We start from the raw sequence: 230,686 nt of genomic DNA, 5'->3' as shown, positions 1-230,686 counted from the left end.
ATACGGGCCAGATCGAGCGCGAGCGACTCCGCCATCCGCTGCCTCCGTTGCGGGCCGGCCCCTTACCGGCCGGCGAGGCGTCCATTTTAGGAGAGCGCGTACACGGGGGCGCCTGGACATGGTGTCCTTGGGCATTCTGTCCTTGGACGGATTGTCCAGTCATTGGAGGCGGGCAGGATGGGCTCTTATCGCCGCAGCGCCTAACGCCGCGACTATCTACGCAACATCGGCAACGGATTCCACGGATGGGTGCACAGTCGGCGGGCGGCCAGGCCGAGAAGCAGGCCGTGGAAGCCGGCGTTGGGGAAGCGGTCCTGGATCTCGCGGATACGCTGACGCGGCACCCCGAAACGCACCAGGCCCAGGGACAGGTCGATCCAGTCGGCGCGCCGGAACGCTTCCACCAGACTGCCGGGCGGTTCGCCGGTGCCGGTAAGCTTGTGGTGTTGGACGATCATGGCGTGGATGTCGTCGCTCCACTGGTTCAGGCCGAGCTCGGTGAGATGGTGGCAGGCGAGGCGGGCGGAGGGGCCCAGGTAGTCGAAGGTGCCGGCCAGCCAGATGCCGGCATCGTGGAAGAACCCGGCCAGCTCCACCTTGCGCAGGTCGTCGCCGTCCAGGGCGCGCTGCGCGGCGACCAGGTTGATGACCCGATACACATGGTTCCGATACGGGGTCTGGTCCCGCCCGAAGCGATCCGCGTAATGATCGAACAGGGCGTCCAGTTCCGCCCGTTCCGTGATCAACCGTTTCATGACTGCCCTTGGCGGCCAGGCCGCCCGACTGCGTTCCTTGTCTCCGCAATTAACCACGCCGGCCCGGCCTTGTCATGGTTCGCGGTGCATTTTTGCCAATGCTTTTACGGGTTCGGTAAGGTGTTTGGTTGTATAGTCGGACAATATCAGGGGATTGTAGGACAAGCGATGACATTCAAGGCCCGGGAAAGCCTTTCCGAGCAGATCGCCGGTCATCTGGCCGACCAGATCATTCGCGGTGAAATGCTGGCCGGCGACCGGATCCAGGAACTGCGCGTGGCCGGCGAGCTGGAAGTGAGCCGGGGCTCGGTGCGCGAGGCGCTGCTGATCCTGGAGCGCCGCCATCTGATCGACATCCTGCCACGCCGGGGCGCGGTGGTCCGGGATCTGTCCGAGGCCCAGGTGCGCGGCCTCTATGAGCTGGTCCAGGTGCTGCTGGGGCTGGTGATCCGCAAGGCCATCAAGAACGTGCGCGAGGAAGACCTGGACCCGATCATCGCGCTGATCCACGAACTGCAGCTGGCCGCCTCGGACCGGGAGCTGGACCGCTTCTTCGAGCTCAGCTTCCGATTCCTGGAGCACGCCTATCCGTTCGCCCGCAACGCCTTCGTGGAGGACGTGCTGGCCGACCTGCACCCGGCCCTGCAGCGCACCTACTTCATGGCCCTGCACCTGGACGGCGATGAAATGAAGGAGTGCCTGTCGTTCTTCAAGGCCCTGGTGGAGACCATTTTCCGCCGCGATGTGCGCTCCGCGCTGGAGATCATCCGCGAGTTCGCGGAGCGCCAATCGGCGCTGGTTCAGGAGTCGATCACCCGCGCCCGGCAGATCGAGGCGGCCTGGCGGGGCCGCCGCAAGAAGTAGCTGCAAGCCCCAAGCCACAAGCTGCAAGCTGACCCCTGGGTTGCCTGTAGCTTGCGGCTTGAGGCTTGCAGCCGAAGTTGCGCCCGCCGAAGGGCGGGCGGAACAAAGGGGCTTGCCAGCGGCGTCCGGTCTGCCTAGAATTGCGCCCCTCTGCAGAACCGTAGCTCAGTTGGTTAGAGCGCTGCCTTGACATGGCAGAGGTCGGCGGTTCGAATCCGCCCGGTTCTACCAGTTTTCGCGCCATCCTCTTTTGCCGCCCCCCGTCACCCCCGGGTTTACGGGTGCGGTGCCGTGACCTAGAATAGACGGCTATTCCCGAGGATGACGTATGCCCTGAGCGGCGCGCGTGAGGCGTCCGCCGGGCATAGTTCGAATAACCAACCGGAGGTTCACGACATTAAGCGTGGAGGCAAAGGCCGCGAGCAGCGCGCCAGAATCAATCAGCAAATCCAGGCGAGCGAGGTTCGGCTGATCGACGTCGAGGGTGAGCAAATCGGCATCGTCACCGTCGAGGAAGCCCTCGAGAAAGCCAGTGGCAAGCAGTTGGATCTGGTGGAAATCTCGCCCGACGCGGAACCGCCGGTATGCCGGATCATGGATTACGGCAAGCATCTGTTCGAACAGAAGCAGAAGGCCAAGGAGTCCCGCAAGAAGACGCGGCAGACTCAGCTGAAAGAGATTAAATTCCGTCCCGGCACCGACTCCGGCGACTATGAGGTGAAACTGCGTAACCTCAAGCGCTTCCTGGAGGCCGGCGACAAGACCAAGGTAACCGTGCGGTTCCGTGGTCGCGAAATGGCTCACCAGGAGCTGGGTCGCGAACTGCTGGAGCGCGTGGAAGCGGATTTGGCGGATCACGGGTCCGTCGAACAACGCCCGAACATGGAAGGGCGCCAGATGATCATGGTGCTCAGCCCGGGCAGCAAGAAGAAGAAATAACCGGTCCGCCGGTTATCGCTTCTTATATATCAACCGAAACACACGAACTTGAGATAGGTACCATGCCAAAGATCAAGACAAACCGCGGGGCCGCAAAGCGTTTCAAGAAAACCGCCTCCGGTTTCAAGCGTAAGCAGGCATTCAAAAACCACATCCTGACGAAGAAATCGTCCAAGACGATTCGCCATCTGCGTCCCAAGACCCAGGTTCACGAAAGTGACGTGGCTCTGGTCAAACGCATGATGCCCTACGCCTAAACACCGGTTTTTGGAGGTCTGAACAATGGCTCGAGTCAAGCGTGGTGTGCAGGCGCGTCGCCGGCACAAGAAAATTCTCAAGCAAGCAAAAGGTTACTACGGTGCCCGCAGCCGCGTATTCCGCGTGGCGGTGCAGGCGGTCATCAAGGCCGGCCAGTACGCCTACCGTGACCGTAAGGTACGTAAGCGTCAGTTCCGTCGTCTGTGGATCGTGCGCATCAACGCCGCGGCCCGCATCAACGGCCTGTCCTACAGCCGTATGATCGATGGCCTGAAAAAGGCGTCCATCGAGATCGACCGTAAAGTGCTGGCGGACCTGGCGGTTCGCGATCAGGTGGCCTTTGGCGCTTTGGCGGAAAAAGCCAAAGCGAGTCTCGCCGCCTGAGCACACTGTCGATCCGTCCGTAACAAGACGACAGTACTCTGAAACGGGGGAAGAGCTCGCGCTCTTCCCCCGTTTTCGTTAGTGAAGCCTTCCGGGCGCATTGGAAAGAGATAACAGGGGACGGTAAATCGTATGATGGAGAACCTGGATAGCCTGGTGGACGCGGCGCTGGCCGAAGTGGCCGGGGCGGCGGACGCCCGCGCCCTGGACGAGGTGCGGGTCCGTTACCTGGGCAAGAAAGGCGAGATCAGTGCGTTGCTGAAGAGCCTGGGGGGGCTGAGCGCCGAGGAACGGCCCAAGGCTGGCGCCCTGATCAACGAAGGCAAGCAGCGCGTGCAGGCGGCCCTGGACGAGCGCCGCGAGGCACTGGAGCAGGCCGCCCTGGACCAGCAGCTCAGCGCCGAGTCCCTGGACGTGACGCTGCCCGGCCGGGGCGAGCCGCCCGGCGCCCTGCATCCGGTGACCCGCATGCGCCGCCGCATGGAGGACTTCTTCCTGCGTCTGGGCTTCGACATCGCCGAGGGCCCGGAGGTGGAAGACGACTTCCACAACTTCGAGGCGCTCAATATCCCCGCCCACCACCCGGCGCGGGCCATGCACGACACCTTCTATTTCGGCGATGGCCGCCTGCTGCGCACCCACACCTCCCCGGTGCAGGTGCGGGTGATGCAGAAAGGCCAGCCGCCGTTCCGCATCATCGCCCCGGGCCGCGTGTACCGGTGCGACTCGGACCTGACCCATACGCCCATGTTCCACCAGGTGGAAGGGTTGCTGGTGGACGAGAACATTACCTTCGCCGACCTCAAGGGCACCGTGGCCGCCTTCCTGCAGTACATCTTCGAGGTGGACGATCTGCCGGTGCGCTTCCGGCCCAGCTACTTCCCGTTCACCGAGCCCAGCGCGGAAGTGGACGTGGGCTGCGTGCACTGCGGCGGCGAGGGCTGCCGGGTGTGCTCGCACAGTGGCTGGATCGAGATCATGGGCTGCGGCATGGTCCACCCCAAGGTGCTGGAGCACGGCGGCGTGGACCCGTCCCGTTACAGCGGCTTCGCCTTCGGCATGGGCATCGAGCGACTCACCATGCTGCGCTACGGCGTCAACGATCTGCGCCTGTTCTTCGAGAACGACGCGCGCTTCCTGTCGCAATTCGCCTGAAATAGGGATCACCGAGAATGCGTTTCAACGAAGCCTGGTTGCGGGAATGGGTCAACCCCGCCATCGACACCGACACTCTGGTTCATCAGCTGACCATGGCCGGCCTGGAAGTGGACGCCGTGGAACCGGCGGCGGCGCCGTTCACCGGCGTGGTGGTCGGCGAAATCAAAAGCTGCCGCCCGCACCCGGACGCGGACAAGCTGCGCCTGTGCGAAGTGAGTGACGGCGAGAGCCTGTTCCCGGTGGTGTGCGGCGCCCCCAATGCCCGCGAAGGCCTGAAAGTGCCGTTCGCCAAGGTCGGCGCCGAGCTGCCCGGTGACCTGAAAATCAAAAAGGCCAAGCTGCGCGGCGAACCCTCCGAAGGCATGCTGTGCGGCGGCTCGGAGCTGGGCCTGGACGACCTCATCGACGGCCTGTTGGAACTGCCGGCGGATGCGCCGGTGGGCACGGATTTCCGCCAATACCTGAGCCTCGACGACACCGTCATCGAAGTGGACCTGACCCCCAACCGGGCGGATTGTCTGAGCCTGCGCGGCATCGCCCGGGAAGTGGGCGTGCTCAACCGGGCGCCGCTCACCGAACCCGCCGTGGCGGCGGTGGCCGCCACCGACGACGCCACCTTCCCGGTCACCGTGGACAACACCGACGGCTGCCCGCGCTATCTGGGCCGGGTGATTCGCGGCATCGATCCCGCCGCCACCACGCCGCTGTGGATGGTGGAGCGCCTGCGCCGCGCCGGCCTGCACGCCATCGACCCGATCGTCGATGTGACCAACTACGTGCTGCTGGAACTGGGCCAGCCCCTGCACGCCTTCGATCTGAGCAAGCTCAGCGGCGGCATCGTGGTGCGCCAGGCCCGCGCCGGCGAGCAACTGCTGACCCTGGACGACCAGACCCAGGAACTGCGCGACGACACCCTGGTGATCGCCGACCACAACGGCCCGGTGGCCATGGCTGGCATCATGGGCGGCCGGCCCACCGCCGTGTCCGACGACACCGTGGACCTGTTCCTGGAATGCGCCTTCTTCAACCCGCTGGCCATCGTCGGCCGCGCCCGTGGCTACGGCCTGCACACCGACTCCTCCCACCGCTATGAGCGCGGCGTGGACCCGGCCCTGCAGACCCGCGCCATGGAGCGCGCCACCGCCCTGATCGTCGAGATCGCCGGCGGCCGCCCGGGCCCGGTCACCGAAGCCGGCGACGCCGCCCGCGCGCCGCAACCGGCGGACATCGCCCTGCGCGCCGCGCGCGTCACCGCGCTGCTGGGCGCCGCCCTGGAGCACGACGAGATCGTCGACATCCTGGAGCGCCTGGGCATGACCGTGCGCGAAACCGGCGCCGGCGAATGGACGGTGCGGGCGCCCAGCTGGCGCTTCGACATGGCCATCGAGGAAGACCTGATCGAGGAACTGGCGCGGGTGCGCGGCTACGAACACTGGCCCAGCCGGGTGCCGTCCGGCACCCCCGCCGGCGAACCGGACGGCGAGCGCCGGCTGCCCCTGCGCCGGCTGGCCGACACCCTGCGCGACCGGGGCTACCTGGAAGCCATCACCTACAGCTTCGTGGCCCCGGACCTGCTCGCCAAGGTCGACCCGGACCATCCGCCGCTGGCGCTGATGAATCCGATCTCCGTCGATCTCGGGGTGATGCGTACCAACCTGTTCGCCGGCCTGCTGAACGCCGCCGGCCGCAACCTGAACCGGCAGATCGACCGCCTGCGCCTGTTCGAAACCGGCCTGCGCTTCGTGCCCGGCGCCGACGGCCTGGCCCAGGAACCCCGGGTGGCGGGTCTGCTGTACGGCAGCGCCCGACCGGCCCACTGGGAAGGCAAGCCGCGCCGGGTGGACTTCTACGACCTGAAAGGGGACGTGGAAGCGCTGACCGCGCTGTCCGACCCGGCGGCGTTCCGCTTCCGGCCCGGCCAGCACCCGGCCCTGCACCCCGGACAGTGCGCGGAACTGGTCCGCGACGATCAGGTGGTCGGCCACCTGGGCAAGCTGCACCCGCGCCTGGCCCGGGACCTGGACCTGCCCGCGGACCTGTACCTGTTCGAGCTGGCCCTGGAACCCCTGCGCGACGGCCTGCTGCCGCACTTCGAGCCGGTCTCCGACCAGCCCCGGGTGCAGCGCGACCTGGCCTTCGTGGTCGACGCCGGGGTGCCCGCCGGGGAGCTGGTGGCGGCGGTCCGCGCCGCCTGCGACGCGCGCCTGCGCAATGTGCACATCTTCGATGTCTATCAGGGCGAGCACATCCAGGCCGGTCGCAAAAGCCTGGCCCTGACCTTGACCTTCCAGGATGCTTCGCGCACTCTTAGGGACGCCCAGGTCAGCGACCTGGTCGAGCAGGTGGTATCCCAGCTAAAACAACAGTTTAACGCGACCCTCAGGGACTGATTTCAGGGGCTTGATCGAGGCATTTCCGATGGCGCTGACCAAGGCAGACATGGCCGACCGGCTGCATGACGAGCTCGGTCTCAACAAGCGTGAAGCCAAGGAACTGGTGGAAACCTTCTTCGAGGAAATCCGGGATTCACTGGCCGACAACCGGCCGGTGAAACTCTCCGGGTTCGGCAACTTCGACCTGCGGGACAAAAGTGAACGCCCCGGTCGAAACCCGAAAACCGGCGAAGAAATCCCCATCTCCGCGCGCCGCGTGGTGACCTTCCGGCCCGGGCAGAAATTAAAACAGCGGGTGGAAGACTATGCTCGAACCCAGTCATAACGACGAACTGCCGGCGATTCCCGGAAAACGCTACTTCACCATCGGTGAGGTCAGCGAGCTGTGCGACGTCAAACCGCACGTGCTGCGCTACTGGGAGCAGGAGTTTCCCCAGCTCAAGCCGGTGAAGCGCCGTGGCAACCGCCGTTATTACCAGCGCCAGGACGTGCTGACCATCCGCCAGATCCGCAGCCTGCTCTACGAGCAGGGCTTCACCATCGGCGGCGCCCGCCAGCAATTGTCCGGCGACGCCAACGCCGAGCACGCCACCCGCTACCACCAGATGATCCGTCAGATGATCGTCGAAATGGAAGACGTGCTGGACGTGCTCAACGCCTGATCAAACAGGCAGGATCCGGGTTCCATCCCCCGCCGTGATCCGTTATGATGCTCGCCGCTTCGACGGGGTCCCCGCCGAAGCCAGACGATTCGGGGCGTAGCGCAGCCTGGTAGCGCACTTGCATGGGGTGCAAGGGGTCGAAGGTTCGAATCCTTCCGTCCCGACCAAATCGAAGAAGAGAGGCTCGGCGTCACGTCGGGCCTTTTTTCGTTATGGCACAGGTATGGGGCGGATTGCCGGCCCTCGGCCTGCCGGCCTCGGGCGTCCGCCAGGGCGCAAGCAGTGCTTGCGCCGGGAACCTGTCGGACCCTTCCGTCCCGACCAAATCGCAAAGGAAAGAGGCTCGGCTTAACGCCGGGCCTTTTTCGTTTCCCGCGTTTTTGCCCCACTTTTTGCCCCACCGAATACTGGCTCTGCCTAAGCGATGACTCCTGCCCGGGGCGGGACACCAAGCCCTGCGCGCTATCCCGATGCGTCGCGCTCCAGCCTGGGCCAGTGGGCTGAACTGTTCCAGGAGCTCATATTGACTGTATCTCATATGAGATACAAAATGGCGGCATCCACCACAGGAGGGCAAGCCATGGCCACTCAAACCTCGATGCTCCACGTCCGCGTTGATGAAAAGCTCAAAGCGGACGCCACCGAAACGCTGGCCAGTGTCGGGCTCACGGTATCCGATGCCGTGCGCATCCTGCTTACCCGGATCACGAAGGAGGGCGGGCTGCCGGCCGGCCTGACGATGGACCCCGCCGCTCACGATACCTGGTTCCGTGAAAAGGTATTGGAAGCGCTGGCCGACACTCGCCCCGGCATTCCGCACGACCAGGCCATGGCCGACGTGCAAGCCCTGATCGACAGGAAACGCCGGGCCTGAATTGGAATGGCCACCCGATCCGCAATAACATCGTGGACCGGGTGGCGATTCAGTCAGAGCATTAATAACCCCGCGGCCCCGCCAAATCGTGTCACGCTTCTGCCTTTCCGCAATGCCCGGTAAACTGTGCTTCGAGTCACAATTCTCCCCCGTATAACCATAACAAGGAGATGTTTCATGGACCTTTTTCGTATTTGGCTGGCCGCGCTGTGTTTGTCCCTGTCCCTGATCGCCGCCGCCGCGCCGGCTCCGGAGACGTCGGAGAGCGTCGACGTGTCGCCGTTCGTCAGCGAGGACGTGTCCAGTACCATCCCTGACGCTCTGCGCGACAGCGAGGTGGTCAGCCAGCAGTGTTGCAAGGTGTGCCGCAAGGGCAAGGCTTGCGGCAACAGCTGCATCAGCCGCAGCTATAACTGCACCAAGCCGCCGGGCTGCGCCTGCGACGGCTGACGCGGTCGCCGCCGGGGCTGTATTCTTGCCGGAGAAACCGCCATGCTTCGGTAACTCCGACCAAGGAATAAGGTTTGGTGTCATTCCGTAAGAAGAACCTCCTCTGGCTGATTCCCCTTTGCCTGCTGCTGTTGCCCCTGGTGGCGCTGTTGTCGCTGCCGTTGTTCGGCCTGCATTGGCAGGGCCCGGGGTGGCGGCAGGGGCCGACCCTGGACGCGCTCTGGTATGAAAGCGGCGACTGCCGGTTGGCCGAGGCCCACGGAGTGCGCCTCAGCGGGCTGCGGCCGCTGACCCTGTCGGTGGACAGCCTGGGCATCAACGACTGCCCGTCCGAGGGCGACGACGGCCCGCTGTCGCTGCCGGATCTGCCGGGCCTGGATGTGACCGTCTGGGCGCTGCAATACCAGGACTACCCGCCCTTTCTGGCCCATCTCACCCAGGCCGCCGGCCGCTGGCGGGTGCGGGCGGAATTCCGGGGCAGTGAACTGAACGGCGAATACCGCAAGAGCAGCGGCCGCTGGCGGCTGACCGGCACCCTGCAGGCGGCGCCGTTGCGCCAGGGTGTCACCGGCGAGGCGCGCATCCAGGGGGATGGCCAGTGGCCGTCCGGCGCGCCCTTCGACAGCGACCGCTTCCAGGGCGAGCTGACCGTGCTTGGCCAGGACCTGGGCCTGGAAAACGCGGATTCGGACACAAAGGGCCCCCGGGGTGACCTCACCGTGCGCGCTCGCTGGACCGGCCTGGATTGGCGGCTGCGCGCGGCCCTGGACGAGCCGCTGGCGCTGGGCGCCGGCTGGGTGCTGACGCCGGGCCGGGAACTGACCGCCGAGGGGCAGGGCGCGGCCCTGCGTCGGGCGGACGCGAATCTGGTGGCGCGCGGACCCCAGGGCCGCGCCGCGCTTACTCTGAGCAGCGACGCGCAACGGCTGGGCCACGGGGAGGGCCGGCTGACCCTCAGCGAGGGCCTGGACGGCCAGGTCGATTTCCAATGGTTCGAGGACCGGGTGGCGGTGGCGCCGTTCCGGGTGCGCGTCACGGACCCGGCGGTGACGGTACGGCTGCGCGAGCCGGTGAGTGTGCCGCTGGCGTGGGAGGGCGAGGTGGCCCTGCCCCTGGAGGCCGCTTACCAGGACGCCACCCTGACCACCACGGACAGCCGCGTCTACTGGCGGCCCAATGACGTGCAATGGCAGGGCGCGGTGGAACTGGGTGGTCGCTGGCAGGGTTATCGCCTCAGCGGCGGCTGGCGCGGCGACGCGGGCCCCACCGGCGTGCACGGCGAACCCGCCCGGGTGCGCCTGCGCGACGCGGACCTGGACCTGACCGCCACGGTGCCGGTGGCCGGGGTGACGCCGCCCCACTGGCCGGTCACCGCCACCCTGGAAGGCCGCTATCAGGCCATTCCGTTCAGCGCTCGGGCGGACGCCCGCCGGGAGGGCGATACCTGGGCCGGTAACCTGTCCGGTCGCGGCGGGCCCTTGCCGGAGCTGGACGGCGGCGTGCTGACCCTGGACGGCCGCTGGGACTTTGCCGAGCGCCCGCGCCTGCTGGCCGGTGCCACCGTGGCCTTGTCGCGGGCGGTGCGCGAGCGCCTGCTGATCCGCCCGATCACCGCCCGCCTGACCGCGCCGCTGGTGCTGGAAGAAGACGGCCCCCATGGCCGCCTGTCGCTGGATGCCGAGGGCCTGGTGGCGGAGCGCTGGACGCTGCCGCCGGTGACCGGCGAGGCGCGCCTGAACGGTGACACCTTCGGCGCCGACCTGCGGGTGCCCCAGTGGGACACCACCCTCAGCCTGACCGGCCGCGCCCGGGGCACCGGTTACGCCGGCACCCTGAGTGGCGCCACGCCGCTGCGGCCGGTGATGAGTCGCGGGCTGCCGATGAGCCTGGAGGGCGGCGAGCTGGCCCTGGACGGCGACTGGCGCTGGGGCCGGACCCTGACCCTGGACGGTCGCCTGCGCGGTCAGGACCTGGCCCTGGATTGGGGCAGCGTGCAGGCCCGCGATCTGGATCTGGAGCTGGCCCTGGGCTGGGACGGCCAGCGCCCCAGCCTGGCCACGGTGACGCCGCTGACCCTGGCCCGCCTGGACGTGGGCGTGCCGATCACCGACATCCGTATGGATCTGGACAGCGACCTGAGCACCTGGACCGTGCGCCGCGTGCACGCCGACCTGCTGGGCGGCGAAATCCGCGCGCCGCAATTGACCTGGCCGTCGCCGGGCTGGCAGCCGGTGGTGCTCACGCAAATCGAACTGGAGCAGCTGGCCGCCCTGCAGGGCGAGCCGGCGGTGGGCTTGTCCGGCAAGGTGGGCGGCTACATTCCCTTGCAGCTGCTGCCGGACAGCGTGGCGGTGAACAACGGCCGGCTGGCCAACGAGACGCCCCTGTCCCTGGCGATCCTGCCGTCCAGCGGCGCCCAGGCCATGGCACAATCCAACCAGGCGGTGTCGATCGCCCTGGACGCGCTCAACCCGCTGCGCATCGACACCTTCCAGGCCCAGGTGGACATGGCCTCCGACGGCTGGCTGGACGCCCGGGTCACGATTCGCGGGCAGAATCCGCAACGAAACAATCTGCCGGTGGTCTTTAATTACACGCACCGGGAAAATGTGCTGGAGCTGTTGCGCAGTCTGCGCATCGGTGATCAGATCACCGACCAGGTCATGACGGAGTCGAAACGATGAAATCAATGTGGCTGCTGCTGTCGCTCCTGCCCCTCGCCGCCTGCACCCCGCGGGTGGCGTTGGAGGCGCCCAAGGAGCCGATCACCATCAACCTCAACGTAAAGATCGATCACGAGATCCGCCTCAAGGTGGAAAAGGACATCGACCAGCTGTTCAGCGAAGACAGCGACTTGTTCTGATGAGACATTTGCGGAGAAACCCCATGACAAAGCTGCGTTATCTGTTGCTCGCCGCCGCCTTGCTGTTCTCCAGCGCGGTGTTCGCGCTCGATCTGGACCAGGCCAAGAGCCAGGGCCTGGTGGGCGAACAGCCCAACGGCTACCTGGGCGTGGTCAAGGCCACCCCGGCGGCGGTGGAACTGGTCTCGGACATCAACGACAAGCGCCGCGCCGCCTACGAGCGCATCGCCAAACAGAACGGCATCACCCTGGACCAGGTGGCCAACCTGGCGGGTCAGAAAGCCATCGAGAAAACCCCCGGCGGCCAGTACATCAAAACCCCCACCGGCCAATGGGTCGAGAAATAACGGGTCGAGAAATAAAAAAAGGGCCCCGAGGGGCCCTTCTTTTTTGGCCGGGGTGACCGGCCGGGGAACGCGCCGATCAGTCCTTGAACTGCGCTTCCTTACGTTCGCCTTCCACGATGATGTCCGCGCGGCGGTTTTGCTGGCGACCCTCGGCGGTGTCGTTGGGCGCCACCGGGCGGCTCTCGCCGTAGCCACGGGTTTCCACGCTGCCCTGGTTCACCTTGTATTCCTGGATCAGCTGCTGCTTGACCGAGTTGGCGCGGCGCTCGGAGAGACCCTGGTTGTAGGACTCTGAACCGACGCTGTCGGTGTGGCCTTCCACGCGGATGCGGCTCTTGCCGTCGCGGGCGCTTTCGGCGGCATCGCGCACTTCATCGCTGAATTGGCCACGCACGTCGCTCTTGTCGAACTCGAAGTAGATGGTCTTGACGGTCTGCTCGTCCACGTTCTTGTAGATCTGGCAGCCACGCTCATCCACCCGCGCGTTCGGCGGGGTATCCGGGCAGGCGTCGCGATCGTCCGGCACGCCATCGTTGTCGCTGTCGGCCACGGAGACCACATCTTCCGGTCGGGTGGTGGCGGTGCGCTGGTCGTCGTCGGTTTCCCGGCCGCTCACCGCGAACATCAGGTTCAAGCCGGCGTACACCTGGCCTTCCCAGTATTCCCGGTCGGTGCTGTAGGCGTGCCGGGTGCCCAGGTCGAGCAGCACGTGCTTGAAGAACGCCCGCTGCAGACCGAACTCGACGCCGGCCATGGTCTCGTCGTCGTCATCGATTTTCTGCTCACCGGCGTTCAGGCCCATGTAGGGTTCGAAGCCGAGGAAGCTGGTTTCGTCGAAGTGGCGGCGCAGGCTGGCGTAATAGGTTTCCACATCCGATTCGAGGTCGGTGTACTTATGATCCACCGAATCGTTCTTGTCGTACCAGGCCTGGATCGACCAGTTGGGGCTGAACCGCCAGCCAATCTGGCCGCCGTACAGGGCGGAGTCATCCAGACCGTCCACGTCACCGGTGACTTCGTTGTCGTAGAAGAAATAGCCGCTCGCATGGCCGCCGATGTAGCCGTAACGATCCGGCACGTTTTCCGCCGCGTGCGCGGACAGCGCGAACAGGAACGGCGAGACCACGGCTGCGGTCATCATTGACTTTTTCATGGGCAAGCTCCTTTGCAAAAAAATAACGTCGTGAGTCGTTTCTTCACGCGCATTATGGGAGCTTTTCCGCCGCGCAAACGTAAACAATAGGAAAAGGCGCGGTCCGACTTACATTCCGACAATGAAAAATCACAAACCGAAATAAAACGCTGGGGTCAGCGCTCGGTTTTGGAGGCGGGCGGGGGGCCATCGGCCAGTCGCTCGGCCAGGCCGGAGGCGCGCCAGGTGCGGCGTTTGATGGCCTGGGCCAGCACCGACGGCGGGCCGTACTCCAGCAAGGTGAACGCGCTCCTGGCCCGGGTCACGGCGGTGTAGATCAGCTCCCGGGTGAGCAGTGGCTGGGGCCGGTCCGGCAGCACCAGCAGCACATGGCCGAACTCCGAGCCCTGGGATTTGTGCACGGTCATGGCGAACACCGTTTCCACCGCGTCCAGGCGGCCCGGCGGCACCCAGCGCACGCGGCCATCGGGCAGCTGAAACGCCACCCGCAGGCCGTCCTCGGGACGCTCCGGGTGGGGCAGGGTCAGGCCCACGTCGCCGTTCATCAGCCCCAGCTGGTAATCGTTGCGGGTCATCATCACCGGCCGGCCCGGGTACCAGTCGTGGTCGCCGGCCAGGCCCTCCCGGTGCAAATGGTCGGTGATCAGCCGGTTGAGGCGCTCCACCCCGAACGGGCCGCCGCGCAGGCCGCTCAACAGCTGCTGGCCGGTAAAGCGGCGCAGCAGATCCCGGGCACGCTGGTCCGGGTCGCCGGCCGCCGGGGCGGCGGCGTCCGCCACCAGAGCGCGCAGCCCCTCGTCGTTCTCGCCGCCGCCGTTCAGGAGGCGGGTGGCCAGACCGTGCGGGCTTTCGTCGGCGGCCCGAATCAGGCCCGGGTGGCCGGCACCGAACACCCGGTCCACGGCGCGGGGATCGCCGGCGTTGATGGCGGCGGCCAGATCGCCGATGCCGGGGGCGTCCTTGAAGCGCCAGTTGCGGCGCAGCATGGCGGTCTGCTGGGCCAGGGCGGCGCCGTCGCCGGCCCAGGGCGACAGGTCGGCGCCACAGGCGGCGCGCACATAGTCCAGGGTGCCGGGCCGGTAGCCGCCGGCGTCCGCTTCCCGGCACAGGTCGCCCATCACCGCGCCGGCTTCCACGCTGGCCAGCTGGTCCTTGTCGCCGAGCAGGATCAGGCGGCAATCGCCGGGCAGGGCGTCCAGCAGGCTGGCCATCATGTCCATGTCGATCATGCTGGCCTCGTCCACCACCACCACGTCGGCGTGCACCGGATTGTGGCGGTGGTGGCGGAAGTGGCGGCTGTCCGGCCGGCTGCCGAGCAGCCGGTGCAGGGTGCCCACCTCGGTGGGGATAGCGGCGCGCACCTGCTCGGCCACCGGCAGCGCCGCCACCTGCCGGCCAATGGACTCGGTGAGCCGGGCGGCGGCCTTGCCGGTGGGCGCGGCCAGGCGGATGCGCAGCCGGCGCGGCGCCGCCGGGTCCTGCATGGCCAGGGTCTGCAGCAGCCCCAGCACGCGCACCACGGTGGTGGTCTTGCCGGTGCCGGGGCCGCCGGTGATCAGGGTCAGGCCGGCGCGGGCGGCCAGGGCGCAGGCCACCTGCTGCCAGTCCGGTTCCCCGTCCACGGCGGGCTCGGGGAACAGGGCGTTGAGGTGCCCCGCCAGGCGCGCCGGGTCCGGCGCCGACCCGGTGGCCAGGCGGGCTTGTACCCGCTCCGCCACGGCCCGTTCCTGGGCCCAGTGCCGGCGCAGGTAGAGCCGCCCGCCATCGAACACCAGCGGCGCGTTGTCGTCGCCGGCGCCCACCAGCGGCCCGTGGCTCAAAATTTCCGGCCACTGACTGATCGCCGCCGGCAGTAAACCGTCCAGGGCCGGCGGTCGGCCGGCGGGCCACAGCCGCGCTTCCAGGTCCGGTTCGTCCAGGTCCAGACACAGGTGGCCGGCGGCCAATTGGCCACTGGTGAGGGCCGCCAGCAGCAGCGCCGCCGGCTCCGCCTCCGGGGCCTGGCGGTGCAGGAACTCCGCCACCGCCAGATCCAGGTCGCGCAGCAGGCCCTGTTCGCGCAGGGCCGCCAGGGCGTCGCGCCAGGCCGGCGCGGTGAACAGATCAGCCTGCATGGTCATCTCCCGGTACGAACAACTGGTCCAGCGCCTCGATCAGCGCGGAGGGCGGGCGGTCGAAGAGGCCGCCGGCGTCCGGCCCGTCCAGGCCGCGCAGGAACACATAGACGGCGCCGCCCAGATGCCGGTCCGGCTGGTAGTCGTCGCCCAGCCGGGCGCGCAACAGCCGGTGCAGGGCCAGCAGATAGAGCGCATATTGCACCTCGTAGCGGCTTTCCAGCACCGCCTCGGTCATCGCCTCGCGGGTATAGGCGTGATCGTCCGGCCCCAGCCAGTTGGATTTGTAATCGAGCACGTAATAGCGCCCTTGGTGCTCGAACACCAGATCGATAAAGCCCTTGAGCATGCCGTTCAGCGTGTCCGCCGCCAGCCGGGGGCGCGCCCGGCCCGGGGCGATATGGGTACGGATCAGGCTGTCCAGGGCCTCCACCGACACCCGCCGGGCCGGGAACAGGAACTCCAGTTCCGGCACCGCCACCGGCAGGGCGTCCAGCGCCACCGCCGTGTCGCCAAGGCCGAAGGGCGTGGTCAGCGCGTTCCGCCACCAGTCCCGCAGCACGACGTCGTGATCCTGCCAGTGGCGGGCGGCCAGCGCCTCGCTGACCCGCCGGTCCAGTTCCTCCGGGCGCGCCAGGGTGGCGGCGAAGCCGTCCCGGCCGGCCTGCTCCAGCAGGTCGTGCAGCAGCAGGCCGGGCAGGGCGCCGCGGGGAAAGGCATGGATGCCTTGCGGTTCGATCTGGTCCGCGGCGGCCACCGGCGCCGGGTCCGCTTCCGCCAGCTGGTCGCCGCGCGGATCGGCGGGGGCCAGGGTGTCCTCGTCCACCTGCTTCAGGGCGCTGTAGCTGGCGATCCACCAGGTTTCGGCCGCGCGGCCCGGGAAGTGGGCCGCGCCCCGCCAGGGCCGGGTGCGTTCGGCGGGGCGGTGGATCACATCGTTGTCCACCGGCGGCGGCTCGATGCGGATGGCGTCGCCGGCCAGCGGTGCCAGGGCGGCGCTCAGGCCGTCATCGGCCACGCCGTCGGCGCCGAACAGCAGGCGCCCCAGGGCACTCTCCGGCAATTGGTTGCGCTTGCCGTTGCCGCGCTTCACCGGCGCCACGCCCAGCCAGCACTGGTACTGGGCCCGGGTCAGGCCCACATAGAGCAGGCGCATGTCCTCGGCGAGCCGTTCCCGGTCCGCCAGGGCCACCGCCTCCCGGTCCGGTTCCAGGTCGATGTGGCGCTGGCCGTCCCGGTGATAGAGCAGCGGGGGGCGGTTGCCGTCCACCGGCTGGAAGGCGCAGGGGAAGGGCAGGAACACCAGCGGGTATTCCAGGCCCTTGGATTTGTGCAGGGTGATCACCCGCACCCGGTCGTCGTCGCTTTCCAGGCGCAGCACCGCCTCGTCGCCGTGGCCGCCGTCCTCCACCGTCTCACTGAGATGACGCAGCAGCGCCTGTTCGCCGTCCAGATGACCGGCGGCCTGCTGCAGCAGCTCCGCCAGATGCAGCAGGTTGGTGAGCGAACGCTCGCCGCTCAGGCTCTGGCTGAGCCGCTCCGGCACCGCGAAATCCAGCAGCAGGGTGCGCAGCATCGGCAGCACCCCCTGGCGCTGCCACTGGCGGCGGTAACCGTGGAACCGGTCCACCATGGCCTCCCAGCGGCGCTCGTCCCGGTTGAGGGCGTCCAGTTCGGTGAACGGAAACGCCAGGGTGGCGCAGGCCAGGGCGCTGCGCACCTTGGTGTCCGCCTCCGGGGTGGCGCAGGCGTCCAGCAGACGCAGCAGGTCGAAGGCCTCGGCGGTGGCGTACACCGAATCCCGGTCCGACAGATACACGCTGCGCACGTTGCGCCGGGCCAGGGCATCGCGGATCGCCGCCGCTTCGCTGCGATTGCGCACCAGCACGGCGATGTGCTCGGAGCGCAGGGGTCGCAGGCCCTGGTCATCGCGAAAACCGGTCTGGCCGCTGGCGGCGCCGTCGAGCAGCCGGGCGATCTCGCCGGCGCAACAGGCCGCCTGGCGCTGGCGGTAGGCGCCGCTGCTCACCGGCGCGGCGCCGTCCTCCACCCACAGCACCGCGCCGGCGCGGGGCTGGCCGTCGATCTCAAGACGGTCCTTGCGGCCCTGGGCGCTGACCGCTTCGAAGCGGATCGCGCCGTCCATCAGGAACACGTCGCCGGTCTGTTGTTCGCCGTGCTCGAACAGCCGGTTCACCGCCTCGACCATGGCTTCGGCGGAGCGGAAGTTGCGGTCCAGGGTGTGCTGGCTGTCGGTGGCCTCCCGGGCTCGCAGATAGGTGTGCACGTCGGCGCCGCGAAAGGCGTAGATGGCCTGCTTGGGGTCGCCGATCATGAACCAGCCGGTGTCCGGCTGGTCCGCGTACAGGGCGGCGAAGATGCCGTACTGCACCGGGTCGGTGTCCTGGAACTCGTCGATCAGCGCCACCGGAAACTGCTCGCGGATCACCCGCGCCAGGCGTGGCCCGTTGGCCGGGTCGGCGAGGGCGTCGCGCAGCCGGGTGAGCATGTCGTCGAAACCCATGGTGGCGGTCTGCCGGCGCATCATCGCCACCCGCCGCTCGATCCAGGCGGCGGCGTGCTCGAGCAGGGCGGTGCGCGGCGCGGCGTTGTCCTCGCGGCTTTCCAGGACCCGCTGCAGGGCGTCCAGGCAGGCCAGGTCCGGGCGCTGGTCCAGGCCCTTCTTGTTGAGCCGCAGGCCGCCGCTGGAGAAGTTCTTCAGGGCCTTGAGCGCGTCCTTGCCGGTGGCCGGAAAACCTTCCGCGTAGGCGGCCAGCTGGTCGAGCATGGCCGGCACCGTGTCCGCCTTGTAGGTGGCGCCGTGCAGCCAGCCCTGCTCCAGGGCCTCGGCCACCCAGGCGCGCAGCGCCGGCAGTTCCTCGTTCAGCGCTTGCCGCGCCCGCTGTTCCAGGGCCTGCTGCGGGCCCACCGTGTCCAGCCACAGGGCCACCGATTGCGGCAGGGCATCGTCGGCGTGCACATGGCCGATCAGCGGCCGGGCGGCGGCCAGCAGCGCCTGGGGGCCGTCCAGGCCGGCGCCGCGCAGGCCCGTCGCCGCCGCCGCCGGGAAGCGGCGGATCACCGTGCGCCAATAGTCGCAAGCGGCCTGGAACTGTTCCTCGCTGGCGTCCTCGTTGAGTTCCAGGTTGAACAGGCTGCCGGAGTCGAAGGCGTGCTGCTTGAGCATGCGGTTGCAGAAGCCGTGGATGGTGTAGATGGCGGCCTCGTCCATCCACTGGGCGGCGGCGTCCAGGCGCTGGCCGGCGGCCTGGCGCTCGGTGTCGTCCGGGTAGTCGGCCAGCAGGCCCTTCAGGATCGGGTCGTCGCCGGCCTGGCCGTCCACGAACGCCCGCGCCGCCTGGGCCAGACGGTCGCGTATGCGCTGGCGCAGTTCCTCGGTGGCCGCCTCGGTAAAAGTCACCACCAGGATTTCCGGCGGCAGCAGCGGCCGCGCGAAGCCACGGGCGTCGCCGCCGTGGCCCAGTACCAGGCGCAGATACAGGGCCGCCAGGGTGAAGGTCTTGCCGGTGCCGGCGCTGGCCTCGATCAGGCGGGTGCCGTGCAAGGGGAAGGCCAGCGGCAGGGGCAGCTTGCTCATGGGCGTTCCTCCGCGCCCTGCCACTGGAGATGGTCGAACAGGGGCCGGTAGAGCCGCTGGGCCCACACCGCCAGGGCCGGCTCGGCCTCGCCGTCCTCGCGGGCGGCCAGCAGGGTGTCGAAGTCCGGCCAGGCCCGGCGCAGGGCCGCGTCCCGGTCCACCTCGCCGACATGGCTGAAGCCGGACTCGAACACCGCCCGGGCGCTGCGTTCCGGCTGGTCCGGGCCTTTCCTCTCCCGTTGCTGCTCACCGGCGAGCCAGGCGAAGCCGGTGTCGCAGGCCACCGGCAGCGGCTGGCACAGGCCCGCCCGCCAGCCCCGCGCCAGCGCCGCCAGGTGCTCCCGGGCGCGGTCCGCCGGCAGCGGCGCCAGCCGGGCGGTGCCGTCCCGGGCCATCAGCTCGGTGGTCAGCGCCAGGCCATCGGCGCAGGCCAGCAAATGCACCGCCCAGGGCGCGCACAGCTTGCGCCAACGGTCCTTGAGGCCGCCGGTGACCAGCCGCAACCGGCAGGGGCCGTCAGCGCCGGCCAGCAGATCGGTGAGCCAGTCCTCCAGCACCAGGTCGTCCAGGGTCAGGCTCACCTCATGCTGGGGCAGCGTTCCGCCGCAGCTGGCGAGGCGCTGGAAGTAGGCCCGCAGGGGGCGGCGCAGCGGCAGGGTCAGGGCGTCCCGGTTGAACTCGGTGAACGGCGCCAGGGGCAGGGCGCCGCCGCCGGCCAGATGGTCCAGGGTGTCGGCGAGCGCCGCCTCGGCGCCGCCGTCGCCGGCTCGCCGCGCCGCCTCCAGCAGCCGGTCCTGCAGCTGCCAGCTTTGCAGACCGGACAGGGTAAAGGGCTCGGTCTCTTCCAGGCCGTGGTCGTCCCGTTCCAGGTTGGCCTTGAGCCGTTCCCGGAAAAAGTGCGCCACCGGCTGCTTGAGAAAGCGGCCCAGGGCCTCGGCGCCCACCGGTTCCAGGTCCTCCGGTGGCGGCAGCGGCGCGCCGGTGGCCGGGGCGGTGGCCGCCGCGCGGTGCAGCGGCTCCCACTCCCGGGCGAAGGTGATCGGCGCCGCGCGCCCGTCGTCAAAGAAATAGCGCCCGCTGAACGGTTGCAGCGGATGGGTCAGAACCAGAGGCTCGGAGAACCGGCGGCCGTCCGGCGCGGCCCAGCGCTGGTCCAGGTGGTCGAGCAGCTGCGCCACCAGCACCGACGGCGGCCGCTCGCTGTTGTCCCGGGCGTGGCGGCCGCTCCAGCTGATGTAAAGGCTGTCCCGGGCGCTGAGCAGCGCTTCCAGGAACAGATAGCGGTCGTCCTCCCGGCGCGAGCGGTCCCCGGGCCGGTACAGGCTGAGCCGCCGGCCGTCACCGCCGGGGGCGCCCCAGTGGCGCATCAGGTCGAAGTCCATGGGCTGCTGCTGGCGCGGATAGTCGCCGTCCTTCATGCCCAGCAGGCACACGTGGCGGAACGGAATGGCGCGCATCGGCATCAGGGTGCAGAAGTTGATGCGCCCGGCCATGAAGCGCTGGGCCAGGCTTTCGGCATTGAGCGCGTCGAGCAGCGGGCGGCGCGCCACGGTGAGCGGCAGGGGCTGGTCGAAGTCGGCCTGTTCGCAAGCCGCCAGCCAGTCGTTGAGAGCGTCGCGCAGGCCGGCGTCCATGGCCTGGTCGTCGCTGTCCTCCGGATCGAACAGGTCGTCCAGCAGAGCGCTGAAACGCTGCCGCCATTGGCCGGGCCGGGCCGGTTCGCGGCACGCCCGCCAGTGCCGGTCCAGGGTGTCCAGCAGCCGGGCCAGGCGGCCGGCGGGCTCGGCGCCCAGGCCCGCCACCTCGTCCAGGGGTTCGATGTCGCGCCAGGCCGGGCCGTCGCCGATCAGATAGCCGGCCAGCATGCGGCGCAGGCCGAACGCCCAGCTGTTCTGCTCGAAGCCGGGCAGATCCAGGCTGGCCCGCTGTTTCTCGTGCAGCCCCCAGCGGATGTTGGCCTGCTCGATCCAGCGGCTCAGCGCCGGCAGGGTGCTCTCGGCGAGGCCGAAGCGGCGGCGCAGGGCCGGTACCTCCAGCAGATCGAGAATGTCGGCGGCGGTGAAACGCCACTGGGGCAGATGCAGCAGCGCCTCCACCGCCCGCGCCAGCGGCGAGGCGGCGCCGGCGCTGCGGTCGCTGAGAGTGTAGGGCAGATAACGGGGGTCGTCCCGCTCCAGGCGACCGAACACCGCGTCGATGTGCGGCGCGTAGGTTTCGATGTCCGGCACCATCACGATCACGTCCCGGGGCCGCAGGTGCGGGTCCTCGGCGAAGCGCGCCAGCAGCGCGTCGTGGAGAATTTCCACCTCGCGCTGCGGGCCATGGGCCACGGCGAAACTCAGCGAGTGGTCCGGGCTGGCCACCGGCGGCGTCTCCGGTGGCGGCCGCAGCTTGAGGATGTCCCGCTGCAGCGTTCGCAGCAGGGTGTCGGTGGGCGGGTCCGGGTCGAACAGGTCGATCTGCTCGAAGGCGCTCTGATAATCGGCCGGGTCGTCGTGGTCGTAGAGCAGGCCGATAAAATCCCGGCCCTGCTTGCCCCAGGCGGCCAGCAGCGGGTGCACCGGGTTGTCCGGCGGCGTCACCAGGTGGCGGCGGCGGTGGTCCAGTTGCCGGCGCAGCAGGTCCCGGTCCTCGACGATATCCGCCCAGTACATCTCGCAGGGGTTCTGCACCAGCATCAGCACCTGGCAGTGGCGGCTGAGTGCCGCCAGCGCTTCCAGGGACTGCTGCGGCAGGGCGCTGATGCCGAACACCAGCAGCCGTTCGGGCAGGCCGGCGGGCGCCGGTCCGTCGGCCAGGGCCGCCACGAAGGCGTCGTGGATCGCCGCCCGGCTGAGGCCGCGCCGGTCCGCCGGCAGGTCGTCCAGCAGGGCCCGCCACAGCGCCGGCTGCCAGTGCTGGCCGGGGGGCAGGGGCACGCTGTCGCGGCGATCCGGGGCCCGCCGCAGCCGGTCCTCGCCCTGTTCCCAGTCGGCCAGCCAGTCCGCCCGGTAGACCTGATAGGCGTCGAACAGATCCGCCAGCCGCTCGGCCAGCTGGTGGCGCTTGCGGTTGTCGCCGTCGTCGTCGAGAAAGTGGCGCAGCGGCTCGAAGGCGTCCCGGTCGAGCAGGGTGGGCAGCAGCCGGTACAGCCGCCACAGCAGGCGGGACTTGTCGAACGGCGAGGTGCGCGGTACCCGGTCCTCGCCGAGCACGGTGCGATAGGCGCTCCACAGAAAGCGCGCCGGCATCTGGAAACTGAACCCCGCGGCAATGCCCAGGGCGTCCGGCTCGGCCAGCTTCAGCTTCAGCCACTGGGCCATGCCGTTGGACTGCACCAGCACGGTTTCCTCCGCCAGCGGCGGCAGCGGATGGCGCCGCAACCAGCCCGCCACCACCTCGGTGAGCGTCTCCAGCCGATTGCCGTGCAGCACCATGAAGCCGTTTTGCATTGTTCCCCCGCCGCGATGTTCCAACGGCGCCCATTCTACACGGGGAGGGGCGCCTGGCAGTCTAAGGAGAAATAATTAGTTTTTGCTTGATCCTAAAATATTATCGGTCGGAATTTTGAACAAAAAACAAAAAAAAGTTACGTCAAAACCACGTGAAGCGTTGATTGTGTAACGTTCTGGTGAGAATCTTCCTGCGTTGTGATTGTGGTCTTCGTCACATTTTTGAAGACCAAATAAAAATTTTTGACAGTGTATCGCTGCAGGGCATTGACCGGAGCGCTTTCGGTTCCGGAGCACGTTTTCAGGTGAAGAAGGGGCGGATTTGGCGGTCACCATTTTGGGGGGGGACACCGCGGGAGCGCGGAAACGGGCAGTCTGCCCGTGAGCCATAGCAAACACTTTCACTGAATGAAAAGCAGGACGATGACGGCCGGCCTCCGCGCCCGCCGTGGCGACCTCCCGTGTCCGTGTGCCTGGCGCCGCGATCCCAACCGGATGCCGCTATGGATAACCTCGACTTTCAAGCGCTTGAACCCCGCCTGCTGCTGGACGCGGCGGCGGCGATCACCCTCGACAGCACCCAGGTGGACACCTCCGCCGACGGGCAGAGCGCGAGCCATCCGGTGTCGGAAGACACCAGCTTCTCGCTGGACGGGGTCAGCGTCTCCGACGGGGGCGGCACCGACCAGAACAACGACGGCCAGCCGGAGCCGGACCAGTACAGCCTGGATCTGACGCTCAACGAAAGCGCCCTGGAGGCCGGCACCTACTTCACCCAGGACGGCCAGAACCGGCAGTCGATCACGCTCACCGGCACCAAGGCGGAAATCAACGCCGCCCTGGCCGGCATCACGGTGACGCCGGGGGAAAACTACACCGGCGACCTGAGCGTCTCCCTGGTGCTCAGCGAAAACGGGGTGCAGCGGGACACCGCCACCTACGACGCGCCGATTTCCCCGGTCAATGACGCGCCCACCTTCGACGTGGGCGACCTGCGCGCCGACGAGGGCGGCAGCCTCACCTTCACCCTGGAGAACCTGGGGCTCAGCGATCCGGACATCGACAGCGGCGACCAGAGCCTGGACCAGCTGATTCTGCAGATCGATTCCCTGCCGGAGCACGGCACCCTGCGTCTTAACGGCGCCATTCTGGTGGAAGGTTCCACCTTTGACGCCACCCAGCTGGGCAATCTGGTCTACACCCACGACGGCGTGGACGTGGCCCCCGGCGACGTGGACGGCTTCAATATCACCGTGTTCGACGGCGCTGGCGCGTCCACCTCGAAAACCCTGACGGTGGCCCTGGAGCCGATCAACCAGGCGCCTTCCATCGAAGGCAACCCGAGCCAGTACGAAGGCGAGACCACCGGTCTCGGGCTCACCTACGAGGACCGCGAATCCGGCCATGCCGACGCCCCCGGCAATGTCACCATCGAGGTGGACGGCACCGCCGGCCTCAACGGTCGCGGCCAGCTGTTCCTCGACCTGAACGGCAACGGGGTGGTCGATCAGGGCGAAGCGCTCGGCGACGGCGACACCTTCACCGCCGACCAGCTGCAGTGGCTGTCGTTCGCCCACGACGGCGACGAGCCCGGGGCGGTGGCGCCCAGCTTCACCCTGCGGGTCACCGACAACGGGGGCGGCGAGGGCCCGGAGGGCGCGCTTACCAGCGAGCGCCAGGTGGACATTCAGATCCGCCAGAACAACGATGACCCGACGCTGACGCCGACCCCTTCGCCGCTGGACGCCAGTGACACCCACGTGGTGGTGTTCGAGGACGGCATGCTCGACGCCCAGGACCCGGACAGCAGCGACAGCCAGCTGGTGTACTCGCTCACCGGCCTGCCGGAGTACGGGCAGATCCAGTTCAATATCGGCGGGGTCGGTAACCCGCACTGGGTGGCGCTGACCGTGGGCGGCACCTTCTCCCAGGCGGACATCAACGCCGGCCTGGTGCGCTACGTGCAGACCAGCCGGCCCGCCGAAGGCGTCACCCAGGACACCGGCCTGCGCTTCCAACTGCGCGACTCCGAGTACAAGGCGTTCGACGACGCCGGCGAACCGGGCCAGTGGCGCGACGAAAACGGTGACCCGCGAACCGGCACCCTGACCTTCGACCTGGATACCGTGTTCGACGGCGAGGGCGGCGGTCCGGGCCAGGGCGTGGACACCCTGCCGGTGGTCACCGGTGACGTGGTCAACAACACCGGCGCCGGCGGCTTCGACGAGGGCGACGGCACCACCCTCACCGGTGACCAGCTCCGCTACCATCTGGAAGCCGGCGATTATCCGCTGCCCGATGAGCGCATCACCTACACCCTGACCGGCCTGCCGGCCAACGGCCAGCTGCTGCTGGACGGCGCGGTGCTGGGGATCTACGACAGCTTCACCCAGGCCGACGTGGAAGCGGGCCGGGTCACCTTCCAGCACGACGGCGGTGAGAATCACCAGAGCGGCTTCAGCTTTATCGTCACCGACGGCGGCGCCTTCACCGACACCGGCAGCTTCAGCCTGGACGCCACCCCGGTCAACGACGCGCCGGTGACCGGCGACAGCCAGCAGCTGATCACCGAAGCCACCGACACCCATGACGGCATCGTCGGCCTGGGCCCGGACGACCTGATCATGTCCGACCCGGACGGCTCCGAGGACGTCACCCCGGGCAGCGCCGCGGACCCCAACGGCGAGGCCGGCGTGGACCCGCTGTGGTTCCAGATCACCAGCCTGCCGGCGGCCGGCACCCTGCAACGCTGGACCGGCTCGGAATGGGTGGACGTGGCCCTGGACGGCGCCTGGTACTCCCGGGACCTGCTGACCACCGCCGCCGACGGCACCGCCAGTGGCCTGCGTTATGTGCACGACGGCGGTGAAGTGCTGCGCAGCGATGCGTTCCAGTTCGTGGTGCGCGATGATCTGGGCGCGCCCGCCGACGCGCTGCAGCCGGACACCACCTCCGGCGCGCCCGCCGCCGGCCATGTGTCCGAGGCCGGCACCGTGGGCTTCGAAATCGCGCCGCTCAACGACGCACCGATCATCAACGCCCAGCCGGGCAGCGGCGACGCCGGCCCGCCGGCCAACGAAGTGCTGACCGTGGGCGAGGGCGACAAGGCGGTGATCGGCAACGACCGTCTGTCCGCCTACGACAGCGACAACAGCACCCGCCAGAACACCTTCCGCGTCACCGAGAACGTGGAAAACGGCAAGCTGCTGCTCAATGGCAAGGTCCTCCAGGTGGGCGGGACCTTCACCCAGGCGGACATCGACGCCGGCCGCGTCAGTTATGAGCACGACGGCTCCGAGAACCACGCCGACAGCTTCAAGTTCGTGGTCAGCGACGGCCCGAAAACCTCCGCGGAAGGCACCTTCGAGATCCTGGTGGATGCCCGTAACGACGCGCCCACCGTGGACGCCACGCCGCCGGCGGACAACCTGGTGTCCGGCTCGCCGCTGGACCTGGGCGAGGTGTTCACCATCGGCGACGCGGACCTGACCAACCTGGGCGACGGCGAGACCGACTTCATCACCGTGGACCTGCGCATCCTGGACGCCAACGGCAACCCGGTGGACGGCGCCGATGCGCTGTTGCGCGCCACCCTGGACGGCAGCGCCCTGAGCGGCGCCAGCCTGCAACTCAGCGGCACCCTGGCGGAGGTGCGGGCGGCGCTCGCCACCCTCACCGTGGAAATCACCGGCGACCTCAACCAGCGGCTCACCGTGGAAGCGGTGGTCGACGACCGGCTCGGCGGTGGCGGCGCCAACGGCGGCGCCGCCAACGAAGACGGCACGCCGATCTCCGATGCCAATAACACCGACCGGGCCAGCATCGACCTGATCGCCTCCACCAGCAACGACGCGCCGGTGGCGACCCTGCCCGACCAGACCTTCACCGAGGACACCCCGGGCCTGTTGCAGGGCCTGGACCTCAGTGACCTGGATGCCTTCGACGAAGATCTGACGGTGGTGATCAACGTGGGCGCCGGCGCGCTCAGCGTGGCCGGCGCCAACGGCCTCACCGTCAGCGGCGGCGGCACCGGCCAGCTGACCCTCACCGGTCGCCTGGATACCCTGCGCACCGCCCTGGAGAACATTACCTATACGCCGGCGGCCAACGACAACGGCACCACCACGCTGAGCATGCAGGTCACCGACAGCGATCTGCACGGCAACGGCACCGCCCTGAGCGACAGCGTCTCCGCCACCCTCACCCTCGTGGCGGTCAACGACAAGCCGTCGCTCACCGTGCCCGGCACCCAGACCTTCGACCACGACGGCAGCGGTTCCCTGGCGATCAGCGGCGTCAGCGTGGCCGACAACGCGGACAGCGGTCAGGACGTTTTCAACGATAATCAGTCGGTGACCGTGGAAGTGCTCAGCGGCGCCAATGACGCCGCCGGCCTGGTGTCCATCGGCGCCGGCCCCGGCGCCACCTCCCTGACGCTCACCGGCACCCTGGCGGAAATCAACGCCCAGCTGGCGGATCTGACGTTCACCCCGGACAACACCAACGCGGACGGCACCGCGCGGCTGAGGATCACCTTTGACGACCGTGGCAACGGCGATCAGAACGCCGACCCGGCCAACAATGAGACGGTCTCCAAAATCGTCCGCGTCAACATCAGCGGCACCAACGACGCGCCGGTGATCAGCGGCCCCGGCGACGACGGCGGCACGGTGACGGTGGCCGAGGACGGCCGTCTGGATCTGTCCGGCTATGGCATCGCCGACCCGGACGACTTCGGCGGTTCCGGCATGAGCATCACCCTCAGCGTCGACCACGGCACCTTCGACACCGAGTTGGGCACGCTCAGCAACGGCGGTCGCACCCTGACCCTCACCGGCGCCACCGAAGCCCAGCTCAACGCGCTGCTGGACCAGGCCGGTTACCGGCCGGACGGCGACTATTACGGCGCCGACACCCTGACCATCACCGTCAATGACGGCGGCAACACCGGCACCGGCGGCGCCCTGCAGGACAGCATCACCGTCAATCTGGACGTCACCCCGGTGAACGACCGGCCGGTGGCCGACGGTGACGCGGTCACCCTGACGCCCACCGACGAGGACGGCAACGGCGGTGCCGGCCAATCCCTGGGCGATCTGTTCGGCGACCAGTACAACGACGGCGCCGACGATCAGAGCGATGAAAACGGCGGCAGCGCGGGAAGTGAAGAAACGCCGCTCAGCTTTATCGCCATCACCGGCAACGACGCCAACGCCGATCAGGGCGTCTGGCAGATCCGCATCGACGGTGATTGGGTGGACGTGTCCACCGCGCTCAGCGACAGCAACGCGCTGATCGTTACCGCCGACACCCTGGTGCGCTTCCAGCCGGCGGCGGATTTCAACGGCCAGCCCGGCGGCCTGACCGTGCGCCTGGGCGACAACAGCCAGCCCGGCCTGGCCACCAGCAGCGACGGCGGCGACACCTTCAACCTGACGCAGAACGGCGACCTGGGCGACCAGACCGGCGTCTGGTCCGCCACCGCCACCGCCCTGGAGGCGGACATCACCGCCATCAACGACGCGCCCACCGTCACCGACGGCAGCGTGTCGCTGCCGGACATCGATGAGGATTCCTCCGGTAACGGCCACAGCGTCGCCGATCTGGCCGGCGACAACTTCAACGACGACACCGACGATCAGACCGACGTGGCGGAAAGCGGCGGCAGCAGCGCCGACGCCTTCGGTGGCATCGCCATCATCGACAACCCGGCGGACGCCAATCAGGGCCGCTGGCAATACAACACCGGCAGCGGCTGGGTGGACGTCCCCTCGGACGTGTCCGTGGACAACGCCCTGGTGCTGGGCCCGGACAGCCGCGTGCGCTTCCTGCCGGCGGCGGACTACCACGGCACCCCGGACGGCCTGAGCTACGTGGTGGCGGAACGGGACGGCAACGGTGACAACCAGGCGGCCAACGCCGGCCAGCGCGCCGACGTGACCTTCGACGCCACCGGCATCTGGTCCGACAGCGCCGACGCGGTGGCCCTGGGCATCACCGTCAAGCCGGTCAACGACGCGCCGGAACTGGGCGCCGACCTGCCCACCGAAGTGGTGGTGGTGGAGAACGAGGGGCTGGGCACCGGCAGTGAACGGAAACCGCTGGTGGACGCCGGCACCGTAACGTTGGACGACGTGGACGGCGACGACTTTGGCGGCGGCACCATCACCGTCACCCTGGACGACGCCACCGCCGCCGACGTGTTCTCCCTGGTGGACGACGAAGCGCCGGGCATCGCCTCCCTGGAGAGTGGCAACGGCAGCCTCACCATTCATCTGGCGGCGGGCACCAGCGCCGCGCAGGTGACCGCGCTGATCGAGGCGCTGCGCTACGAAAACACCAGCGACGCGCCGGATACCACCACCCGGGATTACCGGATCGTGGTCAACGATGGCAACAACGACGGCCAGGCCGGCGGCCCCCAAGCGCTGGACAGCAACACCCTCACCGGCAGTCTGCGCGCGGTGAACACCAACGACCTGCCGCAGGCGGTCAATGACCAGAAAACCACCACGGAAAACAGCACCACCACCGGCAATGTGCTGACCAACGACAGCGACCCGGACGGTGACGATCTGATCGTCAGCCAGGTGGGTGGTGAAAGCTCAAACGTGGGTGAGGCGGTGGACGGCGGCGACGGCGGCCGCTTCACCATTAACCAAGACGGCAGCTACAGCTTCGATCCCAACGGCGACTTCGATGATCTGGCGGTGGGTGAGTCCCGTACCACCTCCATTGAGTACCAGGTCAGCGATGGCGAGGGCGGCTTCGACACCGCCACGCTGACGATCACCGTCACCGGCCTGAACGATGCGCCCACGGTGGTTACCGGCGATGTACCGGAAGCGCAAAGCAACGACGACAGCGACACCATTACGCCGCTGGATGTGTCCGGTGCCTTCACCGACGTGGACGGCTCCGACACCCTGACCTACAGCGCCAACGGTTTGCCGCCGGGTCTGAGCATCAATACCAGCACCGGTGTCATCAGCGGTACCCTCGAGCGTGACGCTTCCCAGGGCGGCGATGATGGCACCTACACCGTTACCGTCACCGCCAGCGATGGCAACGGCGGCACGGTGAACATGAGCTTCGACTGGACCGTGAGCAACCCGGCGCCGGAGGCCAGCAACGACACCGCCACCACCAACGAGGACACCGCCACCACCGGCAATGTGCTGACCAACGACAACGACCCGGACGGTGACGATCTGACGGTGAGCCAGGTCAACGGCGAAGCCGGCGATGTGGGGGAAGCGGTGGACGGCAGCCACGGGGGCCGGTTCACCCTCAATGAGGACGGCAGCTACAGCTTCGACCCCGACGGCGACTTCGACGATCTGGCGGTGGGCGAAACCCGCACCACCTCCATTGAGTATCAGGTCAGCGATGGGGAAGGCGGCTTCGACACCGCCACCCTGACCATCACCGTGACCGGCGTGAACGATGCCCCGGTGGCGGTGAACGACACCGGTACCACCACGGAGAACAGCACCACCTCCGGCAACGTACTGACCAACGACAGCGACCCGGAAGGCGACACCCTGACCGTCAGTCAGGTTGGGGGTGAGGCCACCGATGTGGGCGAGGCGGTGGACGGCGACAACGGTGGCCGCTTCACCATTAACGAGGACGGCAGCTACAGCTTCGACCCCAACGGCGACTTCGATGACCTGGCGGTGGGCGAGTCCCGCACCACGTCCATCGAGTACCAGATCAGCGATGGCGAGGGCGGTTTCGATACCGCCACCCTGACCATCACCGTCACCGGCGTGAACGATGCGCCGACGGTGGTCACCGGCGACGTGCCGGAAGCGCAAAGCAACGACGACAGTGATGTGGTGAACGGGCTGGATGTGTCCGGTGCTTTCAGCGATGTGGACGGCTCCGACACCCTGACCTACAGCGCCAATGGTCTGCCGCCGGGGCTCAGCATCAATGCCACCACCGGTGTCATCAGCGGCACCCTCGAGCGTGACGCTTCCCAGGGCGGTGACGATGGCACCTACACCGTTACCGTCACCGCCAGCGATGGTAACGGCGGCTCGGTGAACATGAGCTTCGACTGGACCGTGAGCAACCCGGCGCCGGATGCCAGCAACGATACCGGTACCACCACGGAGAACAGCACCACCTCTGGCAATGTGCTCACCAACGACAGCGATCCGGATGGCGACGATCTGACGGTGAGCGCCGTTAACGGCGAGGCCACCGATGTGGGCGAGCCGGTGAACGGCGACAACGGTGGCCGGTTCATCCTCAACGAGGACGGCAGCTACAGCTTCGACCCCAACGGCGACTTCGACGACCTGGCGGTGGGCGAGACCCGCACCACCTCCATCGATTACCAGGTCAGTGATGGCGAAGGTGGCTTCGATACCGCCACCCTGAAAATCACCGTTACCGGCCTGAACGATGCGCCGACGGTGGTCACCGGCGACGTGCCCGAGGCACAAAGCAATGACGACAGTGATGTGGTCACCGGACTGGATGTGTCCGGGGCTTTCAGCGACGTGGACGGTTCCGACACCCTGACCTACAGCGCCAATGGTTTGCCGCCGGGTCTGAGCATCAATGCCAGCACCGGTGTCATCAGCGGCACCCTCGAACGTGACGCCTCCCAGGGCGGCGACGATGGCACCTACACGGTCACCGTTACCGCCAGCGACGGTCATGGCGGCACGGTGAACATGAGCTTCGACTGGACCGTGAGCAACCCGGCGCCGGATGCCAGCAACGATACCGGTACCACCACGGAGAACAGCACCACCTCTGGCAATGTGCTCACCAACGACAGCGATCCGGACGGTGACGATCTGACGGTGAGCGCGGTTAATGGCGAGGCCGCCGATGTGGGCGAAGTGGTGGACGGCGACAACGGTGGCCGGTTCATCCTCAACGAGGACGGCAGCTACAGCTTCGATCCCAACGGCGACTTCGACGACCTGGCGGTGGGCGAGACCCGCACCACTTCCATCGATTACCAGGTCAGTGATGGCGAAGGTGGCTTCGACACCGCCACCCTGAAAATCACCGTTACCGGTGTGAACGATGCGCCCACCGTGGTCAGCGGCGACGTGCCCGAGGCACAAAGCAATGACGACAGTGATGTGGTCACCGGACTGGATGTGTCCGGGGCCTTCACCGATGTGGACGACTCCGACACCCTGACCTACAGCGCCAACGGCCTGCCGCCGGGGCTCAGCATTGATGCCGGCACCGGCGTGATCAGCGGTACCCTCGACCGGGACGCCTCCCAGGGCGGCACCAACGGCACCTATACCGTGACCATCACCGCCGACGATGGTCATGGCGGCACGGTGGACATGAGCTTCGACTGGACGGTGAGCAACCCGGCGCCCATCGCCGACAACGACACCGGTGCCACCACCGAGAACAGCACCACCACCGGCAATGTGCTGACCAACGACAGCGACCCGGACGGCGATGATCTGATCGTCAGCCAGGTCAATGGCGAAGCCAGCGACGTGGGCGAAGCGGTGGACGGCGACCACGGTGGCCAGTTTACCCTCAACGAGGACGGCAGCTATTCGTTCGACCCCAACGGCGACTTCGACGATCTGGCCGTGGGTGAAACCCGCACCACCTCCATCGAGTATCAGGTCAGCGACGGCGAAGGCGGCTTCGATACGGCGACGTTGGAAATCACCGTCACCGGCGTCAACGACGCACCCACCGTGGTCACCGGCAACGTGCCCGAGGCACAGAGCAACGACGACAGCGATACGGTCACGCCGCTGGACGTGTCCGGCGCCTTTGCCGACGTGGACGGTTCCGACACCCTGACCTACAGCGCCGACGGTCTGCCGCCGGGCCTCAGTATCGACACCGATACCGGCATCATCAGCGGCACCCTGGATCGCGATGCCTCCCAGGGTGGCACCGACGGCACTTACACCGTGACCGTCACCGCCGACGACGGCAACGGCGGCACCGTGGACATCAGCTTTGACTGGACGGTGAGCAACCCGGCGCCGGTCGCCGACAACGACACCGGCACCACCAACGAAAACAGCACCACCACCGGCAACGTGCTCACCAACGACAGCGATCCGGACGGTGACGATCTGACCGTCAGCCAGGTCAATGGCGAAGCCGGTGAGGTGGGCGAGGCGGTGGACGGCGATCACGGCGGCCAGTTCACCCTCAACGAGGACGGCAGCTATACGTTCGACCCAGACGGTGACTTCGACGACCTGGCGGTGGGAGAGAGTCGCACCACCTCCATCGAGTACCAGGTCAGCGACGGCGAAGGCGGCTTCGACACCGCCACCCTCACCATCACCGTGACCGGTGTCAACGACGCCCCCACGGTGGTCACCGGCAATGTGCCGGAAGCGCAAAGCAACGATGACAGCGACACGGTCACGCCGCTGGACGTGTCCGGCGCCTTTGCCGACGTGGACGGTTCCGACACCCTGACCTACAGCGCCGACGGCCTGCCGCCGGGCCTCAGTATCGACACCGATACCGGCATCATCAGCGGCACCCTTGATCGCGATGCCTCCCAGGGCGGTACCGACGGCACTTACACCGTGACCGTCACCGCCGATGATGGCAACGGCGGCACCGTGGAGATGAGCTTCGACTGGACCGTCAGCAACCCGGCGCCCATCGCCGATAACGACACCGGTGCCACCACCGAAAACACCACCACCACCGGCAACGTGCTGACCAACGACAGCGACCCGGACGGCGATGATCTGACGGTGAGCGCCGTTAACGGCGAAGCCGGTGAGGTGGGCGAGGCCGTGGACGGCGACCACGGCGGTCGCTTCACCCTTAACCAGGACGGCAGCTACAGCTTCGACCCCAACGGTGATTTCGACGACCTGGCGGTGGGCGAAACCCGCACCACCTCCATCGAGTATCAGGTCAGCGACGGCGAGGGCGGCTTCGACACCGCCACGCTCACCATCACCGTGACCGGCGTGAACGACGCGCCCACGGTGGTGAACGGCAACGTGCCGGATACCCAGAGCAACGATGACAGCGACACGGTCACGCCGCTGGACGTGTCCGGCGCCTTCGCCGATGTGGACGGCACCGACACCCTGACCTACAGCGCCGACGGTCTGCCGCCGGGCCTCAGTATCGACACCGATACCGGCATCATCAGCGGCACCCTCGACCGGGACGCCTCCCAGGGCGGTACCGACGGCACCTACACGGTCACCATCACCGCCGATGATGGCAACGGCGGCACCGTGGACATCAGCTTCGACTGGACCGTCAGCAACCCGGCGCCCATCGCCGACAACGACACCGGTGCCACCAACGAGGACACCACCACCACCGGCAATGTGCTGACCAACGACAGCGACCCGGACGGTGACGATCTGGTGGTCAGCCAGGTGGGCGGCGATGCCGGCAATGTGGGCGAGGCCACCGACGGCAGCCACGGTGGCCGGTTCACGATCAACCAGGACGGCAGCTACAGCTTCGACCCCAACGGCGACTTCGACGACCTGGCGGTGGGCGAGACCCGCACCACCTCCATCGAGTACCAGGTCAGTGACGGCGAAGGCGGCTTCGACACGGCCACGTTGGAAATCACCGTCACCGGCGTCAACGACGCGCCCACCGTGGTCACCGGCAACGCGCCGACCGATCAGAACGGCCGCGACGCCGAGCCGGTGGAGCCGCTGGACGTGTCCGGCGCCTTCACCGATGTGGACGGCACCGACACCCTGACCTACAGCGCCAATGGCCTGCCGCCGGGGCTCAGCATCGACCCGGCCACCGGCATCATCACCGGCACGCCGGAGCGCAGCGCGTCCCAGGGTGGCGTGGGCGGCACCTATACGGTCACCGTCACCGCCTCCGACGGCAACGGTGGCAGCGTGCAGCTGCAGTTCAACTGGACCATCGCCAACCCGGCGCCGGTGGCCAGCGACGACGGCGCCGTGGCCGACGAGCTCACCGGCACCGGCGGCAACGTGCTGGACAACGACCAGGATCCGGACGGCGACCCGATCACCGTGGACGCGGTCAATGGCGACACCCTGGCGGTGGGGCAGTGGGTGCGCGGCGATCAGGGCGGCCGCTTCCAGCTGCAGGCCGACGGCAGTTTCCGCTTCGACCCGCGCGGCGACTTCCGTAGCCTGAATGCCCGGGAAAGCCGCGACACCTCGATCCAGTACCGCATCAGCGACGGCGAGGGCGGCTTCGACACCGCCACCCTGACGGTGCGCGTGGACGGTCGCAACGACCCCTACGTGCCCACCGATCCGACGCCGACGCCCCCCGATCCGCAGCCGCCGATCGTGCCGGACCGTGGCACCGAGGACATCGATGGCGACGGCGATCCGTTCTCCGGTCGCGGCGACGATTCGCTGCGCCTGGGCGGCGATTACGACGACTACTTCGAGCTGCCCGAGATCCAGCCCATCGAGCTGCGCATCGCGCTGCGCGATGTGGTGGCCAACGAGGACATCTATCTGTTCGCGCTGCCCGCCAACACCTTCCACAGCGAGTCGGATCAGCCGATCAGCGTGGAGGCGACCCAGGCGGACGGCAGCCCGTTGCCGGCCTACATCACCTTCGACACCGACTCGCAGACCTTCCGGGTGGACCGCGCCCAGGCGCTGACCCTGGGCGTGGAGCGGGTGGATGTGAAGGTGGTCGGTCACGACCTGGCCGGCAACGAAGCGAGCGACACCTTCGTGATCCATCTGCTGCCGCAGAACGAGAAGCCGGTGGCGGAGAAGGACCAACCGGAGCCGGCACCGACGGCGTCCGCTGACGATCGCGTCGGCGTCCTGGGCGAGCCGGCCCGGCCGATGCCGGAGAAAGGGGCGCCGTCCCTGGCGGAATCCCTGGCGGTGGCCGGTCACTCCGGCTTCGCCGGCGAGCAGGCCCGGGTGATGAAGGATCTGATGACATTGCTGGCGCATTCCGAGGAAGCGCTCTAGGCACCGGCGGCCCGCCGGGCCGCCGGCACATTTTTTTAATACCGAGTTTGAATGCAGAGGTCAGGCATGCAGGTTTCCAATAAAAAACACAGTTCTTCCCGGCAAGCGCCGCGCCGCGCGGTGTCCGCGCTGGCCCTGGCGGTGGCCCTGGCCGCCGGTCTGGCGGCCAGCGGTTGCGCGGTCAATCCGCAACCGCTGGACCGTGATCAGATCCATGACGCCATCGAGCAGGATCAGGCGATGATGGACGCCATGGCGGACCCCATCACCGGCCCGTTGACCCTGGACCAGGCCCTGGCGCGGGCGCTCAAATACAACCTGGACAACCGGGTCAAACTGATGGAAGAGGCGCTCTCCGAGCGCGGCTTCGAGCTCGCCAAAATGGACATGCTGCCGGTGCTGGCGGCCCGCGCGGGCTACAACAACCGCAGCAACGTGAACGCCTCCAGCAGTGAGTCGGTGCTCACCGGCACCCAGAGTCTGGAGCCCTCCACCTCGGTGGATCAGGACCGCCACTACGCGGACCTGGAGCTGTCCTGGAACGTGCTCGATTTCGGCGTCAGCTATCTGAAGGCGAAACAGGAAGCGGACCGCTATCTGATCGCCGCCGACTCCCGCCGCAACGTGATGGCCAAGCTGCTGCAGGAAACCCGCACCGCCTACTGGCGGGCGGCGGTGACCCAGCAACTGTCGGCGCGCATCGACGGGCTGCTGGAAGAGACCGGCGCCGAGCTGGACCGTATGAACGAGATTCAGCAACGCCGCCTGCGTTCGCCCATGGACGTGCTGCAGGAAAAACGCCAGCTGCTGGCGGTGATGCGCAGCCTGCGCAGCTTCCGGCGCACCGTGGACGCCGCCCAGATCGAGCTGGCGGCGCTGATCAACCAGCCGCCGGGGGTGCACATCGAACTGGCGGACAGCGAACAGCTGCCGGAACTGCCGGAGCTGCCGGTGGACGACCTGGACACCCTGGAGCAGGTGGCGCTGGCGCACAGCAGCGATTACACCGGCCAGCTCTACAACGCCCGTATCGCCCAGCGCGAGGCGCGCAAGAGCCTGCTGCGGCTGCTGCCGGGCCTGGAGTTTTCCTACGGCGGTCACTACGACTCCAACAGCTATCTGTACAACGACACCTGGGCGGAAGCCGGCGTACGGGTGAGCTGGAACCTGCTGCGCCTGCTCGCCCTGGGTGACATCCGCGCCCAGAACGAAGCCCGCGACAATCTGGTGGCGGCGCGCCGCCTGGCCGCCAACATGGCCACCGTGGCACGGGTCAACCTGGGCTGGCAGCAGTACCGCAACGCGCTCAACGATCTGACCCTGTCCAATGAGTTTCTGACCATCGACGAGCAGATCGCCGACTACAGCGGCCAGGCCCGCTCCAGCAACGCCATGTCCGGCACCCAGACGCTGATGAACGAGGCCCGCGCGCTCAACTCGGTGCTCACCAACTCCCTGGACTACGTGAAAGCCCAGGACGCTTACGGTGGCTTCCTGTTCAGCCTGGGCTTCAACCCGGTGCCGGAGAACTACCAGAGCTTTGACGTGCAGGCGCTGTCCAACCGCATCAACACGGCGTTCGCCGAATGGACCAGCGGGCCGTTGCCGATCGAGGCCGGCTCGCCCTGGTTCACCGAGAACGTGGCCGGCAGCAACCAGCCGCCGCTGGCCCGCGCCACTGACCGGGAAGCCGCCGCGCAATGAGAGCAGGGTGGTTGATTGGAGTATTCACGGCGCTGGTCATCAGCGCCGCGCCGGCGGCGGTGCGCGCCCAGGCGGTCAACGGCGACGGCGATATCCGGGGGCAGATCAGCGCGGTGGAGCACACCGTGCTGGCGGCGCCGCGTCAGGGACGCATCCTGGAAGTGAAGGCGCGCCTGGGTGAACGCGTGGCCAAGGGCAATGCCCTGGTGCGTTTCGACTGCCGCTCGCCCCAGGCGGAACGGGACGTGGCCCGGGCGCGGCTGTCCGCGGCCCGCGCCCAGCACAAGGTCAACAAGGACCTGCAGGCCTACCAGAACATCAGCGCCCTGGAAGTGGAACTGTCCGGCGCGGAAGTGGAGCGGGCCGCCGCCGAGCTGAAGGTGGCGGAGGTGCGCCTGGGTGACTGCGTGGTGGACGCGCCCTTCGACGGCGAGGTGATCGGCCGCAACGTGAACCCCTATCAATGGGTGTCCGCCGGCGAGCCGATGCTGGAGTTGAGCAGCGTGGTGCGCTTCGAAATCGAGGTGGTGGTGCCGGCCGCCTGGCTGACCCGCGTCAAGGAAGGCTCGCCGCTGAGCTTCGTGGCCGACGCCACCGGCCAGACCGTGGCCGCCAAGGTGGCGCGCATCGTCGACCGCATCGACCCGGTCAGCCAGACCGTGCGGCTGATCGCCACGCCCACCGGCGAGGCCGCCGGCGTGCGCCCGGGCATGAGCGGCGCGGTGCGCTTTCCCGACCAGGCCGGGGCCGGTTCATGAATCAACGGGTGGTGCCCGGTGCCGGCGTCTCCACGGACCGACTGGCCAGCCTGATCGCCCTGCAGCAGCGGCTGCTGGACGCCGAGGACCTGGCCCAGGCGGAGTACGTGCTGGTCAATGATTCCGCCTATCCGTTTCCCGCCCGGCAGTTGATTCTGTTCCGCGACGGCGTCCTGCGTGCCCACTCCGGCGCCGCCGAGGTGGACGCTCAGAGCCCCTACCTGCAATGGGTGCGCCGGGTGGCGCGGGCCCTGCACTGGGACCGGGACGGCGACGCCGGGCCGGCCCGGGAGGTGGACAAGGCAACGCTGGCGGAGCGCGCCCCGGAGCTGGCGGAGCAGTGGAACGAGTACTGGCCGGCGCGCGGCCTGTGGGTGCCGATCAACGTGGGCGGTCGCGCCCGGGGCGGCCTGCTGCTGCTGCGCGAACGGGCCTGGAGCGAAGCGGAAGGGCGCCTGCTCGGTCACTGGCTGGCCACCGCCGAACCGGTGCTGGCGCGGCTCTCCCGGCGCCCGCCGCTGACCTCGAAACGGAAGCTGGCGGTGGCCGCCGTGGTGGCGGTGACCCTGGCGCTGGTGGCCATCATCCCGGTGCCGCTGTCCATGCTCGGCAACGCGGAGATCGTCCCGGAAGCCAGCAGCATCGTGCGTGCGCCCATTGAAGGGGTGGTGGCGCGGCTGGCGGTGTCCGCCAACCAGTCGGTGGAGCAGGGCCAGCTGCTGGTGGAAATGGACGACGCCCGCATCCGGGGCCGGCTGGCCGCCGCCGAGCAGGCCCTGGCGGTGGCCCGGGCCCGCTATCAGCGCGCCCGGCAAAGCGCCTTCGCCGATCCCAAAGCCAGCGCCGAACTGCCGGTGCTCAGCGCCCAGGTGGATCAGGCCGGCGAGGACGTGGCCTTTTACCGCCAGGAACTGGAACGGGTGCGGGTCACCGCGCCCCGCGCCGGGGTGGCGCTGGTGCTGAACCCGGACGACTGGGTCGGGCGGCCGGTGCAGCTGGGCGAAAAACTGATGGAGGTGGCCGACACCCACGGCTCCGAAGTGGAGTTGTGGCTGCCGGCGGCGGACGTGATCCCGCTGTCCGACGGCGCCCAGGTGAGTCTGTTCCTGAACGTGGACCCGGCGGCCGTGCGCCACGCCACCCTGACCCAGGTGAACTACCGCGCCGAGCAGGCCCCCAACGGGGTGCTCGCCTACCGCGCCCACGCCCGCCTGGCGGAGGGTGAAGCCCTGCCCCGGGTGGGCTGGCGCGGCACCGCCCGGGTGGAAGGAGAGCAGGTGGCGCTGGCCTATTACCTGCTGCGCCGCCCCTGGGCCACGGTGCGGAGCTGGCTGGGCTGGTGACCACGGCGACCCCGGACCTGCCGCATCTGCGCCAGGATCTGCAGTTGCACCCGGTGGAGCGCGACGTGGACGGGCGCCGCCGCTGGCTGCTGCACGATCCGGTGGCGCAGCGCTTCTTCCGGCTCGGCGAGCAGACCGTGCAACTGCTGCCCTTTATCGACGGTGGCGCCGCCGAGCCGGCGGCGGAGCGCGCCCGGCGCACCCTGCGGCGCCCGGTCAGCGCCGAGCAACTCGCCACCCTGGCGGAATTTCTGCGCGGCCATCATCTGGTGGTGGCCGACGTCGAGCAGCAACGGCGCTTCCAACGGCTGCGCCAGGCGAAGCCCAAGGGCTTCATGTGGTTGCTCAAGCATTACCTGTTTATCCGCGTGCCGCTGGCCAACCCGGACCGCTGGCTGGGCCGGCACCTGGGCAAGGTGGCCTGGCTGGGCCACCGGCGCACGCGCCTGGCCCTGGCGATATTGCTGATGCTGGGGGCCTGGCTGACCCTGCGCCAATGGGACAATTTCTGGGCCCAGTTCGCGGCGCTCAAGGCCATCGGCGGCTGGCTCACCCTGGGCATCGCCCTGGTGCTGGTGAAGGCCCTGCACGAGCTTGGCCATGCCTTTACCTGTAAGGCGAAAGGGGCCCGGGTGCCGACCATCGGGGTGGCCTTTATCGTCGGCTGGCCGGTGCTGTACACCGACACCAGCGACGCCTGGCGGCTGACCCGGGCCCGCGATCGGGTGCAGATCGACCTGGCCGGCATGGCGGTGGAGATCGGCATCGCGGTGGTGGCGCTGCTGGCCTGGCACATTCTGCCGGACGGCGCCCCGCGATTGGTGTGTTTCTGGCTGGCCACCACCACCTGGATCATGTCCGTGGTGATCAACTGCAACCCGCTGATGCGCTTCGACGGCTACTACCTGCTGTCGGATCTGTGGCGCCGGCCCAATCTGGAACCGCGCTCCCAGGCGCTGGCCCGCTGGAAGCTGCGCGAGCTGCTGTTCGCCTTCGGCGAGCCGCCGCCGGAGCCGCCCCAGCGGCGCATGATCCTGTTCGCCTTTGTCGTCTGGGTGTACCGCTTCTTTCTGTTCCTCGGCATCGCCCTGGTGGTGTACCACTTCTTCATCAAACTGATCGGCATCATTCTGTTCGCCGTGGAGATCGGATATTTCATCGTGCGTCCCGTCCATAACGAAGTCCGCCGCTGGTTCACCGGCGGCCGCCGGCCGCGCTGGAACCGCGCCCTGGCGCGTACCCTGACGATCCTGGCCGGCGCCTTGCTGCTGCTGGTCTGGCCCTGGCATTCGCAGCTGCATCTGCCGGCCTTTTTGCAACAGCCCACCCAACGGGTGGAGGCGCCCCTGGGCGGGCGGCTGGAGCTGGCCGTCGGCAACGGCGACCGGCGTGACGCCGGCGCGCCCCTGGCGGTGGTGCGGGTGCCGGAAACCGACTACCGGCTGACCGCCGCCCGGGCGCGCCTGGCGCAGCTCACCGACCAGTGGAACGCCAGCGGCCTGAACCGGGACCTGCTGTTCGACAGCCCCCTGGTGGGCGCGGAACGGGCCACCCAGCGGGAGCGGGTGCGTCTGCTGGACAGCGAGCGGCGTCTCGGTGAGCTGACGGCACCGGCGGACGGCTATGTGCAGACCGTCAATCCGGACCTGCTGAACGGCGGCTGGGTGGGGCAGGGCGAGTGGCTGCTGACCTACATGCCGCGCCGGCCGGCGGAGCTGGTGGCCTGGATCGGCGAAGCGGACGTGCTGCGCCTGAAGGAAGGCGGCGAGGCCACCTTCTATCCGCTGGCGCCGGCGGGGGCACCGCTGAAGGCGTGGGTGGAGAGCATCGAAGGCCAGCCGGTGGAACGCCTGCGCCAGCCGCAAATGGCCACCCTCAACGGCGGCCCGATCCGCGCCGAGGCCCGCCGCGACGGCACCCTGGTGCCCGAGGGCAGCCTCTATCGCGTGCATCTGCGGGTGGCGGCGCCGCAGGGCGATTGGACCCCGGTGAATCCGGCCCGGCGCGGCGCGGTGGTCATCGACACCGAGGCACGCAGCTTCCTGGGCAGGATCTGGCGCCACGTGGTGGCGGTGTGGCGCCGGGAAGCGGGCTTCTGAGAACGCCGTCGGCTCAGGTCATAAAGGTGGGGTAGAGGGTGGCCAGCAGCAGCGCCGCCATCACCTGGTTGAAGCGCGCCAGCCGCCGCCCCTGATAAAGCCAGTCGCGCAGGGCCACGCCGAACAGGCTCCAGGCGCTGATCAGCGGCGCGCTGACCACCAGAAAAGCCACCGCCAGGGCGGTCAGGGTCGGGGTGAAGCGGGCCGGATCGGTGAAGCTGGCCACGGCGGTCAGGAACATCATCCATGCCTTGGGGTTGATCCACTGAAACAGGGCCGCCTGCCAGAAGCCCATTGGTCGGGCCCGGTCCGCCGTGGGCGCGGCGCCGGCCTCGCCGTGGCGCGGTCGCTCGCGCACCAGCCGCCAGGCCAGCCACACCAGGAACAGGGCGCCGGCCACCCGCAGCCCCAGCATCAGCGATGGGAAGCGGGCCAGCAGCGGCCCCAGGCCCAGGCCGATGGCCAGCAGCACCACCTGGCAGCCGGCCAGGATGCCGGCGATGTGCGGCAGCGAGCGGCGGAACCCCACATTGGCGCCGGACGCCATCAGCATCAGATTGTTGGGGCCGGGGGTGCCGACCATCACGGCGATGAACGCCAGCATCGCCGGCAGCGTCTGGAACTCCATGAACACCTCGCGGACTCCACCTCACCAATAACGGGCCCCAGGGTAGGTGGACGGTGCGCCACGATACAGATATAAAATGACGTAATTGAATCGGTACAGTTTGCATCCGCTGGCCACTGTGCCGATGATTCCTTCGCCCACTGTATCGGTGCCCCCATGACGGACGCTTCCCCCGGCAAACGCTATCAGCAACTGGCCGACCGGCTGCAGACGCTGATCCTCGATCAGGTCTATCCGGTGGGCAGCCGGCTGCCCGGGGTGCGCAAGCTGGGCCAGCAGCACGGCGTCAGCGTGGCCACGGCGGTGAGCGCCTGCCGGGAACTGGAGCAGCGCGGGGTGCTGGAGGCGCGGCCCCGGGCCGGCTTCTTCGTGTGCCCGCCGCCGGCCCGGCGGGACGCCCCGAGCCTGCCCAGCGCCGGGCGGCGTCCGCGCCCGGTGACCGGCCAGGAGCGGGTGCTGCGCATGGTGCAAGCGGTCAACGACCCGGCCCTGGTGAACCTGGGGGCGGCGGTGGCGGACCCGGATTTCCAGCCGGTGGCGCGCATGGAGCAGGCGTTTCGCACGGTGCTGCGCGAACAGCGCCGGCGCTGCGTGGGCTACGAATTTCCGCCCGGCGCCCCGGAGCTGCGCGCCGGCCTGGCCCGGCGATTGGCGGCGCTGCGCTGCCCGGTGGCCCCGGACGACGTGCTGATCACCAACAGCTGCCAGGAAGCCGTGGCCATCGCCCTGCGCATGGTGACCCGGCCCGGCGACACCGTGGCGATCGAATCGCCCACCTATTACGGCCTGCTGCAGGTGATCGAGTCCCTGGGACTCAAGGCCCTGGAAATCCCCACCGATCCGATCCAGGGCCTGTCCCTGGAGGCGCTTGCCCTGGCTCTGGAGCGCTGGCCGGTGGCCGCCTGCGTGGTGGTGCCGAATTTCTCCAACCCGCTGGGCAGCTGCATGCCGGATGCCCGCAAACGGGCGCTGCTGGACCTGTTGGCCGGGCACGACGTGCCGCTGGTGGAGGACGATATCTATGGGGACCTGCCCCTGCGCGGCCCGCGCCCGCTGCCGATCAAGGCCTGGGACCGGGACGGTCGGGTCTACTACTGCTCGTCCTGTTCCAAGACCCTGTCCGCCGGCCTGCGGGTGGGCTGGCTGGTACCCGGCGCCCACCGGGAGCGGGCCTGGTATCTGCAGTTCATCAACACGGTGTCGGTGGCCACCCCCTCGCAGCTGGCCCTGGCCCATGTGCTCGACCACGGCCACTACGACCGCCACCTGCGCACCGTGCGCGACCAGCTGGCCCGGGCGGTGGCGCGGATGACGACCCGGGTCACCGAGCTGTTTCCGGACACCACCCGGGTCAGCCGGCCCGCTGGCGGCTTCGTGCTGTGGCTGGAGCTGGCCGCCGACATGGACACCACGGAGCTGGCCGAGCGGGCGCTGGAGGCGGGCGTCAGCTTCGCGCCGGGGGCGCTGTTCTCCGCCTCCGGCAAGTTTGACCACTGCCTGCGGCTGAACTGCGCGGTGCGCTGGGACCAGCGAGTGGAACGGGCCCTGGCCCGGCTGGCGGCGCTACTGTGAACGGCCGCCCGGGCGCAGGTCGCTGGGGCGCAGGCCGTAACGCCGCCGGAACAGGCGGCTGAAGCTGCTGCTGTCGAGGAAGCCGCAGCGCGCCGCCAGCTCCGCCACGCCCAGGTGCGCCGGGGCGCTGGTCAGCAGCTGATGGGCGCGGTGCAGGCGGGCCTCGCGCAGACAGCCGGCCACGGTGTCCTGGTGGCGGGCGAACAGCCGGTAGAGGGTGGCCCGGGAACAGCCCAGGGCGCGGGCCAGGGTATCCGGGCCCAGATCCGGCTCGTCCAGGCGCTGCAGAATCAGTTGCCGTGCGCGCAGGTAGGCGGCCTCCGGTTCGCTGTCCTCGGCGGGGATGCCGAAGGCGGTGCCCAGGGTCGCCACCGCCAGGGAACGGGTCTGCTCCAGCAGCAGCGCCCGGTGGGCCCGGGGCAGGCGCTCTCCCTCCACCGCCAGCCGGGCCAGATGACTGGCCAGGAAGCCGCTGATCGGCGTTTGCCGGAGACGCGCCAGCAGCGCCGGCAGATCCAACCGGTCGGTGGCGAACAGGGGCGAAAGGGCGGGGCGCGGCAGGGTCAGATGGATACCGGCATGGTCGCTCCAGTTGATCCGGCAGGGCTGGCGCGGATCGTACAGAAACAGCTCACCGGGCCCGGCGATCAGCAGGGTGCCGTCGTCCAGGCGGTGTCGGCGCCGGCCACGCAGCACCAGCCCCAGGGTGAGATCGTCCTGGTCGTCCCGGCGGCAGTGCAGGCCGTGGCGGTGGCCGCTCAGGCGCTGGGATTGGTACCAGAACAGCGAGCACTGCGGCCCCACCAGGCCGGCGGCGCGGGCCGCGAAGGTGCGCCGCTGTTCCGGCGCCGGGGCGTCGGCGGCGAAGTCATAGAACACGGTGTGCCGCCAGTAATCGTAATTGTCCGGGTGCGGCGCCGCCGGCGTGGCCAGGGCCAGGTACACGCACCGCGAGGGCAGGCCGTCCCGCGGCGTCCACGCGCCCTGGTCCGGCGACCAGTTCCAGATGTCCGCGTTCCAGTCCGACACCGGTTGCCCCCGGTCCCCCGGCTTGTTCATGGCCCCGCTCCGCGTGCCCGAAAAACCCGATAATGCGACAGGGCGGCCGGCTTGGCGACGATTAAATGGCCAGCCCGGCCTGCGCCATCAACGACTCCAGCAGGGCCTCGCACTCACCGCTGATCACGGTGACCCCGTTCACGCTGATCATCAGGTCCGCGCCGCTGTAGTCCAGCTGCACCCGGCTGCTGGCGGCGCCGTCCACCACCAGCTCGCCATTGCCGTAGCAGAAGCCGTTGCCCGGCAGCGGGTCGGTGAGCCGGTGCGGGGTGCTCACCCGCACCCAGCCCTCGGCGGCGTCGTTGAACAGAAACAGCCGCCCGCCGCCGGCCAGGGTGGGCAGCGGTTGCGACAGGTTGCTGATGGTGCTGTCGAACAGCACTTCGAAGTCCTGAAAGCGGTAGCCCACCATCACCGAGCCGTGGTCGGTACTGAGGGTGTAATTGCTGATCACGTTGGCGTCCGCGATCACGGCGTTGCCGAACGCATTGCCGGCGTCCTCCGGGCGGATACTGAAGCCGCCGGACAGGGACCATTCCTGACTGAACGACGACGACGAATTGATGCGGTTGCGGTAGTTCGAAAACGCGGAATACGGCCGGTTCGGGTCAGTGAAATCGAACACGATGCGGCCGTCGAAGGCGCGGCTGGGATAGAGCGGATCCACGCAATCCTCGAACACCGCTTCGGCGGGGGCGCCCTGGTCGTCCTCGGTCAGTTGAAAGACGCCGTCCGGATTGTCGCAGGTGGGCGTGCCGTTGAGGCCCTGGGAAACCAGTATATTGGCGTTGCGTTGCAGGCGCGGCAGGATTTCCAGCGCCAGCCGGGCGTGCACCAGCACGGCGGCGGCGTTGTCGGTGTCGATCAGCAGGGTGGTGCCGTCGGGCACCTCGCCGCCGGGTCCGCCGTCACCGCCGCCGACATCGTCGTGATCGTTGCCGGAGCCGCCGCAGGCGGCCAGGGTCAGGGCCAGTAGCAACAGGCCGGCGGGCCGAAATTCGCTGGAAAACGACAACAACATAAAAGTACCCCCCAAGGGCAAAAAGCGGACATCGGTTTTGGGGGGGGATTATCGGCGGGCGCCGGTGGCGGGTGTCAGGCCAAGCGTCTCAGCCGCTTGGCCGCGCGTCTCAGCGGGGCGGCGCGGTACACGCGCCGCCCTACGCCTTACTCTTCCAGGGCGGCCAGTTCGTCCTCGAAGAAGAAGCGGTCTTCGCCGAACGCGGGCTCCAGGTGGTTGAGCCAGGTGGCGTCCGGGTTGTACTTGGCGAAGAACGGCCGTTGCACCCAGTCCGCGTTGCGGCCCTGGATCAGGCGCAGCACGAATACCTTCTCGCCGTGGATCTCGGTGATCCCCTGGATTTCCACCTTGCCCGGGTGGCTGGACATGCTCGGGCCGCGGGCGGTACGCGCCAGGCCGGAGACCCGCTGCATGGCGTCCCGGTAGATTTCCCAGGCGCGCGCCAGGGGCACCTCGAAGTAGTGGCGGGCGCCGGTGTCGCGCTCCACGAACATGTAGTAGGGCACGATGCCCAGTTCCACCTGGGTCTGCCACAGCCGTGCCCAGTCGTCGGCGTTGTCGTTGATGTGCGCCAGCAGCGGACCCTGGGCGCGGATCTGGGCGCCGGTTTCGCGCACCCGGCGGATCGCCTCCCGGGCGATGGCCGGTTCCATCTCCCGCCAATGATTGTAATGGGCCATCAGCGCCAGATGCTTGCCGGCGGCGCCCACTTCCCGGAACAGATCCAGCAGGTCCTCGGCGTCCGCGTCGGACACGAAGCGCTGCGGCCAGAAGGTCAGCGCCTTGGAACCGATGCGGATGGTGCGCACCTGCTCCAGCTCCAGCAGCGGCTCGATGTGGGCGCGCAGGTTCTTGGTCTTCATCACCAGCGGGTCGCCGCCGGTGATCAGAATGTCGGTGATTTCCGGGTGGGCCCGCACGTACTTCTTGAGCTGGCCGGCCTCCTTGGTGGCGATTTTCAGATCGTTGTCGCCGATGAACTGGGCCCAGCGAAAACAGAAGGTGCAGTAGCTGTGGCACACCTGCCCCTGGCTCGGGAAGAACAGCACGGTTTCATTGTATTTGTGCTGGATGCCGTCGATTTTCTCGCCGTCCACTTCCGGAATGTTGTGTTCCATCTGGCCGGCCGGGTGCGGGTTGAGCGCCTCGCGCACCGCCGCCACGGTGGCGTCGATCTCCGCCTTGTCGCCGCCGCGCAGGGCCGCCGCCACCCGTTCGAAATGTTCCGGGGCGAGCATGTCCTTCTGCGGGAAGGTGAGCTGGTAGATGGGATCGTCGGGCACCCGGTCCCAGTCGATCAGTTCGTCGATGACGTATTCGTTGACGCGGAACGGCAGCACGCTGGCCACCACCTGCATGGCGAAACGGGTCTCCTCGTCGAGACGCTGCAACGGTTCGATCTTGTCCAGTTGGCGGGCGGTGAACACTTTGAATCGGCGGGCTTCCCAGTGGCCCGGTTGCGGATGCTCGCGCAGGGGGATGACCGTATTGGCCTTTGACATGGTTGTCGCTCCTCATCATGCGCCGGCGGGCGACAGGCGCGCGCCGGTACACTGGCCGCTTAACCAGCGTGTGGTGTGTGTGTACTACCGACAGCCGGTGACACCGGCCGGAAGCGGGCTCCGGGAGCCCCATGTGGCCCCGGCGGAACAGCGGCCGGAGCAAGCGCGTAACGGAACGCGGCGGGTTTCGAAGGGCGGTGGGCCGGCCTTCGAGGCGGCGTAGTCTACGGCCTGCACCGGCAAAGCGCAAAAACGCGACGGACCGCAACGACGCCATCCATGGTATGTTTCACCGGTCATCAGGGAGGGATCCATGCAGGATTTGATCATCAGGCTGGCGGCGCCGGTGGAGCACGCTCTGGCCTGGCTGTACAGCTTCTGGCCGGCGGTGGCCGGTCTGGTTGGTGTCACCCTGGCCGTGATGGTCACCCTGCACGTGGCCCAGCATAAACGGGACGCCCGCGCGGCGGCGGCCTGGACCGGACTGGTCTGGCTGGTGCCGTTTCTCGGCGCCGCCCTCTACCTGATGCTGGGCGTCAACCGTATCCAGCGCCGCGCCCGCCAGCTCACCGGCGGCGGCATCGACGCCGCCCTGCGCGCCGGCCAGGAGCAGGGCACCCCGCTACAGACCGACCGCCTGCAAGTGCTGGCGCGGCTGGTGGGCCGGCTCACCCGGCTGCCGCTCACCGGCGGCAACCGGGTCGCCCTGATGGAGGCCCCGGAAGCGCTGGATGCCATGGTCCGGGCGGTGGACGAAGCCACCGAAAGCGTTTATCTCGCCACCTATATCTTCGGCAACGACGCCGCCGGCCGGCCCCTGGCCGACGCCCTGGTGCGTGCCCACCAGCGCGGCGTGCAGGTGCGGGTGCTGCTGGACGGGGTGGGCGCCCTCTATTCCCTGCCGCCGATCACGTTCCGGCTGCGCCGCCAGCGGGTGCCGGTGCAGCGCTTTCTGCACTCCATCGCGCCCTGGCGCATGCCCTACATGAACCTGCGCAACCATCGCAAACTGATGGTGGTGGACCGGGCCCTGGGCTTCACCGGCGGCATGAACATCCGCGCCGGCTATGTGTCCGAGCCGGCCACCATTCAGGACCTGCACGCCCGGGTGGAAGGCCCGGCGGTGGCCCATCTGCTGCTCAGCTTCGCCGCCGATTGGGCGTTCACCTGCCGGGAGGAACTGAACGACAACTACGCCGGCGAGATGGACCTGGGCACGGTACAGGCCCGTGGCGTCAACACCGGCCCGGACGCCGACTTCGACAAGCGCCGCCTCACCGTGCAGGCGGCGATCGGCGCCGCCGAGCGTGAGATCCGTCTGGTGACGCCGTACTTCGTGCCCGGCCAGACTCTGCTGGCCAGCCTGCAGCTGGCGATCCTGCGCGGTGTGCGGGTGGTGATCCTGGTACCGGAGAAGAACAACCTGCGGCTGGTGCAATGGGCCAGCCTGCACGCCCTCAAGTGGCTGGCCAAGGAGGGCGCGGAAATCCACGCCTCGGCGCCGCCCTTCGACCACACCAAGCTGCTCACCGTGGACGGCCACTGGGTGCAGCTCGGCTCCGGCAACTGGGACGCCCGCAGCCTGCGTCTGAATTTCGAGTTCGACCTGGAATGTTATGATGATCCCCTGGCCGCCGACGCCAATGCGCTGATCGACCGCAAACTGGCCCGGGCCCGGCCGCTGGCCGACGCCGACTTCCGCGCCATGGCGCGCTGGCGCCTGGTGCGCAACGCCCTGGCGCACATGCTCGAACCCTATCTCTGACCTGCTGACAAGGACCCGCGACCCTATGCGCCTGCCCCGTGCCCCGGAACTGCCGGATGCCCTGGTGACGCTCTCCCGACTGCAATTTCTGCACGGCTTCGTGGTGGTGGCGGTGGCCTCCGCCATCTGGCTGCCGGACCCGGTCACCGCCCGGCCCTGGCTGGACATCGTGCCGCTGCTGGCGGCTCTGTACGTGTTGCTGCAAACCGGACTCTACTTTGGCGCGGAACTGGCCCGGGAAGGCCGGACCCTGGCGCCGGCGGCCAGCCTGCTGCTGGTGATGGGCGCGGCTACGCCGTTTCTGCCGGCCTGGCTGTCGGTGCCGCTGATGGCGGTGGCGGTGATGATGCTGTTTGGTCTGGAGAAGGTGGGGGCGGTCCGCGAGCACTGGCCGGAGGCCTGGCTGCGCGGCCGCAAACAACACATGCAGTTCGTGATGGTGTCCCTGGCCAGCGTGCTGTTCTGGCTGATCAGCCAGGACAACCGGGCCCTGCTGAATGCCGCCGGCGGCTGAGCGCCGGCGGCCAGGGTTACTTCTTGGCGGGTCCGCCCGGGCCCAGCAGCGCCCAGATGATCAGACCGACCACCGGCAGTACCAGTACCAGAATCACCCACAGAATTTTCTCGCCGGTGCTGGCACCGGACTGCACGATCTTGATGATGGCCAGAATATCCAGCACCAGAATGATCAGACTCAGAATCTTACCCATTGTCCCGCTCCCTAGGTGTGATTGAACAACCCCTACGACGCTAGCCGGCCCCCGCCCCCCGGTCCAGCACCGCAAGGTAAAAGCCGGTAAAGCCCCGGACTGGCGTCCCCCCACCGAATCATTACAATGGACCGCCGTTAGAACGCCCCGTTTAAAAATGCCCCGGTAGCTCAGTCGGATAGAGCAAGCGCCTCCTAAGCGCTAGGTCGCAGGTTCAATTCCTGCTCGGGGCGCCATTTCCGTGACCGATCCGAATTTACCCACCTTTACAGACACCGCCCGTCGGCCAGGGCATGCTTTATCGCATCCCAAACAGCAGTGGTGATGGATCATGAAAGTCAGCCCCCTGGGTCCGCGATGCGGCCGGTTTTTCAACAGCACCGATCAGCGGGACGTGGAGCGCCTGGCGGGCCAGTACGGCGCCCACCGGGACGAGGTAAGGGCTTTCATCGATGAACTGCGGTCGGTGGACGAAATCGACCATCTGACCTACCAGGCCATGCACCAGCTGGTGGCCAGCGAACTGGCGCTGCCGTTGCCCCGGGACTTCGCGGCGGCCTGATCCGCGCACTATGAAATTTTTCGCAGAAAACTTTTCTGAAGCAGGGGCAACGATTTTCACGTGAAAATGACGTGACCGGGCTCATTCTCCTGGCACCACCCAGGAGGTCGCGTCATGATCGGCTTCACCTTTCTCAGCAAGCGCTTCGACAGCAGCAATCCGGACGATGTGGACGCGGTCGCCGACCACTACGGCGTGTTCGCCGACGACGTGCGCGCCTTTATCGACGAGGCCCGCCGCCACGGCGAGATCGACCGGCTGACCCATCAGGACGTACACCGCCTGGTCGCCAGCGAGCTGGCCCTGCCGGTGTCGGACGTCAGCCTGACCCACTGATCCGGCCCCGCCGATCCGCGCTGGCTGCCCCGCCGGGTTCGCGCCGGTGGCGCTTTTGACGTAACGTTCCCTCCGATCGTGCCTCCATGGTTCCGTAACGCCATGGACCGCCACCCACCCGGAGGACCCCGCCATGAAAGACACCCGGCCTCTGCTGCTGCGCAGCGGCACCGACTTTCCCCCGGTGCGGCGGCGGCGCACCCGTATTCTGCAGGTCAATCTGGGTTATCTCTGCAATCTGAGCTGCGTGCACTGCCACGTGAACGCCGGGCCCACCCGCACCGAGCAGATGAGCCGCGAGGTGGTGGACCAGGTGATCGCCGTGCTCGACCAGGGTCAGGTACAGGTGCTGGACCTGACCGGCGGCGCCCCGGAAATGAACCCCCACTTTCGCGATCTGGTGCGCGCCGCCCGCGTCCGGGGCGTGACCGTGATCGACCGCTGCAATCTGACCATCGTGCTCGAGCCCGGCTATCAGGACCTGCCCGACTTTCTGGCGGAGCAGGGCGTGCAGATCGTCGCCTCGCTGCCCTGCTATCTGGAAGACAACGTTAATCAGCAGCGCGGCAAGGGCGTCTATCAAGGCAGCATCGAAGCGATCCGCCGGCTTAACGCCGCCGGTTACGGCGACGGCGAGGCGTTGCCGCTGGACCTGGTCTACAACCCGGTGGGCGCCCACCTGCCGCCGCCCCAGGCCGCTCTGGAAGCGGACTACAAGCGCGAGCTGGGCGAGCGTTTCGGCATCCGTTTCAACCGGCTGCTGACCATCACCAACATGCCGATCAGCCGGTTTGGCGCGGTGCTGCTGGCCCAGGGTGCCTTCAACGATTACATGCAACTGCTGCGCGACAACCACAATGTCGCTAACCTGGACGCGGTGATGTGCCGCGATACCCTCAGCGTGGACTATCGCGGCTATCTCTACGATTGCGATTTCAATCAGATGCTGGATCTGCCCCAGGGCGGCGGCCAACGCCACCCCCACCTCGGCGAACTGCTGGCGGCGGATAAGGACGGCGAGGCGGTGTTCGTGGCCGACCATTGTTTCGGCTGCACCGCCGGCGCCGGCAGCAGTTGCGGAGGAGCCCTGGAATGAGTGTCAGCGTGATAGTGCCGGTGCTCGACGAAGCCCGGTGTCTGGAAAGCTTTCTCGCCGGCCTGCGCGAGCGCCTGGGCGAGCAGGACGAGATTATCGTGGTGGACGGCGGCAGCGAGGACGGCAGCGCGCTGATCGCCCGCGACCACGCCGACCTGGTGCTGCACTGCGACCGGGGCCGGGCCCGTCAGATGAACCTGGGTGCCGAACGCGCCAAGGGCGACTGGTTGTGGTTTCTGCATGCCGACTGCGGCAAGGTCAAACGGGGCCACCTGGCGGCCCTGCGCGCGCTGCCCGAGGACGCCCAGTGGGGCCGCTTCGACGTGCGCCTCTCCGGTGACCACCGCCTGTTCCCGATGATCGGCCACGCCATGAACCTGCGTTCGCGCTGGACCGGCATCGCCACCGGCGATCAGGGCATCTTCGTGCGCCGCGCGCTGTTTCTGGAACTGGGCGGTTTTCCCCTGCAGCCGTTGATGGAGGACGTGGCCCTGAGCACGCGCCTGCGCGGCCGCGCGCCGCCGGTGTGCCTGCGCCCGCGTCTGGTGGCGGACAGCCGCCGCTGGGAAGAGAACGGCGTGCTGCGCACCACCCTGCTGATGTGGCAGCTGCGCTGGCGCTACTGGCGCGGCGAAGACCCGGCGCGCCTGCATCGGGACTACTATCGCCACCACTATCGTCAATCCTATACCGGCCCGCGCTGACCATGGGCGCGCCGGACCCGCGATCCGACACCCTGCTGATGGTGTTCGCCCGGGCGCCACGCCTGGGCGAGGTGAAGACCCGGCTGGCCCCGGCCCTGGGCGAGCAGGGTGCCCTGGCGGTGTACCAGCGCCTGCTGGACCGCACCCTGACCGTGGCCGCCGGCCACCCGGGCCCGGCGCGGCTGATGCTGGACCAGGACGACCCGGCCCTGGCCCGTCGCGCCGAGGCGTTGGGGCTGACCGTGGGCCGGCAACGAGGCGACGGCCTGGGCGAGCGCATGGCCCGGGCTCTTGCCGAGGGCCTCAGCGAGTTCCCCCGGGTGCTGCTGGTGGGCTGTGACTGCCCGGTGCTCGATCAGACTTACCTGGCGCTGGCCGATGACCACCTGAGGCACGGCCGGGTGGTGCTGGGCGCCAGCGAGGACGGCGGCTTCGTGTTGATCGGCGGCAGTGACGCCACGGTCTGGCGACCGGACCGGTTCGCCGGGGTGCGCCTGGGGGGCGGCTACGCCCTGGCCGACACCCTGGTGGCGCTCAACGATGTGTCGCTCCACGACCTCTCCGGCAACGACGAAGGCGGCGTGGCGGTGCTGCCGCCGCTCTGGGATGTGGACCACCCGGAAGACGTGGCCCGGGCCCGGCAGTTGGGCGTACTTCCCTGAAATCGTCCCACTCCCTGGGACGGCAACGATGAGCTGGTGATTTTTTGTCCGTATACTCGGAAGCCAAGGCGGTGCGCCACGGTGTTCGAGCGCGCCCCCGCATTATTCAAGGGAGTGACGGATGCAAGAGCCAGCGGTGCTCAACGACGGCGTGATCGCCGAATTGCGCGACATCATGGGCGGCGATTTCGACACCCTGGTGGAATCCTACCGCCAGGACGGCCGCCAGCGGCTCGGCGCCCTCCAGCAGGCGATCCGGGAAGGCCACGCGGAAGGCGTGCGTCAGCAGGCGCACAGCTTCAAGGGCAGCAGTGGCAACCTGGGTGCCCAGCGGGTATCGGCGCTTTGCCTGGAAATGGAACAACTGGCCCGGGACGACCGGGTGGACGCCGCCGGCGAGCGGCTGGCGGCGCTGGAACAGGCCTTCGAGGAATCCTGCCGGGCCCTCGGCGCGCAACCCGCCTGAAAAGCAGGCCACAAAAAAAACCCCTCTTCCAAAGGGGGTGGAAGAGGGGGGGTTGTGAGCGCTATTTCTAGCGCCTTGGGGGGATACCTGTTGATGTGTTAAATGCTACCGGCCATGCCCTCCGGGTGCTGTAAAAACCGGTGAGCGATTGTAAAAGTTGGCGATAGTGTGGCGGCAATCTGTAGCGCGCCGCCGGCGACGAACGGTGGATGGTCCCGCCCGTTGATCGGAATTTGTAAGAGATATCTTACAAGGCTGTAAGCATTTGTACCATTCTTACGTGCGTTTTTGTCTCAACTTTCCCTCACGTCTTCCCCTAAGTGATTGATTGCAAATAGATATCACTTTTCCGGCGTTTTTCCGCCCCGAGATTTTATAGATGTTTAACCCGCGACGCGGAAACGGGTTGATATAGTGTCTCCCGTGTTCAGGGAAAAGAGCACAGGGATTGGCTAAGGAAGGCGGACACGGAAGTCCAGGTGAGCGCAATCGGGTAAGGACAACTCGACGCAAAAGGGCGGCAGGATGCCGCCCTTTCTCATTTCCGGCTACCGAATTACCGGTTCACCGATTTCACCACTCGCGAATCAGCTGGTCACGCTTGTTGGCCACGCCATCCCACTCCTCGGCGTCCTCCGGCGAGTCCTTCATCTCGGTGATGTTCGGCCACTTCTCGGCCAGTTCCGCATTGATTTCCAGAAAGTCCTGCTGATCCTCCGGCAATTCGTCCTCGGAGAAGATCGCGTTCACCGGGCATTCCGGCTCGCACAGCGCGCAGTCGATGCACTCGTCCGGGTGAATAACCAGGAAATTGGGGCCTTCATAGAAGCAATCCACGGGGCATACTTCCACGCAGTCCGTGTGTTTGCACTTGATGCAGTTTTCACCTACTACGAACGTCATTAGCCTGTCCTCGCCAGGGGTGTTCTCGTCTCGTTCCGCGCCGGCATCGCGCCGACGCCATGCGACTTGGGGGCGGCGCTAGTCTACCGGACTGCCAGCTTCAGGCAAGCGCCGCAACCGGTCCGCGAACGCATATGGATATAACGCGTTACCCTTTGCCCAGCGCCTTGAGCGCATACAGCCGCTCCAGCGCCTCCCGTGGCGTCAGCGAATCCGGATCCAGGTCCGCCAGTGCCTTCTCCACCGCGCTGGGCGCGCCGAACAGATCCGCCTGGGCCGGTGCCGTGGCCGGAGCGGGCGGCGCCGACTTGGGCCGCTCGCCCTGTTCCAGCTCCGCCAGTTTATCGGTGGCGCGGCGGATCACCCCCGCCGGCACCCCGGCCAGTTGCGCCACCTGCAGCCCATAGCTGCGGCTGGCCGGCCCCTCCTGCACCCGGTGCAGAAAGACGATGCGGTTGTCGTGTTCGCTGGCGGTCAGGTGCGCATTATAGACGCCGGGCAACTGCTCCGGCAGTTGCGTCAGCTCGAAATAATGGGTGGCGAACAGGGTGAACGCCTTGAGATTGCGGGCCAGATGTTCCGCCGCCGCCCAGGCCAGGCTCAGCCCGTCGAAGGTGCTGGTGCCGCGGCCGATCTCGTCCATCAGCACCAGGCTTTCCGGGGTGGCGTTGTTAAGGATGTTGGCGGTCTCCGACATCTCCACCATGAAGGTGGAGCGGCCGCCAGCCAGATCGTCGGAGGAACCGATGCGGGTAAAGATGCGGTCCAGCTTGCCCACCCGGGCGCTGGCCGCCGGCACCGCGCTGCCAATATGGGCGAGCAGGGCGACCAGGGCGGTCTGGCGCATGTAGGTGGATTTACCGCCCATGTTCGGGCCGGTGATGATCACCATGCGGCGCTGGTCGTCCAGATGCAGGCTGTTGGGCACGAAGGCGTCGTCCAGCACCTGCTCCACCACCGGGTGGCGGCCATCGACGATCTCCACCACCGGCTCGGTCACCAGGTGCGGCTGCACCCAGCCCAGCGCCTCGGCCCGCTCCGCGAAAGCGGCCAGCACGTCCAGCTCGGCCACCGCCGCGGCGCTGCCCTGCAGCCCGGCCAGCTGCGCCGCCAGGGTCTCGATCAACTGCTCGTAGAGCCGTTTTTCCAGGGTCAGCGCCTTGCTCGACGCGGACAGCGCCTTGTCCTCGAACTCCTTGAGTTCCGGGGTGATAAAGCGCTCCGCGTTCTTCAGGGTCTGGCGGCGCTGGTAATCCATGGGCGCGTTGTCCGCCTCCCGCCGGGACAGCTCGATGTAATAGCCGTGCACCCGGTTGTACTTGACCCGCAGGGTGGAGAAACCGGTGCGCTCGCGCTCCCGGGTCTCGATGTCCACCAGCACCTGGCCGGCGTTCTCGCTGATCGAGCGCAGCTCGTCCAGCTCGGCGCTGTAGCCCTCGGCGATCACGCCGCCGTCGCGGATCAGCATCGGCGGGTTTTCGATCACCGCCTGCGCCAGCAGCGCCGCCTGCTCGGGAAACTCGCCCAGCCGCTGGTGCAGCGCCGCGAACGCCTCGTCCTCCGGCAGTGCCGCGTGCAACGCCGGCAGCGCCTCCAGGCTGGCGCGCAGGCGGGTCAGGTCCCGGGGCCGCGCCGAGCGCAGCGCCACCCGGCCGAGGATCCGCTCCATATCACCGATCCGGTCCAGCACCTCGCGCACCGCCTCGAACCGCCAGCCATCGCGCAGCGCCGCCACCCGCCGCTGGCGATCGCCGAGCACCGCCCGGTCGCGCAGCGGCCGGTGAATCCAGCGCTTCAGCAACCGCGCCCCCATGGCCGTCTCGGTGCTGTCCAGCACCCAGGCCAGGGTCGGTGACTCGTCGCCGTTGAGCGTCTCGGTGAGCTCCAGATTGCGGCGCGTGGCCGCGTCCATGGCCACCCCGTCGTCGAACGCCTCCATGGCCAGCCCGGTGACATGGGGCAGGCTGCTGCGCTGGGTGTCGCGGGCGTACTGCAACAGGGCCCCGGCGGCGGCCACCGCCACCGCCGGCGGCTGCCCGAACCCGGACAGGTCCTGCACCCCGAACTGCTTGCACAACTGCCGCAACGCCGCCTCGCCGTCGAACTCCCACGGCGGCCGCTTGCGGCACCCGGCGCGCTCCACCAGCGCCGCCGGCAAACCATGGTCCTCGCACACCAGCAACTCCGCCGGCTGCCAGCGCTCCAGCAACGCCTGCAACTGCTCGTGCCCCTCCACCCGGGTCACCACGAACCGCCCGGCGGCCAGATCCAGACTGGCCGCGCCCACCGCCGGCCCGTCCTCGAACAGGGCGCACAGCAAGGTGTCCCGCCGCTCTTCCAGCAGCGCCTCGTCGCTTACCGTCCCCGGCGTCACGATGCGCACCACCTTGCGCTCCACCGGCCCCTTGGCCAGCGCCGGATCGCCGATCTGCTCGCAAATCACCACCGACTCGCCCAACTTCACCAACCGCGCCAGATACCCCTCCGCCGCGTGATACGGAATCCCGGCCATGGGAATCGGCTTGCCATTGCTCTGCCCGCGCTGGGTCAGGGTGATATCCAGCAACCGCGCCGCCTTCTGCGCATCACCGAAAAACAGCTCGTAGAAATCCCCCATCCGGTAGAACAGCAACTGATCCGGATGGTCGGCCTTCAAGCCGAGGTATTGGCGCATCATGGGCGTATGCCCGGAAAGGTCGTCCTTTGCCATAAGCGCGGTATCGCCTGTTTTCTGGAGAGTGTGGGTGACGGCCCGGGAAGAGGGCGGGCCAGGCGGGAGAGAATAGCAAACCCTTGCGCATGGCTCTATTGGGCCAGAGCCTTCCTGCTACCGATCCTCCCGCGTATGCCAGAGCCGCAGGATATAGACGGTGTCATTGGTCACTTCGTAACGGATCTCGTAATGGCCAACCAGAAGGCGCCGCACCGCCCTGGGTTGGAAGGTATCCAGCCGCTCGCCGAGCCGTGGGTTCGTCAGCAGGGCGGTGGGCGCGTCGGTGAGTTGCCGTACGGTGCGCGCCGCGGCGGGTTGATTGATCGCCGCCAGAAATTCATAAAGCCTGACCAGATCGGACAGCGCCTTGCTGGTCCACTTCAGCTTCATCGGCGCGGAGCGGGCAGGGGCGAGTCGGAGCCCAGACTGTCTGCCCAATCACTAATAGCCTGATGGTCGATCACGCGTCCGGCGTCCACGTCAGCCAGCGCTTCGCGGGTGAGCCTGTCACGTTCCTCTTCCAGGTCGAGCCAGTCGGCCAGGGCCTGGCGGACGATCCAGTTTTTGGATCGCTCCAGCCGGATGGCGGCTTCGTCGATGCGATCCGCCAGTTCCAGGGGAACGTGGGCGGTGACTGAACGGGTCGGATTGGACGCTGACATGGTCAACACCTCTTTGGGTGGGAATGTGTCGGTGTGATTAAGGATAAATCGATCTTAATCGTCGCCGGAGCGAGTGTCCACCGCGTCTCCCGACCCCCCCATAAACCCCGAAGGCGTCCCCCCCGTCACCTGCCGGAACGCATAGGAAAACGCCGCAGTACTGCTGAACCCGGCCAGCCCTGCCGCCTGGGCGATGGTCTTGCCCCGCGCGAGATGGTCGATGGCCCGGACGATGCGCGCCCGTTGCCGCCAGGCGCGGAAGGTGAGGCCGGTTTCGGCGGGAAAGAGGCGGCTGAGGGTGCGCACGGAGGTGGCGGCGCCGGCGGCCAGGTCCGGGGTGGTGAGGGCGAGGCCGGTGTCGGAGAGGGCCAGTTGGGCGACGCGTTGGCCCACCGGGCTGGTGGGCAGGGGCAGGTAGGTGGGGGCGTCGACCACGGCGCTGAGTTCGTGGAGCATCAGTTGGCCGATAAGCAGCTGTTTGTCGGCGTCGGTGTCGGGGGCGAAGGCGGCCTGGGTGAGTTCGCGCAGCAGGGGTGAGACGCGCAGGGCGAATTCCCGGTCCAGGGGCAGGTGCGGGGCCCAGTGGCGGAGGGCGTCCGGGTGCCAGTGGAGCAGGCGCATTTCGGCGCCGGAGAGCACATCCAGGCGGTGGGTGATGCCGGCGGGGATCCACACGGCGAGCTGCGGGGGCACCAGCCAGCGGCCGGTGTCGGTGTAAATCTGGGTGGTGCCGGAGAGCGCCAGGATCAGTTGCGCTTCTTCATGGTGGTGGGGGTCGATGCGTTCGCCGGGGCGGCGCGCTTTTTGCCGGATGCGGAATAGCGGGCGGTTATCGCCCGAGGTGGTGAAGTCGGCTTGGCGTGTCATCGATAATCGTTGGCGTAATTTCCGGTGCCGGCGATGCTAGCATGGCCCGATTGCAACGGTCGACCGGGCGTTTCGGGCCGCGGTGCGTTGCCGGGAGCCTGCCAGCCAGATGAGTGACACCACGCTTTCTTCTTCGTCTTCTTCCTGTTCTTCCACGGGTGATGGCCTGCCGGCGCGCGAGCGGCGCTGGGCGGCGGTGGCGGTGTTGCTGGGCATCGCGCTGAGCAATCTGAGCACCGCGGTGGTGAACATCGCCCTGCCGGATATGGCCCTGTCTCTGGGCGCCAGTGATGCGGCCACGGTGTGGGTGGTGAACGGTTACCAACTGGCGGCGGTGGTGTGCCTGTTGCCGGTGGCGGCGATGGTGGAGGCGCTGGGGCTGAAGCGGTTGTTCGCCAGCGGGCTGGCGGTGTTCACCCTGTCGTCGCTGGTGTGCGCGGTGGCGCCGACCCTGGGCACGCTGGTGGCGGCCCGTTTGCTGCAGGGCGTCGGCGCGGCGTTGTTGTCGGTGGCCGGGGTGGCGCTGGTGCGGGTGATCTATCCGCAGCGGCTGGTGGGCAAGGGCATGGCCTGGCTGGCCATGGCGGTGGCGGTGCCGGCGGCGCTGGGGCCGACCTTCGCGGCCATGGTGCTGGCGGTGGCGTCCTGGCCGTGGATTTTTCTGATCAATGTGCCGTTGGGCGGGGTGGCGCTGTGGTTGTTTCTGCGCACGGTGCCGGGCAGCGAGCGCACCGCCCATCGGTTCGACGGGCTCGGCACGCTGCTTAATGGGCTGGCGTTCGGTTTGTTGGTGGTGGGCGTTGGCACCCTGGGCAGCGGCGACACCCGCCTGGCGGTGGCGGAGATTCTGGCGGGGCTGGTCTGCTTCGTGTTGTTGTTCCGGCAGCAGCGGCGTCATCCGTCGCCGATGCTGCCGTTCGATCTGCTGCGGTTGCCGGTGTTTTCCCTGGCGGTGCTGACCTCGTCCTGTTCCTACACGGCGCAGATCCTGGCCTATGTGTCGTTGCCGTTTCTGTTCGAGCGGGTGCTGAATATGACGCCGGTGCAGAGCGGGCTGCTGATCACGCCCTGGCCGCTGACCACCGCCATCGCCGCCCAGTTGGCCGGGCGGTTGGTGGTGCGTTATCCGGCGGCGGTGCTCAGCAGTGTCGGGTTGGGGATTCTGGCGGCGGGGCTGGTGCTGATGGTGTTTCTGCCGGCGGAGGCGGCCTATTGGCAGATCGCCTGGCGCATGGCCCTGTGCGGGGTCGGCTTCGGTCTGTTCCAGACCCCCAACAACACCGCCATGATGACCACCGGCCCGGCGTCGCGCAGCGGCGCCGCCTCGGGCATGAACGCGGTGGCGCGGTTCGCCGGCTGGACCCTGGGCTCGGCGCTGGTAACGCTGCTGTTCGGCCTGGGCGGCGAGCGCGGGCCGGCGCTGTGCCTGGCGGTGGGCGCCACCTTCGCCGCCGCCGGCGCGCTGGCCAGCGCCGCGCGCCGCTGGCGGGAGGTACGAGCCGGCGGTTGATATATGGGAGGGTCTCATCGAGGGTTTCACCTCCCGCCTTGAGGTGCTGGATTACGGCCGCAAGGCGGCGACCCACTACGGGGACATCCGCGCGAATTCGAGCGGGTCGCCGGGTTGCGCGTGGAGAACCGGCTGCACGCGTGATAGGCGCCCGCGGCCCTTGCGAGCGGTTTGATGGGGTTTGTCCGTGGCGGCGAATCGGACAACAATAGCCGGCTTCCTTTCTGACCAGAGCCGCCCCTGATGGACACCGTTTCCTCCGAGCTTCCCGATCACATTCAACGCGGCAATATCTGGCGGCTGTCGGTGTCCCAGGCGCTGGCCGGCGCCAATGCCGTGGTGGTCTATGCCACCGGCGCCATTGTCGGTGATGCCTTCGCGCCGTCGCCGGTGCTGGCCACCTTGCCGGTGTCGATTTTCGTGGTGGGCATGGCGGCGTCGATCCTGCCGGTGGGCGTGATCGCCCGGCGGCGCGGACGGCGCACGGTGTTCCTGCTCGGCGCCGGGGCCGGCGTGTTGGCCGGTGTGGTGGCCACGGTGGCGGTGCTGGTGGCGTCGTTCTGGCTGTTTTGCCTGTCCACCTTCTTTGGCGGTGCCTACGCGGCGGTGGTGCTGTCCTACCGTTTCGCGGCGGCGGACGGGGTGGCGCCGGCGCGGCGGGCGCGGGCCCTGTCGCTGGTGATGGCCGGCGGCGTGGCCGCCGGGGTGATCGGGCCGCAGCTGGTGACCTGGACCATGGACCTGTGGCCGCCGTTCACCTTCGCCGCCACCTTCGTGGTGCAGGCGGCGGTGGCGGCGTTGTCCGCGTTGCTGCTGATCGGCGTGCGTCTGCCGCCGCCGACGGCGGCGGAGCAGGCCGGTGGCCGGCCGCTGGCGGTGATTGCCCGCCAGCCCCGTTTCGTGGCGGCGGCGGTGTGCGGCGCCGTCTCCTACCTGGTGATGAACTTCCTGATGACGGCGGCCCCGCTGGCCATGCACCTGTGCGGGCACTCCCAGGCCGCCGCCAATCTGGGGCTGCAGTGGCACGTCATCGCCATGTACGCGCCCAGCTTTTTCACCGGCAACCTGATCGCCCGCTTCGGAGCCGGCCGGGTGGCCGCCGTCGGTCTGGTACTTACCGGCGTGTCCGCCGCCGTCGGGCTGCTGGGGCTGGAGATGCGTCACTTCTGGTGGATGCTGGTGCTGCTGGGCCTGGGCTGGAACTTCGGCTTTCTGGGCGCCTCGGCGATGGTGCTGGAATGCCACCGGCCGGAAGAGAAAACCCGCGTGCAATCGCTCAACGACTTTATCGTTTTCGGGCTGATGGCGGTGGGCTCGTTTTCCTCCGGCGGCCTGCTCAGCGCCTACGGTTGGGAGCGGGTGCTGTGGGTGTCGTTCCTGCCGTTGGTGCTGGCGGCGCTGGCGCTCACGGTGGCGCTGCGCCGCCGGGCGCCGGCGACCGCCTGATCAGCCGATCTCTTCCATGAAATCCAGCGCCCCTTGCTGGCGGATCACGCGGCGGTGCTGGTCCCAGAGCTCGGCGACGCGCTCCGGGTGGAGCTGCTGGCGGTCCAGCAGCACGCGGGTATTGAGTTCGCCCACCGGGGTGGGGCTGGGCACCTTGCTGAACACGAACTGATTGCTGATCAGGTCCAGGAAGGGGCCGGCCTTACTGGTGGGCATGATGAAGATCAGCTGCAGGCCCAGGGTTTCGGTGAGGTAGCGGATCACGCTTTTGGAGCGGCTTTCGTCCATGTGCATGAAGGCTTCGTCGACGATCACCATGCGCAGGTGGCTGTCGCCTTCGTTGAAGCGGAAGGCGCTGGTGATGGCGGCGGCGCGGATGATGTAGGCCGGTGTCTCCAGCTGCCCGCCGGAGCCGGTGCCGTACTGGCTGAGGCTGATGGGCGCCTTGTTTTCCGGGTGTTTGAGGATGTCGTACTGGCGGTAGCGGCGGTAGTCGCTGATCCGTTCCAGTTCGCGCAGGGCCTGTTGTTCGTCCCCGTCCAGCAGCAGGCCGAGCAGCCGGTCGCGGACCGTTTCCGCCTTGGCGGAGAGCGGCGTGTCGAACAGGCTGGCGCCGTCGCCCAGGTTGGGAATATCGAGCACTTCCTTGAAGAAGCTCCAGTATTCCTTGTACTCGGGGATCCACGCCCACTCAAAGGAGAAGCGCTCCCGGTCGGCGCCGAACTGGTGGTGTTCCAGTTCGCTGTTGAGGCTTTTCAGCACCCGCTCGCCGTCCTTGATGGCCTGGTGGATCTGGCTGCACAGGTCACTGATAAAGGTGGTGTTGAAGGTGTTGCGCAGGTCCGCCAGTTTTTCCTGTTTTTCCAGCAGCACGTTATTGCGCAGCCGGTTGTGCAGATTGTCCAGCTGCTGGTTGAGGCCGTGCACGTGGCCGAAGAAGGGCGCGCTGTGCATGTCCTCGGGGCTGTCGGCGAGCACCTGGTCCGCCGGCTGGGCCTGCTGGTTGTAGCGGTCCAGGGTGCGCAGCAGGTCGCCCAGGCTTTGTTCCAGCTGCCGGGTCAGGGCCCGGTCCTCCTCGACGAAGTCGATCTCACCGTGGGCCTGTTGCAGGCGCTGATCCATGGCCTGGATGCGCGGCTCCACGTCCAGGCCCGGCCAGTAGCGGGTACTGGCATGCAGGTTGGCCTCCGCGTCGTCCTGTTCCTGCTGGCAGCGCTCGCTCTGGTCCGCCAGTTTGCGGATGCCGGCGTCGCAGCTTTCCAGGGTGGCGGTGAGTTTGCCGTGGGCCTCGTTGAGGGCTTTTTGTCGGGCTTCCAGGTCCCGGTGCAGGGCGCGGGCGCGTTGCTGCTTGTCTTCCAGTTCCTGGTGGTCGCTGAGATCCAGGGCGGCGAGGGCCTTGTCGATCTCTTCCAACTGGCGCTGGGCATCCAGCAATTGGCCGGCGGCGCCGATCCAGTTCAGGGGCCGGAACGCCTGGACCTGATCGTGCAGCTGCTTAACGGCCTGGTAATCCTGGGCGGCGCGCTGGTAGGTGTCTTCCAGGTCCCGCTGTTCGTTGCGCTTGGCCTGCAGGTTGCGTTCGCGGGCGCCTTCGCCGAACACCAGCTGGCCGTCGTCCAGGTCGCAACGGAACAGGGCGTAGTTGCCGGAGCCCAGGCCATCGGCGGTGATGCCGCGGCGGGTGGTGCGCAGGGCGTCGGCGTCCTCCACCCGCACCACGCTGCCGTAGGAGGCTTTCAGGTAATGCTCGGCGGTGCGGTGGCTGAAGCGCAGGGCCAGGAACAGGGAGTCGTCCGGCAGCGACACTTTTTCCGCGTCGCGGCGGGCCTGTTCGCCCTGGATCACCCGCGCCCGGTTGCGCTGTTTGCCGGCCAGGCGGCGGACAATGCGGATCGCCTCGGCCTCGTAGTCCGCTTCCACCAGAATGCCGAAGCGGGCGCCGCCGATGTAGCCCTCGATGGCCATTTGCCAGAGCGGGTCCGCCACTTCCACGTGGTCGCACAGCACCCGGGGCTCCGCCTGGGGACATTGCTGGCGGATCGCCTGCAAGGCGATTTCCACATCCTGAGGATAGTTCACCCGCCGGGATTCCAGGTTGCGGATCTGCTGGTCGATTCTCTTTTGCTGCTGGTCCAGGCCTTCCAGGGTCTGGCCCCGCTTGCCGACCAGCCGGTCCAGGCGGCGCGCCAGGGAGTCGCCGTCCTGGCCCGGCGATGCTTGGTGTTCGCCGTGCAGGTGATCCGCCAACTGGTTGTGCAGTTGCTGCTCGGCGCGCACCCGGGTCAGTCCTTCCTCCAGCGGTGACAGGTCGATCCAGTCCCGGGCCAGCATCTGGTTCAGGTCGGGCAGGGGAGTGTGCTGTTCGGCCAGCAGCGCCTTGCTGGTCTGGCGCCAGTGCTTGCTGGCGAAGCCGGGCAGTTCCAGCTCCACGCTGTGGCGGGCCAGCAGCGCCACCGTATTGCGCAGGGCTTCCAGGTTGCGGGTACGCTGCTGGTCCTGTTCCAGCAGCGGGCGGGCGCCTTCCTGCAGTTGCCGGGTGAGCTGCTCGCGGCGTTGCTCCAGCTGTTGTTTGTCGCGCAGGGCCGGGATGCCGAGGATGCGCGCCTGCAGTTCCACCAGTTCCTGGTGGGCCTGGTCGAGGCGCTGGCGCACCTGTTCCGCTTCTTCCCGGTTGCCGGTTTGCTGCTGGCGCAGGCGCTGTTGTTGTTCCTTGAGTTCCAGGTACTGCTTTTGATTGGCGCGGAAGCGCTGGGCGGCGGCGCCGTAGGCCTGGGTGGTGCGCTCCAGCCAGTTCTCCAGGTAGTCGCCGGCCTGGCCGCGCGCCTGGGCGAGCAGGTCCACGTTGCGCTGCAGCTGCTCCGCTTCCTCGGCCATGCCGTGCACCGTGCGCATCAGGTCGCGGATGCGGCGCAGGGTATCGCCCATGTCGTGGGGTTCCAGTACCTCGCTGGCCACGAACTGGTTGATCGACTCCACCGGCTTGTAGGCCATGAAGCGGGCGAAGGTGCGCGCCGCGTTGCGTGCTTCGTTGCGCGAGACCGCGTCGCGCTTGCCGCGCAGGGCGCCGTACAGCCGCGCCAGATAGGCGCCTTTTTTGTCGTAGGTTTCCACCGCTTTCTTGCCGAAGCGGCGGCGCAGCTGGTGGGCGATGTCGGTGATCGCCACGGTGTGCTTGCCGTCCACGTGCTCCTGCACGAAGTCCGACAGGCTCAGCATTTCCCCGGCCACGATCATCAGCAGCAGTTCGTCCTGGCGGGCCTGGGCGCTGGCGCCGGCCCGGTCCAGATGGGCGCGCACGCCGATCACGGCGGTGAAGGGTTCGGCGGTTTCGCCCTGGGTGGGGTGGAACACGCCGGCGATGTAGCCGTCGCTGTCATAGGGCCGCGCGAAGGCGCCGTCGTCGCAGCCCAGCACGTAGGAGGCCAGGGTGCGCACCTGCTTGCCGCCACGGCCGCGCTGGGTGGTTTCGTCCTGGCCCGGGTTGTAGGTGAACAGGTTATCGTGGGCGGCGGTCATCAGCGTCTGCAGGGCGTCGGCGGCGGTGGTCTTGCCGGAGCCGTTGCCGCCGGAAAACAGATTCACCGGGCCGTAGTCCAGCTCGCCGGCGGGCAGGTTGCCCCAGTTCACGGTGATCGAGCGCTTCAGGTACATGGCTGTGGGTCCTCGCGCTCGTCGGTGAGCGTGGCCAGCACCGCGTCGGTGACCAGGCCGGTGATGCCCGGACGGATGGTCAGCCAGGCTTCGCTGTCCGCCAGGCCGGCGTCGCCGGCGCCACGGATCAGGCGCAGCTGGCGCAGGCGGCGGAACAGCGCCTCGCGCTCCACGCTGCCGTCCGGCAGCGGCCGGCCCAGCAGGTTCTTGCTGGCCAGATTCAGGGCTTCCAGGGGCAGGGTGGCCTGGCCGTGCTCGTCGATCTGGCCGTCGCGCAGGCATTTGTCGTACTCGGCCCGCAGCACCAGGATCAGCGCCACCTCCTGCTGGCTCAGGCGCTGGCGCAGGCCGCCCTGGGCGCTGTCGTCCTGGTCCGGCTGGCCGGGCACCTCGGCGCCGGGCGGGAACAGCCGCACCGAGGCGAAGCGGCGTTCGTGGTGCAGGCGCACCCGCAGCACGCTCAGGTAATCCTCCACCAGCTCGGGAATCCGCAGGTAGCGGTCGTACAGCTCCGCTTCCTTTTTGCTTTCGTCGCGGCACAGCACGCCGCGGTCGAGCAGGCGGATCATCAGTTCCGAGAACTGCGCCGGGGTGACGCCTTGGGCGTCCAGGGCGTCATTCAGGGCGTGCCGTAGTGTCATCCTGTTCCAGTTCCAGCAGGAAGCCGTCGCGGCGCACGAAATAGTGCTCGTCGCGGACGACGTCGGTGGGTTCGATGCGCAGCCGGAAACCGGCGGCGGCGTGGTCGGCGCTGCCCAGCTCGATCACATGGCTCAGCGCCAGCAGATCGCGGGCGGTGTTCACCGGCAGGTCGCGGTTGTCGATGCGGCGGCTGGCGCCCAGGGCTTCGCGCAGATAGTCGCGCAGGGCGCCGCCATTGATGTTGAAAGCCTTTTCCAGCAGCTGCTGGGTGGCCAGCTCGCGCAGGGTGTCCCGGTCCGGCTCGGCCAATTCCTCCATGCGGTGGCGCACCACCCGCTGCGCGCGCGGCTCGCGCAGGCGTACCTGGGCCGGGTCCACCAGCCCCAGATGCAGGCCGGCCATGGCGTCGCCGGCTTTTTCCAGCCGCGCGCCATAGGCGTCGTCGTCCAGCTCCGCCAGGGTCTGGCACAGGCCGACGATGTCGCTGTGCTTCTGGCTGTGCAGGTAGCTGAGCTGGCGGATGATGATGTCCGCCCGGCGGGTGAACCCCTGCAGGGTGCGGCGCAGGGCCGGCAGCATGATCTCGGAGGCGTTGCGCATGCGCGCCTCGATGCTGTCCAGCAGTTGGAACAGCACCGAGGCGTCGGCGCTGACGACCAGATCCGGGGCCCGCTGACGCAGATCCTTCTCGGCCTGGGCTTTCCAGGCCCGGGGCTTGCGTTTGATGCGTTCGATCGTGGTCTGAATGCGGTCGCGGTGTTTTTCCACGCTGTCGGCGGACATGCGGATCGCCACGTCCGGCTGAAAACGCTTTTCCATGAACTCGAAGAACTGGTCGCTGGCCTGCTGCACCAGCTGCCTTGATTCCACCTCGCGCACCAGTTCCCGCTTGCGCTCTTCCAGCTCGGCGATAATGTCGGTGAAGTCGGCGATGATGCGTTCGGAATGTTCGTGGGCGTCGAGCAGGTCATAGACCTCGCCGCGCTCGCCGAAGGCCGCCAGGGCATTGAGGGTATTGCGGGTGTTGCGGTGGCGGGTGCGTACGCTGCGCCCGTCCACCTCCACCAGGGTCTGGGTGAACAGCCGGCCGCTGCGGCTGAACGGGTAGGTGGACTGGAACGAGGCCTCGTCCTTGTCGCGCTTGAGCCAGCCGTGTTCCACCAGCAGGTTGAGGATCCAGCCGGCCTGCTCCCGGTTGTTGCGGAAGCGCCCGGCCTCGTCGTCGCCCTCCAGCAGCGGCGCCCGCTCCAGGGCCTCGCCGAACACGTCCAGCACCTGCTCGCGCCGCAGCGATTCGCCGTAGTCCGCCTGGCTGCTGTACAACCGCTCGTGCAGCAGACGCACGCACTCCACCACCTGCTCACGGTACTTGCCGGTGAGCGGCTTGAAGAACTGCTCGCGTTCGTCCGTGAAAAACATGAAAGGGCACCGGCGCTCGACCAAACGCGCTATTTAATCAGGTTGCCGGCCGTCTTCAAAGACGGCCCCGTAACCGGCCGGTTACACATCCGCAACAGGACCCCTACCGGAACGGCCGTGCCCGCCACGGGACCGTCATCTTGCCGGTCCAGGCTGGGTGATTTTCCAGGGCCGATCCGGCTGAAGGGGGTAAACCATGGCACTGTCCCGACGCGATATTCTGCAACTGATGTTCCTGGCCGGCGGCGGCGCCGCCCTGGCCGCCTGTGGCGGCGGCTCCTCGTCGTCCGGTTCGTCCGCTGGTGGCGGAGAGACGCCCCGCGACCCGGACGACGGCGGCGGCAGCCCGACGTCGCCCCCGGAGCCTGCCCGGGAACTGCCACTGCGGGCGGGGCCGCTGTCCAACATCGGGCCGCTGGTGGACTCCGGCGTGGACGGCGTGCTGATTCCGGAAGGGTTCGCCCTGCGCCGGGTGGCCACCGCCGGCCGCCAGCCGGTGTCCAAGCTGCCGCTGTTTCTCTGGCACCCCCTGCCGGACGGCGGGGCGGTGTTTTCCCAGTCGGACGGCGGCTGGGTGTACGTGTCCAACAGCGAGTTTGTGCCGGGCGGGGTAGGGGCGCTGCGCTTCGGTGCCGACGGCGAGCTGCTGGACGCCTATCCGATCCTGGTCAATACCCGCATCAACTGCGCCGGCGGCGCCACCCCCTGGGGCACCTGGCTGTCCTGCGAGGAAGTGGAGGACGGCCTGGTCTATCAATGCGACCCGGTGGGCACGCCCCGCCAGGCGCAATCCCACCCGGCCCTGGGTCGCTTCAAACACGAGGCCGCCGCCGTGGACCTGGCCACCTCGTCGGTGTTCATGACCGAGGACGAGGGCGACGGTCGCCTGTACCGGTTCCGCTCCGCCGGCCGGGTCAGCGCCGTCAACGGCGTCCCGGGCCTGGACCTGGACAATGGTGTGCTGCAGGTGCTGGAAGTGGAAGGCTTCGAGAACGGTGCCTATATGGAAGACCTGGCCGGCGCCCGGGCGCTGCGCCGGGTGGCCTGGGTGGACGTGCAGTCCCCGGACGAACCGCAGGCCCGGGTGCGCGCGCGCATCGAGGACGGCACCGGCCAGGGCGCGCCAGGGACCCGCTTCAAGGGCGGCGAGGGCATCTGGATCCAGTACTGGCCGGAGGGCGAGCGCGACACCGTGACCGGCTTCGAGCATCCGTTGCGGGCGGTGGTGTTCTTCGCCTGCAAGGGCGACAACCGGGTGCACGCCCTGGACGTGGACAACGACCTGATCGAGGTGGTGTTCGACAACGAGCAATTGATCAGCGCCGGCGAGGACGCTTTCGACGACGTGGACAACCTGGTGGTCAGTCCCATGGGCGACGTGGTGGTGGCCGAGGACGGCGACGCCATGCGCCTGATGGTGATGGTGCCCAACCAGCCGGCCAGAATCCTGCTGCAGGTGCCCGGCGGCGGCAGCGAGCTCACCGGGCCGGCGTTCACCGCCGACGGTTCGCGTCTGTACTTCAGTTCCCAGCGGGGTCCCGCCGGCCTGCTCGGTCTGCCCCTGGGCCGCACCTATGAGCTGACTGTGCCGGCGGCGTTTCGCGCCGGTTGAGCGGCCTGCCCGTTGCATCCGGCGGGGCTTGTGCCTAGGCTTTCCGGTCCGGCACACCGAGAGAGACGGCGACAATGGCATTCAAGGTTTATGTGGACGGTCAGGAAGGCACCACCGGTCTGCGGCTGTTCGATTATCTGGAGCGGCGCGACGACATCGAGCTGCTGCGGATCGACAGCGCCCTGCGCAAGGACCCGGCGGAGCGCGCCCGTCTGCTCAACGCCGCCGACGTGGCATTCCTGTGCCTGCCCGATGCCGCTTCCCGGGAAGCCGCCGCCATGGTCGAGAATCCGGATACCTGCCTGATCGATGCCAGCACCGCCTTTCGGGTGGCCGACGGCTGGGTCTACGGCCTGCCGGAACTGGCCCCGGGCCAGCGCGAGAAGATCCGCGCCAGCAAGCGCATCGCCAATGTGGGCTGCCACGCCAGCGCCTTTATTCTGGCGGTGCGGCCGCTGGTGGACGCCGGCTTGCTGCCGGCGGATTACCCGCTCACCGCCACCTCCATCACCGGCTACAGCGGCGGTGGCAAAAGCATGATCGCCGACTACGACGCCGACGCGGACGGTGTTCTGCGCGCGCCGCGCTCCTACGCGTTGGGCCTGGAGCATAAGCACCTGCCGGAAATGCAGCGCTATGCCGGCCTGGGACTGGCGCCGGTGTTCGTACCCACGGTGGGGCCTTTCCTGAAAGGGCTGGCGGTGACCGTGCCGCTGCACTTGTCCCACCTGAAGGCGGGCACCGGCGCCGACGATCTCTACCAGGCGCTGCGCGGCCGTTACGCCGACGAGCCCTTCGTGCGGGTGCACGCGCCGGACGATCCGGCCAATCTGAACGGCGGTTTTTTCGACGTGCAGGGCAGCAACGACACCAACCGGGTGGACCTGTTCGTGTTCGGCAACGGCGAGCGCCAGTGCGTGGTGGCCCGGCTCGACAACCTGGGCAAAGGCGCCGCCGGCGCCGCCGTGCAGAACATGAACGTGCACCTGGGCGTGGATGAAGCCACCGGCCTGAGCGCGTGACGCCCGGCCTGGCGCGGAGCATGCGCGGGTTCAGCGCCCGCGCAGGGCGCGCTTGAGTTCCGCCTTGTTCATCTTGCTGCGGCCGTCGATGCCCACCTTTTTCGCCTGCTGGTAGAGCTCCTTGCGGCTCCAGTCCTCATAGGGCGGCTGCTTGCCGCCTTTCTTGCCGGCGTTGCGGGTGTTGGCGATGCGCGCCGCCTTGGACTTGCTCAGGCCCCGGTCGCGCAGCGCCTCGTACTGATCGTCGTTCTTGATCTGCTTGCCGTGATTCTGGCTGGCCATGGGATCACTCCTTGATCGTTGACAAGGGCTTCCATGGTGCGCTGCCCGGCGCGGCGGGTGGTGTATAAAAATGCAAAAACCGGATCAGGCCGATCCGGCCGCCCGGGCCAGCTGCTCGGTGTCCACCCGCACGAACACCGAGTCGGCGCTGGCGGTGAGCACGTCGCCGGCCCACACCTCGCAGATCACCCGGCTCTTGCGGCCCACGTCGCCCTCCACCCGGCCTTTCAGCAGCAGCGGTACGCCCATGGGGGTGGGCTTCAGGTAGCGGATATCCAGGCGGCCGGTGACGCAGTTGATGGGCGGCTGGCTGCCCGCTTCGCGGCCCTCGGCCCGGTAGTGGTACGCCATGGCGGTCCAGTTGGAGTGGCAGTCGATCAGCATCGCCAGCAGGCCGCCGTAGACCAGGCCCGGCCAGCCGGTGAACTGCGGGTCGGGGGTGTGGGTGGCGACCACGTGCTCGCCGTCCTCGTGCCAGTGGCTTTTCAGGTGCAGACCGCTGGGGTGGGCGCTGCCGCAGCCATAGCAAATGCCGTCCGGGTGGCCCCGGTCCTGAAGCGAAAGGGTGTCTGTCATTGCTGGGTCCCGAGCCGGGGCGCCGCTTGCGTCGGCGCCGATACACTGTTTCTATCAAGCACTGTTTTTATCTAGCACTGCGTTTTTGAAACGCTGTCTCAAAAAAACGCCGTCACAAAAAACAATACGGCCCGCCCCCTGTCAAGCGCGGCCCCGCCAAGAGTGATCGTCCATGACCGAGAACGCCCTGTTTCGCCGCGAAGGCGACGTCTACCTGCCCGGCGAGAACGCCGGCGGCCCCTGGAGCCCCGACTTTCTGCACGGCGGCGCGCCGGCCGGGCTGCTGGCGTCGGTGCTGGAGCCCGCCGGCACCGAGGGCGGCCTGCGGCTGGCCCGCTTCACCGTGGACCTGCTGCGGCCGGTGCCGTCGGCGCCGCTCACCGTGGAAGTGCAGCGGGTCCGGGACGGTCGCCGGCTGCGGCTGTTGCAGGCGGACCTGAAAGCCGGCGAGGTGATCGTCAGCCGCGCCAGTGCCCTGTATCTGGAACAGGTGCCGCTGGAGGTCCCGCCGGCGGCGCGCTTTCCGGCCGGCGACCTGCCGCCCCGGGGCGGTGACGACGAGGCCAGCCTGTCCGAGGCCGCCGGTCGCGCCCGGGGGCAGGCGCCCCTGCCGCTGCCGGGCCTGCACCATACCGTGCGGGTGGCGCGGCTGGACGGCGTGGACGGCAGCGGCCGTGGCCGGGTGTGGATGCGCCTGCCGGTGCCGGTGGTGGCCGGCGAAACCTGCTCGCCCTCGGTGCACGCCGCCGCCCTGGCGGATTTCGGCAACGGGGTGGGGCAGTTGCAGGTCAATCCGCGCACCGGCTGCATCAATACCGACATCAGCCTCTATCTGCACCGGGAGCCGCTGGGGCCGTGGCTGGGCATGGATGCCCTGGCGCGCATGCAGCCCAACGGCAACGGTCTGGTGGAGAGTACCCTTTATGATCAGGACGGCCCGGTGGGCCGGGTGCTGCAGGCCACCCTGGCGATGCCGGTGTACGCCTCGTCCTGATCACCGTTATTCCGATCACACCTGCCCGGCCCACACCTACCCGACCACCGGGGCGGACCTGTATCATGGCCCGCCTGACAGTTACGCACGGAGAGCGTCGGTGATCGATATCAATGAGCGCGCCCGCCGTCTGGCGCGGCAACTGACCGGGCACGGGCTGAAAATGGCCACCGCGGAATCCTGCACCGGCGGCGGCATCGCCTACCGGCTGACGGACCTGGCCGGCGCCTCCGACTGGTTCGAGCGGGGTTTCGTGACCTACTCCAATGACGCCAAGATGGAGATGCTGGGCGTGGCCGCGGCCACCCTGGACCGCCACGGCGCGGTCAGCGAGGCCACGGTGCTGGAAATGGCGCGCGGCGCGCTGGTCCGCTCCCGCGCCGACCTGAGCGTGGCGGTGAGCGGCGTGGCCGGCCCCGGCGGCGGCAGCGCCGACAAGCCGGTGGGCACGGTCTGGATCGCCTGGGCCCAGGGCCCGGACTGGTCCCGGGCCGGGCGATTTCAATTCGGCGGCGACCGCACCGCGGTGCGCGACGCCACCATCGACGCCGCCCTGGAGGGGCTGATCGCCCGTCTGGAGGCGGTCTGAGTGCCGGGGGTTGCAGCCCGGTCCCACACTGCCCATAATGCTGTCCAGATAGACAGTGCTGGCCAGGAGGTCAGCATCACCGGAGAACACTGTCCCGGGATCAGGACACTGTTCCAGGACAAGGAATCGGAGAGGGGTTTCAAATGAGCGACAAGAGCAAGGCACTGTCGGCGGCGCTGTCCCAGATCGAGCGCCAGTTCGGTAAAGGTTCGGTAATGCGCATGGGCGACCAGAAGCGCGAGCGCATGCCCTCCATTTCCACCGGTTCCCTGGGCCTGGACATCGCCCTCGGCATCGGCGGCCTGCCCAAGGGCCGGATCGTGGAAATCTACGGCCCGGAATCCTCCGGTAAGACCACCCTGACCCTGAGCGTGATCGCCCAGGCGCAGAAGAAAGGCGCCACCTGCGCCTTCGTCGACGCCGAGCACGCCCTGGACCCGGATTACGCCGAGAAACTGGGCGTCAACGTGGACGACCTGATCGTGTCCCAGCCGGACACCGGCGAGCAGGCCCTGGAAATCACCGACATGCTGGTGCGCTCCGGCGCCGTGGACGTGGTGATCGTCGACTCGGTGGCGGCGCTGGTGCCCAAGGCCGAGATCGAGGGCGAGATGGGTGACACCCACGTGGGCCTGCAGGCCCGCCTCATGAGCCAGGCCCTGCGCAAGATCACCGGTAACGTGAAAAACGCCAACTGCCTGGTGGTGTTCATCAACCAGATCCGTATGAAGATCGGCGTGATGTTCGGCAACCCGGAAACCACCACCGGCGGTAACGCCCTCAAGTTCTATTCATCCGTGCGCCTGGACATCCGCCGTATCGGCGCGGTCAAGCAGGGCGACGAGGTGACCGGCAACGAGACCCGCGTCAAGGTGGTGAAGAACAAGGTATCGCCGCCGTTCCGCCAGGCCGAGTTCCAGATTCTCTACGGCCAGGGCATCAACCAGCTCGGTGAAGTGCTGGACCTGGGCGTGCAGCAGGGCCTGGTCGACAAATCCGGTGCCTGGTACGCCTACCAGGGCGAGAAGATCGGCCAGGGCAAGCAGAACGCCTGCGACTACCTGGCCGAGCATCCGGACGTGGCCCAGGCCATCGAGAAGGAAATCCGCGCCCGTCTGCTGGCGGTGCCCAGCGAGCAGCCGGCCGAGGCCGAAGAGAAGTCCGAAGCCACGGATGAGTAATCGGCGCGACGGGGCCGGCGACGGCCCCGTGGACGAGGCCACCGTGCGCCAGTACGCGGTTAAGCTGCTGGCACGACGGGACCACGGCCACCAGGAACTGCGCGGCAAGATGCGGCGCCGGTTCGGTGACCAGGCACCGCTGGACCCGGTGCTGGAATGGTGCCAGGAACACGACTTTCTCAACGACCGGCGCTTTGCCGGTTTTTTCGTGCGTTCGCGCATCGAACGGGGCCAGGGGCCCCTGCGCATCCGCGCGGAACTGCGTCAGAAGGGCCTGGGTGACGAGATGATCGGCGCCGCCCTGGACGAGGCGGACTGTGACTGGTTCGCCCTGGCCCGGGAGGTCCACGGGCGCCGCTTCCGGCATCCGCCGGCGGACCGCAAGGAAAAGGCCAAACAGCTGCGCTTCCTGCAGTCCCGGGGCTTCGACGCGGAGCAATGCTTCGCCGCCCTGGACGTCGCCGGCGAAGAGGACGAACCGACGGACTGATTCCGGATCGGTGCTTTTTTTATGGGGAACGTTGATGGAATACCTGGGTGACCCCTGGCTGGTGGCGGCGCTGCTCGGCTCCGGCGTGATCGCCGGCTTTATCAATACCCTGGCCGGCGGTGGTGGTCTGCTGATCCTGCCCTTGCTGATGCTCACCGGCATGGGCCCGGCCCTGGCCAACGGCACCATGCGGGTAGGGGTCCTGATCCAGTCCCTGGAAGGGGTGCGCCAGTTCCATCGCCACGGCTCCATGCCGTTCAACACCCTGCCGGGCATTCTGGTGCCCACCCTGGCCGGCGCCCTGCTGGGCACCCTGGCCGCGTCCTTTCTGCCCACCGACATTCTGGAACCGGTGCTGCTCGGCACCCTGGTGCTGATGGCGGTGATCATGGTGGTGAAGCCGGCCACTTTGGTGGCCGGGCCGGACGAGGCGCCCCGCGCGCTGGCGTCCACGCCGGCCGCCTGGGTGGGGTTGTTCCTGACCGGCGCCTACGGCGGTTTCGCCCAGGCCGGGGTGGGCTTTCTGCTGATCGCGGTGCTGGCGGGCCAGCTGCGTTACGACCTGGTGCGCACCAACGGCCTCAAGCTGGCCATCACCGGCGGCTTCACCGTGCTGGCCCTGTCCATCTTCGCCTGGCGCGACCAGGTGGCCTGGCTGCCGGGGCTGCTGCTGGGCGCCGGCACCCTGCTGGGCGTGCGTCTGGGCGTGGGCTTTGCCCACAAGGTGTCCCAGCGGGTGCTGAAGTGGATCCTGCTGGTGATGGTGGTGGCGGTCTGCACCGCCGCCTTTTTCAAGTAAGCGGCCCCATCGCAACCGCCCTGGGACAACGCTATACTGCCGGTCCCTAATTTCCGGTAAGTGTTTGTTCCGTATGACCAGCGCTGAAATCCGCCAGGCCTTTCTCGATTATTTCGCCCGCCAGGGACACGCCAAGGTAGCGTCGTCCTCCCTGGTGCCGGAGAACGATCCCACCCTGCTGTTCACCAACGCGGGGATGAACCAGTTCAAGGACGTGTTCCTGGGCCGTGAAAAACGCGACTACAGCCGCGCCACCAGTGCCCAGCGCTGCGTGCGCGCCGGCGGCAAGCACAACGACCTGGAGAACGTGGGCTACACCGCCCGCCACCACACCTTCTTCGAGATGCTGGGCAACTTCAGCTTCGGCGACTACTTCAAGCGTGACGCCATCCGCTTCGCCTGGGAGTTTCTCACCGGCGAGCTGGGCCTGCCGGAGGAGCGCCTGTGGGTGACCGTGCACGTCTCCGACGATGAGGCGGCGGACATCTGGCTCAAGGAAATGGGCGTCAGCGCCGAGCGTTTCTCGCGGCTGGACGAGGACAATTTCTGGCAGATGGGCGACACCGGCCCCTGCGGTCCCAGCTCCGAGATTTTCTACGACCACGGCGCCGATGTGCCCGGTGGCCCGCCGGGCTCCGAGGACGGCGACCTGGACCGTTACATCGAGATCTGGAACCTGGTGTTCATGCAGTACGACCGCCAGGACGACGGCGAGCTCAAGCCGCTGCCCAAGCCCAGCGTGGACACCGGCATGGGCCTGGAGCGCATCGCCGCGGTGAAGCAGGGCGTGCACTCCAATTATGAGATCGATCTGTTCCAGAACCTGCTCAAGGCCGCCGCCAAGGCCACCGGCTGCGACGACCTGGAAAACAAAAGCCTGCGGGTGATCGCCGACCACATCCGTTCCGCCGGCTTCCTGATCACCGACGGCGTGGTGCCCTCCAACGAAGGCCGCGGCTATGTGCTGCGCCGCATCATCCGTCGCGCCCTGCGCCACGGTCACCAGTTGGGTCAGAGCCGGCCCTTCTTCCACACCCTGGTCCAGGCGCTGGTGGACGAAATGGGCGACGCCTATCCGGAACTGGCCCGGGAGCAGGCACGGGTGGAAAAGGCGCTGCTCGCCGAGGAAGAGCAGTTCGGCCGCACCCTGGCCGCCGGCATGAAAGTGCTGGAAGGCGCCATGGCCGACCTGGACGGCAACACCCTGCCCGGCGAAGTGGTGTTCCAGCTGTACGACACCCACGGCTTCCCGCCGGACCTGACCGCCGACGTGGCCCGCGAGCATGACCTGGAGGTGGACCTGGAAGGCTTCGAACGGGAAATGGACGCCCAGCGCCAGCGCGCCCGGGGCGCCGGGGCCTTCGGCAACGACTACGGCGACCGCCTCAATATCGAGTCGGTCACCGATTTCTCCGGCTATGAGAAACACGAAGACCAGGCCGAGGTGGAAGCCCTGTACCGCGACGGCGCCGCCGTGGACCGTCTGGACGCCGGCGACACCGGCATGGTGGTGCTCAAGCGCACCCCGTTCTACGCCGAATCCGGTGGCCAGGTGGGCGACCGGGGCGTGCTGGCCGGCGACGGTGGCCGCTTCGACGTGGAAGACACCCGCAAACGCGGCCAGGCCCACATCCACATTGGCACGGTGCGCGAGGGCGCGCTCAAGGTGGGCGACAAGGTGGACGCCTACGTGGACCTGGAACGCCGCCGCGCCATCATGCGTCACCACTCCGCCACCCACCTGCTGCACGCCGCCCTGCGCCAGGTGCTCGGCGAGCACGTGCAACAGAAAGGCTCCCTGGTGGCGCCGGACTACCTGCGCTTCGACTTCTCCCACGGCGAAGCCCTGAGCGCCGACCAGCGCGACCGCATCGAGGCCATCGTCAACCGCCAGATCCTCGCCAACGCCGCCGTCACCACCGAACTGATGGACATGGACGCGGCCCGCAAGGCCGGCGCCATGGCCCTGTTCGGCGAGAAGTACGCCGATGAAGTGCGGGTGCTGACCATGGGCACCGACGGCTTCTCCAAGGAACTGTGCGGCGGCACCCATGTGCAGCGCACCGGTGACATCGGCCTGTTCAAGATCACCCTGGAAACCTCCGCCGCCGCCGGTGTGCGCCGCATCGAAGCGGTCACCGGCGAATACGCCCTGGCCGCCGTGCGCGACCAGGAGCGCGCCCTGGAGGAGATCGCCGCCACCGTCAAGAGCAGCCCGGAGCTGGCCGCCGGCCGGGTGGCCGCCCAGGCCCGCCGCCTGCGCGAGCTGGAAAAGGAAGTGGAGCGCCTCAAGCAGAAACTGGCCTCCGGCGCCGGTGGCGACCTGACCGCCGACGCCCGCGAGGTGGCCGGGGTGAAGGTGCTGGCCACCCTGGTGGACGGCGCCGACGCCAAGACCCTGCGCGTGACCATGGACAAGGTGAAGGACAAGCTGGGCTCCGGCGTGATCCTGCTGGCCGCCGCCGACGGCGACAAGGTGGCCCTGGTGGCCGGCGTCACCAAGGACCTCACCGACCGGGTCAAGGCCGGCGACCTGATGAAACGGGTGGCCGAGCAGGTCGGTGGCAAGGGCGGGGGACGCCCGGACATGGCCCAGGGCGGCGGCACCGACGCGGCGGCCCTGCCGGCGGCCCTGGAAGGTGTGTACGGCTGGGTGGAAGAGCGGCTCTGAAAAACCGTCGCGGCTGAAGCGGTCACCCGCGCCCCCGGGGACCTTCACATGAAACCCCGGCGCGAAAATGCTATCCTTTCGCGCCCCTTTTTGCAGAAAAAGTCATCTATGGCACTCATCGTTCAGAAATACGGCGGCACCTCGGTCGGTACCGTCGAACGCATCCAGGCCGTCGCCGAACGGGTGGCGCGCTTCCGGGAGCGGGGGGATCAGGTGGTGGTGGTGGTATCCGCCATGAGCGGCGAAACCAACCGTCTGATCGAACTCGCCAACGGGGTTTCCGACAGCCCCAGCACCCGTGAAATGGACGTGCTGGTGTCCACCGGCGAGCAGGTCACCATCGCGCTGCTCTCCATGGCGTTGCAGCGACGCGACGTGGACGCCCGCTCCTACACCGGCTGGCAGGTGCCGATCCGCACCGACCACAGCCACTCCAAAGCCCGCATCGAGGACATCAACGACCGCAAGATGCGCGCCGACCTGGACGCCGGTCGCGTGGTGGTGGTCGCCGGGTTCCAGGGCGTGGACGACGACGACAACATCACCACCCTGGGCCGTGGCGGTTCCGACACCACGGCGGTGGCCCTGGCCGCCGCCCTGAAAGCCGATGAGTGCCAGATCTACACCGACGTGGACGGCGTTTACACCACCGACCCGCGGGTGGTGGACACCGCCCGCCGCCTGGACAGCATCACCTTCGAGGAAATGCTGGAAATGGCCAGCCTCGGGTCCAAGGTGCTGCAGATCCGTTCCGTGGAGTTCGCCGGCAAATACAATGTGCCGCTGCGCGTACTGTCCAGTTTTCAGGAGGGCCCGGGCACCCTCATTACCGTCGACGACGAGGTGGATATGGAAAAGCCGGTTATCTCTGGCATCGCTTTTACCCGTGACGAAGCAAAGATCACCGTGCGTGGCGCCCCGGACACCCCGGGCATCGCCTTCAAGATTCTTGGCCCGGTCAGCGATGCCAACATCGAAGTGGACATGATCGTGCAGAACGTGGGTGCCGACGGCGCCACCGACTTCACCTTCACCGTGCACCGCAACGACTTCGCCAAGGCCAAGGAAGCGCTCAAGAAATCCGCCGAGGAGCTGGGCAACCCGGAAATCATCAGCGATGACAAGATCGCCAAGATCTCCCTGGTGGGCGTGGGCATGCGCTCCCACGCCGGTGTCGCCAGCAAGATGTTCGAGACCCTGGCCGCCGAGGGCGTCAACATCACCATGATCTCCACGTCCGAGATCAAGGTGTCCGTGGTGGTCGCCGAGAAGTACCTGGAACTGGCGGTCCGCGCCCTGCACCAGGCCTTCGAACTGGACCAGCCCGCCGCCTGAGACCGACCGGCAGCGGGGCCGCCGCCACGGCGTGTCCCGCGCTGCCGGATATCCCGCCCGGCGGGAAGACTTTGTTAAATGGTTACGGCATAATGCGGCCTTCGCGCCCCGCGGACATGTAGGCCGTACCGTATGATGGATGCATTGAGAGCGGTCCGTTAGTCTTGGGAGCGAAATTGCGCTCACAGAACAACCTGAAGGACCCAGGAGGGATATTTCCATGCTGATACTTACGCGCCGCGTCGGTGAGACGCTGATGGTTGGCGATGAAGTCACCGTCACCGTCCTTGGCGTCAAGGGCAACCAGGTACGCATCGGTGTCAACGCGCCGAAGGAAGTGGCGGTACACCGCGAAGAGATCTACCAACGCATCCAACACGAAAAAACCGGCGAAGGCGGTGAGAATGGTTGATTTTTGGGCTGTATTTTCCAGCTAAGCTGGTATCATGCGCGCCTGAATCGACATTCCCATGAAATGACGATCCGAGTTCCGGAGAGGTGGGTGAGTGGCTGAAACCAGTTCCCTGCTAAGGAACCATACGTATTACTCGTATCGAGGGTTCGAATCCCTCCCTCTCCGCCAGATACAAAAAAGCCCGGCTCAGGCCGGGCTTTTTTGTATCTGGCGGAGAGGGAGTATTGGATTCGCCCCCTCCGGTTCGACCGAACGGCGCAAAGCGCCGTGAGGGGCGTCGCCGCCAGCGGCGACGGGGCGCAGCCCCGAGCGAAGCGAGCCAATCCCTCCCTCTCGGCGCGCGCCAGCGCGCCCAAGCGGTGGAATCCACCCCCACCGCCTAATCGCGGCTGAAGCAGCGATAGCCCGACAACCGCCGGGCTCTAACGCCCTCCTCAATAAACGAACACCGCCCCACTGTTCGAGGCGCCATTCCCGGTGCCATCGTCATTCGGCGCTCCCGCCGCCAGCGTGTCGCCGTCGGCGGCCAGGGCCAGACCCTGGCCGAATCGGTCGCCGGAATCCGGCGTCGGGGCTTTCAGGTAATGGCGCTGCGCCCAGACCCCGCCATCGAGACGGAACAGATACACCGCGCCGGCGCCATCGGCAACGTTGTCCGCCTGGGTGCCATCGATACCGGCGGCGGTGCTTTGTTCGCCCTGGGCGGACACCGCCAGGGCTGCGCCGGCGGCGTCCAGGGCCACCCGGAAACCGAAGCCGTCATCGGCATCGCTGTTGGAGGCCTTTACGTAGGCGCTCTGGGCCCAGGCGCTGCCGTTATGGTGGAAGACGTAGGCGGCGCCGCTGCTGAGCGCGCCGTTGTCGGCCTGGCCGGCATCCACGCCGTCGCCGTCGCTGTCTTCCTGGTTAGCGCCCACCGCCAGGGTGTCGCCGTCCCGGTTCAGGGCCAGGCTGCGCCCGAAGTTGTCCGCGGACTCGGTGTTGGAGGCCTTGATGTAGGCGTCCTGGTTCCAGCCACCGTTCAGGCGGAACAGATAGACGGCGCCGGCGGTGGCCGCCGTGTCGTCGTTTTGTTCGTGGTTCACGCCGGTGGCGGCGCTGGCTTCGCGCAGGGCGTTGGCGGCCAGCACCGTGCCGTCGCCGGACAGGGCCACCTGGTGGCCGAACCAGTCCGAGGCGGCCAGGTTGGACGCCTTGAGATAGGCCTCCTGGGCCCAGGCGCCATTGTCGCGGTGGAACAAGTAGACCGCGCCGGCCTGGCTGGCGCCGTTGTCATCGCCGTCGCCGGCCACGCCGCTGGCCTCGAACGGCGCGCCCACCGCCAGCCGCTCGCCGCTGTCCGACAGGGCCAGGTCGAAGCCGAAGTAATCGCCGGCATCGGTGTTGTCGGCCTTGATGTAGGCCTCCTGATGCCAGGCGTCGCCGTCGTGGCGGAACACATAGGCGGCGCCGCTGCTGGCGGCATTGTCGTTGGCGCCGTCGCCATCGATGCCGGTGGCGTCGCTGCTTTCGCGGACCGCGCCCGCCGCCAGCACGGTGCCGTCCGCGTTCAGCGCCAGGGCCTCGCCCAACTGGTCGTACTGGCCGGGGTGGTCGGCGCGCAGCACCGCCTCCCGGTGCCAGTCCGCGCCGTCACGGCGGAACACCTGAACGGCGCCGGCGTAGGCCACGGTGCCGTCCGCGCCCTCGTCACCGGGGGTGCCCACCGCCAGGGTGGAGCCGTCGGCGGACAGCGCCACATCCGTTCCAAAGTAGCCGTTCACGGCGTTGTCGTCCCTGCGCAGCGCGCCGATAGCCTGGTTCAGGCCGCCGCTCACGTAGACCGCCTCGGAGCTGGCGCAGCCCCGGCTGTTGCAGGCTTCCAGCATGTAGGCGGCGTTCAGACGGTCGGGCAGAAAGACGATCTGGTCGTAATGGTCCCGGGGGCCGCTGAACCCGGCCGCCAGGCTGTAGCCGGACGCGCCGTCCGGATTCACCAGCAGGCGGTAACGGGTGGCGGCGCCGTTGTCGTCCCACTCGAAACGCAGTGCTTTCGCGTTCGTGGGGGTCATCGTCAAGGTGGGTGCGTCCGTGTCCTGGACCGGTGGATCGGCGTCATCGTCGCTGCAGCCGACGAGTGTCAGCGCCGTGGTGATCAATGCCACCAACGGGGCGTTGCGCGACCGTTGAGAGCGTATGCCGTATCCCCCAACCCGATAAAAGGGGCTCTCGTAGTACGTCATGATGTATAGCCTTTTGTTTTGTGTATCCGGCACCTTGCATGCCATGTCGGTGAGAAAGTGGCGAGACTGATTATTTGAATGAGAAGAGCCTCGACACCCCGAGGCACTATAGACAGGGGGGGCACCCCCCGCAATGCGCCGCCGCCGGCCGGCATTCACCATCCCTTCACAATATCCATACACCTCTTCACGCCCACCCATTGTACAAACGTACCAATAGCTTGACGAAAATAGCTGCACAAAAAAACGCCGGGAGCGTTTTTTGACGTCGCACGAGCGACGGCCCGAAGGGTGACCGCCATGGACGGCAGGTCACAAAAAAAGGCGCGCCGTCCCGACGGCCGCCAATAACACGACAAGAGGGTGGAAACATGGTCAGCGAACGGTGCCGGTTAGCGTTCGCCGCCTGGCTGTTGGCGGCGGGTCTGGTAATGACGGGATGCGGCGGCGGGGGCGGTGGCTCCGACGGCGGAGGCGGCGGTGGCGGGAACGGCGGCGCGCCCAACCCCAACCAGCCGGAAGAGGAAGCCCCGGACCCGTTCACCGAGGGCCGCACCTTCCAGGTGGCGCCGGGCCCGGACGCCACCCGCCAGATGGTGGAGGCGATGATCCAGCTCAAGCCCCGGGACACGCTGGAATTCGGCTGCGGCTTCTTCGAGCTGGACGAGGGCCTGCTGATCCAGGCCACCGAGGACGTGACCATCAAGGGCTGCGGTAAGGACAAGACGGTGCTGTCGTTCCGCGACAGCATCAACGTCACCGGCCTGGAAGCCCTCAACGTGCGCGGCATCACCGTCAGCGACCTGACCATCCTGGATTCCCCCGGCGACGCCTTCAAACTCAAGGGCGTGAAATGGGGCACCCTGCGCAATGTGCGCGCCATCTGGTCCGGCGGCGGCGGGCCGATCACCGCCGCCAACTACGGCCAGCGCCTGAACGTGGCCTGCACCGCGCCGCCCTTCAATGAGGGCGACCCGGCGCCGGACTACGTGCCCAGCTCCGACAGCGGCCGCTACGGCATCTACCCGGTGGAATCGGAAAACATCCTGGTGGAGGGCTCGGAGTCCATCGGCGCCTCCGACGCCGGCATCTACGTGGGCCAGACCAGCACCGCCATCATTCGCGACAGTCGCGCCGCCTACAACGTCATGGGCTTCGAAATCGAGAACGTGCAGGGCGGCGAATACGACGACAACGTGGCCGAGTGCAACACCGGCGGCTTCCTGATCTACGACCTGGAGAACATCACCCAGTACGGCGACACCTCGGTGATGGTCAACAACCTGGCGCGCAACAACAACACCTACAATTTCGCCCACAGCGGTCTGGTGTCGGTGGTGCCCCGGGGCGTGGGCTTTATCACCCTGGGCTACGACAACATCGAGGTCTACGACAATGTGTTCGAGGACCACAGCACCGCCGCCGTGCTCTACATCAGCTACGAGCTGATCGACGGCCCCGGCAACACCGCCGACAAAAAGCTCGACCCCTACACCGAGGGGCTGCACATCCACGACAACGTGATGCGCAATTCCGGCTACGACCTGCCGCCGCCGGACCTGCAGAAAACCCTGGCCGGCGACATCGAAAGCGTGCTGCCCACCCTGATCGGGCTGAAGAACCTGCCCACCCTGAACAACCCCGCGGAGCTGCTTTCCAGCCTGCAAAACCTGGCCAATCTGGGCAAGGGCGCGCACATTATCTGGGACGGCCTGCGCGACGATCTGGACGCGGACTGCCCCTATCCGGTGGACGCCCAGGGCAACCCGGTGCCCGCCGACGAGAACGGCAAGCCGATCCACACCAACCAGCACCCCAACCCGTCCTGCCATTACAACGCCTACAAGTTCAACGACCAGGGCCAGCGCAAGCAGCCCACCTGGGGGTCCTGTTTCCACGACAACGAGCTGTCCGACGACAGCGCCCCCTACCTGAACTTCCACGGCACCGATGGCCTGGAACTGGTGATGGGGCTGCTTGACCAGGACCTGTCGATTCTCACCCCCGGCGGTCTGCTCGACATCGTCGGCGGACTGTTGAACTTCCCGTCCGACACCCGGCTGTCCGACCACGATTGCCAGGCGCGCTTCGGCCAGGTGCTGGCGCCGCTGCCCCGGGTGGAAATCCCGCCGTTCGAACCCAGCGGCGACTACGACCCGGCCACCAGCGAGGAATACATCGCCTATCTGTGCGAGCAGGAAGTGGAAGAGGGCGAGATCAACCGCGCCGCCCTGGAAGTGGACTGCCCGCTGCTCGAGCAGTACAACCTGTTCGCCGACCCGCGCGACCCGCGCAGCCTGCCCCATGAAGGCGGCGTGCCCTTCGTGCTCAACACCAAGCTGTTCTCCGACTACGCCACCAAATACCGGGTCGCCTTTATTCCGCCCGGCGAGCAGGCGGTGTACCGGGACGGCCAGGACGGCAACAACGTCAACGGCGCCATCGACTTCCCGGTGGGCACGGTGATCGCCAAGACCTTCGCCTTCACCGACGAGGCCAACGGTAGCGAGGAACTGGTGGAAACCCGCTTGCTGATCAAGCGCACCAGCCAGAGCGGCAAGGCGTTCTGGGCCGGGCTGCCCTACATCTGGGAACAGGAAGACGGTCAATCGGTGGCGCGCTTCGCCCCCGCCGGCGGCAGCCGGGCGGTGCACTGGCACTACCGCGACGCCAACACCGGGCAGGTATTGAGCGGTGACACCGACGCCTACTCGGTGCCCAACGCCAACCAGTGCATCACCTGCCACGGCAACGACGACCGGCCCGGCGGCAGCGCCCCCATCGGCCCGAAACCGCGCAACCTGAACCGCGCCTACCAGCCGGAAAGCGCCTTCATGGGCAGCGACGGCCAGGGCGGCTTCCCGCGCGTCAACCAGCTGCAGTACTGGATCGACCAGGGCCTGCTGGCCGGCGCCCCGGAGCTGGAGCTGGACGGCCAGGGCGTGGCCACCAACATCGAGCGCCTGCCGCGCTGGAACCTGCCCGGCGACGGCGGCCTCACCGCCAACTCGCCGGCGGATGTGGAGCAGCGCCTGCGCGCCTATCTGGAGGTGAACTGCCAGCACTGCCACAACGATAAGGGTGCCGCCTCCAACACCGGCTATTACCTGGACCACTTCCGTGACGTGGACGCCGGCTACGGCATCTGCAAGAAGCCCACCGCCACCGGCGGCGGTTCCTGCGGTCGCCAGTACGTGGTGGTGCCCGGCAACAGCGCCGAGTCCATCGTCTCCTGCCGGCTGGCCGCCGAGCACGACCCGCAGCGGATGATGCCGCCGATCGCCCGCAGCATCGCCCACGATGAGGCCGCCGCGCTGCTCGACCAGTGGATCAACACCGTGGTGGACGGCGACTACACCAACGCCGGCGGTTGCCGGTAGTCCGACGGGTTGGGGAAGATCGCGGAGGGACCACCGCGATTTTCCCCGGGTCCGAAAAAGCTAAAGATTCCGGCGCGACGGCCGATGGTTCTTACCGGTCTACGCGCCGCTTTCCCGCCCCCTGAATCCTCTTCCAATTCCTTGATTTAAAACAATAAAACCGTCGATTCCCCGGTTTTCTCCGGGCCGTCGCGCTAGCCTGCGCCGGTGGCCAGAAACCAAGGGGGAGACACGCATGCAGGCCTTGAAAAGATTGGACGACCTGACGGTGAAAACCAGCTGGAGCCTGGTGCTGGCCGCCTTTACCGCCATGCTGTTGCTGATCGGCGCGGTCAGTGGCTACGCCAACCATCACAACCGGGATGCCTTCCGCGCCCTGGACCGGGCGCACCAGCAGCGCACCGACACCCTGCGCGACGCCTACGCCACCCTGCTGGAAGAAACCCGCGCTCTGTCCCCGGGCCAGGCGGCGCGGGCCGCCGATGAGGTCCTGTCCGCGTCGCGCACCGCCCTGGACGGGCGGCTGGCCGACTTCGAAACCATGGCGGACCGGCTGGACGCGGTGCTGGCCGGCGTGCTGCTGGCCTCCCTGGTGCTGGTGGCGGTGGTGCTGTGGGGCATCACCGTCAATGTGATCCAGCCCCTGCGGCGGGTGGCGGCGCACTGCGAGCGCCTGGCCGCCGGCGACCTGTCCGAGCCGGTGGCGCGCCGGGGCGGCAACGAAATCGGCCAGCTCTACAGCGGCCTCGGGCGGATGCGCGACAACCTGGCGGCCATCGTCGGTCAGGTGCGCGCCAGCAGCGACACCATCCTGGACGGGGCCCGTCACATCGCCGCCGGCAACGGCGGCCTGTCGGCCCGTTTCGAGCAGCTGGCCGCCGCCCTGGAGCAAACCTCGGCCAGCATGGAACAGCTCACCGCCACCGTGGCCAACAACGACGAGCACGCCCGGCGCGCCGATGAACTGTCCCAGGGCGCCAGCCGGGTGGCCCACCGGGGCGGCGAGGCGGTGCGCGAGGTGGTCACCACCATGGAGGAGATCCGCCAGGGCGCGGAGCGCATCCGCGGCATCACCGACCGCATCGAGGGCATCGCCTTGCAGACCGATCTGCTGGCCATCAACGCGGCGGTGGAAGCGGCCCGCGCCGGCCAGCACGGCCGGGGCTTCGCGGTGGTCGCCGGCGAGGTGCGCGCGCTGTCGCAGAACACCGCCGCCCTGGCCAAGGAGATCACCGAGCTGGTGGGCGACACGGTAGAGCGCATCGAGCGCGGCGGGGAGCGGGTCAATCAGGCGGGGGCCACCATGAGCGAAATGCTGGAGGCGGTGGATCAGGTCACCGGCATCATGGCGGCGATCCGGGTGGCGTCCGGCGAGCAGACCCGGGGCATCGGCCAGGCCAGCCAGGCGGTATTGGAGATGGATCGGGTCACCCAGGCCAACGTGGGTCTGGTGGCCGACGCCGCCGGCGCCGCCGCCCGCCTGGAGGGTCAGGCGGACACCCTGCGCCGGGAGATGGCGGTGTTCGTGCTGGCGCCGGCTCAGGCCCCGGCGGTGGCCAGCGTGCGCAGGCAGGTCTCGGTGTCGTCCCAGCCCAGGCAGGCGTCGGTGATCGAGACCCCGTAGGCCAGTTCCCCGGCCAGTGGCTGGTTGCCGCCCCGCAGATGGCTCTCCAGCATCACCCCGGCCACGGTGCGGTCGCCGCCCCGTCGCTGGGCGATCAGCTCGTCCAGCACCGCCGGTTGCCGGGCCGGGTCCTTGCCGCTGTTGGCGTGGCTGCAATCCACCACCAGGCGCGGGTTGAGGCCGGCGCGCTCCAGGGCGTCGCGGGCCGCGGCCACGCTGGCGGCGTCGTAGTTGGGGCCGCGCCGGCCGCCGCGCAGCACCAGATGGGTGTCCGGGTTGCCGGCGGTGTGAATCAGCGCCGGGTGGCCGTGGTCGTCGATGCCCAGATGGGCATGGGGGTGGGCGGCGGCGCCCATGGCGTCCCGGGCCGCGCCCAGCTCGCCGTCGGTGCCGTTCTTGAAGCCCACCGGCAGATCCAGGCCGCTGACCATTTCCCGGTGAATCTGGGATTCCGTGGTGCGCGCGCCGATCGCCGCCCAGCTCAGGGTGTCCGCCAGGTAGTCCGCTGCCAGCGGGCTGAGCAGTTCGCTGGCCAGGGGCAGGCCCAGGTCCACCAGATCCAGCAGCAGCCGGCGTGAGCGACGCAGGCCCTCGGCCAGATCGCCGCGGCCGTCCAGGTGCGGATCATAGAGCAGCCCCTTCCAGCCCACCGTGGTGCGCGGTTTCTCCACATAGGCGCGCATCACCAGCAGCAGCCGATCCTCGGTTTCCACGGCCAGATCGCGCAGCCGGCGACCGTACTCCAGGGCCGCGTCCGCATCGTGCAGCGAGCAGGGCCCGGCGATCACCAGCAGACGCGGGTCGTCACCGCGCAGGATGGCGCGCACCTGGTCACGCTGGTGGCGGATGCGCGCGGCGGCGGCCTCGGACAGCGGCAGCGCCTCGCGCAGCGCGGCCGGGGAGGGCAGCGGCTGGGCGCGGCGGGACGACGACGGAAGGTCCGAGGCGTCGCGGACGGCGGCAAGACTGGCGTTCATATCCTTGTTCCTTTCCACAAAATAAAAAACCCCCGGTGGGCAGCCAACCGGGGGTTTTTCGGACTTCTTCGGCGGCGGCCCGGGTCGGGCGCGCCTGCCGGGTACGGTCAGGCGCGCGAGCGGCTAAACCAATACCCGTAGAAGAAATCAGCGGCGCACGCCACCGCGGCCGGCGAACCGGCGGCGGTGAGAAGCGATGTCTGGCGAGCGTCGATCATGAAATTCTCCAAAACGTTGGGCCAAGCCTAACCCGGTTTGCCCGGCGGAACAATAGTCGCGCTAAAGCGTCAGGCGATGGGGCAGGCGCGCCGCCTGGCGCGGGTCGTGGGTGACCATCACCAGCACCCGGTCCGCCAGCCGGGCCTGCAAGGTGTCGAACAGGGCGTCGGCGGTGGCCGGTTCCAGGCCGGTGAACGGCTCGTCGAGCAGCACCACCGGGCTGTCGCGCAGCAGTACCCGGGCCAGCGCCAGGCGCCGGCCCTGACCGCCGGACAGGTGCAGGCCGGCGGGGCCGATCCACAGATCCAGGCCGCCGCGCCGGCGCACCGTGTCCGCCAGCCGGGCCTGCTCCAGGGCCCGCCAAAGCTCGTCATCGCTCGCCGCCGGGCGCGCCAGGCGCAGGTTGTCGCGCAGGCTGCCGGTAAACAGCTGCTGCTGTTGCAGCATCAGGGCGAAGCTTCGCCGCCAGGCATCGGGGTCCGCCTGCCGCTGGGTCACGCCGCCGAAACGGATGTCGCCGGTGTCGGCGCGCTGCAGCCCCATCAGGCAGTGCAGCAGGGTGGACTTGCCGGCGCCGCTGGGGCCCACCAGCGCCAGCGGTGAACCGGCCTCCACATCGAAACTCAGATCGGAAAACAGCGGCGCCTGCCCGGGCCAGGCGAAGCTCAGGCCGCGCACGGTCAGGTGGCCGTCGGCCACCGGTTCGGCCCGGCCTTCGGCGGCGGGCCGGGGCAGCGGCGTGCTCATCAGCGCGTCCAGCCGGGTTACCGCCGTGGCGGTGTCCGGCCAGCCCTGCCAGGCGGCGGCCAAGGGCAGGGTGACCTCGGCGGCGGCCAGTACCATCAGCATCAGGGCCAGGGCCAAGGGCGCGCTCACCGCGCCGTCGCTCACCGCGCCGATCACCAGCAGCAGCACCCCCACCGACAGCGCCTGCATCAGGCTCTGGATCAGGCTGTGGGTGAGTGCCTGCCGCCAGGCCAGCCGGTGTTCCAGCCCGGCCAGCGCCGCCAGACGCGGTTGCCAGGCGGCCAGCAGGGTGGGCCGCAGGCCGTAGGCGAGCACGTCCGGCAGGCCGTTGAGGGCCTGCACCAGATCGCCGCGCAGCCGCTCCCGCCAGGCCGCCCGCTGGGCCAGCGGTTCGGCGGCGGCGTTCGCCAGACCGCGCAGCAAGACGGCCATCACCAGGAAGCCGGCCAGCAGCAGCGCCGCCGCCCCGGCGCCGGCCACCCACAGCGCGGCCAGCAGCAGGGCCAGGGCGGTGACCGCCGCCACCAGGGTGGGCTGGGCCTGGCCCAGCCAGGCGTTCTCCAGGCGCTCCACGTCGCCCAGCAGGCGCTCCAGCAAATGGCCGCCGCTCAGCGACGACAGCGGCCCGGGCACGCGCGGCAGAATCGCCGCGAACAGCCGGGTGCGCAGGCGCTGCATCACATGGAAGGTGGCATCGTGGCTGACCAGCCGCTCGAAATAGCGGGACACGGTGCGGCCCACCGCCAGGGCGCGGATGCCGGCGCTGGGTGCCAGCAGGTTGAAAGCCACCGCCGGGCCACCGGCGGCCAGGCCGGCCAGGGCGGCGGCGCTGATGAACCAGCCGGACAGGCCGAGCAGGGCCATGGCCGCCAGCGCGGTCACCGTGGCCAGCAGCACCGCCCGGGTCAGTCGCCGCCCCTGGCCCCGGAACTGCCGGCGCAGCCAGGCGCCGGTGGTCGGTCGGGAATCAGTCATGGGCGGGCCCCCCGCTCAGCCACAGGCTGTGGTCGGCCAGCGGCGCCAGGGCCGGGGAATGGGTGGCGATCACCAGGGTGCGGCGGCCCTTGCGCGCCGCCAGGGCGGCCACCAGCCGGGCCTCCGAGGCCGGGTCCAGTTCCGCGGTGGGCTCGTCCAGCAGCAGCAGCGGCGCCGGGCTGAGCAACGCCCGCGCCAGGGCCAGCCGCCGGCCCTGGCCGCCGGACAGGCCGCCGCCGTTCTCGTCCAGAGGCGTGGCCAGGCCGGCGGGCAGGGCGGTAAGGCCGCATTCCGCCAACACCGCCTCCAGGGCGGCGTCGTCCGCGTGCGGCGCCACCAGTCGCAGGTTCTCCGCCACCGTGCCGTGCACGAACCAGGGATGCTGGCCGGCCCAGGCCAGCCGCCCGTTGTGTTCGGCGAGCAGCGGCGCCGGGCGGCCGTCGTGCAGCACCCGCCCGTGCTGCGGCGCCAACAGGCCGGCGATCAGCCGCAGCAGGGTGCTTTTGCCGGTGCCGCTGTCGCCGCGCAGCAGCAGGCAGCCGCCGGCGGGCAGGGTGGCGGACAGTTGCTCGAACAGCGCCGGCTGGTGGTCGGCGAAACGAAAGCTCAGCGCGTCCAGGGTCAGCGAAGGGGGAGGATTCCCGGCCGCTCCTGGATCAGGGGAGCCCTGATCGGCGGCGTCATCATCACGCACATCGTCAGCCAGCAGCGGCGCCAGCACCTCGGCGGCGGCGCGGGCGGCGGCCCGGTCGTGGTAGCCGGCGGCCAGTTGCCGCAGCGGCTGGTAGAACTCCGGCGCCAGCAACAGCAGCCACAGGCCGGTGCCGAAGGTCAGCGCCGGGCCCGGGCCGAAGGCCACCAGCTTGAGCAGATGCAGGCCCACGTACAGGGCCACCAGCGCCACCGACAGGGCGGCGAACAGCTCCAGCACCGCCGAGGTGAGAAAGGCGATGCGCAGCACCTTCATGGTGTGCCGCCGGTACTCGCCGTTGACGGTGTCCACCGCGCGCCGTTCGGCCTCCTCGCGGGCGAAGGCGCGCAGCGTCAGCACGCCGCGCAGCCGGTCGAGAAAGTAGCCGCCGAGAAAACGCAGGCTGTCCAGCTGCCGGTCGGCGGCGCGCTGGGCGCCGGTGCCCACCAGCATCATGAACACCGGGATCAGCGGCGCGGTGCACAGGAAGATCAGGCCCACGATCCAGTCGACGCTGAACGCGGCCACCAGGAACAGCACCGTGGCCAGGCTCGCCACCCGCCGTTGCACGGCGAAACCGGCGTGGTAGCGGCCCACCGCCTGGGCCTGCTCCAGCAGGGCGGTGCTGGCCTCGCCGGGGGGCAGGGCGGCGCCGGCACCGCGCAGCAGGGCGTCGGCCACCCGTTCGCGCACCGCCCGGGTGATGTCGGCGGCGGCGCCGGCGCTGTAACGGGCCCGGGCGGCGCCGGCCACGGCGCGCAGGGTCAGGGCGAACAACAACAGCAGCGCCGGCACCACCAGGCCGCCGTGGCCGGCCAGCAGACGCGCCGCCAGCCAGGCCAGGGCCGCCGCCTGGGCGAGGGCCAGAGGGGTGTCCGCCAGGGCGCAGAGCAGCAGCCGGCGCACCATCGGCGCCGCGTGCTGGCGTTGCCCGGCGAGCCAGACTTGATTTGGGTCAATGGACATGCTGATTATGGATTCCGCTCGGTTCCGCTTGATGGGGCCGGTGCTTATGCTGACGGTGGCCACGGACACGGACCACGACGGGGGTCAATGTTAGACCCGATTGTCGGCCCTTTCATCCGTGTGGCGTGGTCTTCTCGCTGGCTGTGTTGGCCGGTGTGCTAGCAGGGAGTAAACGCGGATGATCGATGCCACTCTGGTGGAGCTGTCGCGGGCCCAGTTCGCCCTGACCGCGATGTACCATTTTCTGTTCGTGCCGTTGACGCTCGGACTGTCCTTCATGATCGCCATCATGGAAAGCGTCTATGTAATGACCGGGCGCACCATCTGGCGCGACATGACCAAATTCTGGGGGCTGCTGTTCGGCATCAACTTCGCCATGGGCGTGGCCACCGGCATCGTCATGGAGTTCCAGTTCGGCACCAACTGGGCCTACTACAGCCATTACGTGGGCGACATCTTCGGCGCGCCCCTGGCCATCGAGGGCCTGATGGCGTTCTTCCTGGAAGCCACCCTGGTGGGGCTGTTCTTCTTCGGCTGGGACAAGCTCGGCAAGGTGCAGCACCTGGCGGTGACCTGGCTGGTGGCGCTGGGCTCCAATCTCTCGGCGCTGTGGATCCTGGTGGCCAACGGCTGGATGCAGAACCCGGTGGGCTCCGCCTTCAACCCGGACACCATGCGCATGGAGGTGAACGACTTCGCCGCCGTGATCTTCAACCCGGTGGCCCAGGCCAAGTTCGTGCACACGGTGGCCGCCGGCTACGTCACCGGCGCCGTGTTCGTGCTGGCGATCAGCGCCTTCTATCTGCTGCGCCACCGCCACGAGGCGCTGGCCAAACGGTCCTTTACCGTGGCCGCGTCGTTCGGGCTGGCGGCGGCGCTGTCGGTGGTGGTGCTGGGCGACGAGTCCGGCTACACCATCACCGACAACCAGAAAATGAAGCTGGCGATGATCGAGGGCATGTGGCACACCGAGGAGGCGCCGGCCCCGTTCGCCCTGTTCGGCATTCCCGACCGGGAGGCCCAGGAAACCCACTACGAGCTGAAGATTCCCTGGGTCATGGGGTTGATCGCCACCCGCAGCATCGACCAGGAAATCCCGGGCATCCGCGAGCTGATCGCCCTGTCGGAGCTGCACATCCGCGACGGGCTGCTGGCCTACGACGCCCTGGAAACCCTGAAGACCGACAGCGCCAACGCCGAAGCCCGCGAGGCATTCCTGGCCAACCAGGAATACCTGGGCTACGCGCTGATGCTGAAGAAGTACGTGGAGGACCCGCGCCAGGCCAACGACGAGCAAATCGCCCTGGCGGTGCGCGACGCCCTGCCCAATGTGGCGGCGCTGTTCTGGTCGTTCCGTTTCATGGTGGTGATCGGCTTCTACATGATCGCCCTGTTCGGCCTGGCCTTTTATCTGGTGTCCCTGCGCCGGCGGGTGCCGCGCTGGTTCCTGCGCGTGGCGTTCTACACCCTGCCGCTGCCCTGGGTGGCCGCCGAGCTGGGCTGGCTGGTGGCGGAATACGGCCGTCAGCCCTGGGTCATCGAAGGGGTGCTGCCCACCTTCCTCGGGGTCAGCTCCATCGGTGTCAGCGACATCCTGATCACCCTGGTCGGCTTCGTGGTGATCTACACCACCCTGGCGATCATCGAGGTCCGCCTGATGCTCAAGACCATCCGCAAGGGTCCGGAGGAGGCGGAAAGCGGCGACGATCCCGCCCGCCTGGACGAGCGCTTCTCGCCGGCTTTTTCCCGGCCCCAGGAATAAGGAGACAACGCCATGTTGTTTGATTATGAAGTGTTGCGGTTGATCTGGTGGGCGCTGCTCGGCGTGCTGCTGGTGGGCTTCGCGGTCACCGACGGATTCGACATGGGCACCGCCGCGCTGCTGCCGGCGGTGGCCCGCACCGACGGCCAGCGCCGCCAGGTGATCAATACCGTGGGACCGGTGTGGGAAGGCAACCAGGTGTGGTTCATTCTCGGTGGCGGCGCCATCTTCGCCGCCTGGCCGGCGCTCTACGCGGTCAGTTTCTCCGGCTTCTATCTGGCCATGTTCCTGATCCTGGTGGCGCTGATCATCCGCCCGGTGGCGTTCAAGTTCCGCTCCAAGCGCCCGGAGCCGGCCTGGCGGGCCCGCTGGGACGCGGCCCTGTGTTTCAGCGGCGTGGTGCCGGCGCTGATCTTCGGCGTGGCGGTGGGCAACGTGCTGCAGGGCGTGCCGTTCCATTTCGACGATACCCTGCGGCCGTTCTACACCGGCTCCTTCTTCGCGCTGCTCAATCCGTTCGCGTTGCTGTGCGGCCTGGTGTCCCTGGCCATGCTGATTCTGCACGGCGCCACCTGGCTGCAGATCAAGGCCGACGGCGAGCCGGCGGAGCGGGCCCGGCGCTATGGCATGATCGCGGCGCTGGTGGTGATCGTGCTGTTCGCGGTGGGCGGCTTCTGGGTGGCGCAGCTGGACGGTTACCGCATTGTCGGTGACCTGGACCCCAACGGCCCCAGCAACCCGCTGCGCAAGGAAGTGGTGCTGGAAGCCGGCCTGTGGATGAACAACTTCGCCAAATGGCCGCTGCTGTGGCTGGTGCCGGTGGTGGGCTTTGGCGGTGCCGTGCTGGCGCTGCTGGGTCTGGCCACGCGCATCGGCACGCTCAGCTTCCTGGGTTCCAAATTGTCGGTGGCCGGCATCATCACCACGGTGGGGGCGGCCATGTTTCCGATCATTCTGCCCAGCAGCACCGACCCGGGCCACAGCCTGACGGTGTGGGACGGTTCCTCCAGCCATTACACCCTGGGCATCATGCTGATCGCCACCGTGCTGCTGCTGCCCATCGTGCTGCTCTACACCGCCTGGGTGTACAAGGTGCTGTGGGGCAAGGTCAGCGAACGGGACGTTAACGAGGAGATGTACTGATGTGGTATTTCGCCTGGATTCTGGGGGTGGGCCTGGCCTGCACCTTCGCCATCCTCAACGCCATGTGGTTCGAACTGAACGAGGTCACCGAGCAGCAGCGACAGCAGGGCGACGACGGCGACGCCTGAGGTCGACGACGGCGGGTGTGATGCAAATAGGGTGAACAGGTCCTAAAATGGCCGCCTTTCGCTGAATCCTGTTGTCGTTGATCGAGGGAGAACCCCATGCAAGACGTGGTCATTGTCGCCGCCACCCGTACCGCCATCGGCCGCTTTCAGGGCGGCCTGGCGGACCTGCCCGCCACCAAACTGGGCGAGATCGTGGTCCGCCGGCTGCTCGCCGATACCGGCGTGGACCCGGCCACCGTCAACGAGCTGATCCTCGGTCAGGTGCTCACCGCCGGCGTCGGCCAGAACCCGGCCCGCCAGACCGGCATCCAGGCCGGCCTGCCCCAGGAAGTGCCGGCTCTGACCATCAATAAAGTGTGCGGCTCCGGCCTCAAGGCGGTGCACCTGGGCAGCCAGGCGATCCGCTGCGGCGAAGCCGACGTGGTGATCGCCGGCGGCCAGGAGAGCATGAGCCTGGCCCCCTATGTGCTGCCCAAGGCGCGCACCGGCCTGCGCATGGGCCACGCCAGCCTGGTGGATACCATGATCCAGGACGGCCTGTGGGACGCCTTCAACGACTACCACATGGGCATCACCGCCGAGAACCTGGCGGAGAAATACGGCCTCACCCGGGAGCAGCAGGACGAATTCGCCGCCGCTTCCCACCGCAAGGCCGCCGAGGCCATCGAGTCCGGCCGCTTCAAGAATGAAATCACCCCGGTGGAAGTGCCCCAGCGCAAGGGCGAGCCCAAAGTGGTCGACACCGACGAGCAACCCCGCGCCGACACCACCGCCGACTCCCTGGGCGGCCTGCGCCCGGCCTTCAAGAAGGACGGCACGGTGACCGCCGGTAACGCCTCCGCCCTCAACGACGGCGCCGCCGCGGTAATGCTGATGAGCGAAGCGCGCGCCAACCAGCTGGGCCTGCCGATCCTGGCGCGCCTGGCCGGCCAGGCCAGCGCCGGCGTGGACCCGGCGATCATGGGCATCGGCCCGGTGTCCGCCACCCGCCGCTGCCTGCAGCGCGCCGGCTGGAGCCTGGATCAGCTGGACCTGATCGAAGCCAACGAAGCCTTCGCCGCCCAATCCCTGGCGGTGGGCAAGGAACTGGAGTGGGACTTCGACAAAGTGAACGTGAACGGCGGCGCCATCGCCCTGGGCCACCCCATCGGCGCTTCCGGCTGTCGGGTACTGGTGACCCTGCTCCACGAAATGCAGCGCCGGGACGTGAAGAAGGGCCTGGCCACCCTGTGCATCGGGGGCGGTCAGGGCGTGGCCCTGGCGGTGGAACGCTGATCATGGCCGACACCCTGACCCTCACCCGCCCGGACGACTGGCACCTGCATTTCCGCGACGGCGAGATGCTCGCGGAAACCGTGCCGGCCACCGCCCGGGTGTTCCGTCGGGCCATCGTCATGCCCAACCTGACGCCGCCGGTGACCACCGTGGCCCAGGCCGCCGCCTACCGCGACCGCATTCTCGAGCGGGTGCCCGCCGGCAGCGGCTTCGAGCCGCTGATGGTGCTGTACCTCACCGATGAGACGCCGGTGGAGGAGGTGGCCCGCGCCGCCGCCAGCGACTTCGTGCACGCCTTCAAGCTGTACCCGGCCGGCGCCACCACCAACTCCGACAGCGGCGTCACCGACCCGGGTCGCATCGGCCACCTCTACGAGGCCATGGAAAAGCACGACGTGCCCCTGCTGGTGCACGGCGAGGTCACCGAGGCGGAGATCGACATCTTCGACCGGGAGCGGGTGTTCATCGACCGTTACCTGAACGACATCCGCGAGCGCTTCCCAGCCCTGCGCATCGTCTTTGAGCACGTCACCACCGGCGAAGCGGTGGACTTCGTGCGCGACGCCGGCGAGCTCACCGCCGCCACCGTCACGCCGCAACATTTGCTGATGAACCGCAACGATCTGCTGGTGGGCGGGGTGCGCCCGCACAACTACTGCCTGCCGGTGCTCAAGCGTCGCACCCACCAGGAGCGCATCCAGCGGGCGGTGCTGGACGGCCACCCGCGCTTTTTCCTGGGCAGCGACTCGGCGCCCCACGCGCGCAACAAGAAAGAAGCCGCCTGCGGCTGCGCCGGCTGTTATTCGGCGCGCGCCGCCTTGCCGCTGTACGCCAGCTTCCTGGACCGCTTCGGCGCCCTGGACAAGCTGGAAGGGTTCGCCAGCCACTTCGGCGCCGACTTCTACCGGCTGCCGCGCAACACCGACACGGTGACCCTGGAGCGCCGCGACTGGGCGGTGCCGGACACGGTCACCGCCGCCGGCGAGGCGATGGTGCCGTTCTGGGCCGGTCAGGCGCTGCCCTGGGCGATCCGCGGGCAATGAGCGGGCCGCCCATTCCCCTGGTGGTGTTGACCGGGTTTCTGGGCAGCGGCAAAACCACGCTGCTCAACCGCTGGCTGGGCCAGCGTGGCGACCTGGCGGTGGTCATCAATGAACTGGGCGACATCGGCATCGACCAGGACCTGGCGCGCCGGGTGGGCGCGCCGATCAGCCTGCTGGCCGGCGGCTGCGTGTGCTGCGCGGTGCAGGGCACCCTGCGCACCACGCTGCGCAACCTCTATATGGCCCGGGCCGGCGCCGATCTGCCGCCGTTCTCCCTGGTGCTGCTGGAAACCACCGGCGCCGCCGACCCGTTCGGGGTTACCGCGGTGCTCGAGCAGGACGCCTGGCTGCGCAAGCGCTTCCGGCTGCGCTCGGTACTGACCACGGTGGACGGCGTCGCCGGCGAGGCGGCCCTGGCCCGCCACCCGGAGGCCCTGGAGCAGGTCACCGCCGCCGATGTGCTGCTGCTGACCAAGACCGACCGGGTCGGCGCCGACGGCGCCACCCACGACCACCGCGCCTTGATCGAACAACTGCGCCGGCTCAACCCCCGCGCCGAGGTGGGGGAGGCCGCGTCCGCCACCGCCGACCTGCTCGACCGGGACTTTCCCAGACAGTGCCGCATCACCGGCGCGCTGGCCCCGGCCGGGCCGCCGGCCCCCGGCGATGCCCTGGCCCCGGCGGCGCCCCTGGCCGGTCCCGGCCATCGCCTGCACCCGGCCGGTCTTCGCTGGCGCGGACCGATCCCCTATGATCGGCTGCAGGAGGCCCTGGCGGCGCTGCGCGACAGCGCCGGCGACGAGCTGGTGCGCCTCAAGGGACTGGTGGCCATCGAAAAACTGGACGGCCCCCTGCTGATTCAGGCGGTCACCGGCCAGCCGCTGGAGATGGCGCCGCTGCCGGCCTGGCCGGACGGCGACGACGACAGCCGCCTGGTGGTGATCGCCGCCGGCGACGACCCGGCCCGGCCGGCGAGCTGGCTGGCGGATTGGCGCCGGCGTCTGGCGCTCAAGGAGGCACCGACATGCGACTCACGCGGATAGGGATGGATCTGACCGCCGGCCTGCTGTGCGCGCTGCTGAGCGGCGTCGTCGCGGCCGCCGGCGACGGCGACCGCCGCCAGGCGGGCACTCTGGAGCTGGCCCTGCACGGCCAGGCGCTGGTGGCGCGCCTGACCCTGCCGGCGGCCCAGGTGGTGGGCTTCGAACGGGCGCCGGCCAACGACGAGGAAAAAATGGCGGTCACCGAGGCCCTGCAGCGGCTCGGCGAAGCCCGCAACGTGCTCGAGCCGATGCCGGAAGCCCTGTGCAGCGTGACCCGGGAACAGGCGGAAACCGCGCTGACCCGTGAAGACCCGACCCCGCCGCTGACCTTCCAGGGCCGCTATGCCTGGCGCTGCGAGCACCCGGAAGCGCTGCTGGGCGTGGACATTCCGTTGCTGGAATACGTCAACGGCGTGCCGCTGGAGACGCTGGTGGTGGGCCCGGACGGCGAACGCTCGCAGACCGTGCGTGCGCCGCAAACCCGCATTCCCTTTTTTGACGCGGAAGGGGTTGACGCTGAAGGGGTCGACGCCGACTAGGCACGGCGGCGCATATTTTTCAAAGCTATACCCCGGTGCGCCGGCCGGGTCGGGTATGCTGCCGGCAGGCCAGTCACTCACGCAATGACTCACCAATAAGAAGGAGCGCCACGTGCCCGAGCGAATGGACGACGCCTACCTGGCCGCCGATCGCATCATCGAACAGACCGGCGGCGAGATTCGCCTGGGCCTGCCGCTGGGCCTGGGTAAGCCCAACCGGCTGGTCAACGCTTTGTACCGGCGCGTGGAGGCCGACCCGTCCCTGTCCCTGGACATTTATACCGCTCTGTCCCTGGGGCGCCCGGCCGCCGGCAGCGATCTGGAACGGCGCTTCCTGGAGCCGTTCGCCGACCGGGTGTTCGGCGATTACGAGGAGCTCGACTACCTCAAGGCGGTGCGCAAGGACGCCCTGCCGGACAACATCCGCGTCTACGAATTCTTCTTCCAGCCCGGCAGCCTGCTCAACAGCGAGAGCGCCCAGCGCCACTACATCAGCGTCAACTACACCCATGCCGCCCGTGACATCAACGCCCGTGGCGTCAATGTGGTGGCCCAGTTGCTGGCGGTGCGCGGCGAAGGCGACGCCCGCCGCTACAGCTTTTCCTGCAACCCGGAAGTGACCCTGGAACTGCTGCCCATGCTCAAGGCCCGCCGCGAGGCCGGCGAGACCATCGTGGCGGTGGGGCAGGTGCACCACGACCTGCCGTTCATGGGCAACGACGCGGAACTGGGTAAGTGGTTCGACGAGATGGACATCGTGATCGACGATCCCCAGGCCCAGACCCGTCTGTTCAGCACCCCCAATATGCCGGTGGTGCTGCAGGATCATTTCGTCGGCCTGCACGCCAGCACCCTGGTGCGCGACGGCGGTACCCTGCAGATCGGCATCGGCGCCCTGGGCGATGCCCTGGTGCATCACACCCGCCGCCGGGAGCAGCGCAACGACGACTACCGGGGGCTGCTGGACGCCCTGGAGCTGCCCGAGGAACATCGTGCCCTGATCGACGACGAGGGCGGCGACGGCCGCTTCGAACTGGGCCTGTACGGCTGCAGCGAGATGATGACCCATGGTCTGCTGCGGCTGATCGACGACGGGATCATCCGCCGGCCGGTGTACCACTGGATCGGCCTGCAGCGGGAATGTCTGGAGCACGCCGAATGCGTGCCGGGTCTGGACCTGATCGACGGCCTGCGCCGGCGCCGGCACATTTCCTCACCGTTGCGCCCGGAGCAGCTCAAACGGCTCACCGACTTCGGCGTGCTGCGTTATGGCCTGACCGTGGAAGGCAACCGCCTGCGCCTGCCCAACGACGACAGCGTGCCCAACGATCTGGACCATCCGGATACCCGCGAGGCCCTGGAGACCTGGCTGGGCGATAGCCTGAAGGGCGGCATCATCATGCACGGCGGCTTCTTTCTCGGGCCCCGGTCGTTCTACCAGCGGCTGCGCGAGCTGGACGAGGAGACCCGCGCCAAGATCAACATGACCCGGGTCAACCAGATCAACGACCTGTACGGCGGCGAGGACCTGCGCATCGCCCAGCGTCGCGACGCCCGCTTTATCAATACCGCCTTCACCGTCACCCTGCTGGGCGCGGCGGTGTCCGACCAGCTCGACGACGGCCGCGTGCTCAGCGGCGTGGGCGGCCAGTACAACTTCGTCAGCCAGGCCCATGAATTACCCGGGGCGCGCTCCATCCTGATGACCCGGGCCTGGCGTCAGCGCGGCGGCGAGGCGGCCTCCAACGTGCTGTTCTCCTACGCCCACAACACCATTCCGCGCCATCTGCGCGACATGGTGGTCACCGAATACGGGGTCGCCGACCTGCGCGGCAAGACCGACGAGGAAGTGGTGATGGCCATGCTCAACGTGGCCGACAGCCGCTTCCAGGTGGAACTGATGGAGCAGGCCCAGCAGGCCGGCAAGCTGCGCCACGATTACCAGATTCCCGAGCGCTTCCGGCATAACAATCCGGATTTCCTGCGCCGGGTGGCGGAGCAGGGCGACGACCAGGCCTTCGCCACCTTCCCCCTGGGCACGGATTTCGACGCCACCGAGCAGCGCCTGCTGAAAGCGCTGACCTGGCTGAAGGAAACCGTGGGGCAGAAGGACTATTTCAAGCTGGCCCGGGAAGCGCTGCTGCACGACCACGACCCGGAGAAGCACGCCGAGGCGCTGCAACGGATGGGGCTGGCGCAGCCGGACGGGCTGCGGGAGCGGCTCTATCAGCGTTTGTTGCTGACCGCGTTGGATCAATAACCCGCGCCGGATCGCGGTCGGACGATCAGGGCGTTTCGTTATCGTCGTCGCGGGGCGGCGGCGGATTGCGGCGCCGGCTGGAGAGCACGCGCCAGAACGGAATGCGCCGGGTCACCGCCACCATCTCGTCCACCGAATCACCGATGCCGGACAGCCGGTCCACGGTATCGCGCAGCCCGGCCAGCTGATCCACATGGGCGGAAATCTTGAACACCACCATGTAGAACTCCAGCAACGCCCGCAGCAGGGTGGCGAAAAACAAAAACAGCAGCGGCCCGCCGATAAACAGGAAAAACAGCCCCCGCCAGGTGGAGGCCATGAACGCCTCCACGCACAGATACAGCAACCCCAGCGCCATGGCCGTCAGCGCCACCCCGTATACGCCGGGAATCACCTGGATGATCATGTATTTGTCGAAGCGGAAATTGAACAGTTCCCGCCAGTACTCCAGCGCCCAGAACCAGCCGCGCCGCAGGCGCTCGTTCACGGCGTCGCCTTGCGGACCCTGGTCGCCCTCCGGTGGGGTGGGGCGTTGCGGTTGCTCGTCTACCATTTCGCGTACTGCTCCTCGACGAAACCGTGCAGGCCCCGTACCGTCAGGGGCGCCTCGCCGGCGAGGCGGATCTCGCCGTCGAAGCGCCCGAAAAGTTGATGAAAATTGCTGGCGAACAGGCCCAGGTTGAGCCGTTCCCGGTGGCGGCCCAGGGGGGTGAAGGTCAGTGCCACCTGGCCGCAACGGCTGGTCACCCGCCAGGGCTGCTGCAAATCGTCGCGCCGGTAGTCAAAGCGCACGCCGTCCACCTTCACCAGCAGGTCGTCCAGCCACAGGCAGTTTTCGTTGACGCCGGTTTCGTTGACCCCGCAGGACAGGTTCAACCCCAGCCGGTGGCCGTTCACCCGCCCGGACAGGCAGGCCCAGTTCCAGAACGTTTCCCGGCGCATGTAGCCGGCGGAAAAATCATGGTGGCCGCCGGCGTTGCCGAGGGCGGCCAGATCCTGTTCTTGGTCGCCGCGCCGCAGGCTGCCGTGCACGTCCACCCCGGCCACCTTGTTGGCGTAGGTCCAGCCGCTGATGCCGGTGCGCGTGCACAGCGACATGGGCCGGTAGCCCGCCGGCTCGTGCAGGGCCGCCCGCAGCTCCAGATCCGGCAGGGTCACGCGCAGGCTTTTTTGCCGGCCGTCCGCGTCCTGCCGGTAGCCCATGCGGATCGACACCTTGCCCTGCTCAAAGCGACTCTCGCCGTCCAGCGGCGAAGTACTCAGGGTCAGCGCCCGGGCCAGCGGCGAACGCCAGGTGTGCTCGCGCAGCCGCCCGCTGGCGGGCTCGAACACGTAGAAAAACGCCAGCCCCAGATACGCCGTATCGGCCAGGGCGCAACCGATCAGCAACTCGTCGCTGACCAGCCCGAAATACTGGAATTGCTTGTAATGGAAATGCCGCGCCCGGCGCGGCGCCGGTTGCCCCATGGGGCGCCGGTAATCGTGGTCGCGCCCGTTGATGCGCGCCACCGTGTCCGGAAACAGGCCCAACCGGACCTGACCGTCCGGCGTCACCAGCTCGGCGGGCTGAGGGTCGAGCTGCGGATCAAAACCCGTGGCGATGTGCATGGCGGTCCCGGTCCCCGATAAAAAACCAAGCGCTCAACATAGCCAGCGGTGTCACGGCGGGCAAGCAAGCGCTCGGTTCTGTCCGACAGTCCGGGGCGGATGCGGGATTACGAGGCGGTACTGTCCGCGGAGCGATGCTCCAGGGAGCGGCGCACTTCCTCCGCCCACTGCAGCCAGGCCCGCTGGTCCAGGATGCCGCGGCGCACGGTCAGGTAGTTGTAGACGTTTTCGTCCCGGCCGCTCTCATCCAGCCGCTGCGCCAGCGCCTCGAACGTGGCCAGCCGCTCGCGCCGCTGTTTGGACAGGATGTCCAGTTCGCTGAGCAGAAGCTGGGTGTCGGCCAGCGCGCCGCCGGCCACCTTCACCATGAAGGCGTCGCGGATGCGCGCCGGCCCCGCCGGCTTCTTTAGCCAGCGCACCAGCTCGGCGCGACCGGCGTCGGTCAGGCTGTAGAGCTTTTTGTCCGGTTTCCCTTCCTGCGGCACATGGCGGTAACGCACCATGTCCTGCTCACTCAGTTTCCCCAGTTCAAGATAGATCTGCTGATGGGTGGCGTTCCAAACCAGGCCGATGCTGTTGGCGAACTCCCTGGCGAGGTCATAGCCGCTGGCTTCCTGGTCTTGCAGAAGGACAAGAATGGCATGGCGCAAAGACACGGCTCACTCCTCGTTGTTTCGTTATCGTTGCTTTGCAATCGATAGTAGAGAGCGGCCAAAGTGCTGCGCAATCCGTTGTATACGCACTTTTGTAAAAACTTGGTGTTATTCCTTCTGCCTGCGGTACGAGCGTAAGTATTTGTTACCAGCGTGTTTTCTTCAGTGAGGAAAAAAGTCGGCAATGTGGTTGTCGCTAATGTGGTTGCCGCTAATGGCGCACCTGCATATCGCGATAGTAAAGCGCCGACTGCAATAGCTGTTCATCATCCAGGTTCGGAATCACCTTGCCGATCACTCCGTAGCTGGCCTTGCGCGTGGTATCCACGCCCACCGCCGCCACCTTGCGCAGAATCGGCCCAAAGCGCAGCAGCTCGATGGGCTTGTTGAAGTACCATTCCAGGGCCCGGTCGGTGACGGTGCGCAGATAGTGCACCAGGTCCTCCCGCGCCCCCTCGAAGTGGCCGTCCTGGCAGCGCTCCGCCAGCCCGCGCCCGCGCGCCGCCAGCCCCTCGTCGATGGGAAAACCCACGTACCACCAGGCGTGCCCGGGTCCGGGAAAGCGAATTTCGTCCATGTACTCGGCGGCGGCCTGGTTCTGCGTCAGATCCATCTTGCGCGCGCTGCGCCCGATCACCACGCCGCTGGCCTTGGAGATGGTGTCGGCGGCCAGCCGCACCAGCCGCCGCTGGGTGCCGCCCAACCCGGAGTAGGACGCCGGGGTCAGGAAAAAGGCGGCCAGCGCCTCGTCGATAAAGGTGGTCATGATCTGTTCCACCACTTTCGGTTCCGGCTCCCGGGCACCGTCGCGCATGCGATGGATAAAGCCGTCGGTGAGCCGGTGCAGGCGGTCGCTGGCGCGGAAGGCGACATAGGTGGTCGAGGTCATGGCGGGTCCTTATCTCGCTAAACAGGGGCGCTAAACAGGTTGTTTCCTGTGGCATCATAAAGGAGGGAAGAGGAGTTGAAAGTTTAAAGTTTGGCCCTTCCTTTTCCCGCCTGAATGCCGGATCATGCGCCCCCGGATAAAGGAGCGTGCCCATGCACACGGTGGTGACGCCGGACGCGGAACAAGTCACGCGCTGGCTGGAACAGGCCAACATACAGTTCTACATCTGCGATCAGTGCCACGGCCTGCACTTTTCCGAGCTGCAAAGCCGGGAAGGGGTGGTCGATGCCCGTCTGTTCGTGGAGGAGGACGGTTTGCTGCTCTCCACCGAGCTGGAGCTGCGGCCCGCGGCGATTTTCGCCGCCCAGGCCGAACTCAGCCGCCTGAACATGGACTACCCGTCCCTGAAGCTGTTCCTGGACATCAACGACGATGCCCTGCCGCGCATGGTCGCCTGCGACCTGCTGCTGGGCCGCCAGGGCGTGACCTTCGACCAGTTCATCTATTTCGTGCAGGCCACCCTGGACGCCACCGTGCAGCTGCTGGAAGATTGTCAGCAGGCCGACTGGCTGTTCTGGCCGGACGAAGACGAGACGCCCCCGCCGGAATCCGGCGCCCTGCACTGAACCCGTACCACCGGGCTCGTTCACCGAGGACACTGCCCTGACCAATCCGGCCGATGTGATCGGCGGCCCCGGCGGCGACCGCTGCCAGCGCCTGATCGACGATCTGGTGGCGCGCCACTACGCGGTGGCGCCGGACTATTTTCCCGCCCATCTGATTCGCGCCCTGCGCCGGGAAGCCCTGTTGCGTGACCGGCGCGGCGAATTCCAGGCCGCCGGCATCGGCCGCGGCCGTGATCAGCACCGCAACGAACGGGTACGCCGGGACCGCACCCTGTGGCTGGACGGCTCCACCCTGGCCCAGTGCGCGCTTTTCAAGGAGATGGAGCAACTGCGGCTGGCGGTGAACCGGGCCCTGTTCCTGGGGCTGTTCGACCTGGAAGCGCACTTCGCGCTCTATGACCCGGGGGCCTTCTACCGCCGGCATCTGGACGCCTTCAACGGCAACAACGGCCGGGTGCTGTCGGCGGTGCTCTACCTGAACCGGGACTGGCGCGACGATGAAGGCGGCCGCCTGCGCCTGTGGCCGGACCCGGACGCCAGCGAGCCGGACCTGGACGTGGCGCCCCGCGCCGGCACCCTGGTGTGCTTTCTCAGCGACCGTATCCCCCACGAGGTGCTGGAAGCCCAGCGCCAGCGGCTCAGCATCGCCGGCTGGTTCCGCTGCAACAACAGCACCGCCGTCGCCGCCGACCCGGCCCGCTAGATAGCTGCAAGCTACAAGCAGGCCTGCCTTCCTCCCCTTGAAATATCGTTTCCCACCCTTAAATAAGGCCGTGTGACAGCTTTAGCCGGCTAACCCGTCACGACACTGACCTTGTCCTTTCGGTCGCCTTCGGGGACCGTTCGAGATGTATTGGAGGTAACGTGATGAACACCTTGGCACCCCTGTTCCGACATTCCGTGGGGTTTGATCGCTTCGACGACTGGCTGGAAAGCGTGCTGCGCGCCGACCAGTCCAACGGCTACCCGCCGTACGACATCATCCGCGAGCAGGACGGCACCTACCGCGTGGTGATGGCGGTGGCCGGATTCGGCCGCGACGAACTGGACATCACCGTCCAGGAGAACTTGCTGCGCATCACCGGCAAGCCCCGCGACAACGCCCCCGACGACACCCGCACCTGGCTGCACCGTGGCATCGCCCGGCGCGCCTTCGAGCGCAGCTTCCGGCTGGCCGATCACGTGCAGGTGGAAGGCGCGCGCTTCGAGGACGGCCTGCTGGTGGTGGCCCTGACCCGGGTGGTTCCGGAGTCCGCCAAACCCCGGCGGGTGCCGATCCAGGGCGCTGGCAACACCGTTGATGGCGGCGGCGGCGAATAAATCGCCGCCCGACCGGAGCCGGCGGCCCGGGCGCTTGCAAAGGCCCGGGCCTTTGGCCACAATGCGCGCTCGCTGAAAGGCGAGCGATGGCCGACCCGCCGGTCCCCCCGCAACGACAAACTGTGAACCCCGCCAGGCCCGGAAGGGAGCAACGGTAGCAGTGGACTCGTGTGCCGGGGTGCGGCTGGCGGGAAGGCCTCCAATTTCCTTCCCCGCTTCCTCCTTGTCTCGCTCAGCCCGGTTCGAACTCGGGCATTACTCGTTTGAGGAACGCGTCAAACAGCGGCACCGTGAACGCGGTATCCCCGTGGCTCGGGCTCCAGATCATTCCTTTCTGAATAAGATTGTTGCGAATCGGCGCGAGCGAAGCGGAAGTACGTCCCGCCTTGGCGGCGATTTCGCCGCTGCGATGAGGACCCCCACCCAGTTCCGCCATGGCTCTGAGGTAACTTTTTTCCGCCGGGGTGAGTCGGTCGAAACGCACCATGAAGAAGCTTTGATCCAGTTCGGAGATGGCCTGCTCGGTGGCTTCCTCCACATCCTGCTCCGTGATCGGGCTGGTGGTGGCGACCTTCCAGGCGCTCGAGCCCCACTCCTGAAGGAAGTAGGGGTAACCGCCGGTATGCGCAAGCACCGCGCGGAAGGCGCCGTCGGTATACGCGACGCCTTCCTCCAGGGCGGGTTTGATAAGCGCTTGCCGTAAATCCTCTTCCCGAGTCAAAGGCCCCACCTCGGGGTAGTCGAACAGCCGTTCCGCGTAGGATTTTGCATTGCCGGCACGCCCCCGCAACTGCGGCAAGCCGGCACCGACCATGACGATGGGCAGCTGTCGCTGGCTGCAGTGGTGAAGGGCGCTGATCAAGGCGGCGAGCTGGCTTTCTTCCACATACTGAAGTTCATCGATAAAGAGGGCGATGGCGGCGCCAGCCTGGCGGGCCGCCAACCCGGCCTGTTCCAGCAGAACGCCCAGGTCAGTCTCCAGGTCGCCGTTGTCCGCCAGCCCGGGTTCCGGCTCCCGATCCAGACCCACCTCGATGTCGTTGAAGGTGGCCTTGAGCGAGCGGGCGAAGCCCACCAGGGCGCGCAGGCCGCGGTCGGCCAGGTCCTTGGCCGCCGCCACCCGGCTCAGGCTGAGCAGAACCGAGCGCAGCCGGGGAGCGAGAATGGCGGGCAGGGACCGGCCTTCGGGCGCTTCCACGCGAATCGTCGGGTTGCCTTCAGCTTCGCAATCCAGCCGCATTCGGTCGAGCAGAACGGTTTTGCCCACGCCCCGCAGGCCAACCAGAATCACGCTCTTCGCATGACGACCTCGGCGGGCTCGCTCAATGGCCACGTGCACGCGCTCGCGCAGATCGTCGCGACCGGCCAGGGCAGGCGGGGGTGCACCGGCGCCCGGCGCGTAAGGATTGGTGATGGGATTCATGTCTATAGCCAGATTAGCAAATTTATCTCCAATCAATAATTTCCCTAAAGTACCTTGAGAATGCAAGGTGGTCGGGCCCTTGTTTGGTCGATCCGCTGTCCCCCACCGGCGAGATTCGCTAGCATACGGGTTTTCCCGAAGCCCCCGAACGCCGTCCGGCTGGAGAGCGATGAGTTACCAGGTTCTAGCCCGCAAGTACCGCCCGCGCACCTTTGATGAGCTGGTCGGTCAGGAGCACGTTTCCCGGGCGCTGACCCATGCGCTGGATCAGGATCGCCTGCATCACGCCTACCTGTTCACCGGTACCCGTGGCGTGGGCAAGACCACCATCGCCCGCATTCTGTCGCGCTGCCTCAACTGCGAGGAGGGCGTCAGCAGCCAGCCGTGCGGAGTGTGCCCCACCTGCAAGGAAATCGGCGAAGGCCGCTTCGTGGATCTGATCGAGGTGGACGCCGCCAGCCGCACCAAGGTGGAGGACACCCGCGAGCTGCTGGAAAACGTCCAGTACGCGCCCACCCGGGGCCGCTACAAGGTGTACCTGATCGATGAGGTGCACATGCTCTCGGCCCATTCCTTCAATGCGTTGCTGAAGACGCTGGAGGAACCGCCGCCCCATGTGAAGTTCCTGCTCGCCACCACCGACCCGCAGAAGATGCCGGTGACGATCCTGTCGCGCTGCCTGCAGTTCAGCCTCAAGGCGCTGCCGGCGGAGCAGATCGCCGGGCATCTGAAGACGCTGCTGGAACGGGAGATGATCCGTTTCGAGGAGCCGGCGCTGCTGGCCCTGGGCCGCGCCGCCCAGGGCTCCATGCGTGACGCCCTCAGCCTCACCGACCAGGCCATCGCCTTCGGCGGCGAGCAGCTCAGCGAGCAGGCGGTCAGCGCCATGCTCGGCACCGTGGACCGGGGCCATGTGCGGACCCTGCTGGAGGCCCTGTCCGGCGGCGAGGCGGCGGCGGTGCTGCGCGCCCTGGCCGGCATCGCCGAGCACGCCCCGGACGAGCTGGCGCTGCTCGACGAGGTGGTGGCGGCGCTGCACGAGCTGGCGGTGATCCAGGCCCTGGGCGGCGACGGTGCCGACGCGGACATGGTGGCGCTGGCCGGCCGCTTCCAGGCGGAACAGATCCAGCTGTATTACGACGTGGCGCTGCGCGGCCGCCGGGACGTGCAGGAGGCGCCGGACGCCCGCGCCGCCCTGGAGATGAGCCTGCTGCGCATGGTGCTGTTCTCCCCGCGTGGCGTGCTGCCCGGCGGGGAGGCCCGGGGCCCGGCAAAAAAGCCTGAGCCGGCGCCCGCCGCCGGCGCCACCGGCGGCGCCCCTTCCGACATGACCGCTTCGGCGCCCGGCGCCCCGGCGCCTTCGGCTTCCCCGCAGGCACCGCCGGCGGACCGGCCCACCGCCACCCCCGGCGACCTGCGCGCCCTGCTGGGCGACGACAAAGCCGCCCGCCGCAAGCCGGCGCCCGCCGAGTCGCCGGCCCCGGTTCCAGCTGAAACCCGGACGCCGGCCGACCCGGCGCCGGCGGACCCTGGTGGCGCACCGGTGGCGTCCACCGCCCGCGACGACGATCCCCCGCCCTGGAGCGAGGAACCGCCGCCCTGGGACGAGGCGCCCCCGGCCATGGCGGACGACGCCCCGGTGGCGGCCCCCGCGCCGGCGCCGGTCGCCGCTGGCACCGAACCGGCGCCGGAGCGCGCCCCGACGCCGCGCCGGGAAGACACCCCGCTGCCCCTGGCGGAGCCTGAATCCGACCGCGACGTGGGCGCCTGGTGGGCGGCCCTGGTGGAACGGCTGCCCCTGGACGGCACCGTGCGCAACCTGGCGCGCAACGCGGTGCTCACCGCCCGCGACAATGACCAGTGGACCCTGCGCCTGGCCACCGGCCATCAGGTGCTGGTCAGCCAGGAACGTACCCAGGAACTGGCCGGGGCCCTCAGCGACTACTTCCAGCGCCGCATCCGTCTTAATCTGGAGTTCGAGGCCGACGCCGGCGACACGCCGGAGGCCCTGGACCAGGCACGCCGCGCCGAGCGGCTGGCGGAGGCCCGCCAGGCCCTGCTCGACGACGACACCGTGCGGACCCTGATCGACCAGTTCAACGCCCGCCTGGATGAAAACAGCATCCGCCCGCGGGAACTCTGAGCCCAGCCAACCGAGGTTGCCATGGATTTCGACATGAACAATCTGCTGCAGCAGGCCCAGGCCATGCAGGAGAAAATGAAGAAGGCCCAGGAAGACGTGGCCAAGGCAGAAGTCACCGGTGAAGCCGGCGCCGGCCTGGTCAAGGTGGTCATGAATGGCCGCCACGACGTGAAAAGCGTGGCCATCGACGACAGCCTGATGGGCGAGGACAAGGACATGCTCGAGGACCTGCTGGCCGCCGCCGTCAACGACGCGGTGCGGCGCGTGGAGCGCCAGCAGCAGGACATGATGAAAGGCATGGCCGGCGACTTCCCGTTCCCGCCGGGCTTCAAACCGTGAAACACGCGCCCCTGGTGGAATCGCTGATCGAAGCCTTCACCTGCCTGCCCGGGGTCGGGCCCCGGTCCGCCCAGCGCATGGCCTACTCGCTGCTGGAGCGCGGCCGCGAGGACGGTCGCCAGTTGGCCGGTGCCCTCAGCGCGGCCATGGACGGCGTGCGCCACTGCCAGCGCTGCCGCAACTACGCCGAGGACGATCTCTGCCCGATCTGCCAGGACCCGCGCCGCGACGCCGGGCTGGTGTGCATCGTCGCCTCGCCGGCGGACGTGCTGGCCCTGGAGCAGTCCGGTGAATACCGGGGGCATTATTTCGTGCTGATGGGCCAGCTCTCGCCGCTGGACGGCATCGGCCCCCGGGAGCTGGGTCTGGATGTGCTGGAGCAGCGCCTTAACGAGGGCCAGATTCAGGAGCTGATCCTGGCCACCGGCACCACCGTGGAAGGGGAAGCCACCGCCCACTATGTGCTGGACCTGGCCCGCGAGGCCGGCGTCAGCGTCTCGCGCATCGCCCAGGGCGTGCCCATGGGCGGCGACCTGGAGTTCGTGGACGGCGCCACCCTGGCCCAGGCCCTGCGCGGCCGCCGCCCGTTTTCCCCCTGACCCGGCCGCGCTACACTGAGATTCACCTCCGGAGGAAGGACCCCGCCATGCAAACCACCCTGGTCACCGGCGGCGCCGGCTACATCGGCTCCCACACGGTGCTGCGCCTGCTTGAGGAAGAGCGCCCGGTACTGGTGCTCGACAACCTGGTCAACAGCAGCCGCGAAGCGCTGCGCCGGGTGGAACGCATCACCGGTCGCACGGTGACCTTCGTGGAGGGCGACATCCGCGACGGCGCCTTGCTCGACCGCCTGTTCGCCGAGCACGACATCGGCGCCGTGATTCACTTCGCCGGCCTCAAGGCGGTGGGTGAGTCGGTGGCCCAGCCGCTGCGCTACTACGACTACAACGTGGTCGGCGCTCTGCGCCTGTTCGAGGCCATGCAGCGCGCCGACGTGCGCACCCTGGTGTTCAGTTCCTCCGCCACCGTCTACGGCGACCCGGCCACGGTGCCGATCCGTGAGGACTTTCCGCTCAGCGCCACCAATCCCTACGGCGCCACCAAGCTGCACATCGAGGACATGCTGCGCGACCTGCATGTGGCCGACCCGTCCTGGAGCATCGCGCTGCTGCGTTATTTCAATCCGGTGGGCGCCCACGAAAGCGGCCTGATTGGTGAGGACCCCAGCGACACCCCCAACAACCTGATGCCCTACGTGGCCCAGGTGGCGGTGGGCAAACGCGAGCGGCTCAATGTATTCGGCGGCGACTATTCGACCCCGGACGGCACCGGCGTGCGCGACTATATCCATGTCATGGATCTGGCCCAGGGCCACCTGGCGGCCCTGGACGCGCTGGTCGGGCAGGGCGGCCTGATCACCACCAACCTGGGCACCGGTCGCGGCTACAGCGTGCTGGAAATGATCCGCGCCTTTGAAAAAGCCAGCGGCCGCCCGGTCCCCCACACCATCGTCGACCGCCGTCCCGGCGATGTGGCGGTGTGCTACGCCGACCCGGCCCATGCCGAGCGCGTGCTGGGCTGGCGCGCCCGGCGCGGCATCGACGAAATGTGCGCCGATCACTGGCGCTGGCAGGAACGCAATCCTACCGGCTATCGCTGACTTTACGGTCACGCCGACCGCTTCGTAAAAATTCGCTAACCGGTTGGTTCGTCGCACCCAATTGCGACCTCTTACCGATTTCGCTTCCGGCATCGTGATAGGTTTTCTTCACGTTTTTTTGCCGGAAGCATTATGGCGGAAAGCCTTTCCCCACCGACGTCTCCAACGCCGCGGCAAGACCGCCGGCTCGCCCCCCGGGATGCCTTTCAATGGGCCTTCGATGCCATGGCCGCGCGCCAGTGGCGACAGGCCGCCGGCCGCTGGGCCACCCTGCGCGTGGTCTACCCGGACCATCCGCCGGTCTGGATTCAGGCGGCGGTGGCCCTGCGCGAGCTGGGCAGTCACGGCGAAGCGCGGCAGCTGCTGGCGGAAGCCCGGACCCGCTTCGAGGACCACCCGGGTGGCTGGGTGCAGGGCGCCAACACCGCCCTCGCCGATGGCGACGCCGCGCTGGCGGCCCGCCTGCTGGCCGAAGCCCGTGAGCGGTTTCCCGATGACCCGCCGGTGTGGGTGCGCAGTGCCCATCTGGCCCAGGCCACCGGCGACCACGACGCCGCCCTGAGCTTTAACCGCCACGCCCGCGATGCCTTTCCGGACTGGGCGCCGGCCTTCGATCAACACGCGGAACTGGCCATGGCCGCCGGCGACTGGGACACCGCGCGCCAACGCTGGGCCGAGGTGCGCCGCCGCTTCCCCGACCACCCGCCGGGCTACCGCCGCGCGGCGGCGCTGGAGGAGCAACAGGGCCACCACCGGGAAGCACGCCGCCTGCGGCTCGCCGAGGAACACGGCGTGGACTGGCTGGAAGAAAGCGACGCGCCCGGGCCGGCGGTGGTGGCGCCGCCACGCCGCCGGAACGGGCGCAACTTCGTCGACCTGGTGTGGACCAAGGCGCGCCTCAACCTGAAATCCGAAGCCAACCGCAACCACCTGCGCTACCTCTGGTGGGTGATCGACCCGCTGCTGTACATGGCGGTCTTCTACGTGGTGTTCGGTCTGCTGCTGCACCGGGGCGGCGAGGGCTTCGTCGCCTATCTGCTCACCGGGCTGGTGCCGTTTCAGTGGTTCGCCAAAACCGTGCAGCACGCTTCCAACACCATCGTCGAAGGGCGGGGCCTGATGAACCAGGTGCGCATCTCGCCCCTGTTTTTCCCGCTGGTGGCGGTGATGCAGAACGCCGGCAAGCAGACCCTGGTGTTTCTGATGCTGGCGGTGTTTCTGCTGCTCTACGGGCTGGCGCCCACCGTGCACTGGCTGGCACTGGTGCCGGTGGTGCTGGTGCAATTGCTGCTGATGGTGGTGGTCGGCTGCGCCCTGGCGATGATGATTCCGTTCGTCCGCGACCTGATCAATCTGGTGCCCACCGGATTGCAGTTCCTGCTGTTCGTCAGTGGCGTGTTCTACACCGTGGACACCATTCCGGAGCAATGGCGCGGCCTCTTTATGACCAACCCGGTCGCCAACCTGCTGCACCAATATCGGCTTATTCTGCTCGAGCACCGATGGCCGGACTGGAGCCAGATGGGCTGGCTCACGCTCGGTTGTGTGATCGGCCTGGTGGTGGTGATTCTCGCCTACCGGCGGCTGGAAGGGGTGTTTCCCCGGGTGGTGGTGGAATGAACGGCCAGCCGGTGATTTCCGTTCGTGACATGGGCGTGCGCTACAAACGCGCCGGCAGCCTGTTCCGACGCGCCCGTTACTACCAGGTGTTCCAGGGCCTGAACTTCGAGCTCCACCGGGGCGAGACCCTGGGCATCGTCGGCCGCAACGGCGCCGGCAAATCCACCCTGCTGCGGGCGCTCGCCGGCATCATCCAACCGGACAGCGGCCAGGTGGTGAACCACGGCGTCAGCGTCGCCCTGCTGGCCCTGCAGGCCGGCTTCGACGGTGAACTGCCGGGCACCGACAACGCGGTGCTTAGCGCCATGCTGCTCGGCTACACCCGCCGCCAGGCCCTCGACCGCCTGGACCAGATCGCCGACTTCGCCGAACTGGGTGATTTCATGCACGAGCCGGTGAAGACCTATTCCTCCGGCATGCGCGCCCGCCTGGGCTTCTCGGTGGCCATGTTCCTGTCGCCGGACGTGCTGCTGCTCGACGAAGTGCTCGCGGTTGGCGACAAGGCGTTCAAGAAAAAAGCCGAGCGGGAAATGATCAAGAAGATGCATTCGGACCAGACCGTGGTGTTGGTATCGCACTCGGAGCAGGTCATCCAGCGAAACTGCGATCGCGTTTATACACTATCCGGGCAGTCGATTCACGAGGAAAGGCAATGATCAAGAAACGCTTCTATGTCGCCAAAAGTGGCGATGTCGCTTACCTGAACATTGCTAAAAGCGGATGTACCGCCATCAAGGTGGCGCTATCGGATTTCCGGGATTCATCACCGGAGCAGGTCGGTTTCAACGTGCACAATCCCGGAGATTACGACCTTCTCTTTCTGGACGTGCTGTCGCCGGGCAGCCGGCTCCTCGACCAGGTCTTCAAGTTCACCTTTGTTAGGGACCCGGTGGACCGGGCGCTGTCCTTCTACCGAAACAAGATCCTGATTTTTGACGAAAACGTCACGCCTTATTACCAGGAACGGGGCATTGAATACGGGTGTGAGGCGGACACCTTTATCCAACGGCTGGTCGACATCGATCCCCAAGACCTGGAGGAACACCTGTATCCACAGGCGGAAACGGTATTTGAAGGCGAAAAGACCCTGGTGGATTGGATCGGTTGCCTTGAGAACATTGAGGAGCACTGGAGCGAGCTGACGACGATCATCGGCCACCAGGTCGGCATAAAGGCCATCAACAAGACCGAGAAAGACGATCGGAGCGAGGCCTCCCCGCAGTCCATCGCGGTGCTCAGAAAGTACTACCGCGAGGACGGCTACTGCTTTGGCTACTACCAGGACGGCGAGGTGGACGAACGTATGAAGAACCGGCGCGCCCGGTTCGAGTCATGCCGCACGGCCCGCCCCCACGTCGGACCGGATGGCCAGCTGGTAAACCGCGTCTACCTTGAAAACATACATTCCCAGGTCGCCCATCTGCGCCGCCAGGTGGCCGGCGTGAATGGCCGGTTGGACCGAATGAGTGAGGACTATCAGCAAATGAAGGCCGATATGGAGCCGCGTGAACCGATGAGGGCACCTTCGTTTTGGGATAAGTGGCTCCGAAGGAATCGTTGAATGAGTACTATGCAAGAGCGCGTCGCGGTCATCACCCGCACCAAAAACCGGGCCCTGATTCTGGGTCGGGCGGTGGAAAGTGTGCTGGGGCAGACCTACCAGAATTGGATCCATGTGATCGTCAACGACGGTGGCGAGGCGGAGCCGGTGGAAAAGGTTCTGGCACCGTACAAGGCTCGTTACGGCGACCGTCTGATGGTGATTCACAACCCTGAATCCCTGGGTATGGAGGGAGCTTCGAACAAGGGTATCACCGCCTGCGAGTCCACTTACGTGACCATCCATGACGACGACGACACCTGGGAACCGGAGTTTCTCGAGACCTGCGTCCGTACGCTTCAGGGTACGCCCTTTCCTTCGATTAAGGGGGTGGTGACGCACACCAACCAGATCTTCGAGCGGGTTGACGATAACGGTGCCCGGGAGGTCTCAAGACGGGATTTCGACCCCTGGCTAGTGTCCGTATCCCTGCCGGAGATTACGGAGATCAACAAGTTCATGCCGATCTCCTTTCTGTTCCGCCGCGAGGTCTTCGACGTTATCGGTCTGTTTGACGAGTCTCTGCCGGTGATCGGTGACTGGGAGTTCAATATCCGATTCCTTTCAAAATTTGACGTGATCGTCGTGAAAGATCGCCTGGCGAACTATCACATTCGCGTCGAGGGCAACGCGGACTACGCGAATACCGTGACAGCGGGCCGCGATCGCCATCTGTTTTACCGGGACCTGATCGTCAACAAACACCTGCGCGCCGACCTGGAAGCAGGTCGCGTAAGCATGGGCATGCTGATGGCCTGGGGTGACTACTTCCATCGTCTGGGCGGCAACACCTGGCGGTTGGTGCAGGTGGTGGAAAGGCTCAAGAGCGTGGCGCCCCTGCGCGCCCTTCGCAAGGTGTTGCGGGTATGACGGTCGCCGCGGTAGTCGTCACCTTTAATCGCAAGGAGCTGTTGTTGGAAACCCTACGCGGGCTGACACGGCAAAGCGTTCCGGTGGAACGGATTTTTCTGGTCGATAATGCCTCGACGGACGGCACGGAACAGCTTTTGGAGGCTGAAGGCTGGTTGGCGCGTGACAAGGTCACCTATATGAAGATGAGCCATAATCTCGGCGGCGCCGGTGGCTTCGAAAGAGGCATGAAGCTCGCCTACGAAGCCGGGTATGACTGGCTTTGGACCATGGACGATGATGTTGAGCCGGACCAGGACGCGCTGGAGGCGATGCTCGGCTACGGCGGCTTCTCTCAATGCATCAACGCGACCAAGATCTTCACCGAGAACGGCGAGGTTCAATACTGGGAACAGTTCTTTGACTTCGCCACCGGGCGTTTGGTCGACCTGAAGAACGTCTCCTTCGCCTTGGGTCGCGACTGGTGCCCGGTGAATGTGGCCTGCTTCGAGGGCATGCTGATCCATCGTGACCTGGTGGCGAAGATCGGTTTTCCGGACCCGGCCTATTTCATTTATCACGATGACACCGTGTACGGGGTCAAGGCGTCTTTCCACACCACCGTGATCTATACCAGAAAGGCGGTGTTCAGAAAGAAAATCTACGGCTATGGCGACCCTAATCCGTTCCGATCCTATTACATGGTCCGCAACGCCTTTCGGCTCAAGCGCGACGCCTTCAACGCGGCGCCGGTGGGTCATTCCAGTCGCTACACCAACTTTCTTTTCTTTCTCAACCTCTCGCGCTATTCGCTGCGTGCTCTGGCGCACCAGCCCGGCCTGCCCATGATCAAGGCGCTTATGAGAGGTTGGCGCGATGGAATCGGAGGTCGTTAATGAAGCGCATTCTGTTTGTCGGGGCGGGGTTCTCCGGCGCGGTCATTGGCCGTGAACTGGCCGTGGCCGGCTACCAGGTGGACATCATCGACCGGCGCGACCACATCGCCGGCAACTGCCACACCGAACGGGACCCGGACACCGGCGTCATGGTGCACGTCTACGGACCGCACATCTTCCATACCGACGACCAGGAAGTGTGGGACTACGTGCGGCGCTTTTCCGCGTTCAAGCCCTACGAGAACCGGGTGAAAAGCACCGTGGGCGGGTGCGTCTACTCGCTGCCGATCAATCTGCACACCATCAATCAGTTCTTCGGCAAGACGCTCCGGCCGGAGGAGGCCAGGGCCTTTATCGAGGCGCAGGCCGCCACCCATATCGACGACCCGCAAACCTTCGAGGAGCAGGGGCTGCGTTTCGTGGGGCGGGAACTGTATCAGGCGTTTTTTCACGGCTACACCACCAAGCAGTGGGGCTGCCACCCGTCGGCGCTGCCGGCCAGCATCCTCAAGCGCCTGCCGGTGCGCTTCAACTACAACGACAACTATTTCTTCCACCGTTTCCAGGGCATGCCCGAACACGGCTACACCGCCCTGGTGGCGGGCATTCTCGATCACCCCAACATCCGGGTGCGTCTTAATACGCCGTTCGAGGCGGCCATGGCCCGCGACTACGATCATGTGTTCTATTCCGGACCGCTGGACGGCTATTTCGATTACAGCGAGGGTCGGCTCGGCTACCGCACCCTGGACTTCGAGCGGTTCACCCACGACGGCGACTACCAGGGCTGCGCGGTGATGAACTACGGCGACGAGTCGGTGCCGTACACGCGCATTACCGAGCACAAGCATTTCTCGCCCTGGGAGCAGCACGAGGGCAGCGTCTGCTACAAGGAGTACAGCCGCGCCTGCGGGCCGGACGATATTCCCTATTACCCGATCCGCCTGGTCGACGAGAAAGCCATGCTGGCCCGCTATGTGGAAAAGGCGGAAAGCACCGCCGGCGTTACCTTCGTGGGCCGCCTCGGCACCTATCGCTATCTGGATATGGATGTGACCATCCGCGAGGCCCTGGACGTGGCGCGGGGTTTCCTGGAACACCGCCGCACCGGCGAGCCGGTGCCCGCGTTCTTCAAGGCGCCGCTGTGACCGACTGTTCCGAGAAAGCCCCGAGCGGCGCGCGGTTGGTGGCGGTGGTGGTCACCTACAACCGCCTGGCCCACTTGCGCACCTGCCTGGCGGCGCTGCGCGGGCAGGCGTGTGACGCCATCGTGGTGGTCGACAATCATTCAACCGACGGCACTGGAGACTGGCTGGCGGAGCAGCAGGGCGCCGATCCTCGTCTCGATGTGCTCACCATGACGCGCAACCTGGGCGGCGCCGGCGGCTTCGAGGCCGGCTTCCGCCACGCCCGAGCCCGCTACCGGCCGGAATGGCTGGTCTGTTTCGACGACGACGCCTGGCCCCGGCCCGGTGCCTTCCGCGCCTTTCTGGACTCGGATCTGGACGGTATCGACGCGGCGGCGGCGGCGGTGTACTTCCCGGACGACACTGTCTGTGAGATGAACCGCCCGGGGCTCAACCCGTTCTGGCATCCGCGCCGTTTCCTGAAGACGGTGCTCGGCCAGGGCCGCCGGGGCTTTCATCTGGACGACGCGGATTACCGCGCCGGCGCCCCGGTGGACATCGACTCCACGTCCTTCGTGGGCTTCTTCGTGCGCGGCGCCATGGTGGACCGGGTGGGTCTGCCGGAAGGGCGGCTGTTCATTTACGGGGACGACGTGCTCTACGCGCTCAATGTGCGCCGTCAGGGTGGCCGCATCGCCTTCCTGCCCTGGGTGCGCTTCACCCACGACTGCGCCACCTTCTCCACCCACGAAAAGACCTTCGAGCCGCTCTGGAAAGCCTACTACACCTACCGCAACGGCCTGCGTGTCTACCACACCGCCGCTGGCGTCCTGTTCTGGCCGTTCCTGCCGCTGAAGCTGGCCCGCTGGCTGTTGAATGCCCGCCACTACGACGACGCGCGGCCCTACCTGCGGCTCACCTGGGCGGCGCTGCGTGACGCCGCCGCCGGTCGCTACGACCGGCCCCACGAAGCGGTGCTGAAAATGGCCCGCGGCGAACGCTGATCAGCGCGCGCCGAACCCGGTGGCCATGGTGTGCAGGGTTTTCATCACGATCAGAATATCCAGCACCGGCCCCAGGTGCTTGATGTAGTAGAAGTCGTGCTCCACCTTGCGGCGCGTGTCCACCACATCGGAGGCGTAGCCCTGCTGCACCTGGGCCCAGCCGGTGATGCCCGGCTTGATGATGTGACGGTAGCGGTAGAAGGGCACCGCCCGGTCGAACGAGCGGGCGAAACGCGGCTGCTCAGGTCGCGGCCCGATCAGGCTCATATCGCCTTTCAGCACGTTCCAGAGCTGCGGCAGCTCATCCAACCGGCTGCGTCGCAGCAACCGGCCCAGCGGCGTGATGCGGTGCTCTTCCTCATCGGCGAAGCGCGGGCGATCACCGCGGTCGTCGTCCGGCAGCCGCATGGACCGGAACTTGAGCATGCGGAAGGGCTCGTTGCCGGCGCCCACCCGATCCTGAATGAACAACGCCGGCCCCGGCGACTCCAGCCGGATCGCCAGCGCCACCAGCGCCAGCACCGGCAACGCCACCGGCAGCAGCAACACCGCACCGGCCACATCCAGCAGCCGCTTGCCGAGCAGGTACAGCGGATTGGGCTGCAGCGCGCGCAGATCCGACAGGCTGAGCCCGTCCAGATCGACGCTGCCATCCAGCGACTCATGCAGATACTTACCGCTGAGCACCGGAATATTGCGGGCATTGTGCCGCGCGATAAACCGCACCCACTCATCGCTGAGCGGCGCATCCGTATCCACCACCAGCGCGTCGAAACGGCGCCGGTCCCGAGGGCTTTTCAGCACCAGAAAGCGAGCGCAATCCCGGCAATCCGGCGGCGTCGTCAGGCGCCCGCCGGGCACCAGCGCGAACTTGGTGTAGCGAAAGCGCGCCTTCAACAAGACCGTCGCCACCTGGGCGCCCATCAGCAGCGCGAAGCCGATAAACAGCGGCTTGCGCGCGTAACCCAGCCGGCAGGCGGTGATCGTCAGCAACGTCAGGCCGATGGTGACGGCGGTCACCGACAATTGATAGGCGATCAGATTGCCGCCCGGGTACTGCGACAGCGCCCGTGACAGCAAGGCGTTGACGACAAACGCCAGGGACAGAATGCCCAGGGTCAACAACTGATTGGGGTCCGCCGGCGAATCCCAGTAGCCGTAGCCCAAATGAAAGGGCACCAGCGCCACCAGCACCAGCGACAGCGCATAGCCGAGCGGCGTGTTGAGAAGAATGCGTTCGTACCAGCGCCGATGGCGTGTCGGTTCGAACTCGAGAAAATTCTGCGACGGAGTTGATATTACCGCGCCATCATTGGGCATACCCAATCCCTCGAAGTCGTGCGTCCGGGTCCATGGGAGGGGGGAGCCTTGCCATCGCTGGCACGGCTGAACACGCAGTTTAATGGCAGAAAAAGGGCGTGAACGGGGCGGGTTGCGGGGTTTGTGAACGGCTAGGTCAACGTCGTGTGAACGAGCCCGCCAAATAAGAGAATTTTAAAAAAGAAGGAGCCGGGCAGGCGCCCGGCTCCGGCGAAACGATCAGCCTTCGACGGTCACAAAGATCGGATTGGAATAGAACCACAGATCGTTATAGTTGCGGGCATTGATGGCATCGAAACGCGCGGCGTCGTTGCTCAGATCCACCTTGCGGTCCGGTTGCGGTTCGCCGTCCACGGTTTCCCCCGCCACGTTCGGCGCCAGATTGGTACCGCGCAGGCGCAGGTACTGATCGCCGGTGATGGTGAGCGTGTGGGTGACGGTGGCGAAACCGTCCTCGCCCACGGTCCAGTCGTTGGCGTTGAAGCGGGCCACCACCCGGGTGCTGGGGTTGGTGGCCTCGGCGTAGCCGGCCTCTTCCGGGGCGGCGGGCGCGCTCACGTCGCCGGCGATCAGATCCACGTGGTCCACCACCGGCCGGGCATTGACCAGGTGGCCGCTCTCCAGCGGGTACTCATAGTGGTTGCTCTCCGGGCTGCGGAAGCGGATCGTCACCGTCACCTGCTCGCCGTTGGCGACCGCCAGCTCGCCGCCCATCACGGCGCCGTCGTCGACGCCCTCGGCCTGGAAGTCGAGGGCGTCGATCAGGTCACCGAACACGCCGAACAGGCGGCCGCCACGCAGCGCCGTCAGCAGGTCCGCCGGCGTACGCGCATCGTCCTCCAGCCACACATAGGTCTTGGCGTATTCGCCCGGCGCGTAGCCGCTGCTGTAGCGCCCCTGGGCGGTGGTGAAGTGGTAATCGGAATTGGCCACCGTCCAGATCCGGCGGCCCTCGCCCAGCAAGGCGTCCCAGGGCCCGCCCAGCTTGGCCACGATGTAATCGGTGCCGCCGTAGGTGCGCGAGGTCAGATTGGCATCGGTGTAGGCCTCCACATAGCCGCCCCGGTCCGGCTCCATCTGGTTGCCCACCATGCCCTCGATGGCGAAAAAGATCTCCGGCGCCAGGTCGTTCATCTCCCGCAACTGGGCCACCGTGTACTTGTTCATGTACCGGTTCGGATGGTTCAGCAGCATGTAGCTGTCGGGATGGCGGTCACGCAGCCACGCCAGCGCCTTGAGGGAATCCGCATGGGTGGAGTAGGCGCGGGTCTGGTCGCTCAGCGACGCCACCAGGGCCGGATCGAACAGGGACGGGTCCCGATTGGTGAACCGATACTCGAACTGCGCCACCGCCCGCAGGCTGTCCTCGCCGTAGGGATCGTCCAGGCCGATGCCGATGTTCACATGATCGTGGGTGGGCATGTCCCACTCCACCGTGGAAAACACGGTCTTGCCCTGGTAGCGGCCGTCGGCCCGGGCCTGTTCGACGTAGGGCTTCTCGTACTCCACCAGCCCCCGGGAAAACGGAATGGCGCCGCCCTGCAGGCTGGTGCCGGTATGGTCCCGCCCGGACAGCCGCAGATGGTTGGACAGCGCCATCCAATCCAGCTGGTAACGATCGAAACCGTCATCGAGCACGCTTTCCAGCGACACCTGGGCGTCGTCCGACTGGAAGGTATGCACATGCAGATCGCCTTGGGTCCAGCCGCCGGACCGCGCCACCGGCGGCGTCGGATCCGGGTCGCCGCCGCCGACCGGATCGTTGTCGCTGTCGCCACCGCAGGCGCTCAGCGCCACCGCGCAGGCCAACAGCGTCCAGCGCGCGCGGCGGGAAAAAAGGGAATCAGCGCGAACATTCATGGGGACTTCTCCAGGTAAAAAGGGGCGGGCGCCCGGTTAGGAAAAAAGCACCATAGGGTCCTTATGTGACGCGCGAGTGACCGGGCAACGAGGTGGGGCGTCGAAACGTCGCACGCGCTCACTCAATGTCGTGCGGAGGCCAAACAGAAGTCGGGGATAGAATAAAGAAACACTGTTTTCTGAATTTGTTGTGTGATTGTCATATAGCAATGGGGCGTGCCGGATTCCACACTGATCCCGGCTCGCTCAACGGATAAAGACGACAACATCATGACAACCTATAAAACCACCGCCTCCCTGGGGCCGGTGCGGACCGTGGACGATATTCGGGCACTGGAACAGGCCGCCTACCAGGACAGAGTGCCTTCCCGGAGCCTGTATGAGGTCCTGAGCGCCAATGCCGCCCTGCACGGCGGCCGGCCCGCGCTTACCGTGTTGGAATCGGCGGCGCCCGACGCCCACTTCGTGACCCGCACCCACGCGCAACTGCTCCGCGATGTAACCCGGATGGCCAATCTGTTCACGCGTCTCGGGGCCCGCCGCGATAGCGTTATCTCGATCCTGGGTCGTACCCATCCGGAGTTGCCCACGGTGATCTGGGGGGCCGAGGTGGCGGGTGTCGCCAACACCGTCAACTACCTGCTGAGTGCCGAGGTGATTGCCGCTCTGCTTAACGCGGAGCAAGCCGAGATTCTGGTCTGCCCGGGGCCCGGGCGGGACGCGGAGATCTGGGACAAAGTGGAGCGCGTGGTGGCCGCCACGCCTTCCCTGCGGCTGGTGCTGGTAATGGGCGAGGTACCGGAATGGCTGGACCCTTTGCGTTATCTGTCACTGCACGACCAGCTCTCAGGGATCGCCGATAGCGACCTGAAAGCCACGCCCCCCGGCCCTGAAGACCGGGCGGCCCTGTTCCATACCGGCGGCACCACCGGTGTGCCAAAGCTGGTCCCGCAAACCCACCGTAACCAGATCCACGCCGCCTGGTGTCTGAGCCAGCTCTTCGATCTGTCGGAGCGCGACGTGGCGCTGAACGGCTTCCCGCTGTTTCATGTGGGCGGCACGTCCACGGTGGGCCTGAGCGTGCTGGCGGCGGCGGGGCACCTGGTGATGCTGACCGCCGATGGCTTCCGCAATCCGGCGGTGGTCAACAATATCTGGGCGCTGGTGGAACGCCACCAGGCCACGGTGCTGGGAGGCGTGCCCACCACCATCGGCGCCATCGCCGAGGTACCCGTGGGCGGGCACGATGTGTCCACCCTGCGTTTCGTGCTCACCGGTGGTGCTTCCCTGACCCGCGCCGCCGCCGACCGCTTCGAAACACGCACCGGGGTGCCTTTGCTGGAGCAATACGGGATGACCGAGACGGTCGCCGCCATCGCCGCCACCCCATTGCATGGCCGCCATGTGCGCGGCAGCGTCGGCTTACGCGGTCCATTCAGCGACATCCGGATACGTCCCCTGGGACGTGAGCGGGAGCCGGTGGAGTGTGCGCCCGGTGAAGCAGGGGCGGTGCTGGTGCGCGGCGAACAGGTGGTCGCCGGCTATCTGGACCCCGCTCAGACCCGCGCCGCCTTTACCGACGATGGCTTCCTGATTACCGGCGATGTCGGCTACCTGGATGAGCACCAGTATCTGCACCTGACCGGCCGCGAGAAAGACCTGATTATCCGCAGCGGCCACAATATCGACCCGCTCTCCATTGAGGAGGTGGCGAACGCGCACCCCCAGGTCCGCCTGAGCGCGGCGGTGGCCATGCCGGATCGTTACGCCGGCGAATTGCCGGTGTTGTTCGTCGCCCCCCAGGAGCCCGCCCGCTTTGATCTGCCCGCTTTCCAGCGCTACATGCAGGATCATGTTCACGAGCCGCCGGCCCGGCCAAAGCATATCTTTCTGATCGACGAGATTCCGGTCACCGGTGTCGGCAAGATTTTCAAGCCGCGCCTGCGCGCGCTGGCGGCGGAGTACCAGGCCAATCATTCATTCGATAACAACGAACGGGAGAAAAAATCATGACTCTGAAACGCACCTTTTCCGGCATGGCGTGTTCAACGCTGGCCGCCCTTTGCCTGGCGGGCCCCGCCACGGTGTTCGCCGAGGACGCCGATAAAGAAGTGATTCATTGGACGCTGCAGGCGCATCTGCCGCCGGGCAGCGGCTCCTGGCAGGACAGTGTGGTGGCGGTCAAGGAACGGCTCTACGAACGCACCGACGGTCGGCTCGATATCAAATTGCACTCCGCTGGTTCCCTGTTCGATGCCAAGGAAATCTTCCCGGCGGTGAAGCGCGGGGTGATCGAGATCGGCTATACCTCGCCGGCTTACCTGATGAGCTATATCCCCACCGCGGGCCTGGCGTTTTCCGTTCCCGGGGCGTTCCAGAACGTTTGGGAGGCGGAATATTTCTGGACCCACCTGGGTTTTGAATCGCTGATCCGTGAAGAAGCTCGGGAGCAGGGCGTTCACTACTTTACCGACAAGCTCTATCCCACCGAAATGGTATTGAAGAAGCCGGTGGAATCGCTCGAGGACTTCAGCGCCTTGAAAATCCGCTCCGCCGGGTTGATGCAAAGCTTCGTGTCCGAAGTCGGCGCCGCCGCCACCTATGTGCCGGGGCCGGAAATCTATCAGGCACTGTCCACCGGCGTGGTCGACGGGGCGCACTGGGGCGCGGCCCAGGAGGCCAACGCGCTGAGCCTCTACGAGGTCGCCAAATACCACGTGCGTCCGGCGCTTGGCATTGGTGGCGTTGAAGCCTTCATCATCAACGACAAGGCACTGGCGGCATTGCCGGAAGACATTCGCGAAATCGTGGTGGAGACCCTCGATGAGCACTTCTGGGAACGCACCAATGAGTACCTTTATCAGGAAACCCTGATGCTCAAGCAGCTGGCGGACACCCAGAACGTGAAAGTCATTGAGCTGCCCGATGATGTCCAGCAACGCATGTGGAAGGTGGGCGCCGAGTTACGCGCCGAGGAAGCGAAAAAGAGTGACCGCGCCGCCGAGGCGGTGGAACGGTTGAACGGTTTCCTGCGCTCTCTCGGTCGTATTGACTGACCACCGCGCAGTGAAGCACCGGGCCGGCGCCTCGTCGGCCCTCTCTTTTCCCGTGCTCTGGAGGCGATGTGTCCCGACTCGCTCAACTGGCCCCCCTGATCAGCGCGCTGAATCATCGTCTGGGGGCCTTTTTTATCAGCTATCTCGCGTTGCTGATGGCGTTTATCCTTTTGTATGAAATCATCGCGCGTTATTTGTTCTCCGCGCCCACCATCTGGGCGCCGGAACTGGCGCAGCTGTTGTTCGGCGCCTATGTCATGCTGTCCGGCGGCTACCTGCTGGCGCACAAGGGCCATGTTAATGTGGACCTGATCTACAACCGGTTCAGCCCGCGTGGCCGGGCGGCGGTAAACCTGCTCACTTCCTTCCTGTTCTTCGCCTTCCTCAGCGTACTGTTGCTGGAGGGCTGGACCATGGCCCGGGAATCCGTGGCCATGCTGGAGACCTCGAGCTCCGCGTGGAACCCGCCGATCTGGCCTCTGAAGCTGACCATTCCGCTGGGCGCCACCCTGATTCTGTTGCAGGGGCTGGCGGATACGCTGGTCGACCTGGATGTGTTGTTCAACGGCCCGGCCATCGAGGAGCACGGCAATGACGCCTGAGTTGCTCACGCTTCTGTTTTTCGGGGCCTTGCTGGTGTTCGTCTTTCTCGGTGTGCCGCTGGCGTTCGTGCTGGGCGGGGTATCGGCGATCTTCCTGTATTTCACCTGGGGCATGGACGGCTTCTACATGGTATCCAGCCGGGTCTGGAGCACCATGAACAGCTTTACCCTGATTTCGGTGCCGCTGTTCGTGCTGATGGCGCTGATCCTTGAGCGCACCGGCCTGGCCCGGTCCCTGTACCGCATGATGCATCTCTGGATGGGCGGGTTGCGGGGCGGCCTGGCGATCGGCACCGTGGTGATCTGTACCGTGTTCGCGGCCATGGTGGGCATCAGTGGCGCCGCCGTGGTGGCGATGGCGACGGTGGCGCTGCCGGCCATGCTCGAACGCGGCTACGACCGCCGCATGGCGCTGGGTTGCATCAACGCAGGCGGTGGCCTCGGTATTCTGATTCCACCCAGCGTGGTGATGATCATCTACTCCATGAATACCGGTGTGTCGGTGGGCGACCTGTTCGCCGCGGGCATTTTACCCGGTGTGCTGCTGGCGACGCTGGTGGGGCTGTATATTGCCGTACGCTGCTTTCTGCAGCCTGGCCTGGGGCCGGCGCTGCCGCCCGAGGAACGCGCCGGCTGGCCGGAGAAAATTCAGTCGGTGAAAGCGGTGATTTTGCCGGTGCTGATCGTTCTCATGGTGCTGGGCTCGATCCTCGGCGGTATCGCCACGCCCACCGAAGCGGCGGCCATCGGCGTGCTCGGCGCGCTGCTTTCCGCCGTCCTGCACGGCACTTTCCGCCTCGCCATGCTCCATGAGGCTCTGGTCAAAACCCTGGGCATCAGTGCCATGATCATGTGGATCTTTATTGGCGCCCATGTGTTCTCCACCGCCTACAGCGCCATGGGCGCCCAGGCTCTTATCGAGGGGCTGGTGATGCATCTGCCGGGGGGAGCGATCGGCGCCTTGCTGGTGATGCTGGGGATCGTGTTTCTGATGGGCATGTTTCTCGATCCCATCGGTATCATGCTGATCACTCTGCCGGTGTTCATGCCGATCGTGAACCACTTCGGCTTCGACCCGGTCTGGTTCGGCATTCTCTTCATCATCATGATGGAGGTCGGTTACATGACGCCGCCGTTTGGCTTCAATCTGTTCTATCTCAAAGGCGCGGCCCCGGACCACATCACCATGGCTGACATCTACCAATCGGTGTTGCCTTATGTACTGGTGATTCTGGTCGGATTGACGATCATCGGGCTGGTGCCGTCGCTGGCCCTGTGGCTGCCCGGCGTACTGCGCTGACGCGCCTCACCGGTCGCCCGATCGCAACGCCTGCAGACGCAATGCCAGGTGCACCTCCAGGGAGCGGCGCTCGCCCTGCCAGTCACCGATACGCTCGGTGATGGCTTCCAGGCGGTTGTGGACCGTGTTGACATGCACACCCAGGGTGCGCGCGGTGGCGCGCGCATTCTGCTGCAGGTCGAGGAACAGGCACAGTGTCTCGCACAGGCCGCCGTCGCGCTCCTGATCGTGTTTGATCAGCGGGCCGATGGTGGCGCTTAGAAACTGATCGATGTCGGCGGCGTCGCGATGCGCGAACACGGCGTCATACAGATAGTAGGCCGACTCCCGAATGCGGCCGCTGTCGCGACCGAGTTTGCGGGCCACGCGCAGGGCCTGACGCGACTGTCGATGGTGGGCGGGTAGCGCTGCCGGGTCCGTGATCACCGGGGAAACACAAATCAGCGCGGGCAGACCGGATTGGTCGAGCACCAGGTTTTCCACCGCCTGGCCGGCCGCTTCCGCGTCGTCGCTTTCCATCAGCAGCACCAGAGCGGCGTCCAGGTGCGCGCTCAGTTTTCGGAAGGGCCGCAGCCCGGATTGCAACCGTCGCAGCAGGTAATGGCGCTTCGAGGGCGCCGCTTCGATGACCACGCAGAGCAACGGTCGGGACACGTCCAGCCCCAGCTTGGCGGCGCGGGCCCGCGCCGGTGGGCCGGCCTGTTCCAGCAAATCCTTCACCGTCTCTTCCATGGCCTGCAGACTGGAGGCCGCTTTCTTTTCTTCCAGTAAAGCGAGCACGGCGCTGGCCGCGGCGCAATGTTCAAGGATGCGAATGCGGTCGTCACTCAATGGTGTGGTGGCACGCACCCACAGCGCCCCGAGGTGGTCGTCGCCGCTGGAGACCGCCATCACCCGAGCCCCGGTAGCGGCCACGGACCGCCCCCGATATCGACTGTTCTCCACCGCCGCCAGCAACGCCGGTGTGGCGGGTTCGATGGCATTGCTCTCCGGCGCCACGTACAGCACCTGGCCGGCGGGATCCAGGAACGCCGCGGGGCCGTGCAGCAGGTGGCTCACCAGCGTCACCAGATCCTGCTGGCTGCCGCCGCGGGCGAGCAGGGCGGTCAGCCGTTCATGGGCATCGGCGGCGAACTCCAGCACTTCGACTTTATCTTCGAGTGCCCGGTTGGCGCCCTCGGTATCCTGGATCGCCTGCTGCTTTTGCTGTAGGAAACGGGCATTGCCGATGGCCACGGAGGCATGGGCGGACAGTGCCATCAACGTGGCCACCTCCCAGGGCTGGTGAGTGCGCCGGTAACGGTCGGCCACGATCAGAATGCCGATGACCCGTTCATCGGCGAGCAACGGTGCCGCCACCACCGACATCAGCCCTTCCGCATCAATGGCTTTATCCACCGACGGGTCGTGAGTGAATCGGGTGTCCGCCAGATAATCCTGGGTGACAAAGGCGGAGCGGGACCGGCCCACGTAACCGGCAATGCCCGAGTGACCCCGCGCCACCATGTGTTTGATCTGTTCGGTATGGCCGCCGTCCACCGCCACCAGCCGCGATTCGCCGTCCTGCTGCATGGCCAACCAGGCGATGTCGCTGCCCACCAGCTCCCGCCCGCGCATGACGATGCCCTTGAGCACCGCGTCCAGGCCCTTGAGCTCGGTGAGGGAGCGGGCACTGTCCGACACCGCCCGCAGCGCCCGCTCGTTGAGCTGGTACTGTTCGATGCGGCGGGCCAGATCAATACTCTGATTCAGGGTGGTCAACAGCCTCTGTTTATCGTCCGGTGACGCCGGCAGTGACTCCACCTCGGCCAGCAGCCCGGACATGCCGGCCACGCTGCCGTCCTGGTCCAGCTCGGAGACGATGCGGCGGTAAAACGCGATCAGACGATCCATCAGTGCCCCTCAATGCATTAAGCTTGTGACTTTATCATAATAGATGGGCCTTTTTGGGGCATTTAAATCTATTGTGCGTCCTCTCCAGCGCGCCTCTAATGGCCGGTTTAAGAATCGGAACGACGGAGGCCATCATGAGCGACCCGCTGGTACGGGTAGACGAACAATCGGGCATTGCCAGGGTCGTGCTGAACAGCCCGGCCACCCTGAACGCGCTCTCCATTCCCTTGCTCAAGGCCCTGGACGAGGCCGTGGACCAGCTGGTCGACACGGACAGGCTGCGCTGCCTGATCCTCACCGGCGAAGGCCGTGCGTTCTGCGCCGGCGGCGACCTGGCGGCGTTCAAAAGCGACATCGACGCCGGCCAGTACCACCGCTTTCTGGCGCGGCTTGAGTGCGCCCAGCGCGTGTTCAACCGCATCGAGCGCTTACCCGTACCGGTGATCGGGGCGGTGAACGGCGTGGCCGTGGCCGGTGGCCTGGAGTTGCTGCTCTGTTGCGACATTCTCTATGCCGCCCGCTCCGCGCGCATCGGTGACGGCCATGCCCGCTATGGCGTCATCCCCGCCGGCGGCGCCTCGGTGCGCCTGCCGGCCCGCATCGCCGACGGCCCGGCCAGGGAGATGCTCCTCACCGGCGAGCTTTACCAGGCGGATCAACTGGCGCGCTGGGGCCTGGTCAACCGGGTGGTACCGGACTCGGAACTGGAGGACGCCGTGCTGGCCCTGGCGCGCACCCTGTGCCGGAACAGTCCCGCCGGACTGGCCCACATCAAAACGCTGGCGCGGGAGAACCTTCAGCGCTCCCCCGAGCAGGGGCTGCGCGCCGAAATCGACACCTTTACCCGCTATGCGCGGCACCCCGACTTCCGGGAAGGGCTCGCCGCCTTTGCCGAAAAGCGGGCGCCGGTGTTCGAAGGAACGGGAGGAAAAGGGCAGGGATAACAAAGGCACTGACGGACGCATGAACTGGTAGGACAAGCGGCGAATTCCTTTCTGTTAAACTTGGCGCCCCGATGGCACCAGACCGATTCGCCGGAACAGCGTGGCCGCCGGGAACGCGGAAAAAAATCGACACAATCAAAAAGGGAAAACGATGAAAACGATTCATGCACTTTGGGGTGTGCCTCTGGTGGGGATGCTGGCGGCCTGTGGCGGCGGTAGCGACAGCTCCGGCGGCTCTGAGCCTCGTGATCCCGCCCCCGAGGGGTTCTACGAAGGCACCAGCGATGTGGGGACCGAACTGTTCGGGGTGGTACTGGATAACGGCGACTACTACATCCTCTACGGAGAGGAAAACGGCGCCATGTACGAACTTCAGGGTGTGGTTCAGGGCACCGGCGTGACGCGCGGCGACCGCTTCACCTCCTCCAACGCCAGGGACTTCAGTTTCGTGGCCGAGGATGTGTTCCAGGGCAGCCTGGACGCCACCTTTACGCGCAAGCAGAACCTGACCGGCACGGTCCAGGAAGACGGTAGCAGCGAACAAGTGGGTTTCAGCCTGGCCTACGACGACAGCTACGAACACACCCCCGACCTGGCCGAGGATGCCGGCCTTTATTACGGCATCGCGTTGATCCCGCAAGGCGGCCAAATCGAGGTCGAGGTGGACATCGACGAGCAGGGCAACTTCCAGGGCGAGGACGAATCCGGCTGCCAGTTCAACGGCACCATCGCGCCCCGGGAAAGCGGCGACGTCTACAATCTGAGCGCGACCTTTGAAGGCAGCACTTGTACCTATGAGGGCGAGACCCTGCAAGGGATCGTGGTGGTGCAGGACCGTGAGATCATTGCCGTGGCCCCCAACGCCGACCGCACGGGGGGTGTTTTCCTGATCGGTCAGGAAGCACTCTGAGAGCTGCCCCCAAAGGGGGCGTTTGGCTCCCCCGGCCCCGTCGCCTGCCGGCGACGGGGCGTTCGCGGGGTGAAAGCGGTGCTTTCACAATTCCCCGCTCACCCTGCTGGGCTCCGCCAGGTAAACATTCAGAGCCAAATAAAAAACCCCGCCATCTTTCGATGCCGGGGTTCTTTATTTGGCTCCGCCTGCTGGGCTCGAACCAGCGACCCGCTGATTAACAGTCAGCTGCTCTACCAACTGAGCTAAGGCGGAATAACTTGAGGCGCGTATAGTAGTGGCGGCCCCCGGGGGCGTCAACACCCGGGGGACCGTTTGCTGCTTATTTAGACAGCGCCTGCTCGATGCGACGGATCGCCTCTTTCAGGGTGTCCATGCCGGTGGCGAAGGACAGGCGCAGGCAGCCGGGGGCGCCGAAGGCGGAACCGGGTACCAGAGCCACTTCCGCGGTCTCCAGCAGTTTGGCGGCCAGGTCGGTGCAGCTTTCCACCCCGTCCATGGCGGCGATGGCGCCGGAGAAGTCCGGGAAGGCGTAGAAGGTGCCGTCGCCGGCGGCGCAGGTCACGCCCGGCAGCTTGTTGAGGGCATCCACCACATAGTCGTGACGTTCCTTGAACGCCTTGACCATGTCCTTCACGCACTGCTGGTCGCCGGACAGGGCGGCCTCGGCGGCGGCCTGGCTGATGGAGGCCGGGTTGGAGGTGCTCTGGCTCTGCACCTTCTTCATGGCCGCGATCAGCTTCTGGGGGCCGCCGGCGTAGCCGATCCGCCAGCCGGTCATGGAATAGGCCTTGGAGACCCCGTTCATCACCACGGTGCGGTCATACAGCTCCGGGCAGGCGTTGACGATGTTCACGAACGGCTTGCCGGTCCACAGGATGTGCTCGTACATGTCGTCGGTGGCGACCACGATGTCCGGGTGCTTCTTGAGCACCTCGCCCAGGGCGGCCAGTTCCTCTTCGGAGTAGGCCATGCCGGACGGGTTGGACGGGCTGTTGATCACGAACAGGCGGGTCTTCGGCGTGATCGCCTTCTCCAGCTGTTCCGGGGTGATCTTGAAGCGGCTGTCCACGTCGGTTTCCAGGATCACGGGCACGCCGCCGGCCACTTTCACCATGTCCGGGTAGCTCACCCAGTAGGGCGCCGGGATGATCGCCTCGTCGCCGTCGTTGAACAGCGCCAGGGCCATGTTGAAGAAGCTCTGCTTGCCGCCGCTGGACACCAGGATCTGGTTGGCCTCGTAGTCCAGGCCGTTCTCGTTCTTGAATTTGGCGATGATGGCCTTCTTCAGGCCGGGAGTGCCGTCCACCGGGGTATACTTGGTTTTACCGGCGTTGATCGCCTCGATGGCGGCCTGTTTGATATGATCCGGGGTATCGAAATCCGGCTCGCCCGCGCCCAGGCCGATGATGTCCTTGCCCTCGGCACGCAGTTCAGCGGCTTTGGAAGTAATCGCCAGCGTCGGGGAAGGCTTGATGCGTTGTACGCGGTCGGAAAGGTTGATATCGGACATGCACTCCTCATCTCTCTAATGAGTTGACGCCCCGGGCGCCATGCCGGGGGCACCCTGGACGGCGCGCCGTGGCGCGGTTCAGGGCCAGTAATGTTACCGCATTCGGGGAGCACCTCCCAGCCTGAGCCCCGCCGGGCCCATGGATTTTTCCCTTTATTACCGCACCGAGGACACATGGCAGACACCGCCTTCAAGCTGCATTCGGAGTACCAGCCCGCCGGCGACCAGCCCACCGCCATCGCCAGTCTGGTGGAGGGCATTCACGATGGACTGGGCCACCAGACCCTGCTCGGCGTGACCGGCTCCGGCAAGACCTTCACCATGGCCAACGTGATCCAACAGGTCCAGCGGCCCACCATTATCCTGGCGCCCAACAAGACCCTGGCCGCCCAGCTCTACGGCGAGTTCAAGGCGTTCTTCCCGGAGAACGCGGTGGAGTACTTCGTCTCCTATTACGACTACTACCAGCCGGAAGCCTACGTCCCCAGCTCGGACACCTTCATCGAGAAGGACGCCTCGGTGAACGAGCACATCGAGCAGATGCGCCTGTCCGCCACCAAGGCGATCCTGGAGCGCCGCGACACCATCATCGTCGCCACCGTGTCCGCCATCTACGGCCTGGGCGACCCGGCCAGCTACCACGCCATGGTGTTGCACCTGGTGCGCGGCGACCGCATCGACCAGCGCGACCTGCTGCGCCGGCTCGCCGAGCTGCAGTACACCCGCAACGAGATGGACTTCCGCCGTGCCACCTACCGGGTGCGCGGCGACGTCATCGACATCTTCCCGGCGGAGGAAGAGAAAGAGGCGGTGCGCATCGAGCTGTTCGACGACGAAGTCGAGGACATCAGCATCTTCGACCCGCTCACCGGCGAGGTGATCAAGCGGGTGGGGCGCATCACCATCTACCCGAAGAGCCACTACGTGACCCCCAGGGAGACGGTGCTCAAGGCCATCGACCAGATCAAGGTCGAGCTGGACGACCGGCTCAAGACGCTCAAGGACAACAACAAGCTGGTGGAAGCCCAGCGCCTGGAGCAGCGCACCCGCTTCGACATCGAGATGCTGCAGGAGCTGGGCTACTGCAACGGCGTGGAAAACTACTCGCGGCTGTTTTCCGGCCGCCAGCCCGGCGAGGCGCCGCCCACCCTGTTCGACTACCTGCCCGAGGACGCCATGCTGATCGTGGACGAATCCCACGTCACCATCCCCCAGCTGGGCGGCATGTACAAAGGCGACCGCTCGCGCAAGGAAACCCTGGTGGAGTTCGGCTTCCGGCTGCCCTCGGCCCTGGACAACCGACCGCTCAAGTTCGAGGAATGGGAACGGCTGGCGCCGCAGATGGTGTTCGTCTCCGCCACCCCGGGCCCCTACGAACAGAAATTCGCCGGCCAGGTGGTGGAGCAGGTGGTGCGGCCCACCGGCCTGGTGGACCCGGCCATCGAGGTGCGCCCGGCGGGCAGCCAGGTGGACGACCTGCTCGGCGAGGTGCGCGAGTCGGTGCAGAAGGGCGAGCGGGTGCTGGTCACCACGCTCACCAAGCGCATGGCCGAGGACCTTACCGAGTACCTCAACGAGCACGGCGTCAAGGTGCGCTACCTGCACTCCGACATCGACACCGTGGAGCGGGTGGAGATCATCCGCGACCTGCGCCTGGGCAAGTTCGACGTGCTGGTGGGCATCAACCTGCTGCGCGAGGGCCTGGACATGCCGGAGGTGGCCCTGGTGGCGATCCTCGACGCCGACAAGGAAGGCTTCCTGCGCGCCGAGCGCTCGCTGATCCAGACCATCGGCAGGGCGGCGCGGAACCTCAACGGCCGCGCCATCCTTTATGCCGACGAGATCACCGGCTCCATGCGCCGCGCCATGGACGAAACCGAGCGCCGCCGGAACAAGCAGATCGCCCACAACAAGGAACAGGGCATCACCCCCCAGGGGCTCAAGAAAATGGTCCGCGACATCATGGACGACGCCTACACCACCGGCGCCGGTCAGCCGGACCGCAAGCGCAACCGCAAGGTGGCCGAGGACAAGGGCAAGTACGTGGCCCGCTCACCGGCGGAGGTGGCCAAGGACATCGAGAAGCTGGAAGCGGAAATGATGGAGCACGCCAAGAACCTGGAATTCGAACAGGCCGCCGCCGTGCGCGACCAAATCCACAAGCTCCGCGAAGAAGGCTTCATGCGCTAATTTGGCTACAAGCTACAAGCTACAAGCTACAAGCTACAAGCCTGCTGCCGGCGCGGCCTGCTTGAAGCTTGAGGCTTGAGGCTTGTGGCTGCCTTCACGCCGCCAGGCCGCTGCACTCCCGCACGCACGCCATGCAGGCATCGGCGCAATCGCGGCAATGGTCGTGGTCGTGCTTGCCGCACTCCTCGCCGCAGGCCTTGCACACCTCCGCGCACAGCGTGCACAGCTCGTTGGCGAAGCGACTGTCCTGGGCCAGATACTGCGCCGCCAAACGGCAGATCGCCGCGCACTGCAGATCCAGGCGGATGCACTCCGCCATCGCTTCCCGGTTGCCTTCCTCCAGGCAGCTCACCGCGCACTGATCGCAGTACGCCGCGCAACGGTTGCAGGCCTCGATACAGCTACTGTGATTGATCGCCATGACATCCTCCTTGACAGGGATCGTGGTTCACCCCCTCACGCTAACAACCACCCCCGCCCACCACCATCGACCACCCCGCATTCTCGACTTACCGGGGTCTGACCCCGGTAAGGGGTTGTTTTTATTGGGGTTGGGGTGGGTTTTTGGGGGTGTTTGGGGGCTTAGAGGGCGGTTTTGGGGTGGAAAAAACGGCGATAAGGTGAAGGGGGCTGTATCCTGTGTGCCCTCATTCCGGAAGTAAGGAGTTCCCATGCCCATCGCCATGGTGATGCACGAAGCCGGCGGCCCCGAGGTTCTGAACGCCGAGCCCATCGAGATCGGCGCCCCCGGGCCCGGCGAGCTGCATCTCAAGCAAACCGCCGTGGGGGTCAATTTCCACGACATCTACGTGCGCTCGGGGCTCTACCAGACCCTGCCGCTGCCCGGCGTGCCCGGCCTGGAAGGGGCCGGCGAGGTGCTGGCGGTGGGCGAGGGCGTGGAGCGCTTCCAGGTCGGTGACCGGGTCGCCTACATCGCCCACGGCTACGGCGCCTACGCCGAAGAGCGGTTGATCAAGGCGGACAACGCGGTGCCCCTGCCGGACGGCCTGGACGATACCCTGGTGGCCGGCATGATGGTGCGCGGCCTCACCGCCCGGGTGCTGATGACCGACGTGTTCGCCCTCAAGCCGTCGCACACCCTGCTGGTGCAGGCCGCCGCCGGCGGCGTCGGGCAGCTGCTTTGCCAGTGGGCCCACCACCTGGGCGCCACCGTGATCGGCACCGTGGGCAGCGAGGCCAAGGCCGAGCAGGCCCGCGCCGGCGGCTGCGACCACGTGATCCTTTACCGCGACCAGGACGTCACCGCCACCGTCAAGGAGATCACCGGCGGCAAGGGCGTGGACGTGGCCTACGATTCGGTGGGCAAGGACACCTTCTACGGCTCCCTGGCCTGCCTGGCGCCGCGCGGCCATCTGGTCAACTTCGGCCAGTCCTCCGGCCCGGTGGAGCCGCTGGCCATGCCACGCCTGGCGGCCGCCTCGCTGAGCGTGACCCGGCCCATGCTCGGCCATTACATCGGCGATCTGGCACGCCGCGATCAGGTGGCCGGGGAGTTCTTCGCCGCCCTCCAGGACGGCACCCTGACCCCCGCCGCGCCGGCGATCTACGATCTCAAGGACGTGGGCCGCGCCCATCAGGACATGGAGGCCCGCAAAACCCACGGCGCCGTGGTGCTGCGGGTGCGATGACCTACCCCGTCCCCGGCGGCCCGGTGGACCGCGAGCTGGAGATCAATAAAAGCCGCTTTATCGCCTGGCTGCGCCCGGTGCGCAGCCGGGCGGAAGGGCAGGCGGTGCTCGACCAGGCCCGCGCCCGCTACCCGGACGCCACCCACCACTGCCACGCCTGGCTGATCGGCGCGCCGAATTCCGGCCAGGGCGCCATGAACGACGACGGCGAACCCTCCGGCACCGCCGGCAAGCCGATCTTCAATGTGATCCAGCACAAGGGCGTGGGCGATGTGATGGTGGTGGTGATCCGCTATTTCGGCGGCGTGAAGCTCGGCGCCGGCGGCCTGGTGCGCGCCTACGCCGGCGCCGCCGAGGCGGTGCTCTCCGCCATGGAAGTGATCGAGCAGGTGCCGGAGCGCACCGTCACCCTGCTGCTGGATTTCGCCCACGAGCAACCCCTGCGGCATTGGTGCGACCAGCACGACGGCCAGCTCGATGAGATCGACTATGGCGAGCGGGTGCGCGTGCGCCTGACCCTGCCGGAAGCGCGGCTGCCGGAGTTGGACGCCTTCTGCGCGGCCCAGGGTATCGATCGCGACTGAAGTCCGGAAATCCCGCCATGGGATTGACGCAATCGGTCATTGGCGCCAGCGGCCGCAGGCGCCACCCTGGGGGTCGATATCGATGACAACAACAGGAGCCTCCCCATGCCCGTGGTCGACCCGGATCCCAAACGTCTGCCGGACATTCTCAAAAGCATCCCCGCCGACACCCCCATCGTCATGCTCAACCTGCTGCGCTTCCGCGACAAAGCCCGCTACAAGGACGGCGAGGCCGATTACGACGGCCGCGAAGCCTACCGCCGCTACTCCAAGGTGGCGTTCCAGAAAGTCCAGGGCGTGGGCGGCGAGATGGTCTGGAGCGGCCACACCCTGGCCGGCGTGATCGCCCCGGAGGACGAGCACTGGGACGAGGTGCTGCTGGTGCGCTACCCCTCGATCCAGGCCTTCGCCACCATGCTGGCGGACCCGGAATACCGGGAAGCGACCAAGCATCGCACCGCCGCCCTGGAGGAAGCGCGTCTGATCTGCAACCGGGAAAAATAGCAGGCCGGCTCAGCGACCGGCAGGCCGGGGGGCGTTCAGTCGGGGCGGGCCTCTGGCGGGGAATCATGGAGCATGCGCCGTGTCAGGATCTTGATCTGATCCAGGGCCTGCTCCTCGGTCATATCCCCGTTGGGGTTGTACCAGTAGGCAATGCGGTCACATTGACTGAGGATCGCGAGGGTGACCACCTTGGTACTTACCGCGCCATTGCGCGGTACATGGTCACCCACCAGATCCTCCACCTGATGGCGGTAGCCCGCCATGCGCGAGCTGAAATCCCGGGCCGCTTCCTCGGGCAGGAACATGCGCGCGAATTGCGGATCGATCAGACGGTCGTTGGCGCGGGCAATGGCCCGGTGGCGCAGCTTGTAGCCGGCATGCCGGCGTACGACTTCAAACAGCCTCTGTTCGCGGGGGATTGCCTCTATGCCATCAAGAATATAGCCGAAGAAATCATTCATGCCTTGATCGATGGCGCCCACCAGCAGGGCTTCCTTGGATGGGAAATAGTTGTACAACGTCGGTGCCTTGAGCCCGACCCAGCTGGCCAGCGTCCGCATATTCAGGTTTTCATAGCCGCGCTCGGCGAACAAAGCGATGGCGGCCACCAGGATGCGGTTGCGCATGGTGCCGCCGGCGCGTAGCGAGACCTCTTCCAGGTCCTTCTCGATATTCTCACCCATGTACTGCGGAATGCCGCGGTCATTGGGCAAGCGCGCCCCATTGCGTGAGCGTCGGGTCTCCGATTGCGTCATAACATCCTAAAGTTGTAATCAGCACATGACTTTGCCGGCCCCATTCTTGGGTAATTCGGCCCTGAAATCCACAAGCCTCGGGATTTTGTGGTGGCGGATGAGTGCCTGATACCGCGTCGCCCGCGCCGCTGGCGCGGCGCAGCGGCATGAGAGTTCAGGGTTGGGGTTCCTCGGAAACCGAGGAAGCGGAATGGCTAGAGGAATGGCAAGAGGCGGTGCCACGGCGGCGCCGTTGCAGGGCCACCACTTCGCCCATGATGCCGCGGCGAAATGCCAGCACGCAGACCACGAAGACGATGCCCATCACCATCATCACCGACTCGCCGAGCGTGTTGAACCAGGTAAGGCCGGTGGCTCCGGCGATCAGGACGCCGAGTTCGCCGATTTTGTTCTCCAGCATCACCAACGCCAGCGCACCCACCACCGGCCCGGACAACACACCCATGCCGCCCACCAGGGTCATCAGAAGGGCATGGCCAGAGGTCATCCAGTGCACGTCGGACAACGTCACGAAGCCCAGGCTGATCGCCTTGAGCGCACCGGCCAGGCCGGTCAGCGCCGCCGAGAGGGTAAAGACGATCAGCTTGTAGCGCGGTGGGTGGTAGCCCAGTGAGATGGCCCGGGGCTCGTTATCCTTGATCGCCTGCAATGCCTGGCCGAAGGGGGAGTGCACCACCCGCGCGATAAACAGAAAGCAGACCATCGATATCACCAGCACGGTGTAGTACATGGTCAGGTCGTCATGCAGGTCAAGCACGCCAAACAGGCGTCCCCGGTCGATGCCCTGCAGGCCATCCTCACCGCCGGTTTGCGGTATTTGAACGCATAGGAAATACACCATCTGCGCCAGCGCCAGCGTAATCATCGTGAAATAGATGCCGGAGCGCCGGATGGAAACAAAGCCCACCACCAGGCCGAGCGCGGCCCCGGCCCCCAGGCCGGCGAGCAGCGCCAGCTCCGGCGGCAACGCCCAGGCCTTGACGCCATAGCCGGCCAGGTACCCGCCGACGCCGAGGAAGGCCGCGTGACCGAGTGAGGCCAGCCCGGTATAGCCGAGCAGTAGATGAAAGGCGCAGGCGAACAGCGCGTAGCACAAAATTTTGGTGCCCAGCACCGGATAAAGACCGGCCCAGGGCGCCACCACCAGCCCGATCAGCAGCAGGGCATAGGCGCAGGCCCGTGGCGACAGGGCGCGGGACATGGAAGAACGGGTCATTCGTGACCTCCGAACAAGCCGTGAGGGCGGATCATCAGAACCAGCACCATCACCAGAAACATCACCATGGAAGAAGCCTCGGGGTAATACACCTTGGTCAGCGCCTCCACCAGGCCCAGGCCGACGCCGGTGACCACGGTGCCGAGAATGGAGCCCATGCCGCCGATCACCACCACCGCGAACACAATCACGATCATGGTCTGGCCGGTCAGCGCGGAGACCTGCATCACCGGCGCCGCCAGAACCCCGGCGAACGCCGCCAGGGCAACGCCGAAGCCGAAGGTGAGACTGACCATCATCGGAACGTTGATGCCGAAGGCCTCAACCAGCTTGGGGTTCTCGGTAGCGGCACGCAGATAGCTGCCCAGCCGGGTTCGCTCGATCACGAACCAGGTGGCCGCGCACACCAGTAGCGAAGCGACGATTACCCATAGCCGGTAATTGGGAATCATCAGAAACCCCAGGCTGGTGATGCCGGAAATCGGCGGCGGCCCGTAGGGGCGACCGGAAACGCCGAAGGCGGAGCGTATCGCCCCCTCGATGATCAGCGTCAGACCCAGCGTCAGCAGCAGGCCATACAGATAATCCAGGTGATAGATCCGCTTGAGAAAAAACCGCTCAAGCAGGATGCCGAACAGCCCCACCACCAAGGGTGCCAGGAATAGCATCACCCAATAGTTGATCGAGAAATAATGCAGCCCGGCCCAACTGAGTACCGCGCCGAGGACGAACATGGCGCCGTGCGTGAAATTGATCACGTGCAGCATGCCGAAGATCACCGCCAGCCCGAGGCTGAGCACGGCATAGAAACAGCCGTTGACCAGTCCGATCATCAGTTGAGCCATCAAGGCCGTGATCGGTACGCCAAAAATCTCCATAACCCTACCTTTTGGTTGTGGATTACACACTCAGCAGTTGTGCCACCCGGTCCGCCTGGGCATCCAGTTCCGTCGGCACCAGCGTGTCGATGATGCGGCCGTGTTCCATGAAAAGAAGGCGGTCGCACAGGCCGGCGGCGAAATGGAAGTTCTGCTCCACCAGCACGATGGTGTAGCCGCGTTCGCGCAGCGTGCGAATGGCTTCGCCAAGCGTTTCAACAATCACCGGCGCCAGCCCTTCGGAGATTTCGTCGAGCAGCAGCAGGCGTGCGCCGGTGCGCAAAATGCGCGCCAGCGCCAGCATCTGCTGCTCGCCGCCGGACAGCGCCATCCCCGGGCTGTGCCGCCGTTCCGCCAGATTCGGGAAGAGCGCGTAGATCTCATCCAGGCTCAGGCCGGCATGCCGGTCGCCAAGCTGCGGCGGTAAACGGAGATTCTCTTCACAGGACAGGCTGGCGAAGATGCCGCGCTCCTCCGGACAGTAGCCCACACCCAGACGGGCGATCCGGTGGGTGGCCAGGCCCACTGTCTCCCGGCCGAATACCCGCACCGAACCGACGCGGCGGCCGGCCAGCCCGAGGATGGCCCGCAGGGTGGTGGTACGGCCCGCGCCGTTACGACCCAACAGGGTGACCGCTTCGCCGGCCCGGACGGTGAGATCGACGCCTTGCAGCACATGGGATTCGCCATACCAGGCTTGCAGATTGTGCAGAGCCAGAACTTCCCGCGCCTCGCTCATACCAGGCCCCCCCGCTGCTGGCCGCCGCCCAGGTAGGCACGGGTGACCTCCTTGTTGTGCGACACTTCCTGATAACTGCCGGTGGCGAGCAGGCGGCCGCGCTGCAGTACCGAAAGGGTGTCGGCGATACTCGCCACCACCTTCATGTTGTGCTCCACCATCAATACCGTGCGCCCGGCGCTGACTTTCTTGATCAGCGCGGTGACCCGGTCCACGTCCTCGTAGCCCATGCCCTGGGTCGGTTCGTCGAGCAGCATCAGCAGCGGGTCCATGGCCAGGGTGGTGGCCAGTTCCAGCGCCCGCTTGCGCCCGTAGGGCAGCGCGCCGGCAGCCTTGTCCGCCAGATCCGCGAGGCCCACCTGGTCAAGAATCGCCAGCGCCTGTTCATTGAGTTCATCCAGTACCCGGATACTCCTCCAGAACCGAAGCGAAACCCCGAGCTTGCGTTGCAGTGCGAACCTCACGTTGTCGAGCACGCTCAGACCTGTGAATACCGCGGAGATCTGAAAGGAACGGACCATCCCGAGCCGCGCCAACTGACGCGGCGGCAGGCCGGTCACCGGGCGGCCGTCGAAGCGGATCTCGCCGGCGCTCGGTTCCACGAATCGGGTGAGCAGATTGAACAGGGTGGTCTTACCGGCGCCGTTGGGGCCGATAAGCGCGTGGATGTGACCGCGCTGCACACTCAGATCAACTTCGTCGACGGCGGTGAAGCCCAGGAATTTCTTACTCAGCCCGCGGGTCTCCAATACCGCGTCGGTCATGTCCCATTCCCCGCCCTTTTGACCAGCTCGCAACGGGATTCGGACAGCGGCTGATAGGCGCGTTCGGCGGGAATGGTTTTCACCAGCTCGTAGTAGTCCCATTCGCCTTGCGATGCCTTGGGGGTCTTTACCTGGAACAGGTAGACATCATGAATCATCTGACCATCCGGACGCAGGCGCCCGTTCTTGAGGAAGAGGTCGTTGAATTCACGTTTGCGCAGGTCGGCCATGACGGTATCGGCGTCGTCGCTGCCCAGCCGCTTAACGGCACCCAGGTATTGAGTGATCGCGGAATAGGTGGCCGCGTTGAGCATGTTCGGCATCTTGCCGGTCTTCGCCTGGAAGCGGCGGCTCCAGGCCCGCGCCTGGTCGTCCTGATTCCAGTAAAACCCTTCCACCAGCAGCATGCCCTGCGTGGTGGCCAGACCGAGAGCGTGGACATCGGTCATGCTGGCGGACAGGCCAACGATCTTCTGCTGCTGGCTGATACCGAATTCATTGGCCACCCGGATCGCGTTGTGCAGATCTGCGCCGGCGTTGGCGATACCGATGACATTCGCGCCGGAACTCTGCGCCTGGAGCATGAACGAGGCGAAGTCGGAGGCGCCCATGGGGTGGCGCAGCGAACCGACCACTTCGCCACCGGCCTGCTCCACGGCCCGGGTGGCGTCGTATTCAATGGCCTTGCCAAGGGCATAGTCCACGGTCACGAAGTACCACTTCTTGTGGCCCTGGCTGGTAAGGGTGCGGCCCAGGCTGTTGGCCAGGGAATAGGTGTCCCAGGCGTAGAACACCGTGTTCGGGGAACACTGCTCGTTGTTGATGGCGGTGGACCCGGAGCCGGTAACCATCAGCATCCGGTTCTTGTCGCGGGTGACTTCGGAGACCGCCAGGGCCACCGCTGAGTTGATCACGTCGGTGATCATGTCCACGCCCTGGGTGTCGTACCACTCCCGGGCGCGGCTGGCGGCCACATCGGTTTTATTCTGGTGATCGGCGGTAATCAACTCCACCTGGAAAGCCGGGTCCTCGTTGGCGACGAAGTCGTCCACCGCCATGCGCGCGGCGGTCACCGCGCCTTCGCCGCTGAGATCCGAGAAGATACCGGACATATCCGAGAGCACACCGATTTTTACCTTTCCGTCCGAAATGCTGGCGGCGCCGACACTGGCGCCGTACAGCAGAGTCGAAACGAGCACGCTGGTTTTTATTAGCTTATGCATGATGCTTCCTCATTGTTGTTTTTGGTTTGTGGTCGCGGCTTCAGGCGGTGGCGCGTGTCGGTTCGCCCAGCACGCGAGCGGCCCAGTCGCCCAGGGTCTTGAGAGTGGTTTCGGTTTCCGGCAGGAAAGGGAACAGGGTGTAGACGTGCACCGAATCCCTTATCGGCAGGAAGGTGACGTCCACATCCGCGGCCAGGGCCCGTTCCCGCAAACGGGTGCTATCGCTGTACAGGGATTCGCCTTCCACCGCCGAAAGCAGGATGGGAGGCAGGCCCCGCAGGTCTCCGAATAGAGGCGAAACCAGCGGATCGCGGGGTTCATGCTCCTGAAAATAGGAGGCCGCCATCAGGGCCAGACCGTCGCGGTGGGCGGCGGGGTCCTCGCCGGCGAAGTCCTTGATGCTGGCGCCGGACAGGGTTAAATCGGTGAACGGGCAGATGGCCACGATGCCCGCCGGCAGCGGGTCGCCGGCCATCTTCAACGCCAGACTCAGAGCCAGCGCCAGACCGCCGCCGGAGGACTCGCCACTCAGCAGGATGCGTGAGGGTGCCACCCCGGCGCGTAGCAGCCCCCGGTAGGCGTCCACCGCATCGTCCAGGGCCGCGGGGTAGGGGGATTCCGGCGCCAGCCGGTAGTCCACGGTAACGCATTGGCCATCCACGGCGTCAGCCAGACGCGATGCGTATTCGAGCGAACTCCGCGCGGAGCCCAGCATGTAACCGCCACCATGAAAATGCAGGATAAGCGGGCTGTCGGTGCCGGCCGCGCCAACCCGGAAAGCGGGTACGCCGCCCAGCTCGACCTCTGCCACCGTGTTCGCGTCGCGCAGTGGAAAATGATGGGTTAAAAAGCGCTCATAGCCTTCGCGCATACCGTCATGGCCACGGGCCACGTCTTCCGGGGTTAGCGCTGATTTCCACATCTCGAAGGCGCGCTGGCTTTCCGGGCGCTCCATGGTCTTTGCTTCGCGGGTGGCGGACAGGCCAAGCACCTCGCCGGCGGGCCGGTCCACTTCCTTGAGTACGTCGTACTCCCAGACGAAGGACCAGGTGGTCTCCGACAAGGGGTCGATATGTTGCAGGCCCTTCCAACGACCATTGCGGGATTTGATCCGCTGAGGGTCGGACTCGTGCACCATCTTCACCATGGCGCGGGCGCCGGACTGTACCCGGGTGGTACGGGGGCGGCGGCGCTGCTCGTATTCCGCCAGGCCGGCCGCCGGGTCGGCACGGTGGCGCTCCAGCATGGTGGCCAGTACCCAGGCGTCTTCCATGCCCTGGCAGGCGCCCTGGGCCAGAAACGGCACCATCGGATGAGCCGCGTCGCCCATCAGACTGATACGCCGGTCGGTCCAGCGCTCGATCGGGTCGCGGTAGAACATGCCGGTGATGAAGGCACTGTCGATTTCATCCATCATCGCCTGAGCACGCGGCTCCAGCCCGGAGAAGGAGGCTCGGAGTTCATCGATGTCGCCGCTTTCGGTCCAGGATTCCCGACGCACTTCGCCGGACGGTACCGACGCCAGGATGCTGTAGAGGTTCTGCGGGCGAATCCAGTAGGTGATCAACGTGCGTCCCGGGCCGAACCAGTAGTTACCGCGCTCCGGAAGGTCCACGTGCTTCAGTCTTTCCGCGGGGATCAGCGCCCGCCACATCAGAATGTTCGAAAACTGTACGTCGTCGTTGTCCTCGCCGAACAACTGCTGGCGGACCACCGAATGGATGCCGTCCGCCCCGATCAACACGTCACCGCTCAGCGTTTCGCCGTTATCCAGTTGCAGGGTGACGCCGCTCTCATCCTGCTGCACGGCGCTGCAACGCAGCCCCAACCGCAGGCTTGCCGGAGGCAGGCGGTCGGCCAGGATGCCGATCAGGTCGGCGCGGTGGATGTTGTACAGCGGCGCGCCCCAGCGCCGTGTCCCGGCGTCACCCAGCGGCACCTCCCACAGCTGCTTGCCGGTGAGGATGTCGCGCATGTCGAAGGACTGGGGAATCACCGACTTGGCGGCCACGGCTTGTTCCAGACCTAATTCACGCAACACCACCGAGCCATTGGCCGCGATCTGTATGCCCGCGCCGATCTCGGTGAGCTTGGGAGCCTGCTCCACGATGGTGGCGTCGATACCCTTGTGGCGCAGAGCAATGGCGGCGGTCAGACCAGCGATACCGGCCCCGACGATTAAGACGTGCATGGTGTTCTCCCGTGCCTTTGTTGTGATTTATTCTTCTACGAACGAATGTTCGTACGTGATGGCGAGAAGTGTCATACCGAAGCGGGGGAACTGTCAATACGGTGCGCGCGGATGGCGGGACGCTTCCCCAGCGTCTTTTCTGCATAAGCAAAGAACGAATCGTCGGTTGCAGGTTATAAAAAACCGGCTACCATCCAGCCCATTCCCCGGACCACCAGACCGCTGGAGCCTTGGCCGACGATGACGCCGGATATTTTGTTCACCTCGCTGGTCGTGGCCGCCGTGCTCGGCGCCCTGGCCAGCAACCGGGTGCCCGCCGAGGTCACCATGATGGCCGCCCTGGTGGCGGTGCTGGTGGGCGGTGTGATCAGCCCGGACCAGGCCCTGGCCGGCTTCGCCAACCCGGGCCTGATGACGGTGGCGGTGCTCTACGTGGTGGCCGCCGCCCTGCGCGACACCGGCGCCATCTACTGGATCGCCCATAAGCTGCTGGGCCAGCCGAAAACCCTGACCGGCAGCCAGACCCGTCTGATCGCCCCCACCGCGCTGCTCAGCGCCTTCCTCAACAACACCACCGTGGTGGCGATGATGATCCCGGCGGTGCAGGAGTGGGCCCAGCGCCTCAAGCTGTCCGCCTCGCAACTGCTGCTGCCGCTCAGCTACGCGGCCATCCTTGGCGGCACCTGCACCCTGATCGGCACCAGCACCAACCTGGTGGTGGACGGCATGATGCAACGCCGTGGGCTGGAAGGTTTCCACATCTTCGATCTGGCCTGGGTGGGCGTGCCGCTGCTGCTGGCCGGCTCGGTGTTCCTGCTGCTGCTCGGCCGCCGCCTGCTGCCCAACCGCGCCGGCCTGGTGGAGCAGGTGGAGCGGGCCCGCGAATACCACGTGGAAATGGTGGTGCCGGAGGGCAGCCCCCTGCACCAGAAAACCATCCAGGACGCCGGCCTGCGCAACCTGACCCACGGCTACCTCACCGAGATCCAGCGCGGCGACAAGCTCTATACCGCCGTGGGCCCGGACATGCAGATCCTGGCCGGCGACCAGCTCGCCTTTATCGGCGCTCCGGACTGCGCCCGCGAGCTGCAGCGCATCAACGGCCTGGTGCCGGCCCACGGCGGCGCCCACAAGCTCAAACTCAACAACCACCAGCGCTGCCTGGTGGAAGTGGTGATCGGCCCGGAATTCCCGGGCCTCAACCACACCGTCAAGGACAGCGCCTTCCGCACCCGCTACCAGGCCGCTATCCTCAGCATCAGCCGGGGCGGGCGCCGCCAGCCCGGCAAGGTGGGCGAACAGATCCTGCGCATTGGCGACACCCTGTTGCTGGAAACCGGCCAGACCTTCGTCGAGCAGTACCGCTACCGCCGCGACTTCATGCTGGTCAGCCCGCTCAGCGATTCCACCCCGCCGGATTTCTCCAAGGCGCCGCTGGCCACCGCCATCCTGGTGGGCATGGTGGCGATCAACGTGATCGGCCTGCTGTCGGTGCTGGAAGCCGCCTTTATCGCCGCCGGCCTGCTGCTCGCCACCCGCTGCGTCACCGTCAACCGGGCGCGCATGAACGTGAGCGTCAACCTGCCGGTGCTGGTGGTGATCGGCGCCGCCTTCGCCCTTGGCACCGCCCTGGAGGAAAGCGGCACCGCCGCCTTCATCGTCGAAGGGCTGATGGGGCAGGGCATCGACAACCCCTGGCTGGCGCTGCTGGTGGTCTACCTGATCACCGCCCTGTTCACCGAGGTGATCACCAACAACGCCGCCGCCGTGCTGGTGTTCCCCATCGCCACCGGCGTCGCCGACCATCTGGGCGTGTCGCCGATGCCCTACATCGTCGCCGTCATGTTCGCCGCCAGCGCCAGCTTCATGACGCCGCTGGGCTACCAGACCAACCTGATGGTCATGGGCCCGGGCGGCTACCGCTTCACCGATTACCTGCGCATCGGCGTGCCCATGTCGATCCTCGCCGCCGCCGTCACCACCGCCCTGATTCCGGTTTTCTGGCCGTTCGGCGGCTAACCCACACTGTTACGGAGAATGTCATGTCAGGCCCCTACGAAAAACGCGAGAACGACTCCAAAGCCGAAGTCATCTGGCACCAGTCCAACGTCACCAAAGCCGATCGGGCCAAGCAGAAATCCCAGGTGCCGAAATGCATCTGGCTGACCGGCCTGTCCGGGTCCGGCAAGTCCACGCTGGCCAACGCCCTGGAAGTGGCGCTCACCGAGCAGGGCAAGCACACCTACCTGCTGGACGGCGACAACGTGCGCCACGGGCTGAACAAGAACCTGGGCATGAGCGATGAAGATCGCACCGAGAACATCCGTCGGGTGTCCGAGGTGGCCAAACTGATGGTGGACGCTGGTCTGGTGGTGGTCACCGCCTTCATCAGCCCGTTCCGCGCCGACCGGGACGCGGCCCGGGCGCTGTTCGAGGACGGCGAGTTCGTGGAAGTGTTCGTCGACGCGCCCCTGGAAAAATGCGAAGAGCGCGACCCCAAGGGCCTCTACAAGAAAGCCCGTGCCGGCGAGATCAAGGAATTTACCGGCATCGACAGCCCTTACGAAGCCCCGGACCGGGCCGAGGTGGTGATCAACACCGCCGACAACGACATCGAAGCCTGCGTCAAACAGCTGATCGCCGTCATCGGGGTGTAAACCGTCGGCGGCGCAGGCCCAGCACGGCCAGGGTGAGCAGCAACAGCGGCGCCATGGGGCCGCCACCACCGCCGCCGCCCTCATTGCTTTCCGGAGCGTTGTGCTGAATGAAGGTGCGGCCCTGGATTTCGCTGCCGTCGTCCGTCTGCCAGGCCACCGCCATCACGCCTTCCTGCAGGATCACGCGAGGCTCGCCGCCGGGGGTGAACTCGCCCAGCGCCGACAGGTCGGCGAACGGCGTGTCCCGGTCGCCCACCAATTGGCCGTCGCGGTCATAGGCGGTGAGGCCGGCCACCGGCGCCTGGCCATCTTCCTGCCAGGCCCATACGCCGACCATATTGCCTTGGCCGTCCGCCGCCACGCTGGGCGGCGTGAAGGTGCCGGTCTGCGGGTTCGAGGCCAGCAGCAGGGCGGCACCGGCGGTGCCGTCGCCGTGCCAGCGGCGGCCGTGGATTTCGAAGGTTTTCTGCGGATCGTCGCCCGGGGTGTTGTCTTCCAACCAGACTCCCACGAAGCCGTCGCCGCCGACGCTGGCCACGGCGGGGACGGACTGATAAACGTCGCTGCTCGAAGCAACGCCGTTGTCCAGTTCCTCAAAATGGTCGTCGTGCAGCGCGATGCCGCCGGGGCTGAGCCGGCGGAAAAGCGCCTCGGCACGATCCTCAATGGTGACCACCAGGGTGCCGTCCGGCGCCATGGTCATGCCGCCCGGCACGATATTGCGAAAGGCGCTGACCTCGTCCGCCCAGGTTTGGGTGTGGTCTCGCAGATAGCGAACCCAGAAAAGATAGCCTTCCGAGCCGAGGCTGCTGGCAGTGACATAATCACCGTCCGCATCCACCACGATATCGCTGCGGCAGGCCGGAATACCGGGTGCCGGTATTGAACGAGGGGCGGCCACGGTCTGGCCGGTGTCATTACGATTGACGCGGGTGTACCAGCCCTCCTCGTAACAGTACTCGTCACTACCACCGCCCTCGGGGTCGTAGCTGCCCCAGCTGACCATCAGGTTGCCATTGCCGTCGCTGTCCACGGACGGCCGGCCCAGATGAAGACTTTCGCCTTCGGCAACCTGATGGACCCGCACCGGGGCGCCGACCGGTTCGCCGGCGGCATTAAAGCGCTGCGCGGCCACGTAATCGCGCGCATTGGCGTCTTCGCCCCGGGCGGCCCACACCAGCGCCCAGCGATTGCCGGGAAGGGCGGTGATATCGAAGCTCTGGATTCGGTAGCCGGCTTCCGCCTGCTGAAGGGTCAGCTCGGCGCTGGGTTCATCCAATCGGATGTCCGCGCTGGCCGGCGCCGCGCCGATGGCGGCCGATAAAATCAGCGGCAAAGCAGCGCGCCGTGAGAATGCGTCCTTCATTCTTTAATTCCCCAGTCGTATTTTTATTGCGAATAAACCTATCACGGTGTGTCGGCTGAAACGATCTTAAATCGGCGGATTCATCGCGCCGCCCGTGGCGGCGAAGCCGAAAAGCCGGGCGAAGGGGGCTGTGCGCATTGAAAAACCGGGCCCGAGGTTCAACCATACGAATTTGGCCCGATCATCGCTTGGCGGGGTGATTTCATTTTGGCACCATTGTGCCAGCCGCCATTGGAGGCCGGTGGATACAACAACAATCAGGGAGGAGAGAGCCATGGCCTACACGGTCTGGATCAACGTCTGTTTTCCGGTGGGGGACGACCCCGTACCCGATATGGAAGCCTTTATCGGTGACCGCGAGGACCTGGAGATCGAGGGCGTGAATCGCTTCGCCACCCCCGTGATCGAATACCCCGACCCGGAAGACGGCAGTGGCCTGGTGGACCCGTACACCACCATCATGCCCGACGGCCACGGCCTGGAGATCCTTTATCGGGCGCCGGACCCGGACAACGGCCCCGAGCAGCTGCTGGCCCTGATCCGCGAGATCGGCCGCGCCTTCCCCACCGCCCGCATCGGCGACGCGCTGCGCGATTACTCCGAGGAAGACGAGGAACTGGAACTGGAGTTCACCCGCGAGCAACTGAACGCGGAGCTCGAGGCCAGCCGCCGCCCCACCCAATAGGCGCGCGGGGCGCCGCTCAGCGGCGCCGTCGGCGTCGGCCCAGCAGGGCCATCAGCAGCAGGGCCCCCAGGCCGGTGGCACCGCCGCCCCACAGGTCGTCCGCGCCGCCGTCGCCGCCGTTCTGGCCGTCACCGCCGGCCCCGTCATCGCCGTCGCCGGCCAGGGCGTTGCCGGCCACCTTGGCGCGCAGCACCGCCTGGTCCCCGGCGGTGCCCTGCCAGGCCACCACCGCCAGGTCATCGCTCAGCGCCACCTTTGGATCTCCCGTAGGGGCCATATCGTCCAGGTCGCTCACGTTCGCGAACTCGGTACCGCGCTCGCCGATCACCTCGCCCCCGGCGCTGATCACGGTGCCCCGCGCCGCCAACGGTCGCGGGTCGTCCACCACCACCCACACGGATACCAGATTACCGGCGCTGTCGGTGGCCACTCGCGGCACGCTGTAATCGATGGCGAAGTCGTACTCCTCATTATCCAACAGCAAGGTGTCGCCGGCGGTGCCGTCGGCGGCCCAGCGCTGGGCCCGCACGGTACGCTGGAAGTCCGGGTCCTCGGCGATGATGTCGTCCTGGTTCCAGGACGCCACGAAGCCGCCGTCCGCGTCGTCGCTCACCGACGGCAGGCGCTGCACCAGGCTGGCGCCGGATTGTCGGTTCTGGTCCAGGCGCCCGGCGCCATCGTCCACCGGGTTGCCGTTCAGGTTGAAGCGCTGGCCGTAGACCACCGCCCGATCTTCCCAGGCCGCCAGCAGGGTGCCGTCGTCGTTGAGCGCCACCGACACATGGAAATCCACGTTCCCGGCGACCTGCACCGGGCCGGCCAGATCGCCGCCGTTGCTGCCGTAGGTGCTGAACAGCAGCGGCTCGCTGGACTCCTGGCTGCCGCGCTCGAACCAGGCCAGCACCGCGTTGCCGCCGGCGTTGGCCGCCACCTGGCGGGCGCACACCGATCCCTGGGGCGACGGCGTGGTCACCGACGTGACGGTGTCGTCCGGGCTCACCCGCACCATCGCCATGCCGGTCTGGCAGAGCGCGCCCCGGGTAAAGTCCGCGCTGGCGCTGTTGCCCCAGCTCACCCACAGGTTGCCGGCGTCGTCGGCGGCGATGGCCGGCGACGCCAGAACCCGGTCGTTGTCCTCGGCCAGTACCACGGCATCCGCCAGGGCCTGGCCGGCCTGATCGTAGCGGCGCAGCCACACCTGGCCCGCGCCGCCGTCGCCGTACTCGCTCCACACCACCGCGAAGCGCTCTCCGGGCAGGGCCGCCACATCGAAACCGGAGAACTGGCGGACCGAGGCGTCCAGGGTTTTCAGGGTCAGGGCGGGAACCGTCAGGTCGGGGAGGGAGGCCTGGGCGGCGGGGGCGATGAACGCGCCGGCCACCGCCAGCGCCAGCGGCGCGCGCCGCGGGATCGGAAATAACATAGCAAAAACCGCTCGTTGTTCTGATTAGAAGAAGAACGGCCATTGTGTCGGCCCGGGCGGTCTCCCTGGCATCCCCTAAACAGGGTGTGTACGTTCGTCCCGGCGGCTGGGACGCGATATTGCTCACTCAAATAAACTGCACTAGCATCGGGTCTTCTTACGGGGGACCGTAAAACAATGCCAACAAATCTCAGCGTGAAGAACGAGGCAAAGCCGTCGATTTCGCGCTAAGCTTCTGCTGCAATTGTTTTGGTTAACGGAATTGTCCGGCTCCCCCGGACACACCCACTTATGGAAGCAGGGTATGAGTAGCAACGCCTGGTACGTGGTCCAATGCCGCGCCAACCAGAATTTCCGTGCACAGGAAAACCTGGAAAACCAAGGCTTCACCTGCTTCCAGCCGTGTCTCCGCGTCGAGAAACTGCGCGCCGGCCGGCGCACCCACCGCACCGAACCCCTGTTCCCCGGTTACCTGTTCGTCCAATTCCAGGATTACGGCCCCAGCTGGCACACCGTGCGCTCCACCCGTGGCGTCAACCGGCTGGTGGCGTTCGGTGATCAGCCGGCGCGGGTGCCCGAGGGGGTGGTGGACGCGTTGATCCAGCGCACCCGCGATGACGCGGAGAAACAAGACAGCCGCCCGGCGATCCGCGCCGGCGACCGGCTGCGCATCGAACACGGCCCCTTCGCCAACCTGGAAGCCACCTTCCAGGCCTTTGACGGCGAACAGCGGGCCATCGTGCTGCTGGAAATGCTGCACAAACAACACCGCCTGAATCTGGCTCTGAAGGACGTGCGCCCGCTGGCGGCGCAGCACTGAGGCGGCGACAACCGGCGCGGCCCGCCGCGCCCCTGGCAAAGCAGGACCGTTCCCGGGGAATCGACGGCCAACCCCGTGGCGGTAGCGTGCCCGCAGGCCGCTGACGGCGGGGCGGGCTCAAGGATTCGCCGGTGCCGCCGATAGCGGAGTCAGGCGGCGGGCGGTGCGTCTCGCAATTCAGTAGCCGGCATGTAAAATGCCCCCTTCAGAACATCAACGAACTGGCAGCAGGAAAGCGCTTGTGGTGAACCCGGGTAACAGATGGAAGACGGCCTTTCTGCTGAGCATGGGCTTCGGCCTGAGCGGCGCCGCCGGCGCCGCCTCCTGGACCGCCCCCTGGGTGGAAACCGGCGACCTGCAGGCCCGCCACCATATTGAAGCGCTGTCCGCCCAGGGCTGTTTCGACGGTCTGACCCTGACCTGGCCGGTGAACTGGTCGGCGGTGGCCCACGGCCTCAATGGCGCCAGCGACGCCTGCCAGGCCACCGAACACGCCACCTGGCTGCGCGCCCGCCTGGACCGCGCCAAGAACGCCGGCCGCACCGCCACGCTCACCGTCGGCGGCGCCAACGACGAACCCCTGTTCCGCCACTACGGCGACCAGCCCCGGGGCGAGGCCGACGCCTCCGCCGCGGTGAGCGTCACCGGCCGCCGCTTCGCCGCCCGGGTGCGCGCCCAGTACGTGGACAACGACCGGGAAGACCGGGAAGCCCGCCTGGACGGCAGCTACGTGGCCGGTCGCTTCGGCAACTGGCAGCTCGGCGCCGGCGCCATCGACCGCTGGTGGGGCCCTGGCTGGCACAGCTCCCTGGCGCTGTCCAACAACGCCCGCCCGGTCACCGGCCTGTGGTTCGGCCGACAAACCCCCTACGCGCCGCGCTCCCGCTGGCTGTCCTGGATCGGCCCCTGGGACTTCCAGGGCTTTGCCGGCCAGCTGGAGCAGGACCGGGCGGTGCCTGACGCCAAGCTGATCGGTGGCCGCTTCACCTTCCGCCCGGCCAATTTTCTGCAGATCGGCCTGACCCGGCTGTTCCAGTGGGGTGGGGAAGGGCGCCCAGACGGCTTTGACTCCTTCAAGGACGCGCTGATCGGCAAGGACAACGGCCAGAGCACCGGCTTCGCCGAGGAGGACGACCCCAGCAACCAGGTGGCCGGGCTCGATTTCCGCGCCAGCTTCCCGGTGTTCGGCGTGCCCACCGGCCTGTACGGCCAGGCCATGGGCGAGGACGAGGCCGGCGGCCTGCCGTCCAAGTTCTCCACCCTGGCCGGCCTGGACCTGCTCACCGGCCTGGGCGAGGGCCACCAGCGAATCTTCCTGGAAGCCTCGGACACCGTGGCCGGCCGCACCTTCAGCGACGCCCGCTACAACACCGCCTACGAGCACAGCACCTATCAAAGCGGCTTCCGCTATTACGGCCGTAATCTGGCCACCACCTTCGAAGGGGACGCCCGCACCCTGACCCTGGGGCTGCAGCAGTTCTTCCGCAACGGCTGGGTGGCCACCGCCGCGCTCACCAACGCCACCCTCAACGCCAAGGGCGGCAAACGGGCGGTGGTCGCCGACGGCGGCGCCGAGATCCTGCAGGCGGTGGACGAACAGGACGTGGTGGTCGCCGAGCTGCGCCTGGAGCATGGTCTGCTGGGCGGGCGCATGACCTGGGCCCTGGCCGCCAGCGACGACCCCATCGACACCTTCGACGGCGAGCGTGAGCGGGTCACCGCCATGGCCCAATGGCAACGCAGCTTCGCCTGGTAAGCCTGGCCGCTGAAAAAAGACAACCAACGGAGTGATTCAGGGAACATGAACGCATTACGGTTACTTTCCGCCGCGCTGCCGGTGCTGCTGCTGGGCGGCTGCACGGTGGTGCCCGGGTCCCACCATTCCGAGTCCCCCGGCTGGTTCGCCGAGGATGACGGCGCCGACGCCGAGGCGCTGCCGGACATCATTCGCGTGCACCAGATCAGCACCGCCATCCTCGATGCCCCCAAGACCGGCGTCGCCACCGGCACCCCGGAAGGGCTGGAGTCGGTGTCCGAGGACTATGACTACGAAGTGGGCCCCGGCGACGTGCTCAACGTCACCGTCTGGGACCATCCGGAGCTGACCATCCCCGCCGGCTCCCAGCGCAGTTCCACGGAATCCGGCAACTGGGTGCACAACGACGGCACCATCTTCTATCCGTACGTGGGTACCGTGGAGGTGGCCGGCCTCAACGTGAACGAAATCCGCACCATGATCACCCGGCGCCTGGGCCAGTACATCGAGAACCCCCAGGTGGACGTGACCGTGGCCGCCTTCCGCAGCAAGAAGGTCTACGTCACCGGCTCCGTGGGCCAGCCCGGCACCTACCCGATCACCAATATTCCCCTGCGCCTGGTGGACGCCATCAGCGCCGCCGGCGGCATCAGCGAAACCGCCGACTGGTCCAACGTGCTGCTGACCCGGGACGGCCGCGACTACAGCCTGTCCCTGCGCAACATCTACCAGGACGGCAACGCGGCGCAGAACATCCTGCTGCAGCCCGGTGACGTGATCAACGTGGCCCGCGCGGAAGAGAACAAGGTGTTCGTGCTCGGCGAGGTGATGCGCCCCTCCAGCCTGCCCATGGGCCGCAACGGCATGACCCTGGCCGAGGCCCTGTCCGAGAAGGGCGGCCTGGACCCGCGCTCCTCCGACGCCTCCGGGGTGTTCGTGTTCCGCAAGGCGCCGGCCGGCGCCGACCACGGCATCGACGTCTACCAGCTTAACGCCAAGGACGCCGCCGCCCTGGTGCTGGCGGACAGTTTCTCTCTGCAGTCCCGGGACATCGTCTATGTCACCGCCGCGCCGCTGGCTCGCTGGAACCGGGTGCTGAGTTTGCTTGTTCCCACTGCAAGTGCCGTCTATCTGGGTAGTCGTGCGGAAGATCAGTTGAGGGACTAAAGGAAGAGCCTTGTTTGAACGCATCCTGGTGGTCTGCGACGGCAATATCTGTCGCAGCCCCACCGCCGCCGGCCTGCTGGCCACGCACAAGCCCGGGGTGGAAGTCACCTCCGCCGGCCTGGTGGGCCTGGAAGGCCACGGCATGGACGCCACCGCCCTGGCGGTGGCGGAGGCCCACGGCATGCAGGGCGGCGACCGGCACCGGGCGCGCAAACTCACCGGCGAACTGTGCCGCCTGGCGGACCTGATCCTGGTGATGGAAGGCCGCCAGCGCGAGCGCATTATCCAGCGCTTTCCGGAGGCCAGCGGCAAGACCATGCTGCTGACCCACTGGACCGGTGGCCGCGACATTCCCGACCCGTTCCGCCAGTCCCGGGAAGTCCACGAACGCATCTACCCCATGATCCGCGACGCGGTGGCCGCCTGGGCCGCCAAACTCTAGATAAAGGAAAACGCAGGAATGACCGACCAGCACGCTTCTCGGGGACGCCCGGCCACCACGGACGACGACATCGATCTGCAGCGGCTGTGGGCGCTGCTGGTGGATGGCCGCTGGCTGATCCTGGGGGCGGCGCTGCTGGCCTTCGTGCTGGGGCTGGCCTATGTGCAGATGGCGGTGCCCATCTATAAGGCGGAGGGCCTGCTGCAGATCGAAAAGAAGCAGGGCGGCATGCTCGGCCTGGACCAGTTGGACCGGGCCCTGGGCGGCGCGGAATCGCCCACGGCGGCGGAAATCGCCATCCTGCGCTCGCGCATGGTGCTGGGCGAAGTGGTGGACCAGCTGCGCCTGGACACCCGCATCACTCCCCAGACCCTGCCGCTGATCGGCCGCTTCCAGTTCGCCCCGGGCGTGGTGGACGACGCCGGCCGGGCGGTGCCCGCCAGCGTGCGCGACGGCGACGCCACCGTGGTGGTGTCGGAATTCCAGGTGCCGGAGGCGTACCGGGGCCGCACCTTCCAGCTGCGCCCCGGTGACGGCGGCCAGCCGGCCCTGTACCTGGGCGACCGACTGATCGCCAGCGGCCCCGCCGACCAGCCGCTCACCGGCGAGGACGGCCAGGTGGTGTTGCGCCTGGCCACCTGGGAGCCCGACGGCGAGACCTTCAACCTGACCCGCCTGTCCATGCTCTCCGCCGTCAACGGCATCCGCGGCAGCCTGACCGTGGAAGAGCAGGGCCGCGACACCGGCATGCTCAATATCAACCTCACCGGCCCGGACCCGGCCCGCGCCCGCGCCATTCTCGATGCCATCAGCGAGGCCTACCTGATGCAGAACGTGAAGCGTCAGGCGGCGGAAGCGGAAAACAGCCTGGAGTTTCTCAACGAGCAGCTTCCCGAGGTGCGCGACACCCTGAACGACGCCGAGGAAAAGCTGAACGCCTACCGCTCCGACAGCGACTCCGTGGACATCAACATGGAAACCCAGTCCCTGCTCGGCCGGCTGGTGGACATGGACGCCAAGCTTAACGACCTGAAGATCAAGGAAAGCGAGGTGGCCGCCCGCTACACCAAGGAACACCCGGCCTACCGCACCCTGCTGGAGCAGCGCCGCTCCCTGGAAGCCCAGAAAGCGCGCCTCAACGATCAGATCGGCAACCTGCCGGAGACCCAGCAGGAAATCCTGCGCCTGATGCGCGACGTGGAAGTGGACCAGCAGCTCTACGTGAGCCTGCTCAACCGCGCCCAGGAGCTGCGTATCCTCAAGGCCAGCACCGTGGGCAATGTGCGCATCATCGACGACGCCGTGGTCTACCCCGGCGCGGTGGCGCCCAAGAAGGGCCTGATCCTGGCCCTGTGCACCGCCCTGGGCTTCCTGCTCACCGCCGCCGTGGTGCTGGCCGCCGGCCTGCTGCGCCGGGGCATCGAGTCCCCGGACGAGCTGGAGGAACTGGGCATCCCGGTGTACGCCGCCGTGCCGCTGTCCGAGGAGCAGGCCCGCCGCGACCGGGTGGCCGATATGCTGCGTCGCCGCAAGCGCCGTAGCCACGGGGACGGCGCGCCGCTGCTGGCGGTGAACGACCCGGGCGACCTGGCGGTGGAAGCCCTGCGCAGCCTGCGCACCAGCCTGCACTTCGCCACCATGGAAGCCAGCAACAAGGTGCTGATGATCTCCGGCCCCAGCCCGGAAGTGGGCAAGTCCTTTATCACCGCCAACCTGGCCACGGTGCTGGCCCAGGTGGGTCAGAAGGTGGCGGTGGTGGACGCGGACATGCGCAAGGGTCACCTGCACCGCTACTTCGGCCACAACGGCCAGCAAGGGCTGTCCACCATTCTGTCCGGTCAGGCCGACCTGGACACGGTGATGGCCGGCACCGACATCGAGAACCTGGACTTCCTGCCTCGGGGCCAGGTGCCGCCCAACCCCTCCGAACTACTAATGCACCCGCGCTTCAAGCAGCTGGTGGAAGACCTGTCCCAGCGCTATGACTTGGTGCTGGTGGACACCCCGCCGGTGCTGGCGGTGACCGACGCCGCCATTATCGGCCAGCTGGCCGGCACCAGCTTGCTGGTGGCCCGCTTCGGGCAGAACTCGGTGAAGGAAGTGGACGTGTCGATCAACCGCTTTGATCAGAACAAGGTGGAGATCAAGGGCGTGATCCTCAACTGCATCGAGCGCCGTGCGTCCAACGAATACGGCTACTACGCCTACAAGTACGACAGCAAGGATTAAAGCCTATCGCGGTCGGACGACCGCTCCTACACCCCACCGTAGGAGCGGTCGTCCGACCGTGCCCCCAGCCACAACTGACACCCCGTCCGGTACGACCGCGATCTTCCCGAATCAACCACACCCCCTCATGGGTAATCTCAAGCTGGCTACGGCTGGCTTCGACTACGTCGGCTAAGATATGAGGAGAAGGCCAGGGCGGTGGAAGTTGAGATTCCTGTTGAATAGTCAGTAAAAAAACGTTCAACCTGTTGTTAAACTCAGTTTTGGATTAACTAAATGAAAGTGACAGTTTTTGGCACGGGCTATGTTGGCTTGGTTCAGGGTGCTGTCTTGGCGGAAGTAGGCCACGACGTCGTGTGCGTGGATATCGACCAAGAAAAAATTACGCGGCTTGAACGGGGCGAAATTCCTATCTATGAGCCTGGGCTGGAAAGTCTTGTGAAGGAGAACGTGACCGCAAAAAGGCTTCGCTTTACCACCAATGCCAAAGAAGCGGTATTACACGGCGAGTTGCAGTTTATCGCCGTAGGCACTCCCCCTGATGAGGATGGAAGTGCAGATTTGAAGCATGTTCTTGCTGTCGCTGAAACCATCGCTGAGCATATGCAAAGCCACCGAATCGTCGTGAACAAATCCACAGTGCCTGTCGGTACGGCGGATGAAGTGAAAAAACGCATCGCCAAAACCCTGAAGGAATCCGGCAAGCAGACACTAACGTTCGATGTGATCTCAAACCCCGAATTTCTCAAGGAAGGCAACGCGGTAGGCGATTGCATGAAGCCGGATCGTATTATTATTGGTACCAACAGCAAGCACACCGAAGAAGTGATGAGAGAGCTTTATGCCCCCTTCAATCGCAACCATGACAAAGTCCTAATTATGGATCCGAGGAGCGCTGAACTCACCAAATACGCTGCGAACTGCATGTTGGCTACGAAGATCAGCTTTATGAATGAGATGGCCAACTTGGCTGAGATGTTGGGTGCTGACATCGAAATGGTTCGCCACGGTATAGGCAGCGATCCCCGAATCGGTTACCACTTTATTTACCCCGGGGTGGGGTACGGTGGCTCTTGTTTCCCTAAGGATGTACAGGCGCTTATCCATACCGCAGATAAGTTGGATTTCGACGCTAAGATTTTGAAGGCGGTCGAAGCGCGCAACTTGCATCAGAAGACAACCCTGTTTCAAAAAATCAGCGCCTACTTTGAGGGCGACCTTGTGGGTAGGACATTCGCGCTCTGGGGATTGGCCTTCAAGCCCAATACCGACGACATGCGTGAAGCGCCAAGCCGGGTTTTGATGGAAGCACTATGGGCTGCCGGAGCACAGGTACAAGCCTACGATCCTGAAGCGATGGAAGAAACCCAACGTATCTACGGTGATAGAGACGATCTGAGTCTGTGTGGTACAAAAGAGGCAGCGCTGAAGCGGGCAGACGCACTGGTGATTGTCACCGAATGGCAAAATTTCCGGGCGCCGGATTTCGATTTGATTCAGGAGCTGTTGACCACTCCAGTTGTTTTCGATGGCAGGAACATGTTCAATCCCAAACGTATGAGCGATAAGGGAATATTTTATATATCGGTAGGCAGGGGTAGGGCCGAACTGGAAGATAGACAATGAAAGTGCTTGTGACAGGCAATGCCGGTTTTATCGGCTTCCATACCGCCCGACGATTGCTGGAGCGCGGCGACGATGTGGTGGGCATTGATAATGTCAACGATTACTACGACACCAGCCTGAAAGAGGCCCGTCTGAAGGAGTTGGAGAAGGCCGCCGCCCGATCAACCGGCCGCTATGAATTTTTGCGCGGAGACTTGGCGGACCAAAAAATTGTTAACGGCTCCTTCGAAACACATCAGTTTGACCGGGTCATCCATTTGGCGGCTCAGGCTGGCGTGCGATATTCGTTGGAGAATCCTCACAGCTACGTGCAGAGTAACATTGTTGCTTTCACCAATATTATCGAAGCCTGCCGACATGCCAGTACGCCGCATCTAACCTATGCGAGCACCAGTAGCGTCTATGGAGCGAACACTAAGATGCCGTTTTCCGAGCACGACGGCGCAAATCATCCCCTTCAGTTCTACGCGGCGACCAAGAAAGCCAATGAGATGATGGCACATAGTTATAGCCATCTTTTTGGTTTGCCCACTACCGGCCTGCGCTTCTTCACAGTGTATGGCCCGTGGGGCCGACCCGATATGGCCTTGTTCCGGTTTACGCAGAAGATCCTCAGAGGTGAGCCGATCCCGGTATTCAATCACGGCAATCATACTCGTGATTTCACTTACGTCGATGATATTGTCGAAGGTGTTCTGCGAGCCAGTGACAACATCGCAACACCCAATTTCGATTGGTCTGGCGATAAACCTGACCCTGCAAGCAGTAACGCACCTTTCCGTCTCTTCAATATCGGCAATAACAATCCGGTGAAGCTAAGTGCTTACATCGAGGCGATAGAGATGTCCCTGGGGATTCTTGCTGAGAAAGAATTACTGCCGCTCCAGCCGGGTGATGCGCCAGATACCTATGCAGACAGCTCTGAGTTGGAAAAGTCTGTTGGGTATAAGCCAGAAACATCAGTGGAATCTGGTGTGGCCAGATTTGTTAGTTGGTATAAAAGTTATTATCACGGAGTCGATCGATAATTATGAAGATTCTAATCACCGGCGGTGCTGGGTTTATCGGTTCCGCGGTAGTGCGATATATCATCGACCATACCGAAAATAGCGTTCTCAACGTAGATAAATTGACCTATGCCGGGAATTTGGAATCGTTGGAATCCGTCTCCGCCAATGAGCGATATCAGTTTGAGCATGTTGATATCTGCGACCGGGCATTGCTGGAACGTGTCGTTGATGAGTATAAGCCGGATGCGGTTATGCACCTGGCCGCGGAGAGCCATGTTGACCGCTCCATTGATGGCCCCGCCGCGTTCATCGAAACCAATATCGTCGGCACGTACACATTGCTGGAAGTCTGCCGGCAATACTGGCAGGCACTGGATGCCGAACACCGTGCCGACTTTCGGCTACACCATGTTTCCACAGATGAGGTCTATGGTGACTTGGAGGGTCCGGAAGGGGTATTTACAGAGCAGACCCCCTACGCTCCAAGTTCCCCCTATTCCGCTAGCAAAGCCAGCGCCGACCATTTGGTGAGGGCATGGAGTCGCACCTACGGGTTGCCCGTTGTCATTACTAATTGCTCCAATAATTACGGCCCTTATCACTTTCCAGAAAAGCTGATTCCTTTGATGATCCTGAATGCTCTTGAAGGCAAATCTTTGCCTGTCTACGGTAAAGGGACCCAGATTCGCGACTGGCTTTACGTAGAAGACCATGCCCGGGCTCTCTACAAGGTGCTGACTAAAGGAATGGCTGGCGAGACCTACAACATTGGCGGGCACAATGAGATGCAGAACATCGAAGTTGTGCGTACGCTGTGCGAGCTTCTTCAAGAATTGGCCCCGCCGATCAACAACCCCCGTCTCGAAGCAATAAGCCATTACCAAAATCTTATTACTTTTGTTAAAGACCGGCCGGGACACGACCTCCGCTACGCCATCGACGCTAGCAAGATTGAGCGTGAACTAGGCTGGGTACCTAGTGAAACCTTCGAAAGTGGCTTAAGGAAAACCGTACAGTGGTATCTAGACAACCATGAATGGTGTGCGCGGGTACAAGACGGAAGTTATCAGCGTGAGCGATTGGGCGCGGCTGTAACAGCATGACAATTTTGCTTCTTGGTAAAAATGGACAGGTCGGCTGGGAACTCCAGAGAGCTTTGGCTCCGCTTGGTGTGGTGATCGCGCTGGGCCGGCATAGCTCCAACGGCCTTTGCGGCGATCTGGCTAAGCTGGATGATTTACGCAAAACCATCCGCGAGATCAAGCCGACCATCATCGTCAACGCCGCTGCTTATACGGCGGTAGATCGTGCCGAGGAAGAGCGTGAGCTAGCTCGTATCATTAATGCAGAAGCGCCAGCGGTTCTCGCAGAGGAAGCCAAAGCTCGAGATGCGCTTTTGACACATTACTCCACCGACTACGTGTTCGATGGCTCAGGCACTCGTCCTTGGCAAGAGCAGGACCAAGCTATGCCGATCAACCATTATGGGGCCACCAAATATGCGGGCGAGCAGGCGATCCAAGCTACGGGGTGCCGACATCTTATCTTCCGAACGAGCTGGGTGTATGCGACAAAGGGTAATAATTTTCTTGGCACTATGGCCAAACTCATTGAAGAGCGGGATTCGTTGAAGGTGGTCGGTGATCAGGTGGGGGCTCCCACCGGGTCGGAATTAATCGCTGATGTGACCGCTTTGGCTCTGCGCGAGACCCAGAAAAATCCGGAGATCTCAGGCATCTTTAACTTGGCGGCGTCAGGAGAAACCAGCTGGCATGGATATGCAACGTTTATCGCTAAGTGGTTTCAGCGGCAACACGTACCGCTGCGGGCTACTCCTGATCGCATTCAGTCGGTACCGACGGCGGCTTGGCCTACACAGGCAGTGCGTCCGCTCAATTCGCGATTAGATTCGGGAAAGCTGGAAAGAGCTTTAGGGCTGCGACTGCCCGCTTGGCAAAGGGGCGTCGAACGATCATTAACAGAGCGCAGAAACTTCACAACACCGCAGGATTGAATCATGGCCCGCAAAGGAATCGTACTTGCCGGTGGCTCCGGCACGCGTCTTTACCCTATCACCAAGGGTATCTCTAAGCAGCTGTTACCCATATACGATAAGCCGATGATTTACTATCCCTTGTCGGTGCTCATGCTTGCCGGTATCCAGGAAATACTGATTATCACTACTCCAGAAGACCAGGCAGGCTTCGTCCGTCTTCTGGGAGATGGCTCGCAGTTTGGTATCTCCTTGAGGTATGAAGTACAGCCCAGTCCAGATGGTTTGGCACAAGCATTTATTATAGGGGAAGATTTTATCGGGAAAGACCCTGTGTGCTTGGTGCTTGGCGACAATATCTATCACGGGCCCGGGCTCTCGACGTTGTTGCAGGCAGCTAATGATCGTAAGGTCGGCGCCACAGTTTTCGGTTACCAGGTAACTGACCCTGAACGTTTCGGGGTTGTCGAGTTCGATGAGAATCAGCGTGCGGTTTCCATCGAAGAGAAGCCCGAAAGGCCGAAATCCCGGTACGCGGTAACTGGCTTGTACTTTTACGATAACGATGTAGTCGAAATCGCGAAATCGGTGAAGCCATCCCTGCGTGGCGAGCTGGAGATCACTAGCGTCAATCAGGCCTACATGAACCGAGGGGATTTGAAGGTCGAGCTTCTTGGACGTGGCTACGCCTGGCTTGATACCGGGACGTTTGACTCCTTACACGAAGCTTCCGGTTACATCGAGACCCTTGAGAAGCGTCAGGGTTTAAAAGTGGCCTGTCTGGAAGAAGTGGCTTATCGCATGGGCTTTATCAGTAGAGATCAATTACTCGCCCAGGCTGAAGTAACCAGAAAGAACGGTTATGGCGGTTACTTGAAGCAGTTGGCCGAACAAGAGGTCTGAGCGGAATGAAGGTGATCGAAACTGGCATTCCTGAAGTTAAACTGATAAAGCCGCAGGTTTTCGGTGATGAGCGTGGATTTTTCATGGAAACATGGAATGAGCGCGCCTTCTCCGAAGCAGGGATTGAAGCAAGCTTCGTGCAAGATAATCATAGTCGCTCACAACAGCACACCTTGCGCGGACTTCACTACCAGCTCCCACCGTATGCTCAGGGTAAGCTGGTGAGGGTAACTCAAGGAGAGGTTTTCGACGTCGCGGTAGACATTCGTAGGGATTCACCAACTTTTGGTAAGTGGATAGGTGCGGTCATTTCGGAAGAAAATCGGCTGCAGATGTGGATTCCGCCCGGTTTTGCTCATGGATTTTATGTCATTAGTGAGATGGCGGATTTTCAGTATAAGTGTACGGACTTCTACGCGCCTGAACACGAGAGATGCATCCGTTGGGATGACGAAGCATTAGGGATAGAATGGGGAATAAAAAAAGGCCAGAAGCCGATTATATCTAAAAAAGATGCCCAGGGAGAAGGTATTAAAGATGCAGAGTTGTTTGCCCGTTGATTATGCTGGAGTCCTGCTGGTGTTTGGCGGATTACTCTTCAGGAAAGAGATTTAAAAAATGAATTTTTATATTCACCCCCTCGCAGATGTTAAGTCAAAAAGCATTGGAGAAAATAGCCGAATTTGGCAGTACGTTGTCATTTTTCCGGAGGCTAAAATCGGCTCTGATGCCAATATTTGCTCGCATTGCCTTATTGAAAACGATGTGGTCATTGGTGATCGGGTGACTGTAAAGAGCGGTGTGCAGCTTTGGGATGGGCTGCGTATTTCTAATGATGTCTTTATTGGACCTAACGCTACATTTACGAATGATCGTATGCCGCGTAGCAAAAAATTTCCTGATGAGTTCCTGGAAACAGTGCTAGAGGCCGGAGTTTCTATTGGTGCAGGTGCCGTGATTTTGCCGGGGATACGGATTGGCACCAATGCTATGGTTGCTGCTGGAGCTGTCGTTACGCGCTCCGTCCCTCCTAACGCTATTGTAGTCGGGAACCCGGCTCGGATCATGGGCTATATAGATGCCAGCGATAACGGTGCAATCCGCACCAATAACGTAGAAAAAAGCATAGAACCTGGAATTCATAAAACGCAAGTGCCAGGGGTTAGCCTGCATAAAATGGAGCGCGTCACAGATATGCGCGGAAGTTTAACGGTCGGTGAATTCGAAAAGACGATCCCGTTTAGCGTGAAGCGTTATTTTATGGTTTTTGATGTCCCCAGCGCCGAAACGCGAGGGGAGCATGCGCATAGAGAATGTCATCAGTTCCTTATTTGTGCTCGAGGGAGTTGCTCTGTTGTGGCTGATGATGGCAAGAACCGCCAGGAATTTTTACTTGACCGTCCAGATGTCGGCATTCATTTGCCACCAATGATTTGGGGTACACAATATAGATACTCTTCCGACGCTTTATTGCTTGTCTTTGCTTCGGACTATTATAGTAACGAAGATTATATTCGAAATTACGAAGACTTCAAAAAACTATCTGGTGCCTGATGATTCCTTTTCTCGACGTTCATGCCGCTTATTTTGAGCTAAAAGACGATATCGACAAAGCTATATCTCGGGTATTAGAGAGCGGTTGGTATGTTCTCGGACCAGAGGTTGAAGCGTTTGAGGCCGAATGGGCAGAGTATTGCGGGGCTCAAAACGCAGTCGGGGTGGCCAATGGGCTAGACGCGCTGACGCTGGCTTTAAGAGCGCTCGACATCGGAGCTGGGGATGAAGTCATCGTGCCGTCGAATACCTATATTGCCACTTGGCTGGCGGTATCCAGCGTTGGCGCCACCCCGGTGCCGGTCGAGCCTGATGCGTTTACATATAATGTCGATCCAGAACGGATTGCGGAGGCGATCACCCCCAAGACTCGGGCTCTCTTGCCAGTCCATCTTTATGGGCAACCTGCTGATTTGGACCCGATCATGGCTCTCGCCAGGGCACATGGCCTTCGCGTAATCGAGGATGCGGCCCAGGCCCATGGAGCTCGCTATAAAGGGCGCCGTATCGGCGCGCATGGCGATATTGTTTGTTGGAGTTTTTACCCTGGTAAGAACCTTGGTGCGCTTGGTGATGGCGGGGCTGTCACTACGGATGATGCCCAACTTGCAGAGCGTATATGCGGTCTGCGCAACTACGGATCACGTAAGAAGTATGTGAACGAAGAGTTGGGAGTCAACTCACGTTTGGATCCCATACAGGCAGCAGTGCTCCGCGTTAAATTGAAGACCCTTGATGTGTGGACGGAGCGGCGTCAAGCAGTTGCTAAAATTTATACTGACGGGCTTGTGGATACTGGATTGATTCGTCCCCAGGTGCCGAATTGGGCCGACCCGGTTTGGCACCTCTATGTCATCCGTAGTCCAGGGCGTGATGCCTTACAACAGAGTTTGGCTGACGAAGGAATAGGTACATTGATACATTATCCTATTCCGCCGCATATGCAGGCCGCCTATGCCGGTCAAAATTTAACGCCTGGTGCTCTGCCTATTGCCCGTGACTTGGCATCGGAGGTGCTAAGTTTGCCAATGAGTCCTCATTTATCGCATGCCGATGCAGGGCGCGTGGTGAGCGGAGTTAGAAAATGTTTATTAGAATTTTAAGTGCTTTTTTTAGGCGAATGTACAGGTGGGCTAGGGTTTGGAAGTTTAATATTCTATCCACTAACAAATACTTCGGCGATGCGCCACAAAAAAAACAACCTACCTTTTTGTCGGGGCAGGGAAAAATTTTTTTCGGCAAAGGAGTGAAGATTGGAGTTACCACTTCACCTAAATTTTGGTCTTCGGAATGCTATATAGAGGCACGCTCAAAAGAGTCGGAGGTGAATGTAGGCGAAAATACCTGGATCAATAATGGCTTTTCAGCAATTTCGCATAAAGACTCGATAAAAATAGGTGGGTGGTGCTTGATTGGCCATGATGTATTCATCGTCGATAGTGATTTTCACTGTGTTGACCCGGCCTCGCGTCACTCGGGTGGGGCGGTAGACTCCGGCGCAGTATACATTGGCGATAACGTCTTTATAGGATCAAAAGTGACCATTCTCAAGAAATCAATGATAGGTGATGGATCTGTAGTCGCAGCAGGCAGTGTGGTCTCCGGAAAATTCCCGCCTAACAGCTTGATCGCAGGGAATCCCGCTAAGCTAGTACGGACAGTATAAATGACGCAGGCTCGTGGGCTCATCCGCTCTATGATGGTGATTGGTAGCGCGCAGGCGGCAAACATATTTCTATCTATATTGCGCATGAAAGTGCTGGCTGTGTTATTGGGGCCAACCGGCGTAGGCTTACTGAGTGTCTACAATAATCTGAATACAATGGTAAGTGATGTCGCTGGGCTAGGGATGAAGTCCAGCGGGGTTAGACAAATTGCCAGCGCCCGTGGTGAAGAAACAGAACTAAGTCGCACTAGGCGCGTGCTAGTGGTGGCTCATCTGGCACAGGGCCTGCTAGCTATGTTGGGGGTATGGCTCTTACGAGAGAAAATATCCACTTGGCTGTTCGGCGACTCGACGTATGCCACACAAATAGCGCTCATCGGTATCGCGATATTGCTGACGTTAATGGCGAATGCACATATTGCCTTGCTTCAAGGTTTGCGTCGAATTGGTGACCTCGGACGTGTGACCGTTTTGAGTGCGCTTTCTGCAACGATAATAGGGTTGCTGGCCGTTTGGCTTTTGGGCGAGGGAGGGCTGATCTGGCTCGTCCTTGTGCAGCCAATAGCAGCTTTAGTTACTGCACTAATTTATGTACGGTGCTTGCCGAAGCCGACGATGCGTCATTTAGGCATGGCAGAGATATGGCATATTTGGAAGCCCATGGCCAGACTTGGACTGGCGTTTATGCTGGGTGGACTAGCAACAGCAGGCACATTGCTTTTGGTCCGCGGGCTGATTACTCAGGAAATGGGGCTGGAAGCGGCTGGGCATTTCGCCGCTTCCTGGGGGATCACCATGACCTACGTAGGGTTTCTTTTGGGGGCGATGGGGGCGGATTTTTACCCACGGCTAACCGAGGTAATCAAAAACCCTACGAAAACAGCTAAATTAGTAAATGACCAAACTCAGTTAGGCTTGGCTATCGGTGGGCCCGTTCTATTGTTGCTGATAGGTTTGGCTCCCTGGGTTATTAATCTGCTGTACTCCTCGGACTTTGCTCCAGCAGCGGAGCTCCTGCAATGGCAAACGGTTGGAAATATTTTCAAAATCGCAAGTTGGCCCATGGGATTTTGTTTGGCGGCCGCAGCTAGAGGTAATATATTTCTGCTCGTTCAGATAAATTTTAATTTTCTATTTTTGGGTATGTTGTTTCCTACACTTTCTCACTATGGAATAATCGCTGCTGGCCCCGCATTTATGATTGCCTATATTTTGCATTTTGCTTTATTAAACATCTTAGTGTATCGCGCTCACTCCTTTCGGTGGGAAATCCTGTCACTTGTCCTGCTTGGCTTGCACGTTATTCTCGCTTCAGGACTGCTTCTCCTCGCCTTGCTGGCGCCGCCCTTTGCTGCTGGTATCGCGTCGCCGTTCTTGGCACTAATCACAGGGGTATTTGGTCTGCGTGTTGTTCTAACCAAGATTGGACTAGAGGGGCGAGTTGCTACCAAGCTGGGGCGAGTGTATGCAATCGTCGGATGGCCTATCGCAGAGCCTAATGAGCGATATGATGACTGATAGTCCTGTTGTCACCTTTGCGTTATTCGCTTATAACCAGGAACGTTTTATTCGTGAAGCTGTGGAGGGGGCTTTCTCGCAGACACATGAGCGATTGGAGATTATTTTGTCGGATGATTGTTCGACTGATAGAACTTTCGAAATTATGACGGCAATGGTCTCAAATTATCAAGGTGGCCATCATGTGACTCTGCGACGTAATAAAAAAAATATTGGATTGGCTTCTCACGTAAACTTAGTTCTAGAGCATTCTCGTGGAGATATTGTGCTAATGGCTGCAGGAGACGACGTATCGTTGCCTAGCCGGGCTGCCATATCCGTTGAGATATTTAGGAAAAACCCGAAGGCGATGGCCGTAATGTTGTCTGCAGATGTCATAGACGACAATGGAGATATTGTAGGGCGGCGTTTGGCATGTGGAAAGAAAAAAAGAGAAGTTACTCAAAATATTGACCATCTCCTAAGTTGGCGACATGCAACGTTTGGCGCGACGAGAGCAATCCGTAAATCTGTATTTGAGGAGTTTGGCCCCTTAAAGGCGGACTGTCCGACAGAGGATACTCCCTTTTTAATGCGCTCTCTTATCTGTGGCGATAATATTCTGTCGCCTCAAAAGGGCGTCTTATATAGAAGACATAATGCTAATCTAAGTGGTGTCCGCTCGCTGCTTGAAATGAATGTTGATGCTATATATAAGCAGTATGACCATGACGTTAGACGAGCTAGGAAAAATGGACTTTTGACTGGTAGGAGTATGGACTCACTGCTTAGCTGGATGCCAAGAGATCGCAGGGTGAGAGAGATTAGACTCAAGATTCTAAGTAAGACATCTGTAAGTTTCGCGGACATTTTATTCTGCTCGACGCACCCTGCATTTTCTTTCAAGGATAAATTAAACATTCTGGTGTCTTTTTTTTGCCGATTCGGAGCGGGGAAATCATGAAGCCGATTGCGCTGATTGTCTCGGAGCATGAATCGAGTAATCTTGGCGATCAAGCCATAGCAAGATCCCTTGAATCATTATTGTCCCGACGTTTTGATGTTAGGTTTTTATCTTTTGGTGGGCGATGTCGGTCTTCGTCTCAGGTCGCATTAAGTTTTTACAAGCGGAAGCTATCGTTTTTTCGTTGGCTGGCAAAAATATTTTCACCCAAAATCAAGGCGCGCATTCGTTGGTATATTTTGGGCGGTAGGCGCGGCTTTAGGAACTATTGCATGTCCCCGATCAGGGAGAGTTCTATTGTGATAGTAGGTGGTGGCCAACTTGTAAAGAATAACGTGGCTCTGTTTTGTGATCGGTTGTCGGTTATTGATGGCGTCGCTAGGGATTTCAATGTTTCTGTCGCTCTCGTAGGTGTTGGAGTTGATCAGAAAATGAATGTGTTGACTTGGGGGTTGGCTAGGGGGCTGATAAAGAATAGCGAGTTTATAATGGCTCGGGATGATATCTCTCGACGGCGCATTCTGAGAAACTCAGATTATTCAGGAAGATGTTTAACACTTCCGGATGCCGCTTTTGCTCTGGATAATCCGGGCTTCTCGGCAAGTAAACAGAGAAGCAGGTTGTCTGCTGGAATTAACATTATGAGTGGCAGCGCCTTGCTTTATGGGAAGAGTGCTGATGCATGTTTTAGTCAGTTAAATATAAGTAGGCGCTACTGTCAGATAGTGAAGGACATGTATGAAGAAGGTATTTCCTGCGTGATATTCACTTCTGGATCTCCGGAAGATTTGGTGGAAGCGGAGAATGTAAAGAAAATCATTTTTAATGAGGCAGGGTTCGATGTGCCTGTCTTTCACCCGCAGAGCTTGGACGAGCTCTTGGCTTTTCTTTCTACAGTTTATCATGTGGTTGCGGCAAGAATGCACGTTGGCATACTATCTTACATCTCAGGGTGTAATCCAGTCTGCATAAATTGGGATGATAAAGTTTACGGTGTGTGGTCTGCGGTTGGGCAAGAAAATCGAGTAGTCGAATTAGACTATTTTTTAAAAAATGAAAGTAAAGACAATTTTATAAAAAAAATCCATTCTTTAAAGGCTCCGAGTTTTCAAGATGTGTGCGATCTTCGAACAAAGGTGAGGTTGGAAATTATAAAAGAATTTGATCGTGCTCTTGCGAAAGCAAATAATTCTAGCGTAGCAATCAGATGAGTCGGCTTTTTTCATTCCTTTTGCCTGATCTCCGTGGTGGCGGAGCTGAACGTGTGAATTTGCTGTTAATGCATGAACTTCTTGAAAGAGGCTATAGTGTAGATTTAGTCTTATTAAAAAAAGACGGTGCGCTTTTGAAGCAAATTAGTTCGCACGTGAGAATTATTGATCTACAAGCTGGCCGTGTTAGAAATGCGTTTAGGCCGCTGATGCGCTATTTGCAACGACAAGACCCTAGCGCACTGTTGGTTTCCATGTGGCCTCTAACGACCATTGCTGTGTTGTCTGCGAAAGCTGCCCGGTTTCATGGGCGGGTGGTGTTAGTGGAGCATTCAGCGCTTTCCCGTTCACCGCAGAATAAAGGGCTGTCGGGTTTTGCTCTCCGTGCAAGTATGCGCTGGGTGAATCCATTAGCAAATAGCGTGTTAGGTGTATCGAGCGGAGTGCTGGATGATCTCCATGGTCTCGGGCTGCCAAAGGATAAAGGTGGAGTCATCTATAACCCAGTTGCAATTAGCAGCGAGAGCAGGTTGCCAAGTGCCTGGCTCGAGCATCCGTGGGTGAGATGTCCTAAGCAGTTCCGCCTGCTGGCGGTTGGCGCGCTTAAGCCGGCGAAGGATTACCCGACAATGCTGTCCGCTATAAAGAGGTTGGTTGACTCTGGCTTGCATTTGTCCTTGTTAATATTAGGTACTGGTCCATTGCAGGGAGAGCTAGAAGAACTGTGTCGGTCTTTCGGTCTAGAGAAACACGTGCACTTCGGAGGGTTCATGCCGGATCCGGGACCGTTCTACCGTGCCGCCGGATTGTTCGTACTTTCTTCTGCATGGGAGGGTTTTGGAAATGTTATCGTCGAGGCCTTGGCAGCCGGCACGCCGGTGGTGTCGACGGATTGTCGGTCCGGGCCTGCGGAGATTTTGGATAAAGGCCGCTATGGACGCCTAGTTCCCGTGGCGGACGGTCGTGCGCTGGCAATGGCAATAGGTGACACCTTATCTGCAAATCATGATGTAGAGGCATTACAGTCCCGGGCGAACGATTTCAGCACCAAGAAGATTGGCCAAGCGTACCTGCAAGTATTAGTTGAATGACAGGTGTTGTGAATTTTTGTCAAGCAGAGTGGATCTTCTGAGCGACGCATTCTTATGAGAAAGCTCACGGCGATCCGTGGAAAAAAGATATGAAAGGCAGAATTCTTTATCTCTCTTATACCGGCATGCTTGAGCCGCTTGGGCGCTCCCAAGTGCTGAGCTATCTGGCGCGGCTCTCGAACGAGTATACGTTTACGTTAGTAAGCTTCGAGAAGCCAGTGGACCTCGCGGATGCAAACGCGGTAACAAGCCTGCATTCTGAATGCAACCGACAGGGTATTGACTGGCGTCCCCAAGTCTATCACTACCGGCCGCGGTTGTTGGCGACGGCATGGGACTTACTCGTGCTGCTCTGGCATACCTTTCGGCACTCATTCAAGCAAGAGGTTCGGCTGCTCCATTGCCGTAGTTACATTCCGGCTATCGCGGCTTGGATGTGCGGCAAATTGACACGGAAGCCTTTTATTTTCGATATGCGAGCATTGTGGCCCGAGGAAATGGTAACGGCGGGGCGCCTACGGAGAGGAGCGTTGACATATCGTATTCTAATGTGGGTTGAGCGCCGCTTACTGCGGCGAGCCGCGCGGGTAGTAAGCTTGACTCAGGCGGGCGTCGATCACCTGCTGATGGCTTACCCCGAACTATCACCGGCTAAGTTTGAGGTGATTACCACTTGTGTGGATGTTGAACGCTTCCATGCACCAGCCAGCCGATCGGCAGATTTGAAAGCCGGCGATCGTAGTCCTTTCGTGGTCGGAACCATGGGTACTTTACTTAGCGGATGGTTCTACCTTGATGCGTTCTTTGCTTTCTTCATGGCGGTGAAAAGGCTCAGGCCTGATGCCGTAGCCAGAATCGTTACACGTGACGATCATGGAGAGATTTTTCGGATGGCTGTAAAGGCCGGGGTTGACAGCACTGACGTCGAGGTCCGCTCTGCGTTACCTACAGAGATGCCAGAGCTGTTAGCTGACATGGACGTCGGAGCCATGTTCTATGCCCCCGATATCGGTCGGGCACCGACGCGGCTAGGTGAATTTCTGGCTTCGGGCGTGCCGGTGGTAGGCAATACTGGGATTGGGGATCTGGGTCGCCTGATCGACGGCTACGGCGTGGGGGTGGTGGTGGACGACGCGCAGAACTCAGCGGCGCTTGCCGAGGCGGCTCAGGATTTGCTTGGACGTTACGACGGCATACTGGCATCCGGTGCCTGCCGACACGCGGCCGAAGATTACTTTTCGGCCGACAAGGGCGCAGAGAAATATCGACGAGTCTATCAGGCCCTTATTTTAGAGCGCGGTTCTAGCGGTAGGGCGGAGAAGGCGCCTTGAAGCTCACAATACTTTCTAAATACTCCCGCCTCGGTGCTAGTAGCCGCCTCCGATCTCTGCAGTACGTTCCGGCAATAGAAAATTCCGGAATCGGCGTTCAGCATAAATGTTTGTTCGACGATGAATATTTGACAGAGTTGTATTCCGGTGCTGGACGTAACCCTTCCTCTCTAATCCGCTGTTATAAGAGAAGGCTGGTGGATCTGCGGTCGCTTGGTAATACTGATTTGATATGGATGGAAAAGGAAGCGCTACCTTACGTCCCTTATTTTATTGAGCGGGCGATGATGCCTGCGTCAGTGCCTTGCATCGTTGATTACGATGATGCAATATTTCATAACTACGATCTTTCCAAAAAATGGCTGATTCGGCGCCTCCTCTCAAAAAAAATTGATCAGGTGATGGGAAAAGCCGCTGTTGTCGTATGCGGAAACTCTTATTTGGCTGAACGGGCGCTAGGGGCAGGTGCGAAGAAAGTTGAGATTGTGCCTACTGTGGTCGATCTGAAGCGATATTCCGCCAATCACCTCAAGCCGAAAGGCGACGAGATCATCATCGGGTGGATAGGATCCCCATCCACACAGCATTATTTGTTGCAGTACCGCGATGCTTTGTCTGCTGTCTGTGCTCAAGCAAAAGCTCGACTGATGCTTATTGGGGCACATCCGGATTTCGCTAAGGAACTGGGCTCTATACCTGTGACAATTGTACCCTGGTCCGAAGAAACCGAAGTACAGGCCATCTCAGGTTTCGACATTGGTATCATGCCTCTCCCTGATGAGCCCTGGGAGCGTGGTAAGTGCGGCTATAAGTTGATTCAGTATATGGCCTGTGGAAAAGCCGTGGTCGCCTCGCCGGTAGGCGTCAATACCGAGATTGTGGAGCGCAGCCAATCCGGCTTTCTTGCGCGGAATATCGAAGAGTGGCGAGCCGCACTTTATACCTTGGTTTCTGACAATGAGCTTAGGATTGAGATGGGTATGCGGGGGCACGATTCGGTTGAGTGTCATTACTCGCTGGATGTGCAATCAAAAAAGATTGTCGAGATTCTCAGACAGTTTGCTGATAGATAGTGATCGAGCAAAGTCGATATGAAGTGTTTTTTTATTGCAAATAGTGAGTGGTATCTCAGCAATTTTCGCGCCTCCACCCTCCATGAGTTCTCTCGTATCGGCGAAGTGGTATGCCTTTTCCCCCGAGGAAGTGGAGACGGGTCATTGGATGCCATGCCAGTTGTTAAGTCGCCATTTCGTTTGAACCCGGTGAGCCTGAATCCAGTGATTGAAATGTTCGGGCTTTTAAGCTTCCTGTGGGTCGCTGTCCGAGACCGTCCAGATCTTTTTTTTTCATTCAACCCAAAGACTAATCTTTATTCTTTAATTGTTGCCTGGCTGTTGAGAATTCCGTGCATTCCTAATGTATCGGGTGTGGGGGTGGCTTCCCAGCTAACGGGCTGGAAAGGCACGGTATATAGGGGGGTGGCGTCTTTTTTCTACAGAAGGGCAGCGCATGTTTTATTTCAAAACCCCGACGACTTGGCATCTTTTATCAAAGATGGCTGGGTTAGCCCTGACCGGGCATCTTTGATACCCGGGTCCGGCGTTAATTTGGATCTATTTTTCCCCAAGCCAAGCGAAGGTCGAAAGTTTACTTTTTTGCTTGCCGCGAGACTCATAAAGAACAAGGGTATTGTGGAGTATTTGACCGCAGCCAGGAGCATTGCCGACAGCATGCCCGGGTGTGAGTTTCTCTTGGCGGGTGTGCCCGACCGTTCAGATAGGGCAATAGATCCTCGTTTAATGGATAAGCTTTGCGACCACCCCAACATCCATTTTCTAGGGCACGTTAGGGATATGCCAGGCCTTCTCGCCGAAGTTGATTGCGTGGTTTTGCCTTCTTACTATCCGGAAGGTATCCCGAAGAGTTTGATTGAAGCCGCGTCTTCGGGAAAGGTGATTATTACCACAGATACCCCGGGTTGTCGTGAGGTGATTGATGGTAATGGCTTGCTTATTGAGCCGGGCTCTGTTGCCTCTCTGGCGCAAGCTATGCAGTCAATACTAGAAAAGAAAGAAAACGAACTTTCAGCCATGAGATTGGCATCCAGATCATTAGCGGAAAGCCGTTTTGATGAAAAAATCGTGATAGGCCGATATGTTGACCTCGCCAAATCGCATTGCTGAAAGAGCTGGAAGAAAAGGCGCTCATCGAAATAAACGGATCAGGCTTTAGAGACACTGTATGGCTGTGTACTGGGTATTGTTTTTCTTGCCTCTTTTTGGGGTGCTTTTCTTTCGTGCTATGTCGAATGATGCTGATAAATTCATATGGGGCTTGGTGTTTTTTATTTTCACCTTGGTGGTTGGTCTTAGATATCAAATTGGCGCAGATTGGTTTTCGTATTCCTATCATTTCGAATTGGCAAGAGCGGACTCGTTATTTGAGGTGCTGTCCGACGGTGATCCTGGTTATTATTTTATAAATTGGATTTTTTCGCACTCCGGAGGCAATGTTTATCTTGTTAATTTGGTTTGTGCTGCGTTTTTGATTTTGGGAGTGGTTGTCTTTTCCCGAAATCAGGCGATGCCATGGCTGTGTTTTCTGGTCGCTGTCCCTTACGTCATCATCGTGGTCGGCATGGGTTATACCCGTCAGGCTGCCGCCCTTGGGTTTCTGCTGCTTGGTTTGGTTGCTTTAACTAAAAAACGCCCGCGCGCTTTTATCATTTGGGCTTTGATTGCCGCGACTTTTCACAAGTCAGCTGTGTTGATGTTGCCTGTGGCCGCGCTGGCTGCGACTGAGCGTCGAGTATGGTCAGTGATATGGGTCGGCGTTATAGCTTTGGCTGGGGCCTATTTCTTCGTGTTGGACCATATTGACAAGTTGTGGGATAACTATATCACCTCAGAAAATTACGATTCTCAGGGCGGCTTGATTCGAGTGCTGATGAATGTTGTTCCTGCGTTGCTATTCCTGGCGTTTCGTAGTCGGCTGCGATTATCTGAGGCGGATAGGAGGCTTTGGTCTTGGATGGCGCTTTTCGCGTTATTGTGTGTGCCGCTTGTTTTGATATCTTCAACTGCCACGGATCGCGTAGCACTTTATCTGATCCCGCTGCAACTGTTTCTTTTCTCCCGACTTCATCTTATTGCTCAAGAGCCAGTGCTTCGTTCCACGATAGTTCTGGGTGTCGTTCTCTATTACGGCGCTGTCCAACTGGTTTGGTTGCTCTTCGCTAGCCATACGAGTGCTTGGCTCCCTTATCAGATGGTTGGCTTTTCTTCATGATTTAACCAGCCGCGCACGGTGCTGGAGGCCGCGTCCATGGGGCGGCCCGCCATCGTCACCGACGTGCCCGGCTGCCGCCAGGCGGTGGTGAATGGCGAAACCGGCTGGCTGTGCGAGGTGAAGAGCGCCGAGTCCCTGGGCGCCTGTATGCAGGACTGCCTGGCGCTGCCCCGCGCGACCCTGGCGGCGGCGGGGCAGGCCGCCCGCCGGCGCATCGAGGCGGAGTTCGACGAGCGCCTGGTGGTGCGGGCGGCGTTGGATTGCCTCGAGGGCGCCCGCCCGTAACCCCCAAGCCTGCGTCCGCTTAGGCTTACATCCTTTTCCGTTTTGGCTTACAGATGCTGGTTCGCTTGCCGCTTATACTGGTTATAGGATCAGTGTTCCGGCTACAGGCTGCTGTTCGCGCACAACGAGATGGTGCGGGGGCTGGGACCTGATTCTCTAAGCCTCGATCTCATTGGGTTTGTTGTCACTTGACAACAAAAATAAGAAACGATAGGTTTTGGCGGGAGATCGATATGGCGCGTGGAAAGCATCCCAAGGCGGCCATCGAAAAGGCGCTTCAGTATGCTGAAGCCAGAGGGTGGACGGTGCGAAAGGCCGGCAAAAGTGCACACGCCTGGGGTGTTCTTGAGTGCCCGAACAACGACCCCCGAGTGCCGTTGTGGCAAGTTCTGCCGAAATGGGGTCTGGTCCACGCCCAGGAACGCGGAGGCCCATGCGCGAGCTATCATTAAATGGGTGGAAAAGTGTAAGTACACCGGAGGTGGGGAATGAGTACGTTTGAATTCCAGCTTCATTTTCAGCTTCCTGACGGCGAGGCCGACCCCGAACTCTGGCTGGACGCTCTGTTCGAGGCAGGCTGTGACGATGCCTTGGTTGGTCTCGCCTCCCACGGCTATCTGTCCCTCGACTTCAACCGGGAAGCGCCGACCGCCTGGGAAGCGTTGCAAACCGCCGTGCGAGACGTAAAAACGGCTATCCCAGAAGCGCGATTGGTCTCCGCGGGGCCGGATTTGCTTAATTTATCTGAGCTCGCCGAGCTGATGACGGACAGGCTGGCAAAAGTCACCCGGCAGGCGATGCGTAAGTATGCGAAAGGTGAGGTGAAAAGAACCGCCACGCGATTCCCATCGCCTCGGGTATCCGGAGGTACCCCCCTTTGGCACGCGGATGAGGTTCTCGCATGGATGATGGAAAACCGGAAAATTCAGGCGACATCAGAGCCTGCGCAATCGCTTATCACGCTGGCTTCCGCGATACGAATGCTGAACAGCACCAAGGAATACCACCAGAGCCGTGCCGCTGCCCCTGAGCTAATCCAAAAGGCGGAACAGCTCCTGGTTAGCTGATCACCACCGCCGGCTCTTGCCATGAGCTGGTGCTGCCGTCCGCTTAGGCTTACATCCTTTTCCGTTTTGGCTGACAGATGCTGGTTCGCTCGCTCTTTATACTGTTCATAAGATCAGTATTCGGAGATGAGGGATGGCACAGCATGACACCGGCTACAAGCTGCTGTTCGCGCACAAGGAGATGGTGCGGGATCTGCTGCTGGGGTTTATTCAGGAGCGTTGGGTTGCTGATCTGGATATGAGTTCGCTGGAGAAGGTCTCAGAGAGCTTTGTCTCCGATGATTTGCGCAGCCGTCATAACGACGTGATTTGGCGGGTGCGGTGGCGCGGTCGGTGGGTTTATCTGTATTTGATGCTGGAGTTTCAGTCGACCGTGGATTACTTCATGGCGGTGCGGCTGCTCAGCTATATTGGGCTCTTGTACCAGGACCTGATTCGACGTGGCGAAGTGGAACGAGGTGGCGCTCTGCCACTGGTTTTGCCGATTGTTTTATATAATGGGGCGGTTGAGAGGAGGCCGACACCATGCTCGAAGATCGCATTAAGGAATGGAAAGCACAGTACCGGCGGGAAGGCCTGCAAGAGGGCCGCGAGGCCGGTCTTCGGGCCGGCCGCCAGGAAGGCCGCCAGGAAGGCCGCCAGGAGGGCCGTCAGGAAGGCTCCACCATCGAGGCGCGCCTGATTCTCTCACGCCTGCTGGCCCGGCGTTTCGGCGCATTGCCGGCGGAGGTGCGGGAACGGCTGGATCAGGCGCCGCTGGAGCAACTGGAAAACTGGATCGATCGCTTCTACGACGCGGGCTCGCTGGAGCAGGTGTTTCACTAGCGATTCGATCCAAACTCTTTGTCCGGGGGGACAATGGAAAACCATATGGATCGGCTGGAGGGCGTGGCGTTCGAGCGTGTCACCTTCACCGCCGCCGCCTTTGCCGATTGGCTTCAACTCATCAAGCAGCAGCTGGACCTGATGGCCCTGGTGGGGCAGTGCCAGTTACACGCGGTGGGCTACGTGGCCGGGCGCACCTGCGGCTGTGGCGTGCACACGCCGCTGTCCGGGTACCCGCGGGCGTGTTGCCTGGGGCTGGTGCGTTCCCATCTGCTGTTGGCGGAGCTGGCGTTGTCCGCCGCCTGGCTGGACGGGCAGGCCGGGGCCTATCTCCTGGCCGGCTCGTCGGATCTGGAGCGGTCGTTCACCGAGTGGTCCCGGGAGCGGGTGGCCGCCGGCCTGATTACCCTCACCGGCTGGTGCGGCGCGCTGCATCATGCGGTGCTGGCCCTGGCCTGCGAAGAGCTCGACGCCGGCCGGGTCACCGCCCTGGATCTGACGCTGTTGGGGCGGATAGAGCGGTGACCATCCATCACCATGGCGCGGTGGACGGCGTCACCGGTGCTTGCCACGAACTGGTGCTGGGGCCGGACGCCAGCCTGTTGATTGACTGCGGGCTGTTCCAGGGCGAGGACGCGGCGCCCCGGGGCGGGCCGGATCAACTGGCCATCGGGTTCGACGTGCGCCGCGTCAAGGCGCTGGTGGTTACCCATGTGCACATCGACCATGTGGGCCGTATTCCCTGGTTGCTGGCCGCCGGCTTCGAGGGGCCGATTCTGTGCAGCGAGCCGTCCGCGCGGTTGCTGCCGCTGGTGCTGGAGGACGCCTTCAAGCTGAGCCTGAGCCGCCAGACCGAGGCGGTGGAGCGCTATCTCCAGGTGATCGAACAGCGTCTGGTGGCGTTGCCCTACGACCAGTGGCACGAGGTGCACGGCGGGGCGCGCATTCGCTTGCGGCGCGCCGGGCACATTCTCGGGTCCGCCTACGTGGAGTGCGATGTGGCGGGGCACCGGACGGTGTTCTCCGGCGATCTGGGCGCGCCCCACGCGCCTTTGCTGGACCCGCCGACGCCGCCGGAGGGCTGCGATACCCTGGTGATCGAGAGCACCTACGGCGACCGCCGACACGGAGGGCGGGCGCGCCGCCGGGAGCGGCTGGCGGCGGTGCTGCGGCGGGCGCTGCGCGACCAGGGCACGGTGCTGATTCCGGCTTTCAGCATGGGGCGCACCCAGGAGCTGCTCTACGAGCTGGAAGACATTATTGAAGAGGGCGGCGACGGCGAGGCGGTGGACGGGCTGCCCTGGCGCGAGCTGCCGGTGATTCTGGATTCGCCGCTGGCCACCCGCTTCACCCGGGTATATCGGGAGTTGGCCCGATTCTGGCCGGCGGAGGCGCGGGCGCGCCGGGCGGCGGGGCGTCGGCCGCTGGCCTTCGAGCAGCGGCTGACCGTGGACGACCACGCCGCCCACCAGCGCATGGTGCGCCACCTGGTGGAAAGCCGCCGCCCGGCCATCGTGATCGCGGCCAGTGGTATGTGCACCGGCGGGCGCATCGTCAACTACCTGAAGGCCATGCTCGGCGACCCGCGCCACAACGTGCTGTTCGTGGGCCACCAGGCCGCCGGCACCCCGGGGCGCGCCATTCAGACCCACGGGCCGAACGGCGGCTATGTGGACCTGGACGGCGAGCGCCTGACCATCCGCGCCGGCATCGAGACCCTGGGCGGCTACTCCGCCCACGCCGACCGGGACGGCCTGATTCACTTCGTCACCGGCCAGAGCCGCTGGCCCTCACGCATTCTGATCGTGCACGGCGATCCGGACGCCAAACAGGCCCTGGCCGACGCCCTGCGGCAACGCTACCGGGCGGCGGGCAGGGCGGTGTCGGTGGAATGCCCCTCGTAGCGCCTGCCGTGGCTTGAGATGAATTCAGGCATTAGACGCTTTATTCGGTTTCCGGTAGTATGAGATTGGTGCTCATTTCTTAATCAAAGGCTTAGATGGAAATGCAACAGCAAGGACATTTCAACATACCCGGACGACTCCCGTTCCTGGAGGCGGTATGTTGGGATTTGCGCGATGTGCATGACCTTACCCCGGACGAAATGCTCAACCGTTATGAACGCGGCTGGGAATACCGGGGAGCGCTGGCCGATCTGGAAGGTCAGGAGAGAGCTTTTGTGCATAAACTTGCCGTGGCCAAGGGGTCTTGGCTGCAAGTAGATGTTTGATCACGAACATCATTGCAAGATTCTGCGTGTTCTCGACGCTCTGGATCCCTCCATATTCGAAAAAACCGGATCTTATTTCGGCGGCGGCACCCTGATTGCCTTGCTCCACGATGAATATCGCTGGAGCAAGGATATCGACTTTCTATGTCCCGTGGGGCCCGGGTATCGCGACTTGCGTAAAGCGGCCGCTGAAGCCGGGCATTCTCCCACCTTCCTCTTTCAAAACGTGGATGACCTGGAGTTCCCGCGCGAACTTCGGGCGGACCAATATGGTATCCGCTTTCTGGTGATGGCTGATGGCACGCCCATAAAGTTCGAGGTTGTGGCCGAGGCCAGGATCGAGCTCGGTAAACCGGAAAAATACCCTTGGCTGAACACTCCCTGCCTGAATCGCGTGGACCGATACGCGGAAAAATTACTGGCGAATGCGGATCGATGGGCGGATTCGGCCATCGAATCCCGTGATTTAATTGATTTGGCGGTTCTGAGGTTGCATGAAGGGCTTTGCGAAGAGGCCATCTCGAAAGCCGAGGAGGCCTATCCCGTCGTGGAACCGCTCGCCAAGGCCTTGCAAAAGTTTCAATCCTCCCAGGCTTATCGAAGCAAATGCTTCGACGCACTGCGGATCCAGAACCGGTCCGTGATTATCGACGGCATTGACTTGCTTGCGACGGACCAGGGCATGGGACGAACCGAGCGTTCCCGCGACGAACTCTGATCTGCTTTTAATGCTTGCGGAGCGATATGGAACGGTGTCGTTGATCGACATTGCCCGACAGGTTGGACCTGCGGGTGTTTCGTCCTTGAGTGATAAGGCGTTCGGTTTGTCCGTTTTTTCTTCCGCCATTCTGTTTATTTTCCCCGTTGCGCTGATGCTCGAGCCCTGGTCGGCCGGGCTGGTGGCTCTGCTGGCCGGCGTTTGGTCGTTGGTGGCGCTGTGCCGCCGGGCTGAGGTGCCCGTTGCGGCGGCGTCCGGCGCCTGGCTGCTCGCTCTGCTGGTGTTCGGCGGCCATTGGCTGCTGGACGCCGGGCGCGGGGGTGGGGTGCCGATGGCGGCGCATACTCTGGCTTCTTTGCCGTATTGGCCGTTGCTGGCGGTGGGCCTGTTCCTGGCCTGGCGGCGGTTTCCGCCGGCGCCGGCGGCGCTGTGGTGGGGCGCGGCCCTGGCGGCGGCGGTGGCCGGGGCCCTGCTGTTGCATCAGTGGGGCGGGACCGTGCGGGTGCGCGTGCGCACCGACATGAACTCAATCCCGTTCGGCAATCTGTCTCTGTGCTTCGGGGTGCTGGCCCTGCTGGGCGGTCTGTTCCAGCGTCGCGATCCGCGCCAGGGCACGCTGTTGGTGGTGGCCGGCGTGCTGGGGCTGGTGGCGTCGCTGCTGTCCGGCACCCGCGGCGGCTGGATCACCGTGCCGGCGGTGGGGCTGATGCTGGTCGCCTGGCGGGGTGGGGCGCTGTGGCGCCGCTGGTCGTCGCTGCCGCTGGCCTGGCGGGCGGTCGGTGGGGCCGTGCTGTTGGCGCTGGCGGTGTTCGCGGTGGCCCGGGTGTGGCCCCGGGTGGAGGATCTGTTCAGCGATCTGCAGCGCTTCGCGGCGGACGGCAATACCCGCACCTCCGTGGGTCTGAGGCTGGATATGTGGGGCACCGCCTGGTCGCTGTTCCTGCAGAAACCGTGGCTGGGCTGGGGCGAGCAGGGCCTGGCCCTGGAGTTGCAGCGGCTGATTCTGGCGGGTCGGCTCAACGAGCAGGCGCAGTACTTCGGCTACCAACTGCACAGCGACGTGCTGGACACCCTGGCGCGCCGGGGGCTGCTGGGGCTGGGTACGCTGCTGTCGTTGTATCTGGTGCCGGCCTGGCTGTTCTTGCGGGGACGGCGCGAGGTGGGCGCCGTGGCCATGGCGGGGCTGCTGACGGTGGTGATGTTCGCCGGGTTCGGGCTGACCCAGAGCCAGTTCCGGGACCCGCACACCCTGGCGGGGTACCTGGTGCTGATGTCCGGGTTGCTGGCGATGTCGGGTCGGCTGGACCGGGGCCGGCGGCCCGGCTAGGGCATTTTACAATTCGACGTATTCTTTTACGAAAATCCACCTTTCACGGTGTTCGCGTGCGCGCGATTGTCATGTGAATGGACTAAACTGCGCCCTGCGTTGAGAGATTTGAGAGAATCCAGGGCCCGCCCTGGCAGCTTATCACGCTTTTTTCGTATCTGTGCACCCCCTCTTTCGGGTCTGTGCAAAATATTGTGGATCGGTTATCGTCCGGCCCGCCAACCTACACCAAAAAGGAAATCGGCATGGAAGTCGGAGTACTGGGATCGTTTCTGGTACCGCTGAGCAGTATGCTCGCCGCGTTCGGATTCTTGCCGCTGGCCCACCGCCTGGGCTTCGTGGATCACCCGAACGGCCGTAAGCAGCATGCCACCCCGGTGCCCCTGGCGGGCGGCGGCGTGGTGTTCGTGGGCCTGATGGTGGCCGGCCTGGCCACCGGCCTGTGGAACGGCGACGGCTGGGGCTGGTTTCTCACCGCCGCGGTGATTCTGACCACCGTGGGCACCCTGGACGACATCTATGACCTGAGCGCCCGCTGGCGCTTTCTGATCCAGGGCGTCACCGTGGCTCTGGCCTGCGCCGTGTCCGAGGTCTATATCAACAGCCTGGGCCTGCTGTTGGGCGAAAGCGTGCTGTTGCTGGGCGGCTTCTTTGGGCTGGTGTTTACCCTGGTGTGCGCGCTGGCGTGCATCAACGCCTACAACATGATCGACGGCATCGACGGCCAGGCCGGCAGCGTCACCTTGATTACCCTGGCCGGCGTGGCGGTGCTGTCCACCGTGTCGGGCCACGAAAGCACCGGCCTGTTCGCCGGGCTCTCCTGCCTGGCGCTGCTGGTCTATCTGATGTTCAACCTGGAAGTACCCTGGCTGCGCGGTCGCAAGATGTTCCTGGGCGACGGCGGCTCCAATCTGCTGGGCTTCCTGGTGCTGTGGCTGGTGGTGCTGGGCAGCCAGCGCGACGGCAGCTTCGCGCCGATCGTGGCGGTGTGGCTGGTGGGCGTGCCGATTCTGGACATGCTGGCGGTGTTCATGCGCCGCACCCTGAGCGGCCGCTCGCCGTTCAGCGCCGACCGCACCCATATCCATCATCTGCTGCTGGACCACGGATTCAGTGCGCGCCAGGCGCTGCTGGTGGTGGTGGCCATGCACGCCGCCATGGTCGGCTTCGGGGTGGTGGGCACCCTGGCCGGTTGGTCGGAGCTCACCCTCACGGTGGGTACCTTCGTGGCCGGCGGCGCTTACTTCTCGCTGAGCTTTCTGCTCGGCACCGGCCGCCTGACCACCCTGGTGGCGTCCCGCACCGAACGTTGAGAGGCGGCGCGGTTCAGGGATCCTGCAGGGGCCGCTGGCGGCCGATGATCTCGGTGGGTTCGCCCACCCAGATCAGCTTGTAGCCGCATTCCTCCAGCGCGCGCAGGGCGGGCTCATCGTGGTCGCGGAACGATTCCGGAATGGCGGTGGGCATTTTCAGGTGCAGGCGCACCAGGCCGGCGGCCAGATCGTCGGTGGGCCGGCGCGGGTAGCGCACCAGAATCACCTGCTCCAGGCCGGTGGGGGTCTCCAGGACCACGGTCCAGACTTTCTCGTAGTGGTCGTCCACGTCCATGTTCATTTTATTGTCCTCCTTGGTTCGTTGAAGCTTTACACGGGTTGTCCCTGGCCGTCTGTAGGATAAAAAGGGAAATCCTTGTAAGAAAAAACTTACACGGTCCGGGCCGTCGGTCGGCCTGATACCAAATGAGAACGATTAACTCCTTGATTCCATTGAAAAATAATCGCGAAAGGGTAGCGCACGCCGAATAATGGCGGCATACTCCGCGCATAATTTCCGGCCATCAAGGAGCGCCCCCCATGAAAGGTCATCCGGACGTGATCGAATGTCTGCAGGAGCTGCTGCGCGGCGAGCTGGCCGCCCGCGACCAGTACTTCCTGCATTCGCGCCAATACGAGGACCAGGGCTACGGCAAGCTCTACGAGCGCATTAACCACGAGATGGAAGAGGAAACCCAGCACGCCGACGCCATTCTGCGCCGCCTGCTGTTCCTCGAAGGCACGCCGGACATGAGCCCGCACCCGATGCAGCCGGGGCGCACATTGATGGAAATGCTGGAAGCGGACCTGCGGCTGGAATACGAGGTGCGTGAGAACCTGGCCAACGCCATCGCCCTGTGCGAATCGGTGCGCGACTACGTCACCCGCGACATGCTGCGCCAGCAGCTCGCCGACACCGAGGAAGACCACACCCACTGGCTGGAACAGCAACTGCGCCTGATCAAGCACATCGGCGAGGAAAACTACCGCCAGTCCCAGATCTCATAAATAAGAAGGCGCCCCCGAAGGGGCGCCGGTGCTCGATACGATGGAGAATGACGTCGTGTCGAGCCGCCACACGGGTGGTCACATCCGTGCTGAGCCATGGACGCGCGACCTTGAGAGCCTGCCCTTCCGCGTGAATTACGGCAATGGCCAGATAGAAATAATTTGTATACCGCCGGTGATCGCCTGTCCCCAAGTCCTTCTTCTGAGTAAAAAATGACCGTTTCGCCCTAATGCTCCTTTTTGTATAGCGGCGTAGCATGCTTGTCCCGTGGAACAGACCCGATAAACGCACAAGAGGGATGTTGGCGTGGACACGGAGGTACTGGGCTCCTTTCTCGTGCCGGTGAGCAGCGCGCTTGCTGCTTTCGGCTTCCTGCCGCTGGCCCGCCGGGTCGGTTTCGTGGATCACCCCAATGCGCGCAAGCAGCACGGCATGCCGGTGCCTTTGATCGGCGGCGTGGTGGTGTTCGTGGGGCTGATCATGGCCGGTCTGATCACCGGACTGTGGCGCGGTGAAGGCTGGGGCTGGTGTCTGGCGGCGGCGCTGGTGCTGGTGGCCATTGGTACCCTGGACGATATCTTCGATCTCAGCGCCCGCTGGCGGTTCCTGTGGCAGGGCATCACGGTGGCGCTGGCCTGCGCCGCGTCCGGGGTCTATATCGAGACGCTGGGGGCCCTGTTCGGCGGCGGCGCGGTAATGCTGGCGGGCCTGGTAGGGCTGGGGTTCACGGTGCTGTGCGCGCTGGCCTGCATCAACGCCTATAACATGATCGATGGCATCGACGGCCAGGCCGGCGGCGTTACGTTGATCACCCTGGCCGGCGTGGCGATCCTGTCGGCGGCCTCGGGGCACAATGGCACTGGCCTGTTCGCGGCGCTGGCCTGCCTGGCACTGCTCACCTATCTGCTGTTCAACCTGGAGATTCCGCTGCTCAGGGGCTGGAAGATGTTCCTGGGCGACGGCGGCTCTACCTTGCTGGGTTTTCTGGTGCTGTGGCTGCTGGTGGCCGGCAGCCAGCGCGACGGCGGTTTCCCGCCGATCGTGGCGGTGTGGCTGGTGGGCGTGCCGATCCTGGATATGCTGGCGGTGTTCGCGCGCCGCCTGCTGCGCGGGCGCTCGCCGTTCGCCGCCGACCGCACCCATATCCACCACCTTTTGCTCGACCGGGGGCTGCATGCCCGGCAGGCGCTGGTGGTGGTGGTGGCGATGCACGGCGCCATGGTGGCCTTCGGCGTGGCCGGCACCCTGGCCGGCTGGTCGGAGCTGGCCCTGACCCTCGGCACCCTGGTGGCCGCGGCCCTCTATTTTTCCCTGAGCTTCCTGCTCGCCGGCCGCCGGTTGCCCCAGGGCAGCACCGTCTGACGGGCTCCTACAGGCGAGGGCGGATGTGCTATTCTCGCGCCTTCCCGAACATCCCGACCCCGGCGCGACCTGATCTATGCTCAACGGACCCTTTCCCCCCTGGCCGTCCTTCACCGAGGAAGAAGCGGACGCGGTGCGCCGCGTGCTGCTGTCCAATCGGGTGAACTACTGGACCGGCGACGAAGCGCGCCAGTTCGAGCGGGAATTCGCCGCCTTCGCCGGCACCGAGCATGCCGTCGCCGTGGCCAACGGCACCGTGGCCCTGGAGCTGGCCTTGCAGGCGTTGGGCCTGGGGCCGGGCGACGAGGTGGTGGTGCCGCCGCGCACCTTCGTGGCGTCCGCCAGCGCGGTGATCAAGGTGGGCGCCACGCCGGTATTCGCCGACATCGACCGGGACAGCCAGAACCTCACCGCCGCCACCGTGGAGGCGGTGCTGACACCGCGCACCCGGGCGGTGGTGGCGGTGCATCTGGCCGGCTGGCCCTGCGACATGGACGCGCTGATGGACCTGGCCCGGCGCCACGATCTGCGTGTGGTGGAAGACTGCGCCCAGGCCCACGGCGCCACCTGGAACGGCCGCCCGGTGGGTGGCCTCGGTGACGTGGGCTGCTGGTCGTTCTGCCAGGACAAGATCATGTCCACCGGCGGCGAGGGGGGCATGATCACGGTCAACGACCGGGACCTGTGGTCACGGATCTGGAGTGCCAAGGACCACGGCAAGAGCTGGGCGGAGGTCTACGAGCGCGACCACCCGCCGGGCTTCCGCTGGCTGCACGAGGGCCTGGGCACCAATGCCCGGCTTACCGAAATGCAGGCGGTGATCGGCCGCCTGCAGCTGGCGCGCATGGCGGACTGGACCGGCATCCGCCGGGCCCATTGCGACACCCTTTGGAATTCCGCCCGGTCCATGCCCGGGCTGCGCGTGCCCACGCCGTCGGCGGCGGTGGGGCACGCCGGTTATAAAGGCTATGTGTTCGTGGCGCCCGAGGCGCTGGCGGACGGTTGGGACCGGGACCGCGTCATGAATGAGGTGGTGGCCCGGGGCGTGCCCTGTTTTTCCGGGTCCTGCTCGGAGGTGTATCTGGAGAAGTGCTTCCAGGATCGCGGCCTGGCGCCGGCGGCGCCGCTGCCGGTGGCCCGGGAGCTGGGCGAGACCAGCCTGATGTTCCTGGTGCACCCGACCCTGGACGAAAGCCACCTGGCGCGCACCGTCGCGGCGCTGGGCGAGGTCATGGCACGGGCCACCGGCGCAACCGAACAGCGGTGACATTTTGCTGAAATTTACAAAAGCCTCTGCTAACGTGCGGTTTTCCAAGCCATTCCACGGTCCGCGATGAATTCACCCCTGCTGCAACGAGTGGGCGCACGACTGCTGCGCACCTCCCGCTGGCAAAAGCGCGCCATCATGCTGGTGGCGGACGCGCTGGCGTTGCCGGTGTTGCTGTGGATGGCGTTCGCACTGCGCTTCAGCAGTTTTCTGGTGCCGGTGGAGCCGTTGTGGCTGATCGCCGCCAGCGCCCTGGTGCCGCTGGGCTTCCTCTATGCCTGCGGGTTCTACCGGTCCATCGTCCGTTATCAGGGCACCGAGGCGGTGTGGTCGGTGCTGTTCGGCATGTCCGGCGCGGTGGTCACCCTGGCCGCCATGGTCTACATGACCAACGCCTGGCTGCCGCGTTCGATTCTGATGATCTTCTGGATACTGGCGGTGCTCTATCTGGGCGTCAGCCGTACCCTGGCCCGTCGCTTCCTGCTGCACGCCATGGCCCACAACTCCAACCGGGAACCGGTGGCGGTGTTCGGCGCCGGGTCCGCCGGCGCCCAGCTGGTGCGGGCTCTGCAGGCGGGCCGCGAGCTGCAGCCGGTGATGGTGGTGGACGATTCCCGCAGCAAGCAGGGCACGCTGTTGTCCGGCGTGGAGGTGGGCGACCGGGACCGACTGCGCCAGCTGGTGGCGGCGGGGCGGGTGCGCTCGGTGCTGCTGGCCATGCCGTCGCTGCCGCGCCACCGGCGCATGGCGCTGGTCACCTGGCTGGAAACCCTGGACGTGCGCGTGCAGACGGTGCCCACCTTCGCCGACATCGCCACCGGCAAGGCGCGCCTGGACGAGATCAAGGACGTGGCCATCGAGGACCTGCTGGGCCGCGACCCGGTGCCGCCCCGGGAGGACCTGCTCAGTTACTGCATCCGCGACAAGAGCGTGCTGGTCACCGGCGCCGGCGGCTCCATCGGTTCGGAACTGTGCCGCCAGATCCTGCTGATCGGCCCGCGCCGGTTGATTCTGTTCGAGCAGAGCGAAGTGGCCCTCTACGACATCGAGCGGGAGCTGCGCGACAAGCTCAAACTGGCCGGCCGCCATATCGAGCTGATCCCGGCGCTGGGCTCGGTGGTCAACCGTGGCCATGTACGGCGCCTTTGCGAGGCCCACGGGGTGGACACCCTGTACCACGCCGCCGCCTATAAACATGTGCCGATGATCGAGGACAACCCGGTGGCCGGCCTGCGCAACAACGTGCTGGGCACCCTGGAAGCGGCGGAGGGCGCCGAGGCCGCCGGGGTCAAACACTTCATTCTGATTTCCACGGACAAGGCGGTGCGGCCCACCAACGTGATGGGCGCCACCAAGCGCTTCGCCGAACTGCTGCTGCAGGGCATGGCCGCGCGCGGCAGCGCCACGGTGTTCTCCATGGTGCGTTTCGGCAATGTACTGGGTTCGTCCGGTTCGGTGGTGCCGCTGTTCCGCGACCAGATCACCCGGGGCGGACCGGTCACCGTCACCCACCCGGATGTGATCCGCTATTTCATGACCATCCCGGAAGCGGCCCAGCTGGTGATCCAGGCCGGCGCCATGGCCCGGGGCGGCGAAGTGTTCGTGCTGGACATGGGCGAGCCGGTGCGCATTCTGGATCTGGCCCACGCCATGGTGCGTCTGATGGGGTTCACCGTGCGCGACGAACATCATCCGGACGGCGACATCGAGATCGTGTTCTCCGGCCTGCGGCCCGGTGAAAAGCTCTACGAAGAGTTACTGATCGGCGAGCGTGCCAGCGGTACCCGCCATGCAATGATCATGCAGGCCAGCGAGGAAATGCTCGGTATGGAACAGCTGCAGGCGGCGCTGGAGGCGTTCCGCGCGGCGCTGGAAAGCGGCGACGGCGAGGCGGTCAAGGCTCTGCTGCGCGAGCACGTGTGCGGCTACCGCTGCGCGCCGCCGATGGCGGCGGGCCCGCGACCGGCGTCATCGGACGATAAGATCGCCGCCGGGCCGCTGCATTAATCACCGGTCATCCGTCTTTACATCCCTTCACTGAAATCTTCTTTCCTCTTCGTTAATCTCTCACTATTCATTCACGCGGACGCTCGCATGATCCGCGCTGCTAACTTATTGATTTGATGTGACTCACGGAAACAATTGGTTACTCTATGTACAAAATCGGTGTTTTTCTGTACGCTCTGCGCCGTGAGCAAAGTGTGAGCAATATCACATTTTTTTCATTCTTCCGTGCTGCGGGATAAAAAGTAATGACAAAGCCCTACGATGAGCAGGCTGGCTTCAGGAAGAAGACGGGGGAAAAGGATTTCAAAATCAGACGCGTAGGTGGCCGGTCCCAGCCTGCCGCCGAGCCCGCGCGTGATTCCGGTTGGACCTTGCTGGACCAGGTGGCCGGCAAGACACCGACGGTGGCGGTGGAACCCGAGCCGCCGGCCGCCGCGCCCGCCGCTTTCGCCAGCGCCGCGCCGGCTCCCGTTGCCGCGGCCAGTACCGCTGTTCCCGCCGCCACCCGGCCGGTGGCGGCGGGAACAGCGGCGCCGGAACCGGTCGCCGCGCGCCCGCGCTTCCGGTCGTTGCTGTCCGGTCAGCCGGAGCATGCCACCGAGGCGGTCAGCGGTGCCTACAACGGCACCCCGCTGAAAGCGCTGCTGCGCCGCATCGCCGAACGTCAGGCGATGAATCGCCCGTCAGGGTTTGATGAATGGCGTTGATTTCGGTTGTTTCCCCCAAGGGCGGCGTGGGTAAGACCACCTGCGTCGCCAATCTGGCCTACGGCATTCGTCGTCTCGGTTACCGCGTGGTGGTGGTGGATTTCGACGCCCAGAATGCCCTGCGTCTGCATTTCGGCGTGCCGTTGAACGACGGCGACGGCTATGTGCACGATGCGGTGGAGACCGACGACTGGCGTACCCTGGCGCGGCCGGTGGCGGAGGGCGTGCATTTGCTGGCCTATGGCGACGTGCCCCGGGAAGAGCGGCGCGCGTTTGACCGGGCGCTGGAGCAGCCGGGCTTTCTGGAGCGGCCGATGGCGTCGCTGACCGCCACGCCGGGCACGGTGGTGATCGCCGATCTGCCGCCGGGGGACTCCAATGCGCTGTGGGCGGTGAGCCGCCTGGCGGACCTCCGTATTACCGTGCTGCTGGCCGACTCCGCCTCTGTGTCGTTGCTGCCCCGGGTGGAAGAAGGACACTTTTATCCCGAGGACGTGCCCGCCGACAGCCACCATGGCTATGTGCTGAACCAGGTCGATCCACGGCGGCGCCTGAACACGGAAATCACCGATTTCATCGCCCGGCGCCATGGCAATGAGCTGCTCGGGTTGATCCACCACGACGAGGCCTTTCCCGAGGCCAACAGCCGGCAGCGGTCGGTGTTCGAGCAAGCGCCCAACTCCAGAGGCGCGGCGGACATTTCCCGGTGCGTGGCACGTGTACTTGAACAATTGGCGGAAATGGACGGGACCGCCGTGGTTGAGGTGCCGGGCGGCGCTTCCTGAGGGTTTTCAATGACGGCCAGGACGGATCGGGGGCGGACCCTGCGCGGGCGCGTAATGTTGTTTCTGGCGGTGTTGTTGGCGACACCGCCTTTGTTCTTTTTCATCACCACGCCGATGGACGCCAATCACCAGATCGTGCTGGGTCTGTGCGGCGCGGTGCTGGCGATTCTGGTCAACCGGCTGAGCCCGGACTCGCGGCGCGCGTCGGTGGGCTTGATGTTGCTGTCGGTGGTGGTGTCCAGCCGCTACCTGTACTGGCGCACCACCGAGACCCTGGTGTTCCAGACCGGTTTCGAATACGTGCTGGGCTACGGTCTCTACGCCGCCGAGCTGTACGCCTGGATCATTCTGTTTTTCGGCTATATCCAGACCCTGTTCCCGCTGGAGCGGGGCATCACGCCGATGCCGGAAGACGTGAGCCAGTGGCCCACCGTCGACGTTTATATCCCCACCTACAACGAATCCCTGCCGGTGGTGATGGACACGGTGCTGGCCGCCCAGGAGCTGGAGTACCCGGAAGACAAGATTCGCATCTATCTGCTGGATGACGGTGGCCGCCAGGAGTTCGCCGCCTTCGCCGCCCGCGCCGGCGTCGGTTACATCGCCCGCGAGGAACACAACCACGCCAAGGCCGGCAACCTGAACCACGCCATGCAGCTCACCGACGCCGAGCTGATCTGCGTGTTCGACTGCGACCACATTCCCACCTCCGGTTTCCTGCAGAGCACGGTGGGCGGCTTCTGCGTGGACCCGGGCCTGTCCATGCTGCAGACGCCGCACTATTTCTATTCCCAGGATCCGTTCGAACGCAATCTGGCGGTGGGCGAGGGCCTGCCCCGGGAAGGGGAGCTGTTCTACGGCCCGGTGCAAAAGGGCAACGATTTCTGGAACGCCACCTTCTTCTGCGGCTCCTGCGCGGTGATCCGTCGGGAGGCCCTGGACGAGGTGGGCGGCTTCGCCGTGGAGACCGTCACCGAGGACGCCCACACCGCCCTGAAGATGCAGCGCAAGGGCTGGCGCACCGCCTTTCTCGGCCTGCCCCTGGCCGCCGGCCTGGCCACCGAGCGCCTGTCCCTGCACATCGGGCAGCGCGCCCGCTGGGCGCGGGGCATGACGCAGATCCTGCGTCTGGATAACCCCCTGTTCGGGCGCGGCCTGACCGCCGCTCAGCGGCTGTGTTATCTGAACGCCGCGTTGCACTTCATGTTTCCGCTGCCCCGCGTGGTGTTTCTCACCGCGCCGCTGGCCTACCTGCTGATCGGGCAGAACATCATTGCCTCCTCGGCGCAGATGATTCTGGCCTACGCGGTGCCGCACCTGTTCCACGCCATCTATACCAACTCGCGCCTCAACGGCCGCTTCCGCCACACCTTCTGGGGCGAGATCTACGAGTCGTCCCTGTGCTTCCATCTGATCAAGCCGACCCTGGTGACTTTCTTCAACCCGCGCGCGGGTAAGTTCAACGTCACCGAGAAGGGCGGCCTGCTCAAGGAAACCTTTTTCGACGTCAACCCGGTGAAACCGCACCTGGTGGCGGCCTTTCTGCTGCTCGCCGGTCTCGGCTGGGGGGCGGTGCGCTGGTATTGGAACGACTACTACGGCGTGCAGCGCGACGTGATGTCGCTGAACCTGTTCTGGGGCGGCTTCAGCCTGTTCATCCTGCTGGCGACCATCGCCGTGGCCCGGGAACGGCGGCAGGTGCGCGGCTCGGTGCGGGTGGAGCTGGATCTGCAGGCCACGCTCTATTTCGACGGCGGCCACACCCTGGCCACGCGCACCGTGGACCTGTCCATGACCGGCGGGCGGCTGCGCAATCCGGAGGGCAGTTTGCCGGATCAGGCGGTGGAGCATCTGGAAGTGATCATGAACGGCCGCTCGGTGCTGCTGCCGGCGGAATTGATGGGCGGCGATCATCGCTACATTCGCCTGCGCTTCGGCCAGCTCGATCTCAACCAGCGCCGCCGTCTGGTGCGCGTCGTGATGGGCCGGGCCGACGCCTGGCTGAGCGACGGCCGCCGCCGCCAGGATCACCCGATCCGCGCGTTCTGGCCGGTGGCCCGCTGCGTGCTGGGTCTGTTCCTGCCGGACCTGATGTCCCGGGACCCGGAAGAGCGGGAAGCCAACCGGGTGTTCCACGAAGGCAAACTGTGGCGCTGGATCATGCCCATCGCCATGCTGTTCCTGGTGGCGGTGCTGGTGCTGCTGGCGGTGCGTCCGGCGCTGGCCCAGGAAGGCCAGTCGGCCCGGGTCACGCCGGTGGCGCCGCCCACCTCGGTGGCGCCGGTGCCCGCGGAGCCGCGCAGCGTCAGTCTGGAGCAGCTGGGCGAGGCCGGCGGTCTGGTGCTCACCGGCGACGGCAGCCAGGCCGGGGTGGGGGTGTCGCTGCCCGCCGACGAGGTGGTGGTGGAGGCCAGCATGGTGCTGCGCCTGCGCCACGACCCGGCCCTGGCCGCCGGCCAGGGTGAGCTGGTGGTAACGATGAACGGCGAGCCGGTGCAGCGCATCCCTCTGCGTGAAGGCGACGGCGAGGTCCACGAACACCGCTTCGACATCAATCCGGCGCTGCTGCTGGACCACAACCGGCTGGGTTTCCGGCTCTACGGGGTGGTGGACCAGACCTGCCTGAACCCGCTGGACCCGCGCATCGGCGCCCGGGTGATGCCGGCCACGGTACTGAACCTGGCGGTGGAGCGCCTGCCGCTGGCCAACCGCCTGGACCTGCTGCCTTCGCCGTTCTTCGATCCGAGCGCGTCCGGGCCCGTGCAAATCACCCTGGCGCTGTCCGATCCGGACGACCCGCAACAGGTGCACGCCGCCGCGCTGGTGGCTTCCTGGTTCGGTGCCCAGAACCGCTATCGGGATCTGAGTTTCCGGGTGGTGAACAAACTGCCCGACGACAACGCGGTGGTGCTGACCACCGACGGCACGCCGCTGCCGGGGCTGGCGCCCCGCGCCATCGCGGCGCCCGGGCTGCGCATGGCGGACAATCCCCGCACCCGGGGCAAGCTGCTGGTGCTGCAGGCGGCGGACGGCGCCGGGCTGGTGGAAGCGGCCCGTTTTCTGATTCATCCGCAGACCGTGCTGTCCGGCGAGCAGATGGCCGCCAAGGCGGTCTCCACCGCGCCCAGCCGGCCCTATTCGGCGCCGCGCTGGAACGCCGGCGACGCCATCCCCCTGCGGCTCGGCGATCTGGTGCCACCGGAGCAGCTGCGCGTCAGCGGCATCACCCCGGCGCTGATCCGGGTGCCGTTCCAGGTGGCCCCGGATCTGGAACTGTGGCCCGGTGACACGGTGCCGCTGCGGGTGCGTTACCGGTTCCCGGACGGCGACTGGCTGAACACCGATAAATCGCGGCTCGACGTGGCGCTCAACGGCCAGTACCTGGGCTCGCTGCCGGTCACCCGGCGCGGCCTGTTCGAGCATCTGTGGGGGCTGGCCATGGGGCCGCTGCGCCAGGAGCAGGCGGTGCTGCCGGTGCCGCCGTCGCTGATTCACGGCCAGAACGAACTGACCTTCTATTTCAATCTGGCGCACCGCTTCGCCGACCCCTGCGCGGTGACCCTGCCCACCGACGTGGTCAGCCAGGTGTACCCGGATTCCACCCTGGATCTCACCGAGACCTGGCACCTGGCGGAGGTGCCCAACCTGCGGCCTTACGTGGCCGCCGGCTTCCCGTTCACCCGCTACGCGGATCTGGCGCGCACGGCTCTGGTGCTGCCCAGGAAGCCCTCGCTCTCCACCCTGGGGGCGGCCTTCACCGCGCTGTCGCGGCTGGCGGAGTCCACCGGCGTGGTGGGCGACAAGCTGGCGCTGGCCATGGGCGAGGACCAATTGCGCGCGGTGGTGGACCGCCACTGGCTGGCGCTGGTGCCGCTGGACGATCCGATGGCGCGTACCCTGGTGCGCGCGCCGTACTACCTGAGCGAGGGCCGCCTGCGGGTGCGCGCGCCGTCGCTGGGCGAACGTTTGCAACAATGGCTGCTGCACGGCGAGTCCCTGCAGCGCGGCCCGGCGGATCGGGCGCTGAGCAGCCGCTCCCTGATCCAGGGCGCCATTGCCGGTGACACACCGCTCAGCGATCAGCGTCAGATGGTGCTGCTGACCAGCAACGACGCCACCGGCCTGGCGCCCCTGGTGGAGGCCCTGGACCGGCAGCAGGTGCGCGCGCTGATGGGCGAGGATCTGTCGGTACTGGATGAGGAAGAGGTGGTGCGCAACTTCCGCATCCATCCGGTCTCCCCGGACGGACACAACGACTGGCCGACCATGCTGCGCTGGTCCCTGGGGCAGCGGCCGGACGTGCTGCTGGTGTGCGCGCTGTTCGTGCTGGTTTTGATCGCGGGCACCCTGGTGCCGCTGCTGCGCGCCCGCGCCGCGCGGCGTCTCAATGAACATGGGGAACGGAAAAAGCGATGAGTGGGAAGCGCTTCAATGAATGGCTGGTGGCCGGCCTGTTGGGGACCACGCTGACCATGGCGCCGGGGCTGTCCCTGGGCCAGAGCGGCGATGCGTCGGTGCAGCGGTTGTTGGATCAGGCGGAGTTCTGGCGGGGCAACAACCGCCCGGATCTGGCCGCGGATACCCTGCAACGGGTACTGGCCGCGGACCCGGACAATCCGGCGGCGCTGTACCAGATGGCGGTGCTGGAGCAGGAACGGGACCCCGCCGCCGCCCAGCGCTACGCCGAGCGACTGCGCCAGGTGGCGCCGAACAGCGACTATGCCCGCCGCCTGAACGAACGGCTGCGTCGGCAGGACGTGGACGCGGAGCAACTGCGCGACGCCCGCCAGCTGGCCCGCGCCGGCAACGCGAAAGCGGCGGTGAGCCGCTATGAAGAACTGTTTGACGGCGCCCCGCCGGCGGACCTGGCGCTGGAGTATTACCAGACCCTGGCCGGGGTGGAAGGGCGCCGGGCGGAGGCCCGCGCCGGCCTGCAGCGGCTCGCCGAGCAACGCCCCGGCGATCGCCCGGTGGCGGTGGCCCTGGCCAAGGTGCTGACCTACGACAACGCCACCCGTCCGCGCGGCATCGAGCAGCTGCGCGCGCTGTGGCAGGCGAAGCAGGACCGGGAGGTGCTGAACGCCTGGCGTCAGGCGCTGCTGTGGCTGCCCGACACGCCGGACAGCGTGGCGCCGCTGCGCCAGTATCTGGAGGCGTTCCCCGATGACGAGGCGGTGGCCGCCAAGCTGGCCGGCGCCGACAACCAGGGGCGCGCCGCCCGGGGCCGGGGCTATGCCGCCCTGCAGGCCGGCCAGGTGGACCCGGCGGAGCAGTCGTTCCGCGCCGCCCTCAAGGAAGACCCCAACGACGCCGACGCGCTGGCCGGCCTCGGCCTGGTGCAGTTGCGCCGGGAGCGGTTCCAGGACGCCCAGCGTTCCCTGGAGCGGGCCATTCAACTGAACCCGGGCAAGGCCGCCGAATGGCGGCCGCCCCTGGAAAGCGCCCGTTTCTACGGCCAGCTGGCCGGAGTGCGTGCCGCCTTCCGCAACGGCAATTTGGACCAGGCGTTCCAGGACGTGCGCCCGCTGACCCGGGCCCCGGGCAACCAGGGCCGTGACGCCAAGCTGCTGCAAGGGGAGATCCTGCTGGCCCAGGACCGCGCGGTGGTGGCGGAAAGTCTGTACCGGGACCTGTTGGTGGAGCGCCCGGCCATGACCGAGGCCCGCGGCGGCCTGGTGCGGGCGCTGCTCGCCCAGGGGCGCTACCAGGACGCGGACGCGGAGTTCGAAAAGCTGCCGGCGGCGGCCAAGGAGCAATTGAGCTATCTGCGCCAGCAGCGGGTGGACAGCCTGCGTCAGCAGGGCGAGGACCTGATCGCCGCCGGCCGCGCCGGCGCCGGCGAGCAGTCCCTGCGCGAAGCCATGGCGGTGGCGCCGGACGATCCCTGGACGCGCCTGTCGCTGGCCCGTTTCTACGACGACCAGGGCCAGCCGCGCCGCGCCCGGGCGCTGATCGACCCGCTGCTGGAAGGCACGCCGAGCGCGGCCGACCTGCAGGTGGCGGCGTTGCTGGCCGAGAAGCAGCAGCGCTGGGAAGACGCCCAGGCGCTGGTGGAACGCATTCCCGCCAACCAGCGCGACGACCAGATCAACCAGCTGCGTGATCGGGTGCGTGGCGGTGCGCGGGTGGCGAGCCTGCGCCGGGTGCTGGCGGAAGGTGACGAATGGCAGGTGGAGAACGCCCTGGACGATCTCTACCGCAACCCGCCCACGGACTCCGCCGAGCTGGGCCAGGTGGCCAGCCTGCTGGTGGACCAGGGCGAGGACGCCCTGGCGGTGGCGCTGGTGCGCCGCGATCTGGACCTGCACCTGAGCGAGAACCAGGCGGTGACGCCGTTCCTCGCCCACGCCTCGGTGCTGTCGCGCACCGGCAACGAGCGCGAGGCGCGCCGGCTGATGGCGCTGCTCGACCGCCGCGCCGCCGATGCGCCGCCGGCCCGCGCCGCCCTCAACGACACCCGCGACCAGTTGCTGCTGGATCAGGTCACCGCCCTGCGTGAGCGCGGCGAACTGGCCCAGGCCTATGACGTGCTGGTGGCGGAACTGGAACGGCGGCCCCGGGAACCGGCGCTGCTCCACGAGCTGGGCAACCTCTATCTCAAGGGCGAGCGCTTCGCCGACGCGGCCAGCGTGTTCGAATGGCAGCTGCAGCGCGACCCCGGCGACGTGGTGGCCCGGCGCGGCGCGGTGGCCGCCGCCCTGGGCGCCGGCGATGCCAACCACGCCGAGGAATTGCTGCGCCAGGTGGCGCCGCTGGAAGACGCGGAACTGATGCTGCTGGCGGCGCGCACCGCCGAGGCCCAGGGCGACAAACGCCAGGCGCTGACCTTCGCCAATCAGGCGGCGGGCATGGAGCGCAGTGGCGGGCCCTCGGTGGTGGGCGTGGTCAATCCGTTCCGGGACGGTGGCCGTTCCCGGGATGACGGCCGCTGGGCCGCCTTCAGCGGTGCCGACGACCGTTCCGGCGCGGGTAAGGGCGCCGGCGTCTGGCTGCCCGGCGAAACCCGGGTGGCCGGACGCTGGCAGCCGGACGGCGAGGCCCGTGGCTACCTGAACCGCTCCTACGACGCGGCGCCGGCCACGCCCACCCCGGCCAGCCCCTACCAGAGCGGTGGTGGCGAGGCCTGGGCCGGCGACTGGCGCCGGCCGGACCGGGGCGACACCGTGGGCGAGGCCTACGCCGACGGCGGCTCGCGCGGCGCTGACAGTGCGCGGCGCAGCGCCGCCGCGCAACCGGTCAAAGCGGCGCCCAGCGAAGAACGGCTGGTGCGCATCGACGACCTGCGCGGCGACCTGCGCCGGGCACTGTCGCCAAAAGGGCAGGGCGGTCTCTCGCTGCGCTTCCGCGACGGCGAGGAAGGGCTCAGCCAGCTCACCGAGATTCGCGGCGACATCGGTCTGTCATCGGTGCCGTTCGGCGGCGGCCGCTTCACCGCCACCGCCTCGCCGGTCTACCTGAACGCGGGCACCCTGGAAGGGGACGCCACCCGCCGCTTCGGCAGCACCGGCGCGTCCTCCGCCGCCGCCTCGGCGGTGGTGGAGCAGCTCAGCGGCGTGGGCGACCTGATCGATGGCATCGACGATGTGGCCGACAATCTCGACGCCGCCCAGGGCGCCTTCAACACCGCCGAGGCCCAGCGCGACAACGCCCAGACCAGCGTCAGCACCGCCCAGCAGAACCTGGCCGACGCCCAGGATGCCCTGCTCAATGCCAACAACCCCACCGACGAGGAACTGGCGGCGTTGCAGGCGGCGGTGGACACCCGCGAGTCCCAGCTCAACCAGGCGCAGAGCACCTTCAACGAACGGCAGAACCAGTTCGCCAACGCGGAGAATCAGCTCGACGACGCCCAGGACAACTTCGAAAGCAGCGTGCAGCGCAATGTGCTGTTTGAGTCGGGCATCGACCTGGACGCGCTGAGCAGCGAGCAGCGCCAGTTCGTGGACAACTACCTGCAGCGTGAATTCGGCAGCAGCGACTTCTCCCTGGACGCCACCAATACCGCCGACTACCGGGCCCGCGCCGCCGCCGTGCGGCAACTGGTCAGCAACGTGGCGGCGCGGGCCGGTGCCTATCGCCGCGCCGCCGCCTATGGCAACCAGAGCGACGCCGGCATGGCGGTGGCGTTCGGTTACCGGGAAGGGGCGTTCAGCGGCGACATCGGCAGCACCCCCTACGGGTTCGAGGTCACCAACCTGGTGGGCGGCATCACCTGGGCGCCGCGGGTGGCCACCCACACCAACCTGCGGCTCACCGCCCAGCGCCGCGCGGTCACCGACAGCCTGCTGTCCTACGCCGGCGTCGAGGACCCGGTCACCGGCGACCGCTGGGGCGGCGTGACCCGCTCCGGCGCGGAAATCGGCCTGGCCTATGACAACGGTCAGGTGGGCAGCTACGGGGATCTGGGCTTCTACAGCTACCAGGGCCACAATGTGGACACCAACCAGGCGGCGGTCTTCAACCTGGGCGCCTACGTGAAGCCGATCAATGAACGCTGGCGCACGCTGCAGACCGGCGTGCATCTCAACTATCGCAGCTTTGATGAAAACCGGGGCCAGTTCACCTACGGGCACGGGGGCTATTTCAGCCCGCAGGATTACGTCAGCCTGGCCTTCCCGATCACCTACAAGGAAACCTACAACCGCGTCAGCTGGAACGCCCGCCTGCAACCGGGCTTCCAGAGTTACACGGTGGAGGAAGCACCGTATTTCCCGACCCTGGGAGAACAACAACAATGGATGGATATTCTGGTGGACGCCGGCGTCGCCACTGCGTCGTACTACGACGCCGAGAGCAAGAGCGGCTTCGGGCTCAACCTGGGCGCGGGGCTCGACTATCAGTTGTCGCCGGCGTTCAGCCTGGGCACCAGCATCGATTACGATACGTTCGGGGATTACTCGGAAACGTCCGCGATGATCAACCTGCTTTACACCATGGAGCCGTGATCATGGATAAAAAGACCGCGAATCAGGCACGCTCGCTGGAGTACTTCCGGGGCCGGCAGTTCAGCGGCCAGTGGCGGTTGTTCATGACCGCCCTGGTGGAGGAGCTGAACGCCAGCGCCGGCAGCCAGGAGATGCTGGCGTTTTTCGGTCATCTCGGCACCAAGATCGCCAGCGACCTGCCGATCGATGAGCAGGACACCCTGGAAGGGCTGGAGGCGGCCATCAACCGGCGCTGGAACCAGCTGGACTGGGGCTGGTGTCAGTTTCACGGCGAATCGGACATGATCGTGATCGTGCACGATGCCTGGCCACGGCTGGACGGCACCGTGCGCGAAACCTGGACGGCGGCGCTGGCGGCGTTGCTGGGCGGCGCCTACAACGCCTGGCTGCGCGACCAGGGCGGTGATCGCACCGTGGAGGTGCAGGTACTCAAGGCCCAACCGGATGGGCCGCTGGAATTTTGCTATGGCTGTTGAGGATGACGGCGGTGCCACACGGCGCGCCGGCTGGCTGGTGGCACTACTGGTCGGGCTGGCGTTGATGCCGGTGGGCGCGGCGGCACGGGATGCCGGCTGGCGCCACTACGAGCAACGTTACATGACCGACGACGGTCGGGTGGTGGACACCGGCAACGGTGGCGTCAGCCACACGGAAGGGCAGGGCTGGGGCATGCTCATGGCGGTCTATTTCGACGACCGCCCCCGTTTTGAAAAACTCTATCAGTGGACCCGCCAACACCTGCGGCGGCCGGTGGACGGCCTCTACGCCTGGCGTTATCAGCCGGACGCGGAACCGCGCATCGTCGACCCCAACAACGCCACCGACGGTGACCTGCTGATCGCCTGGGCGCTGCAACGCGCCGGCCAGCGCTGGGGCGTGCGCCGTTACCTGGCCGACTCGTTGACCCTGCGCGAAGCGATTCGCCGGCATCTGCTGCTGGAATACGGCGGCTATCTGGTGCTGCTGCCCGCCCGCTCCGGCTTCGTCCACGACGGCTACGTGAACCTGAATCCGTCCTACTGGGTGATGCCGGCCCTGGATGAGTTCGCCCGGCTGGAGCCCAACGGCCCCTGGCGGCGCCTGATGTACGACGGCGCCCGGCTGATGCACGAGGCCCGTTTCGGGGAACACCGGCTGGTGCCGGACTGGCTGCGCCTCAACAAGGACGGCAGCCTGGCGCTGCCGGAGGCCTGGCCGCCCCGTTTCGGTTTCGAGGCGGTGCGGGTACCCTTGTATTTTTACTGGATGGGCCTGGGCGACGCCGGTGCCCTGGACGGCATCCGCCGCTACTGGATGCGGCCCCGGCCGCCGGCCTGGGTGGATCTCGCCAGCGGCGAAAGCGCGGACTTCACCCTGTCCCGGGGCGGGCTGGCGGTGCGCGCGCTGCTGCTCGGCAACGGCGACAGCATTCCCCTGTCGCCCGGTGGCGACGACGACTACTATAGCGCCTCGCTGCTGATGCTCAGCCGCATGGCGTGGCGGCCTCACTCGTAGCCCGTAAACGATAGCTCGTAAATGATGGCTCGTAAAAGAATGTAATTAGCCCGGACGCCGCGAACCGCTTGTGGAACACGGCACGGCGTTCTGTTTCATAATAAAAACATTGCCCGGGCCCGTTGTGTTGCCCCGAACTTTTTCTCAAGGAGTCTCCATGGTCAGGAAAGCGGTCATTCCGGTGGCGGGGTTTGGCACCCGCATGCTGCCGGCCTCCAAGTCCATTCCCAAGGAAATGCTGCCGATCGTGGACCGTCCGGCCATCGATTACGTGGTGGAGGAGGCCGTGGAAGCCGGCATCACCGAGATCATCCTGGTCAGCCACGGCAGCAAAACCGCCATTGAGAACTTCTTCGACGGTCACCCGGAACTGGAAGCGCAACTGGAAGCCAAGGGCAAGACCGAGCTGCTGGAGAGAATCCGCCGCCCGCTGCCCGACGGCGTGCAGGTGATCAGCGTGCGCCAGGGGCCGCCCCAGGGGCTGGGCCACGCGGTCTGGCAGGCGCGCCAGGTGGTCGGCGACGAACCCTTCGTGGTGATCCTGCCGGACGTGCTGGTGGACGGTGACGGCCGGGGCAACGATCTGAACAACATGATCCGCCGGTTCGAGGAAGAGGGCGCCGCCCAGATCATGGTGGAGAAAGTGCCCGACGAACTGGTGCACAAATACGGCATCGCCGATCTCGACGGCACGCCGCCCCAGCCCGGCGACAGCGCGCCCATGCGCGGCGTGGTGGAAAAGCCGGCCCGCGAGCAGGCCCCCTCCAACCTGTCGGTGGTGGGCCGCTACGTGCTGCCGCCGGAAGTGATGGACCTGCTCGGCGACACGCCGCCGGGTGCCGGCGACGAGATTCAGCTCACCGACGCCCTGGCCACCCTGATCGGTCAGGCGCCGGTGGAAGCCTATGCCATGCTCGGCCGCACCTTCGACTGCGGCAGCAAGGAAGGCTACCTGGAAGCGATCCTGCATTATTCGCTCAAGCACGCGGAAATCGGCGACGCCGCCCGCGCGCTGATTGATCGTTACCAGGCCTAGAGGACGTCATGCGCATCGATATGTTCGGCGACACCCTGTGCGCCATGGTCACCGCCGCGGCGATGGCCCAGAGCGGCCATCGGGTGCGCTGGTGGCTGCCGCCGGGCCGGATCGCCCGGGCCCTGGACGACGACCGGGTGCTCTATCAGGAGCCCGGCCTGTCGGAACTGGTCAGCGCCCAGCGGCGTGCCGGCCGGCTGGACTGTCGCACCGACGAACCGGGACTGGCCGATGTCAACGGCGAGCCGGCGGTCAGCGAGACGGCGCCGGTGGTGTGTCTGGCGCTGCAGCCCGGCGACCTGGAACGGGCCGGCCATCTGGCCGACTGGGCCGGCCGGGGCGGCGCCCGCCTGCTGGTCAACCAGAGCGTGTTTCCGGTGGGCACCACCGAGCAACTGCAGGCGCGCCTGCGCGATGCCGGCGCCGACACCCCGGTGGTGTGTTTGCCGGATACATTGCAGGAAGGTCAGGCGGTGGATTCCTTTACCCGGCCGCACCATATTCTGCTGGGCTGCGACGAGCGCGAGGCGGAAGTGCTGATGCGCGAGCTGCTGCGGCCCTATAACCGCCGCCGCGATGTGCTCAAGGTGATGCTGCCGCGCGAAGCGGAGTTCACCAAGCTGGCGATCAGCGGCATGCTCGCCACCCGGCTCAGTTACATGAACGACATGGCGCTGCTGGCCGAGGAGCTGGCGGTGGACATCGACGTGATCCGTCAGGGCGTGGGCTCGGACCCGCGCATCGGCGAAGCCTATCTGTACGCCGGCTGTGGTTTCGGCGGCCCTGGCTTCAGCCGTGACGTGATGAGCCTCACCGACACCCTGCGCAGCCGGCGCATCGGCGCCGAGTTGCTGGAGCAGGTGCTGCAGATCAACGAGCGCCAGAAGGAAGTGCTGTTCCGCAAGTTCTGGCGCCACTATGAAGGCGACGTGGAAGAGCGCCGCGTGACCCTCTGGGGCGCGGCCTTCAAACCCGGCTCGGACCGCGTCGACAACGGTCCGGCCTTGCGTTTGATCGAGGCGCTCTGGGCTCAGGGTGTGGATGTGCACGTGCACGACCCGCTGGCGTTGCCGGAGCTGTCCAACTGGGCGCGCGGCAAGGGCACGCTGACGCTGCACGACGACCCCTACGAAGCGGCCCGCGACAGCGACGCCCTGATGCTGGTCACCGAATGGAAAGCCTACTGGGGCCCGGACTGGGACGACCTGAAAGAGGCCATGCGCACGCCGCTGATTCTCGACGGGCGCAACATCTACGACCCGGCGTACGTGAAGCGTCAGGGCTTCACCTATCACGGTATCGGGAGAGGCTGATGACCGCCGTACCCTTGCACGACCTGCCCCCGCGCCACACCGACGCGGCCCGCGACGCCGACCGGGCCCTGCGCGAACACGCGGAGCAGGCCCGCCACTGGCATCTGGCGGACCTGTTCGCCGACGACCCGCAACGCTTCGAGACCCTGAGCCTGCACGCCGGCGGCCTGCTGGCGGATTTCAGCAAGCAGCGGCTCACCGCCGAGACGCTGGAAAAACTGCGTGCCCTGGCCGGCGCCCGTGGTCTGGAGACCTGGATCCGCTGCCTGTTTGACGGTGGCGAAGTGAACTGGACCGAGGGCCGCCCGGCCATGCACTGGCGCCTGCGCCAGCCGCCGCGCCCCCAGGGAGAGCCGGATCCGGTACAGGAACAGCTGGCGCACATGGAACGCATCGTCAAACGGATTCTGTCCGGCCAATGGCGCGGCTGCGAAGGCGACGCCATTACCGATGTGGTCAATGTGGGCGTGGGCGGCTCCGACCTGGGGCCGCTGATGGCCTCGGTGGCGTTGCACGAAAACCATCCCCGCGAAGGCCGGCGGCCGCGCGTGCATTTTGTCTCGTCCATGGACGGCAGCCAGATCGCGCCGCTGCTGGACGAGCTGAACCCGGCCACCACCCTGATCGTGGTGTCATCCAAATCCTTTACCACCGTGGACACGCTCAGCAACGCGGCCACCGCCCGCTATTGGCTGGAGCAGGCGTTCCCGAAAAGGAACGGCGCCGTGCTGCGCTGTCATTTCGTGGGCGTGTCGGCGAAGCCGGAGCGCATGAGCGAGTGGGGCATCCACGAGGACAACCAGCTGTTGTTCTGGGACTGGGTGGGCGGCCGCTATTCCCTGTGGTCCGCCATCGGTCTGCCGATCGCGTTGACCATCGGCATGGACGGCTTCCGCGAACTGCTCGCCGGCGCCAATGAGATGGACCGGCATTTTCAGGACGCCCCCTGGGAGCACAACCTGCCGGTGCTGCTCGGTCTGGTGGACGTGTGGAACCTGAACTTTCTCAACATAACCGCCCGCGCGGTGCTGCCCTACGACGGGCGACTCAAGCACTGGCCGTCCTATGTGGAGCAGCTGGAAATGGAATCCAACGGCAAGTCCGTGGACCGCGACGGCGAGGTGGTGGATTACCACACCTGCCCGGTGATCTGGGGCGAGGTGGGGCCCAATGCCCAGCACGCCTTCTATCAACTGCTGCACCAGGGCACCCAACCGGTGGCCTGTGAATTCATCGCCGCCGCCCGCCATGGTCGCCGTAACGGCAACAGCGCCGAGCTGCAGCCGCTGGAAGAACAGCACATCCTGACCCTGGCTAACTGTCTGGCGCAATCGCGGCTGCTGGCGCTGGGCGACCGGGCGCTGGCCGAGGATGACGGCACCCCCATCCACAAGCGCTATCGCGGTAACCAGCCCAGCACCACGTTGCTGCTGGACGAACTGACGCCGCGCCACCTCGGCGCGCTGGTGGCCTTGTACGAGCACAAGGTGTTCGTGCAGGCGGTATTGTGGGGCATCAATCCCTTCGACCAGTGGGGCGTGGAAATGGGCAAGAAAATCGCCAAGGATATGATTCAGGTACTCGAGAGCGGCGCTGGCGCCGACGGGCTGGATGCCTCCACCCGGGCCCTGGCCGCCTACGTGCGCGAGACCCAGAAGCCGTAGGAGCGGTCGTTCGACCGCGATCAGGACAATGAAAAAGGACTCCCCATGACCGAACTTTCCGATTCCCTGTTCCGCGCCTACGACATCCGCGGCATTTATCAGGACACCCTGAGCGGCGAGGCGGCGCGGCTGATCGGCCTGGCCATTGGCTCGGAAGTGCGCACCCGGGGCGGCGACACCGTGGCGGTGGGCCGCGACGGCCGGCTGTCGTCACCGGTGCTGGTCGACGCCCTGTCCGACGGTCTGCGCGCCAGCGGCTGCAATGTGGTGGACGTGGGGCTGGTGCCCACCCCGGTGCTGTATTTCGCCACTCACCACTACCACGACGCGGACTCCGGCGTGATGGTCACCGGCAGCCACAACCCGCCGGACTACAACGGCTTCAAAATCGTGATCCAGGGTACGGCGCTGTCCGGCGACGCCATCCAGGCGCTGAAAACACGCATCATCGAACAGGACTTCAGCGCCGGCGAGGGCACCCGTGACCAGCGCGATGTGATGCCCGCTTACCTCAACGCGGTGCAGCGTCGCCACCAGCTGGCCCGCCCCATGAAAGTGGTGGTGGACTGCGGCAACGGCGCCGCCGGGGTGTGCGCGCCGGAGGCGCTGATGCTGCTGGGCTGCGACGTGACGCCGCTGTACGCGGACGTGGACGGCACCTTCCCCAACCACCACCCGGACCCGGGTGATATCGAGACCCTGAAGGATCTCACCGCCGCCGTGCGCGAGCAGGGCGCGGACCTGGGTCTGGCCTTTGACGGCGACGGCGACCGGCTGGGCGTGGTGCTGCCCGACGGTCAGGTGGTGTATCCGGACATTCTGCTGATGGCCCTGGCGGAGGACCTGGCCGGCCGGGTGCCCGGCGCCAAGGTGATCTTCGACGTCAAATGCACCGGTGAGCTGTTCGACGTGGTCCGGCGGGCCGGCGGCGAACCGGAAATGTGGCGCACCGGCCACTCGCTGATCAAGGCGCGCATGAAGGAAACCGGCGCGCTGCTGGCCGGCGAAATGAGCGGCCACATCTTCTTCGCCGAGGACTGGTACGGCTTTGACGACGCCACCCTGGCGGCGGCCCGCCTGCTGGTGATCCTGAGCCGCTTCGACGGCGACGCCATGGCGTTCTTCGACCGCTTCCCGAAACTGCACTCGACCCCGGAAATCCAGATCCCGGTCACCGAGGAAAACAAGTTCCGGATCATCGAATACCTGCAGGAAAACGCCGACCTGGGCGACGGCGAACGCTGTGTCATCGACGGCATCCGCATGGACTACGCCGACGGCTGGGGCCTGTGCCGCGCCTCCAACACCTCCCCGAAACTGGTCACCCGCTACGAAGCCCGCGACGACGCCACCCTGGCCCGCATCCGCCAACGCTTCGAAACCGCCATCCACCACGCCATCCAAACCGCCGGCTGACCTGGGGTCAGACCCCGATAACCACCTGATTTGCAAGAATTTTTTCTTGTAGGGAGGGTGGTTTTCGGGCTTAGAGCGGTATTTTCAGCGGTGAAAAACGAGCTTTAGCCATTCGCGGCCGAGCCTTAGACGGCATTTTTTCCCGGCAAAAAAGCGGTCTAAGCGCTCCTGATGCGCCTCTCAGCCAAGAAACTTCCCTTAAATCAAGGAGTAATCGGGGTCTGACCCCGGGGCGGGGGGTGTGGTAGTATCGGACCAAGCAAGCGCTTGGTTTAGTTGAGGAGGTGGCGTGGCGGAGTTGTCGTATTTCAATGAGACCCACGGGATGGTGCGCGAGACGGTGCGCAAGTTCGTCGAGCGGGAGATTCTGCCGTTCGTGGATGAGTGGGAGGAGGCGGGGGAGTTTCCCCGGGAGCTGTACGGGAAGGCCGCGCAGGCGGGCATTCTCGGTATTGGCGCGCCGGAGCAGTGGGGCGGCAGCGGCGAGGACGTGTTCATGAAGGTGGCGGCCTGTGAGGAGATGGTGCGCTGCACTTCCGGTGGCGTGGGGGCCAGTCTGGGTTCCCTGGACATCGGGCTGCCGCCGGTGTGGAAGTGGGGCTCCCAGGCTTTGCAGGCGCGGGTGGTGCCGCCGGTGCTGGCCGGCGAGAAGATTTCCGCCCTGGCGATCACCGAGCCCGGTGGCGGGTCCGACGTGGCCAATCTGCGCACCCGGGCGGTGCGTGATGGCGATCACTTCGTGGTGAACGGCTCGAAGACCTTTATCACCAGCGGCGTGCGCGCGGATTTCTACACCGTGGCGGTGCGCACCGGCGATCCGGGGTTCGGCGGTATTTCCCTGCTGCTGGTGGAGAAGGACACGCCGGGCTTCACGGTGGGCCGCAAGCTCAAGAAGATGGGTTGGTGGGCGTCGGACACCGCGGAACTGTTCTTCGAGGATTGCCGGGTGCCGGCGGAGAATCTGATCGGTCCGGAGAACGGCGGCTTCTACTGCATCATGAGCAACTTCCAGATGGAGCGGCTGGTGCTGGCGGTGACCGCCAACATGACCGCCCAGGTGGCGCTGGAAGAAGCCATGAACTACGCCCGCGAGCGCCAGGCGTTCGGCCGTCCCATCGCCGGTTTCCAGGTGACCCGCCACAAGCTGGCGGAGATGGCCACCCAGGTGGCGGTGAGCCGGGAGTTTACCTATCGCACCGCGGCGCGCATCGCCAACGGCGAGGACTGTGTCCTGGAGGTGTCCATGGCCAAGAACCAGGCCACCCAGTGCGCCGACCGGGTGACCTGGGACGCGGTGCAGATCTTCGGCGGCGCCGGCTACATGCGCGGCACGGTGGTGGAGCGGCTGTTCCGCGACAACCGCATCCTGTCCATCGGCGGCGGCACCTACGAAATCATGAACGAAGTCATCGCCAAGCGGCTCGGCCTTTAGCCGTCCGGGCGCTCAGTCGTCCCGGCGTTGATGCCCACGCCGCACCTGGCCCGGGGTTTTCCCGGTCCAGGTGCGATACGCCTTGCTGAAACTGGCCTGATCGCTGTAACCCAACCACTCCGCGATGGTGTCCAGCGATACCCGCGACTCGGTCAGATAACGGGTGGCGAAGCCAAGGCGCACTTCATTGCGAATGTCACTGAACGTATAGCCCGACAAGGAAAGATGCCGTCGCAGACTGCGGGAGCTCATGCCGAGACGGAGGGCCACCCGCTCCAGGGTGGCGTCACGTCCCGGTTGCTCGGTGATCAGTCGACGGGCGCGCCGCACCACTTCGTCGCTGTCCTGCATCGTCCCGGCGTCGACGGGTGGCGTGGGAGCACCGCCCCCGATGGTGCCGCGCAGGGCGTCCAGCGGCACCACCACCTGGTTGTATTCGCCGCTGAAACGCACCGGTGTGCCGCCGGCGGTCCGATGCCATTGATGGGCGGGCAGCGCGCTGGGGAAATCGAACTCGATGGAACAGGCCAGGGAAAAAGGCCGGGTCAGTGAATGGACACTGCCCAGATAGATCTTGCATACGAAGTCACGCAACTCCCCCAAGTCCCAGGTATCTTCCAGACGGATCATGGCCACCCGGCCATCGCAGTGCAGTTGCAGGCCCATGATCGGCAGGGTGACGCGGAAATAGTGCAGGATCATTTCCGCCAGACAGCGCGGGTTGTTGCCGCTGTTCTGAGTGAAGCCACGCAGACCATGGCCGTGCAGGTCCAGTCCCTGACCGAACTGAAAAGGCGCGCGCTCGTCGCCGAGTTCCCGTTTGCAGCGGCCAAGAATATGGCACACTTGTTCCATTGATAAAAAAAGATCCGGTTGATTCAGGGTGTGTTCGTCCAGTCCCGCTCCTTCGAGAATACCGGTCGCGTCGATGCGTTGTTGATGCAGAAAGCCCAGCAGTCGACGACCGTAACGCCCTGAAATCATAGGTATGCGCAAACTCTCAGCGGACTTCCCGTCCATAATTTTCATCCCCGAAAACACTGTGATGTCGTGGCTCTAAACGGTATCGGTGCGCTCTCGACGCATTGCTCTTCACGTCCGTCCGACGGTTTGTGTTGCCTCTTTTAACAAAAAGCTGGCCAGTTTTGCTATTAAAAAGTACCGCTTTTAAAGACAAAATTTTTCTCGCCTGAAGTCAGTGGGATGACATGGAGTATTCACATGGCGAGCAAGAAGAAAGTGGCGCTGAAGGCCAGATACGTGCCTATTTCAAGGGTTTCCGTGGAATTGATGCGGAAGATGTACGACGTCTATCACCGCTACTACGACAACATCAGCCTCGATCTCTTCTCAAAGGATATGGTGGAGAAAAATGGCGTTTTTGTGATCGAGGAACGTGCTACCGGCCGCACCGTGGGATTTTCCACACTAAAAGTATTGGATATGGAAGTGGGCGGCAGACGGGTAACCGGTGTGTTTAGCGGCGACACCATCATTGAAAAAGAATATTGGGGTACGCGCGTCCTACAGATGCAGTTTTTCATGAAGATGATTCGTGAAAAATTGAAGCGTCCTCATAGACCGCTGTTCTGGCTGTTAATCTCCAAGGGCTATAAAACCTATTTGCTGTTAGCCAATAATTTTTATACCTACCATCCCCATCCGGAAGGGCGTTTCGATTATCTTGCCGAGCACGTCGAGAATTATTGTGGAACGCTGTTTCCCGAGTCGTTCTGTCAGCAACGCCGGTTACTGGACTTCGGCGAGGGCTATACCTTTTTGAAAGAGGACGTGGCCGGCATCACCGACGACATGCGCGGAAGCAACGCCAAGATCCGCTTCTTCGAGGAGTGTAATCCCTCCTGGCAAAGAGGGACGGAGCTGCCCTGTATCGGTCTGGTGGACAGCCATCTGTTGTTGCGCTACCCGTTCGATCTTTTGCGCAAGCGGCGGCGTGGGACGATGGCCGCGGCGCGTCCGGTGGCCTACGACCGGGCGGGGTGAGCATGTCGGGACATCGATTGCTGCGGCTGGCGGCGGCGCCAGGCGCCCGTCGTTTTGCCGCCGGCTTGAACGCTATCGAGCGGGTGCAACGTCAGCAGCTGGCCAGCCTGCTGCGCCAGGTGGCGGCGTCGGAAGAAGGCCGCCGCCGCGGCGTGCGCGCCGACTGGAGCTGGGAACAGTTTCGTGACCGGCTGCCGGTGACCGGCTACGACGATTGGCGTGAGGCCATCGAGCAGGGCCGCGCCGGTGGCGACGGCCGGCTGATCGATTCGCCCCTGGTGCGCCACCAGCCCACCAGCGGTTCCACCTCCGCGATGAAATGGATTCCCTACAGCAAACGTTTTCTGGGCGAGCTGGACGCGGCCATCAGCCCGTGGATGGCGGACCTCTATCGGCGCCACCCGGGTTTGCGACGGGGCGGCCATTATTGGTCCATGTCCTGGATTCCCACGGAATTGCGCGAAAGCCTGCGTGAGGACGTCAACGACGATCTGCAGCTGATGTCGCTGGGCAAACGTCTGTTGGCCGGAGCCACCCAGACGGTGCCGCAGTCCGTGTCGCGGGCGCGCACCTCCGACGATTCCCTGTTCGCCACCCTGGCGTATCTGGCGGCGGATTCCCGTTTGAGTCTGATCTCGGTGTGGAGCCCCACCTTCGGGCTCGGGTTGCTGGATGCCCTGGCGGCCTGGCGCGAGGAACTGGCCGGGACGCTGGAGCGCGGCGACTGGGGCGAACGGACCGAGGCGATGGGCGGGCAACGTTGCCCCCGGTCGTCCTGGGCCGCCGCCCGCCTGCGGGCCTGGGACGGCCAGGACCCGGGGTTCTTCCAGCGCCTCTGGCCGCGCCTGGCGCTGGTCAGTGCCTGGGACACGTCGGCGTCCGCGCCCTGGGCAGAGCGGTTGCGTGAGCGGCTGCCCCAGGCGGGCTTCCAGGGCAAGGGCCTGTGGGCCACCGAGGGCGTGGTGACCATTCCCTATGCGCGACGGCATCTGTTGGCCTACCGCAGCCATGTCTACGAATTTCTCGATCCGGAGGACGACCAGGTGTACGCGCCCTGGGAGCTGCGTACCGGCCAGCGCCTGATTCCATTGATGAGCACCGGTTCCGGGCTGCTTCGGTACCGGCTCAATGATCTGGTGGAGGTCACCGGGCATCTGGGGACCGTGCCGGGGCTGCGCTTTATCGGCCGCCTGGGCAGTACCGACCTGGTCGGCGAAAAGCTCACCGGGCAGGCGGTGCGTCGCGCCCTGGAGCAGACCGACATGCCGCCACGGCTGGCGCCGGTCAGCGTGGTGGCGGTGGACGACAGCGGGCAGGGGAAACCCGGCTACATCCTGTTGCTGGACGGCGAGCCATCCCGGACCGACGCCGAGGCCGCCCGGGTGGCGGCGGCGCTGGAGCAGGCCCTGTGCGCGAACTTCCACTATCAGCTGGCGCGCAACCTGCAGCAGCTGGCGCCGGCCCGCTGCGTGGCGCGGCCGGGCATGCACGGCTTCTATCTGGAGCAATGCCGGCGGCGCGGCATGATCGAAGGCAACATCAAGATCGAGACCTTGCAGCACTGGCGTGGCGCCTTGCCCGACGCCCTGCGGGAGGCGGTAAGCAGGGAGGCGGTGTCATGAGCCACTGCATCCGTCCGGCCCGCCAGGACGACAACGGCGCGATCCTGGCGCTGCTGGAAAGCACCCCGCAGGAGGGCGCCGTGTCGCTGAATTTCGAACGCCGCCCGGATTATTTTCAGGGCGCCCGGGTCAGCTGCGAGGAGCCGGATGTCTGGGTGGCGTCGCCGCGCCTTGAGCCGGAGCGGGTGGACGCGGTCTACAACGTGGGCTGGCGGCAGCTGTGGGTGAACGGCCGCGTGCGTCCGGTGCGCTACGCCCACGATCTGCGCATCGCCCCGGATTGCCGCAACGGAATGCTGCTGCATCGTCTGTTTCGCACCTTGCGGGCACAACTGACCCCCGGGGAGTGGATGCGCACCGTGATTCTGCGCGACAACCGCGCGTCTCTGGCCACGGTGGCCAGCGGCCGCGCCGGGCTGCCGGTCTATTACCCCTGCGGCACCATCGAAACCAGCCTGATCTATACCCGCCCCCGGCGCGCCGGCACGCCGGCGGACGTCACCGTGCGGCGCACCGGGCGCGGGGACGAGCTGGAGATGTCCGCCTTGCTGGCGCGGGAGGGCGCCCGCAAACAGTTTTTTCCGTGGGGCGCGGCGGAGCAGCTGGCCGGCGACGGCTTCCTGGGCGTATGGCGTGGCGAGCGCCTGATGGGGCTGCTGGGCTACTGGGATCAGAAAGCCATCAAGCAAACGCGGGTGCTCGGCTACCGGGGTGGCCGCGGCTGGTGGCGGCCTTTCTACAACCTGCACAGCCGGGTGCGCGGCGGTTTCCGGCTGCCGCCCCCGGGTGGCTATCTATCGTATTTGAGCCTGCACACCGTGGCGGTGGCGGACAACGATCCCTTCTGGTTGCAGTGTCTGCTGGACCAGGCGGTGGCCGACTTCCATGGCCGCTACGACGCCCTGGTCTGCGGTTTCTTCCTGGACGATCCGCTGGCCGCCGTGGCCGCCGGCTATCGCCGCCAGTGCCTGTACAGCGACCACTTTCTGGTCAGCTACGACGGCGACCCACGGGCGCACCTGGACGCGGACCGCTTGTTCTACGCGGACGTGGCCAGGCTATGACCGATTACCTGGGCATGTGGTACCGGGCGCGGGCGCGCCACGGCATCGACGACACCATACATTTCGCGGTGATCGAACCGGCTACCGGTCGGCGGCACGAATTTCCGGTGCGGCATCGTGACCACGATGGCATCGGCGGACTGTTTCATTTGCTGCGAGGCTGGCGGGTGCCGCTGCCGCCCATGCCGGTGAGCCGGCAGGCGGCGCCGCCGCCTTTCTGGCACTGGCTGCGTGCCTTGCCGGGGCGGCGGGAAGCCACGCCGCCGGCACCGCCCTGGCGCGCCTTCCCGGCCTCCGACGAACCGGCCACGGTGGCCAGTGCCTGTCTGAGCCGGGCGCACACCTTCGCGCTGCGGCAGCGGGCCCGGGACCAGTCCCTCTCCCTCAACGCGGTGCTGCTGACCGCGCTTCATCAGGCCGTCACCGATACCCTGCTGCGCGCGCCGGTGGCGGGCCGCTGGCTGTATCCGGTGAACATGCGCGGTGCGGTGCGCGGCGAACGGGATGACCAGAACCTATCCAGCGGCTTTTATGTGACGGCGCGGCCCGAGGATGGGCCGGTGGATCTGGACCGGCGGGTCCGCGACGGGTTGCGCGCCCAACGCCACTGGCGCTTCTGGCACGGCGCCCGCGTCGGCCGCTGGGTCGGCCAGGGTGGGGTGAACTGGCTGTGCGATCGGTTCCTGGCCGGCTCGCCGAAACTGGGCTCGTTCACCTGCCTGGGCGAATGGCGGCTGGACCTGGCCGCGGCGGGCTTTCCCCCGGACGCGCTGCTGACCCTGTGCGGGCCGGGCAGCCCCAACCACCCGGTGTCCAACGGCGCCATGATCGTCAACGACCGGCTGACCCTGTCGCTGAAGCTGGACCCTTCCCTGGGGGCTGGCGCGGACACCACCCGCGCCTGCCTGGCCGCCTGGCGCGACCGCCTGGAGCGATCCGCATGAAGAAAAAAATGCACGGTGTCATGGCGCTGCTGGTGGTGCTGCTGACGGTCGGCGGCCTGGGCGCGTTGTACGCGGTGCCGCCGGCGGCGCCGGCGCCGGCGCCGGTGGCCGCGCCCCTGGCGCTGGAAACCCGCGCCGCGCGGCGGGCGGAGACGGTGGTTCCGGTATTCAGCCAGGGCCGGGCACGTGCCAGCCGGCGGGTGCCGCTGAGCCTGGAGGTGTCCGGGCGGGTGGTGGAGACCGTCCCCGCCCTGGCCGATGGCGGCCGGGTCACCCGGGGGCAGGTGCTGCTGCGCCTGGATCCGGAGCCCTTCGAGCTGGCGGTGACCCGGCGCCTTAACGACGTTCAGGCGGCGCGCCTGCATCTGGCGCGCAGCCGCGCCCAGGCCAGCGTGGCCAAGGGTCGCAACAGCGTGGCCACGCCACTGGCCCGCCACGAGCCGCAACTGGAGGAGGCCCGTGGCCGGCTGGCGGCGGCCGAGGCCGGGTTGCGCGAGGCCCGCCGCCAGCGCGAGCAGGCGGTGCTGCGGGCCCCCTTCGACGGCGTTCTGGAGGCGGTCAGCGTGGAGACCGGGCAGCACGTTCAGGCCGGCGGGACCCTGGGTCGCTTGCTGGGCCTGGCCCGGGTGGAGGTGCGCCTGCCGGTGCGTGACGACTGGCTGGCCCTGCTTGGCATCGACCCGGGGGACGGCGCCAGCCTAGCGTCGGTAACGGTCACGCTTACCGGCCGATTCGCCGGGCGCGACGGCGTCTGGCCGGCGCGGCTGGCGCGACGGGAGGGCGGCATCAACCGCAATCGCATGGCCTCCCTGATCGCCGTGGTGGACAACCGGGACGCGCCCCTGCCGCTGGAGCCGGGGGTGTTCGTGCGTGCCGAATTGACCGGGCCGCCGCTGGCCGGCGTGGCGGTGCTGCCGGCGGCGGCCCGGGCCGGGGACGACACGGTCTGGGTGGTGGACACGGACCAGCGGTTGCGGCGCCAGCCGGTGACGATCCTGCACAGCGATGCCGGCCACCTCTATCTCAGCGAAGCGCCGCGCCGGCCGGTGGTGATGGCCGGCGGGCGGCCGCTGCTGGAGGGCATGCGCATCCAGCCCCGGCCAGCCGCCGACACGGTATCCCGGGCCGGGGAGGGCACGCCTTGAAGGGCAGCATCGGCTGGTTCGTCAATAATCCGGCGGTGGCCAACCTGTTGATGGTGGCGCTGCTCGGCGCCGGGCTGCTGGCGATCCCGCACACCCGGCAGGAAACCCTGCCCAATGTGCCGTTGGACCGCATCGGTATCTACGTGGGCTACCCGCAGGCCACGCCGGACACCGTGGAAGCGCTGGTGTGCACGCCGCTGGAAAACGCGGTGGACGACGTGGAAGGCGGTACCGAGCTGATCAGCGAGGCCCGCGAAGGTTTGTGCACGGTGCAGCTGGACGTGCTGGAAGGCTACGACACGGCCCAGGTGCTGGAGCGCATCCGCACCCGCATGGACGCCCTGGATACCTTGCCGGAAGGCGCGGAGCGGCCACGGGTGCGCGAGCTGATCGTCCGCAACCGGGTGGCCCGGGTGCTGCTCAGCGGCGCGGTGCCGCGCGGCGATCTTTATCGGCTGGCGCAACAGGCGCGCCGCGACTTGCTGGCCGACCCGGCGGTCTCCAGCGTGGACATCGAGAACCTGCCCGAGCGGGAGATGGTGGCGTCGGTGGACCGCGATGATCTGTATCGCTACGACCTGACTCTGGATGAGATCGCCGCCGCCGCCCGGGACGGCGCCCGCCGGGTGGCGGGCGGCCTGTTGCGCGTCAGCGGCGGCGAATGGATGCTGGAAACCGGAGCCCGCCCGCGCAGCGCGGCGGATTACGGCCGGCTGGTGATCCGCGGCGCCGAGCAGGAGGGCGACCTGCTGCGCCTGGGTGACGTGGCGCGCATCGAGGATGGCTTTTCCCGGGACACCCTGGCGGCCTGGCTGGACGGGGAGCCGGCGGTGGCGCTGGACGTCTACCGCACCGGCGGGCAGAACGTGCTGGCGGTGGCGGCGGCGGTGAACGCCTACCTGGAACAGGCGGACCTGCCCGCCGGCGTGACGTTGACGCTGTGGCGCGACGACGCCCGGCAGTTCCGCGACCGCTCCGGGCTGCTGTGGCGCAACGGTCTGCAGGGGCTGGTGCTGCTGACGTTGATGCTGGGCGTGTTCCTCACCCTGCGGCTGGCCGGTTGGGTGGCGCTGGGCATTCCGGTTTGCATGCTTGGCGCCTGCGCGGTGCTGCCGCTGATGGGCGAGTCCTTCAACACCATTTCGCTGTTCGCGTTCATGCTGGTGCTGGGCATCGTGGTGGACGATGCGGTGATCGTCGGCGAGAGCGTGGACCGCTGTCGCCGGGAAGGTCTGCGCGGCGCCGAGGCGGCGGTGACCGGCACCCGGCGGGTGGCGAGGCCGCTGCTGTTCGCGGTGCTCACCACCCTGGTGGCGTTCGCGCCGTTGTTGTTTCTGCCCGGCCCGGAAGGCGCCCTGATGCGGGTGATTCCGGTGGTGGCCATCGCCATTTTGCTGCTGTCGCTGGTGGAGTCGCTGTGGATTCTGCCGGCGCATCTGGCCGGGCAGCGACCGGCGCGGGGCTGGCTGGCCCGCTCCGAGGCGCTGGCCGGGCGCGTCAACGATGGCCTGGAGACGTGGCTGGCCCGGCGCGCGCGGCCGCTGTTGCGGGCCTGTCTGCGCTGGCGCTATGTGGTGATCCTGGTTTTCGTCGGGCTGTTTCTGTTCTGCGTGGCGCTGGTGCACAGCGGCTGGCTGACCATGGTGCTGTTTTCCCGGGTGCAGGGCGACCGCGTGGTGGCGGAGGTGGTGTTTCCCCAGGGCACCGGGGAGCAGCGCCTGGGCCGCGAGGTCACGGCCTTGCGCGAGTCCGCCGCGCGCCTGGCGGAGGACCTGGCGGACCAGGGCGTGCGCATCACCCGGGTGTTCGCCGAGCAGGGCGTGCGCCGCAAGGTCTCCAACGCCCCGGACCCGGGCGCGCGCTATCGGGTACGGGTCAGCCTGGCGTTCCAGCCGGCGCCGGGCGTCACCCCGCAGCCGCGCCGGCTGGCGGCCCGCTGGCGGACCCTGCACGGCGGGGTCGCGGATGCCTTGTCGGTGAAATTCCATGCCAATCTGATGACCGTGAAGCCGGACATTCATATCAACGTGTTCCATCCGGACCTGGATCGGTTGCAGGTGCTCAGCGAGCAGCTGGCGCAGCGGTTGGAGCGCATGGAAGGGGTCCACGAAGTGGCCAACGGCACCCGGGCGCGCCGCACCGTGGTGGAGATCGACCTGCGCGAGGAGGGGCGGCTGGCCGGGCTCGACACCGAGCGGCTCGGTGCCCAGGTGCGCCACGCCTTTCACGGCGTGCGCGTGGACCATTGGTTCGAGGAGGACAGGGAGGTACCGGTGATGGTGCGCCTGGCCGAGGCGGACAGCGGGCGCCTGGAGGACGTTCGGCAATTGCCGGTGCGCTTGCCGGACGGGGGTCGCACCGTGCTGGGCGCGGTGGCGGAGGTCCGGCGCCATCCGTCGCCGGCCACCATCAGCCATTACGACACCCGGCGCAGCGCCACGGTGAGTGCCTACGTGGACGAAAAAGTCACCTCGCCGGCGCGGGTGATGGCCGCGCTGCGGAGCTCGGTGCTGGATCCGATGACGGCGGCGGACGCCGAGGCGGACTGGGATGTGGCCGGCAAGCCGGCGGCCATCCAGCGCTTTCTCGGACGACTGTCGCTGGGCTATCTGCTGGCCCTGGGCGCGATCTTCTTTCTGCTCACCGTCCTGTTCGGCGGCTATGGGCAGCCGCTGCTGGTGATGATGGCGATTCCGTTTGGCATGGTGGGCGCTTTCCTGGGGCACTTCCTGCTGGGCTACAGCCTGACGCTGTGGTCCCTGGTGGGGGTGATCGCGGTCAGTGGCGTGGTGGTGAACGACAATCTGGTGCTGATTGATGGCATCAATGGCCTGCGGGAGCGGGGCGTGGCGTTCCGGGAAGCGGTGGTGGCCGGCGCCAGCGAGCGGCTGCGGCCGATCCTGCTGACCTCGCTGACCACTTTCGCCGGGGTGGCGCCGCTGATGCTGGAGACCAGCGCGCAGGCGCGCTTTCTGATTCCGATGGCGGTGGCGCTGGCGTTCGGGGTGCTGTTCGCCACCCTGGTCAGTCTGGTGCTGGTGCCCTGTCTGCTGGTGGCGGCGCGGGATTGGCGACGGCCGGCGCGCGAGGCGCCGGCCGGCTGAGGGTCAGTTGGTGGTGCACTCGGCGCGGGAGCCGTCGATCTTGCAGCGGATCTTGTGCAGCAGGTCGAGCATGTCCGGATCGTAGTAGCCTTCCTTGCGCAACTGATCGCGGGCGTCCTGCATCATCAGTTCGTACTCGCGCTTGTCCTTGTCCGGGATGTCCACCCACCATTTTTGATCCACCGCCTCGGCTTCCCGGTCGAGCTGCTCGAGCACGCGGTCCAGGTTCTGGTAGAAGTATTCGCGGGATTTCTGGGCGATCTCGGCGGGGAAGCGGTCTTCCTTGGCGACCACCTGCATGGTCAGTTGCAGCAGCGGATAGTCGATGATGCCGCCGTCCGGCTGCAGGCCCTTGTACAGTTCCAGCACGTTGTAGGCGACCAGCGGCGCGGCGATCACGTCCACCGAGCCGTTGTTGAACTTGCCGGCGAAGTTGGTGATGTCCGAGGGCACCGGGGTGGCGCCGGCGGCGGCCACCATCTTGGCCTGGGTGGGGTCGAAGTCCAGCACCGCCACTTTCTTGCCGGCGGCCTTGGCCAGGGTGTTGATTTCCCGATCGTTGACGAACAGGTAGGCGGCGCCGATCGGGGCGATGCCGATCACTTCATAGGAATTGGCGGTGAGCTTGTCGGCGCGGCTGGGGTGGGCCAGCACCTGCAGGGCCACTCTCATGTGCTCCATGGTGGGCAGGGCGCCGATGGAATCCAGGGTGCCGGCGTATTTGTTGAACTGGCGGGCGCGCAGGCCGGTGATCAGGGAAGCGTCACACTGGCCGGCTTTGAGGTCCTCGGCGGCCACCTGTTCGTTGGTATAGACCCGCAGGTTGGCCTTCAGGCCCCAACCCAGGGCGGCGGCGCGCCAGTCCTGCATGGCGGCCATGGTCGGGCCGGCCTGGCCGGCGATGTCGAACACGCAAACAGTGCGCTCAATGGGCGCCTGGGCCACGGCATTGCCGGCCAGTGACAGGGCCAGCGCCGCCAACAGAGCGGATACGCGTTTTGTCATCATTATGGTCCTTCATCCATGTCGTGATTCCATGGATGGTAGGCGGGTGGCGCCAGGACACAAAACCCTGGCGCCCGCTTCGCAAAGCGTTTCGGTCACTCAGAAATTGTAGTTCTTCAACCGGTTGGCCTGCTGGCGATAGAGGGTCACCGGGTCGGTGCTCCACAGGTCGTGCAGGCCCAGCACCTGGTTGACCTCGTCCAGGTGGTTCATGCGGTAATCGTCGCGGATCACCATGCCCAGGTGGCTGGAGCAGCTGCTGACCAGGCCGTCGTTGGGCTCGCCGAGAAACACGATGGAGGTAGCCCCGAGCAGCACGTCGGACGGGTCCAGGCCGTTGGTGAGGGGCTTGGCGCCGCTCCAGGAGAAATAGGAGATGCCGTTGGAGGCCACGCGCGGGGCGTTGCCGCAGTATTGCGCCGGCACGCCTTCCGGATACTGCTGGTTGAACGCCACGGTTTCGGCGGTGGTGAGGGCCTTGAGCGCGGCCAGGATGTCCTGGTCGTTGCCGCCGCCGCTGAACAGATCGATCAGGCCGGCCAGGGCGTTGCCCAGGTAACCCACCAGGTCGCCGGAGAACGGCACGTTATCGACCACCCCCTGCAGCACGTCGGCCAGCCGGGCGCCCCAGTTGACGCCGCCGACGCTGGTCACCGAGGACACGTACTGCGGATACACCGAGGCCACGTAGCGGATGGTGGGGCCGCCGTGGCTGTGGCCGATCAGGTTGACCCGGTCGGCGCCGCTGCTCGCCAGGATGGTTTCCACCTGGCGGGCCAGCTGCTCGCCGCGCACCACGGTGTCCTCGGCGGCGCTGACCTGGGCCACGTAGACCTGGGCGCCGCCCTGGCGCAGTTCCTCGGGAATGCGGTACCAATAATCGACGCCGGCGGCGGTGTCGAAGCCGAACAGGCCGTGCACCAGCACGATCGGGTAACGGGTCTCGGTGTACCCGGCGGTGGCGGGGCCACTCAGCCCCAGCAGAAGCAGTGCGCCAAGCAGCGCGTGAATAAACGTTTTCATAAGCTTCCCTGATGTTTGTTGTTGAAATGTGTTTTTGCCCAATGTCCTATTGGGGGACGCCCGGCGGTTGGCGGGGTGTTCAAACAGACTAATTCCGCTGTTGCCGGGATTTCACTAATAAAAAAGTCGTAATCCGATCAGTGGTTATGCAACAAGGACGACGAAAAAGGAGAACACGGATGCGGGTATGGATCCCGAGCCTGCTGATTGTACTGGTATTGGCGGCGTTGGCGTGGGTGCTGGTGCCGTTTCCCGGTGATAACGGCCAGCCCACGGTCACCCCAACTTCTGCCCCAAAAACCCCGGTGCGGGCGCAGCAAGGGGGCGATGATTTCGAGGCCTACGTGGCCCGGGGCGGCAAATTGGACGAGACGCCGGCGTCCTGGCGGGGCACGGTGCCGGACGGCGAACTGCGCGCCGACGCCAATGGCGACCTGGTGGTGAGCGAGGGCGTGCGCTGGCGTTTCGATTATTTTTTGTCGGCCCTGGGTGAAGAGGACCTCAATGTGCTGCGCGCCCGGGTGGCGGCCCACCTGGACCAGGTGCTGCCGCCCCGGGCGGCGCGCCAGGCCTGGGCACTGTTCGAGCAGTACGTCGGTTATCGGGCGGCGTTGCGCGGCCTGGAGGAGCCGGGCCGTGAGCCGGCGGCCCTGCGGCGCAGCCTGGAAGAGCGCCAGGCCCTGCGCGCCCGGTGGTTCGACGCCACCGCCCGGGAGGCGTTTTTCGGCTTTCGTGATCGCTACGACCGCTTCGCCCTGGCGCGCCGGGAAATCCTTGAGAATGAGGGCCTGAACCAGGCGCAGAAAGAGGCCCGTCTGGCCGAGCTGGAGGCATCGCTGCCGGAGGATCTGCGCGGCATGATCACGGCGTCACGGCAGCCGGTGCGGCTGGCGGCGGACGTGGCGACGTTGCGGGAGCAGGGCGTTTCGGAAGCGCGCATCTATCAGCTGCGCGAGCAGGAACTGGGCGCCGAGGCGGCGGACCGTCTGGCGGCGCTGGACCGGCGCCGTGAGGAATGGGATCGCCGCTATCAGGCCTATCGGGAACAGCGCGCGGCGATTCTGGACAGCGGCCTGGCGCCGGCGGACCGGGACGCCCAGGTCCAGGCGCTGCGTGAGCGCCTGTTCGAGGAGCAGGAGCGCCGCCGGGTGGAGGCGCTCGACCGTATCGACTCGCCCTGAGCCTCAGCCCTTGGTCTGGTTGGCCACCGCCTCGGCGGCCTTGGCGGCGGCTTCCTCGTCGCCCAGATAGTAGTTGCGGATCGGTTTCAGATCGTCGTCCAGCTCATAGACCATGGGAATGCCGGTGGGAATGTTGAGCTTGACGATTTCCTCGTCGGAGATGCCGCTCAGGTGCTTCACCAGAGCGCGCAGGCTGTTGCCGTGGGCACAGATCAGCACCTGCTTGCCGGCGCGCACCTGGGGCTCGATCTCCGCCTGGTAGTAGGGCAGAAAGCGCGCCACCGTGTCCTTGAGGCTCTCGGACAGCGGCACCTGCTCTTCCTTCAGATCCTTGTAAACGCGCAGCCGGCCGGCGTAACGCTCGTCATCGCGGTCCATCTTCGGCGGCGGGGTGTCGTAGCTGCGGCGCCAAATCAGTACCTGCTCGTCGCCGTATTTCTCGGCGGTTTCCGCCTTGTTGAGACCCTGCAGGGCGCCATAGTGCCGTTCGTTGAGGCGGTAGTCGCGGATCACCGGAATCCACATCTGGTCCATGTTGTCGAGGATGGTCCACAGGGTGCGGATGGCGCGTTTGAGCACCGAGGTATACGCCATGTCGAACTCGAAGCCGGCTTCCTGAAGCAGCACGCCGGCCTGGCGGGCTTCCTCGCGACCCTGTTCGGTCAGGTCCACGTCTTTCCAGCCGGTGAAACGGTTTTCCTTGTTCCAGACGCTTTGGCCGTGACGGACCAGTACCAGTTTGGTGCTCATGGGGATGTCCTGTGGGTTTCCGTGAACGTGAAGGCCGCGAATCTTACCAGAATCGCCGGGGAGCTACACACCCGTGGGCCCGTCAAACACCAGTCTGTTCGCCAGATCGAAAAAATAGTCCCGTGACCAGATATCAAGGGAGGACGGTGCCCGCAGAAACGGGCGCACATCCTGCCTGGCCAGATCCACGTTCAGCGTCTCGATGCGCGCCGCCAGAAGATCGTGCAGGGCGCCGCCGGTCAGCACCGGGCCCTGCCAGTCGCCACTTTGCCGCGCCCGTTGTTCCAGATGGGCCAGATTCAGCGCCACCCCGCGTTGTACGTACCACTCGAAATCGAACCAATCGCGTCCCTTGACACGATTCTTCCAGCGCCGGAATAGCAGCGCGTGCATTTTTCCGGCGAACAAATCCGGTAGCGCATAGCACTTCACGTAAAAAGAATAGGGCTGAACCAGCAGTTTTTCCTCGGTGATGAATCCGCCCGGAGGATCCGTGTCCACCTCGAACTTGATCTTCAGTGTTTTCTGACCGCTCACGGCGATATCGTAAATGCTGGTGTTCTTTTTCAGGAAGGCGGAGACGACGGCGGATCGCACGCTCTTCTTACGCTCGGCGATGTCCACCTCGAAGCCGAAAGCGGCGAATTCCGTTTCCAGTGCCTTGAAGTAAGGCTGGAAGGAAAAGCCCGCATCATGGGTCAAGAGAGAGAAATCCAGGTCCTCTGAAAATCGCGGCAGGTGGTGGAAAATCCGCAAGCAGGTACCGCCATAGAAAGCGGCTTTATCGAAAAAACCCGCGCGCTGTAATCCGGCCAGAGCGATCTCCTGCATCACTTCCCGCAACGCATGGCCGGCGTCTTCCGGCGGATAGCGTGTGAGCATTTGATCGATAATGGTCATCTCGGGGCCTCCAAGGGATCACGTTTGCAATATTTTCAGCAGCGCGTTCATCTGACGGGGCTTGTGCCCGGAGCGGACATAGGCCTCCACGATCGACAAATCCATATTGCCGATCGCGGCTTCATCCAGTCGCAAATCATCGAACAGGAAATCGGCCATGGCCGCGACGCTTCTCGCCGGCAGGTTCCGCGTCAGCAATACCTTATCGCAAAGGGCTTTCTCCGGTCCGGCGATCAGGAAGGTGACCTGGTCCGAGGCCTGGTGCTGCCGCAAGCCCACGGGGAAAAGCCCGGCGGGCACCGTCAGGTAGGAGAACCTGCCGAGCGCGTTATCGAACACGCGTCCGCGGCGAACACATACCGAGGTAAGCTCGTAACTCCGCTCCGGAATCAGGCCGTGCCAGGACAGCGCGTAATCCAGCGACACGCAGGAGGGGCCGTACAAGCGGTTGGCGATCAGGGGCAAGGACAAAGCGCCTTCCCGCCAGTCAGGGCCAACCACGTACAGGCCTCTTTTGATCTGAATCAACACGCCTTGCCTCAGCCACTCGGCGATCTTGTCGTTCGGTCGCCGGTAGGCCCTCAGCAGCGTCATCAGGGTGCCGTGGCCGAGAGGCAGAGGGGCCAGTCGCCGGAGTTCGTTTTCCAACATGCCGCGGCCTCCAAGCAGGTTGTGCTGAATGGCAAAAAATGTCGGGTTAAACGGATTTTATCCGATTATCGTGTCATGAGCATCCGTTTTTATGAAGGCGCCAGCGCCGTTTCAGGCGCCGCCCGCGATCCGTATAATGCGCCGGACCATTGGCAAGCCCGGGACCGACATGAGTTATCTGTGGTGCGAGAGCGCCGACGCCCTCGCCGACTGGGCCGCCGACCTGCCCGCCGGCGCGCCCCTGTACCTGGATACGGAGTTCATGCGTGAACGCACCTATTACCCCCAGCTGGCGCTGGTGCAGGTGCACGATGGCGACACCATCCGCCTGATCGATACCACCCGGGTGGCGGCGGCGGACCTGGCGCCGGCGCTGGCCGACCGGGTGCTGGTGATGCACGCCTGCTCGGAGGACCTGGAGGCGCTGGCCACCTTCACCGGCGCCTATCCGGCGCGGGTGGAGGACACCCAGATCGCCGCCGCGCTCACCGGCGAGGACATGCAGATGAGTTACCAGCGGCTGGTGGAGGACCGGCTGGGCGTGAGTCTGCCCAAGGGCGCCACCCGCACCGACTGGCTCAAGCGACCGCTCAGCGAGGAGCAGCTGCGCTATGCGGTGGACGACGTGAAATACCTGATCGAGGTGGCCGAGGGGCTGCGCGAGGAACTGGCGCGGCTGGGCCGCCTGGACTGGTGGCGGGAAGAGTGCGAGCGGCTGCGCGAGGACGCCCTGCGGCGCGCCGAGCCCGGCGACGCCTGGCGCCAGGTGAAGGGCGCCGGCGCCCTGCGCGGTCGCGAGCTGGCGGTGCTGGAGGCCCTGGCGGAGTGGCGCGAGGCGCGCGCCCGGGCACGGGATCTGCCCAAGGGGTTCGTGCTGCGCGATCCGGCGTTGCTGGATCTGAGCCGGGCGCCGCGGCCCGGCGAGGACGCGCTGCGGGCGGCGGGCCTGCACCCCAAGGCGATCCGCCGTGACGGCGATGAGATTCTGGCGCTGATGGCGCGGGCCGCCGAGGCCACGCCGCCGGCGCCGCTGCCCGGGCCGCTGGAGCCGGCCCAGCGGCAGCAGGTGAAAGCCCTGCGCGAGCGGGTCGGCGAGATCGCCGGGCAGCTGAACCTGAAGCCCGATGTGCTGGTGCGCCGCCGCTGGCTGGAGGCGCTGGTGCGCGACCCGTCGCGGCTGCCCGAGCCGCTCACCGGCTGGCGCCATGATCTGGTGGCCCGGCCGCTGCTGGAACGGCTCTGAGCCGACTCGACGGAGATTCCAATGCTGAAAGGCAAACTGTTCTGTTCGATCTACAAAAGCCCGCGCCGCCAGGAAATGTACCTGTACGTGGAGCGCACCAAGGGCCTCAAGGATCTGCCCGAGGCGCTGCTGGAGCGATTCGGGCCACCGCGCCACGTCACCGACATGATTCTTGATCCGGCGCGGCCGCTGCACCGGGCGGACGTGGGCCAGGTGATGGCGAAGATTCGCGAGCAGGGTTTCTATCTGCAGATGCCGCCGCCGCCGGACCAGGATCTGTACCTGGCGGAAGGCCACCCGGACCGTCCGCGCCGTGCGTGAGCGGTTCTGGGAATTGCCGCTGACGGAACTGGACGCCGACGAATGGGAGGCACTCTGCGATGGCTGTGGACGCTGTTGTCTGGTTAAACTGCAGGACGAGGACAGCGGCGAGGTGGCCTTCACCAACGTCGCCTGCGCCTACCTGGACGACCAGGCCTGCCGCTGCACGGTGTACGCCGAGCGTCATCGTCATGTTCCCGACTGCCTGAGCGTGACGCCGGACCTGGCGGCGCATTTCGATTGGCTGCCGGTGACCTGCGCCTACCGGCGCCGGGCCCATGGCCAGGCCCTGAACGCCTGGCACCCGCTGATTTCCGGTTGCCCCGAATCGGTGCGCGAGGCGGGCATCAGCGTGGCCGGGCGGGTGGTGTCTGAGCGCGGGGTGGCCGAGGACGACCTGGAAGAGCATATTGTGCACTGGGTGGGCTGAGCCGCCCTCCGATCAACTGGAGTAACCGTGACGACGAAAGCCTATATGTGGGGATGGTTCGCCTATTTACTGGGATGTGTGGGGGTGCTGTTCGTGCTGTGGTACATCACCCGGCCGTTCGCCAGCGCCGTTCGTTTGCCACTGCGCGCGGTGGGCGCGGCCTTGCTGCTGACGCCCTGGTCGGTGTCGCCGGAACACGGCGAACTGGCGCCGGCCTGGGTGGTGGTGGTGTTCGACGGCCTGTTCCAGGAAGACACCAGCCCGTGGCGCGCCGGCGCCCCCTTGCTGGCGATCCTGGTGGTGGCGGTGCTGGTGGCGCTGGCCGAAATCTGGCGCCGGCGGCGCAAGTACGGCGACCGCTACGACGATTACGATGACGACGAGTACGCGGGGGCGGAGTGAGCGACTGCGTGTTCTGCCGCATCCGTGACGGTGAGTTGCCCGGCAGCGTGGTCTACCGGGATGATCGGGCGATGGTGCTGCTGGATCTGTTCCCGGTGCGCGAGGCCCATTGTCTGGTGATTCCCCTGGAGCATCAGCCGCTGCTGCAGGATCTGTCGCCGGAGCTGACCGCCCATCTGTTCGAGCTGGCGCGGCGCACCATCCGCGCCCAGAAGCGCGCCGGTCTGGACGTGTTGGCGCACAACGTGATGGTCAACGACGGCCGCGAGGCCAACCAGCACGTGCCCCACGTGCACATCCACGTGATTCCCCGGCGCGGCGGCGACACCCTGGCCACGGCGCTGACCTGGGGCACGCGCATGATGAACATCTTCGGCCTGGCCAAGCGTCGCCATCGCCTGGACCGGCTGGCGGGGCTGCTGGCGGAGCATTTTCCCAAGGCCTGACCCCGCGCCGGATCGCGACTTCAGTGGCGATAAAGACGCCTCAAGGCCGGGCGCAGCAACGCACCCGCAGCGGCCAGCGCACGGTTCTTTTCCCTTCTCCCCAGCGTTCCCGCAGGGTGGGCAGAAACGCCGCCAGCGGGTCCTCGCCGGCGGCCCTTGCCGTGACCAGCGCCGACCAGGTATCCAGGTAACCGGCCATATCCCGCCAGCCCCAATGCCGCCGGATCGGCGCGGTTGCCAGGTCGGACCGTTCCGGCCAGGGCAGGGGCAGGCCACGGTAACCTTCCACCACCTGCCAGCGGGCCGCCGGCCACCAGGGCCGCAGGGTACGGTCGTGGAAGTCTTCCACCAGCCCTTCCAGCCCCTCCACCGTGCACAGACCATAGCTGATGACGGCCAGGACTCCGCCCGGGCTCAGTACCCGGCCGGCTTCATGGAAAAAAGCGGGTAATGGAAACCAGTGCAGCGCCTGGGCCACGGTGATCAGGTCCAGGCTGGCGTCGGCCAGGGGCAGGGCATCGGCGCGGGCGGCCAGATAGTGGGCGCGCCCGGGCGGCGCCGCGCGCAACTGCTCAAGGCTGACGTCGATGCCGAGTACCTGGTCGAAGTGCGCCTCCAGGGCGCGGCAGGCCTGGCCGCTGCCGCAGCCCAGATCCAGAGCCCGGCGGCGGGCCGGCGCCCGTTCGGCCAGGGTGGCGAACAGGCTGTCGGGGTAGTCGGGGCGATGGGATTGGTAGTCGGCGCCGCGCCGGAACAGGCGCTCCGGCTCGCGGGTCACGGCGGGGTACCGGGGGCGAAACGGGCCTCCCAGACGCCGCCGTCGCCCCGTTCCAGGTCCAGGGCAATGCCGGCGCGCCACTGGCCCAGGGGCGCCGCGCACCAGGCCACGGTGCCGAACAGGTGCAGGGGCGCGCCGGATTGTTCCGGCAGATAGACCCACAACTCCACATCGGTGTCCGGGGAAATCGGTTGCGGAAAGCTGACGCCGAGGCCGGTGCGGGACAGATCCCGGCACAGCAGGTGCAGGGCCTCCTGGTCGGCGCCGGCGTGTTCCGGGCGCAGCGTCAGAGCGACCCCTCGGGGAGCGGGCTGGCGGGGATGCTGGCGGTGCTCGTCCCGGTGTGGCATGGGCTTATCCGTAGATCAGGCGGTCCACCACCGCGGCGGCCACCGCGATGGCGGCGGTGACCGCCAGCAGGGCCCCGAGCAGGGTCAGGGCCGGCCGCCAGCTTTTCGGCAGCGGTTCGGTGGCGCGCGACGGGGCGCGATCAGGTTCCGGACGGTTCATACGGGCCTCGTATCGCGTGAAACGTCCGTGCAGATTAGCTCATATCCACGGTGAAATCATTCCCCGTCATCGCTCATCCCGCCTGGATTTTCTGGAACACCCAACCGTGCACGCTGTCCGAAAACAGCGGCAGGAAGGCGACGATCAACAGCACCGTGAGCATCACCGAAATGGGCAACAGGAACTTCTCGTAACGGCGGAAGAAACTGCCGCTCTTGAGCTTCGCGCTTTCCACTTCGTCGTCGCCCACCACCTGGCGGGTCAGCAGATGGTTGAGCGCCACCGGCGGGGTCAGGTAACCGAGCTCGAAGGCCACCAGGGCGATCATCCAGAAGTGCAGGGCGCTGATGCCGTTGGCCTGGGCCATGGGCGCCATGGCCGCGTTGACCAGAATCACCGCCCCCAACGGATCGATGAACATGCCCACCAGCACCAGGGCGACCACGAAGAAGGCGGCGGCGATCCACACCGAGCCGAACGCGCTGGGCAGTGCCTCCAGCACCCCGGAGCGCTCGATAATGCCGGAGGCGGCCATGGACATGGCCATCAGCAGCAGCAGGGCGCCGATGTGCCCGGTGGTTTCGGTGGTGGCGAAGCGCATGGCGCCTTCCAGTTTTTCGGAGATGCCTTTTTCCGGCGCATAGTGCGGGTCCTGGTCGCCGGTGGGCACCAGGTAGTGCACCACCAGGAACAGGGTGAACAGCAGGTTGCGCCACAGGTCGCCCCACAGCGCCGACTCCAGTTCGGTGGCGTTGACGTTGGCGGGCAGGGTGCCGCCGCTGATCGCCTGATAGCCTTCCCAGATCCCCATGTAGGAGCTGATCAGCATGCCGGCCATGAACAGGGCGAACAGGTGCACCACATGGCGGCTGAATTTCTCATACAACAGGATGGCGATCAGCATCACCGGCAGAATGATCGGCGCGGAGAATTCATCCAGCTGGCGGGCCAGCAGGTCGTTGAAGAACAGCGCCACGGCGCCCACCACGATGCCGTAGGGCATCAGCGGCACGGCGCGCTTGAGGCTGGCCGGCAGGGCCTTGGCGAACGGCGCCACCCGGGCCGGGGTGGTGCGCGCGAACTGGCTGTACAGGAAGAACACCAGCAGGCTGAGCACGAACACCTTGCCGCCGGCGGAGAACATCTCGGCGGTGGTGACGTTCTTGTTGAGCGCGGCGATCACCACCACGATCAGGCAGGGCCGCAGCACCACGCCCATGGAACCGGACATGGCGGTGGCGGCCAGCGCCAGCTGCTTGCGGGCGCCCACCCGGATCAGTTCCCGGTAGATGGTGGCGCCGGCGGCGATCACGAAAATGCCAGAGGCGCCGGTGTAGGCGGTGAGCACCGCGGCGAACGACAGCACCACCACGCACATTAGTTCCGGCGACAGGTTCCAGGGCCGCATCAGATCGAACACGATGTGCGTCAAACGGGTCTGCTTGAGCATCATGCCGATCCAGATGTACAGCGCCAGGTTCAGGAACAGGGTGGACAGTTCCATCATCATGTTCATGTAGACGCTGACGCCGTGGAAATAACCCTGGCCGTAGAACTGCAGCGACGCCGAGATGCACATGAAGCTGAACAGCGGAATGGTGAGCAGGGCCTTGCCCCAGGAGCCGCCGGTTTCCAGATCGCGGGGCGGTTTGAGCAATTGATAGAGCGCCGCCAGCGCCAGCACCGCGAAGCCGATGATCCAGACCCAATGCAGGTAGAAGGTGTCCACGGTGACGCCGGCGTTGGCGGCGCGCAGGTCCGACCCCCGGTAGGCGATGGCGGAAATCAGCAGCAGGGTGTTGGAAATCACCTGGGCGCCCAGGGAGATCACATGGTCCTTGCGGGTGCGCGACGGTCGCAGGGAAATGTGATGGCGCTGGAAGGTGGTGGTGGTGGCGCAGATCAGCAGCAACAGGGCCAGCAACAGACGCTTGTAGTCGCCCAGGGTGGCCACCACCGTGGCCACGCCGCCTTCCATGTTACGGAACGCCACCACCCCCGGCGTGACCTTGTCCTCGACGGTCTGGTAACGGTCCCATTTGGCCCGGCAGTTGGCGCGGGCGGCCATCAGCGACTGGCGCACCGCGTCCCGGTCCACGGCGCCGCCGCCGAGAATGTCGGCGAGTGGGTCGTCGTTGGCCTGGGCCTGGCGGCGTTGCACGATCTCGTCGGTGCGCGCCTCGATGTCCGGGTTCCGTTCACAGCTGGGCGGCGGCACCAGACCGGCGGTGCGCAGCAGAAAATACTCGTCCCAGGTGGATTCCCCGATCTTGAGAAGCTGGGAATGAATAATCTGGCCCGAGGACAGAAAGACCACCAGTAGCAACAGCAGAAATACCGGCAGGGTGGACAGCCATTCCTGGGAAGAACGATGGAGAAGACCCCCGTTTCGTGTCTCCATGGAGCGATTCCTTTTTTTGGTTTTTATTGTCCTGATTTTGTTGTCGTGGCGCGCGTTTTCCGTTGTGTACAAATATAAACATCGATGCTATAGAATCGGCTTCGGTACCGCAATGCGAATCAGAACAACACAAAAAACAAAGGGGGAAAGCAATGCGCCATTCGGATGTGATTACCTTGCCGAAACTGCTCACCCGGGTGCCCGACGTGCTCGGTCATCTGCCCGCGCTGCTCAAGGGGTCGCGGATGAGCAAAATCACCGACACCGGGAAACCCGTGGGGCTGGGCGTGGCGTTCGAACGCGCCGCCGCCGAGCACCCCGCCGGCATCGCGCTGATCCAGGATGAGCGTGCTTTCACCTATCGCACTCTGAACGGTTGGGCCAATCGCATCGCCCATTATCTGGCGTCGCTGGGCCTGGCCAAGGGCGACACCGTGGCGGTCAATCTGGAGAACCGCCCGGAGCTGGTGGCCACGGTAATCGCCTGCGCCAAGCTGGGTGTGTGCGCGGCGCTGCTCAACACCTCCCAGCAAGGCAAGGTGCTGGTGCACAGCATTAACCTGGTAAAGCCGAAAGCCGTGATCCTGGGTGGCGAACAACGGGCGGTGGTGGACGCGGTGCGTGACCAGCTGACGCTGGACGGGCCCTTTCTGTTCTTCGCCGACCAGGACACCCTGGCCGACCCCGGCGAGGCGCCACAGGGCTATGTGAACCTCGCCGAGGCCATCCGCGAGCGCCCCGACGAAAACCCGGCCAGCACCTATCACACTTTTTTGCGGGATCCGCTGTTCCATATTTATACCTCCGGCACCACCGGCCTGCCCAAGGCGGTGGTGTTCAATCATGGGCGCTGGGAAAAGGCCTACGGGGGGTTCGGCTACTCCTCGGTGCGGCTCGGCGATCAGGATCGCCTGTATTGCACGCTGCCGTTCTATCACGCCACCGGGCTGGTGGTGTGCTGGGCCTCGGTGATCGCCGCCCGGGGCGGCCTGGTGCTGGCCCGGCGTTTCTCGGCCAGCCGCTTCTGGCACGAAGTGCGCAAGCACAACTGTACCGCCTTCGGGTACGTGGGCGAGCTTTGCCGGTATCTCCACGAGCAGCCGGAGCGCCCGGACGACCCCGACAATCCGGTGCACACCATCGTCGGTAACGGCCTGCGTCCGGGTATCTGGAAGCCCTTCAAGCGCCGCTTCGACATTGATCGCATCGCCGAGTTTTACACCGCCTCGGAAAGCAACGTGGCGTTCACCAATGTGTTCAACTTCGACAATACCGTGGGGTTTTCGCCGGTGGGTTACGCCATCGTCAAGTACGACAAGGACGCGGAGCGGCCGTTGCGCGACCGGCGCGGCCGCATGGTCCGGGTGGGCAAGGGCGAGGCCGGGCTGATGCTCGGTGAGATCACCGACAAGACTCCGTTTGACGGCTACACCGATCCGGAAAAAACCGAAAAGGCGATTTTCCGTGACGTGTTCAGGAAAGGCGACGCCTGGTTCAACACCGGCGACATGATGCGCGACATTGGCTTTCGCCATGCCCAGTTCGTGGACCGTCTGGGCGACACCTTCCGCTGGAAGGGCGAGAACGTGTCCACCACCGAGGTGGAACAGATTCTGGACGACGCCGATCCGGTGGTGGAGTCGGTGGTCTATGGCGTGGAGATTCCCGGCACCGACGGTCGCGCCGGCATGGCGCAGCTGCGCCTGGACCGGCCCCACGAGGAAGTGGACTGGGCGGCGTTCACCGCGGCCCTGCAACGCGCGCTGCCGCCGTTCGCGGTGCCGGTGTTCCTGCGCGTGATTCAGGGCGGTGTGCAAACCACCGGCACCTTCAAACATCAGAAGAACACGCTCAAGGAAGAGCACTACGATCTGGCGAAGGTGGACGATCCGGTTTACGTGTTACTGCCCGGCGAGCGCACCTACCAGCCGCTCACAGCGGGCATCCAGCAGCAGATTGACGGCGGCCAGCACCGGTTCTGACGCCGGGTTATCGCGGTGGAACCACCGCTCCTACCGAGCGGCTCAGGGCGCGACGCCCTTCCGGGACCCTTGAGAACAGGACGTTCGAAAGGGAGCCTACAGGGACGTACTCG

General features: G+C 65.7%; 191 protein-coding genes, 5 tRNA genes, 1 other RNA gene and 1 pseudogene (1 of these 198 cut by a window edge). 141 read left to right on the top strand and 57 right to left on the bottom strand.

Annotated features, from left to right (window positions below; genetic code table 11):
• Together ACLD0W_RS11720 and ACLD0W_RS11715 are read right to left on the bottom strand one after the other, a co-directional pair.
• A protein-coding gene (locus ACLD0W_RS11720) for a cytochrome ubiquinol oxidase subunit I (RefSeq protein WP_410307664.1) crosses the window boundary here: on the bottom strand, positions 1-35 show its beginning. 1,393 nt of this gene lie to the left of the window's left edge; 35 of the gene's 1,428 nt are visible here — the first part of the coding sequence; the start codon lies at positions 33-35; its stop codon lies beyond the left edge, outside the window.
• Between the two features lie 177 nt (positions 36-212).
• The gene (locus ACLD0W_RS11715) at positions 213-755 is read right to left on the bottom strand and encodes a hypothetical protein (protein ID WP_410307663.1); all 543 of its coding nucleotides are present in this window, start codon (positions 753-755) and stop codon (positions 213-215) included.
• Between the two features lie 168 nt (positions 756-923).
• On the opposite strand from ACLD0W_RS11715, the gene ACLD0W_RS11710 reads away from it, so the two are divergent.
• From ACLD0W_RS11710 to ACLD0W_RS11640, 15 genes are all read left to right on the top strand, one after another.
• A complete protein-coding gene (locus ACLD0W_RS11710; RefSeq protein ID WP_410307662.1) occupies positions 924-1,619 on the top strand; it encodes a GntR family transcriptional regulator in 696 nt (231 codons plus the stop codon).
• Between the two features lie 154 nt (positions 1,620-1,773).
• Positions 1,774-1,850: transfer RNA gene (locus tag ACLD0W_RS11705), tRNA-Val, on the top strand.
• 165 nt (positions 1,851-2,015) lie between these two features.
• On the top strand, positions 2,016-2,558 hold the full coding sequence (gene infC / locus ACLD0W_RS11700; protein WP_410308055.1) for a translation initiation factor IF-3: 543 nt from the start codon (positions 2,016-2,018) through the stop codon (positions 2,556-2,558).
• Positions 2,559-2,620: 62 nt separating this feature from the next.
• Positions 2,621-2,815 carry a 50S ribosomal protein L35 gene (rpmI, locus tag ACLD0W_RS11695; protein ID WP_410307661.1) on the top strand — a complete coding sequence of 65 codons (195 nt, stop codon included), beginning with the start codon at positions 2,621-2,623 and terminating at the stop codon, positions 2,813-2,815.
• Between the two features lie 25 nt (positions 2,816-2,840).
• Positions 2,841-3,200 carry a 50S ribosomal protein L20 gene (gene rplT, locus ACLD0W_RS11690; RefSeq protein WP_138771167.1) on the top strand — a complete coding sequence of 120 codons (360 nt, stop codon included), beginning with the start codon at positions 2,841-2,843 and terminating at the stop codon, positions 3,198-3,200.
• A gap of 135 nt (positions 3,201-3,335) precedes the next feature.
• Complete coding sequence (gene pheS / locus ACLD0W_RS11685) at positions 3,336-4,355, top strand: phenylalanine--tRNA ligase subunit alpha (protein ID WP_410308054.1); 1,020 nt, start codon at positions 3,336-3,338, stop codon at positions 4,353-4,355.
• A gap of 17 nt (positions 4,356-4,372) precedes the next feature.
• Complete coding sequence (gene pheT / locus ACLD0W_RS11680) at positions 4,373-6,748, top strand: phenylalanine--tRNA ligase subunit beta (RefSeq protein ID WP_410307660.1); 2,376 nt, start codon at positions 4,373-4,375, stop codon at positions 6,746-6,748.
• 28 nt (positions 6,749-6,776) lie between these two features.
• Positions 6,777-7,076 carry an integration host factor subunit alpha gene (gene ihfA / locus ACLD0W_RS11675; RefSeq protein ID WP_204430686.1) on the top strand — a complete coding sequence of 100 codons (300 nt, stop codon included), beginning with the start codon at positions 6,777-6,779 and terminating at the stop codon, positions 7,074-7,076.
• A complete protein-coding gene (locus tag ACLD0W_RS11670) occupies positions 7,057-7,413 on the top strand; it encodes a MerR family transcriptional regulator (protein ID WP_204430688.1) in 357 nt (118 codons plus the stop codon). Before ihfA ends, ACLD0W_RS11670 begins: the two co-directional genes overlap by 20 nt.
• 90 nt (positions 7,414-7,503) lie before the next feature.
• Positions 7,504-7,580 (top strand) — tRNA-Pro (locus tag ACLD0W_RS11665).
• Between the two features lie 413 nt (positions 7,581-7,993).
• Complete coding sequence (locus ACLD0W_RS11660) at positions 7,994-8,287, top strand: type II toxin-antitoxin system RelB/DinJ family antitoxin (RefSeq protein WP_410307659.1); 294 nt, start codon at positions 7,994-7,996, stop codon at positions 8,285-8,287.
• A gap of 177 nt (positions 8,288-8,464) precedes the next feature.
• Positions 8,465-8,737, top strand: a complete 273-nt coding sequence (locus ACLD0W_RS11655; protein ID WP_410307658.1) for a hypothetical protein — start codon at positions 8,465-8,467, stop codon at positions 8,735-8,737.
• A 77-nt stretch (positions 8,738-8,814) separates the two neighbouring features.
• Positions 8,815-11,421: a YdbH domain-containing protein gene (locus tag ACLD0W_RS11650; RefSeq protein WP_410307657.1), complete on the top strand. Its 2,607-nt coding sequence runs from the start codon at positions 8,815-8,817 to the stop codon at positions 11,419-11,421.
• Positions 11,418-11,600 (top strand): YnbE family lipoprotein, encoded by a 183-nt coding sequence (locus tag ACLD0W_RS11645; protein WP_204431503.1) that lies wholly within the window; start codon positions 11,418-11,420, stop codon positions 11,598-11,600. The genes ACLD0W_RS11650 and ACLD0W_RS11645 overlap by 4 nt, the downstream gene beginning before the upstream one ends.
• Before the next feature lie 23 nt (positions 11,601-11,623).
• Complete coding sequence (locus ACLD0W_RS11640) at positions 11,624-11,947, top strand: YdbL family protein (RefSeq protein ID WP_410307656.1); 324 nt, start codon at positions 11,624-11,626, stop codon at positions 11,945-11,947.
• Positions 11,948-12,023: 76 nt separating this feature from the next.
• On the opposite strand, the gene ACLD0W_RS11635 is transcribed toward ACLD0W_RS11640, so the two are convergent.
• From ACLD0W_RS11635 to recC, 4 genes are all read right to left on the bottom strand, one after another.
• Complete coding sequence (locus ACLD0W_RS11635) at positions 12,024-13,100, bottom strand: OmpA family protein (protein ID WP_410307655.1); 1,077 nt, start codon at positions 13,098-13,100, stop codon at positions 12,024-12,026.
• Between the two features lie 155 nt (positions 13,101-13,255).
• Positions 13,256-15,214, bottom strand: coding sequence for an exodeoxyribonuclease V subunit alpha (gene recD, locus ACLD0W_RS11630; protein ID WP_410307654.1), 1,959 nt, complete (start codon positions 15,212-15,214; stop codon positions 13,256-13,258).
• Complete coding sequence (gene recB / locus ACLD0W_RS11625; RefSeq protein WP_410307653.1) at positions 15,204-18,812, bottom strand: exodeoxyribonuclease V subunit beta; 3,609 nt, start codon at positions 18,810-18,812, stop codon at positions 15,204-15,206. The genes recD and recB overlap by 11 nt, the downstream gene beginning before the upstream one ends.
• Positions 18,809-22,243, bottom strand: a complete 3,435-nt coding sequence (gene recC / locus ACLD0W_RS11620) for an exodeoxyribonuclease V subunit gamma (RefSeq protein WP_410307652.1) — start codon at positions 22,241-22,243, stop codon at positions 18,809-18,811. Before recC ends, recB begins: the two co-directional genes overlap by 4 nt.
• Before the next feature lie 503 nt (positions 22,244-22,746).
• Here recC and ACLD0W_RS11615 point away from each other — a divergent pair.
• The 5 genes from ACLD0W_RS11615 (at position 22,747) to ACLD0W_RS11595 (ending at position 41,082) form a co-directional block, all read left to right on the top strand.
• Positions 22,747-35,178 (top strand): Ig-like domain-containing protein, encoded by a 12,432-nt coding sequence (locus ACLD0W_RS11615; RefSeq protein ID WP_410307651.1) that lies wholly within the window; start codon positions 22,747-22,749, stop codon positions 35,176-35,178.
• A 66-nt stretch (positions 35,179-35,244) separates the two neighbouring features.
• Complete coding sequence (locus tag ACLD0W_RS11610) at positions 35,245-36,882, top strand: TolC family protein (RefSeq protein WP_410307650.1); 1,638 nt, start codon at positions 35,245-35,247, stop codon at positions 36,880-36,882.
• 11 nt (positions 36,883-36,893) lie between these two features.
• Positions 36,894-37,640 carry an efflux RND transporter periplasmic adaptor subunit gene (locus tag ACLD0W_RS11605; RefSeq protein WP_410307649.1) on the top strand — a complete coding sequence of 249 codons (747 nt, stop codon included), beginning with the start codon at positions 36,894-36,896 and terminating at the stop codon, positions 37,638-37,640.
• Complete coding sequence (locus tag ACLD0W_RS11600) at positions 37,637-38,983, top strand: efflux RND transporter periplasmic adaptor subunit (RefSeq protein ID WP_410307648.1); 1,347 nt, start codon at positions 37,637-37,639, stop codon at positions 38,981-38,983. Before ACLD0W_RS11605 ends, ACLD0W_RS11600 begins: the two co-directional genes overlap by 4 nt.
• Positions 38,980-41,082 (top strand): HlyD family efflux transporter periplasmic adaptor subunit, encoded by a 2,103-nt coding sequence (locus tag ACLD0W_RS11595; protein ID WP_410307647.1) that lies wholly within the window; start codon positions 38,980-38,982, stop codon positions 41,080-41,082. Before ACLD0W_RS11600 ends, ACLD0W_RS11595 begins: the two co-directional genes overlap by 4 nt.
• 13 nt (positions 41,083-41,095) lie before the next feature.
• Here ACLD0W_RS11595 and ACLD0W_RS11590 read toward each other — a convergent pair whose 3' ends face one another.
• On the bottom strand, positions 41,096-41,710 hold the full coding sequence (locus ACLD0W_RS11590; protein ID WP_410307646.1) for a LysE family translocator: 615 nt from the start codon (positions 41,708-41,710) through the stop codon (positions 41,096-41,098).
• 156 nt (positions 41,711-41,866) lie between these two features.
• Here ACLD0W_RS11590 and ACLD0W_RS11585 point away from each other — a divergent pair, with 156 nt between their 5' ends.
• Complete coding sequence (locus tag ACLD0W_RS11585; protein WP_410307645.1) at positions 41,867-43,282, top strand: PLP-dependent aminotransferase family protein; 1,416 nt, start codon at positions 41,867-41,869, stop codon at positions 43,280-43,282.
• Here ACLD0W_RS11585 and ACLD0W_RS11580 read toward each other — a convergent pair.
• The 3 genes from ACLD0W_RS11580 to ACLD0W_RS11570 form a co-directional block, all read right to left on the bottom strand.
• A complete protein-coding gene (locus ACLD0W_RS11580; protein ID WP_410307644.1) occupies positions 43,274-44,341 on the bottom strand; it encodes a helix-turn-helix domain-containing protein in 1,068 nt (355 codons plus the stop codon). The genes ACLD0W_RS11585 and ACLD0W_RS11580 overlap by 9 nt on opposite strands.
• A gap of 61 nt (positions 44,342-44,402) precedes the next feature.
• Entirely contained in the window at positions 44,403-45,362 is a 960-nt protein-coding gene (locus ACLD0W_RS11575) for a hypothetical protein (protein WP_410307643.1), read from the bottom strand.
• Between the two features lie 146 nt (positions 45,363-45,508).
• Complete coding sequence (locus ACLD0W_RS11570) at positions 45,509-46,864, bottom strand: KamA family radical SAM protein (RefSeq protein WP_410307642.1); 1,356 nt, start codon at positions 46,862-46,864, stop codon at positions 45,509-45,511.
• Between the two features lie 313 nt (positions 46,865-47,177).
• On the opposite strand from ACLD0W_RS11570, the gene ACLD0W_RS11565 reads away from it, so the two are divergent.
• Positions 47,178-48,629: a phospholipase D-like domain-containing protein gene (locus ACLD0W_RS11565; RefSeq protein WP_410307641.1), complete on the top strand. Its 1,452-nt coding sequence runs from the start codon at positions 47,178-47,180 to the stop codon at positions 48,627-48,629.
• A 25-nt stretch (positions 48,630-48,654) separates the two neighbouring features.
• Entirely contained in the window at positions 48,655-49,143 is a 489-nt protein-coding gene (locus ACLD0W_RS11560; protein WP_410307640.1) for a hypothetical protein, read from the top strand.
• Positions 49,144-49,159: 16 nt separating this feature from the next.
• Here ACLD0W_RS11560 and ACLD0W_RS11555 read toward each other — a convergent pair whose 3' ends face one another.
• The gene (locus ACLD0W_RS11555) at positions 49,160-49,339 is read right to left on the bottom strand and encodes a PLDc N-terminal domain-containing protein (protein ID WP_410307639.1); all 180 of its coding nucleotides are present in this window, start codon (positions 49,337-49,339) and stop codon (positions 49,160-49,162) included.
• A gap of 159 nt (positions 49,340-49,498) precedes the next feature.
• Here ACLD0W_RS11555 and ACLD0W_RS11550 point away from each other — a divergent pair.
• The 7 genes from ACLD0W_RS11550 to ACLD0W_RS11520 all read left to right on the top strand — a co-directional run bounded on the left by ACLD0W_RS11550 (position 49,499) and on the right by ACLD0W_RS11520 (position 53,165).
• Positions 49,499-49,575 (top strand) — tRNA-Arg (locus ACLD0W_RS11550).
• A gap of 95 nt (positions 49,576-49,670) precedes the next feature.
• Complete coding sequence (locus tag ACLD0W_RS11545) at positions 49,671-49,901, top strand: hypothetical protein (RefSeq protein WP_410307638.1); 231 nt, start codon at positions 49,671-49,673, stop codon at positions 49,899-49,901.
• Between the two features lie 114 nt (positions 49,902-50,015).
• The gene (locus ACLD0W_RS11540; RefSeq protein ID WP_410307637.1) at positions 50,016-50,237 is read left to right on the top strand and encodes a hypothetical protein; all 222 of its coding nucleotides are present in this window, start codon (positions 50,016-50,018) and stop codon (positions 50,235-50,237) included.
• 133 nt (positions 50,238-50,370) lie between these two features.
• Positions 50,371-51,333 carry an arsenosugar biosynthesis radical SAM (seleno)protein ArsS gene (gene arsS / locus ACLD0W_RS11535; protein WP_410307636.1) on the top strand — a complete coding sequence of 321 codons (963 nt, stop codon included), beginning with the start codon at positions 50,371-50,373 and terminating at the stop codon, positions 51,331-51,333.
• A complete protein-coding gene (locus tag ACLD0W_RS11530; protein ID WP_410307635.1) occupies positions 51,330-52,037 on the top strand; it encodes a TIGR04283 family arsenosugar biosynthesis glycosyltransferase in 708 nt (235 codons plus the stop codon). The genes arsS and ACLD0W_RS11530 overlap by 4 nt, the downstream gene beginning before the upstream one ends.
• Before the next feature lie 2 nt (positions 52,038-52,039).
• Positions 52,040-52,699 (top strand): TIGR04282 family arsenosugar biosynthesis glycosyltransferase, encoded by a 660-nt coding sequence (locus ACLD0W_RS11525; protein ID WP_410307634.1) that lies wholly within the window; start codon positions 52,040-52,042, stop codon positions 52,697-52,699.
• A 121-nt stretch (positions 52,700-52,820) separates the two neighbouring features.
• Positions 52,821-53,165: an Hpt domain-containing protein gene (locus ACLD0W_RS11520; protein WP_410307633.1), complete on the top strand. Its 345-nt coding sequence runs from the start codon at positions 52,821-52,823 to the stop codon at positions 53,163-53,165.
• A gap of 573 nt (positions 53,166-53,738) precedes the next feature.
• Here ACLD0W_RS11520 and fdxA read toward each other — a convergent pair.
• The 5 genes from fdxA to ACLD0W_RS11495 all read right to left on the bottom strand — a co-directional run bounded on the left by fdxA (position 53,739) and on the right by ACLD0W_RS11495 (position 58,310).
• The gene (gene fdxA / locus ACLD0W_RS11515) at positions 53,739-54,068 is read right to left on the bottom strand and encodes a ferredoxin FdxA (RefSeq protein ID WP_410307632.1); all 330 of its coding nucleotides are present in this window, start codon (positions 54,066-54,068) and stop codon (positions 53,739-53,741) included.
• Between the two features lie 148 nt (positions 54,069-54,216).
• On the bottom strand, positions 54,217-56,745 hold the full coding sequence (gene mutS / locus ACLD0W_RS11510; RefSeq protein ID WP_410307631.1) for a DNA mismatch repair protein MutS: 2,529 nt from the start codon (positions 56,743-56,745) through the stop codon (positions 54,217-54,219).
• A gap of 150 nt (positions 56,746-56,895) precedes the next feature.
• Positions 56,896-57,171, bottom strand: coding sequence for a type II toxin-antitoxin system RelE/ParE family toxin (locus ACLD0W_RS11505; RefSeq protein ID WP_410307630.1), 276 nt, complete (start codon positions 57,169-57,171; stop codon positions 56,896-56,898).
• Positions 57,168-57,443, bottom strand: coding sequence for a CopG family ribbon-helix-helix protein (locus ACLD0W_RS11500; protein ID WP_410307629.1), 276 nt, complete (start codon positions 57,441-57,443; stop codon positions 57,168-57,170). Before ACLD0W_RS11500 ends, ACLD0W_RS11505 begins: the two co-directional genes overlap by 4 nt.
• A gap of 54 nt (positions 57,444-57,497) precedes the next feature.
• A complete protein-coding gene (locus tag ACLD0W_RS11495) occupies positions 57,498-58,310 on the bottom strand; it encodes an AraC family transcriptional regulator (RefSeq protein ID WP_410307628.1) in 813 nt (270 codons plus the stop codon).
• A gap of 109 nt (positions 58,311-58,419) precedes the next feature.
• Between ACLD0W_RS11495 and ACLD0W_RS11490 the strand changes: the two genes are divergently transcribed.
• Together ACLD0W_RS11490 and ACLD0W_RS11485 are read left to right on the top strand one after the other, a co-directional pair.
• The gene (locus ACLD0W_RS11490; RefSeq protein ID WP_410307627.1) at positions 58,420-59,820 is read left to right on the top strand and encodes an MFS transporter; all 1,401 of its coding nucleotides are present in this window, start codon (positions 58,420-58,422) and stop codon (positions 59,818-59,820) included.
• A 243-nt stretch (positions 59,821-60,063) separates the two neighbouring features.
• Positions 60,064-61,266, top strand: a complete 1,203-nt coding sequence (locus ACLD0W_RS11485) for an MFS transporter (RefSeq protein WP_410307626.1) — start codon at positions 60,064-60,066, stop codon at positions 61,264-61,266.
• Here ACLD0W_RS11485 and ACLD0W_RS11480 read toward each other — a convergent pair whose 3' ends face one another.
• From ACLD0W_RS11480 to ACLD0W_RS11470, 3 genes are read right to left on the bottom strand one after another with little or no spacing between them, the layout of a single operon-like run.
• Positions 61,267-64,917, bottom strand: a complete 3,651-nt coding sequence (locus tag ACLD0W_RS11480) for an ATP-binding protein (RefSeq protein ID WP_410307625.1) — start codon at positions 64,915-64,917, stop codon at positions 61,267-61,269. It lies immediately after the preceding gene.
• Positions 64,908-65,558, bottom strand: a complete 651-nt coding sequence (locus ACLD0W_RS11475) for a DUF4194 domain-containing protein (protein ID WP_410307624.1) — start codon at positions 65,556-65,558, stop codon at positions 64,908-64,910. The genes ACLD0W_RS11480 and ACLD0W_RS11475 overlap by 10 nt, the downstream gene beginning before the upstream one ends.
• Complete coding sequence (locus tag ACLD0W_RS11470) at positions 65,533-66,978, bottom strand: Wadjet anti-phage system protein JetA family protein (RefSeq protein WP_410307623.1); 1,446 nt, start codon at positions 66,976-66,978, stop codon at positions 65,533-65,535. The genes ACLD0W_RS11475 and ACLD0W_RS11470 overlap by 26 nt, the downstream gene beginning before the upstream one ends.
• 196 nt (positions 66,979-67,174) lie before the next feature.
• On the opposite strand from ACLD0W_RS11470, the gene ACLD0W_RS11465 reads away from it, so the two are divergent.
• Both ACLD0W_RS11465 and argC read left to right on the top strand, forming a co-directional pair.
• A complete protein-coding gene (locus ACLD0W_RS11465; RefSeq protein ID WP_410307622.1) occupies positions 67,175-68,590 on the top strand; it encodes an alkaline phosphatase PhoX in 1,416 nt (471 codons plus the stop codon).
• Between the two features lie 74 nt (positions 68,591-68,664).
• A complete protein-coding gene (argC, locus tag ACLD0W_RS11460; RefSeq protein ID WP_410307621.1) occupies positions 68,665-69,612 on the top strand; it encodes an N-acetyl-gamma-glutamyl-phosphate reductase in 948 nt (315 codons plus the stop codon).
• Between the two features lie 30 nt (positions 69,613-69,642).
• Here the strand turns inward: argC and ACLD0W_RS11455 are convergent, their stop codons facing one another.
• Both ACLD0W_RS11455 and ACLD0W_RS11450 read right to left on the bottom strand, forming a co-directional pair.
• Positions 69,643-69,894: a Rho termination factor gene (locus ACLD0W_RS11455; protein ID WP_410307620.1), complete on the bottom strand. Its 252-nt coding sequence runs from the start codon at positions 69,892-69,894 to the stop codon at positions 69,643-69,645.
• Positions 69,895-69,978: 84 nt separating this feature from the next.
• Positions 69,979-70,470 (bottom strand): PaaI family thioesterase, encoded by a 492-nt coding sequence (locus ACLD0W_RS11450; RefSeq protein ID WP_410307619.1) that lies wholly within the window; start codon positions 70,468-70,470, stop codon positions 69,979-69,981.
• Between the two features lie 172 nt (positions 70,471-70,642).
• Between ACLD0W_RS11450 and ACLD0W_RS11445 the strand changes: the two genes are divergently transcribed.
• The 9 genes from ACLD0W_RS11445 (at position 70,643) to ACLD0W_RS11405 (ending at position 79,112) form a co-directional block, all read left to right on the top strand.
• Positions 70,643-71,464 carry a thioesterase family protein gene (locus ACLD0W_RS11445; protein ID WP_410307618.1) on the top strand — a complete coding sequence of 274 codons (822 nt, stop codon included), beginning with the start codon at positions 70,643-70,645 and terminating at the stop codon, positions 71,462-71,464.
• A 103-nt stretch (positions 71,465-71,567) separates the two neighbouring features.
• Entirely contained in the window at positions 71,568-72,053 is a 486-nt protein-coding gene (locus ACLD0W_RS11440) for a CinA family protein (RefSeq protein WP_410308053.1), read from the top strand.
• 143 nt (positions 72,054-72,196) lie between these two features.
• Entirely contained in the window at positions 72,197-73,234 is a 1,038-nt protein-coding gene (gene recA, locus ACLD0W_RS11435) for a recombinase RecA (RefSeq protein ID WP_410307617.1), read from the top strand.
• Complete coding sequence (locus ACLD0W_RS11430; RefSeq protein WP_410307616.1) at positions 73,227-73,724, top strand: regulatory protein RecX; 498 nt, start codon at positions 73,227-73,229, stop codon at positions 73,722-73,724. Before recA ends, ACLD0W_RS11430 begins: the two co-directional genes overlap by 8 nt.
• Positions 73,725-73,758: 34 nt before the next feature.
• Positions 73,759-74,523, top strand: coding sequence for a sulfite exporter TauE/SafE family protein (locus tag ACLD0W_RS11425; protein ID WP_410307615.1), 765 nt, complete (start codon positions 73,759-73,761; stop codon positions 74,521-74,523).
• A 73-nt stretch (positions 74,524-74,596) separates the two neighbouring features.
• Positions 74,597-77,194, top strand: a complete 2,598-nt coding sequence (alaS, locus tag ACLD0W_RS11420) for an alanine--tRNA ligase (RefSeq protein ID WP_410307614.1) — start codon at positions 74,597-74,599, stop codon at positions 77,192-77,194.
• A 108-nt stretch (positions 77,195-77,302) separates the two neighbouring features.
• Positions 77,303-78,529, top strand: coding sequence for an aspartate kinase (locus ACLD0W_RS11415; RefSeq protein ID WP_410307613.1), 1,227 nt, complete (start codon positions 77,303-77,305; stop codon positions 78,527-78,529).
• Between the two features lie 220 nt (positions 78,530-78,749).
• A complete protein-coding gene (gene csrA, locus ACLD0W_RS11410) occupies positions 78,750-78,941 on the top strand; it encodes a carbon storage regulator CsrA (protein WP_138771734.1) in 192 nt (63 codons plus the stop codon).
• An 80-nt stretch (positions 78,942-79,021) separates the two neighbouring features.
• Positions 79,022-79,112 (top strand) — tRNA-Ser (locus ACLD0W_RS11405).
• A gap of 266 nt (positions 79,113-79,378) precedes the next feature.
• Here ACLD0W_RS11405 and ACLD0W_RS11400 read toward each other — a convergent pair.
• Positions 79,379-80,995: a hypothetical protein gene (locus ACLD0W_RS11400; RefSeq protein ID WP_410308052.1), complete on the bottom strand. Its 1,617-nt coding sequence runs from the start codon at positions 80,993-80,995 to the stop codon at positions 79,379-79,381.
• A 542-nt stretch (positions 80,996-81,537) separates the two neighbouring features.
• Here ACLD0W_RS11400 and ACLD0W_RS11395 point away from each other — a divergent pair.
• A complete protein-coding gene (locus ACLD0W_RS11395) occupies positions 81,538-84,546 on the top strand; it encodes a parallel beta-helix domain-containing protein (RefSeq protein ID WP_410307612.1) in 3,009 nt (1,002 codons plus the stop codon).
• A gap of 235 nt (positions 84,547-84,781) precedes the next feature.
• Positions 84,782-86,170: a methyl-accepting chemotaxis protein gene (locus ACLD0W_RS11390; RefSeq protein ID WP_410307611.1), complete on the top strand. Its 1,389-nt coding sequence runs from the start codon at positions 84,782-84,784 to the stop codon at positions 86,168-86,170.
• Here the strand turns inward: ACLD0W_RS11390 and ACLD0W_RS11385 are convergent.
• The 3 genes from ACLD0W_RS11385 to cydD form a co-directional block, all read right to left on the bottom strand.
• A complete protein-coding gene (locus tag ACLD0W_RS11385; RefSeq protein WP_410307610.1) occupies positions 86,086-87,147 on the bottom strand; it encodes a 3-deoxy-7-phosphoheptulonate synthase in 1,062 nt (353 codons plus the stop codon). The genes ACLD0W_RS11390 and ACLD0W_RS11385 overlap by 85 nt on opposite strands.
• A gap of 279 nt (positions 87,148-87,426) precedes the next feature.
• Complete coding sequence (gene cydC / locus ACLD0W_RS11380) at positions 87,427-89,088, bottom strand: thiol reductant ABC exporter subunit CydC (protein WP_410307609.1); 1,662 nt, start codon at positions 89,086-89,088, stop codon at positions 87,427-87,429.
• A complete protein-coding gene (gene cydD / locus ACLD0W_RS11375) occupies positions 89,081-90,745 on the bottom strand; it encodes a thiol reductant ABC exporter subunit CydD (RefSeq protein ID WP_410307608.1) in 1,665 nt (554 codons plus the stop codon). Before cydD ends, cydC begins: the two co-directional genes overlap by 8 nt.
• A gap of 178 nt (positions 90,746-90,923) precedes the next feature.
• On the opposite strand from cydD, the gene ACLD0W_RS11370 reads away from it, so the two are divergent.
• From ACLD0W_RS11370 to ACLD0W_RS11335, 8 genes are all read left to right on the top strand, one after another.
• Positions 90,924-92,507, top strand: a complete 1,584-nt coding sequence (locus ACLD0W_RS11370) for a cytochrome ubiquinol oxidase subunit I (protein ID WP_410307607.1) — start codon at positions 90,924-90,926, stop codon at positions 92,505-92,507.
• Between the two features lie 12 nt (positions 92,508-92,519).
• Entirely contained in the window at positions 92,520-93,650 is a 1,131-nt protein-coding gene (gene cydB / locus ACLD0W_RS11365) for a cytochrome d ubiquinol oxidase subunit II (protein ID WP_410307606.1), read from the top strand.
• Complete coding sequence (cydX, locus tag ACLD0W_RS11360; RefSeq protein WP_410307605.1) at positions 93,650-93,778, top strand: cytochrome bd-I oxidase subunit CydX; 129 nt, start codon at positions 93,650-93,652, stop codon at positions 93,776-93,778. Before cydB ends, cydX begins: the two co-directional genes overlap by 1 nt.
• A gap of 96 nt (positions 93,779-93,874) precedes the next feature.
• Positions 93,875-95,053: an acetyl-CoA C-acetyltransferase gene (locus ACLD0W_RS11355; protein ID WP_410307604.1), complete on the top strand. Its 1,179-nt coding sequence runs from the start codon at positions 93,875-93,877 to the stop codon at positions 95,051-95,053.
• Positions 95,054-95,055: 2 nt separating this feature from the next.
• Positions 95,056-96,096 (top strand): dihydroorotase, encoded by a 1,041-nt coding sequence (gene pyrC / locus ACLD0W_RS11350; protein WP_410307603.1) that lies wholly within the window; start codon positions 95,056-95,058, stop codon positions 96,094-96,096.
• Positions 96,093-97,139, top strand: coding sequence for a CobW family GTP-binding protein (locus ACLD0W_RS11345; protein WP_410307602.1), 1,047 nt, complete (start codon positions 96,093-96,095; stop codon positions 97,137-97,139). The genes pyrC and ACLD0W_RS11345 overlap by 4 nt, the downstream gene beginning before the upstream one ends.
• A complete protein-coding gene (locus tag ACLD0W_RS11340) occupies positions 97,121-97,678 on the top strand; it encodes a DUF2796 domain-containing protein (RefSeq protein WP_410307601.1) in 558 nt (185 codons plus the stop codon). The genes ACLD0W_RS11345 and ACLD0W_RS11340 overlap by 19 nt, the downstream gene beginning before the upstream one ends.
• A 112-nt stretch (positions 97,679-97,790) precedes the next feature.
• Positions 97,791-99,938, top strand: coding sequence for an acetyl-CoA hydrolase/transferase C-terminal domain-containing protein (locus ACLD0W_RS11335; protein WP_410307600.1), 2,148 nt, complete (start codon positions 97,791-97,793; stop codon positions 99,936-99,938).
• Between the two features lie 25 nt (positions 99,939-99,963).
• Here ACLD0W_RS11335 and ACLD0W_RS11330 read toward each other — a convergent pair whose 3' ends face one another.
• The 4 genes from ACLD0W_RS11330 to ACLD0W_RS11315 form a co-directional block, all read right to left on the bottom strand.
• Positions 99,964-100,491, bottom strand: a complete 528-nt coding sequence (locus tag ACLD0W_RS11330) for a DUF4282 domain-containing protein (protein WP_410307599.1) — start codon at positions 100,489-100,491, stop codon at positions 99,964-99,966.
• Entirely contained in the window at positions 100,485-101,546 is a 1,062-nt protein-coding gene (locus ACLD0W_RS11325; RefSeq protein ID WP_410307598.1) for a DUF2804 domain-containing protein, read from the bottom strand. The genes ACLD0W_RS11330 and ACLD0W_RS11325 overlap by 7 nt, the downstream gene beginning before the upstream one ends.
• A gap of 107 nt (positions 101,547-101,653) precedes the next feature.
• Positions 101,654-102,202, bottom strand: coding sequence for a PadR family transcriptional regulator (locus ACLD0W_RS11320; RefSeq protein ID WP_410307597.1), 549 nt, complete (start codon positions 102,200-102,202; stop codon positions 101,654-101,656).
• Between the two features lie 208 nt (positions 102,203-102,410).
• Positions 102,411-103,088, bottom strand: coding sequence for a hypothetical protein (locus ACLD0W_RS11315; protein WP_410307596.1), 678 nt, complete (start codon positions 103,086-103,088; stop codon positions 102,411-102,413).
• Positions 103,089-103,240: 152 nt separating this feature from the next.
• Between ACLD0W_RS11315 and ACLD0W_RS11310 the strand changes: the two genes are divergently transcribed.
• The 4 genes from ACLD0W_RS11310 to ffs all read left to right on the top strand — a co-directional run bounded on the left by ACLD0W_RS11310 (position 103,241) and on the right by ffs (position 105,227).
• Positions 103,241-103,714, top strand: a complete 474-nt coding sequence (locus ACLD0W_RS11310) for a YbjN domain-containing protein (RefSeq protein WP_410307595.1) — start codon at positions 103,241-103,243, stop codon at positions 103,712-103,714.
• Positions 103,715-103,769: 55 nt separating this feature from the next.
• The gene (locus ACLD0W_RS11305) at positions 103,770-104,417 is read left to right on the top strand and encodes a 2OG-Fe(II) oxygenase (RefSeq protein ID WP_410307594.1); all 648 of its coding nucleotides are present in this window, start codon (positions 103,770-103,772) and stop codon (positions 104,415-104,417) included.
• Between the two features lie 164 nt (positions 104,418-104,581).
• Positions 104,582-105,034: an Hsp20 family protein gene (locus ACLD0W_RS11300; protein WP_410307593.1), complete on the top strand. Its 453-nt coding sequence runs from the start codon at positions 104,582-104,584 to the stop codon at positions 105,032-105,034.
• Positions 105,035-105,130: 96 nt separating this feature from the next.
• Positions 105,131-105,227, top strand: an RNA gene (gene ffs / locus ACLD0W_RS11295) — signal recognition particle sRNA small type.
• A gap of 39 nt (positions 105,228-105,266) precedes the next feature.
• Here ffs and ACLD0W_RS11290 read toward each other — a convergent pair.
• The gene (locus tag ACLD0W_RS11290) at positions 105,267-106,457 is read right to left on the bottom strand and encodes an AAA family ATPase (protein ID WP_410307592.1); all 1,191 of its coding nucleotides are present in this window, start codon (positions 106,455-106,457) and stop codon (positions 105,267-105,269) included.
• 169 nt (positions 106,458-106,626) lie between these two features.
• On the opposite strand from ACLD0W_RS11290, the gene dnaX reads away from it, so the two are divergent.
• The 11 genes from dnaX (at position 106,627) to ACLD0W_RS11235 (ending at position 117,695) form a co-directional block, all read left to right on the top strand.
• Positions 106,627-108,600 (top strand): DNA polymerase III subunit gamma/tau, encoded by a 1,974-nt coding sequence (dnaX, locus tag ACLD0W_RS11285; protein ID WP_410307591.1) that lies wholly within the window; start codon positions 106,627-106,629, stop codon positions 108,598-108,600.
• A gap of 21 nt (positions 108,601-108,621) precedes the next feature.
• The gene (locus ACLD0W_RS11280; protein ID WP_410307590.1) at positions 108,622-108,939 is read left to right on the top strand and encodes a YbaB/EbfC family nucleoid-associated protein; all 318 of its coding nucleotides are present in this window, start codon (positions 108,622-108,624) and stop codon (positions 108,937-108,939) included.
• Positions 108,936-109,538 (top strand): recombination mediator RecR, encoded by a 603-nt coding sequence (gene recR / locus ACLD0W_RS11275; protein WP_410307589.1) that lies wholly within the window; start codon positions 108,936-108,938, stop codon positions 109,536-109,538. The genes ACLD0W_RS11280 and recR overlap by 4 nt, the downstream gene beginning before the upstream one ends.
• A gap of 47 nt (positions 109,539-109,585) precedes the next feature.
• Positions 109,586-110,599, top strand: a complete 1,014-nt coding sequence (gene galE, locus ACLD0W_RS11270; protein WP_410307588.1) for a UDP-glucose 4-epimerase GalE — start codon at positions 109,586-109,588, stop codon at positions 110,597-110,599.
• 132 nt (positions 110,600-110,731) lie between these two features.
• Positions 110,732-112,219: a tetratricopeptide repeat protein gene (locus ACLD0W_RS11265; protein ID WP_410307587.1), complete on the top strand. Its 1,488-nt coding sequence runs from the start codon at positions 110,732-110,734 to the stop codon at positions 112,217-112,219.
• Complete coding sequence (locus tag ACLD0W_RS11260; RefSeq protein ID WP_410307586.1) at positions 112,216-112,875, top strand: ABC transporter ATP-binding protein; 660 nt, start codon at positions 112,216-112,218, stop codon at positions 112,873-112,875. Before ACLD0W_RS11265 ends, ACLD0W_RS11260 begins: the two co-directional genes overlap by 4 nt.
• Entirely contained in the window at positions 112,872-113,780 is a 909-nt protein-coding gene (locus ACLD0W_RS11255; protein WP_410307585.1) for a sulfotransferase family 2 domain-containing protein, read from the top strand. Before ACLD0W_RS11260 ends, ACLD0W_RS11255 begins: the two co-directional genes overlap by 4 nt.
• Positions 113,781-114,689: a glycosyltransferase family 2 protein gene (locus ACLD0W_RS11250; RefSeq protein ID WP_410307584.1), complete on the top strand. Its 909-nt coding sequence runs from the start codon at positions 113,781-113,783 to the stop codon at positions 114,687-114,689.
• Complete coding sequence (locus tag ACLD0W_RS11245; RefSeq protein ID WP_410307583.1) at positions 114,686-115,564, top strand: glycosyltransferase family 2 protein; 879 nt, start codon at positions 114,686-114,688, stop codon at positions 115,562-115,564. The genes ACLD0W_RS11250 and ACLD0W_RS11245 overlap by 4 nt, the downstream gene beginning before the upstream one ends.
• The gene (gene glf, locus ACLD0W_RS11240) at positions 115,564-116,712 is read left to right on the top strand and encodes a UDP-galactopyranose mutase (RefSeq protein WP_410307582.1); all 1,149 of its coding nucleotides are present in this window, start codon (positions 115,564-115,566) and stop codon (positions 116,710-116,712) included. The genes ACLD0W_RS11245 and glf overlap by 1 nt, the downstream gene beginning before the upstream one ends.
• Positions 116,709-117,695, top strand: coding sequence for a glycosyltransferase (locus tag ACLD0W_RS11235; RefSeq protein ID WP_410307581.1), 987 nt, complete (start codon positions 116,709-116,711; stop codon positions 117,693-117,695). Before glf ends, ACLD0W_RS11235 begins: the two co-directional genes overlap by 4 nt.
• On the opposite strand, the gene ACLD0W_RS11230 is transcribed toward ACLD0W_RS11235, so the two are convergent.
• Positions 117,696-119,015, bottom strand: coding sequence for a sugar transferase (locus tag ACLD0W_RS11230; RefSeq protein WP_410307580.1), 1,320 nt, complete (start codon positions 119,013-119,015; stop codon positions 117,696-117,698). It lies immediately after the preceding gene.
• A gap of 219 nt (positions 119,016-119,234) precedes the next feature.
• Positions 119,235-120,875, bottom strand: a complete 1,641-nt coding sequence (locus tag ACLD0W_RS11225) for an S-layer protein (RefSeq protein ID WP_410307579.1) — start codon at positions 120,873-120,875, stop codon at positions 119,235-119,237.
• Positions 120,876-121,145: 270 nt separating this feature from the next.
• Between ACLD0W_RS11225 and ACLD0W_RS11220 the strand changes: the two genes are divergently transcribed.
• From ACLD0W_RS11220 to ACLD0W_RS11205, 4 genes are all read left to right on the top strand, one after another.
• The gene (locus ACLD0W_RS11220) at positions 121,146-122,888 is read left to right on the top strand and encodes an AMP-binding protein (RefSeq protein ID WP_410307578.1); all 1,743 of its coding nucleotides are present in this window, start codon (positions 121,146-121,148) and stop codon (positions 122,886-122,888) included.
• On the top strand, positions 122,885-123,931 hold the full coding sequence (gene dctP / locus ACLD0W_RS11215) for a TRAP transporter substrate-binding protein DctP (RefSeq protein ID WP_410307577.1): 1,047 nt from the start codon (positions 122,885-122,887) through the stop codon (positions 123,929-123,931). The genes ACLD0W_RS11220 and dctP overlap by 4 nt, the downstream gene beginning before the upstream one ends.
• A gap of 68 nt (positions 123,932-123,999) precedes the next feature.
• The gene (locus ACLD0W_RS11210; RefSeq protein WP_410307576.1) at positions 124,000-124,533 is read left to right on the top strand and encodes a TRAP transporter small permease subunit; all 534 of its coding nucleotides are present in this window, start codon (positions 124,000-124,002) and stop codon (positions 124,531-124,533) included.
• A complete protein-coding gene (locus ACLD0W_RS11205; RefSeq protein WP_410307575.1) occupies positions 124,523-125,833 on the top strand; it encodes a TRAP transporter large permease subunit in 1,311 nt (436 codons plus the stop codon). Before ACLD0W_RS11210 ends, ACLD0W_RS11205 begins: the two co-directional genes overlap by 11 nt.
• Positions 125,834-125,839: 6 nt before the next feature.
• Here ACLD0W_RS11205 and ACLD0W_RS11200 read toward each other — a convergent pair whose 3' ends face one another.
• Positions 125,840-127,726, bottom strand: coding sequence for a helix-turn-helix domain-containing protein (locus ACLD0W_RS11200; protein ID WP_410307574.1), 1,887 nt, complete (start codon positions 127,724-127,726; stop codon positions 125,840-125,842).
• A gap of 134 nt (positions 127,727-127,860) precedes the next feature.
• Between ACLD0W_RS11200 and ACLD0W_RS11195 the strand changes: the two genes are divergently transcribed.
• Both ACLD0W_RS11195 and ACLD0W_RS11190 read left to right on the top strand, forming a co-directional pair.
• Entirely contained in the window at positions 127,861-128,670 is an 810-nt protein-coding gene (locus ACLD0W_RS11195) for an enoyl-CoA hydratase/isomerase family protein (protein WP_410307573.1), read from the top strand.
• Between the two features lie 151 nt (positions 128,671-128,821).
• A complete protein-coding gene (locus tag ACLD0W_RS11190; RefSeq protein WP_410307572.1) occupies positions 128,822-129,580 on the top strand; it encodes a hypothetical protein in 759 nt (252 codons plus the stop codon).
• 179 nt (positions 129,581-129,759) lie between these two features.
• Here ACLD0W_RS11190 and ACLD0W_RS11185 read toward each other — a convergent pair.
• Positions 129,760-129,835 (bottom strand) — tRNA-Asn (locus ACLD0W_RS11185).
• Positions 129,836-129,902: 67 nt separating this feature from the next.
• Entirely contained in the window at positions 129,903-131,093 is a 1,191-nt protein-coding gene (locus tag ACLD0W_RS11180; RefSeq protein WP_410307571.1) for a pyridoxal phosphate-dependent aminotransferase, read from the bottom strand.
• Between the two features lie 174 nt (positions 131,094-131,267).
• Here ACLD0W_RS11180 and uvrB point away from each other — a divergent pair, with 174 nt between their 5' ends.
• Entirely contained in the window at positions 131,268-133,283 is a 2,016-nt protein-coding gene (gene uvrB / locus ACLD0W_RS11175) for an excinuclease ABC subunit UvrB (RefSeq protein WP_410307570.1), read from the top strand.
• 94 nt (positions 133,284-133,377) lie between these two features.
• Here the strand turns inward: uvrB and ACLD0W_RS11170 are convergent, their stop codons facing one another.
• Positions 133,378-133,704: a four-helix bundle copper-binding protein gene (locus ACLD0W_RS11170; protein ID WP_410307569.1), complete on the bottom strand. Its 327-nt coding sequence runs from the start codon at positions 133,702-133,704 to the stop codon at positions 133,378-133,380.
• Positions 133,705-133,954: 250 nt separating this feature from the next.
• Between ACLD0W_RS11170 and ACLD0W_RS11165 the strand changes: the two genes are divergently transcribed.
• The 3 genes from ACLD0W_RS11165 (at position 133,955) to ACLD0W_RS11155 (ending at position 136,020) form a co-directional block, all read left to right on the top strand.
• The gene (locus tag ACLD0W_RS11165; protein WP_410307568.1) at positions 133,955-134,932 is read left to right on the top strand and encodes a quinone oxidoreductase family protein; all 978 of its coding nucleotides are present in this window, start codon (positions 133,955-133,957) and stop codon (positions 134,930-134,932) included.
• Entirely contained in the window at positions 134,929-135,516 is a 588-nt protein-coding gene (locus ACLD0W_RS11160; protein WP_410307567.1) for a YigZ family protein, read from the top strand. Before ACLD0W_RS11165 ends, ACLD0W_RS11160 begins: the two co-directional genes overlap by 4 nt.
• A gap of 105 nt (positions 135,517-135,621) precedes the next feature.
• The gene (locus tag ACLD0W_RS11155; protein ID WP_228234315.1) at positions 135,622-136,020 is read left to right on the top strand and encodes a DUF1330 domain-containing protein; all 399 of its coding nucleotides are present in this window, start codon (positions 135,622-135,624) and stop codon (positions 136,018-136,020) included.
• Between the two features lie 35 nt (positions 136,021-136,055).
• Here the strand turns inward: ACLD0W_RS11155 and ACLD0W_RS11150 are convergent, their stop codons facing one another.
• From ACLD0W_RS11150 to ACLD0W_RS11120, 7 genes are all read right to left on the bottom strand, one after another.
• On the bottom strand, positions 136,056-136,733 hold the full coding sequence (locus tag ACLD0W_RS11150) for a TetR/AcrR family transcriptional regulator (protein ID WP_410307566.1): 678 nt from the start codon (positions 136,731-136,733) through the stop codon (positions 136,056-136,058).
• Positions 136,734-136,929: 196 nt separating this feature from the next.
• Positions 136,930-137,991 carry a branched-chain amino acid ABC transporter permease gene (locus ACLD0W_RS11145; RefSeq protein WP_410307565.1) on the bottom strand — a complete coding sequence of 354 codons (1,062 nt, stop codon included), beginning with the start codon at positions 137,989-137,991 and terminating at the stop codon, positions 136,930-136,932.
• On the bottom strand, positions 137,988-138,869 hold the full coding sequence (locus ACLD0W_RS11140; protein WP_410307564.1) for a branched-chain amino acid ABC transporter permease: 882 nt from the start codon (positions 138,867-138,869) through the stop codon (positions 137,988-137,990). Before ACLD0W_RS11140 ends, ACLD0W_RS11145 begins: the two co-directional genes overlap by 4 nt.
• Before the next feature lie 22 nt (positions 138,870-138,891).
• Complete coding sequence (locus ACLD0W_RS11135; protein ID WP_410307563.1) at positions 138,892-139,608, bottom strand: ABC transporter ATP-binding protein; 717 nt, start codon at positions 139,606-139,608, stop codon at positions 138,892-138,894.
• Entirely contained in the window at positions 139,605-140,372 is a 768-nt protein-coding gene (locus tag ACLD0W_RS11130; protein ID WP_410307562.1) for an ABC transporter ATP-binding protein, read from the bottom strand. The genes ACLD0W_RS11135 and ACLD0W_RS11130 overlap by 4 nt, the downstream gene beginning before the upstream one ends.
• Positions 140,369-141,595 (bottom strand): ABC transporter substrate-binding protein, encoded by a 1,227-nt coding sequence (locus tag ACLD0W_RS11125; protein ID WP_410307561.1) that lies wholly within the window; start codon positions 141,593-141,595, stop codon positions 140,369-140,371. Before ACLD0W_RS11125 ends, ACLD0W_RS11130 begins: the two co-directional genes overlap by 4 nt.
• Positions 141,596-141,635: 40 nt before the next feature.
• Positions 141,636-143,786 carry an alpha/beta hydrolase fold domain-containing protein gene (locus ACLD0W_RS11120; protein WP_410307560.1) on the bottom strand — a complete coding sequence of 717 codons (2,151 nt, stop codon included), beginning with the start codon at positions 143,784-143,786 and terminating at the stop codon, positions 141,636-141,638.
• Positions 143,787-144,026: 240 nt separating this feature from the next.
• On the opposite strand from ACLD0W_RS11120, the gene ACLD0W_RS11115 reads away from it, so the two are divergent.
• Both ACLD0W_RS11115 and cysC read left to right on the top strand, forming a co-directional pair.
• Entirely contained in the window at positions 144,027-145,805 is a 1,779-nt protein-coding gene (locus ACLD0W_RS11115; RefSeq protein ID WP_410307559.1) for an SLC13 family permease, read from the top strand.
• 23 nt (positions 145,806-145,828) lie between these two features.
• Positions 145,829-146,443 carry an adenylyl-sulfate kinase gene (cysC, locus tag ACLD0W_RS11110; protein WP_410307558.1) on the top strand — a complete coding sequence of 205 codons (615 nt, stop codon included), beginning with the start codon at positions 145,829-145,831 and terminating at the stop codon, positions 146,441-146,443.
• On the opposite strand, the gene ACLD0W_RS11105 is transcribed toward cysC, so the two are convergent.
• Together ACLD0W_RS11105 and ACLD0W_RS11100 are read right to left on the bottom strand one after the other, a co-directional pair.
• On the bottom strand, positions 146,430-147,809 hold the full coding sequence (locus ACLD0W_RS11105; protein ID WP_410307557.1) for a hypothetical protein: 1,380 nt from the start codon (positions 147,807-147,809) through the stop codon (positions 146,430-146,432). The two genes, cysC and ACLD0W_RS11105, sit on opposite strands and share 14 nt — an antisense overlap.
• 66 nt (positions 147,810-147,875) lie before the next feature.
• On the bottom strand, positions 147,876-148,085 hold the full coding sequence (locus tag ACLD0W_RS11100) for a hypothetical protein (RefSeq protein ID WP_410307556.1): 210 nt from the start codon (positions 148,083-148,085) through the stop codon (positions 147,876-147,878).
• Between ACLD0W_RS11100 and ACLD0W_RS11095 the strand changes: the two genes are divergently transcribed.
• A complete protein-coding gene (locus tag ACLD0W_RS11095) occupies positions 148,084-148,494 on the top strand; it encodes a hypothetical protein (protein WP_410307555.1) in 411 nt (136 codons plus the stop codon). The two genes, ACLD0W_RS11100 and ACLD0W_RS11095, sit on opposite strands and share 2 nt — an antisense overlap.
• Before the next feature lie 16 nt (positions 148,495-148,510).
• Here the strand turns inward: ACLD0W_RS11095 and ACLD0W_RS11090 are convergent, their stop codons facing one another.
• The gene (locus ACLD0W_RS11090) at positions 148,511-149,917 is read right to left on the bottom strand and encodes a hypothetical protein (RefSeq protein WP_410307554.1); all 1,407 of its coding nucleotides are present in this window, start codon (positions 149,915-149,917) and stop codon (positions 148,511-148,513) included.
• 304 nt (positions 149,918-150,221) lie between these two features.
• Here ACLD0W_RS11090 and rfaH point away from each other — a divergent pair, with 304 nt between their 5' ends.
• The 32 genes and pseudogenes from rfaH (at position 150,222) to ACLD0W_RS10930 (ending at position 182,230) form a co-directional block, all read left to right on the top strand.
• Positions 150,222-150,737 carry a transcription/translation regulatory transformer protein RfaH gene (rfaH, locus tag ACLD0W_RS11085; RefSeq protein ID WP_410307553.1) on the top strand — a complete coding sequence of 172 codons (516 nt, stop codon included), beginning with the start codon at positions 150,222-150,224 and terminating at the stop codon, positions 150,735-150,737.
• Positions 150,738-150,978: 241 nt separating this feature from the next.
• The gene (locus ACLD0W_RS11080; protein WP_410307552.1) at positions 150,979-152,493 is read left to right on the top strand and encodes a capsule assembly Wzi family protein; all 1,515 of its coding nucleotides are present in this window, start codon (positions 150,979-150,981) and stop codon (positions 152,491-152,493) included.
• A 45-nt stretch (positions 152,494-152,538) separates the two neighbouring features.
• Complete coding sequence (locus ACLD0W_RS11075) at positions 152,539-153,660, top strand: polysaccharide export protein (RefSeq protein WP_410307551.1); 1,122 nt, start codon at positions 152,539-152,541, stop codon at positions 153,658-153,660.
• A 10-nt stretch (positions 153,661-153,670) separates the two neighbouring features.
• A complete protein-coding gene (locus tag ACLD0W_RS11070) occupies positions 153,671-154,102 on the top strand; it encodes a low molecular weight protein-tyrosine-phosphatase (RefSeq protein ID WP_410307550.1) in 432 nt (143 codons plus the stop codon).
• A gap of 18 nt (positions 154,103-154,120) precedes the next feature.
• Entirely contained in the window at positions 154,121-156,331 is a 2,211-nt protein-coding gene (locus ACLD0W_RS11065) for a polysaccharide biosynthesis tyrosine autokinase (protein WP_410307549.1), read from the top strand.
• A gap of 276 nt (positions 156,332-156,607) precedes the next feature.
• Complete coding sequence (locus tag ACLD0W_RS11060) at positions 156,608-157,957, top strand: UDP-glucose dehydrogenase family protein (RefSeq protein ID WP_410307548.1); 1,350 nt, start codon at positions 156,608-156,610, stop codon at positions 157,955-157,957.
• A complete protein-coding gene (locus ACLD0W_RS11055) occupies positions 157,954-158,985 on the top strand; it encodes an NAD-dependent epimerase (protein WP_410307547.1) in 1,032 nt (343 codons plus the stop codon). Before ACLD0W_RS11060 ends, ACLD0W_RS11055 begins: the two co-directional genes overlap by 4 nt.
• Positions 158,986-158,987: 2 nt before the next feature.
• Positions 158,988-160,070: a dTDP-glucose 4,6-dehydratase gene (rfbB, locus tag ACLD0W_RS11050; RefSeq protein WP_410307546.1), complete on the top strand. Its 1,083-nt coding sequence runs from the start codon at positions 158,988-158,990 to the stop codon at positions 160,068-160,070.
• Positions 160,067-160,981 carry a dTDP-4-dehydrorhamnose reductase gene (gene rfbD / locus ACLD0W_RS11045; RefSeq protein WP_410307545.1) on the top strand — a complete coding sequence of 305 codons (915 nt, stop codon included), beginning with the start codon at positions 160,067-160,069 and terminating at the stop codon, positions 160,979-160,981. Before rfbB ends, rfbD begins: the two co-directional genes overlap by 4 nt.
• A gap of 3 nt (positions 160,982-160,984) precedes the next feature.
• A complete protein-coding gene (gene rfbA, locus ACLD0W_RS11040) occupies positions 160,985-161,863 on the top strand; it encodes a glucose-1-phosphate thymidylyltransferase RfbA (protein WP_410307544.1) in 879 nt (292 codons plus the stop codon).
• A 5-nt stretch (positions 161,864-161,868) separates the two neighbouring features.
• On the top strand, positions 161,869-162,423 hold the full coding sequence (gene rfbC / locus ACLD0W_RS11035; RefSeq protein ID WP_410307543.1) for a dTDP-4-dehydrorhamnose 3,5-epimerase: 555 nt from the start codon (positions 161,869-161,871) through the stop codon (positions 162,421-162,423).
• Positions 162,424-162,481: 58 nt separating this feature from the next.
• The gene (locus ACLD0W_RS11030) at positions 162,482-163,417 is read left to right on the top strand and encodes a WxcM-like domain-containing protein (protein WP_410307542.1); all 936 of its coding nucleotides are present in this window, start codon (positions 162,482-162,484) and stop codon (positions 163,415-163,417) included.
• On the top strand, positions 163,417-164,520 hold the full coding sequence (locus tag ACLD0W_RS11025) for a DegT/DnrJ/EryC1/StrS family aminotransferase (protein ID WP_410307541.1): 1,104 nt from the start codon (positions 163,417-163,419) through the stop codon (positions 164,518-164,520). Before ACLD0W_RS11030 ends, ACLD0W_RS11025 begins: the two co-directional genes overlap by 1 nt.
• Positions 164,502-165,083 carry an acyltransferase gene (locus ACLD0W_RS11020; RefSeq protein ID WP_410307540.1) on the top strand — a complete coding sequence of 194 codons (582 nt, stop codon included), beginning with the start codon at positions 164,502-164,504 and terminating at the stop codon, positions 165,081-165,083. The genes ACLD0W_RS11025 and ACLD0W_RS11020 overlap by 19 nt, the downstream gene beginning before the upstream one ends.
• Positions 165,084-166,601 (top strand): O-antigen translocase, encoded by a 1,518-nt coding sequence (locus tag ACLD0W_RS11015; RefSeq protein ID WP_410307539.1) that lies wholly within the window; start codon positions 165,084-165,086, stop codon positions 166,599-166,601.
• Complete coding sequence (locus tag ACLD0W_RS11010; protein WP_410307538.1) at positions 166,582-167,544, top strand: glycosyltransferase; 963 nt, start codon at positions 166,582-166,584, stop codon at positions 167,542-167,544. The genes ACLD0W_RS11015 and ACLD0W_RS11010 overlap by 20 nt, the downstream gene beginning before the upstream one ends.
• Positions 167,541-168,755, top strand: a complete 1,215-nt coding sequence (locus tag ACLD0W_RS11005; protein ID WP_410307537.1) for a polysaccharide pyruvyl transferase family protein — start codon at positions 167,541-167,543, stop codon at positions 168,753-168,755. Before ACLD0W_RS11010 ends, ACLD0W_RS11005 begins: the two co-directional genes overlap by 4 nt.
• Positions 168,752-169,846 carry a glycosyltransferase gene (locus tag ACLD0W_RS11000; protein WP_410307536.1) on the top strand — a complete coding sequence of 365 codons (1,095 nt, stop codon included), beginning with the start codon at positions 168,752-168,754 and terminating at the stop codon, positions 169,844-169,846. The genes ACLD0W_RS11005 and ACLD0W_RS11000 overlap by 4 nt, the downstream gene beginning before the upstream one ends.
• Positions 169,847-169,935: 89 nt before the next feature.
• Positions 169,936-171,177 carry a glycosyltransferase gene (locus ACLD0W_RS10995; protein WP_410307535.1) on the top strand — a complete coding sequence of 414 codons (1,242 nt, stop codon included), beginning with the start codon at positions 169,936-169,938 and terminating at the stop codon, positions 171,175-171,177.
• A gap of 197 nt (positions 171,178-171,374) precedes the next feature.
• A complete protein-coding gene (locus ACLD0W_RS10990; RefSeq protein WP_410307534.1) occupies positions 171,375-172,250 on the top strand; it encodes a glycosyltransferase family 4 protein in 876 nt (291 codons plus the stop codon).
• An 18-nt stretch (positions 172,251-172,268) separates the two neighbouring features.
• Positions 172,269-173,360 (top strand): glycosyltransferase family 4 protein, encoded by a 1,092-nt coding sequence (locus tag ACLD0W_RS10985; RefSeq protein ID WP_410307533.1) that lies wholly within the window; start codon positions 172,269-172,271, stop codon positions 173,358-173,360.
• A gap of 58 nt (positions 173,361-173,418) precedes the next feature.
• The gene (locus tag ACLD0W_RS10980) at positions 173,419-174,465 is read left to right on the top strand and encodes an EpsG family protein (RefSeq protein WP_410307532.1); all 1,047 of its coding nucleotides are present in this window, start codon (positions 173,419-173,421) and stop codon (positions 174,463-174,465) included.
• A gap of 18 nt (positions 174,466-174,483) precedes the next feature.
• Positions 174,484-174,750: a glycosyltransferase gene (locus ACLD0W_RS10975; RefSeq protein ID WP_410307531.1), complete on the top strand. Its 267-nt coding sequence runs from the start codon at positions 174,484-174,486 to the stop codon at positions 174,748-174,750.
• 488 nt (positions 174,751-175,238) lie between these two features.
• Positions 175,239-175,817: a DNA-binding protein gene (locus ACLD0W_RS10970; RefSeq protein WP_410307530.1), complete on the top strand. Its 579-nt coding sequence runs from the start codon at positions 175,239-175,241 to the stop codon at positions 175,815-175,817.
• A gap of 133 nt (positions 175,818-175,950) precedes the next feature.
• Positions 175,951-176,268 (top strand): annotated as a pseudogene (locus tag ACLD0W_RS10965) (Rpn family recombination-promoting nuclease/putative transposase); the annotation flags it as partial.
• 74 nt (positions 176,269-176,342) lie between these two features.
• Positions 176,343-176,642, top strand: a complete 300-nt coding sequence (locus ACLD0W_RS10960; RefSeq protein WP_410307529.1) for a DUF4351 domain-containing protein — start codon at positions 176,343-176,345, stop codon at positions 176,640-176,642.
• 45 nt (positions 176,643-176,687) lie between these two features.
• Positions 176,688-177,167 carry a hypothetical protein gene (locus ACLD0W_RS10955; RefSeq protein ID WP_410307528.1) on the top strand — a complete coding sequence of 160 codons (480 nt, stop codon included), beginning with the start codon at positions 176,688-176,690 and terminating at the stop codon, positions 177,165-177,167.
• Positions 177,164-178,546, top strand: coding sequence for an MBL fold metallo-hydrolase (locus ACLD0W_RS10950; protein WP_410307527.1), 1,383 nt, complete (start codon positions 177,164-177,166; stop codon positions 178,544-178,546). Before ACLD0W_RS10955 ends, ACLD0W_RS10950 begins: the two co-directional genes overlap by 4 nt.
• A gap of 95 nt (positions 178,547-178,641) precedes the next feature.
• Positions 178,642-178,872, top strand: a complete 231-nt coding sequence (locus ACLD0W_RS10945; RefSeq protein WP_410307526.1) for a hypothetical protein — start codon at positions 178,642-178,644, stop codon at positions 178,870-178,872.
• Entirely contained in the window at positions 178,865-179,590 is a 726-nt protein-coding gene (locus ACLD0W_RS10940; protein ID WP_410307525.1) for a nucleotidyl transferase AbiEii/AbiGii toxin family protein, read from the top strand. The genes ACLD0W_RS10945 and ACLD0W_RS10940 overlap by 8 nt, the downstream gene beginning before the upstream one ends.
• Positions 179,591-179,696: 106 nt before the next feature.
• Positions 179,697-180,917: an O-antigen ligase family protein gene (locus tag ACLD0W_RS10935; RefSeq protein WP_410307524.1), complete on the top strand. Its 1,221-nt coding sequence runs from the start codon at positions 179,697-179,699 to the stop codon at positions 180,915-180,917.
• A 245-nt stretch (positions 180,918-181,162) separates the two neighbouring features.
• Entirely contained in the window at positions 181,163-182,230 is a 1,068-nt protein-coding gene (locus ACLD0W_RS10930; protein ID WP_410307523.1) for a hypothetical protein, read from the top strand.
• 13 nt (positions 182,231-182,243) lie between these two features.
• Here the strand turns inward: ACLD0W_RS10930 and ACLD0W_RS10925 are convergent, their stop codons facing one another.
• On the bottom strand, positions 182,244-182,531 hold the full coding sequence (locus ACLD0W_RS10925; RefSeq protein WP_410307522.1) for a hypothetical protein: 288 nt from the start codon (positions 182,529-182,531) through the stop codon (positions 182,244-182,246).
• Between the two features lie 239 nt (positions 182,532-182,770).
• Between ACLD0W_RS10925 and bfr the strand changes: the two genes are divergently transcribed.
• The 15 genes from bfr to ACLD0W_RS10850 all read left to right on the top strand — a co-directional run bounded on the left by bfr (position 182,771) and on the right by ACLD0W_RS10850 (position 206,667).
• A complete protein-coding gene (bfr, locus tag ACLD0W_RS10920; protein ID WP_410307521.1) occupies positions 182,771-183,238 on the top strand; it encodes a bacterioferritin in 468 nt (155 codons plus the stop codon).
• Between the two features lie 307 nt (positions 183,239-183,545).
• The gene (locus tag ACLD0W_RS10915; protein ID WP_410307520.1) at positions 183,546-184,601 is read left to right on the top strand and encodes a hypothetical protein; all 1,056 of its coding nucleotides are present in this window, start codon (positions 183,546-183,548) and stop codon (positions 184,599-184,601) included.
• 76 nt (positions 184,602-184,677) lie between these two features.
• Complete coding sequence (locus ACLD0W_RS10910; protein ID WP_410307519.1) at positions 184,678-185,868, top strand: DegT/DnrJ/EryC1/StrS family aminotransferase; 1,191 nt, start codon at positions 184,678-184,680, stop codon at positions 185,866-185,868.
• 66 nt (positions 185,869-185,934) lie between these two features.
• Positions 185,935-187,875 carry a polysaccharide biosynthesis protein gene (locus ACLD0W_RS10905; RefSeq protein WP_410307518.1) on the top strand — a complete coding sequence of 647 codons (1,941 nt, stop codon included), beginning with the start codon at positions 185,935-185,937 and terminating at the stop codon, positions 187,873-187,875.
• Positions 187,876-188,120: 245 nt separating this feature from the next.
• Positions 188,121-188,582, top strand: a complete 462-nt coding sequence (locus ACLD0W_RS10900) for a hypothetical protein (protein WP_410307517.1) — start codon at positions 188,121-188,123, stop codon at positions 188,580-188,582.
• Positions 188,573-189,367, top strand: coding sequence for a cellulose biosynthesis protein BcsQ (bcsQ, locus tag ACLD0W_RS10895; RefSeq protein WP_410307516.1), 795 nt, complete (start codon positions 188,573-188,575; stop codon positions 189,365-189,367). Before ACLD0W_RS10900 ends, bcsQ begins: the two co-directional genes overlap by 10 nt.
• Positions 189,368-189,421: 54 nt before the next feature.
• Complete coding sequence (bcsA, locus tag ACLD0W_RS10890; protein ID WP_410307515.1) at positions 189,422-193,783, top strand: UDP-forming cellulose synthase catalytic subunit; 4,362 nt, start codon at positions 189,422-189,424, stop codon at positions 193,781-193,783.
• Entirely contained in the window at positions 193,780-198,312 is a 4,533-nt protein-coding gene (locus ACLD0W_RS10885; RefSeq protein WP_410307514.1) for a cellulose synthase subunit BcsC-related outer membrane protein, read from the top strand. The genes bcsA and ACLD0W_RS10885 overlap by 4 nt, the downstream gene beginning before the upstream one ends.
• A gap of 2 nt (positions 198,313-198,314) precedes the next feature.
• Positions 198,315-198,788 carry a cellulose biosynthesis protein BcsD gene (bcsD, locus tag ACLD0W_RS10880; protein WP_410307513.1) on the top strand — a complete coding sequence of 158 codons (474 nt, stop codon included), beginning with the start codon at positions 198,315-198,317 and terminating at the stop codon, positions 198,786-198,788.
• A complete protein-coding gene (locus tag ACLD0W_RS10875) occupies positions 198,778-199,806 on the top strand; it encodes a glycosyl hydrolase family 8 (protein WP_410307512.1) in 1,029 nt (342 codons plus the stop codon). The genes bcsD and ACLD0W_RS10875 overlap by 11 nt, the downstream gene beginning before the upstream one ends.
• 157 nt (positions 199,807-199,963) lie before the next feature.
• Entirely contained in the window at positions 199,964-200,842 is an 879-nt protein-coding gene (locus tag ACLD0W_RS10870) for a UTP--glucose-1-phosphate uridylyltransferase (protein ID WP_410307511.1), read from the top strand.
• An 8-nt stretch (positions 200,843-200,850) separates the two neighbouring features.
• The gene (locus tag ACLD0W_RS10865; RefSeq protein WP_410307510.1) at positions 200,851-202,155 is read left to right on the top strand and encodes a UDP-glucose dehydrogenase family protein; all 1,305 of its coding nucleotides are present in this window, start codon (positions 200,851-200,853) and stop codon (positions 202,153-202,155) included.
• Positions 202,155-203,819 (top strand): glucose-6-phosphate isomerase, encoded by a 1,665-nt coding sequence (gene pgi / locus ACLD0W_RS10860; protein ID WP_410307509.1) that lies wholly within the window; start codon positions 202,155-202,157, stop codon positions 203,817-203,819. The genes ACLD0W_RS10865 and pgi overlap by 1 nt, the downstream gene beginning before the upstream one ends.
• A 45-nt stretch (positions 203,820-203,864) precedes the next feature.
• Complete coding sequence (locus tag ACLD0W_RS10855; protein ID WP_410307508.1) at positions 203,865-205,235, top strand: phosphomannomutase/phosphoglucomutase; 1,371 nt, start codon at positions 203,865-203,867, stop codon at positions 205,233-205,235.
• 289 nt (positions 205,236-205,524) lie between these two features.
• Entirely contained in the window at positions 205,525-206,667 is a 1,143-nt protein-coding gene (locus tag ACLD0W_RS10850; protein WP_410307507.1) for an acyl-CoA dehydrogenase family protein, read from the top strand.
• Between the two features lie 12 nt (positions 206,668-206,679).
• Here ACLD0W_RS10850 and ACLD0W_RS10845 read toward each other — a convergent pair whose 3' ends face one another.
• Positions 206,680-207,651 (bottom strand): helix-turn-helix domain-containing protein, encoded by a 972-nt coding sequence (locus tag ACLD0W_RS10845; RefSeq protein ID WP_410307506.1) that lies wholly within the window; start codon positions 207,649-207,651, stop codon positions 206,680-206,682.
• Between the two features lie 237 nt (positions 207,652-207,888).
• Between ACLD0W_RS10845 and ACLD0W_RS10840 the strand changes: the two genes are divergently transcribed.
• From ACLD0W_RS10840 to ACLD0W_RS10815, 6 genes are read left to right on the top strand one after another with little or no spacing between them, the layout of a single operon-like run.
• The gene (locus tag ACLD0W_RS10840) at positions 207,889-208,671 is read left to right on the top strand and encodes a hypothetical protein (protein WP_410307505.1); all 783 of its coding nucleotides are present in this window, start codon (positions 207,889-207,891) and stop codon (positions 208,669-208,671) included.
• 2 nt (positions 208,672-208,673) lie between these two features.
• Positions 208,674-210,293 (top strand): GH3 auxin-responsive promoter family protein, encoded by a 1,620-nt coding sequence (locus ACLD0W_RS10835; protein ID WP_410307504.1) that lies wholly within the window; start codon positions 208,674-208,676, stop codon positions 210,291-210,293.
• The gene (locus ACLD0W_RS10830) at positions 210,290-211,357 is read left to right on the top strand and encodes a hypothetical protein (RefSeq protein WP_410307503.1); all 1,068 of its coding nucleotides are present in this window, start codon (positions 210,290-210,292) and stop codon (positions 211,355-211,357) included. Before ACLD0W_RS10835 ends, ACLD0W_RS10830 begins: the two co-directional genes overlap by 4 nt.
• A complete protein-coding gene (locus ACLD0W_RS10825; protein WP_410307502.1) occupies positions 211,354-212,301 on the top strand; it encodes a hypothetical protein in 948 nt (315 codons plus the stop codon). Before ACLD0W_RS10830 ends, ACLD0W_RS10825 begins: the two co-directional genes overlap by 4 nt.
• On the top strand, positions 212,298-213,446 hold the full coding sequence (locus tag ACLD0W_RS10820) for an efflux RND transporter periplasmic adaptor subunit (protein WP_410307501.1): 1,149 nt from the start codon (positions 212,298-212,300) through the stop codon (positions 213,444-213,446). The genes ACLD0W_RS10825 and ACLD0W_RS10820 overlap by 4 nt, the downstream gene beginning before the upstream one ends.
• Complete coding sequence (locus tag ACLD0W_RS10815) at positions 213,443-216,550, top strand: efflux RND transporter permease subunit (RefSeq protein ID WP_410307500.1); 3,108 nt, start codon at positions 213,443-213,445, stop codon at positions 216,548-216,550. The genes ACLD0W_RS10820 and ACLD0W_RS10815 overlap by 4 nt, the downstream gene beginning before the upstream one ends.
• Before the next feature lie 3 nt (positions 216,551-216,553).
• Here the strand turns inward: ACLD0W_RS10815 and ACLD0W_RS10810 are convergent, their stop codons facing one another.
• Both ACLD0W_RS10810 and ACLD0W_RS10805 read right to left on the bottom strand, forming a co-directional pair.
• Entirely contained in the window at positions 216,554-217,555 is a 1,002-nt protein-coding gene (locus ACLD0W_RS10810) for a putative solute-binding protein (RefSeq protein WP_410307499.1), read from the bottom strand.
• 99 nt (positions 217,556-217,654) lie between these two features.
• A complete protein-coding gene (locus tag ACLD0W_RS10805; protein ID WP_410307498.1) occupies positions 217,655-218,578 on the bottom strand; it encodes a lipase family alpha/beta hydrolase in 924 nt (307 codons plus the stop codon).
• Positions 218,579-218,757: 179 nt separating this feature from the next.
• Between ACLD0W_RS10805 and ACLD0W_RS10800 the strand changes: the two genes are divergently transcribed.
• Positions 218,758-219,759: a lipase secretion chaperone gene (locus ACLD0W_RS10800; RefSeq protein ID WP_410307497.1), complete on the top strand. Its 1,002-nt coding sequence runs from the start codon at positions 218,758-218,760 to the stop codon at positions 219,757-219,759.
• A gap of 3 nt (positions 219,760-219,762) precedes the next feature.
• Here ACLD0W_RS10800 and gpmA read toward each other — a convergent pair whose 3' ends face one another.
• The 3 genes from gpmA to ACLD0W_RS10785 form a co-directional block, all read right to left on the bottom strand.
• Positions 219,763-220,509 (bottom strand): 2,3-diphosphoglycerate-dependent phosphoglycerate mutase, encoded by a 747-nt coding sequence (gene gpmA / locus ACLD0W_RS10795; RefSeq protein ID WP_410307496.1) that lies wholly within the window; start codon positions 220,507-220,509, stop codon positions 219,763-219,765.
• Positions 220,510-220,572: 63 nt separating this feature from the next.
• Entirely contained in the window at positions 220,573-221,409 is an 837-nt protein-coding gene (locus tag ACLD0W_RS10790) for a nucleotidyl transferase AbiEii/AbiGii toxin family protein (protein WP_410307495.1), read from the bottom strand.
• A gap of 18 nt (positions 221,410-221,427) precedes the next feature.
• On the bottom strand, positions 221,428-222,060 hold the full coding sequence (locus ACLD0W_RS10785) for a hypothetical protein (protein WP_410307494.1): 633 nt from the start codon (positions 222,058-222,060) through the stop codon (positions 221,428-221,430).
• A 169-nt stretch (positions 222,061-222,229) separates the two neighbouring features.
• Here ACLD0W_RS10785 and rnd point away from each other — a divergent pair, with 169 nt between their 5' ends.
• The 5 genes from rnd to ACLD0W_RS10760 are packed head-to-tail and all read left to right on the top strand — an operon-like array spanning position 222,230 to position 224,902.
• The gene (rnd, locus tag ACLD0W_RS10780; protein WP_410307493.1) at positions 222,230-223,303 is read left to right on the top strand and encodes a ribonuclease D; all 1,074 of its coding nucleotides are present in this window, start codon (positions 222,230-222,232) and stop codon (positions 223,301-223,303) included.
• Between the two features lie 21 nt (positions 223,304-223,324).
• On the top strand, positions 223,325-223,624 hold the full coding sequence (locus tag ACLD0W_RS10775) for a YcgL domain-containing protein (RefSeq protein ID WP_410307492.1): 300 nt from the start codon (positions 223,325-223,327) through the stop codon (positions 223,622-223,624).
• Complete coding sequence (locus tag ACLD0W_RS10770) at positions 223,617-224,054, top strand: YcgN family cysteine cluster protein (RefSeq protein ID WP_410307491.1); 438 nt, start codon at positions 223,617-223,619, stop codon at positions 224,052-224,054. Before ACLD0W_RS10775 ends, ACLD0W_RS10770 begins: the two co-directional genes overlap by 8 nt.
• Before the next feature lie 27 nt (positions 224,055-224,081).
• The gene (locus tag ACLD0W_RS10765; protein WP_410307490.1) at positions 224,082-224,456 is read left to right on the top strand and encodes a hypothetical protein; all 375 of its coding nucleotides are present in this window, start codon (positions 224,082-224,084) and stop codon (positions 224,454-224,456) included.
• Entirely contained in the window at positions 224,453-224,902 is a 450-nt protein-coding gene (locus ACLD0W_RS10760) for an HIT family protein (RefSeq protein WP_410307489.1), read from the top strand. Before ACLD0W_RS10765 ends, ACLD0W_RS10760 begins: the two co-directional genes overlap by 4 nt.
• A gap of 40 nt (positions 224,903-224,942) precedes the next feature.
• Here the strand turns inward: ACLD0W_RS10760 and ACLD0W_RS10755 are convergent, their stop codons facing one another.
• From ACLD0W_RS10755 to ACLD0W_RS10740, 4 genes are all read right to left on the bottom strand, one after another.
• Positions 224,943-225,680: a class I SAM-dependent methyltransferase gene (locus ACLD0W_RS10755; RefSeq protein ID WP_410307488.1), complete on the bottom strand. Its 738-nt coding sequence runs from the start codon at positions 225,678-225,680 to the stop codon at positions 224,943-224,945.
• Complete coding sequence (locus ACLD0W_RS10750; protein ID WP_410307487.1) at positions 225,677-226,030, bottom strand: PilZ domain-containing protein; 354 nt, start codon at positions 226,028-226,030, stop codon at positions 225,677-225,679. The genes ACLD0W_RS10755 and ACLD0W_RS10750 overlap by 4 nt, the downstream gene beginning before the upstream one ends.
• 4 nt (positions 226,031-226,034) lie before the next feature.
• A complete protein-coding gene (locus ACLD0W_RS10745) occupies positions 226,035-226,190 on the bottom strand; it encodes a hypothetical protein (protein ID WP_410307486.1) in 156 nt (51 codons plus the stop codon).
• A gap of 73 nt (positions 226,191-226,263) precedes the next feature.
• Positions 226,264-228,591, bottom strand: coding sequence for a TRAP transporter large permease subunit (locus tag ACLD0W_RS10740; RefSeq protein WP_410307485.1), 2,328 nt, complete (start codon positions 228,589-228,591; stop codon positions 226,264-226,266).
• Positions 228,592-228,743: 152 nt separating this feature from the next.
• Between ACLD0W_RS10740 and ACLD0W_RS10735 the strand changes: the two genes are divergently transcribed.
• Entirely contained in the window at positions 228,744-230,573 is a 1,830-nt protein-coding gene (locus ACLD0W_RS10735; RefSeq protein ID WP_410307484.1) for a long-chain-acyl-CoA synthetase, read from the top strand.
• The last annotated feature ends 113 nt before the right edge of the window (positions 230,574-230,686 follow it).

Source organism: Alloalcanivorax sp. C16-1 (genome assembly GCF_046507805.1).
In the GTDB taxonomy this organism is placed as follows: Bacteria; Pseudomonadota; Gammaproteobacteria; order Pseudomonadales; family Alcanivoracaceae; genus Alloalcanivorax.
Note: the sequence above shows the minus strand (reverse complement) of the source record. Positions and strands in the feature narration are given on the sequence as shown.

What these genes read in the sequence shown, in the direction of transcription:
- ACLD0W_RS11330 (WP_410307599.1), bottom strand. Translation starts at nt 100,491, where the DNA reads ATGGTAGACGAGCAACCGCAACGCCCCACCCCACCGGAGGGCGACCAG.
- ACLD0W_RS11555 (WP_410307639.1), bottom strand. Translation starts at nt 49,339, where the DNA reads ATGGGTAAGATTCTGAGTCTGATCATTCTGGTGCTGGATATTCTGGCC.
- ACLD0W_RS11585 (WP_410307645.1), top strand. Translation starts at nt 41,867, where the DNA reads ATGACGGACGCTTCCCCCGGCAAACGCTATCAGCAACTGGCCGACCGG.
- uvrB (WP_410307570.1), top strand. Translation starts at nt 131,268, where the DNA reads ATGGCAGACACCGCCTTCAAGCTGCATTCGGAGTACCAGCCCGCCGGC.
- rfbD (WP_410307545.1), top strand. Translation starts at nt 160,067, where the DNA reads ATGACAATTTTGCTTCTTGGTAAAAATGGACAGGTCGGCTGGGAACTC.
- ACLD0W_RS11445 (WP_410307618.1), top strand. Translation starts at nt 70,643, where the DNA reads ATGACCGAGAACGCCCTGTTTCGCCGCGAAGGCGACGTCTACCTGCCC.
- ACLD0W_RS11465 (WP_410307622.1), top strand. Translation starts at nt 67,175, where the DNA reads ATGGCACTGTCCCGACGCGATATTCTGCAACTGATGTTCCTGGCCGGC.
- cysC (WP_410307558.1), top strand. Translation starts at nt 145,829, where the DNA reads ATGTCAGGCCCCTACGAAAAACGCGAGAACGACTCCAAAGCCGAAGTC.
- ACLD0W_RS11610 (WP_410307650.1), top strand. Translation starts at nt 35,245, where the DNA reads ATGCAGGTTTCCAATAAAAAACACAGTTCTTCCCGGCAAGCGCCGCGC.
- ACLD0W_RS11545 (WP_410307638.1), top strand. Translation starts at nt 49,671, where the DNA reads ATGAAAGTCAGCCCCCTGGGTCCGCGATGCGGCCGGTTTTTCAACAGC.
- ACLD0W_RS11425 (WP_410307615.1), top strand. Translation starts at nt 73,759, where the DNA reads ATGGAATACCTGGGTGACCCCTGGCTGGTGGCGGCGCTGCTCGGCTCC.
- pgi (WP_410307509.1), top strand. Translation starts at nt 202,155, where the DNA reads ATGACCGCCGTACCCTTGCACGACCTGCCCCCGCGCCACACCGACGCG.
- fdxA (WP_410307632.1), bottom strand. Translation starts at nt 54,068, where the DNA reads ATGACGTTCGTAGTAGGTGAAAACTGCATCAAGTGCAAACACACGGAC.
- ACLD0W_RS11540 (WP_410307637.1), top strand. Translation starts at nt 50,016, where the DNA reads ATGATCGGCTTCACCTTTCTCAGCAAGCGCTTCGACAGCAGCAATCCG.
- ACLD0W_RS11130 (WP_410307562.1), bottom strand. Translation starts at nt 140,372, where the DNA reads ATGACCGACGCGGTATTGGAGACCCGCGGGCTGAGTAAGAAATTCCTG.
- ACLD0W_RS11415 (WP_410307613.1), top strand. Translation starts at nt 77,303, where the DNA reads ATGGCACTCATCGTTCAGAAATACGGCGGCACCTCGGTCGGTACCGTC.
- bfr (WP_410307521.1), top strand. Translation starts at nt 182,771, where the DNA reads ATGAAAGGTCATCCGGACGTGATCGAATGTCTGCAGGAGCTGCTGCGC.
- pheS (WP_410308054.1), top strand. Translation starts at nt 3,336, where the DNA reads ATGGAGAACCTGGATAGCCTGGTGGACGCGGCGCTGGCCGAAGTGGCC.
- ACLD0W_RS11115 (WP_410307559.1), top strand. Translation starts at nt 144,027, where the DNA reads ATGACGCCGGATATTTTGTTCACCTCGCTGGTCGTGGCCGCCGTGCTC.
- ACLD0W_RS11200 (WP_410307574.1), bottom strand. Translation starts at nt 127,726, where the DNA reads ATGGATCGTCTGATCGCGTTTTACCGCCGCATCGTCTCCGAGCTGGAC.
- ACLD0W_RS11645 (WP_204431503.1), top strand. Translation starts at nt 11,418, where the DNA reads ATGAAATCAATGTGGCTGCTGCTGTCGCTCCTGCCCCTCGCCGCCTGC.
- ACLD0W_RS11490 (WP_410307627.1), top strand. Translation starts at nt 58,420, where the DNA reads ATGAGTGACACCACGCTTTCTTCTTCGTCTTCTTCCTGTTCTTCCACG.
- ACLD0W_RS11485 (WP_410307626.1), top strand. Translation starts at nt 60,064, where the DNA reads ATGGACACCGTTTCCTCCGAGCTTCCCGATCACATTCAACGCGGCAAT.
- ACLD0W_RS11095 (WP_410307555.1), top strand. Translation starts at nt 148,084, where the DNA reads ATGGCCTACACGGTCTGGATCAACGTCTGTTTTCCGGTGGGGGACGAC.
- recC (WP_410307652.1), bottom strand. Translation starts at nt 22,243, where the DNA reads ATGCAAAACGGCTTCATGGTGCTGCACGGCAATCGGCTGGAGACGCTC.
- ACLD0W_RS11565 (WP_410307641.1), top strand. Translation starts at nt 47,178, where the DNA reads ATGCAGGATTTGATCATCAGGCTGGCGGCGCCGGTGGAGCACGCTCTG.
- ACLD0W_RS11230 (WP_410307580.1), bottom strand. Translation starts at nt 119,015, where the DNA reads ATGCCCAATGATGGCGCGGTAATATCAACTCCGTCGCAGAATTTTCTC.
- ACLD0W_RS11170 (WP_410307569.1), bottom strand. Translation starts at nt 133,704, where the DNA reads ATGGCGATCAATCACAGTAGCTGTATCGAGGCCTGCAACCGTTGCGCG.
- ACLD0W_RS11225 (WP_410307579.1), bottom strand. Translation starts at nt 120,875, where the DNA reads ATGAATGTTCGCGCTGATTCCCTTTTTTCCCGCCGCGCGCGCTGGACG.
- ACLD0W_RS10925 (WP_410307522.1), bottom strand. Translation starts at nt 182,531, where the DNA reads ATGAACATGGACGTGGACGACCACTACGAGAAAGTCTGGACCGTGGTC.
- ACLD0W_RS11020 (WP_410307540.1), top strand. Translation starts at nt 164,502, where the DNA reads ATGTTTATTAGAATTTTAAGTGCTTTTTTTAGGCGAATGTACAGGTGG.
- mutS (WP_410307631.1), bottom strand. Translation starts at nt 56,745, where the DNA reads ATGATGCGCCAATACCTCGGCTTGAAGGCCGACCATCCGGATCAGTTG.
- csrA (WP_138771734.1), top strand. Translation starts at nt 78,750, where the DNA reads ATGCTGATACTTACGCGCCGCGTCGGTGAGACGCTGATGGTTGGCGAT.
- ACLD0W_RS11345 (WP_410307602.1), top strand. Translation starts at nt 96,093, where the DNA reads ATGAGCGGGCCGCCCATTCCCCTGGTGGTGTTGACCGGGTTTCTGGGC.
- ACLD0W_RS11520 (WP_410307633.1), top strand. Translation starts at nt 52,821, where the DNA reads ATGCAAGAGCCAGCGGTGCTCAACGACGGCGTGATCGCCGAATTGCGC.
- ACLD0W_RS10855 (WP_410307508.1), top strand. Translation starts at nt 203,865, where the DNA reads ATGACCGAACTTTCCGATTCCCTGTTCCGCGCCTACGACATCCGCGGC.
- ACLD0W_RS11660 (WP_410307659.1), top strand. Translation starts at nt 7,994, where the DNA reads ATGGCCACTCAAACCTCGATGCTCCACGTCCGCGTTGATGAAAAGCTC.
- ACLD0W_RS11575 (WP_410307643.1), bottom strand. Translation starts at nt 45,362, where the DNA reads ATGTTGTTGTCGTTTTCCAGCGAATTTCGGCCCGCCGGCCTGTTGCTA.
- ACLD0W_RS11390 (WP_410307611.1), top strand. Translation starts at nt 84,782, where the DNA reads ATGCAGGCCTTGAAAAGATTGGACGACCTGACGGTGAAAACCAGCTGG.
- ACLD0W_RS11480 (WP_410307625.1), bottom strand. Translation starts at nt 64,917, where the DNA reads ATGTACCTGAAGCGCTCGATCACCGTGAACTGGGGCAACCTGCCCGCC.
- ACLD0W_RS10790 (WP_410307495.1), bottom strand. Translation starts at nt 221,409, where the DNA reads ATGACCATTATCGATCAAATGCTCACACGCTATCCGCCGGAAGACGCC.
- ACLD0W_RS10985 (WP_410307533.1), top strand. Translation starts at nt 172,269, where the DNA reads ATGAAGTGTTTTTTTATTGCAAATAGTGAGTGGTATCTCAGCAATTTT.
- ACLD0W_RS11195 (WP_410307573.1), top strand. Translation starts at nt 127,861, where the DNA reads ATGAGCGACCCGCTGGTACGGGTAGACGAACAATCGGGCATTGCCAGG.
- ACLD0W_RS10970 (WP_410307530.1), top strand. Translation starts at nt 175,239, where the DNA reads ATGAGTACGTTTGAATTCCAGCTTCATTTTCAGCTTCCTGACGGCGAG.
- recA (WP_410307617.1), top strand. Translation starts at nt 72,197, where the DNA reads ATGAGCGACAAGAGCAAGGCACTGTCGGCGGCGCTGTCCCAGATCGAG.
- ACLD0W_RS11495 (WP_410307628.1), bottom strand. Translation starts at nt 58,310, where the DNA reads ATGACACGCCAAGCCGACTTCACCACCTCGGGCGATAACCGCCCGCTA.
- ACLD0W_RS10830 (WP_410307503.1), top strand. Translation starts at nt 210,290, where the DNA reads ATGAGCCACTGCATCCGTCCGGCCCGCCAGGACGACAACGGCGCGATC.
- ACLD0W_RS11015 (WP_410307539.1), top strand. Translation starts at nt 165,084, where the DNA reads ATGACGCAGGCTCGTGGGCTCATCCGCTCTATGATGGTGATTGGTAGC.
- ACLD0W_RS10960 (WP_410307529.1), top strand. Translation starts at nt 176,343, where the DNA reads ATGCTCGAAGATCGCATTAAGGAATGGAAAGCACAGTACCGGCGGGAA.
- ACLD0W_RS11280 (WP_410307590.1), top strand. Translation starts at nt 108,622, where the DNA reads ATGGATTTCGACATGAACAATCTGCTGCAGCAGGCCCAGGCCATGCAG.
- ACLD0W_RS10900 (WP_410307517.1), top strand. Translation starts at nt 188,121, where the DNA reads ATGACAAAGCCCTACGATGAGCAGGCTGGCTTCAGGAAGAAGACGGGG.
- rfaH (WP_410307553.1), top strand. Translation starts at nt 150,222, where the DNA reads ATGAGTAGCAACGCCTGGTACGTGGTCCAATGCCGCGCCAACCAGAAT.
- ACLD0W_RS10810 (WP_410307499.1), bottom strand. Translation starts at nt 217,555, where the DNA reads ATGACAAAACGCGTATCCGCTCTGTTGGCGGCGCTGGCCCTGTCACTG.
- ACLD0W_RS11265 (WP_410307587.1), top strand. Translation starts at nt 110,732, where the DNA reads ATGGCGGAAAGCCTTTCCCCACCGACGTCTCCAACGCCGCGGCAAGAC.
- ACLD0W_RS11290 (WP_410307592.1), bottom strand. Translation starts at nt 106,457, where the DNA reads ATGAATCCCATCACCAATCCTTACGCGCCGGGCGCCGGTGCACCCCCG.
- ACLD0W_RS10775 (WP_410307492.1), top strand. Translation starts at nt 223,325, where the DNA reads ATGCTGAAAGGCAAACTGTTCTGTTCGATCTACAAAAGCCCGCGCCGC.
- ACLD0W_RS10910 (WP_410307519.1), top strand. Translation starts at nt 184,678, where the DNA reads ATGCTCAACGGACCCTTTCCCCCCTGGCCGTCCTTCACCGAGGAAGAA.
- ACLD0W_RS10745 (WP_410307486.1), bottom strand. Translation starts at nt 226,190, where the DNA reads ATGAACCGTCCGGAACCTGATCGCGCCCCGTCGCGCGCCACCGAACCG.
- ACLD0W_RS11315 (WP_410307596.1), bottom strand. Translation starts at nt 103,088, where the DNA reads ATGACCTCGACCACCTATGTCGCCTTCCGCGCCAGCGACCGCCTGCAC.
- ACLD0W_RS10785 (WP_410307494.1), bottom strand. Translation starts at nt 222,060, where the DNA reads ATGTTGGAAAACGAACTCCGGCGACTGGCCCCTCTGCCTCTCGGCCAC.
- ACLD0W_RS11395 (WP_410307612.1), top strand. Translation starts at nt 81,538, where the DNA reads ATGGTCAGCGAACGGTGCCGGTTAGCGTTCGCCGCCTGGCTGTTGGCG.
- ACLD0W_RS11135 (WP_410307563.1), bottom strand. Translation starts at nt 139,608, where the DNA reads ATGAGCGAGGCGCGGGAAGTTCTGGCTCTGCACAATCTGCAAGCCTGG.
- recD (WP_410307654.1), bottom strand. Translation starts at nt 15,214, where the DNA reads ATGCAGGCTGATCTGTTCACCGCGCCGGCCTGGCGCGACGCCCTGGCG.
- ACLD0W_RS11570 (WP_410307642.1), bottom strand. Translation starts at nt 46,864, where the DNA reads ATGTCAAAGGCCAATACGGTCATCCCCCTGCGCGAGCATCCGCAACCG.
- ACLD0W_RS11370 (WP_410307607.1), top strand. Translation starts at nt 90,924, where the DNA reads ATGATCGATGCCACTCTGGTGGAGCTGTCGCGGGCCCAGTTCGCCCTG.
- ACLD0W_RS11340 (WP_410307601.1), top strand. Translation starts at nt 97,121, where the DNA reads ATGCGACTCACGCGGATAGGGATGGATCTGACCGCCGGCCTGCTGTGC.
- ACLD0W_RS11180 (WP_410307571.1), bottom strand. Translation starts at nt 131,093, where the DNA reads ATGTCCGATATCAACCTTTCCGACCGCGTACAACGCATCAAGCCTTCC.
- galE (WP_410307588.1), top strand. Translation starts at nt 109,586, where the DNA reads ATGCAAACCACCCTGGTCACCGGCGGCGCCGGCTACATCGGCTCCCAC.
- ACLD0W_RS10805 (WP_410307498.1), bottom strand. Translation starts at nt 218,578, where the DNA reads ATGAAAACGTTTATTCACGCGCTGCTTGGCGCACTGCTTCTGCTGGGG.
- rnd (WP_410307493.1), top strand. Translation starts at nt 222,230, where the DNA reads ATGAGTTATCTGTGGTGCGAGAGCGCCGACGCCCTCGCCGACTGGGCC.
- ACLD0W_RS11010 (WP_410307538.1), top strand. Translation starts at nt 166,582, where the DNA reads ATGAGCGATATGATGACTGATAGTCCTGTTGTCACCTTTGCGTTATTC.
- ACLD0W_RS10875 (WP_410307512.1), top strand. Translation starts at nt 198,778, where the DNA reads ATGGCTGTTGAGGATGACGGCGGTGCCACACGGCGCGCCGGCTGGCTG.
- ACLD0W_RS11125 (WP_410307561.1), bottom strand. Translation starts at nt 141,595, where the DNA reads ATGCATAAGCTAATAAAAACCAGCGTGCTCGTTTCGACTCTGCTGTAC.
- ACLD0W_RS11670 (WP_204430688.1), top strand. Translation starts at nt 7,057, where the DNA reads ATGCTCGAACCCAGTCATAACGACGAACTGCCGGCGATTCCCGGAAAA.
- rfbC (WP_410307543.1), top strand. Translation starts at nt 161,869, where the DNA reads ATGAAGGTGATCGAAACTGGCATTCCTGAAGTTAAACTGATAAAGCCG.
- pyrC (WP_410307603.1), top strand. Translation starts at nt 95,056, where the DNA reads ATGGCCGACACCCTGACCCTCACCCGCCCGGACGACTGGCACCTGCAT.
- ACLD0W_RS11615 (WP_410307651.1), top strand. Translation starts at nt 22,747, where the DNA reads ATGGATAACCTCGACTTTCAAGCGCTTGAACCCCGCCTGCTGCTGGAC.
- ACLD0W_RS11475 (WP_410307624.1), bottom strand. Translation starts at nt 65,558, where the DNA reads ATGACACTACGGCACGCCCTGAATGACGCCCTGGACGCCCAAGGCGTC.
- ACLD0W_RS10955 (WP_410307528.1), top strand. Translation starts at nt 176,688, where the DNA reads ATGGATCGGCTGGAGGGCGTGGCGTTCGAGCGTGTCACCTTCACCGCC.
- ACLD0W_RS11710 (WP_410307662.1), top strand. Translation starts at nt 924, where the DNA reads ATGACATTCAAGGCCCGGGAAAGCCTTTCCGAGCAGATCGCCGGTCAT.
- rfbA (WP_410307544.1), top strand. Translation starts at nt 160,985, where the DNA reads ATGGCCCGCAAAGGAATCGTACTTGCCGGTGGCTCCGGCACGCGTCTT.
- ACLD0W_RS10945 (WP_410307526.1), top strand. Translation starts at nt 178,642, where the DNA reads ATGGAAATGCAACAGCAAGGACATTTCAACATACCCGGACGACTCCCG.
- ACLD0W_RS11470 (WP_410307623.1), bottom strand. Translation starts at nt 66,978, where the DNA reads ATGTTTTTCACGGACGAACGCGAGCAGTTCTTCAAGCCGCTCACCGGC.
- bcsQ (WP_410307516.1), top strand. Translation starts at nt 188,573, where the DNA reads ATGGCGTTGATTTCGGTTGTTTCCCCCAAGGGCGGCGTGGGTAAGACC.
- ACLD0W_RS11155 (WP_228234315.1), top strand. Translation starts at nt 135,622, where the DNA reads ATGCCCGTGGTCGACCCGGATCCCAAACGTCTGCCGGACATTCTCAAA.
- ACLD0W_RS10870 (WP_410307511.1), top strand. Translation starts at nt 199,964, where the DNA reads ATGGTCAGGAAAGCGGTCATTCCGGTGGCGGGGTTTGGCACCCGCATG.
- recB (WP_410307653.1), bottom strand. Translation starts at nt 18,812, where the DNA reads ATGAGCAAGCTGCCCCTGCCGCTGGCCTTCCCCTTGCACGGCACCCGC.
- cydX (WP_410307605.1), top strand. Translation starts at nt 93,650, where the DNA reads ATGTGGTATTTCGCCTGGATTCTGGGGGTGGGCCTGGCCTGCACCTTC.
- ACLD0W_RS10940 (WP_410307525.1), top strand. Translation starts at nt 178,865, where the DNA reads ATGTTTGATCACGAACATCATTGCAAGATTCTGCGTGTTCTCGACGCT.
- ACLD0W_RS11640 (WP_410307656.1), top strand. Translation starts at nt 11,624, where the DNA reads ATGACAAAGCTGCGTTATCTGTTGCTCGCCGCCGCCTTGCTGTTCTCC.
- ACLD0W_RS11000 (WP_410307536.1), top strand. Translation starts at nt 168,752, where the DNA reads ATGAGTCGGCTTTTTTCATTCCTTTTGCCTGATCTCCGTGGTGGCGGA.
- ACLD0W_RS11140 (WP_410307564.1), bottom strand. Translation starts at nt 138,869, where the DNA reads ATGGAGATTTTTGGCGTACCGATCACGGCCTTGATGGCTCAACTGATG.
- ACLD0W_RS11560 (WP_410307640.1), top strand. Translation starts at nt 48,655, where the DNA reads ATGCGCCTGCCCCGTGCCCCGGAACTGCCGGATGCCCTGGTGACGCTC.
- glf (WP_410307582.1), top strand. Translation starts at nt 115,564, where the DNA reads ATGAAGCGCATTCTGTTTGTCGGGGCGGGGTTCTCCGGCGCGGTCATT.
- ACLD0W_RS11060 (WP_410307548.1), top strand. Translation starts at nt 156,608, where the DNA reads ATGAAAGTGACAGTTTTTGGCACGGGCTATGTTGGCTTGGTTCAGGGT.
- ACLD0W_RS11245 (WP_410307583.1), top strand. Translation starts at nt 114,686, where the DNA reads ATGACGGTCGCCGCGGTAGTCGTCACCTTTAATCGCAAGGAGCTGTTG.
- ACLD0W_RS11590 (WP_410307646.1), bottom strand. Translation starts at nt 41,710, where the DNA reads ATGGAGTTCCAGACGCTGCCGGCGATGCTGGCGTTCATCGCCGTGATG.
- ACLD0W_RS11055 (WP_410307547.1), top strand. Translation starts at nt 157,954, where the DNA reads ATGAAAGTGCTTGTGACAGGCAATGCCGGTTTTATCGGCTTCCATACC.
- ACLD0W_RS11450 (WP_410307619.1), bottom strand. Translation starts at nt 70,470, where the DNA reads ATGACAGACACCCTTTCGCTTCAGGACCGGGGCCACCCGGACGGCATT.
- bcsD (WP_410307513.1), top strand. Translation starts at nt 198,315, where the DNA reads ATGGATAAAAAGACCGCGAATCAGGCACGCTCGCTGGAGTACTTCCGG.
- ACLD0W_RS11075 (WP_410307551.1), top strand. Translation starts at nt 152,539, where the DNA reads ATGAACGCATTACGGTTACTTTCCGCCGCGCTGCCGGTGCTGCTGCTG.
- ACLD0W_RS10885 (WP_410307514.1), top strand. Translation starts at nt 193,780, where the DNA reads ATGAGTGGGAAGCGCTTCAATGAATGGCTGGTGGCCGGCCTGTTGGGG.
- dnaX (WP_410307591.1), top strand. Translation starts at nt 106,627, where the DNA reads ATGAGTTACCAGGTTCTAGCCCGCAAGTACCGCCCGCGCACCTTTGAT.
- ACLD0W_RS11530 (WP_410307635.1), top strand. Translation starts at nt 51,330, where the DNA reads ATGAGTGTCAGCGTGATAGTGCCGGTGCTCGACGAAGCCCGGTGTCTG.
- ACLD0W_RS11030 (WP_410307542.1), top strand. Translation starts at nt 162,482, where the DNA reads ATGAATTTTTATATTCACCCCCTCGCAGATGTTAAGTCAAAAAGCATT.
- argC (WP_410307621.1), top strand. Translation starts at nt 68,665, where the DNA reads ATGGCATTCAAGGTTTATGTGGACGGTCAGGAAGGCACCACCGGTCTG.
- ACLD0W_RS10735 (WP_410307484.1), top strand. Translation starts at nt 228,744, where the DNA reads ATGCGCCATTCGGATGTGATTACCTTGCCGAAACTGCTCACCCGGGTG.
- ACLD0W_RS11310 (WP_410307595.1), top strand. Translation starts at nt 103,241, where the DNA reads ATGCACACGGTGGTGACGCCGGACGCGGAACAAGTCACGCGCTGGCTG.
- ACLD0W_RS11430 (WP_410307616.1), top strand. Translation starts at nt 73,227, where the DNA reads ATGAGTAATCGGCGCGACGGGGCCGGCGACGGCCCCGTGGACGAGGCC.
- cydD (WP_410307608.1), bottom strand. Translation starts at nt 90,745, where the DNA reads ATGTCCATTGACCCAAATCAAGTCTGGCTCGCCGGGCAACGCCAGCAC.
- ACLD0W_RS11260 (WP_410307586.1), top strand. Translation starts at nt 112,216, where the DNA reads ATGAACGGCCAGCCGGTGATTTCCGTTCGTGACATGGGCGTGCGCTAC.
- ACLD0W_RS11145 (WP_410307565.1), bottom strand. Translation starts at nt 137,991, where the DNA reads ATGACCCGTTCTTCCATGTCCCGCGCCCTGTCGCCACGGGCCTGCGCC.
- rfbB (WP_410307546.1), top strand. Translation starts at nt 158,988, where the DNA reads ATGAAGATTCTAATCACCGGCGGTGCTGGGTTTATCGGTTCCGCGGTA.
- ACLD0W_RS11250 (WP_410307584.1), top strand. Translation starts at nt 113,781, where the DNA reads ATGAGTACTATGCAAGAGCGCGTCGCGGTCATCACCCGCACCAAAAAC.
- dctP (WP_410307577.1), top strand. Translation starts at nt 122,885, where the DNA reads ATGACTCTGAAACGCACCTTTTCCGGCATGGCGTGTTCAACGCTGGCC.
- ACLD0W_RS11065 (WP_410307549.1), top strand. Translation starts at nt 154,121, where the DNA reads ATGACCGACCAGCACGCTTCTCGGGGACGCCCGGCCACCACGGACGAC.
- ACLD0W_RS11190 (WP_410307572.1), top strand. Translation starts at nt 128,822, where the DNA reads ATGAAAACGATTCATGCACTTTGGGGTGTGCCTCTGGTGGGGATGCTG.
- ACLD0W_RS11505 (WP_410307630.1), bottom strand. Translation starts at nt 57,171, where the DNA reads ATGAAGCTGAAGTGGACCAGCAAGGCGCTGTCCGATCTGGTCAGGCTT.
- ACLD0W_RS11255 (WP_410307585.1), top strand. Translation starts at nt 112,872, where the DNA reads ATGATCAAGAAACGCTTCTATGTCGCCAAAAGTGGCGATGTCGCTTAC.
- ACLD0W_RS11525 (WP_410307634.1), top strand. Translation starts at nt 52,040, where the DNA reads ATGGGCGCGCCGGACCCGCGATCCGACACCCTGCTGATGGTGTTCGCC.
- ACLD0W_RS11160 (WP_410307567.1), top strand. Translation starts at nt 134,929, where the DNA reads ATGACCTACCCCGTCCCCGGCGGCCCGGTGGACCGCGAGCTGGAGATC.
- ACLD0W_RS11500 (WP_410307629.1), bottom strand. Translation starts at nt 57,443, where the DNA reads ATGTCAGCGTCCAATCCGACCCGTTCAGTCACCGCCCACGTTCCCCTG.
- ACLD0W_RS10905 (WP_410307518.1), top strand. Translation starts at nt 185,935, where the DNA reads ATGAATTCACCCCTGCTGCAACGAGTGGGCGCACGACTGCTGCGCACC.
- ACLD0W_RS10750 (WP_410307487.1), bottom strand. Translation starts at nt 226,030, where the DNA reads ATGCCACACCGGGACGAGCACCGCCAGCATCCCCGCCAGCCCGCTCCC.
- ACLD0W_RS10835 (WP_410307504.1), top strand. Translation starts at nt 208,674, where the DNA reads ATGTCGGGACATCGATTGCTGCGGCTGGCGGCGGCGCCAGGCGCCCGT.
- cydB (WP_410307606.1), top strand. Translation starts at nt 92,520, where the DNA reads ATGTTGTTTGATTATGAAGTGTTGCGGTTGATCTGGTGGGCGCTGCTC.
- ACLD0W_RS11300 (WP_410307593.1), top strand. Translation starts at nt 104,582, where the DNA reads ATGAACACCTTGGCACCCCTGTTCCGACATTCCGTGGGGTTTGATCGC.
- ACLD0W_RS11165 (WP_410307568.1), top strand. Translation starts at nt 133,955, where the DNA reads ATGCCCATCGCCATGGTGATGCACGAAGCCGGCGGCCCCGAGGTTCTG.
- ACLD0W_RS11120 (WP_410307560.1), bottom strand. Translation starts at nt 143,786, where the DNA reads ATGCACGTCTTAATCGTCGGGGCCGGTATCGCTGGTCTGACCGCCGCC.
- ACLD0W_RS11205 (WP_410307575.1), top strand. Translation starts at nt 124,523, where the DNA reads ATGACGCCTGAGTTGCTCACGCTTCTGTTTTTCGGGGCCTTGCTGGTG.
- ACLD0W_RS11580 (WP_410307644.1), bottom strand. Translation starts at nt 44,341, where the DNA reads ATGAACAAGCCGGGGGACCGGGGGCAACCGGTGTCGGACTGGAACGCG.
- ACLD0W_RS11355 (WP_410307604.1), top strand. Translation starts at nt 93,875, where the DNA reads ATGCAAGACGTGGTCATTGTCGCCGCCACCCGTACCGCCATCGGCCGC.
- ACLD0W_RS10740 (WP_410307485.1), bottom strand. Translation starts at nt 228,591, where the DNA reads ATGGAGACACGAAACGGGGGTCTTCTCCATCGTTCTTCCCAGGAATGG.
- ACLD0W_RS10845 (WP_410307506.1), bottom strand. Translation starts at nt 207,651, where the DNA reads ATGATTTCAGGGCGTTACGGTCGTCGACTGCTGGGCTTTCTGCATCAA.
- ACLD0W_RS11655 (WP_410307658.1), top strand. Translation starts at nt 8,465, where the DNA reads ATGGACCTTTTTCGTATTTGGCTGGCCGCGCTGTGTTTGTCCCTGTCC.
- ACLD0W_RS11600 (WP_410307648.1), top strand. Translation starts at nt 37,637, where the DNA reads ATGAATCAACGGGTGGTGCCCGGTGCCGGCGTCTCCACGGACCGACTG.
- ACLD0W_RS11325 (WP_410307598.1), bottom strand. Translation starts at nt 101,546, where the DNA reads ATGCACATCGCCACGGGTTTTGATCCGCAGCTCGACCCTCAGCCCGCC.
- ACLD0W_RS11715 (WP_410307663.1), bottom strand. Translation starts at nt 755, where the DNA reads ATGAAACGGTTGATCACGGAACGGGCGGAACTGGACGCCCTGTTCGAT.
- ACLD0W_RS11025 (WP_410307541.1), top strand. Translation starts at nt 163,417, where the DNA reads ATGATTCCTTTTCTCGACGTTCATGCCGCTTATTTTGAGCTAAAAGAC.
- ACLD0W_RS11385 (WP_410307610.1), bottom strand. Translation starts at nt 87,147, where the DNA reads ATGAACGCCAGTCTTGCCGCCGTCCGCGACGCCTCGGACCTTCCGTCG.
- ACLD0W_RS11005 (WP_410307537.1), top strand. Translation starts at nt 167,541, where the DNA reads ATGAAGCCGATTGCGCTGATTGTCTCGGAGCATGAATCGAGTAATCTT.
- ACLD0W_RS11400 (WP_410308052.1), bottom strand. Translation starts at nt 80,995, where the DNA reads ATGACCCCCACGAACGCGAAAGCACTGCGTTTCGAGTGGGACGACAAC.
- ACLD0W_RS11090 (WP_410307554.1), bottom strand. Translation starts at nt 149,917, where the DNA reads ATGTTATTTCCGATCCCGCGGCGCGCGCCGCTGGCGCTGGCGGTGGCC.
- rpmI (WP_410307661.1), top strand. Translation starts at nt 2,621, where the DNA reads ATGCCAAAGATCAAGACAAACCGCGGGGCCGCAAAGCGTTTCAAGAAA.
- ACLD0W_RS11635 (WP_410307655.1), bottom strand. Translation starts at nt 13,100, where the DNA reads ATGAAAAAGTCAATGATGACCGCAGCCGTGGTCTCGCCGTTCCTGTTC.
- rplT (WP_138771167.1), top strand. Translation starts at nt 2,841, where the DNA reads ATGGCTCGAGTCAAGCGTGGTGTGCAGGCGCGTCGCCGGCACAAGAAA.
- ihfA (WP_204430686.1), top strand. Translation starts at nt 6,777, where the DNA reads ATGGCGCTGACCAAGGCAGACATGGCCGACCGGCTGCATGACGAGCTC.
- ACLD0W_RS11455 (WP_410307620.1), bottom strand. Translation starts at nt 69,894, where the DNA reads ATGGCCAGCCAGAATCACGGCAAGCAGATCAAGAACGACGATCAGTAC.
- bcsA (WP_410307515.1), top strand. Translation starts at nt 189,422, where the DNA reads ATGTTGTTTCTGGCGGTGTTGTTGGCGACACCGCCTTTGTTCTTTTTC.
- ACLD0W_RS10930 (WP_410307523.1), top strand. Translation starts at nt 181,163, where the DNA reads ATGGAAGTCGGAGTACTGGGATCGTTTCTGGTACCGCTGAGCAGTATG.
- gpmA (WP_410307496.1), bottom strand. Translation starts at nt 220,509, where the DNA reads ATGAGCACCAAACTGGTACTGGTCCGTCACGGCCAAAGCGTCTGGAAC.
- ACLD0W_RS10865 (WP_410307510.1), top strand. Translation starts at nt 200,851, where the DNA reads ATGCGCATCGATATGTTCGGCGACACCCTGTGCGCCATGGTCACCGCC.
- ACLD0W_RS10840 (WP_410307505.1), top strand. Translation starts at nt 207,889, where the DNA reads ATGGCGAGCAAGAAGAAAGTGGCGCTGAAGGCCAGATACGTGCCTATT.
- ACLD0W_RS11100 (WP_410307556.1), bottom strand. Translation starts at nt 148,085, where the DNA reads ATGGCTCTCTCCTCCCTGATTGTTGTTGTATCCACCGGCCTCCAATGG.
- ACLD0W_RS10995 (WP_410307535.1), top strand. Translation starts at nt 169,936, where the DNA reads ATGAAAGGCAGAATTCTTTATCTCTCTTATACCGGCATGCTTGAGCCG.
- cydC (WP_410307609.1), bottom strand. Translation starts at nt 89,088, where the DNA reads ATGACTGATTCCCGACCGACCACCGGCGCCTGGCTGCGCCGGCAGTTC.
- ACLD0W_RS10820 (WP_410307501.1), top strand. Translation starts at nt 212,298, where the DNA reads ATGAAGAAAAAAATGCACGGTGTCATGGCGCTGCTGGTGGTGCTGCTG.
- ACLD0W_RS11105 (WP_410307557.1), bottom strand. Translation starts at nt 147,809, where the DNA reads ATGAAGGACGCATTCTCACGGCGCGCTGCTTTGCCGCTGATTTTATCG.
- ACLD0W_RS10800 (WP_410307497.1), top strand. Translation starts at nt 218,758, where the DNA reads ATGCGGGTATGGATCCCGAGCCTGCTGATTGTACTGGTATTGGCGGCG.
- pheT (WP_410307660.1), top strand. Translation starts at nt 4,373, where the DNA reads ATGCGTTTCAACGAAGCCTGGTTGCGGGAATGGGTCAACCCCGCCATC.
- ACLD0W_RS11220 (WP_410307578.1), top strand. Translation starts at nt 121,146, where the DNA reads ATGACAACCTATAAAACCACCGCCTCCCTGGGGCCGGTGCGGACCGTG.
- arsS (WP_410307636.1), top strand. Translation starts at nt 50,371, where the DNA reads ATGAAAGACACCCGGCCTCTGCTGCTGCGCAGCGGCACCGACTTTCCC.
- ACLD0W_RS10825 (WP_410307502.1), top strand. Translation starts at nt 211,354, where the DNA reads ATGACCGATTACCTGGGCATGTGGTACCGGGCGCGGGCGCGCCACGGC.
- ACLD0W_RS10980 (WP_410307532.1), top strand. Translation starts at nt 173,419, where the DNA reads ATGGCTGTGTACTGGGTATTGTTTTTCTTGCCTCTTTTTGGGGTGCTT.
- alaS (WP_410307614.1), top strand. Translation starts at nt 74,597, where the DNA reads ATGACCAGCGCTGAAATCCGCCAGGCCTTTCTCGATTATTTCGCCCGC.